The sequence below is a fragment of the Pseudoalteromonas prydzensis genome (genome assembly GCF_011050055.1).
Taxonomy (GTDB): Bacteria; Pseudomonadota; Gammaproteobacteria; order Enterobacterales; family Alteromonadaceae; genus Pseudoalteromonas; species Pseudoalteromonas prydzensis_A.
This window is the reverse complement of record NZ_DRGM01000167.1, coordinates 1-168,047: the sequence shown is the minus strand read 5'-3', so window position 1 is coordinate 168,047 and position 168,047 is coordinate 1. Positions and strand designations below refer to the sequence as shown.

At 41.3% G+C, this 168,047-nt stretch carries 153 protein-coding genes and 1 pseudogene; 100 read left to right on the top strand and 54 right to left on the bottom strand.

What is annotated here, in order from left to right:
• From ENH88_RS16520 to ENH88_RS16480, 9 genes are all read left to right on the top strand, one after another.
• Positions 1-531 (top strand): hypothetical protein (locus ENH88_RS16520; RefSeq protein WP_304183859.1); only part of this gene is annotated, 531 nt, incomplete at its 5' end.
• Between the two features lie 224 nt (positions 532-755).
• The gene (locus tag ENH88_RS16515) at positions 756-1,226 is read left to right on the top strand and encodes an Imm26 family immunity protein (RefSeq protein ID WP_304183855.1); all 471 of its coding nucleotides are present in this window, start codon (positions 756-758) and stop codon (positions 1,224-1,226) included.
• Between the two features lie 467 nt (positions 1,227-1,693).
• On the top strand, positions 1,694-2,659 hold the full coding sequence (locus ENH88_RS16510; protein ID WP_304183854.1) for a DUF1679 domain-containing protein: 966 nt from the start codon (positions 1,694-1,696) through the stop codon (positions 2,657-2,659).
• A complete protein-coding gene (locus ENH88_RS16505; protein WP_304183853.1) occupies positions 2,656-3,627 on the top strand; it encodes a Gfo/Idh/MocA family protein in 972 nt (323 codons plus the stop codon). The genes ENH88_RS16510 and ENH88_RS16505 overlap by 4 nt, the downstream gene beginning before the upstream one ends.
• 282 nt (positions 3,628-3,909) lie before the next feature.
• Complete coding sequence (gene upp, locus ENH88_RS16500; protein ID WP_304183850.1) at positions 3,910-4,539, top strand: uracil phosphoribosyltransferase; 630 nt, start codon at positions 3,910-3,912, stop codon at positions 4,537-4,539.
• Positions 4,540-4,571: 32 nt separating this feature from the next.
• Complete coding sequence (locus ENH88_RS16495) at positions 4,572-5,774, top strand: uracil-xanthine permease family protein (protein ID WP_304183871.1); 1,203 nt, start codon at positions 4,572-4,574, stop codon at positions 5,772-5,774.
• A 146-nt stretch (positions 5,775-5,920) separates the two neighbouring features.
• Positions 5,921-7,663 carry an HAD-IIB family hydrolase gene (locus ENH88_RS16490; protein WP_304183849.1) on the top strand — a complete coding sequence of 581 codons (1,743 nt, stop codon included), beginning with the start codon at positions 5,921-5,923 and terminating at the stop codon, positions 7,661-7,663.
• Positions 7,656-8,876, top strand: coding sequence for a glycosyl transferase (locus tag ENH88_RS16485; RefSeq protein WP_304183847.1), 1,221 nt, complete (start codon positions 7,656-7,658; stop codon positions 8,874-8,876). The genes ENH88_RS16490 and ENH88_RS16485 overlap by 8 nt, the downstream gene beginning before the upstream one ends.
• 62 nt (positions 8,877-8,938) lie before the next feature.
• Complete coding sequence (locus tag ENH88_RS16480; protein WP_304183846.1) at positions 8,939-10,711, top strand: sugar phosphorylase; 1,773 nt, start codon at positions 8,939-8,941, stop codon at positions 10,709-10,711.
• 60 nt (positions 10,712-10,771) lie between these two features.
• Here the strand turns inward: ENH88_RS16480 and ENH88_RS16475 are convergent, their stop codons facing one another.
• The gene (locus ENH88_RS16475; protein ID WP_304183844.1) at positions 10,772-11,845 is read right to left on the bottom strand and encodes an ABC transporter substrate-binding protein; all 1,074 of its coding nucleotides are present in this window, start codon (positions 11,843-11,845) and stop codon (positions 10,772-10,774) included.
• 148 nt (positions 11,846-11,993) lie between these two features.
• On the opposite strand from ENH88_RS16475, the gene ENH88_RS16470 reads away from it, so the two are divergent.
• Complete coding sequence (locus ENH88_RS16470) at positions 11,994-12,383, top strand: cytochrome b562 (protein ID WP_304183841.1); 390 nt, start codon at positions 11,994-11,996, stop codon at positions 12,381-12,383.
• Positions 12,384-12,431: 48 nt separating this feature from the next.
• Here the strand turns inward: ENH88_RS16470 and ykgO are convergent, their stop codons facing one another.
• Complete coding sequence (gene ykgO, locus ENH88_RS16465) at positions 12,432-12,575, bottom strand: type B 50S ribosomal protein L36 (RefSeq protein ID WP_149980141.1); 144 nt, start codon at positions 12,573-12,575, stop codon at positions 12,432-12,434.
• A gap of 2 nt (positions 12,576-12,577) precedes the next feature.
• Positions 12,578-12,829 (bottom strand): type B 50S ribosomal protein L31, encoded by a 252-nt coding sequence (locus tag ENH88_RS16460; RefSeq protein WP_304183838.1) that lies wholly within the window; start codon positions 12,827-12,829, stop codon positions 12,578-12,580.
• Positions 12,830-13,052: 223 nt separating this feature from the next.
• On the opposite strand from ENH88_RS16460, the gene ENH88_RS16455 reads away from it, so the two are divergent.
• Complete coding sequence (locus ENH88_RS16455) at positions 13,053-13,337, top strand: hypothetical protein (protein ID WP_304183837.1); 285 nt, start codon at positions 13,053-13,055, stop codon at positions 13,335-13,337.
• Between the two features lie 194 nt (positions 13,338-13,531).
• Here ENH88_RS16455 and ENH88_RS16450 read toward each other — a convergent pair whose 3' ends face one another.
• On the bottom strand, positions 13,532-14,527 hold the full coding sequence (locus ENH88_RS16450; protein WP_304183836.1) for an AraC family transcriptional regulator: 996 nt from the start codon (positions 14,525-14,527) through the stop codon (positions 13,532-13,534).
• 105 nt (positions 14,528-14,632) lie between these two features.
• Here ENH88_RS16450 and ENH88_RS16445 point away from each other — a divergent pair, with 105 nt between their 5' ends.
• Together ENH88_RS16445 and ENH88_RS16440 are read left to right on the top strand one after the other, a co-directional pair.
• A complete protein-coding gene (locus ENH88_RS16445; protein WP_304183835.1) occupies positions 14,633-15,043 on the top strand; it encodes an SRPBCC family protein in 411 nt (136 codons plus the stop codon).
• Complete coding sequence (locus ENH88_RS16440) at positions 15,033-15,866, top strand: sterol desaturase family protein (RefSeq protein ID WP_304183834.1); 834 nt, start codon at positions 15,033-15,035, stop codon at positions 15,864-15,866. The genes ENH88_RS16445 and ENH88_RS16440 overlap by 11 nt, the downstream gene beginning before the upstream one ends.
• Before the next feature lie 64 nt (positions 15,867-15,930).
• Here ENH88_RS16440 and ENH88_RS16435 read toward each other — a convergent pair whose 3' ends face one another.
• The 3 genes from ENH88_RS16435 to ENH88_RS16425 all read right to left on the bottom strand — a co-directional run bounded on the left by ENH88_RS16435 (position 15,931) and on the right by ENH88_RS16425 (position 21,377).
• Entirely contained in the window at positions 15,931-17,298 is a 1,368-nt protein-coding gene (locus ENH88_RS16435) for a serine hydrolase domain-containing protein (protein ID WP_304183833.1), read from the bottom strand.
• A 731-nt stretch (positions 17,299-18,029) separates the two neighbouring features.
• Positions 18,030-20,189, bottom strand: coding sequence for a TonB-dependent siderophore receptor (locus tag ENH88_RS16430; RefSeq protein WP_304183832.1), 2,160 nt, complete (start codon positions 20,187-20,189; stop codon positions 18,030-18,032).
• Positions 20,190-20,723: 534 nt separating this feature from the next.
• Complete coding sequence (locus tag ENH88_RS16425; protein ID WP_304183831.1) at positions 20,724-21,377, bottom strand: DUF6058 family natural product biosynthesis protein; 654 nt, start codon at positions 21,375-21,377, stop codon at positions 20,724-20,726.
• Positions 21,378-21,546: 169 nt separating this feature from the next.
• On the opposite strand from ENH88_RS16425, the gene dapA reads away from it, so the two are divergent.
• The 23 genes from dapA to ENH88_RS16310 all read left to right on the top strand — a co-directional run bounded on the left by dapA (position 21,547) and on the right by ENH88_RS16310 (position 40,811).
• Complete coding sequence (gene dapA / locus ENH88_RS16420; protein ID WP_304183829.1) at positions 21,547-22,461, top strand: 4-hydroxy-tetrahydrodipicolinate synthase; 915 nt, start codon at positions 21,547-21,549, stop codon at positions 22,459-22,461.
• Positions 22,462-22,568: 107 nt separating this feature from the next.
• Entirely contained in the window at positions 22,569-23,276 is a 708-nt protein-coding gene (locus ENH88_RS16415) for a beta-ketoacyl synthase chain length factor (RefSeq protein ID WP_304183828.1), read from the top strand.
• The gene (locus ENH88_RS16410) at positions 23,266-24,066 is read left to right on the top strand and encodes a lysophospholipid acyltransferase family protein (RefSeq protein ID WP_304183826.1); all 801 of its coding nucleotides are present in this window, start codon (positions 23,266-23,268) and stop codon (positions 24,064-24,066) included. The genes ENH88_RS16415 and ENH88_RS16410 overlap by 11 nt, the downstream gene beginning before the upstream one ends.
• Positions 24,047-24,304, top strand: a complete 258-nt coding sequence (locus tag ENH88_RS16405; RefSeq protein ID WP_304183825.1) for a phosphopantetheine-binding protein — start codon at positions 24,047-24,049, stop codon at positions 24,302-24,304. Before ENH88_RS16410 ends, ENH88_RS16405 begins: the two co-directional genes overlap by 20 nt.
• A gap of 26 nt (positions 24,305-24,330) precedes the next feature.
• Positions 24,331-24,576 (top strand): acyl carrier protein, encoded by a 246-nt coding sequence (locus tag ENH88_RS16400; RefSeq protein ID WP_304183823.1) that lies wholly within the window; start codon positions 24,331-24,333, stop codon positions 24,574-24,576.
• Positions 24,577-24,586: 10 nt separating this feature from the next.
• The gene (locus ENH88_RS16395; RefSeq protein WP_304183822.1) at positions 24,587-25,150 is read left to right on the top strand and encodes a hypothetical protein; all 564 of its coding nucleotides are present in this window, start codon (positions 24,587-24,589) and stop codon (positions 25,148-25,150) included.
• Entirely contained in the window at positions 25,140-26,498 is a 1,359-nt protein-coding gene (locus ENH88_RS16390; protein WP_304183819.1) for an AMP-binding protein, read from the top strand. Before ENH88_RS16395 ends, ENH88_RS16390 begins: the two co-directional genes overlap by 11 nt.
• A complete protein-coding gene (locus tag ENH88_RS16385) occupies positions 26,482-26,844 on the top strand; it encodes a thioester dehydrase (protein WP_304183818.1) in 363 nt (120 codons plus the stop codon). Before ENH88_RS16390 ends, ENH88_RS16385 begins: the two co-directional genes overlap by 17 nt.
• Positions 26,841-27,578, top strand: a complete 738-nt coding sequence (locus ENH88_RS16380) for a glycosyltransferase family 2 protein (protein ID WP_304183816.1) — start codon at positions 26,841-26,843, stop codon at positions 27,576-27,578. The genes ENH88_RS16385 and ENH88_RS16380 overlap by 4 nt, the downstream gene beginning before the upstream one ends.
• Positions 27,578-28,546: an acyltransferase gene (locus tag ENH88_RS16375; RefSeq protein WP_304183815.1), complete on the top strand. Its 969-nt coding sequence runs from the start codon at positions 27,578-27,580 to the stop codon at positions 28,544-28,546. Before ENH88_RS16380 ends, ENH88_RS16375 begins: the two co-directional genes overlap by 1 nt.
• Position 28,547: 1 nt before the next feature.
• Entirely contained in the window at positions 28,548-30,092 is a 1,545-nt protein-coding gene (locus ENH88_RS16370) for an HAL/PAL/TAL family ammonia-lyase (RefSeq protein WP_304183813.1), read from the top strand.
• Positions 30,085-30,510 carry an acyl-CoA thioesterase gene (locus ENH88_RS16365; protein WP_304183811.1) on the top strand — a complete coding sequence of 142 codons (426 nt, stop codon included), beginning with the start codon at positions 30,085-30,087 and terminating at the stop codon, positions 30,508-30,510. Before ENH88_RS16370 ends, ENH88_RS16365 begins: the two co-directional genes overlap by 8 nt.
• Positions 30,510-31,040: a LolA family protein gene (locus tag ENH88_RS16360; RefSeq protein WP_304183810.1), complete on the top strand. Its 531-nt coding sequence runs from the start codon at positions 30,510-30,512 to the stop codon at positions 31,038-31,040. Before ENH88_RS16365 ends, ENH88_RS16360 begins: the two co-directional genes overlap by 1 nt.
• A 1-nt stretch (position 31,041) precedes the next feature.
• On the top strand, positions 31,042-33,279 hold the full coding sequence (locus ENH88_RS16355) for a transporter (protein WP_304183809.1): 2,238 nt from the start codon (positions 31,042-31,044) through the stop codon (positions 33,277-33,279).
• Complete coding sequence (locus ENH88_RS16350; RefSeq protein WP_304183807.1) at positions 33,276-34,520, top strand: NAD(P)/FAD-dependent oxidoreductase; 1,245 nt, start codon at positions 33,276-33,278, stop codon at positions 34,518-34,520. Before ENH88_RS16355 ends, ENH88_RS16350 begins: the two co-directional genes overlap by 4 nt.
• On the top strand, positions 34,508-35,062 hold the full coding sequence (locus ENH88_RS16345; protein ID WP_304183804.1) for a DUF3261 domain-containing protein: 555 nt from the start codon (positions 34,508-34,510) through the stop codon (positions 35,060-35,062). The genes ENH88_RS16350 and ENH88_RS16345 overlap by 13 nt, the downstream gene beginning before the upstream one ends.
• The gene (locus ENH88_RS16340; RefSeq protein ID WP_304183801.1) at positions 35,062-36,228 is read left to right on the top strand and encodes a beta-ketoacyl-ACP synthase; all 1,167 of its coding nucleotides are present in this window, start codon (positions 35,062-35,064) and stop codon (positions 36,226-36,228) included. The genes ENH88_RS16345 and ENH88_RS16340 overlap by 1 nt, the downstream gene beginning before the upstream one ends.
• Positions 36,215-36,670 (top strand): 3-hydroxylacyl-ACP dehydratase, encoded by a 456-nt coding sequence (locus ENH88_RS16335; RefSeq protein ID WP_304183799.1) that lies wholly within the window; start codon positions 36,215-36,217, stop codon positions 36,668-36,670. The genes ENH88_RS16340 and ENH88_RS16335 overlap by 14 nt, the downstream gene beginning before the upstream one ends.
• Complete coding sequence (fabG, locus tag ENH88_RS16330; protein ID WP_304183797.1) at positions 36,667-37,392, top strand: 3-oxoacyl-ACP reductase FabG; 726 nt, start codon at positions 36,667-36,669, stop codon at positions 37,390-37,392. The genes ENH88_RS16335 and fabG overlap by 4 nt, the downstream gene beginning before the upstream one ends.
• Positions 37,392-38,621 (top strand): beta-ketoacyl-ACP synthase, encoded by a 1,230-nt coding sequence (locus ENH88_RS16325; protein WP_304183795.1) that lies wholly within the window; start codon positions 37,392-37,394, stop codon positions 38,619-38,621. The genes fabG and ENH88_RS16325 overlap by 1 nt, the downstream gene beginning before the upstream one ends.
• The gene (locus tag ENH88_RS16320) at positions 38,614-39,009 is read left to right on the top strand and encodes a MipA/OmpV family protein (protein WP_304183792.1); all 396 of its coding nucleotides are present in this window, start codon (positions 38,614-38,616) and stop codon (positions 39,007-39,009) included. Before ENH88_RS16325 ends, ENH88_RS16320 begins: the two co-directional genes overlap by 8 nt.
• A gap of 1 nt (position 39,010) precedes the next feature.
• Positions 39,011-39,442 (top strand): excinuclease ABC subunit A, encoded by a 432-nt coding sequence (locus tag ENH88_RS16315; RefSeq protein ID WP_304183790.1) that lies wholly within the window; start codon positions 39,011-39,013, stop codon positions 39,440-39,442.
• 67 nt (positions 39,443-39,509) lie between these two features.
• Positions 39,510-40,811, top strand: a complete 1,302-nt coding sequence (locus tag ENH88_RS16310; RefSeq protein WP_304183788.1) for a DEAD/DEAH box helicase — start codon at positions 39,510-39,512, stop codon at positions 40,809-40,811.
• 64 nt (positions 40,812-40,875) lie between these two features.
• Here ENH88_RS16310 and ENH88_RS16305 read toward each other — a convergent pair whose 3' ends face one another.
• Entirely contained in the window at positions 40,876-42,486 is a 1,611-nt protein-coding gene (locus ENH88_RS16305; protein WP_304183786.1) for an NAD(P)/FAD-dependent oxidoreductase, read from the bottom strand.
• A gap of 167 nt (positions 42,487-42,653) precedes the next feature.
• On the opposite strand from ENH88_RS16305, the gene fdxA reads away from it, so the two are divergent.
• Together fdxA and ENH88_RS16295 are read left to right on the top strand one after the other, a co-directional pair.
• Positions 42,654-42,977: a ferredoxin FdxA gene (fdxA, locus tag ENH88_RS16300; RefSeq protein WP_283709196.1), complete on the top strand. Its 324-nt coding sequence runs from the start codon at positions 42,654-42,656 to the stop codon at positions 42,975-42,977.
• Between the two features lie 130 nt (positions 42,978-43,107).
• Positions 43,108-45,354, top strand: coding sequence for a DUF5916 domain-containing protein (locus tag ENH88_RS16295; RefSeq protein WP_304183783.1), 2,247 nt, complete (start codon positions 43,108-43,110; stop codon positions 45,352-45,354).
• A 96-nt stretch (positions 45,355-45,450) separates the two neighbouring features.
• On the opposite strand, the gene ENH88_RS16290 is transcribed toward ENH88_RS16295, so the two are convergent.
• From ENH88_RS16290 to ENH88_RS16280, 3 genes are all read right to left on the bottom strand, one after another.
• Positions 45,451-45,975 (bottom strand): protein tyrosine phosphatase family protein, encoded by a 525-nt coding sequence (locus ENH88_RS16290; RefSeq protein WP_304183781.1) that lies wholly within the window; start codon positions 45,973-45,975, stop codon positions 45,451-45,453.
• A 145-nt stretch (positions 45,976-46,120) separates the two neighbouring features.
• Positions 46,121-47,719, bottom strand: a complete 1,599-nt coding sequence (locus ENH88_RS16285) for an AbgT family transporter (RefSeq protein ID WP_304183780.1) — start codon at positions 47,717-47,719, stop codon at positions 46,121-46,123.
• Positions 47,720-47,887: 168 nt separating this feature from the next.
• On the bottom strand, positions 47,888-48,145 hold the full coding sequence (locus ENH88_RS16280; protein WP_304183778.1) for a DUF3081 domain-containing protein: 258 nt from the start codon (positions 48,143-48,145) through the stop codon (positions 47,888-47,890).
• Positions 48,146-48,305: 160 nt separating this feature from the next.
• Here ENH88_RS16280 and ENH88_RS16275 point away from each other — a divergent pair, with 160 nt between their 5' ends.
• Together ENH88_RS16275 and ENH88_RS16270 are read left to right on the top strand one after the other, a co-directional pair.
• Complete coding sequence (locus ENH88_RS16275; RefSeq protein WP_304183775.1) at positions 48,306-49,208, top strand: redoxin family protein; 903 nt, start codon at positions 48,306-48,308, stop codon at positions 49,206-49,208.
• A gap of 63 nt (positions 49,209-49,271) precedes the next feature.
• Positions 49,272-50,552, top strand: a complete 1,281-nt coding sequence (locus ENH88_RS16270) for a flavohemoglobin expression-modulating QEGLA motif protein (RefSeq protein ID WP_304183773.1) — start codon at positions 49,272-49,274, stop codon at positions 50,550-50,552.
• A gap of 527 nt (positions 50,553-51,079) precedes the next feature.
• Here the strand turns inward: ENH88_RS16270 and ENH88_RS16265 are convergent.
• The 5 genes from ENH88_RS16265 to ENH88_RS16245 all read right to left on the bottom strand — a co-directional run bounded on the left by ENH88_RS16265 (position 51,080) and on the right by ENH88_RS16245 (position 56,616).
• Positions 51,080-51,904, bottom strand: a complete 825-nt coding sequence (locus tag ENH88_RS16265) for a hypothetical protein (protein WP_304183772.1) — start codon at positions 51,902-51,904, stop codon at positions 51,080-51,082.
• An 86-nt stretch (positions 51,905-51,990) separates the two neighbouring features.
• On the bottom strand, positions 51,991-52,794 hold the full coding sequence (locus ENH88_RS16260; protein ID WP_304183770.1) for a DUF1338 domain-containing protein: 804 nt from the start codon (positions 52,792-52,794) through the stop codon (positions 51,991-51,993).
• Positions 52,795-52,839: 45 nt separating this feature from the next.
• Positions 52,840-54,312 (bottom strand): succinylglutamate-semialdehyde dehydrogenase, encoded by a 1,473-nt coding sequence (gene astD / locus ENH88_RS16255; protein WP_304183769.1) that lies wholly within the window; start codon positions 54,310-54,312, stop codon positions 52,840-52,842.
• Between the two features lie 20 nt (positions 54,313-54,332).
• Positions 54,333-55,367: an arginine N-succinyltransferase gene (gene astA, locus ENH88_RS16250; protein ID WP_304183768.1), complete on the bottom strand. Its 1,035-nt coding sequence runs from the start codon at positions 55,365-55,367 to the stop codon at positions 54,333-54,335.
• Between the two features lie 43 nt (positions 55,368-55,410).
• On the bottom strand, positions 55,411-56,616 hold the full coding sequence (locus tag ENH88_RS16245; protein WP_304183767.1) for an aspartate aminotransferase family protein: 1,206 nt from the start codon (positions 56,614-56,616) through the stop codon (positions 55,411-55,413).
• A gap of 205 nt (positions 56,617-56,821) precedes the next feature.
• On the opposite strand from ENH88_RS16245, the gene ENH88_RS16240 reads away from it, so the two are divergent.
• Positions 56,822-57,250 carry an Lrp/AsnC family transcriptional regulator gene (locus tag ENH88_RS16240; RefSeq protein WP_304183870.1) on the top strand — a complete coding sequence of 143 codons (429 nt, stop codon included), beginning with the start codon at positions 56,822-56,824 and terminating at the stop codon, positions 57,248-57,250.
• A 211-nt stretch (positions 57,251-57,461) separates the two neighbouring features.
• Positions 57,462-58,487, top strand: coding sequence for a GGDEF domain-containing protein (locus ENH88_RS16235; protein WP_304183766.1), 1,026 nt, complete (start codon positions 57,462-57,464; stop codon positions 58,485-58,487).
• On the opposite strand, the gene ENH88_RS16230 is transcribed toward ENH88_RS16235, so the two are convergent.
• Positions 58,484-59,407 (bottom strand): hypothetical protein, encoded by a 924-nt coding sequence (locus tag ENH88_RS16230; RefSeq protein ID WP_304183764.1) that lies wholly within the window; start codon positions 59,405-59,407, stop codon positions 58,484-58,486. The genes ENH88_RS16235 and ENH88_RS16230 overlap by 4 nt on opposite strands.
• An 811-nt stretch (positions 59,408-60,218) precedes the next feature.
• On the opposite strand from ENH88_RS16230, the gene ENH88_RS16225 reads away from it, so the two are divergent.
• The 10 genes from ENH88_RS16225 (at position 60,219) to rluF (ending at position 75,640) form a co-directional block, all read left to right on the top strand.
• Positions 60,219-60,518, top strand: a complete 300-nt coding sequence (locus ENH88_RS16225; RefSeq protein WP_304183762.1) for an isoamylase early set domain-containing protein — start codon at positions 60,219-60,221, stop codon at positions 60,516-60,518.
• Between the two features lie 10 nt (positions 60,519-60,528).
• Complete coding sequence (malQ, locus tag ENH88_RS16220) at positions 60,529-62,526, top strand: 4-alpha-glucanotransferase (RefSeq protein ID WP_304183759.1); 1,998 nt, start codon at positions 60,529-60,531, stop codon at positions 62,524-62,526.
• Positions 62,527-64,767 carry a 1,4-alpha-glucan branching protein GlgB gene (gene glgB, locus ENH88_RS16215; RefSeq protein ID WP_304183757.1) on the top strand — a complete coding sequence of 747 codons (2,241 nt, stop codon included), beginning with the start codon at positions 62,527-62,529 and terminating at the stop codon, positions 64,765-64,767.
• A complete protein-coding gene (glgX, locus tag ENH88_RS16210) occupies positions 64,742-66,799 on the top strand; it encodes a glycogen debranching protein GlgX (protein ID WP_304183756.1) in 2,058 nt (685 codons plus the stop codon). Before glgB ends, glgX begins: the two co-directional genes overlap by 26 nt.
• Entirely contained in the window at positions 66,792-69,314 is a 2,523-nt protein-coding gene (locus ENH88_RS16205; protein WP_304183754.1) for a glycogen/starch/alpha-glucan phosphorylase, read from the top strand. Before glgX ends, ENH88_RS16205 begins: the two co-directional genes overlap by 8 nt.
• Positions 69,315-69,328: 14 nt before the next feature.
• The gene (gene glgC / locus ENH88_RS16200; protein WP_304183753.1) at positions 69,329-70,630 is read left to right on the top strand and encodes a glucose-1-phosphate adenylyltransferase; all 1,302 of its coding nucleotides are present in this window, start codon (positions 69,329-69,331) and stop codon (positions 70,628-70,630) included.
• A 21-nt stretch (positions 70,631-70,651) separates the two neighbouring features.
• Positions 70,652-72,193 (top strand): glycogen synthase, encoded by a 1,542-nt coding sequence (locus ENH88_RS16195; protein ID WP_304183751.1) that lies wholly within the window; start codon positions 70,652-70,654, stop codon positions 72,191-72,193.
• A gap of 115 nt (positions 72,194-72,308) precedes the next feature.
• Complete coding sequence (locus ENH88_RS16190) at positions 72,309-73,520, top strand: EAL and HDOD domain-containing protein (RefSeq protein WP_304183750.1); 1,212 nt, start codon at positions 72,309-72,311, stop codon at positions 73,518-73,520.
• 16 nt (positions 73,521-73,536) lie between these two features.
• Positions 73,537-74,613 (top strand): DUF418 domain-containing protein, encoded by a 1,077-nt coding sequence (locus ENH88_RS16185; RefSeq protein ID WP_304183749.1) that lies wholly within the window; start codon positions 73,537-73,539, stop codon positions 74,611-74,613.
• Between the two features lie 103 nt (positions 74,614-74,716).
• Complete coding sequence (gene rluF, locus ENH88_RS16180) at positions 74,717-75,640, top strand: 23S rRNA pseudouridine(2604) synthase RluF (protein WP_304183748.1); 924 nt, start codon at positions 74,717-74,719, stop codon at positions 75,638-75,640.
• A gap of 30 nt (positions 75,641-75,670) precedes the next feature.
• Here the strand turns inward: rluF and ENH88_RS16175 are convergent, their stop codons facing one another.
• From ENH88_RS16175 to ENH88_RS16165, 3 genes are all read right to left on the bottom strand, one after another.
• Positions 75,671-76,291, bottom strand: coding sequence for a hypothetical protein (locus ENH88_RS16175; protein ID WP_304183747.1), 621 nt, complete (start codon positions 76,289-76,291; stop codon positions 75,671-75,673).
• A 167-nt stretch (positions 76,292-76,458) separates the two neighbouring features.
• Positions 76,459-79,521 (bottom strand): efflux RND transporter permease subunit, encoded by a 3,063-nt coding sequence (locus ENH88_RS16170; RefSeq protein WP_304183746.1) that lies wholly within the window; start codon positions 79,519-79,521, stop codon positions 76,459-76,461.
• A gap of 2 nt (positions 79,522-79,523) precedes the next feature.
• Positions 79,524-80,606, bottom strand: coding sequence for an efflux RND transporter periplasmic adaptor subunit (locus ENH88_RS16165; RefSeq protein ID WP_304183744.1), 1,083 nt, complete (start codon positions 80,604-80,606; stop codon positions 79,524-79,526).
• A gap of 124 nt (positions 80,607-80,730) precedes the next feature.
• On the opposite strand from ENH88_RS16165, the gene ENH88_RS16160 reads away from it, so the two are divergent.
• The gene (locus tag ENH88_RS16160; protein ID WP_304183742.1) at positions 80,731-81,624 is read left to right on the top strand and encodes a LysR family transcriptional regulator; all 894 of its coding nucleotides are present in this window, start codon (positions 80,731-80,733) and stop codon (positions 81,622-81,624) included.
• A complete protein-coding gene (locus ENH88_RS16155) occupies positions 81,617-81,931 on the top strand; it encodes an MGMT family protein (RefSeq protein ID WP_304183740.1) in 315 nt (104 codons plus the stop codon). The genes ENH88_RS16160 and ENH88_RS16155 overlap by 8 nt, the downstream gene beginning before the upstream one ends.
• A 1-nt stretch (position 81,932) precedes the next feature.
• Here the strand turns inward: ENH88_RS16155 and trhA are convergent, their stop codons facing one another.
• Positions 81,933-82,562: a PAQR family membrane homeostasis protein TrhA gene (gene trhA, locus ENH88_RS16150; RefSeq protein ID WP_304183739.1), complete on the bottom strand. Its 630-nt coding sequence runs from the start codon at positions 82,560-82,562 to the stop codon at positions 81,933-81,935.
• Between the two features lie 250 nt (positions 82,563-82,812).
• Here trhA and ENH88_RS16145 point away from each other — a divergent pair, with 250 nt between their 5' ends.
• The 15 genes from ENH88_RS16145 (at position 82,813) to ENH88_RS16075 (ending at position 94,074) form a co-directional block, all read left to right on the top strand.
• Positions 82,813-83,109: a hypothetical protein gene (locus ENH88_RS16145; protein ID WP_304183738.1), complete on the top strand. Its 297-nt coding sequence runs from the start codon at positions 82,813-82,815 to the stop codon at positions 83,107-83,109.
• Positions 83,110-83,323: 214 nt separating this feature from the next.
• The gene (locus ENH88_RS16140; RefSeq protein ID WP_304183736.1) at positions 83,324-83,902 is read left to right on the top strand and encodes an LON peptidase substrate-binding domain-containing protein; all 579 of its coding nucleotides are present in this window, start codon (positions 83,324-83,326) and stop codon (positions 83,900-83,902) included.
• A gap of 66 nt (positions 83,903-83,968) precedes the next feature.
• Positions 83,969-84,592: a sigma-70 family RNA polymerase sigma factor gene (locus tag ENH88_RS16135; protein ID WP_304183735.1), complete on the top strand. Its 624-nt coding sequence runs from the start codon at positions 83,969-83,971 to the stop codon at positions 84,590-84,592.
• Positions 84,585-85,247, top strand: coding sequence for a ChrR family anti-sigma-E factor (locus ENH88_RS16130; RefSeq protein ID WP_304183732.1), 663 nt, complete (start codon positions 84,585-84,587; stop codon positions 85,245-85,247). Before ENH88_RS16135 ends, ENH88_RS16130 begins: the two co-directional genes overlap by 8 nt.
• Positions 85,248-85,267: 20 nt before the next feature.
• Complete coding sequence (locus ENH88_RS16125) at positions 85,268-86,221, top strand: YbgA family protein (protein WP_304183731.1); 954 nt, start codon at positions 85,268-85,270, stop codon at positions 86,219-86,221.
• Positions 86,221-87,615 (top strand): deoxyribodipyrimidine photo-lyase, encoded by a 1,395-nt coding sequence (gene phrB / locus ENH88_RS16120; protein WP_304183730.1) that lies wholly within the window; start codon positions 86,221-86,223, stop codon positions 87,613-87,615. The genes ENH88_RS16125 and phrB overlap by 1 nt, the downstream gene beginning before the upstream one ends.
• Before the next feature lies 1 nt (position 87,616).
• On the top strand, positions 87,617-88,048 hold the full coding sequence (locus tag ENH88_RS16115) for a nuclear transport factor 2 family protein (RefSeq protein ID WP_304183728.1): 432 nt from the start codon (positions 87,617-87,619) through the stop codon (positions 88,046-88,048).
• Positions 88,045-88,755, top strand: coding sequence for an SDR family NAD(P)-dependent oxidoreductase (locus tag ENH88_RS16110; protein WP_304183725.1), 711 nt, complete (start codon positions 88,045-88,047; stop codon positions 88,753-88,755). Before ENH88_RS16115 ends, ENH88_RS16110 begins: the two co-directional genes overlap by 4 nt.
• Positions 88,752-90,008, top strand: coding sequence for an NAD(P)/FAD-dependent oxidoreductase (locus ENH88_RS16105; protein ID WP_304183723.1), 1,257 nt, complete (start codon positions 88,752-88,754; stop codon positions 90,006-90,008). The genes ENH88_RS16110 and ENH88_RS16105 overlap by 4 nt, the downstream gene beginning before the upstream one ends.
• Entirely contained in the window at positions 90,001-90,738 is a 738-nt protein-coding gene (locus ENH88_RS16100) for a DUF1365 domain-containing protein (protein WP_304183721.1), read from the top strand. Before ENH88_RS16105 ends, ENH88_RS16100 begins: the two co-directional genes overlap by 8 nt.
• Before the next feature lie 29 nt (positions 90,739-90,767).
• Positions 90,768-92,030 carry an SAM-dependent methyltransferase gene (locus ENH88_RS16095; RefSeq protein ID WP_304183718.1) on the top strand — a complete coding sequence of 421 codons (1,263 nt, stop codon included), beginning with the start codon at positions 90,768-90,770 and terminating at the stop codon, positions 92,028-92,030.
• Positions 92,008-92,526, top strand: coding sequence for a DUF2878 domain-containing protein (locus tag ENH88_RS16090; protein ID WP_304183717.1), 519 nt, complete (start codon positions 92,008-92,010; stop codon positions 92,524-92,526). Before ENH88_RS16095 ends, ENH88_RS16090 begins: the two co-directional genes overlap by 23 nt.
• A gap of 35 nt (positions 92,527-92,561) precedes the next feature.
• Positions 92,562-93,059 carry a chalcone isomerase family protein gene (locus tag ENH88_RS16085; protein WP_414704848.1) on the top strand — a complete coding sequence of 166 codons (498 nt, stop codon included), beginning with the start codon at positions 92,562-92,564 and terminating at the stop codon, positions 93,057-93,059.
• Entirely contained in the window at positions 93,056-93,589 is a 534-nt protein-coding gene (locus tag ENH88_RS16080; RefSeq protein WP_304183716.1) for a DUF3833 domain-containing protein, read from the top strand. Before ENH88_RS16085 ends, ENH88_RS16080 begins: the two co-directional genes overlap by 4 nt.
• 209 nt (positions 93,590-93,798) lie before the next feature.
• Positions 93,799-94,074, top strand: coding sequence for an HU family DNA-binding protein (locus ENH88_RS16075; protein ID WP_145235830.1), 276 nt, complete (start codon positions 93,799-93,801; stop codon positions 94,072-94,074).
• A 57-nt stretch (positions 94,075-94,131) separates the two neighbouring features.
• Here the strand turns inward: ENH88_RS16075 and ilvN are convergent, their stop codons facing one another.
• Positions 94,132-94,629: an acetolactate synthase small subunit gene (gene ilvN / locus ENH88_RS16070; RefSeq protein ID WP_304183713.1), complete on the bottom strand. Its 498-nt coding sequence runs from the start codon at positions 94,627-94,629 to the stop codon at positions 94,132-94,134.
• Positions 94,629-96,353: an acetolactate synthase 3 large subunit gene (locus tag ENH88_RS16065; protein ID WP_304183711.1), complete on the bottom strand. Its 1,725-nt coding sequence runs from the start codon at positions 96,351-96,353 to the stop codon at positions 94,629-94,631. Before ENH88_RS16065 ends, ilvN begins: the two co-directional genes overlap by 1 nt.
• Positions 96,354-96,914: 561 nt before the next feature.
• Here ENH88_RS16065 and ENH88_RS16060 point away from each other — a divergent pair.
• Together ENH88_RS16060 and ENH88_RS16055 are read left to right on the top strand one after the other, a co-directional pair.
• The gene (locus ENH88_RS16060) at positions 96,915-97,130 is read left to right on the top strand and encodes a hypothetical protein (protein ID WP_304183709.1); all 216 of its coding nucleotides are present in this window, start codon (positions 96,915-96,917) and stop codon (positions 97,128-97,130) included.
• Between the two features lie 47 nt (positions 97,131-97,177).
• A pseudogene (locus tag ENH88_RS16055) lies at positions 97,178-97,750 on the top strand (phage tail protein); the annotation flags it as partial.
• A gap of 250 nt (positions 97,751-98,000) precedes the next feature.
• On the opposite strand, the gene ENH88_RS16050 reads toward ENH88_RS16055, so the two are convergent.
• From ENH88_RS16050 to ENH88_RS16025, 6 genes are all read right to left on the bottom strand, one after another.
• A complete protein-coding gene (locus tag ENH88_RS16050; RefSeq protein ID WP_304183707.1) occupies positions 98,001-99,008 on the bottom strand; it encodes an isocitrate dehydrogenase in 1,008 nt (335 codons plus the stop codon).
• A 185-nt stretch (positions 99,009-99,193) separates the two neighbouring features.
• The gene (locus ENH88_RS16045) at positions 99,194-100,882 is read right to left on the bottom strand and encodes a hypothetical protein (protein WP_304183704.1); all 1,689 of its coding nucleotides are present in this window, start codon (positions 100,880-100,882) and stop codon (positions 99,194-99,196) included.
• A 6-nt stretch (positions 100,883-100,888) separates the two neighbouring features.
• Positions 100,889-101,275 carry a DUF3192 domain-containing protein gene (locus ENH88_RS16040; RefSeq protein WP_304183702.1) on the bottom strand — a complete coding sequence of 129 codons (387 nt, stop codon included), beginning with the start codon at positions 101,273-101,275 and terminating at the stop codon, positions 100,889-100,891.
• Positions 101,276-101,344: 69 nt separating this feature from the next.
• A complete protein-coding gene (gene xni, locus ENH88_RS16035) occupies positions 101,345-102,118 on the bottom strand; it encodes a flap endonuclease Xni (protein WP_304183700.1) in 774 nt (257 codons plus the stop codon).
• A 14-nt stretch (positions 102,119-102,132) separates the two neighbouring features.
• The gene (ppnN, locus tag ENH88_RS16030; RefSeq protein ID WP_304183699.1) at positions 102,133-103,476 is read right to left on the bottom strand and encodes a nucleotide 5'-monophosphate nucleosidase PpnN; all 1,344 of its coding nucleotides are present in this window, start codon (positions 103,474-103,476) and stop codon (positions 102,133-102,135) included.
• A gap of 40 nt (positions 103,477-103,516) precedes the next feature.
• Positions 103,517-105,052 (bottom strand): GGDEF domain-containing protein, encoded by a 1,536-nt coding sequence (locus ENH88_RS16025; protein ID WP_349768656.1) that lies wholly within the window; start codon positions 105,050-105,052, stop codon positions 103,517-103,519.
• A gap of 216 nt (positions 105,053-105,268) precedes the next feature.
• Between ENH88_RS16025 and ENH88_RS16020 the strand changes: the two genes are divergently transcribed.
• Positions 105,269-107,053 (top strand): M61 family metallopeptidase, encoded by a 1,785-nt coding sequence (locus ENH88_RS16020; RefSeq protein ID WP_304183698.1) that lies wholly within the window; start codon positions 105,269-105,271, stop codon positions 107,051-107,053.
• Positions 107,054-107,058: 5 nt separating this feature from the next.
• Here ENH88_RS16020 and ENH88_RS16015 read toward each other — a convergent pair whose 3' ends face one another.
• Positions 107,059-107,871: a glycosyltransferase family 25 protein gene (locus tag ENH88_RS16015; protein ID WP_304183697.1), complete on the bottom strand. Its 813-nt coding sequence runs from the start codon at positions 107,869-107,871 to the stop codon at positions 107,059-107,061.
• Between the two features lie 212 nt (positions 107,872-108,083).
• Here ENH88_RS16015 and ENH88_RS16010 point away from each other — a divergent pair, with 212 nt between their 5' ends.
• The 3 genes from ENH88_RS16010 (at position 108,084) to ENH88_RS16000 (ending at position 112,451) form a co-directional block, all read left to right on the top strand.
• On the top strand, positions 108,084-110,243 hold the full coding sequence (locus ENH88_RS16010; RefSeq protein WP_304183694.1) for a S46 family peptidase: 2,160 nt from the start codon (positions 108,084-108,086) through the stop codon (positions 110,241-110,243).
• A 213-nt stretch (positions 110,244-110,456) separates the two neighbouring features.
• The gene (locus tag ENH88_RS16005; protein ID WP_304183692.1) at positions 110,457-110,840 is read left to right on the top strand and encodes a BlaI/MecI/CopY family transcriptional regulator; all 384 of its coding nucleotides are present in this window, start codon (positions 110,457-110,459) and stop codon (positions 110,838-110,840) included.
• Positions 110,841-110,849: 9 nt separating this feature from the next.
• A complete protein-coding gene (locus ENH88_RS16000) occupies positions 110,850-112,451 on the top strand; it encodes a M56 family metallopeptidase (RefSeq protein ID WP_304183691.1) in 1,602 nt (533 codons plus the stop codon).
• A 152-nt stretch (positions 112,452-112,603) separates the two neighbouring features.
• Here the strand turns inward: ENH88_RS16000 and ENH88_RS15995 are convergent, their stop codons facing one another.
• A complete protein-coding gene (locus tag ENH88_RS15995) occupies positions 112,604-113,569 on the bottom strand; it encodes a hypothetical protein (protein WP_304183690.1) in 966 nt (321 codons plus the stop codon).
• 394 nt (positions 113,570-113,963) lie between these two features.
• On the opposite strand from ENH88_RS15995, the gene ENH88_RS15990 reads away from it, so the two are divergent.
• Both ENH88_RS15990 and ENH88_RS15985 read left to right on the top strand, forming a co-directional pair.
• Positions 113,964-115,235, top strand: coding sequence for an O-acetylhomoserine aminocarboxypropyltransferase/cysteine synthase family protein (locus ENH88_RS15990; protein ID WP_304183688.1), 1,272 nt, complete (start codon positions 113,964-113,966; stop codon positions 115,233-115,235).
• A 247-nt stretch (positions 115,236-115,482) separates the two neighbouring features.
• Entirely contained in the window at positions 115,483-116,046 is a 564-nt protein-coding gene (locus tag ENH88_RS15985) for an NADPH-dependent FMN reductase (RefSeq protein WP_304183687.1), read from the top strand.
• A 4-nt stretch (positions 116,047-116,050) separates the two neighbouring features.
• On the opposite strand, the gene ENH88_RS15980 is transcribed toward ENH88_RS15985, so the two are convergent.
• From ENH88_RS15980 to ENH88_RS15970, 3 genes are all read right to left on the bottom strand, one after another.
• Positions 116,051-116,239 carry a DUF1289 domain-containing protein gene (locus tag ENH88_RS15980; protein WP_283709232.1) on the bottom strand — a complete coding sequence of 63 codons (189 nt, stop codon included), beginning with the start codon at positions 116,237-116,239 and terminating at the stop codon, positions 116,051-116,053.
• Between the two features lie 53 nt (positions 116,240-116,292).
• Positions 116,293-116,805: a hypothetical protein gene (locus ENH88_RS15975; protein WP_283709233.1), complete on the bottom strand. Its 513-nt coding sequence runs from the start codon at positions 116,803-116,805 to the stop codon at positions 116,293-116,295.
• A gap of 170 nt (positions 116,806-116,975) precedes the next feature.
• Positions 116,976-117,713: a hypothetical protein gene (locus tag ENH88_RS15970; RefSeq protein ID WP_304183685.1), complete on the bottom strand. Its 738-nt coding sequence runs from the start codon at positions 117,711-117,713 to the stop codon at positions 116,976-116,978.
• Between the two features lie 203 nt (positions 117,714-117,916).
• Between ENH88_RS15970 and ENH88_RS15965 the strand changes: the two genes are divergently transcribed.
• A complete protein-coding gene (locus ENH88_RS15965) occupies positions 117,917-118,288 on the top strand; it encodes a type II toxin-antitoxin system RelE/ParE family toxin (protein WP_304183683.1) in 372 nt (123 codons plus the stop codon).
• The gene (locus ENH88_RS15960; RefSeq protein WP_283709236.1) at positions 118,281-118,583 is read left to right on the top strand and encodes a helix-turn-helix domain-containing protein; all 303 of its coding nucleotides are present in this window, start codon (positions 118,281-118,283) and stop codon (positions 118,581-118,583) included. Before ENH88_RS15965 ends, ENH88_RS15960 begins: the two co-directional genes overlap by 8 nt.
• Before the next feature lie 186 nt (positions 118,584-118,769).
• Here the strand turns inward: ENH88_RS15960 and hisIE are convergent, their stop codons facing one another.
• From hisIE to hisG, 8 genes are read right to left on the bottom strand one after another with little or no spacing between them, the layout of a single operon-like run.
• On the bottom strand, positions 118,770-119,384 hold the full coding sequence (gene hisIE / locus ENH88_RS15955; protein WP_304183680.1) for a bifunctional phosphoribosyl-AMP cyclohydrolase/phosphoribosyl-ATP diphosphatase HisIE: 615 nt from the start codon (positions 119,382-119,384) through the stop codon (positions 118,770-118,772).
• Positions 119,375-120,154, bottom strand: coding sequence for an imidazole glycerol phosphate synthase subunit HisF (gene hisF, locus ENH88_RS15950; RefSeq protein ID WP_304183678.1), 780 nt, complete (start codon positions 120,152-120,154; stop codon positions 119,375-119,377). The genes hisIE and hisF overlap by 10 nt, the downstream gene beginning before the upstream one ends.
• The gene (locus ENH88_RS15945; protein ID WP_304183677.1) at positions 120,136-120,870 is read right to left on the bottom strand and encodes a 1-(5-phosphoribosyl)-5-[(5-phosphoribosylamino)methylideneamino] imidazole-4-carboxamide isomerase; all 735 of its coding nucleotides are present in this window, start codon (positions 120,868-120,870) and stop codon (positions 120,136-120,138) included. Before ENH88_RS15945 ends, hisF begins: the two co-directional genes overlap by 19 nt.
• A gap of 25 nt (positions 120,871-120,895) precedes the next feature.
• A complete protein-coding gene (hisH, locus tag ENH88_RS15940) occupies positions 120,896-121,486 on the bottom strand; it encodes an imidazole glycerol phosphate synthase subunit HisH (protein WP_304183674.1) in 591 nt (196 codons plus the stop codon).
• Entirely contained in the window at positions 121,483-122,544 is a 1,062-nt protein-coding gene (hisB, locus tag ENH88_RS15935; protein ID WP_304183672.1) for a bifunctional histidinol-phosphatase/imidazoleglycerol-phosphate dehydratase HisB, read from the bottom strand. Before hisB ends, hisH begins: the two co-directional genes overlap by 4 nt.
• Positions 122,541-123,626 carry a histidinol-phosphate transaminase gene (hisC, locus tag ENH88_RS15930; RefSeq protein ID WP_304183670.1) on the bottom strand — a complete coding sequence of 362 codons (1,086 nt, stop codon included), beginning with the start codon at positions 123,624-123,626 and terminating at the stop codon, positions 122,541-122,543. Before hisC ends, hisB begins: the two co-directional genes overlap by 4 nt.
• Positions 123,616-124,917 (bottom strand): histidinol dehydrogenase, encoded by a 1,302-nt coding sequence (gene hisD, locus ENH88_RS15925; protein ID WP_304183668.1) that lies wholly within the window; start codon positions 124,915-124,917, stop codon positions 123,616-123,618. The genes hisC and hisD overlap by 11 nt, the downstream gene beginning before the upstream one ends.
• Positions 124,918-124,921: 4 nt before the next feature.
• Positions 124,922-125,821, bottom strand: coding sequence for an ATP phosphoribosyltransferase (hisG, locus tag ENH88_RS15920; protein WP_304183667.1), 900 nt, complete (start codon positions 125,819-125,821; stop codon positions 124,922-124,924).
• Positions 125,822-126,185: 364 nt separating this feature from the next.
• On the opposite strand from hisG, the gene ENH88_RS15915 reads away from it, so the two are divergent.
• Positions 126,186-126,419 carry a hypothetical protein gene (locus tag ENH88_RS15915; RefSeq protein ID WP_304183665.1) on the top strand — a complete coding sequence of 78 codons (234 nt, stop codon included), beginning with the start codon at positions 126,186-126,188 and terminating at the stop codon, positions 126,417-126,419.
• 86 nt (positions 126,420-126,505) lie between these two features.
• Positions 126,506-127,468: a sensor domain-containing diguanylate cyclase gene (locus ENH88_RS15910; protein WP_304183664.1), complete on the top strand. Its 963-nt coding sequence runs from the start codon at positions 126,506-126,508 to the stop codon at positions 127,466-127,468.
• 20 nt (positions 127,469-127,488) lie between these two features.
• On the opposite strand, the gene ENH88_RS15905 is transcribed toward ENH88_RS15910, so the two are convergent.
• Positions 127,489-128,763 carry a cation:proton antiporter gene (locus tag ENH88_RS15905; RefSeq protein WP_304183662.1) on the bottom strand — a complete coding sequence of 425 codons (1,275 nt, stop codon included), beginning with the start codon at positions 128,761-128,763 and terminating at the stop codon, positions 127,489-127,491.
• Between the two features lie 505 nt (positions 128,764-129,268).
• On the opposite strand from ENH88_RS15905, the gene ENH88_RS15900 reads away from it, so the two are divergent.
• From ENH88_RS15900 to ENH88_RS15880, 5 genes are all read left to right on the top strand, one after another.
• Complete coding sequence (locus ENH88_RS15900; protein WP_304183660.1) at positions 129,269-131,455, top strand: M4 family metallopeptidase; 2,187 nt, start codon at positions 129,269-129,271, stop codon at positions 131,453-131,455.
• Between the two features lie 95 nt (positions 131,456-131,550).
• A complete protein-coding gene (locus ENH88_RS15895) occupies positions 131,551-133,413 on the top strand; it encodes a M20/M25/M40 family metallo-hydrolase (RefSeq protein WP_304183659.1) in 1,863 nt (620 codons plus the stop codon).
• Between the two features lie 196 nt (positions 133,414-133,609).
• Positions 133,610-135,436, top strand: coding sequence for an ATP-dependent DNA helicase (locus ENH88_RS15890; RefSeq protein ID WP_304183865.1), 1,827 nt, complete (start codon positions 133,610-133,612; stop codon positions 135,434-135,436).
• A gap of 13 nt (positions 135,437-135,449) precedes the next feature.
• Positions 135,450-136,160 carry a tRNA (adenosine(37)-N6)-threonylcarbamoyltransferase complex dimerization subunit type 1 TsaB gene (tsaB, locus tag ENH88_RS15885; protein WP_304183657.1) on the top strand — a complete coding sequence of 237 codons (711 nt, stop codon included), beginning with the start codon at positions 135,450-135,452 and terminating at the stop codon, positions 136,158-136,160.
• Positions 136,161-136,235: 75 nt separating this feature from the next.
• Entirely contained in the window at positions 136,236-136,565 is a 330-nt protein-coding gene (locus ENH88_RS15880) for a hypothetical protein (RefSeq protein ID WP_304183655.1), read from the top strand.
• 309 nt (positions 136,566-136,874) lie between these two features.
• Here ENH88_RS15880 and ENH88_RS15875 read toward each other — a convergent pair whose 3' ends face one another.
• Entirely contained in the window at positions 136,875-138,164 is a 1,290-nt protein-coding gene (locus ENH88_RS15875; protein WP_304183653.1) for an alkaline phosphatase, read from the bottom strand.
• Between the two features lie 100 nt (positions 138,165-138,264).
• Between ENH88_RS15875 and ENH88_RS15870 the strand changes: the two genes are divergently transcribed.
• The 3 genes from ENH88_RS15870 to rnd all read left to right on the top strand — a co-directional run bounded on the left by ENH88_RS15870 (position 138,265) and on the right by rnd (position 142,071).
• Entirely contained in the window at positions 138,265-139,116 is an 852-nt protein-coding gene (locus ENH88_RS15870) for an alpha/beta fold hydrolase (RefSeq protein ID WP_304183863.1), read from the top strand.
• A 121-nt stretch (positions 139,117-139,237) separates the two neighbouring features.
• Complete coding sequence (gene fadD, locus ENH88_RS15865; protein WP_304183652.1) at positions 139,238-140,890, top strand: long-chain-fatty-acid--CoA ligase FadD; 1,653 nt, start codon at positions 139,238-139,240, stop codon at positions 140,888-140,890.
• A 50-nt stretch (positions 140,891-140,940) separates the two neighbouring features.
• A complete protein-coding gene (rnd, locus tag ENH88_RS15860) occupies positions 140,941-142,071 on the top strand; it encodes a ribonuclease D (protein ID WP_304183650.1) in 1,131 nt (376 codons plus the stop codon).
• A 50-nt stretch (positions 142,072-142,121) separates the two neighbouring features.
• Here the strand turns inward: rnd and ENH88_RS15855 are convergent, their stop codons facing one another.
• From ENH88_RS15855 to ENH88_RS15825, 7 genes are all read right to left on the bottom strand, one after another.
• Positions 142,122-142,988 (bottom strand): sugar phosphate isomerase/epimerase family protein, encoded by an 867-nt coding sequence (locus ENH88_RS15855; RefSeq protein WP_304183648.1) that lies wholly within the window; start codon positions 142,986-142,988, stop codon positions 142,122-142,124.
• A gap of 81 nt (positions 142,989-143,069) precedes the next feature.
• Positions 143,070-143,822 carry a gluconate 2-dehydrogenase subunit 3 family protein gene (locus ENH88_RS15850; protein ID WP_304183647.1) on the bottom strand — a complete coding sequence of 251 codons (753 nt, stop codon included), beginning with the start codon at positions 143,820-143,822 and terminating at the stop codon, positions 143,070-143,072.
• Positions 143,822-145,501 (bottom strand): GMC family oxidoreductase, encoded by a 1,680-nt coding sequence (locus ENH88_RS15845; protein WP_304183646.1) that lies wholly within the window; start codon positions 145,499-145,501, stop codon positions 143,822-143,824. The genes ENH88_RS15850 and ENH88_RS15845 overlap by 1 nt, the downstream gene beginning before the upstream one ends.
• A gap of 2 nt (positions 145,502-145,503) precedes the next feature.
• Positions 145,504-146,196 (bottom strand): 3-keto-disaccharide hydrolase, encoded by a 693-nt coding sequence (locus ENH88_RS15840; protein WP_304183645.1) that lies wholly within the window; start codon positions 146,194-146,196, stop codon positions 145,504-145,506.
• 37 nt (positions 146,197-146,233) lie between these two features.
• The gene (locus tag ENH88_RS15835; RefSeq protein ID WP_304183643.1) at positions 146,234-147,451 is read right to left on the bottom strand and encodes an MFS transporter; all 1,218 of its coding nucleotides are present in this window, start codon (positions 147,449-147,451) and stop codon (positions 146,234-146,236) included.
• 18 nt (positions 147,452-147,469) lie between these two features.
• Positions 147,470-148,522 carry a sugar phosphate isomerase/epimerase family protein gene (locus tag ENH88_RS15830; protein WP_304183641.1) on the bottom strand — a complete coding sequence of 351 codons (1,053 nt, stop codon included), beginning with the start codon at positions 148,520-148,522 and terminating at the stop codon, positions 147,470-147,472.
• Positions 148,515-149,690: a Gfo/Idh/MocA family protein gene (locus tag ENH88_RS15825; protein ID WP_304183640.1), complete on the bottom strand. Its 1,176-nt coding sequence runs from the start codon at positions 149,688-149,690 to the stop codon at positions 148,515-148,517. Before ENH88_RS15825 ends, ENH88_RS15830 begins: the two co-directional genes overlap by 8 nt.
• A 162-nt stretch (positions 149,691-149,852) precedes the next feature.
• On the opposite strand from ENH88_RS15825, the gene ENH88_RS15820 reads away from it, so the two are divergent.
• The gene (locus ENH88_RS15820; protein ID WP_304183639.1) at positions 149,853-150,578 is read left to right on the top strand and encodes an AraC family transcriptional regulator; all 726 of its coding nucleotides are present in this window, start codon (positions 149,853-149,855) and stop codon (positions 150,576-150,578) included.
• On the opposite strand, the gene ENH88_RS15815 is transcribed toward ENH88_RS15820, so the two are convergent.
• Entirely contained in the window at positions 150,575-151,450 is an 876-nt protein-coding gene (locus ENH88_RS15815) for a BadF/BadG/BcrA/BcrD ATPase family protein (protein WP_304183638.1), read from the bottom strand. The genes ENH88_RS15820 and ENH88_RS15815 overlap by 4 nt on opposite strands.
• Positions 151,443-152,183, bottom strand: coding sequence for a copper homeostasis protein CutC (locus ENH88_RS15810; RefSeq protein WP_304183637.1), 741 nt, complete (start codon positions 152,181-152,183; stop codon positions 151,443-151,445). Before ENH88_RS15810 ends, ENH88_RS15815 begins: the two co-directional genes overlap by 8 nt.
• A gap of 398 nt (positions 152,184-152,581) precedes the next feature.
• Between ENH88_RS15810 and ENH88_RS15805 the strand changes: the two genes are divergently transcribed.
• From ENH88_RS15805 to ENH88_RS15760, 10 genes are all read left to right on the top strand, one after another.
• Positions 152,582-155,383, top strand: coding sequence for a TonB-dependent receptor (locus tag ENH88_RS15805; protein ID WP_304183636.1), 2,802 nt, complete (start codon positions 152,582-152,584; stop codon positions 155,381-155,383).
• A 715-nt stretch (positions 155,384-156,098) separates the two neighbouring features.
• Entirely contained in the window at positions 156,099-158,993 is a 2,895-nt protein-coding gene (locus ENH88_RS15800) for a TonB-dependent receptor (protein WP_304183635.1), read from the top strand.
• Between the two features lie 52 nt (positions 158,994-159,045).
• Positions 159,046-161,829, top strand: a complete 2,784-nt coding sequence (locus ENH88_RS15795; RefSeq protein WP_304183632.1) for a discoidin domain-containing protein — start codon at positions 159,046-159,048, stop codon at positions 161,827-161,829.
• Positions 161,830-161,984: 155 nt separating this feature from the next.
• On the top strand, positions 161,985-163,046 hold the full coding sequence (locus ENH88_RS15790) for an alpha-mannosidase (protein ID WP_304183631.1): 1,062 nt from the start codon (positions 161,985-161,987) through the stop codon (positions 163,044-163,046).
• Between the two features lie 88 nt (positions 163,047-163,134).
• Positions 163,135-164,094: an isoaspartyl peptidase/L-asparaginase family protein gene (locus ENH88_RS15785; RefSeq protein ID WP_304183628.1), complete on the top strand. Its 960-nt coding sequence runs from the start codon at positions 163,135-163,137 to the stop codon at positions 164,092-164,094.
• Positions 164,095-164,114: 20 nt separating this feature from the next.
• Complete coding sequence (locus tag ENH88_RS15780) at positions 164,115-164,537, top strand: GNAT family N-acetyltransferase (RefSeq protein WP_304183626.1); 423 nt, start codon at positions 164,115-164,117, stop codon at positions 164,535-164,537.
• Between the two features lie 270 nt (positions 164,538-164,807).
• Entirely contained in the window at positions 164,808-166,094 is a 1,287-nt protein-coding gene (locus tag ENH88_RS15775) for an RNA polymerase sigma factor (protein WP_304183624.1), read from the top strand.
• 109 nt (positions 166,095-166,203) lie between these two features.
• Positions 166,204-167,064 carry a YciI family protein gene (locus tag ENH88_RS15770; RefSeq protein ID WP_304183621.1) on the top strand — a complete coding sequence of 287 codons (861 nt, stop codon included), beginning with the start codon at positions 166,204-166,206 and terminating at the stop codon, positions 167,062-167,064.
• 34 nt (positions 167,065-167,098) lie between these two features.
• Positions 167,099-167,470 (top strand): YciI family protein, encoded by a 372-nt coding sequence (locus ENH88_RS15765; RefSeq protein WP_304183618.1) that lies wholly within the window; start codon positions 167,099-167,101, stop codon positions 167,468-167,470.
• A 29-nt stretch (positions 167,471-167,499) separates the two neighbouring features.
• Positions 167,500-167,853, top strand: a complete 354-nt coding sequence (locus tag ENH88_RS15760) for a DUF1428 domain-containing protein (protein WP_304183616.1) — start codon at positions 167,500-167,502, stop codon at positions 167,851-167,853.
• A gap of 47 nt (positions 167,854-167,900) precedes the next feature.
• On the opposite strand, the gene ENH88_RS15755 is transcribed toward ENH88_RS15760, so the two are convergent.
• Positions 167,901-168,047: cell division topological specificity factor MinE (locus ENH88_RS15755; RefSeq protein WP_304183861.1), on the bottom strand; the 147-nt coding region annotated here is incomplete at its 5' end.

Genomic DNA, 168,047 nt, shown 5'->3' with positions numbered 1-168,047 from the left:
TCCCGCATAAAACGCGATGTGAAAGTCGGCACCATGACAGGCAATGGTAATGGTACGGTTAATATTCAGATAGGTAATATGTCTGCAACAGCGGATATAGGCGCACCATCAAGTACTTCAAAGCACCCTAATGTAAATGTAGATGGGAACAATGTAACTCGTACAACTGAAAGTCCACTTGATGATTTTTCGCCTGAGGAATTAAAAGGTACTAACTTCAATGTTCTTTGGGGACAAGACTACTCTGGTGAAGGTGGAACAGAGAGAATGTTTGCTGATTATAATTACCTCAGTAGTATTTACGATAAGGTCATAGCAGACAGAACTTGGGGTGATAAGTTATTTTATGGAGCATTTGGTGACCCTAATGCTCCACAACTTCCGTTACTAGAAGCAGGGGGGGTAAGGGCGTTAGGCTTGCAGGTTCTTTGGCTGCGAGGTGGCTGGGCAAAGGACCTAAGAATACGAGCGTATACCTTGGTATCAAAGGTAGCAAAGATGTCTACGTCGGTATTACCCGTCAAGCTATAAACATAAGACAAGCTCAGCACGGTTTAAGTCATGGCCCTAAGTTTACTTTGCGTCAGGTAACTACATATTCTTTAACCAGAAACCAAGCTAGAGCGGTCGAGCAAGCCTTAATTTTGCGCAACCCTCAATACTTCAATAAAATAAATAGCATCAGTCCTAAGCGCCCCATTTATAACGACGCAGTAAAATGGGGTAATGATTTCCTTAAAGGTATGGGGTTATAAATGACAAATATGAAAAGATTGAAAAAAAACAAGCAAAAGCCAGCGCTTGGAGACATTTTTTCATTTCAAATATTAGATGATAAATATCATTGGGGGCGAGTTGTCAGCTTAACAGCTAGCGTTGGTGGCTTTGATAATTGTGTACTAATATATATATATAAAGTACAAACTGAAACTAATGACGAGGTTCCAGAGTTAATAACTTCTGACATATTATTGGCCCCAATTGCAACAAATGAACTGCCTTGGAAAAAAGGCTATTTTAATAATGTTGAAAATAAAACTCTATCAAATGATGACTTATTACAGGTTCATTGCTTCTATGATGTTTTATTTAAGAAATATTTTGACGATAAAGGTCGCCAATTGGAAAGTGTATATGAACCTCACGGGATATATGGCTTGGATAGCTACAGAACAATAGATGATAAAGTTAGTGAAGCTATAGGCTTGGAGCTTGCCCCAGATTAAACCCCATCAGACTCAGGATTCCTGCGGGATCCTGAGTCACCCATTATCACAGTTCCACATCAACTTCGTCGTCCGGCCAACCACACCTAGAACGTAAATGGATTGCGCCGCGTCTTGCCTTTTTCCTGTTTATTACCGTACAAAAAGCTTTTAGTGCGCAACAAACCCCAGTAGAACTGCGCACTTTCTGTCAGCAGGCTGTGCAATTTATGTTAGTGCCACTTTTGTAGTGGCGCTGGTTATTTTGAACCCTTCTACAGTTTTTTATTCGAATGCTAGTGCTGTTGTAAGGTGGCCCAGTTTACTGATTTAGTGGGTATTAGGGTAAAGTAAAACTTGTCTTTGTCAGAAACCTTCGGAAAGTTGAGCAGTGTTATAGCTAAACTATCAGATATTTAAAACATAGGTCCTTTAATCCACTACTGTCTATGCCATACTACGCACTAGTTGCGTAAACGTTGGTGTGTATGTCTTTTTATCTGCCTTTAATTAGCCTTCATTATAAAAATATTAAAATCACTGAAACAATCACTGCTTTATGGAGCGGCTGTGGTGAAATAGTGCGTTGCTGTTTAGATGGTAAAGCCTGTGTGATCAAAGCGATTAGTGTGCCCGATCATATTAATCATCCTCGGATCACTCAAAGTGAGTTTGCCATTAACCGCAAGCGGCATTCTTATGAAGTGGAGTTTCATTGGTATCAGCAGTATGCCTCGAACTTACCAGCACAAGCGCGTGCGTTAAGTTGTTATAATACCTTAGAGCATCAACAGCAAAAGGTGTTAGTATTTGCTGATTTTGCAGCTTATGGCTTTACTAATGCGCAAGCAAATCATGCACATGTTGTCGCTATTATAAGGTGGCTTGGGTATTTTCATGCCTTTCATTTTCAAGTTAAAGCTGATGGCCTTTGGCTGCAGGGGAGTTACTGGCATTTAGCGACTCGGCCAGATGAATATGAAAAAATGGCCGACAGTGCAATTAAACACCACGCTTACAATATAGATAAAACGCTGCGCGCTTGTCAGTATCAAACATTGATCCATGGCGATGCCAAGCTCGCGAACTTCGCTGTTAATAGTGCGACTATGGAAGTTTTAGGTTATGACTTTCAATATGTTGGTGCTGGCATTGGTGTTGTTGATGTGATGTACTTTTTGGGTAGCTGTTTAAATGAACAGCAGCTAGAGGATACGGCAGATGATTATTTGGCTGACTATTTTCAGCACTTTAGCAATGCGATGCAGACGTTTGGCAACAGTGAATATACGGCCGCTGTGATTAACGAATGGCAAAAATTATGGCCGCTTGCATGGGCTGACTTTTACCGATTTTTAATGGGCTGGAGCCCTGAGCACGTAAAAATTAATAGCTATATGCGCAAACACTTTAACACGATGCAAATAACAGACTTTGGGAGCAAAGCGAAATGACGAAACAGGTTCGTTGGGGAATGATTGGTTGTGGTGCGGTCACTGAAGTGAAAAGTGGCCCTGCGTATCAACACACAGAAGGCTTTGTGCTACAAGGCGTTACTCGACGAGATATCGCACTTGCTGAGGATTACGCAAAACGCCATAACGTGCCTATGGTATTTAAAACGGTCGATGAATTGATCGCAAGTTCTGAGATTGATGCTGTGTATATCGCCACACCCCCAGATAGTCACTTGGAACTGGCGCTAAAAGTGGCGGCTGCGGGCAAGCCGTGTTGTATTGAAAAACCACTGGCGCCTACATTGGCGCAAAGTGAAGTTATTCTTGAAGCTTTTAGTAGTAAAAATATTCCTTTGTATGTGGCGTATTATCGTCGCTCTTTACCGCGCTTTAATAAAATAAAGAGTCTTATAGATGCTGGCGAAATCGGCCAAGTACGCCATGTTAATTGGCACTTGAGTAAAGCGGCCAGCGAGCAAGATAGATCAGGTGAGTACAATTGGCGTACCGATAAAATCATTGCTCCAGGGGGCTATTTTGATGATTTAGCCAGCCATGGCCTGGATTTATTCGGTTATCTATTTGGTGATTATGAACAAGTAAAAGGGCTGGCAACAAACCAGCAAAATTTATATGGCGCTTTTGATGCAATCACTGCGTGTTGGCAACATAAAAATGGCATTACTGGCTCTGGCAGCTGGAATTTTGGTGGTTTTTCACGATTTGATGTAGTTAGTGTGTATGGTGAGAAGGGCGAGATCAGCTTTAGTGTGTTTGACGAACAAGCCATTACGGTTATTAGCGATAAAGGCGAAGTCCAGTACAACATAGAAAACCCGCCTCATATTCAGCAATATCATGTGCAAAATATGGCGTCGTCATTACGTGAAAATGCGGCACATCCGTCAACAGGTCATTCAGCGACACATACCAGCTGGGTGATGGAGCAAATTTTACAGCAGTGATCAGTGTTCAGCTATTGCTACGCTAAAAGCATGTTGTAATGCGCGTAGCATGCACGCCTGCCAGCGATGGTGGAAGGCGTACATAGTTATCAAAGTTGTTTGCTAATCGATTAGCGTCGTGTCGTTACTTTAAAATATAACAATTATTGCGCTAAATGAGATAAAGACCTTGTGTTTGCATAATTAAATAAGACTTTTATTGCACGGATCATGCTTTTTTGCAGTCTGATGGAATTTTTTAAGCTAAAATAAGCGCAATTTATTTTTCTTTTAGGCACTATTATGACAATCCATGTAATTAATCATCCCCTTGTGCAACACAAATTAGGCCTTATGCGTGCGCATGGGATCAGTACCAAAAGCTTTCGTGAACTTTCTTCTGAAGTCGGTACTTTATTAACCTATGAAGCGACTAAAAACCTGCCACTTGAAAAAGTACAAATCACCAGTTGGGATGGTAATCCATTAGACGTAGAGCATATTAAAGGCAAAAAGATTACCGTAGTGCCAATTCTTCGTGCTGGCCTTGGCATGATGGATGGCGTTATGCAGTTATTACCGGCGGCTAAAGTCAGTGTGGTTGGTTTGCAGCGCAACGAAGAAACCTTAGAGCCAATTCCATATTTTGAAAAGCTAGTAGGCAAAATAGATGAACGTTTAAGCTTAGTCATCGATCCTATGCTAGCAACAGGTGGCTCGATGATTGCCACTATCGACATGCTAAAGAAAGCGGGCTGTAAAGAAATTAAAGTGATTGTATTAGTCGCGGCTCCTGAAGGAGTTGAAAAAACCCTGGCAGCTCACCCTGATGTGGAAATTTTTACCGCCTCATTAGACAGCCACTTAAATGAAAAAGGCTATATTATTCCTGGCCTTGGTGATGCAGGCGATAAAATTTTTGGCACTGTGTAAACGTGGATAAATCGACCTTCTCAATCAAAACAATGCTAACTGGGGCGCAAATGCTGTTTGTGGCATTTGGCGCCTTGGTGTTGGTGCCACTGCTTACTGGTTTAGATCCCAATGTCGCGTTATTTACCGCTGGTATTGGCACCTTGCTATTTCATGTTGTCACCAAAGGCCAAGTGCCGATCTTTTTAGCATCTTCATTTGCATTCATCGCGCCTATTATTGCCTGTGTACAAATGTGGGGTGTGCCTGCCACCATGGGCGGCTTAATGGCCGCCGGTGGTGCGTATATGTTGCTCAGTATTTTAGTTAAATTAAAAGGCGTTGCTGCCCTGCATAAAATTTTACCGCCGGTTGTAGTAGGCCCTGTGATCATGGTAATTGGTTTAGCGCTTGCGCCAGTTGCAGTGAATATGGCAATGGGTAAAAGTGGCGATGGTGCAATACAACTTATTCCCTATGAACAAGCAATTTGGGTGGCGGCATTTTCGCTTTTAGTTACTTTGATATTTGCGGTGTGGGGCAAGGGCGTATTTAAACTAATTCCTATATTAGCTGGCGTTGTAGCAGGGTATAGCTTGTCTTTAGTGATGGGTATAGTCCAGTTTGATGCCGTAACGAATGCCCAGTGGTTGGCAATGCCTGCATTTACGTGGCCAGAATTTAAATGGCAGGCGGTACTGTTTATGGTGCCTGTTGCTATTGCACCTGCTATTGAACATATTGGTGATATGATGGCAATTAGCCAAGTAACCAATAAAGATTACCTTAAAAAACCCGGTTTACACCGCACATTGTTTGGTGATGGTCTAGCCACTACGGCGGCATCAATTTTTGGCGGCCCGCCTAATACCACCTATTCAGAAGTGACTGGAGCGGTGATGTTAACTCGCAATTTTAATCCAAAAGTGATGATGTGGACGGCTATAATCGCCATCATTTTAGCATTTGTAGCTAAAATGGGCGCTGGTTTACAAACCATCCCTGTGCCTGTAATGGGTGGGATCATGATCTTACTGTTTGGCTCAATTGCGGTGGTTGGTTTAAATTCGCTGGTTAAATCGGGTGAAGACCTAACCGCACCACGTAATTTAACCATTGTCGCGCTAATTTTGGTGTGTGGCATTGGCGGTATGCACATCGGCGGCAGTGAATTTAGCCTGCAAGGTGTTAGTTTATGTGCGATTTTGGGTATTGTGCTTAATTTAGTGTTACCAAAGGCTGAAAAGCCTGCGTAATAACTGCTCAAATAGCAATTACGTTGCACCATAATAGCGCATTTTAAATGCGCTATTTTTTAACTCATTAAAAGTAAAGGTATTTAAATAGTGGTCTACTAACTGCATTTATCCTGTTAACAGTGTCATACTGATCAGGAGCGATTATGCAAGAGGCCAATATTGTGGATATTACCCCGTTTTTAGCGAAGCATCAGCTACCGCTTAAATATCAATATTTAAGCGAGCAGTATTTTGCTCCGTTAGCAGAAGATATTCTTCGTTTGAAACCAACTGGGCGACCTATGCTGGTGGCCATAAATGGGTGTCAAGGCTCGGGAAAATCAACCTTAGCTGACTTTTTAGTTACCTGGTTTAATTGTAATACTAGATTAAACAGCATTGCGATATCGATTGATGATTTTTATCACAGCCGCGACCACCGCTTACAGCTGGCACAAGATGTTCATCCTTTATTTGCAACGCGAGGTGTGCCAGGTACTCACGATACCACCTTAATGAAGCGCACTTTCAGCGAATTGTTACAAGGTAAAGTAGGCGTTTCGCTGCCTCAATTTGATAAGCAAACAGATGATCCGATTGAAAAATCATTATGGCCGGTCACCGAGCAAGCTATGGATATCATTATTTTTGAAGGTTGGTGTGTTGGTAGCGAAGCTCAGCAGCCGTATCAATTGCATCAGCCCGTTAATCAATTAGAGGAACATGAAGACTTAGAAGGGATTTGGCGACGTTGTGTGAACAGTTGTTTAGCCAATGAGTATCAAGATGTATTTGCCATGATTGATTACACTGTGATGCTACAAGCACCATCGTTTGCGGATGTCTATGGCTGGCGGTTAGAGCAAGAACAAAAGTTGCTCAATAAAAAAGGAGCGGGCAAAGGCACCTTTGACGAGACACAATTAGTGCGCTTTATCTCTCACTTTGAACGTATTACCCGAGAAAATTTAAGCCAATTAGCAAAGCATGCTGATGCATTACTGACGTTAGATAAATCACGTGATATTGCGTCGATGAAGTTACGCGCCGATGATACCTCGATGCCACTTATTTTTACCGATTTAGACGGTACATTACTGGATCATAATGATTACCACTGTGATGAAATTAAACCTTTTTTAACTGAATTAACTGCCGCAGGTATCACTGTGGTGTTTAATACCAGTAAAACTTTTGCAGAGGTAAACGCATTACAAAAATCATTAGGGCATAAGCAACCTTTTATTATCGAAAACGGCGCCGCAGTTTACATTCCTAAATTCTATTTTGATCTCAAACCAATAGGCTGTGACGAACTTGATGAGCATTGGCGTTATGCATTATCACCTAGCAGCAAACAATTACAGCACGAGCTACAAACGCACGCTCACGAGTTTAGTGCTTATTATCGTTTGTTTAGTCAGTTATCTGCGCAAGAAGTGAGTCAAATCACCGGCTTGAGTGTTGAGCAAAGTGAACTTGCGCGCATTCGTGAATATTCTGATCCATTGTTCTGGCAAGGGACAGAGCAGCAATTAGTGGATTTTTTAGCCGTAATAAAGCCACTCGGGTATGAAGTTTTGATTGGCGGGCGCTTTATCCACCTTAACCGTGGAACTAATAAAGGCATAGCTCAAAATTGGTTACTTAATCAATTTAAACAGCATTATCGCTATTCGTTTACCACCATTGCATTGGGAGATAGTCAAAACGATATGGCGATGCTTGATGAAGCCGACATTGCAATTTTAATCAATAACCCAGCAAGTAAAGCAAAAGCCAAGTTAGCGCAAAAACCTTGGTTACTCAGTGAACATCCGGCACCGCAAGGGTGGATCGACGAAGTATCAGATTTAAGTGTTATCAAAGCGCAACTAGCGTCTAAACAGGAGCAATCACATGGCTGATTTTTACCAAAATGGCATCATAACCACGTTACATAATATTGCCGATCGACCGCTTGCTGATCTAGAAGCCGAACTGCTTAGCTTTTCAAAACAGCGGCCAATGGGGCTGATCTTACCTTCGCTTTACAGCGAACTGGAAGGACCTGCACTGCAAAATATCGTGCAAGAATTAAAGCATGTGCCTTATTTATCGCAAATTACCATTGGGTTAGATAGAGCCGATGAAAGTCAGTATCGCCATGCGTTACAATTTTTTGCTGAACTTGGCCAACATCATCGCGTTTTATGGAATGAAGGGCCACGCTTACAAGCGCTTGATAAAGAATTACAAACGCTTGGTGTTGCGCCGCGAGAGCTCGGCAAAGGGCGTAATGTTTGGTATTGCATGGGGTATAAATTAGCAACCGCTAAAGTTGAATCTATTGCGTTGCATGATTGTGATATTTTAACTTACGATCGTAGTTTATTAGCGCGGTTAATTTATCCTGTTGCCCACCCACGTTTTAACTATGAATTTTGCAAAGGATTTTACCCACGTACAGCGGACGGTAAAATTAATGGCCGCGTTTCACGCTTATTAGTCACGCCGCTATTACGGTCATTTAAAACCATTTTAGGCAGCACAGATTACTTAGAATATATGGACTCGTTTAGATATCCCTTGGCGGGTGAGTTTTCGTTTCGCCGTGATGTATTAAACGATATTCGCATTCCCAGTGATTGGGGCTTAGAAATTGGTGTGCTGTCTGAAATGTATCGAAATTACTCACATAACCGCCTCTGCCAAGTTGATATAGCGGATAACTATGATCATAAACACCAAGCACTGTCACTGGATAATCAAGCGGCTGGCTTATCAAAAATGTCGATTGATATCACTAAAGCACTGTTTCGTAAGTTAGCAACTCAGGGAGTTACGTTTACCACGGAAACCATTCGCTCACTCAAAGCAACCTATTATCGTATTGCGCTGGATTTTATCGAAACCTACCATAACGATGCCATGATGAATGGCTTAAAACTCGATATCCATCAAGAAGAAAAAGCAGTCGAAATGTTTGCGCAAAACATCATGAATGCTGGCCAGCACTTTTTACAGCACCCAATGGAAGCGCCGTTTGTGCCAAGTTGGAATCGCGTAGCATCAGCAATGCCAGATGTGTTTGCGCGCTTAGAAGAGGCAGTAGAGCTTGATAATAAAGAGTTTTCATAACGGTACTAGAGCAGAAAATACGGATAAATAATAAAAACTTTTATAAACAACGGGGTAGGGTAATGAGTAAGGCGTTATTTGAACAGCGGGTTGAACAACACCTAACCAGTATATATGAGGGTGTTGACTTATGTATGAGCATTGATGCGCTCGCAAGCATGTTGATCACCACCATGTTAAGGGATGACCCAGTCCGCGACCCAACGCCTCATAAAAATCGTTGGGATCAGCAAGATGTTATTTTGATTGCCTATGGCGATTCTATAATGCGTTATCGCGATGCTGATCAGGCGGTTGCTGTGCCAAGTGAACCACCGTTACATACTCTGCATCGGTTTATGAAAAATCAATGCGCAGGAACGATTAACGCGTTGCATATTTTGCCATTTTACCCTTATAGCTCTGATGAGGGCTTTTCGGTAATGAACTATGTGCAAGTGAATGAATCCCTTGGTAGTTGGGATGATATTCAAGGCATTGCTCAAGATGTAAAGCTTATGGCTGACTTAGTTATTAACCATTGCTCTAGTCGCAGCCGCTGGTTTGAAAACTTCATGCAAGGGAAAGAACCTGGCTTAAGTTACTTTAAAACTGCTAATTTGCATGATGACCTATCTCAGGTCGTTAGGCCTAGAACATCGCCGTTACTTAATACAGTGCAAACGGCACTTGGGGAGCGCCATGTGTGGTGTACATTTAGTCCTGATCAAGTTGATTTAGACTTTGCCAATCCTCTGGTACTTAATGAGTTTGTAGGTATTATTCGTCATTACCTTGATAATGGCGTAAAGATATTTCGCCTTGATGCTGTGGCCTTTTTGTGGAAAGAACTTAATACTTCTTGTATTAATTTACCGCAAACCCATGAAGTGATCAGATTGCTGCGAACGCTAATAGAGCATGTAGAGCCAAGTGCAATCATAATCACTGAAACGAACATTCCAAATCGTGAAAATTTATCTTACTTTGGCAATGCCAATGAAGCCCATTGTATTTATAATTTTTCATTACCTCCTTTGTTATTGCATACCTTGCTCAGTGGTGACAGTAAAGCGCTCAAACATTGGATGATGAGTATGCCGCCAGCGCAAAATGGTACTGCCTACTTTAATTTTATTGCTTCTCACGATGGAATCGGTCTGCGTCCTGCTGAGGGCCTGCTTGACGAGGATGAGCTAGGGAAAATGGTTAATACGGTTAGTCGTTTTGGTGCAAAAGTGTCAATGCGCACCGCGAATAATGGCACCAGTTCACCTTATGAACTTAATATCGCGTTATTCGATGCTTTACAAGGTACACACAAAGGCGTGGATAAGTGGGGATTACAGCGTTTTGCTTGTGCCCACGCTATTATGTTTGCCCTCGAAGGCATTCCTGGGCTTTATATTCATAGTTTACTTGGTACCACCAATGATTATGAACGCTTTGAAAACAGCCAGCATAACCGCTGTATTAACCGTCATCGTTGGCAAGAGTCAGCATTGCTAGAAAAGCTTGCAGATCTATCAAGTCATCACTATCACGTATTTACTCAAATTAATCATTTACTGGCTATTCGTAAACAGCAAGATGCCTTTCACCCTAATGCGACGCAATTTACCTTACATTTAACTGGGGCTTTATTTGGTTTTTGGCGTCAAAGCATAGACCGTAGGCAAAGTATTTTTTGTGTTTATAATATTAGCGATGAGCCGCAGACTCTGCTGTTAGCTGACTTGAACTTAATTGATACTGAGCAGTGGTTTGAACTTATCTCTGCACAGACAATAGATCTAGGGCAACAAAGTTTTGAACTTGCACCTTATCAGCCGCTATGGTTATCGAATCGACAATAGTTGGCTACTTTAGTGAAAACGGCGGTGTTACTGTAAGGACTGTAAATCCCCTTTACAGTGTTATTTGTTAAGTGCTTTGACGAGGTTGGCTATTGTAAATTGTTGCGGATCAGTGGCTGTTTTACTGAATTGAGAAAAATCAATATCAGCTAAATCAGTTTCATTGATGTGCTTTGCAAGTGGTTCGATTTCAGCTGTAAGGTTATTAAAAATGGCTAACTTAGCATGGTTTAAGTAAGTGTGAGCGTTATGATGATCAACGATATTAATAAGTGCATAAGCACCTAATAGCACATGGCCACCCAGTGTTATATCTAACGCTTCGATACCTTGTGGTACAGAGTCCCAATTCATGCCACCAACAACTACCTTATCTGTGATATTGCGAGCTTGTAATGCTCTTTTTACACCAAACCCGATAGCATCATTTGCGCACCATATAATATTGATCTCAGGAGCAAACTCCAAAAACGCTAAGGTTTTTATATAGCTTTGTTGTTCAGACCAATTGGCAACCTCTTTTCCTATAAAGTTTACATCTTCATGTTGTGTAATAAATTCATCTAAGCCTGATACACGTTCTAGCGATGCGGGAGTAGTATAGTCACCGATAAGAGCAAGCATATTAGCTGGTTGAGTCGATGTTGTTGTGTGTTCTATAAGCAACTGTTGTGCAAGAGTTTTCCCAGCAGCATAATTATCCGGTATGACACTGCCAATAATATTAACGCCATCACGTTGTAACGATATAAATTTTCCGATAGCAGGGCGGCTATATAAAAAATAAATAGGGATATTTTTGGTATTTAATTTTGATAAGTACTTACTGACAACACTTTTTTCATCTACCACAACTAAATAGTCAGGCTGGTCTTTAATTGCCTGGCTAATAAGTTCTTTCATTAAGATATGATTCCGATTTGCGTATTTAATATGCAAGTTTATATCTAAGTCATCCGCTGCATTATGCATAATTTTAGACACTTTGAACCAAAAGTTACCTGTGGTGTTTATTTCAGCAGATGAATCTGCAAAACCTGGATTTACAAAGGTAATATTTAATGCCGCGACGGTGTGAGGGCTGACAATTAAACAGGCTAATAAAAATAGCCAATGGTTTTTCAATCGTTGCATTAAATCTAAACCCAAAACACGTCATATCTACAAAAGCGAATTCTAACACAAAATTAGTTTTCACCACACTCAATGCAAGGTTATATTCACAGCTGCTGCGGTGTATAATGGTTTTTCATCTTGTTGAGCTGTAACTGTTAGGATTATTATGAAAGTATTTTTGTGCCTTGTGGCACTGTTGTTTGCCCCGAGTATATTTGCTAGCGATGATTTTGATCTTGAAGCTCATATGAAAAATATGGGACTTGCGTATAAGCACAGTGTTGAAGCAAGCCAACTGCCGGAATTCAATACTGCGATCGATGAGTTTATTACGTTGGTTAAGCGAAGTAAGAGTGCGACTTTTCACAAACAAGCCGAGCAGTCACTGCAAGGTTTAGATAAAGTGATTGCGAAAGCGGAATTAGCTAAAAAATTAGCCAATGAAACAGGTTTAGATGCAGCAAAAGGACCCTTAAAAGCCATTGATGGCTTACGTAAGCAATATCATAAATTGCATGAGCCGCCAGGGTTTTGGGAATTGTTATTTGGTAAGTAAAATACGCTGTGCGCCTTACTATAGGCGCACCTTGTTGCATGAGTGGTTTTATTTTCTCCCTTTCTTTTTCATTCCTTGTACGGCTTTAAAACGTGGATTGTCTTTGCAGATCACGAACACGCGACCTTTACGCTTCACGATTTGACAACCAGGACGGTTTTTCGCACTTTTCAATGAACTTAATACTTTCATGATTATTTGCTTCCTAAGTTTTTAAAGCGGCGATTAAACGCTGCAACTCGACCATCTGTTGATGCCGATTTTTGCTTACCGGTATAAAACGGGTGCGAATCACTTGACACATCGATAGGGACGTAAGGGTAAATTTTACCATTAAGCTCAATGGTGCGTTCCGTTTTAATTGTTGAACCAATAATAAAGTAACTATCGGCAGCCGTGTCATGAAAGGCAACGGTTTGGTAATCAGGGTGAATATTAGGTTTCATAAAAAGCCTTTTACTAAAAATTTTATGTTATGTGATATTATAACGGTAATTTATAGTAAATAGGGATCCTTTGCAAATACTATTTTAAGCAGGCAAAAAAGTAGCGAAATGATGCTAATTTGGTCAACTTAACTAAAAAATAAGCAGTCAGATCAAAAAAACTAGCTATTGATAATTAGCCTGTTATAAATAATATGTAACCGCGTTAAGGAATCAAATAATAATGAATGAACCCACTCAAGAACACCCGACTGAGCAACGCCAAGAAATTGATCAAGGCGTTATGGAGACATTACGTAGTCGTGATCATAGTGTACTGGCACAACAAATTGACCCATTAAGCTGTACCCATAATGATATTGTTGAATTGCTTGCACAGTATTTGGCATTAAGTGATCAAGAAGATGATGAAATTTTTGATGCCTGGTTTGATGGCCTTAATAAAGCACAACATACCGTATTAAAAGTATTTGAAGTGTACCGTGGCCAGTTTGAGCACCAAGAGTAACCGTTGCATACTGAGTAAATTGGCTCTGAGTTAATTTTTATCAGGCAATTTGCATTTCTTGCTATTATTGCCGAGCCAAATGGTGCACTTTTAGCTGTTATTGAACAGCAGGGGGAGTAATGAAACTCATTGAAATCGCGTTGTCGGTGGCCACTGGTTATTTGTTTGAAATTTAAATTTAGCCTAGTTTAAATTTAATTGTCGGCATCATTAAGTTTAAATTTTTTAGGCGCACACCCATACCAGCGTTTGAAAGCTCGATTAAAAGAGCTTTGTTCATTAAAGCCAAGTATAGCTGCAATTGCCCCCAAACTGTGACCTTCAACCAATAACTCATAACGTCGTTTTCGTTCTTGATCGCGCAGCTGTGCAAACGTACAGTTTTCATTTTTTAACCTTCGCTGCAATGTCCTTGGGGTTAAATTTAATGCATTGGCAATGCGCTGTTGGTCAACCCCTTGTAAGTCTTGTTTGCTCATTAAAATACTTAATACACGTTGTGATACCAATTGCACGGCTTGAATATCGACTAATTGCTCTTGCGATAGTTGCACTAAGGCGTGGTGCATTAGTGGGTTATCACTGGAAAATTTAAACTGCAAATAATCATGTGGGAAATCAATCTTATTGACAGTCATGCCGCCTTTAACGTCACAACCAAACCATTCACTTAATTGCTGTAACTGTTGCTGAGTAAACGAGTGCTCTAAGTGTAAACAGCTCGGGGCAAGATGTGGATCTAATAGATGTCGTACCACAGCGACCCAAGCTGTCATATTGCGAAGAACCACCTGCTCTGAACACTGTTGATTGGGTGTCCAACATATTGTTGCAACCTCAGTATTGTGGCTAAATTTGGCTGTGCCAATATCCGCAACTAGGGTGTCGTAGTGTAATAAAGAATCAATGGCAGCAGCTAAATCATGGCTAGATTCAATTAAATAGCCTAATACACCATAATCCGCTGTGCGTATATCTTGACCTAAATGAAAACCAAATAGTGGGTCATCACAATACTGCTTGCCCAGTTCTAATATGGCTTGATAATGCATTAATGAAACACGATCACCATGAACGCTGCTAGCAAACTGTGAGAAGCCTATTTGCTGTAAACAAGTTTGCTTGCAAAAACCCAACTGCGTTAAATAGTGGAGCACACTAGCAAAATAAATAGCTGAAGTTGTATTCATGGGTGTCGCCTAAAGACAAAAACTTGTCGCTTTACCACAAGTCTGCCAGCAATATTCCCGTTATGCTAGTGCTATTAATTGGTTAAAGGTGTGAGTTAGGTTTTCATGGCAATTTGCATATCACAAACACAAACATTGCAATGTTCTGCCGAATTAGTCGTAGCCACATTACTTGATCATGAGCACTTAGATCGCTTTTTTAATGCATCATTTGCAACTCTTCCTGCGCACACCGGTATCTGGCGTCGGCAGGTAAAAATGCTGGGTTATCAATTTATTGAACATGTAGAACACACCGAACAATACAGCATCGAGTATTATATTGCAGGGCAATCTCCGGTTAAAAATCACCATGCAAAAATTCACCTAACGCCATTAAAATCAGGGTGTCAGTTAGTTTATGTGATTAACTGTGATGCTAAATTTTGGCAGCCGACTTGGCTATTAAAGGCGTTAATAACACAGGATTTGCAGCGCGCATTAATAAAGCTTAAGGCGTATTGCGATGCCTGTTGAAGTTATTTTACTGGCATTTAGTCCTGTATTTTTCGCTTTTATTATTTATGAATTTGTTAAATTTCGTCATTATTATCTGCTTAAAGACTCATTGGCGAATATCGTGCTCGCCTTGATGCATCAGCTCAGTGATGCGCTCGCCTTAGTGTTTTTATTGCCTTTGTTTTATTGGTTACACCAGTATTCACTGTTCAATATTGAATTGAATGCACTGAATGTGTTCATCGCTTTTGTATTACAAGATTTTTTATACTATTGGTTTCACCGTACATCCCATCATATTCATTGGTTTTGGGCGGCCCACGTTGTTCACCATAGCTCAAAAAAAATGAACTTCACCACCGCATTTAGACAAAGCATTTTCTATCCCGTTGTTGGCATGTGGCTATTTTGGCTGCCGATGATCATTATTGGTTTTGAACCAACATTTTTGCTCATGATAGTTGCGATTAACTTAGCCTTTCAGTTTTTTGTACATACTCAGATAGTTGGTAAGTTAGGATGGCTTGAGCATATTTTTAATACGCCTTCACATCATCGCGTGCATCATGCCATCAACAAAGGCTATATAGATAAGAACTTTGCTGGGGTATTAATCGTGTGGGATAAACTCTTTGGCACCTTCGCAGCAGAGCGCGACAAAGAACAAAACCAGTACGGCATCATAGGCCATTGCGACAGCGTAAACCCTTGGACGATAAGCGTGATGCAATGGCGGATAATGCTAAAACAATTACAAGCAGCAACAAATTTTAGCGAAAAGAGCAGGGTGTTATTCGGTTACCCGAGCCATCGAATAAAACCCAGTGAAAATGACGAATAGCTCTATATTTATGAAAGGCTGAAAAGTGCCATGAGTAGCCGTTGATAACCTGAGCCTATTTTCATCATTGCAATTTAACAAGTGCTTCTTGTTCACCTTGATATAAATACACTGGGACGATTTCATGTTTCCCATTGTTTTCTCTAAGCTGAAAGTAATTTTCAGTACACTCATAAGAGTACGAGTTGTTTTCCCGAGGGATGATTTTTAGTTTATCTTCACCTTCATATTGCGAATAAAGTGTCCCTTTTTCAAATGAAATTTTTAAAATTTTTGAATCGGAAGATCGATAACTTCCAACTAAAGATGCTGCTATAACCTTTGCTTTTTGACTATTTACTGGCTTAGGGGATAAATTTAATTGTAGTGCTATCATGTCTAATAAAGCGGGACCAGGGTGTTTTGTGTCGATGTTGGTTAACGCTGTAGCGGTTAAATCTTCATTTGGAAAATAGATATGCCAAGCAAAAAAACCGGGAACCTGACCTTGGTGGCTAAAGCTATCTAATCCATTTATTTGGTATATATCTAAGCCATATCCATAATTTACATGCGCATTATTATCTAATAATGCATTGGAAGTCATTAGTTTATAGCTTTCTTTTGAAATTACATGCCCTGACTTTAATGCATTTTGCCAAAGGTGCATATCACTAAGTGTCGAAGCAATAGCGCCCGCAGAATAGATCCAACTACGATCAACATTCCATCGCCTTTCAGTTGACTCTTGCGGATTAAGATACTTTTTAGGTTCATTACGACTAGTCGTGTAGCCGTTTACTTTCCCGGCAGATGTTCCTCTAGTAATAACAAAAGTATTATCCATTTTCAGAGGGTTAAAAAATGTGTTGAACATGAACTGGTCATATGGAGTACCAGAAGCAATTTCAATGACTTTTCCCAATAAGACGTAACCCAAATTTGAATAACTATATTCTTTACCAGGCTCTGAGTTAAGAGGTTGTTTACTTATACTTTGTATAACTTGATCAATAGAAGCATATTTATCATAAACTTTACTTACTGAAGGGTCCCCTAAGTAATCTGGTAGACCAGAAGTATGGCTTAAAATTCTATCGATCGTTAAATACTTATATTCAGGGTTAATATCAGGAATAAATTTCGCTAATGTATCTTGTAACGATAGTTTTTTTTCTTCCGATAGTTTCAAGATAGCTACAGCAGTAAATGTTTTCGTGACAGAGCCTATTTGAAATATATCATCTACATTGAGAGGTCTCTCAGTGCCAATATTTGCCAAACCAACTGCACCACTATAAATATGTTTACCTGACTGTTCTAACCTAACAACCATGCCAGGGGCTTCTGAAGAGTTATGGCACTGCATTAATTCAGCAAAGTTGTGTTGTTGTGCAACAGCTTTTATTCCATACATTCCTACACAAAGACAAAAAAATATATTTTTTTTCATAAATTATGTTCCCTTAATCATCTAAAAAACCTGCAAATAAAAAACACGAATAGATTACAGGTGTAATCATTACTATTGCATGTATAATAGCTGTTTGCAATTTAATAAATAAAAACAATATTATTCAATGGTTTACTTGAATTTTAATGACTGTACATTTGCTCAAAATGGCCAAGAGAATGTAACAGCTTTATCAGAGGTCACTTTTTCTATCTTCACGTGGTGGTGTTCTTATTTTAGTATTTTCTATTAATAGTAAAAGGGTAAGTTATTGCTAATTATAAGTATTATTAGAAGTGGAGGTTGTTTTTATATAAAAACTTCCTTTATCGTATTACTTAGGTGGTACGAGGTAAATTAACTAGCCACTCAATGTCTGTTTTCGCTCGCAGCCGACTATCAGCAGAGTGCCATTTTCGGTCATTGAAAAAGAAAGTGGCAAAAGGCAAGACCCCATTGCGCGATTTCATGATTTCTTCTGGTAGAGTCAAGGAGTATCGTGTTTCCAGTTACACTAGGCTTGGTTGAAAATTTATAATCTTGCAGGTCGACAGCTCCTAATCTTCAAACAACCTATTACTGTTGTTTATCAATTGAATACTAATTAGTTCAAAGGTAGAAAAAATCGGTTCTAATAACGATAAGAACCGATTGTGATGATTAGTAAGAGTCGGCTAGTTATGGGATTGATTGATAGTTAGCCCGCAAACTTTACCTTTTAGCATGACTACTTAATATTGCCATTTAACTGTGAAACTAATGTTTTGAGGTTCACCATAATTCGCGTAATCAATATTAGCCCAGTAAGTTTCGTCAGTTGCATTTGTTATGCTGAGTGTAGAATTCCATGATTTATTAAAACGCCAGCTGGCATAAAGGTTAATCAGCATATAGGCATCTTGCTGGTAATTAACTCCTTCAGCTTCCTGAGGGTGGCTAACACCATAACCGATAGTTTCACTTTGCCAATTAAAGCCACCACCGATATTTAAATTATTTAGCAAACCAGTAAACTGATAATGCGTTGATAATTGTACTGAGTGCTCAGGCAAATTGGTCCAAATACGATCGTTTTCATTACGTGTGGTATCGACGTAAGTGTAGCCAGCATTTATCACCCAGCCATCACTAAGGTGGCCACTTAAGCTCATTTCTATCCCTTTACTTTCAGTTCCATTGATACCTTTATACGCTGAACTTCCATCTGGTAGAGAATAATCAGGTTGGGTTAAATCCCTGACAGCATAATTATTTTGCTTAGTATTAAATACTGCGACTGTTGCCAATAGTTGACCGTCAAAAAGATCACTTTTGATGCCTGCTTCAAGATTGCTGCCAAGCACTGGTGATAGCAAATTGTTATTTTTGTCTTTGTAATTCTGCGGCGTAAAAATATCTGTATAGCTGGTGTACAGGCTAATTGCTGGTGTTAGTTCATAAACAACACCAAGGTAAGGAGTCACTTCATTAGTAACTTTATAGTCGCCGGTTGTAGCTGTATAACTAGCGTTAGTGTCATAATTATCAGTGCCAGTTTCCCAATTACTGATACGGGCTCCCCCGATCAATGATAAGCTATCAGTTACCCGAAAACGCGTTGCTGCGTAAAAACCAAATTGATCTGTTTGACTGATACGATAAGCACCTGTTGGAGAATAACTCGGGAGCGGTGCTTCACCATCGTAATTCCAAGCATCCGTTACTGGGTAAGACCAATTAGATAGTGAGGTATAGCTCAGACTTGTTGATTCTACACGGCTGATGTTAGTGCCGAACATTACATCATGCTCACGACCAAAAATATCGTAACTACCTGTTAAGTACAGATCTAAGCTGTCACGAGTGTCTTCACTTGAACCTGCAGCAGCTCTGAGTATGACGCCTTCGCCAGTAACACGATCAGGAAAACCAGAAGCATAGACGCGTAAATTATCAACGTCACCCTCAGTGCGATTAAGTGCGCCGCGCAGTGTCCAGTAGTCGTTAAAATGATGTTTAAGGTCTGCAAATAAGGTCGATGACTCACGTTGCCACTTAGTCCATTTTGGAGCGTAACTGGTTGTTACCGGTAATTTTGCCTCTGTGCCATCAGCTGCAAAGATAGGGATGGTTCCCCATGTGGTTCCTACTGGGTTGTTATCTTGGTTTTGATAGCCAACGGATACAGTAGTATTACGGGTTATGTCTGCTTCTATGATACCCATCATAGCCGTTTTATCTTCTTGGTAACGGTCTAGGTAATTATCTGAGTCTTGGTAAGCGACAACAAATCGGCTTCGAACACTTCCATCTTTGCTAAGTGGTACAGAAACATCTGCCACACCACGGCGTCGATCCCACGAACCAATACTAGCTGATAATGAGGCATCAAACTCTCGCTCGGGTCTTTTACGGATCATATTGACGGTAGCGGATGGGGAGCCAACACCACTTAACAGGCCATTAGCCCCGCGAACAACTTCGACTTGTTGATATAAAGATGTATCGTACTCTTGATTGGTTGAGCCACTGAAAGTGGGTATTCCGTCCACCTGAAAATCAGTAATTTGAAAACCGCGTGCAAAATACAGCGGACGTTGGCTATCATAGAGGGTAACATTGACTCCTGTTACACTCAGCATAACATCGTTAATATCAGTAATACCACTTAAGTCCATCATTTCACGTGAGATACTACTAACAGATTGTGGTAATTCTTTAACAGTCAAAGGAATACGTGTTGGGTTTTGACTGCTTAATTGTGCTACTTTTACCTCTATCACTTCGATATCTTCGTTCGCAAACACTTGAGTCGTCAATGTTTGGCCTGTTAACACCATGGTAATTGCTAATGATAATGGCCTAAGGTTGTAATGGGTTTTCACTAAGTCTTTTTTAAGCTTGGTGCTCATGTTGAATGACATATACATCTATTTATTTAATTCCGTTTTAAGTAATTATTGAATTGCTAATGGTAATTGTTTTCATTTGCAACACTATGCTTGAGTCTGATATTTTGAGTCAAGCAAGGGAGGGAATAATTCAACTTGAGGTAAGGTTCAGCAATTTTAATAGGGATTTATGTTTATAGATCTTAGTGTGTGGCAGTGGCTACTTGACTGGTATTATTTAAATAACCGCTTTAGAAAAGCGAGTCTACAACGCTGCGGTTAATGATATTATGTAAACAATGTTGTAGATAGATCACAAAATAACGTCATTGTGCTATGACATCATTGGTTTGAGGGATGAGCCGGTATAGTTGTAATTTAATAAGCAAACAGAATAGGCACGATTTGTTTCGTATGCGTGTTATTAATTTGCTCTTCCTCAAAACACCTATTCAGAGTGCTTGGTTACACTGTTATTAACCATCCCATTGCGGTTAGGTTGACCGAAGGTGTGATGCCTAGCGCCTAGTACCTAAAACCTCGCACCTGTTATTTTCATTTAACCGACAAATCATATTTTAGCACTAATGCATCGATATAGCGGCTGCGCAGGGTGTGTTGCTTTTCATGTTCTGCGCCGTGGCTTAATGCGCGATTTAATAGCTTCATAGCTGGGTGCAACCGCGCGCGCTCCTCTTGATTGAGGCTTGGCTTAGTTCGCAGTTCAGTGATGTCATCAACCACTAAGCGGCCAATATCAACAGCGACTATCTCGTCAATTAGGCCGTTTTGCGTTAATGAACCGTATTTGCTGCATAAAAATTGTTGCCACACTTGTTGCAGGTGTTCTTCTATTTCACAGCCAAATAATTCATCACTAAACTCAAAGCCTTGCTGAGCAAGTTTACTCAGTGCGGTCATGTATTGTTGGGCAAAATAATCAAAGGCATGACTCGATGAGCTGATTTTTTGTTTGGCCAGCCCTTGCCCCCAGTTTACACAGCCTCGAGGATAGTAGTCGTCGTATTCTTCACATTCATACAGGCCAGAAAATGAGCTGCAACTTAATTGATTTTTAATGCAATAGCTGGGTTTAGGGAATAAGCCACTGTCTTGCCAATGCATTAATGTATCTTCATCAATTGCTAGAGCCTGACACAGCTCTTCGCTGTGATAAAAGTGGGTTGCTAAAAATCGTGATAAACGCATAAAAGTGCACTCAAAGTTAAAAATAAAAATACTGTTTATTTATACAGTTGTTTATTTTGGACTAAGCCTTGCAACAACACAAGTAATTTAATTAATTAACCACGCAACACTCGGAAAACGACTGCTTTTATGTTACAACTACGGCAAGTTTTTTTAAGAATAATTTTTTATGCGCAGCCTAGAACAAATTAAACAAGCAAGCCTTATCACCGCGATCAAAACCCCGTATTTAACCAGTGGTGAAATTGACTTAGCTACCTATGATTTTTTAGTTGAACAACAAATTGCCGCGGGTGTTGACGGTATAGTAGTTGGTGGCACCACAGGTGAAGGCCAGTTAATGAACTGGGAAGAGCATTTAATGCTGATTGCGCACAGCGTTAATAAGTATTCAGATAAGCTGATCATTGTCGGTAATACGGGTAGCAATAACACCCGTGAAGCAATCAAAGCCACTGAATACGGTTTTGCCAGCGGTATGGACGCAGCACTGCAAATTAACCCGTATTACGGGCGTACTTCAATAGCCGGTGTGAAAGAGCACTTTAAACGGGTACTGGCAATTGGTCCCGCATTTATTTACAACGTAGCAGGGCGCACAGGTCAAGATTTAACCCCTGATATTATTGAGCCGTTGGCACAACATGAAAACTTTATTGGCGTAAAAGAGTGCGGTGGGAATGAGCGTATTAATCACTACGAACAACAAGGCATTGCTTGTTGGTCAGGGAATGATGATGAAGCCCATGATGCTCGCCACACGTATAAAGCGCATGGCGTGATCTCAGTAACGTCTAATTTAATTCCGGGCTTGTTCCGTGAATTAATGGATCAACCTAACGCACAATTGAATGAGTCATTGCAACCGCTGATGCAATGGTTATTCTGTGAGCCAAACCCTATTGCAATCAACACCGCCTTGATGATGACAGGTGCTGTAAAACCAGTGTTTCGTTTGCCATATGTACCATTGAATGCGCAGCAGCAAGCGCAGGGGATTGCCTTGATCAATCAACGAAAAGAAAATGAAATTATTGGCCAGCATGCAACTAAACTTGTTGAACAAGAAGTGATTTTACTCTAAATATGAATGGGTGCTTAATTTATCTGCGGTTAAGCACCAAAATTTTGCATTTTGTATAGTAATAGGTAAAATGGCACGCCTTTTAGAGTAATAAGACCATTTAGCCTGTGGAATTTGTTGTTGATAATTTTAGTGTATGGATTGCGCCTGAGCAGCAAATTAGTGGACTCGAATCTCTTCCTCACCAAGACTTAGATTTAAATTGGGTTGCACCGATGCAGCGCAGACGCTTAAGCCAATTTATGAAAATGGCTTTGCACTGTATGCATAAAGTTGAAGGTGCACAAACGCTTGCAATTAACTTCTCATCTCGCCATGGTGATCTGCCTAAAACGTCGGGTTTACTTGATGCGATCTGTACTGACGATGCATTGTCACCGACCGCATTTGGTCTAAGTGTTCACAACGCTGCGGTGGGCATATTCTCCATTTTGAATAACAATACAGCGGCGATGAATGCGATTGCGTGTGGCAATGACAGTATCATTAGTGCATTGATTGATAGTTACGCGCGTTTACATACGCAATTGTGTGAGCAGATCATGATTTGCCATGCCGATAGAGCCTTACCGACTGAATATCAGTGTTTTGCGGATGAATTGCAGGTTGATCACTGCATTGCCCTATCGCTTAGGTTAGCAAAACAAGGTGAGTGCTATTTTTCGCTTGAGCCTATTGATTTTGGGTCTACAACAGATGCAAACCAGCTGCTGCCAATCAGTATCCAATTTGCCATTGCGCTATTAAACAAAGCCCCAAAAACGATCTTATTTAATAATCAACGTGCATGGATGCTAACGTTCCATGCTGGCTAATTGTGTTAATAAAGTAAATTATGTTTGGCGGATTTTTGCCACTGGGTTGTGCTTTAGTTTATTTGGTTTTGGTGGTGTAGTTTTAACACTGCTGGTTTTACCACTGCAAAGGTTATTTGAGTCATCTGAAACAAAGCGAAAATATCAAGCAAGATTAACTGTACACTATTGTTTTAAAGCGTTTGTCGCTATGATGCACACCCTTGGGGTGATCCATTTTAGTATTGAAGACAAAACACGTTTTGCTGATTTAAAAGGCCAGCTGGTTTTAGCAAACCATCCATCATTGATTGATGTGGTTGTGTTGATCTCGGTTATTAAGGATGCAGATTGCGTTGTTAAGGCGCATTTATTTAAAAACCTATTTATGCGTGGCGTCATAAAAAGCACTGGTTACATCAGTAATCAAGACCCACAAGAGTTATTAGTTGAGTGCCAAGCATCGTTAGCCGCGGGTAATAATTTAATTATATTCCCTGAGGGGACGCGTTCGCAGCCAAATACAGGGCTAAAATTTAAGCGCGGTGCGGCTAATATAGTACTCAGATGCCAAGCGTCAGTTTCTTGTGTACTTATAAAAATGCAACCAAGCACACTCACCAAAGGAACTCCTTGGTATAAGGTTACAGCTACGCGGGCACACTTTATGATGAAATTTACATCAGTTGAATTTAAAAATAATAATAATTTAAATGACGAACCACCGTCAATGCAAGCACGGTATTTGACTCGTCAACTACAAGACTATTTTTCAGAGGAACTAAGGCGTTATGAGCGAATTAAAAAATAAAATAAAGCTATTAATTATTAGCAGCTTAGATTTAGAAGATATGACAATCGAAGACATCGAAAATGATCAAGCTTTGTTTGTTGATGGTTTAGGTTTAGACAGTATCGATGCACTTGAACTGGGACTGGCTATAAAAAAAGAGTTTAACGTCAAAATTGATGCGAACTCAGAACAAACAAAAGCACACTTTGCATCAGTAGATGCGTTGGCTGAGTTTATCGAAAATTACAGATCTTAATACGCACAATAGAAGTAGGAATGAGCATGAAAACGGCAGCAGATATTTACGATGTGTTACATAACATTTTAGTTGAGGAGTTTGAGATTGATGCCGATGATATCAATCTTGATGCGCATCTTTATCAAGACTTAGACTTGGATAGCATAGATGCCGTGGACTTAGTGGTGAAACTTCGTGAAATCACCGGCAAAAAAATTGATCCAGACGCATTTAAGCAAGTTAGAACTGTGCGAGATGTTGTTGCTGAAGTTGAAAAGTTAGTTAGCTAGGCGATCTAATATGCTAAAAGCAATGAGTATTACGCTGGCGCTAGTCTGTTTAACCTTATATCCATTCATTGTGTATTTTGGTTTGCAGTATACGTCTGTGAAATATGTCAGCATGGTATTGATTGCTTTAGTTATTATTCGTTTATTAGGAAGTCGTCAATTGCTAAAACACATGCCTTGGCTAATACCAGCAAGTGTGTTAGCGGTGATAGCGTTGATTATCTCAACGTGGCAAAGCACTGAGATTGGCTTGCGTTTGTATCCTGTAATTATTAACACTGTGATGGCTATTACGTTTGCTTTTTCATTGCGTTTTGGGCCACCCGTAATTGAAAGCTTTGCGCGTATTCGTGAACCAGAATTAGACGCCACAGGCATTCGTTATACTCGCCAAGTTACTAAATTGTGGTGTGTTTTTTTTATTGTTAATGCCAGTGCGGCGCTGTACACCAGTTTATATACATCGTTATCGGTATGGACTCTGTATAATGGTTTGATTGCCTATATTCTAATTGGGATGATTATGGCAATTGAGTGGTTAGTTAGACAAAAGGTAAGAAACAATGCCAGTTAGGCCTATACAATTTGATGACAAGGCTGCATTTTTTGTCGATCAGCGGCTGATCACGCAAAGCGAGTTTGTAGCTGATGTTGCACATTTCCAAAGCCAATTACATCAGTTAAAGCCAGCTAGTCAGGTTGTGTTATTTCATCCAGACACCTATCAGTTTGCTGTGCGCTTATTTGCACTGGCAACCCGTGGTCATACCGTTATTTTACCACCTAATGGTCAACCCGAAACCTTGCAAATTTTTTTACAACAAAGTGCTATTTTTTGTGGTGATGACAGTAATTTACTCTTTACTGATGGGCTGTTGAATATTGAGACGCAGCCACAAATTGTAAATCCATCTAATATTGCACTCACGTGGCCTAGCGAAGCGATGGTGGTGTTTTATACCTCGGGCTCGTCCGGCCAATCAAAACCGATTGTTAAATCATGGCATGTCCTTAATCGCGAGCTGATGGTATTGAGTTCAAGTTTTCCGTTGTTAGGCCGGCTTACTTTTATCTCAACGGTGTCACATCAGCATATCTATGGCTTACTGTTTCGTTTGTTATGGCCTTTAGCAAATGGTCACATTATTGATAGCACCCAGCTGCAATACCCAGAGCATATAGCGCAAAAACTGCAATTGTGTCCTCAAGCCGTTTTAGTTTCAAGTCCTGCGCAATTAGCTAGGTTATGTAATGATAACGTTTTAATTACGCAAAAAGCCTCGCTGCAATGGCTCTTTTCATCGGGTGGGCCGCTAAATAACGAGCATGCACAAACACTTTATCAGCAGCTTAAGCGACCAATTACGCAGGTGTATGGCAGTACTGAAACCGGTGGGATTGCCTATCGGCAAGTGTTAGATACTTCAATAAATACGCCTTGGCAGCCATTTTCAGGTAATCAATTGTCTGTGAATGAGCGTGGCCTATTACTGTTAGACTCGTATATCTTACAACAAAAAAACGTGCCGTTAGATGACAGTGCTGAGCTGCTCAGTAATGGTCAATTTCATTTGCTAGGTCGTTTAGACCGCACCATCAAAATTGAAGAAAAACGGCTTAATCTCGATGAATTAGAAGCCTTGCTAATTAAACATGAATGGATACAAGAAGCTAAATTACTCGTTGTGCCGGCTAAACGCGTGCAGATTGGCGCGCTGGTAGTACTTAGCGCAGCAGGTCACCAGCATTTAGATTCACAGGGTAAATTGGCGACCAATCGGCTGTTGATTAATTTTTTATCGAGTCGATTTGAACGCGTCTGTTTGCCTAGAAAATGGCGGTATATTCAAGCGCTTCCTTATAATAGCCAAGCTAAGTTACATATAAAAACCATGGAGCAGTACTTTGCAAAGCCTGAATAACACTCAGCCAGATGTCACTGTGTTATCGCACTCAGCAGATAAAGTCAGTTTGGCATTATATATTAGTGAAGATATTGATTATTTTCGTGGTCACTTTCCAGACGCCCCCATTCTTGCGGGTGTTGTACAGTTAGATTGGGCTGTAAAATTTGCGCAGCAGTATTTGGCATTTCCAGCAATCGTACAAGATGTAGAAGTACTTAAATTTCAAGTTGTCACCACGGTGAATATGACTGTTAACCTGACGCTTGAGCGTAATAAAAACGGTAAATGTATTTTTAGTTATCACTCTGATAAAGGCCAACACGCCAGTGGTAGGCTGGTATTTGCATCGCAACCATTATGAATCGTTACTGTATTGTTATTCCTAATTATAATCATACCCATGCGATTGCTGGGGTATTAAGCGAACTGAGCGAATTATCATTACCTATTATTATGATTGATGATGGCAGTGCTGCTGATGCTAAACAGGTATTTGCTAGCCTTGCGCAAGGTTACCCGTTTTTGACGTTACTTACCCACAGTGAAAACCAAGGCAAAGGGGGCGCTGTTCAGACTGGTTTACGTTACGCATTTGCAAATGGCTTTAGCCATGCAATACAAGTTGATGCAGATGGCCAGCATAGCTTAAACGATATTAGTAAATTGATTGCCGCCAGCGAGAAAGCGCCAGAAAATGTAGTGAGTGGTTGCCCAATTTATGACAGTTCAGTGCCAAAGCATCGTTATTTAAGCCGTTATATCACTCATTTTTGGGTATGGGTTGAAACCCTGAGTTTTGATATTGTTGATTCTATGTGTGGTTTTAGGGTTTATCCGCTGCAACAAACTGCGCAATTAATGAATAAACGTGCGCTAGGCACGCGGATGGACTTTGATATCGAAATTTTAGTGCGTTTATATTGGCAAGGTGCACGCGTTACATTTATTCCTACTCAAGTGATCTACCCCGAAGATGGCGTTTCTCATTTTCGCGCTCTGCACGATAATGTTGGCATTTCTTGGTTACACACACGGTTATTTTTTGGCATGTTAGTGCGTATTCCTAAATTACTTTTGCGTAAGGTTGCGCGCTAATGGCAGTAAAACATTGGTCAAGAATGCAAGAGCGGGGTAATCAGCTTGGCATGCAAATTTTGCTGTTAAGCTATCGGGTACTCGGACGCAAAGGTTTATGGATAGTGTTGTTTCCTGTTTTGCTGTATTTATTTCTCACAGGGAAAACGGCGCGTACCGCCTCGCTGCAATTTTTAACCCAAGTTAATCGCTGTAATGGCATAAACAAACACGCGTCTTGGTGTGATAGTTTCCGCCATTTTCGTTCATTTGCGAATAGCGCATTTGATAAAATTGATGCATGGCTTGGACGAATCAAGCAGTCCGATATTGTGTATACAAATGAAGCGCTGTATAAACAATTAGATGAACAGCGCCAAGGCGCGGTGTTTATAGGTTCTCATCTGGGTAATCTCGAAGTGTGTCGTGCGCTTAGTCAACATCGCAGTAGTAAACGCATTAATGTGTTGGTTTTTACTCATCATGCGGTGGAATTTAATAAAATTCTTAAGCGTATCAATCCTGCTGTGAGCGTTAATTTAATCCAAGTGACAGATCTTGGTCCTGACATTGCTATATTGCTCAAAGAAAAAGTAGAGCAAGGTGAAATTGTGGTGATCGTTGGTGATAGAACTAGCAGCACGAGCGCAGGCCGAGTGATTGAATGTGACTTTTTAGGTAAACCCGCGGCTTTTTCACAAGGGCCGTTTATTTTAGCCGCATTGCTTGATTGTCCTGTTTTCTTTTTGTTTTGTTTAAAAGACCGTAGCGCACAAAAAGGCTTGTTTTATCGTGTTGTATTTGAAAAATACGCAGATAAACTCGTTTTACCACGCAAAACACGCCAGCATGCATTACAACTCGTTATTTCGGATTATGCAGCACGTCTTGCTCATTATACGGCTTTGTATCCATATCAATGGTTTAATTTTTATGATTTTTGGCAAAATGATCACACTGTGATCCGTGACCAAAAGAAGGGGAAGTAAGGTGTCGGATCTCGCTACTACAGTATTTGGAAATCAGCGTTTAACAATTGAAGATATTGTGTATATTGCACTCGAGCAAGGTGCTGTTGCGCTCTCTGGTGATGAACAACTAGCGCGTAAAATTAACAGTGCAGTGGCCTTTTTAGATCAATTATTAAAAGAAGACGGTGTGATCTATGGCGTAACGACCGGCTATGGTGATTCGGTTACAGTAAAAGTACCACTGGCGCTTGTAGACGAATTACCGCTGCATTTAACACGCTTCCACGGTTGTGGGTTAGGCGATGTGTTTAATGTGGCTCAAGGGCGCGCAATATTAGCAACCCGTTTGGCATCTTTATCGCAAGGGTATTCTGGTGTTAGTTGGGATATGCTAAATCTGCTCACTGCGTATTTAAATCATAATATTGTCCCGGTTATTCCGCAAGAAGGCTCAGTGGGAGCCAGTGGCGATTTAACGCCATTGTCATACGTTGCAGGGGCGATGATAGGTGAGCGCGATGTCTTTTATAAAGGCGAAATTCGCAATAGCTTAAGTGTTATGCAAGAGCTGGGTTTAACACCGTTAACGCTTAGACCTAAAGAGGGCCTAGCAGTGATGAATGGCACGGCTGTAATGACCGCTCTTGCCTGTTTAGCGTTTGACCGCAGTGCCTATTTAGCTAAATTAACCAGTCGTATCACTGCTTTTGCAAGTTTAGCTTTAAAGGGCAATAGTCATCACTTTGACGATATTTTATTTTCGGTTAAGCCACATCCAGGTCAACAACAAATAGCGAGTTGGATCCGTAGCGATTTAAATCATGTAGAGCACCCACGTAATGCAGACCGTCTGCAAGATCGCTACTCAATTCGCTGCGCGCCTCATGTTATCGGTGTGGTGCAGGATAGCTTACCGTGGTTTAGGCAAATGATTGAAAATGAGCTTAATTCAGCCAATGATAACCCGATCATTGATGGCGAAGGTGAACACGTTTTACATGGTGGACATTTTTATGGTGGCCATATTGCCATGGTGATGGACAGTATGAAAACGGCAGTAGCAAATTTGGCCGATTTAGCGGATCGGCAAATTGCCTCATTAGTGGATACGCGTTACAACAATGGTTTGCCATCAAACTTGTCTGCCAGCACCAGTGAAAGACGTTATATCAATCATGGTTTTAAAGCCGTACAAATTGGCGCTAGCGCTTACACCGCAGAAGCACTTAAATTAACCATGCCAGCGAGTGTGTTTTCACGTTCTACTGAATGTCATAATCAAGATAAAGTGAGCATGGGAACCATTGCAGCCCGCGATTGTTTACGTATTTTACAATTAACAGAGCAAGTGGTTGCCAGTACATTACTTGCGAGCGTACAAGCATTGCGGTTACGAATTGCTCAAAATGAACTTGATTATTCAAGCTTAACAGCAGACGTACAAACAATGTATAACGATATTTGTGAGTATTTTGAAGTGCTTGATGAAGATCGCCCATTAGAAGGTGTGTTAAGGTTTACGGTTGATGCAATTCAGAGGAAACGCTGGAGTTTATATGAATAGTAAAGGCGCATTGCTCAGCACTCATGTTGAAATTGACATTCCTTTTCATGATTGCGATCCAATGAATGTTGTATGGCACGGCAACTATGCCCGCTATCTTGAAGTTGCACGTTGTGAGTTACTGCGTTTATTTGATTATGACTATATGCAAATGAAAGAGTCGGGTTATGCGTGGCCAATTGTTGATATGCGGATCAAATATGTTAGCTCTGCGGTGTTCTCGCAAAAAATACGTGTGGATGCTTATTTAAAAGAATATGAAACACGCTTGCGTATTGATTATGTGATCACCGATTGCCAAACGGCTAAAAAGCTGACGAAAGCGACGACTGTGCAGGTGGCCGTTGATGTGCAAACAGATGAACTGCAATATGTTTCTCCAGCGGTGATAACTGAAAAACTGCATAAGGTCATGTAATGATACGATTATTTTTATTCTGCCTTGGCTGTTTGTTAACAACGATTATTTCAGCATCTGAACAGCCGCACAATAAAGTTGGGGAGTTTAGCCAAGAAAAATATTTTGCAGGCTTTACAAAACCCTTTATTTCCAGTGGCGTGTTTACACTTGATCCAGAGCAACTGAAATGGCAGGTGACAAAACCAGTTATCAATACATTATTGATTAAAAGTGGCCAAGTTTATGTCGAAAACGCTCAAGGTGAAGCGGTACTGCAAGCGGGAGCTGCCCCTTTTGTGAATTTACTACAGGCGATAATCAGCCATGACTTAGACGCTTTAGGGCAGCAATTTACACTCTCTGATGACACACAAGCAGGTTGTTCGTTGTTACTACCAAAAGATCAGCTATTAAGCCAGTTGTTCGTCAGTTTTCAGCTGTGTACTTCTGATGGTAACGTGCAACAGGTACGTTTAAACGAACATAATGCCAACTACACGATTATACATTTTAACTATTTAGCGCCTGCAGCTGCGGAAATAAATTAAAGTGGCTCGCAGGTTTTGTGCATTTGCTTGGTTATCGGGGTTAGCGCTATTATTAGCGGTGGTTATCGCTTTGCAAAAACCGCACATTGATAGCGATATTTTAGCTTTAATGCCACAATCTGACACACGCATTGATAGTGTTGAAGCGCACTTTTTTGCAGGTAATAAACAGCAAGTGATGTTTTCTATTACCGGGCAAAATGCTGAACAAGTGCATGATAAGCTCAACGATTGGCTTATTGCTAACGATCTGCCTGCGCGTTTTAATGTGCCGCGTATTGATGCTTTGAGTCAATTTTATGCTCCCTACGCTGGACGTTTACTGAGTGAGGAATATCGCGGCGCACTTGAAACTCAAACTACGTTTAGCACTTTTTATTATCAAAAGCTCAGCCAGATTGCCGATCCGTTTGTCAGTGCGACTATCAACCTCGATGCTAGTTTAAGCCTTGGCAGTTTTTTAGCCGAACAAATGCAAAACCTGCAAACCTTTAACCTCGAGAAAAACCGTTTAACGGCATTTCATAATGATGCTAAGTATTATCTGCTATTTGCACAGATCAGTGATAATGCGTTTGGTATTAATGAAGCTGAACTACTTACGGCCAGTATTGCTCAACAGTTAAAGCAGTTATCTGCGGACTTTCCGCAAACAACAGTACGCTATTCGGGGGCGGTATTTCATACCAGCGCCAATGCCAGCCAAGCCAAATATGAAATGGCATTATTTGGTACATTGAGTCTGCTTGCGCTGATCACTATGATTGTGTGGGTGTTTCGTTCAAGTGTCGCGCTATGGCTTGCCTCATTGACTGTGATGAGTGCGATATTAGGCGGTGCCGCTGTATTACTTGCCGTGTTCTCCCAAGTTCATATTCTCACTTTAGTATTTGCCGTTACACTTATTGGCATTGCCATTGATTATTCATTTCATGGCATGCTGGATCTCTGTAGTGGCGAGCGAAAAGGTTACAGCCGAGGCTTAAAATTAGCGCTGCTGTTATCCTTGCTGACAACGTCACTCGGTTATGCGAGTTTATATTTTTCGCCAATGCTGTTGCTTGCTCAGGTTGGGGTATTTGTTGTGGCTGGGCTGTTTAGTGCATGGCTGTGTACTTTATTCATTACTCAACAATGGCAACATCAGCTCATTATTGCAGCGCCAATAATAAATATCGCCGATAAGCTAAAAGTTAGCTTGCTAGGCTTGCTGCAATTACGCCGCTATGCAATTGCAGCCAGTGTCGGATTGATCACGGTTTGCTATTTACATACACCAGTAAGCTTAAACAATGATGTTCGCTTGCTAAATGCAAGTCCGCAAGCATTAATAGAAAATGAAGCTTTTCATTTATCATTACTAGGGCGAGATAATGGTCAAATCATGATCATGTTTGCTGATGATGAACAAGCACTACTTGAGCAATTAACAACTTTTAAAACAGCGCTGCAGTTACAATCTCCCGATGCTGAGCTTAATTTACTCAGCGATTTATTACCAAGTATTGCAATGCAAGAACGTAATAGCGCGCTAGTTAAAGCAAAACACAGACAAGGCGTGTTCACTCAGGTGGAAAATATGACCGGACAGCCATTCTCGGCATCTACAAAGGTGTTAACACTAGAGAGCTTACTCGCATCGCCCTTAGCGCCTCTCATTGAGCAACAAGTGATGAGAGACGACGAATTTGTAGCAAGTTGGTTTATGGTAACTGACGCGCCGGCCAGTGTTTTAGCCGAATTTGCCTCTGCGGATCCGCAATTACTGACTTACAATAAAGTGGCATTGCTTAGCGAGGGCCTGACACACTATAGTCATTCACTGCTGATTACCCTAGGCTGCGCCATCGTATTGGCTGCCTTTTTATTCGCATGGCGTTTTGGAATGGTGTGTGCATTTAAGCAAAGTGGGGTGCTAATACTTACCATCGCGATTATTTTATCGTTATGCAGCGTACTGCAAGGTAGTTTATCGATTTTTAATTTGCTCGGTAGCTTGTTGGTGATGGCATTGTCTATCGATTACCTTGTTTTTTATCAAATAAATCAATTGAGTCGAGAGAATATCATCGCGATCAGTTTATCGGCGGCTTCATCCATGTGGGTCTTTGGGATGTTAGCGATGTCAATCACTCCTGCAATCTATAGCTTTGGTTTAACTATTATGATTGGCCTGATGGCTATATTTGTTTTGGCTCCATTGACATTAGAACTGCCTAAAAGTAAGGAAAATAGGTGAATACGGAAAATCAACAGTACGACGTGGTGATCATTGGTGCAGGTCCATCTGGCGCAGTTGCAGCCAGTTTATTGGTAAAACGGGGTTGGCAGGTGCTGGTATTAGAGCAGCAAACATTTCCACGCTTTTCCATTGGTGAAAGCTTATTACCACAATGTATGGTGTATTTAGAGCAAGCCGGCTTACTCGATGCACTGCATGAAAATGCCGCGTCACTGGGCTTTCAATTTAAAAATGGTGCTGCGTTTCAACGCAGCGGCGAACACGCGAGTATTAACTTCACTGAGAAATTTAGCCAAGGCCCAGGGACTACTTACCAAGTTAAACGTGCTGATTTTGACAAATGCCTTGCCGATGGTGCCCAGCAGCAAGGTGCTGAAATTCGTTATCAGCATACAGTCGTTGCTTATAATAACCTAGTTGATGGCGCTCAGTTACAAGTAAAAGATCAGCTACAAAACGAATACACAGTCACAGCGCGATTTATTTTAGACGCCAGTGGTTTTGGGCGCGTACTGCCGCGTTTATTAGATCTTGAACAGCCGTCTGACTTTCCTGTACGCAGTGCTTTTTTCAGTCATTTCAAAGATGGCATCGTTGATGAAAGCTTCGACCGCAATAAAATCTTAATTAATGTGCATCCAATTCATAAAGATATCTGGTATTGGTTGATCCCTTTTAGCGATGGCACTGCTAGCATTGGTGTTGTTGCAGAGCCGACTCGATTTGCTAAAAATGCCGAGCCGCTGGCGTGTTTAAATGACTTTATTGAGCAAGACCCATTTTTAGCGCAATTGCTTAACAGGCGAGCAGCCATAGGTGAAGCACGCAGTATTAGCGGCTACTCAGCCAATGTAAAATCTTTAGTTGGCAGTAACTTTGCCTTACTAGGTAATGCTGGTGAGTTTTTAGATCCTGTGTTTTCATCGGGTGTGACCATAGCGCTTAAATCAGCTGCCTTGATTGCGCCTTTAGTGGATAGACATCTACGCGGTGAAAACGTTGATTTTATCGCGGATTACAGTGAGCCTCTACAGGCAGGGGTCGATTGTTTTAGAACCTATGTCAGTGCTTGGTACGATGGACGTTTTCAGGATGTTATCTTCTATACAGAGCAAAATCATCAAGTAAGAGAAATGATCAGTGCAATCTTAGCTGGCTATGCATGGGATACCGACAATCCATTTGTGAAACAGAGTGAGCGTAGGCTCACTACCTTGGTGGCTTTATGTCAGTCATAATACGCACCGCTGCATTCGCCATTATTATGTTTTTAACTGCATGTACTACACAATTTACACCGCAGAGTGTGGTTGAGATCGCCGATAATACATCGCTGGAGTTAGCTGATCCACCGAAACAGTTAATAATTGATAATTGGCAGCAAGTATTGCAGGTTTCGCACCAAGAGCAGCAGCATACTTTACTTGCGCAATTAAGTATTAATGAGCAGCAGGGGATAAATTTAGTGGTGATGACGGCGCAAGGAATGCCTATTTTTATTTTAGAAAAGCCAATTGGTGCGCCAATCAAAAGTACAAAAATGTTGCCTATTGCAGGGATTGATCCGCGTTATATCTTAGCTGATATAATGCTAGTACATTGGCCGGTTGCTGAGATAAACAACAGGCTCAGTGGTGCTGTTATGCAAGATAGTGGAGCTGAGCGTCGTATTGTTAATGATGGACAACGATTAGTCACTATTAAGTTTTCGGGATCTGTAACCCAACTTATAAATTTTCAACGTAATTATAAAATACAATTTCAAAGGGTTGAGCAGTGATGCCGGTTTGGTTAAATGATTTAGGGATTGTGAGCGCCTTGGGTGCAGGGCATCAGCAGACCATCAAAAGTTTAAATTCTCAACATATTAATACGCTAACGGCAACGGATGAATTAGCATTTGCTGGCCGGCAAACTTATGTTGGGATGGTTAAAACACTGCCTTTATCGGCGATACTTCGCACATATACTTTGATTGATGATGCGCTTGCGCAAATAAAGCCAACGCTTGAGCAATTTAATGTTGCTGATCAGCGTATTGCTGTGGTGATTGGTACCAGTACTGCGTCAATTCACGAAGGTGAACGCGCACGTATGCAATTTAAACAGGCAGGCTATTGGCCTGAAGAATATAACTATGAAGATCAATCACTGATCGCTCCTGCGAACTATATTGCCAAACAGTTGAATGCGACAGGCCCGTGTTACAGTATTTCAACGGCATGCAGCTCAAGCTCAAAAGCGATGATCAGTGCAAGGGCATTACTTTTAGCTGATCTTGCTGATGTGGTTATATGTGGCGGTGTTGATAGTTTATGCCAGTTGACCGTCAATGGCTTTGACTCACTGTCATCAATTAGCGATGCTGTTTGCCAACCGTTTTCGCTTACTCGAAGTGGCATTAATATCGGTGAAGGTGCGGCGTTATTTGTGATGAGTAAAAAACGCAATCAAGGGAACGCTGTTGCATTTATAGGTGGGGGCGAAAGCTCCGATGCTCATCATATTTCTGCACCAGCGCCAGACGGCAGTGGTGCAGAGCAAGCGATGTGTGCGGCATTAAGAGATGCAAACTTAACTGCCGATGATATTGATTACATTAATGCGCACGGCACGGCCACACAGCAAAATGATGCTATGGAGTCACTTGCAATTAATCGTGTATTTGGCAACAATACGCCGGTGAGCTCAAGTAAGCATTTAAGCGGGCATACGCTAGGCGCTGCGGGGGCTATAGAAGCGGGGATCTGTTGGTTAAGTTTAATTAATAATGATTCGGTGACTACTTTACCTTTTAATACTGGTGAACAAGACCCTGCTCTTGGTGAGATTGCATTGCTGACTTCACCTTTTATAAAACCTCTAAAATATTGTCTGTCCAATTCATTTGCATTTGGCGGCAATAATGTCAGTGTCATACTAGGACTTATTGATGAACAACTATAATATTGAGCAACTAGTCCCCCATAGTGCGCCTATGATTTTGCTCAATAAGCTTATCTCTTATGAGCAAGACAGCGCTACTTGCGAAGTGACTATTTCGCCAACCAGTGCATTTTATTCAGACGATTTACAAGGTGTGCCAAGTTATATTGGTACTGAGTATATGGCACAGGCAATTGCCGCTTATGCAGGCGCTTTGGCTAAAGACCAAGGTGAGGCGGTCAAAATAGGTTTTTTAATTGGCACGCGTAAATACAAAACGCATACCCCTGTTTTTAATATGGGCTCAGTATTACAGGTTACAGTTGCAAAGTTATATGAAGAAGATTCTGGGCTAAGTGTGTTTGAATGCTGTATAAAAAACAATAACACAGCATTATGTGAAGCTAAAATTAATGTGTTTCAACCTCATGACCCAATGCAATTTATAAGAGAACAACAATGACAAAACGAATTTTAGTAACAGGGTCAAGCCGTGGTATCGGTAAGGCGATCGCATTACGCTTAGCCGAGGATGGCTACGACATTGCGGTGCATTGTCGCACTGGGCTCGAAAGTGCAAAACAAACCTGTGATGAAATTACCGCACGTGGGCAAAATGCCAGTTTATTACAATTTGATGTGTGTGATAGAGCTGCTGCAAAACAACAAATCGAAGCCGATATTGCTGAGCACGGCGCATATTATGGTGTGGTATGTAATGCAGGGATCACCAATGATATGGCTTTTCCTGCTATGTCAGGTGAAGATTGGGACAGTGTTATTCGCACCGGTCTTGAAGGATTTTACAATGTTGTGCACCCAACAGTGATGCCGATGGTACAAGGGCGAAAAGGCGGGCGCATTGTTACTATGTCGTCGGTATCGGGTATTGCGGGTAACCGTGGGCAGGTCAATTACAGTGCTGCAAAAGCGGGTATTATTGGTGCAACTAAGGCGTTATCACTTGAACTTGCCAAGCGCAAAATTACCGTTAACTGCGTTGCCCCCGGTTTAATTGATACGCAAATGACCGATGATTTACCGGTTGATGAAATGCTTAAGATGATCCCACTAAAACGTATGGGCGCCGTCAAGGAAGTTGCAGGTACTGTGGCTTTTTTGATTAGTGATGACGCGGCGTATATTACCCGCCAAGTGATCTCTGTAAACGGTGGTATGGTTTAATGAAACGCGTTGTTGTTACGGGGATGTCGGCAATTACTGCTTTAGGGGATCAATGGCCCGTTTTTAAAGAAGCGTTACAGCGCGGTGAAAACGCAGTGCAAGTTATGTCTGACTGGGATTTTCTAGCTGAGTTAAATACGCGACTCGCAGCACCGGTCACTCACTTTACAAAACCTGCGCATTATAAACGTAAACAAATACGCTCAATGGGGCGCGTTGCTCTTATGTCAACGCGTACCACTGAACTTGCATTAGAGCAGGCCGATTTAATACATAATCCAAGTTTAACGGATGGCTCTACAGGCGTGTCTTTTGGTTCATCAACGGGGTCAACTCAGCCCTTGATTGCGTTTTCAAAAATGATGGAAACGGGTTCTATGGTCGGTGTAACAGCGACCAGTTATATCCAAATGATGGCACATACTGCTCCCGTTAATGTGGGCGTTTTTTTTGGTATTAAAGGCCGTGTGATCACGACTAGTTCGGCTTGCACATCTGGATCGCAAGGCATTGGCTATGCCTATGAAGCCATTAAGTTTGGTCGCCAAAAAGTAATGGTTGCAGGGGGAGCAGAAGAGCTATGTGTTACGGAAGCCGCGGTCTTTGATACCTTGTATGCCACCAGTACTAAAAACCAAACCCCAAAATTGACTCCGCGACCTTTTGACAAAGCGCGTGATGGTTTAGTGATTGGCGAAGGGGCCGGAACGCTTATTCTAGAAGAGTACGAGCATGCTAAAGCCCGTGGTGCAACAATACTTGCAGAAGTGGTTGGTTTTGGTTGTAACTCAGATGGTCAACATGTTACGCAACCCACTTCAGATACCATGCAAGTGGCCATTGAAATGGCGTTACAAGACGCCAATCTATCCGCGGATAAAATAGGTTATGTAAACGCGCATGGTACGTCAACCGATCGCGGTGATATTGCTGAGTCTCATGCTACTTTTAACGCCTTGGGGCGAAAACCTATCAGCTCATTAAAAAGCTATTTAGGCCATACTTTAGGCGCTTGTGGCGCAATTGAAGCATGGGCCAGTATTAACATGATGACGGATAACTGGTTTGCGCCAACTATTAATTTGACCGAAGTTGATAGTTTGTGTGCGCCACTTGACTATATAACAGGGCAAGGTAGAGAAATTCATACCGATTATGTAATGAGTAATAATTTTGCATTTGGTGGTATTAATACTTCTCTTATTTTTAAGCGTTACCAAGGTGAATAAAAGCTCGATAACCAATGTTGGCTGGCATTATGGGCCTAGTGTGTATTTTGAAACCCCATTACTGACTTACACTGATCCTGAGTTAACTGCCAGTATTCGCGCTAACGTAAATTTTGCAGATGACCGTTATTTAAATTATTACTATGGAATTGCTCCGCAGGATAGTCGCGCTCAGCGCAATGAATTTAATAACCAGTCGGGATATGCTGGTGCGGATCTATCTTTTGGCATCAACTTCGACACTAAAAAATACTGGCTAGGTGGATTTGTTAAATATCATCACTTAGCAGATAGTAAACAACAGCAAAGCCCATTAGTGAAAAAAAATAGCAATGTATCGCTCGGCTTTGGTATTGCTTGGAAGTTTTATACACAACAAGGAAATTGAGATGAAATTGGTTTATAGCGCACTTTTGGTCGCAGCTTCATTAACTGCTGTATCAGCGAATGCCCGTGATGATATTGGTAAATACCCAATTCAGTCATTACTAGAAACAAGTAAAGCAAAAGATGCTTTATTAGATATTCCGCTGTATTTTGCAGATCAAGCACATGCTAAAGAAAGCAGTAAATTTGGTGAAGTGATCACCAATAAAAAAACCAACGCATTTAATAAAAGTGACCAAGAAGCGTGTGAATGGGTAATGCTTAGTGCGCTTAAGGCATTACAAGAGCGAGCGGTAAAGGAAGGTATGAATGCTGTGGTGAATATTCAGTCGTACTATAAAAAACGTGAGTTCGTTAGTAGTACAGAATATGAATGTGGCGCAGGTGCAATTATGGCAGGCGTAGCATTAAAAGGCACTTTAGTTAAGTTATAACTAACTGCTTAGCATAAATTGCTGTATAATTTGCGACCCTTGATAATGTGGCCGCAGGTTATACAGCATGAATTTTAAATCTTTTAGTTTTGCCCCTGAACTTCTTCAGGCGTTAGATGAACTTAACTATCACACCCTTACGCCCATTCAACGCAGTGCGATCCCAGCAGTGCGTAAAGGCAAAGATGTTTTAGCCAGTGCCCAAACAGGCACCGGTAAGACAGCTGCATTTGCGTTACCTATTATTCAAAAATTATCTGAAGTTGAATACACAAAAACCAATGCGCCTCGTGCCTTAGTGCTTGCACCAACGCGTGAGCTTGCAGAGCAAATTGCCAATAATTTTACTGATTTTGCTAAATATACCAAGCTTAAAATCGTGAGCTTATTTGGTGGTGTAAATACTGCTGGTCAGGCAAATGGTCTAAAAGCCGGCGTAGACATTGTTGTCGCAACGCCAGGGCGTTTACTGGATCATATTCGTTTAGGCAACCTAAGCCTTGCCGACGTACAACATCTAGTGCTCGATGAAGCTGACCGTATGCTTGATATGGGCTTTATCACTGATATGCAAACCGTGATCAATGGCTGTGCAGAAGAGCGCCAAATTTTGTTGTTCTCTGCAACATTCCCAGCGGCAATTAAACAGTTTGCTAGTAAAGTACTCAAGCAAGCTGAAATTGTTCGTGTTGATCAAACAAATAGTACTGCTGCAACCGTGCATCACGTGGTTTATCCAGTGGAAGAGCGCCGTAAACAAGAGCTGCTTTCTGAATTGATCGGTAAGAAAAACTGGCAGCAAGTGTTAGTGTTCGTCAACATGAAAGAAACGGCTGATGAGCTAGTTAAAGAATTAAACCTAGATGGCATTCCTGCTGCCGTGTGCCATGGCGATAAAACCCAAGGTAATCGTCGTCGTGCATTAAGTGATTTTAAAGCGGGTAAAGTACGTGTACTTGTGGCTACAGAAGTTGCCGCTCGCGGGATTGATATTGATGACCTGCCGCGTGTAATTAATATTGACTTACCATGGCTTGCTGAAGATTACGTACACCGTATTGGTCGTACAGGTCGTGCCGGTAAACAAGGCCAAGCAATTTCATTTGTTAGCCGCGAAGAAGAAAACATGTTGTTTGAAATTGAAACCTTAATTGGTCAAAAAATTCAGCGTGAATATTTACCGGGTTATGAAGTAAGTAATCGTGAAGTGCTGATTGATAAAATTGGTAAAAAACCGTCGCATTTACGTCGTAGTCATTCAAATAAACCATCAGGTCAAGCAACCGGTGAAGCGCGAGCTAAAAATCGTGCTCGTATTTCTGGTGTGCGTAAGTCACTTAAGGGTGAAAAATTAAAGCTTAAGAAATAACACTTAGTTATTTTAAAGTATAAAAAAAGCCTGAGTAATTCAGGCTTTTTTATATCTAAGCTTTTTAGCTGTGTTTCTCAAGCATAGATAGCGCCAGTGCTTCTGCGGCTTTTATGCCATCAATACCAGCCGATAAAATACCGCCAGCATAACCGGCGCCTTCGCCTGCTGGATATAAACCTTGGGTATTAATACTTTGCATGCTTTTATCACGCTTAATACAAATTGGTGATGAGGTACGGGTTTCAACGCCAGTTAATAAACCATCGTTCGATGAAAAGCCACGAATTTGCTTATTAAATGCAGGAATAGCCTCGCGAATGGCATCAATTGCATATTTGGGTAACACATTGGCTAAATCTGTCAGCTTGATACCCGGCGTATAAGACGGTTTAACATCGCCTAAATCACTTGAGTCTTTACCTTTTAAGAAGTCGCCAATTAACTGGGCTGGGGCATCATAGTTGCTGCCGCCGAGCGCATAGGCTTGCTCTTCTAATTTACGTTGCAGATCAATGCCTGCAAGTGGGTGGCCCGGATAGTCTTCATCAGGTGAAATCCCCACCACAATGGCGCTGTTGGCATTGCGCTCATTACGTGAATATTGGCTCATACCATTAGTAACAACACGGCCTTCTTCAGAGGTTGCTGCAACCACAGTACCACCTGGGCACATACAAAAGCTGTAAACAGTTCGGCCATTATCGCAATGATGCACTAGCTTGTAATCAGCTGCGCCTAGAATTGGATTGCCGGCATTAGGGCCAAAACGGCACTCATCGATCATCGATTGTTTATGCTCGATTCTAAAGCCAACAGAAAACGGTTTGGCTTCAACGTAAATGCCTTTGTCGTACACCATTTTAAAGGTATCACGGGCACTGTGGCCTACCGCAAGCACCACATGACGTGTATTAAGCTGCTCACCGGTAGAGAGTTTTAAGCCAGTGACTTGGCCATCATCAAGTAAAATATCATCAACACGGGTGCTAAAACGGATTTCACCCCCTAGCTCTTCAATGCTGGCGCGCATTTTTTCAATCATAGTCACCAGCTTAAAAGTACCAATGTGTGGCTTACTGACATACATGATCTCTTCAGGCGCGCCTGCGGCAACAAATTCAGTGATCACTTTGCGGCCATAATGTTTTGGATCTTTAACTTGGCTGTAAAGTTTACCATCAGAGAAGGTTCCTGCGCCGCCTTCACCAAACTGTACGTTTGATTCAGTATTGAGCGTACGTTTGCGCCAAAAGCCGAAAGTGTCTTTAGTACGTTCACGTACTTCTTTGCCGCGCTCTAGAATGATTGGCTTAAAGCCCATTTGCGCCAGTATTAAACCCGCAAACAGTCCGCAAGGGCCAAAACCAATTACCACTGGGCGCTCTTGTATAGTAGCGGGGGCTTCGCCAACGAATTTATAACTCGTATCTGGCGCGGGTTTAACATGTGGGTCTTTCGCAAATTGAATTAATAATTGCGCTTCATTATCAACCTCAATGTCGAGGGTATAAATAAGTAAAATAGCGGTTTTTTTACGGGCGTCGTAACCACGTTTAAAGACATTAAAGCTATGGAGTTGGCTGTTATCAATGCCAAGTTTAGTTATAATTGCTTGCTTTATGGCATCTTCGCCATGATCAAGTGGCAGCTTAATTTCTGTTAAACGTATCATATTTAATCTCTGTTAGGTGTCTTAGCAGTCGCTGACGCGAGGTGCTCACAATAGCCGATTATTTTACGTTAATTTAAGCTGCGATGGCAGCGATTATTTATTGTATTTTGACTGTGGTTGGGTATGATCCCTTGCTGTAATTTAAGCTATGTTAGGCAAACGTAAAAATGGCATTTGTAGTCACTGAAAACTGTATAAAGTGTAAATACACCGACTGTGTAGCAGTGTGCCCAGCAGATGCGTTTTATGAAGGCCCTAATTTTTTAGCCATCAGCCCGATTGATTGTATTGATTGTGGGTTATGTGTGCCTGAATGTCCTGCTGAGGCAATCTACCAAGAAGATGAATTACCCGACTCGCAAAAGGAGTTTACTGAACTTAATGCGGAACTAGCCCTAGTTTGGCCAAGAATTACTGAGGTAAAGCCAGCCCCTGCAGATGCGGATACATGGAATGGTGTGCCTGATAAACTAAAGTTAATTGAAACCTAAGACTTTCATCCTAAATATATAATAATTGTTATATATTTTCACTCAAACTATTAACAAGTGTACCTGCATGAATTACAATTCGTGAGCTTATTTACTCATTAAGAGTAATTTAAATTTTAAACGGATGTTTATGCAGTATCTAAAATCAATAATAAAACCATGTACTCTTTTCTTTTTGTTGTCGTTTGTTACGCTTTTTTGCGGATTGAGCCAAGCCTCTGAAAAACAAAATTTTAGCTTAGCACATATTGATCAAGGTATTGATCTTGATGGGCAGCTGAATGAACCTCACTGGCAACAAGCCACGTTAGTGCCTTTACGTTATCAAAATGAACCTAACGAGAAAGGCACGCCACCGGTAAAAACGGATGCTTATATCTACGAAGATGGCAACTATTTATATGTTGGCCTTGTTGCTTATGATAATGATCCGAGTCAAATTCGTGCCGCACTTCGCGACCGTGATAGTTTATGGAGTGATGATAACGTTGCGCTAATGATCGATACCTTTAATGATGAACGAACAGGTTATGAGTTTTACGTAAACCCGCTTGGTGCGCAAGGTGATATGCGGATGACAGATACCGACGGTTGGAGTGAAGACCCTTCATGGGATGCGATTTGGGATAGCGCAGGGCAAATAACCGAGCAAGGTTATGTGGTTGAAATGCGTATTCCGTTCACAGCACTGCGCTTTCCTAAAAATAAAGCTGATATGACATGGGGATTTGCGCTGTGGCGTAATTACCCGCGTGAGGTACTTTATCAGTTGTCTAATGTGGGTTTTGACCGTGATGTGAAATGCAGCTTTTGCCAGTTTGATAAAATCACAGGCTTTAATGCCATGGAGCCCAGTAAAAATATTCAATTAACACCGACCTTAACCGCACTTCGTAATGATGTAAAAGAGGCTGTACCTGGGGATTGGCAAAATGGTGATATTGATACTGAAGCTGGACTCGATTTACGTTGGGGGATCAGCCAAGACGCGGTTATCAATGCCACCATTAACCCAGATTTTTCGCAGGTAGAGACAGACAGTTTAGAGTTAGATGTAAATACTACATTCTCTATTTATTATGCTGAAAAACGCCCGTTCTTTTTAGACGGTGCGTCATATTTTAAAAGTAGCCTATTCGAACTACTTTATACCCGTACGATTGCCGAGCCAGACTTAGGGGCTAAAATAACCGGGAAAACGGATGCACATAGCTATGCGTTTTTGTACGCTGATGATGAAAATACCAGTATTTTATTACCGACCAACCAAGGTTCTGGCTTTGCTAATTTAGCTGAAAAATCAAAATCATCAATTGGGCGTTACCAGTATGATCTTGGTGAGCAAGGCACTATAGGGGTGATGAGCACCCACCGTGAAGCAAATGATTATCACAACACCGTACTGTCTGTGGATGGCAGTTATTGGTTTAATCAAACCGATAGTGTGTTGTATCAAGTTGCGACCTCTGATACTAAAAACTCTGCTTTTTTAGTCGATAATTATGGTTTAGAGAACAATCAATCAGATCAAGCTTATATGCTCGAATTTAGCCGTGAGAAACGAGATTATAAGCTATTTGCTAGTTATGAGGATATTGGTGAAGATTACCGTACTGACGTTGGCTATCAAGAAAAAGTGGATTACAAAAAAGCGTTATTAGGTGGCGGGCAAACCTGGTACTTGGATGCAAGTGAGATGGTAACCGAATATTCTTATAATGTGGATTGGGACAAAACCTGGGCACAAGATGGCAGCTTGCTTGAAGAAGAGTATGAAGGCTACATTTTTTTAAAAGGCCAATTACAGTCATCCTTAGAGTTTGGTTTGATCCACCGTAATGAGAGTTATTATGGTAACTTCTATAACCAAAACATTGGTTATATCTACGGTGGTTTTAGTCCAAGCAAAGATTTACGCATTACGCTTTACAGTGAATTTGGCAGTAAAATAGATTATAGCAATGAGCAGTTAGGTGATTTGTTTACTATAGAGCCAGAACTGACGTGGGATATCAATGATCATTGGCAAGTGCAGCTTGAGCACAGTTATAGCCGTTTAGATAACCCACAAGGTGATAATGTATTTACTGCGAATCTAACCGATTTACGTGTTTACTATAAATTTAATATGCGCTCGATGCTGAAACTGATTTTACAGTTTGAAGATATCGACCGCAATCAAAACGCCTACTATGCCAATGTTAATAGAATTAACCGTGATTACGGCAGTCAGCTGGTTTATTCCTATAAAATCAATGCACAAACATTGTTTTACTTAGGCTATTCAGATAAAGGCTACCAAGACGATTCATTAAAGAGTGTAGAACGTGATCAACGGACTTTCTTCACTAAACTCAGTTACGCATGGCAGCTTTAAATTACATTTTAAAAAAGCCCTTAGTATTTAACTAAGGGCTTTTTATCGTTAGAGCCATTTAAAGTCATAGTTGGCTATTTCAATATAGCTAAAATGTTATTTTATAGTTGCTACTACGTCTCTTACCACAGGCTCAAGACCTTTCAATCCCCATTGTTTACCTGTTTCAATTGCTTCTTCAATTGGCTGGTTAAGCTCTGTTGCGTTATAAAGTGCAATCAGTGCCCCAACTCGATTACCACTTGCACAATGCAGTAATGTTGGGCTCTCAGATACATGTGCTAATAATTGCTGTAGCTTTTTTGCATTTTCAATATTGATATCGGCTTTTGATGAAATGGGCAGTGAAAAGTATTGCAGTCCTAGATTGGTCACTAAAGCCTGTTCATCCCAATTATTTTCTCCGTCGCCGCGTAGATTAATCACATACTTTATACCTTGCTCTGCAAGCTGCTGAAACTGCTCCTTACTAGGCTGTCCTGCGGTATAAATGTGTTGTTGCGGGTTTGCATAATTAGTTAAGGCAATGGACTTTATTTCTGCTGATGCGGGTGGCTGCGCATAACTCGTTATGCTAATCAAAGAGCATGCAAAGGTGATAATAAAAAATACTATTTTCATAATCTTAGATCTCGTTGAAGTTGCGAGTGATGTAGCCATTATAATAAGTAGTTACTATATTATTAAACCAGATAGCTGAGTTTTTCAAATTCGTTAGGGATATTCAATAATAATGCCAGCAAAGGCTGGCATTATTTATCGGTCATTAAGGTGTGTAATAAATTGGTGAGCCAGGCCCTACAGGCAGACCAAATACAAACACCCATAAATAAAACAAAGCGACCCAACCGACAAAGAAAATCATACTGTAAGGCAGCATTGTTGCTACAAGTGTGCCTATTCCCATGTCTTTCTTATATTTAGTGGCAACCGCGAGGATCAAACCAAAATAACTCATCATTGGGGTGATCAAATTAGTGACTGAATCACCGATACGATAAGCCGCTTGAATGGTTTCTGGTGCGTAGCCTATCAGCATTAACATTGGCACAAAAATAGGGGCCGTGATCGCCCATTGTGCTGACGATGAGCCTAAACTTAGGTTAACAACTGCACACATTAATATAAACAATACAAACACTTCAGGGCCCGTTAGGCTTAACGCTTGCAGCATGGCTGCCCCGTTAATCGCCAAAATAGTGCCTAGGTTTGTCCATTTAAAAAACGCCACAAACTGCGCTGCAAAAAATACCAATACAATGTACATGCCCATCGAGCTCATACTCTTACTCATGGCGTTGATCACATCTTTGTCGTTTTTCATGCTACCAACAACGCGACCATAGACAAAACCTGGAATACCAAAGGTAATAAAGATAAATACCACGATCCCTTTTGAAAATGGCGAGTGGGCAAACTCCCCCGTTTCAGGATGACGCAAAATGCCATCGGCTGGAATAATGGTCCACGCTAGTAAGAGCGATACTAATAATAACGATACACCAGCCCATTTTAGGCCTGATTTTTCTTTGGCTGTTAAACTTTCAATATTATTTTCTGCCAGATCGGCGCTGGCCTCATCTGGGTTATATTTGCCTAATCGTGGCTCGACAATTTTTTCAGTGACCCAAGTACCTAATACTGCAATTAACAACACCGATATCATCATAAAATACCAGTTCGCTTCAGCGCCCACTTGATAAGTGGGGTCGATCATTTGCGCGGCCGGTGTGGTGATACCTGCAAGTAACGGGTCGATTGTGCCAAGTAATAAGTTGGCGCTATAACCACCCGATACACCGGCAAAAGCTGCGGCTAAGCCTGCGAGTGGATGACGGCCTAAACTGTGGAAGATCATAGCAGCTAGCGGAATGAGCACCACATAGCCAAGCTCTGATGCGGTATTCGATAATATAGCAGCCAATACCACCATAAAGGTAACTAAGCGTTTTGAGGCACCCATAACCATGCCACGCATTGCCGCAGATAATAGACCTGAATGCTCAGCGACGCTGACACCTAATAAAGCGACAAGTACGGTGCCTAACGGGGCAAAGCTAGTAAAGTTAGTAACAAGGCCTGTTACTATCCGTTGTAATCCCTCTGCACTTAGTAGGCTGACAACTTCAATAACGCCATCAGGCTCACGACCTGCGGAGCCAACCGGGCGAGGATCAATCGCACTTAAGCCAAACCAATCAGCGACGCCACTGAATAAAATAATCGCCACGCAAAATAGCGCAAATAAAGTGATAGGGTGGGGTAACATATTCCCCAAAAACTCAACAGACGCTAAAAATCGGTTAAATAACCCCGATGGTTTTGCTTCGTTTGTTGAGTTGGCGTTGTCGACGGCTTCTGACATTGCAAGACTCTCAAAATAATAAATTGCCGCAATCTATCATTTTTAAGGCTGAGTATCATCAATAAACGGTGGTTTACCATCTAGGTCCGACAAACTGTTATAACATCAAAGAGGCAATTAAATCATCTTGGATAATTTATAATCGTTGGCTACGTTAGCAATACCTAGCTATAGCTCATTGATTATATTTGCCAGCTTTTTAAGAAAGTCATCTTTGTGTTTTTCATGCTCATAATCGAGATGGTAAGTGTTATGAAAACCAAAGCTAAGTAGTACGCCACTGCCTTTAAGGTAAATTGTATAACCATCAATATCAGAAAATGCGGTTAATCCTTTATAATGTTTGCCATCTTCATTGGCATCGCCATGTTGAATAATTTGTTCATAAACCGACAATATCTGTTTTGTTTCGATATCATTTTTCATTGTTGCTCCTGTATAACGTTGTTCAGCCAATAATACGTAACTCAGCTATATTTAGTTTATACCATGTGCAAAGAATTGGTTGAAAAGTTAGCCGTTGTCGCAAATTTACAATTAGGCGAGTGGCTTGCCATGCTATGGTTTATTTATTTTAGGGATAATAATGATGAAATTTAAATATATTACGCTGCTCTTGGTCGTTTTTTGTTTTATAAGCTCTCACAACGTGTTGGCAAATGAAGAGGACTTAGTGTTAAAAGATCAACAAGGTGAGTTATTCGAGCTGAGCAAAATTGTTGGTAACAAACCTGTTTATTTGAAATTTTGGGCGACCTGGTGCAAACCGTGTATACAGCAGATGCCGCATTTTCAACATGCTTATGAACAATATGGGGATACTATTGATACCATAGCAATCAATATTGATCTCAATGACGACCCCGCTGCAGTTACTGCGGTGAAAAAACGCTTTAATTTAACCATGCCAATCATGACTGATCACACAGGTAAGGTTGCTCAACATTATCAGTTTATTGGTACACCTTTTCATGTGCTACTGGATAAAACGGGCAAAGTTATTTTCCAAGGACACGAGGCAGATAAAGCGCTCGATAATACATTACGGTTATTATCACATGATGGTGTGGTTGAAAAAACGCGCTTGTTAGATGAAGCCAACAAGCAGCGAGCTATCGCTTTAGATATTCCTGCACAAGGTTTAAAAGCGGTGCTCTTTACAGCAACCTGGTGTGATTGGTATTTAGCCGATACGCGCCCGGAAATGGCAAAGAATTGTGTCGCAGCCCAACAGCAAATGAATACTTTTGCTAAACAAGGGGTAGATAGTGAAGCAAGAATTAGCCAACTATGGACAGATCAAGCGGCTGTGACAGAATACAAAGAGAAGTTTAACGTGAGTCACCCTTTAACAATTGATTATGGTAATGATTTATTTATCAATAATGAAATCAGTAAAGTGCCGACATTATTGGTTTACAAAGACGGCAAAATAATAAATCGTATTACTGATTTCACAAGCTCAGTTAATCTACAAAATACACCATAATTTGCTTTGAAAACGCGCAGATCTAGCCTATGCTCTAGGCTCATTCATTAATGAGCTTAGAGCATGATAGATAAGGCGTTATTACTTAAAACTCGCGAATTATCAGATAGATTAATCGCCCTGCAAACACCGATCCGTATTTTAGATGCGATTAATTGGGATAAAAGCATAAAAGAAGAGTTTTTTAGGCAAAAATGCCAAAAGAACCCTTTGGTCGATAAAGCCTATTATCAGCAGCGTGATCTAGGGTTTGTCCCCAGTGAATTACGCCAAGCGTTCTCTGATTTAAACCGTAATATCATTAGCCAGCTCGGGCAACTCAACCCAATTACTCAGTATATGAGTAAAATGTGTGCTGAATATAAAACAGTTCTCACTATGCTTGAATATCGTGGCACCGCAGAGTTTCATGATTTGTCGGTAGAATTGTTTGGTCACCCTAAAGATCTTTTTCACGCGGGTGAACCATCGTTGTCAGAGCTTGCAAATATGCTCGAACTGCCACTTAAGAACCTGCTTGCTGCGGACATTTTACCGGATGATCCAAAAAATATTGATGCCGATGCTGCGGTTAAAATTCTTGCGGAGCAAGTGAGCGTCAGCATGCCTGGTATCGATGTTGAAGTGATCATCAGTGACGGCATAGTCAGTGATGCCGCTGCAGGTGCAAACAATATCAAACTTAATCAAGATGTTAAATTTTCACAGCGTGAGCTCGATATTCTAGAAGTCCATGAAGGCTGGATCCATGTTGGCACCACGCAAAATGGGTTAGCACAACCTTATTTAACCTGTTTGAGTAAAGGCACGCCAAGTTCAACGGTGACCCAAGAAGGCCTTGCGGTATTGACGGAAATCATCACCCTAAAATCAACCCCACGGCGGTTAGCTAAGCTTGTTAATCGTATCCAAGCCGTTACTAAGGTAATAGACGGCGCTGAGTTTGTCGATATTTACCGTGACTATGTAGCGCAAGGATTAAGTAAAGATGAAAGTTACACCCTTGCGCAACGCGTTTTCCGTGGTAGTACTGCGACAGGTTTACCGTTTACTAAAGACATTGCTTATATCAAAGGTTTTGTGTTGGTGTATAACTTGATCCGTGTCGCCATTCAACTTGGCCGCATTGACCAACTGCCCCTGTTGCTCGTTGGTAAAATTTCAATTGATGACTTTAGGCTTATTTCACAGCTACATGATTTAGGCGTGATTGAAGATCCTAAGTTTGTGCCACCGCACTTTAAAGATCTACGCGGCTTAGCAACCTGGCTCAGTTTTGGTCGCTTTATAGGTAACCTGTCTTTTGAACAGTTAGAGAATGATTATAAGCCGCTATTTTTATAGCGATTATTTTCTATTTTAAGGCAATAAAAAACGCAGTTGGAATGAGCAACTGCGTTTTTGTATCACATAGCTAAGGACTTGATAAAATTAGTCAGCAAATGCATCTGCATTACGAAAGTTCAAGCGAACTAAGCCCTCTACTTGTTTTTGTAAGCAATAAACTTTTCAAGTTCGTTGATGTTATCAATAAATACATTACAGCCTACTCAAGTGCATCACGAATATCCGCACCACGCTTAATTGGCGGATTTGAATAGTACGCTTAGCTGTTTGGCTGACAACAAAATCAACTTCACCGCTGTGGCTAAGTCAAAGCTGGACCTTCTTTTAGTTGGACGCAAAAACAGCTGCGTGTGGTGAAGTGCAAAATGTAAGGCAATGCGCTGCTAAGTGAACTGTACTGTGAAGTACGGCTCTACAGTGAAGCACCATTAATGACGCGCCACTATAATAAAACCAGTGTTTACTTTCTGAAATAGAAAGATCAAACAAGTAAAGACGGTTTTTTATTTTGTCGATAAGTAATATTAATCATTATAAGTCTCTGGTTTATAATAGGTCTTATAAATAGTCATAATTCGTGCAGCTACTTCAGGTTGAAAACTAGCATAGTGATACTGCTTGATGGGTTGGTGCATTTTAGCACTTTGCATGAGTGCATCTATTTGCTCAATCACTTCAGCGCCAACTTGGGTTCTGCTACAGGCAAAGTAGCCGCTATTGAACTCTGGGTATTCTATGATCTCACGGCTATCTAGTTCAGCATATTGCTGCGGTGTTAAAAAGTGTTTAACACTCATGTCATAGTCAATGATCATATCAACACGCTTGTGTAAGAGTAGTTTTGCTAAACGGGAAAAATCACCTGCACCAATTATGGGCATGATTTGATGTTGGTACATGGCCAGCATGCTATCAAGTTCTTGATAACTAGTAGATGTAAGAGTGGCAAAGGTGTACTTATTTGCGAGTAACTTTGAAATTGAAACTTGTTCAGGCAAATCCTTAAGCGTTTCTTTTAACCCAAATACTCTGCGTTGTAGGAACATAGAAGAAGGCATCGCAGAGAAAATAAATTGCTTTTCGCGCTGAGTTGTTTTCAATATGTTAAAACTACACACATTGGTTTGAGTTGATAGCTGCTTTAGCATCCGAGCGGCATTGGTTGTGTATTGCTCTACTTTAAATTGATGGCTGAGTGCTTGCGTAAAAGCAGCAAGGTAGCGTTCATCAGCAATAGATTTTTCTTCTTCGGTGAGAAAATATTCATAAGATAAAAAAGTAACAGCTTGCTTTGCATAGGCAAGGCTCGGCAGCATAAAAGCCAAGTAAATCAGTAGCAGAATTTTCATACAAGTTCCTTTTAGTTATTATTAAAATAACAAGAAACTTTAATTTTGTCTTTTAAAAAAAGCCCTTGCGGGCTTTATATAATTAATTAACGTGCATTGGTACTTTCGAAAATTTTATCGGCAGAGGCTGCAACAAAGCCTGTGTAAAGCTCGCCATCAGCTTTTGCATAACGCAGGGCAAATTCATAAAAGCAGCTTGGTACCGTCATTTTTACATCACTAAATTCAACAGCAAAATCATCCGCAAGTGTTGATGACTGTTCAAGTAGCACCTCTGGTGAACCTTTCACTTCGCCACCTGAGGTATTAAGTGCAAAACCGGCATCTTTAAGTGCTTGGTTTACAGCTTCAATATTATCAAACTTTGCCAGTTCATTAATACTCACAGTAAAGTGATTGGCACGGTAACCCCATGCTGACATCCATGCCGCATATTCACTTTCAGCAAGCAGCTTTTTATAAGTGTCGGTGCTAACCTGCCAGTGAGTACCTGAATATAAAAAGTTATCAGCAGTCACCGCTGCCGCATCGATATTCGCGACCATATCATTGACGATTGCTTGTAGCTCTGGTGAGCATTGCTCAACTAAAAGTTCTGAAATGAACACTTTTGGCTGTGTAGGATCGCTATGTTCATAATGTTTAGCGTAAAGCTTTTTAGCTTCAAAGTGATATTCGCCACATTCTTTATAGCCAACGGCTAAGAAGTGCGCGGCAAGTTTTTCAAGCCCAATTTTTTCATGGTTAAATGTTCTTAATGCAATGTGATCATTAATTACATCATTTTTTTGCGTTGAACCGAGTAATTCATGAACCTTAACAGCAGAAGGCGTAACGGATAAATAATTTTGCCATAGGTTGTCAAATAGGGCATTTACATCTGTGTGCATTTTTAATTCCTTAATTTGGTTAAAATGGTTGTAGCCATTTAGTCATTATTCAATGATTAAGCCCGGCGCGAGGGTCTCTGGTAAATTTACTTTGTCTGCTTCAACGGAGGCAACAGGGTATGAACAGTAATCCGCGGCGTAATAGGCGCTTGCTCTGTGATTACCACTGGCACCAATACCACCAAATGGCGCAGCGCTCGATGCACCCGTGATAGGGCGGTTCCAATTAACAATGCCAGCACGAATACGCTTTAAAAAGTGCTGATAATCATCGCTTGAGTCACTCAATAGACCTGCTGATAGGCCAAACGAGGTATTGTTGGCTTCATCAATGGCATGGTCAAATTCAGTGTAGCGGTACACTTTTATTAGTGGTCCAAAGTGCTCTTCATCTGGAATGCCTGTCACGTTGCTTACATCAATGATACCAGGGCTTACAAAGCCAGTGCCTAGTTTTAAGTGCTTTAGCTCAACCAGTGATTTAGCACCCATATCGAGTAATTGCTGTTGTGCGCTAACCATACCAAGGGCGGCTTTTTCGCTGATCATCGCGCCCATAAAAGGCTGCTCATCGCTAAAGCTATCAGCAATTTTAATATTCTTAGTGGCGCTGATGAGTTTGGCTAAAATAGCATCGCCATTTGCTGTGTTTTCAATAAAGACACGCCGAGCACAGGTGCAACGTTGCCCTGAGGTAATAAAGCCAGATTGAATAATATCGTGTACCGCAGCGTTGATATCCGCCACATCTTTGATGATCAGTGGATTATTGCCGCCCATTTCTAAGGCGAGAATTTTGCCTGGATGCCCTGCAAATTGCTTGTGCAGCAGGTGCCCTGTATTTGAACTACCGGTAAAAAATAAGCCATCAATACCTTGGTGGCTGGCAAGGGCAATACCGGTGTCAACTTCACCTTGAATGAGGTTGATCACACCCGCGGGTAAGCCTGCTTTTAGCCACAGCTCAAGCGTAAACTGCGCAACGTATGGGGTTAATTCTGACGGTTTAAATACCACAGTGTTACCCGCTAAAATTGCAGGGACTATATGACCGTTTGGTAAATGACCTGGAAAGTTGTACGGGCCAAATATCGCCACTACACCATGCGGTTTATGGCGAATAAACGCTTTGGCACCTGGCATAGGGTTTTCAGTGGTTCCTGTGCGTTCGTGATGGGCTTTAATTGAAATAGCCACTTTGCCGGCCATTGCACCCACTTCAGTGCGGGTTTCCCACAATGGTTTACCGGTTTCACGGGCAATGACTGTAGCAAATTCTTCGCTGTGCTCTTTTAACTGGGCAACAAAGTTTTCCAGCACAGTAATTCGCTCGCTAAGAGGTGTTTGTGCCCATGTGAATTGCGCTTGGCGCGCCGCTGCAATAGCATCATTCACTTGCTCTTTGCTGGCTGTTTTACCTTGCCAAATCGTTTCACCATTACTCGGATTAACCGAAGTAAAGTCGTGACCAAGGCCTCTTTGCCATTGGTTATTAATAAGTTGAGTTGTGGTACTCATAAGGCGATTCCTTAAGCAGATCACAGACGAAAGAATCGTGCTGCATCCCCTTGTTTTAATTTAAGTGCGTGTGCGACAGCGTGGCTGATCACTAAGGTATGCTTAGCATGATTGTAATGCGCGTGCTTGGTGAACGTGGCTCTAAAATCGCTGACGCCTTGGTTACATATCGCCAAGGTATCTGAGCTTTGTTCGTCAACATAATCGAGTTCACCAATAGAAATTGGGCACACCAGTGATTCACGAACGCTACGAATATTGCCGAGTTTGGCTTCGACAGTTGGCCCTGCATCAAATAAATCAACGTAGCCGCGGTGCTCAAAGCCTTCTTTTTCAAGTAGCTTGAGTGCGGGTTTAGTTTTCTCATGGACTTTGCCAATTACAGCTTGCGCTTTTTTACTCAATAGATTGGCGTAAATTGGGTATTTTGGCATCAATTCACTGATAAATACTTTATCGCCTAAACCGACAAGGTGATCAGCTTGTGGAAATTCGATACTAAAAAAGTGTTCTTCTAACCATTGCCAAAAAGGAGAGTGACCTTGCTCGTCACTCACACCACGCATTTCTGCGATGATAGTATCGGCAAAACGTTCACTGTGCTGAGCCATAAATAAAAACCGTGAGCGAGATAAAAAGCGCCCAGCCAGTCCTTTACGGCTATCTTCGCGTAAAAACAAGGTGCATATTTCAGAGCAACCGGTGTAATCATTACACATACTGAGAATATCAACGGTGTTATAGACGTTAAGCGTGCGTGAATGATGAACGGTTTTACCAAGGTGATAATGATATAAAGGAACTGTTAGGCCAACAGCAGCTTCAATGGCTGTTGTGCCAACCACTTCACCGGTTTGGCTATCTTCTAGAACAAATAAGTAGCTTTCATCCTGAGGTTGATTAATGTCTTTCGCAAAGCTACGCTCAGCGCGCTCAATTTTCTCAAGTAATAGGGCATCATTGACAGGTAATGAAGTAAAGCCATGACCAGATTCAATGGCTATTTGTTTGAGTGCATCAAAGTCACTGGCAGTGATAGGACGTAATACGTGCATTTAAAAGTGCTCCATTAGCGCCCAGCCAGGGCGCTAAATTAGATTAACCGTTTACAACATCCGCAACCGCTTTTTCAAAGCGTGCTAAGCCTTCTTTAATGTCTTCAATTGGGATCACTAATGAAGGTGTAAAACGAACTACATTGGTTCCTGCAACTAAGCTCATTAAGCCATGTTTAGTACTGGCCACTAAAAAGTCTCGTGCGCGTCCTGCAAATTTGCTGTTAAGAACCGCACCTAATAATAGACCTTTCCCGCGTACTTCGCTAAACACGTCGTATTGCGCGTTAATTGCATTTAAACCATCACGAAATAGTTGCTCGCGTTGTTTAACACCGGCAAGAACATCAGCAGTATTTACAGTATCAAATGCAGCTTCTGCTACCGCACATGCAAGTGGGTTACCGCCGTAGGTTGAACCATGCGTGCCAACTTTAAGGTGCTCAGCGATTGCGGCTGTGGTGATCATCGCACCAATAGGGAAACCACCACCGAGTGCTTTGGCTGTGGTTAAAATATCCGGTGTTACAGCTAACTCTTGGTATGCGTATAGTGAGCCGGTGCGGCCAACGCCCGTTTGTACTTCATCAAAGATAAGCAATGCATTGTGCTTATCACATAACGCACGCACGCCTTTGATAAACTCATTGGTTGGCGAGATGATGCCGCCTTCACCTTGCAGTGGCTCCATCATAACTGCACACGTTTTATCACTAATTAGTTTTTCAAATGCCGCTAAGTCGTTATAGTCACAGTGATCAATTGCTGCAGGTTTAGGGCCAAAACCATCAGAGTAAGCTGCTTGCCCACCCACTGTTACCGTAAAGAATGTACGGCCATGAAAGCCTTTATTGAAGGCGATGATTTGCGTTTTCTCTGCACCATAAACATCTAGCGCAAAACGACGTGCTAGCTTAAGTGCCGCTTCGTTTGCCTCTGCCCCAGAGTTGGCAAAGTAGACTTTATCGGCAAAAGTGGCATCGGTGATTTTTTTCGCTAAACGCAGTGCTGGCTCATTAGTCATCACATTTGATAAATGCCAAATTTTTTCGCCTTGCTCTTTAAGTGCGCCCACAAGCGCTGGGTGACAATGACCTAAACAGTTGACCGCAATACCACCGGCAAAGTCGATATACTCTTTGTCGTTTTGATCCCATACACGAGAGCCTTGACCACGAACTGGGATCACCTCTGATGGATTATAGTTTGGCACCATTACGTCGTTGAATAATTCTCTTGTTACTTGCATTTGTTACACCTAAATCTGGCTTAAAGTGAAAAAAGTGATATTGCATAAAAGGGGCTAATTAAGCCGTTATTAACCCGCAATAGATTGATTTAATAATTCTTATTGTCTGCTCCCGTTATTATCTTGGTTCGAAGTTTAAATTTGCAGTGCTATTTTGTGAAAAATGATTAAAATAAAATACAAAATAGTGAAGAGAATGACCAATATGATAACCCCTCAAGATGAAAAGCTACTTTCTATACTGCGTACTAACGCCAGAGCGAGTATTTCAGATCTGGCCAGAGTACTTAATTTATCGCGTTCGACGGTGCAAAGTAGAATGTTAAAGCTAGAAGAGACTGGGGTGATAAAGGGATACAGTGTTGACTACGGCGATGCGTATTTAACTGCCATGGTATCGGCCCATGTATCGATTAAGGTAAAGCAAAAACTAACCACTAAAACTAATTTAGAGCTTAAACAAATCGATGCCATTTCACAATTGTACGCTATTAGTGGTGAGTTTGATTTAATCGCTGTTGTACAAGCGCAGAATTTAGAAAAGCTCAGCCATTTACTCGATGATATTGGTAACTTAGATGGGGTTGAACGTACGACTTCCTCTGTTATTTTAGAAACAAAATTTAAACGCTAAGTTGACGATAAATACAGAATGTCATACTTTCTATGGTGACTAAACATATTTACGCACTACACTTATTATTGGCACTGGGTTTTCTTACTCGTTAATGTAATTATGATCCCGAACTTTATTGACGTTTTTATTTAATTTATATTTTTATAACGTTTTCCACGGGTAATTAATCATCATTAAGAATGTTCAGTCACTTGAATACAGGATCTTTATGGAAGAAAACTTATTAAATTCAGTTATTAAAATAACTAAAAACCGTGATGTAGATTCATTGGAATATAGCTTGATCTCGACCATCCAAGAATTCGTTGGCTGTTCGGAAATTGTAATTTATAAGGATTTAGACTTACACAGTGATTTAACCATTGAGCGCAGCATCTCGTTAAAAGTAATAAATGATAATCAGTTTGAGTGGGCACAACGTCAAGTGGTTGATTCCCCTGAGTCTGAACTGCTGTCGTGCTTGCGCTCAGCTTGCATTATTACTGTACAGTCAGCGGATGGCATAGAGAAACGTTGGTTGCCTATTTCTTTGCAAGATAAACCAATTGGCGTTATTGCTATTGTATGTAAAGGTTTAAAAAGTGCGGATCAGGTATTATTAAATGCTTTTTGTCGTATTTATGAAAATTATTTATTTATCTTGCACGAAAATGAACGGGACCAACTGACTGGTTTGTTAAATAGGCAAACATTTGATAAAAAAATAAAACAGCTAATTGAAAAGCAAGTAATCAAACAGCATAAGACGGTTAAAACGGATGAAAATCGCAAGCGTAAGCTCAGCTCAACATCTTGGCTGGCAATGCTTGATATTGATCATTTTAAAAAAATAAATGACAGTTTTGGTCATGTTTGTGGTGATGAAGTTTTATTGTTACTTGCACAAAAAATGCGTCATTTCCTGCGCTCTACAGATTTGATTTTTCGCTTCGGTGGTGAGGAATTTGTGATCGTGTTTGAACCTACCAATTTTGAGTGTATCGAAAAGAAAATGAATGAATTTATGGATATGATCAGAGATACTCATTTTCCATTTGTTGCGGATATGACCGTTAGTATAGGCATGTGTCGCATCAGTCCATACGATTTTCCAATTACTGTATTGGAAAATGCGGATAAGGCGCTTTATTACGCAAAGGAAAATGGTCGAAATAGGGTGTGCTTTTATGAACAGTTAATAGAGAATAACTTGATTGACTTAAACGATAAAAGCACGGATATAGATTTATTTTAATCTGACGCCTTTGTTCTTTTGTTAATGATAGTTTTTTTTACTTCATCTAGTTTAATAACATAGGCGTTACCGCCAATTCCTTTAAATTCTTCATCGGTGAATACAATGGTATTTTCATCATAAAAGGTAATCGCTTCTTTTTGAGTCACAATCCCTAAATCTATTCGCGATACGTCTGCTGAGAAAAACTTATCACCAGAAAAATTTTCAAATAACCAAATACTTGTTGAATCTAATAATACTAACTTTGTACGATCAGGACTCAGTGCCGCAGAGGTGATCCAACAAAGCTTTTCCATAGTGGTACAGGTTTTAAATGAGTCGATTAATTGCGCATCGAAATTAGCGGCATGATCGCCTACTTTATAGACATTGGTGATACCATCAAACGGCTCAGTGCGATTCTTAGTAAATAGGTATAAGTGGCGGCCAAACGCAACAAATGCTTCCAGATCAAAGTTACGTTGATCTGGTGCAACAGGACTACCATCTAGTTCAGGGTAGGTGAACTTAATGATTTCGGCTTCGGTAGTATTTCCTTTTATATCAATCGGGTTCTCGATTTTATAAATCGTCAGCCATTTCCGTTCTTGTTTATTATTACCAAAATCCCCTAAAAAGAAGTGCCCAAAATCATTCTGAGTCATATCTTCCCAGTCAATGTTTTTCGCATTAGTAACCAGTACTTCTTTGGCGATCGAGCCGTCTTCGTTGAGGCGATAGAGTTTTGGATCATCACCACTGTCATTTATTGCCCACAAGCGTTTGAATTTATCAAATTCGATCCCCGATATTTCTTTTAGTTTAGGATCAACACTGAGTTTCTTTTTGCTGTACAAGGTGTAAATTGACATACTGATAATGATCACCGCAGCTAAAATTGCCACTGTGATAAGAGAATAAAGACTTTTTTTGAGCATGGAAGGCTAAGGTTTGATACTAAGTTACTGAGTATTATTATCTATTTTGAATGTAATTTCTATGATCACAGGGTAATAAAGGTTCATTATCAGCGATGATGCATGGGTTGTTATAAATTGTGTATCTGTTACTTTAATAACTAATTGGTTTCATCTTTGCTGATTATATGCTGGCCGCTTAAAATTGGGTTGTAGTAAGCGGGCATTGTAAGTTGAGTTGTGTCGGTATCAAATGCTCTGATCGTGATACTCGATTGCTGTGGATTAATAGTAGTGACTTCATGCCATAACAAAAAACAATGATAGCAATGAAGGTAATACTGAGTAAGCTAAAAGGGTAGCTATTCAATTAAACCACTTGCTGCCAATTGTATGAGTTTATTATTAAGTACAGTGGCTAGGCTAACTAACAAAACATTTCTTTAACAATAACATGGTAAGAGGAACTTTTATTTTTCTAAACGCCAGAGTGCTGGTGGTTGTCGAGTATTTACTCAACTTAAGTATTAAATAAATTCACTTTACCCCTGGCTATTTGTTAACTACTTTATAGTTCACAATTCAGACAGTCATTAAAACTTGGTTTAGTTCTTGCTCTTATTTTAATTGCTTATAACTAGATGAGTATTTGCAATTTTCTTGCACGCTTTCGGTGCAGTATTTATTTAATTGCACTGTCATAAAGCATCAATATAACTTTGTTTAACTAACAAACGTTATAAATACAATACAACCCCCTGCATATGTTGAGTAGTTGAGCACGGCACGGTGGCAAGGATTAATTAACCTTAAGGTTTAGTTGGAGCCCGCTATGTTAAGTAAACGATTTTTTAAAACCAAAAATGAAGCTGAAGTTACCTTTGAATTTCAGCACCCTCAGGCAGATCACGTGCAGTTGGTTGCTGAATTTACCGATTGGCAGCCTGTGGCGATGAAGTTTAATAAAAAGGAGCAGTGTTTTAAGCTAAAGCAGCGTTTACCCAATGATCAACAGTTTCATTTTCGGTATTTAGTCAATGGTACTATTTGGGACAACGATCATCACGCTGACGGATACATTGCAAACAGCTTTGGTACAGAGAATAGTATCGTTAATACACAACGTATTTAAGGCGCGGTTAATGGAGTCACTTTCACAGCTGTTTTATCTACACGGTATTGGCTATGAATACACTAAATATAACGGCGAACATGTTGTTTTTAGTAACGCAACCCGCAGTGCTGCACTGAGTTGCTGCGGTGTTGATGTTACTGATCCGGCACAAATTGATCACCTCAATATTCTCTTAGATGCGAATAAGTGGCTACAACTGGTGCCAAGTTGTAGTTTAGTTTGTGCTGAGCAACCAGCTGTTAAAGTGCGAGTTGATAAACGTATGTTAGCGCAGCAATGCACTGTTTCCTTTGCTGCTGTTGATTTACCTAGTGTCACACACTCATTAGCTGAGCTACATTGCTGTGGTGATTATGTATTTAATGAAATCACTTATCTCGAGCTTGTTTTTCCTTTGCCCACCTTGCCAATTGGCTATCTTGATGCGAATGTCCAAGTGGCTGATACCACACAGCAAACGCAACTGTGGGTAACGCCAAAGCATTGCTATCAAGTCGCGGATAAAAAGCAAAGCGGATTGTCTATTCAACTTTATAGTTTGAAAAATAAAGCTGAGCTAGGTGTGGGAGATTTTGCTGATTTATTAGCGCTGGTGCAGCAAGCAGCACAGCATAAGTTGGACTATATTTTATTAAACCCGCTACATTTATTATTTTGCCAGCAACCAGAGCGAGCAAGCCCCTACAGCCCCAATAGCCGTGCGTTATTAAATCCGTTATATATAGCCATTGATTTATGCGCTGACAGCACACATAACCTTGCGCTTGAGCACTACTTACAAAGCGCTGTCGCAACTGAGTTTAAACAGCGTACACACGACTTACACTATATTGATTACAGCGCAGTAAATCAGTTTAAGTACGCTGCATTTAAATTGTTGTATCAGCATTTTAAAAACCATGGCAGCGAACAACGCAAACAGCATTTTGGCGATTTTTGTCAGCAGCATGAAGCAACACTGTCCACTTTAAAGGTCAATGACACTGAATTTGCTAACTATTTACAGTGGCAAGCACATGTGCAATTAAAACAGTGTCAAACCAGTGCCCGAGAACATGGCATGAGCATAGGTTTGATCAACGATTTGGCGGTAGGATGTGCCGGTGACGGCAGTGAGTTTTTGAACCAACAGTCATTATTTACCGATTCGGCCTATATCGGAGCGCCACCCGATCCATGGGCTGAGCAAGGGCAAAATTGGGGATTACCCGCACTTAATCCAATTAAACTCAGTGATAACAATTTTAGTTACTACAAAGCGCTAATACATGCCAATATGGAGAACGTTGGTGGCTTACGTATTGATCACGTTATGGCAATTCGTCGCTTATGGTGGTGTTTTGATAACCAGCAGCAACAAGATGGTTGCTATGTTTATTACCCTTTTGAGTATTTGTTGGCCATACTCACCATTGAGTCACATTTAAATCAATGTATTGTCATTGGTGAAGATCTTGGCGTGGTTCCACCAGAGCTGAAAACTGCACTTGCAGATAAAGCAATTTTTTCAAATAGTTTATTTTACTTTGAAAAAGACTTTCAAGGTGAGTTTTTAACCGTGCAGTCATTTCCTGGCCAATCATTATTGATGGTTGCAAATCATGATGTACCGCCTTTCTTTGGTTGGTGGCAAGGACGTGATCTTACCTTAAAGCATGAATATAAGTTGCTAGACGAGCTGCAATTAACGCAACTGCAAGCAGAACGAAAAATTGAAAAACAGCGCTTACTGCGTTTTCTTTCAAGTTGTGCAGAGCACTCATTTTCGCTACACAGTGCTGCAGAAGACGTTTATCAAGCCGTCATATTAGGCTTAGCGCGTGCACCTGCGCGGTTATTTACAATCCAGTTAGATGACTTAGATCAGCAAACGTTACCAGTAAATATTCCGGGCACGGATCAAGAGTACCCGAATTGGCGTCGGGTATTAACGCATTCAAGTGAGCATATATTAACGCGCCATAGTGCATTCCTCAGTGCTATTAATTCCATAAGGACTAATTAAATGAACAGTCTTGTTCGTAAACCGGCAAAATTACAGCACTATGATCAACAAGTGGATGCGTTAAAACGTGGCTGCTTTAAAGACCCATTTAGCTTTTTAGGGTTACATGCAATTTCGGATACACACAGTGAAATCCGTTGTTATATGCCAGGCGCAACAAATCTAAGTATAAAACTGGCAAAGCAAACGCTGTGCTGTACGCGTTACCCTGACTCTGATTTATTCATTTTACAACTGAACAACAATGCTATCTCGGCTTACAAATTAGTTGTTGATTACAGCGATTGTCAGGTTATTTGTGAAGATGTTTATCGGTTTGAAAGCAGCCTAGATGACAGTGCGATGTACTTGTTTAACGAAGGTACGCTGGAGCATGCGTATCGTCATTTAGGCGCCCATTTTATTGAATTATCGGCTGTTAAAGGTGTACGTTTTAGCGTTTGGGCGCCCAATGCCAGTAGTGTTTCGGTGATCGGTGAATTTAACCACTGGCAACGTAGTCAGCATTTTATGCGTTTTAACCCTGCTTCAGGCGTATGGGATCTATTTATTCCAGAGCTAGCACAAGGGCAATGTTACAAGTTTTCGATAACGACGCTTAGTGGCGAAGTGCTCGAAAAAGCAGATCCATTTGCCTTTAAAATGCAACAAGCTCCGGGCACTGCTTCCGTATTACAAACTCGTCCAGCGGCGATTGAATTGACTGATACAATGCGCGCGCAACGAACAAAACGCAATGCGGTAGATGCGCCGATCAGTATTTATGAAGTGCATTTAGGCTCTTGGCAACGCGAAGTAGGAGATCGTTACTTAAACTATCAAGAGTTAGCACAGCGGCTAATTAGCTATGTAACCGAACATGGTTTTACCCACATTCAACTTATGCCGATCAGCGAATTTCCATTTGATGGTTCTTGGGGCTATCAGCCAGTTGGCTTATTTGCAGCAACCAGTCGCTTTGGTGGTTTGGAAGATTTTCGCTATTTTGTAGAGCAATGTCACTTAGCAAACATTGGTTTATTGATCGATTGGGTGCCTGGGCATTTTCCAAGCGATCCCCATGGCTTACATCGTTTTGATGGCACACATTTATTTGAGCATGCAGATGCGCGGCAAGGTTTTCATCCTGATTGGAACACCTACATTTACAATTATGATCGCCCAGAAGTACGCAGTTTTTTAGTGGCAAATGCCATGTATTGGCTAGAAGAGTTTGCCATTGACGGCTTACGTGTCGATGCTGTGGCATCCATGTTATACCTTGATTATAGCCGTGAAGATGGACAGTGGATCCCTAATAAATATGGCGGCCGTGAAAACCTTGGTGCAATTGAATGCTTAAAACAAGTTAACTTACGAAGTTATGCCAATAACCCTGGCATTATGATGGTTGCTGAAGAATCTACGGCGTGGCCTGGGGTTACACGCCAAGTCGATCATAATGGTTTAGGGTTTGGTTATAAGTGGAACATGGGCTGGATGAATGACAGTTTACATTACATGCAACGTGACCCTTTATATCGCCAACATCATCATCACGAATTAACGTTTTCGATGGTGTATGCCTACAGTGAAAACTATATTTTGCCATTAAGCCATGATGAAGTAGTGCATGGTAAAGGTTCTCTAATTGAAAAAATGCCGGGTGATGATTGGCAAAAATTTGCAAATTTACGCGCTTACTATGCATTTATGTGGGCGCATCCGGGGAAAAAGCTGCTGTTTATGGGCAGTGAAATAGCACAACGAAATGAATGGGATCACGACCAGTCAATTGATTGGCATTTGCTTGAACATATCTCTCATCAAGGTGTGCAGCGAACGATTACCTTGCTCAATAACATTTACCGTTCTGAAGGTGCGCTGCATCAGTTGGACACCGATCCTGCTGGTTTTAGTTGGATAGATAACCACAATGCCCAACAGAGTATTTTTAGTTTTATTCGTTTTGCTAAAAAAGCCAGCAATTATGTGGTTGTGATCAGCAATTTAACGCCAACTGTTCATCATGACTATTGCATTGGTGTGCCAACGGCTGGTGAGTTTGAAGTAATTTTAAATACTGATGATGAGCAACTGTTTGGCTCTGGCGTGCGTGTATTTGCTCAAGCTAATAAAACAATCTCAAGTCAACCAATAGCAAGTCATGGCCTGCAACACAGTATCAAGATCTCATTACCAGCGCTTGCGACCGTTTACTTAAAAAAGGTGCCTGATGGGTCTATCAATAGAATTAAATAAAGGCTATGTCTCACCACTTGGTGCGAGCGTACTAGCAGACGGCGTTAATTTTGCTGTCTATGCACCCTTGGCTAAACAGTTGTATGTGTGTTTATTTGATAGCAGTGGTCACACTGAAGTTTTAAAATTGGCAATGAAGAATAATGAAGGTGGCATATGGAGTTTGCATATCGCGCCGCTTGCTGTGGGTACTTTATACGGCTATCGCGCTGAAGGTGAATACCAACCGAAAAAAGGACTGTTTTTTAATAGTCAAAAATTATTAATTGACCCTTATGCAAAAGACTTGTTTGGTGAATTTACATGGAGTGAGCGCCACTATGGGCAAATGCCAATTGGCACTTTAAGTACAGTGAATAACGCCATTGATATTCCTAAATCTAGAGTCGCTCAGTTGCTGCCTTATCAAGGTCAAAAACCCGCTCATAGCTGGGCTAAAACGGTTATTTACGAATGCCACGTAAAAGGCGCAACAGCACGTCATCCGGGTATTCCCGCCCAATTACAAGGTACATACTTAGGCTTGAGTCACCCGTGTTTTATCGAGCATTTACACTCACTTGGTATCACTACGTTAGAGCTGTTACCAGTGCATAGTTTTATTAGTGAACAGTTTTTAACCGCTAAAGGCCTGCAAAACTACTGGGGTTACAATACGTTAAACTTTTTCACCCCACATAAAGATTACTTAGTGACGGATGAAATAGCTGAATTTCAACAAATGGTCACTAAATTACATGAAGCGGGTATCGAAGTTATTTTGGATGTGGTTTACAACCATACCGCTGAGGCTGGCAGTGATGGTGCAATTCTGTCTTGGCGTGGTTTAAATAATTCTGGTTACTACCGTACTGTGAAAGATGATCCTGCGGTGTATATTAACGATACCGGCTGCGGTAATACCTTAAATATTGACGATCCATTTAGTTTGAAAATGGTCCTTGATAGCCTGCGTTATTGGGTTGAAATAATGGGCGTGGATGGTTTTAGGTTCGACCTTGCCACTATTTTAGGACGCACTGCACATGGTTTTAGCCAAACTCATAGTTTTTTACAAGCCATTAATCAAGATCCCATCTTAAGCCAAGTAAAGCTCATCGCAGAGCCGTGGGATATCGGCCCAGGTGGCTATCAGCTTGGTGCTTTCCCAGCGCCGTGGCGCGAATGGAATGACAAATACCGCGATGTTGTTCGGCGTTTTTGGCAAGGCCAACAGAATATGTTGGCTGAGCTTGCAAAACGCTTACATGGCTCATTTGATTTGTTTGATCATAATCACCGAGGGCCACTAAATAGCATTAATTTTATTACCAGCCATGACGGTTTCACATTAACCGACTTGGTCAGCTACGAACAAAAGCATAATGAAGCAAATGGCGAACACAACCGTGATGGTCATAGCGCTAATTATTCATTTAACTGCGGCTTTGAAGGCTTTACCGATGATGCAAAAATTACCGCCTTGCGTTTGCAACAGCAAAAAAACTTGTTACTAACCTTATTGCTTTCGAAAGGGGTGCCCATGCTGTCTTCTGGCAGCGAAATGGGGCATTCGCAAGGAGGCAATAATAACGCTTATTGCCAAAATAACCGCACTGGTTGGCTGGCATGGAAAGACTCACAACGCAGCCACAGCCTAACCCGTTTTATTGACGATGTATTAAGCATAAGAAAGCAGCATTGTGTATTTAAACACAGTGTATTTTTACATGATAGCGATAAACGTTTTGCCGTTGATTGGTATACCGAGCAAAGTAAAGCGATGCAAGAAAGTGATTGGCATGATGGTTCGAAACAATTTTTGATGTATAGCTTAACAGACACGCAGTTAAATACCGCTTTACTGATTATTTTAAACGCCAGTAATGTGGCGGTTAAATGCCAATTACCGGCGCTTGATAGCTCGCCAGGGTGGCGTTTAGCGCTCAGCAGTGTTGCGCAAGCAGAGTTTAAGAATCAAGAACAGTTTGAGGTTGCTGCACAAAGCAGTTGGGTTTTTACAGGCAATTTAGAGGATCAAGGACATGGCTAATAACGGTGAACAAATATGTGTTGCAAAAAGCTGGCAAGATGCCCCTTTAATCGATGAAAGTACGCTTGAAGATGATTTATCTCGCCATTTCTATTATACCCTTGGCCGCGATAAAGTCGGAAAATCGCAACTGTATTTATATAACGCCTTAGCGCTGACTATTCGTGATCGATTAGTCGCCCGATGTCGTGCAACAAAGCAGCAAATACACAGTGAAAAGCGCCGCAAAGCAGCGTATATATCACTGGAGTTTTTAATGGGCCGCGCACTGGGTAATGCTATTTTAAATTTAGATTTAGATGAGCAAGTTAAGCAAGCGCTCAATACTTATTGTGCTCAAATAGAAGATGTTGCAGATGCAGAGCACGATGCTGGGCTTGGTAACGGTGGTTTAGGGCGCTTAGCAGCTTGCTTTTTAGACAGTTGTGCAAGCTTAGCATTACCCGTTACGGGTTATGGTATTCGTTATGAATACGGCATGTTTAATCAATCAATTGAAAATGGTCATCAAATAGAGCAACCTGATAATTGGTTACGTGAAGGACACCCATGGGAGCTTAGTGCGCCAGAGCAAGCCAAGCGAGTTAAGTTTTTTGGCCATGTTGAAAGCTATACCGATAAGCACGGCCGCGTTCATCGTCAATGGTTAGACACTGAAGATGTATTGGCTGTACCTTATGATGTGCCAATTCCAGGCTATAAAAATGACATTGTGAATACGCTACGGCTTTGGAAATCAGAAGCCACGGATGAGTTTGATTTAGGTGAATTTAATGCCGGTAGCTACTCAGAGGCTGTGGCACATAAAAACCTTGCTGAACAAATTACCATGGTGCTTTATCCAAATGATAGCAGTGAAAATGGCAAAGAATTACGCCTCAGACAGCAATACTTTTTATCATCAGCAAGTTTGCAAGATATTGTTGCTGTGTGGGTCTCCCGACATGGTGAAGACTTTAGCGAGTTTGCTGAATTTCATGTTTTTCAACTCAACGATACTCATCCTAGCATCGCGGTTGCTGAATTAATGCGCTTACTGATTGATGATTATGACTTAGATTGGGATGCAGCATGGCAGATCACCACAACTACCATGGCGTACACTAATCACACATTACTCCCTGAAGCCTTAGAAAAATGGTCAGTGTCGTTATTTGCACGGTTACTACCGCGTATTTTAGAAATCATTTATGAGATCAACGCGCGTTTTCTGGCGCAAGTTGCCTTGGCATGGCCAGGTGATGTTGCAAAGCAACAAGCCTTATCGCTAATCGAAGAAGGCCAAGATCCACAAGTAAGAATGGCGTATTTAGCCATTGTCGGCAGTTTTTCGGTAAACGGCGTTGCTGCACTGCACACTGAATTACTTAAAGAGGGTTTATTTAAAACCTTCTATGAGCTGTGGCCTGAAAAATTCAACAATAAAACCAATGGCGTTACGCCGCGCCGTTGGATAGCACACTGTAATCCAAAACTTACTCAGTTGATTGGGGAAAAAATAGGTCAAGATTGGGTTGGTGATTTTGCACAAATTAGTCAATTACGTCGTTATTACGATGATGTTAAATTTCACAAGCAATGGCAACAGGTTAAGCTTGAAAATAAACAGCGTTTAGTGGACTTAGTGAAAGCGCGTTGCGGCGTCGAATTTGATACCAGCATGTTATTCGATGTACAAGTAAAACGCATTCACGAATACAAACGCCAATTGTTAAATGTGCTGCATGTTATTCATTTATATGATCGTATTCGCCACGGTGACACCGACAATTTGGTACCGCGCTGTGTGCTATTAGGTGGCAAAGCGGCACCTGGCTATTACATGGCAAAACGCATTATTAAGCTTATTAATAACGTGGCAGATGTGATCAATAAAGATCCGTTGGCACGGCCGTTCTTAAGAGTCGCGTTTTTACCCAATTATAATGTCACAGCAATGGAAACGATTTGTCCTGCAACGGACTTATCAGAGCAAATTTCAACCGCGGGTAAAGAAGCTTCGGGCACCGGTAACATGAAGTTTATGATGAATGGCGCGCTGACGATTGGCACTTTAGATGGTGCCAATATAGAAATTCGCGATGCCGTTGGCGCTGATAATTTCTTTTTATTCGGCGCACAAGCTGAGCAAGTGGAGGGCATAAAACAAAGCTACAACCCATTGCATATTATTCATACCACGCCTGACTTACTCAATGTGATGCAGTTACTGGAAAGCGGTCACTTTAACTTATTTGAACCCGGTTTATTTGACGACATTATTGGCGCAATCAAAAGTCCTCACGACCCTTGGTTAGTTGCCCATGATTTTGACAGTTTTGTACAAGCACAACGGGCTGTTGAACACGCCTACCAAGATCAACAACACTGGACGCAAATGAGTATTTTAAATACCGCAGCCAGTGGCGTTTTTTCAAGTGATAGAACGATTGGCCAATACAGTGATGATATTTGGCATTTACAAGCATTAACAACATCTAAAATGGCCGACACAGCCACTAATAGCACAGATTAATACGGAGATAAATTATGCCAAGTTATGCAAATCGCTACATAAGTAGTCTGACACGAGAAACCTATGCACTCATTTTAGCAGGGGGACGAGGATCGCGTTTACATGAATTAACCAATTGGCGGGCAAAACCGGCGGTTTATTTTGGTGGCAAACATCGTATTATCGATTTCCCGCTATCAAATTGTATTAATTCAGGTATTCGTCGTGTCGGGATCGCCACTCAATATAAGTCTCACTCGTTAATTCGCCATGTTAATCGCGCCTGGGGCCACTTTAAAAAAGAGTTGGGCGAGTCTGTTGAAATTTTACCAGCATCACAACGCTACGGCGACGATTGGTATTGCGGGACTGCCGATGCCGTTTTTCAAAACATGGATATCATCCGCCATGAACTGCCAAAATATGTGATGATTTTATCAGGCGATCACGTCTATCGTATGGATTACGGTGGCTTATTAGCCAAACATGTAGAAACTGGCGCCGATATGACGGTATGTTGTATCGAAGTGCCGTGCGAAGAAGCCGCTGATACATTTGGCGTTATGACTGTAGACGAAGCCAAACGGGTGAAACGTTTTGATGAGAAACCCAAAATGCCCAGTTCTATCCCAGGCAAACCGGGAACATGCTTAGCATCAATGGGTAATTATGTGTTTAATACCGAGTTTTTATTTGAGCAGTTGAAAAAAGACGCTGAAAATGAAGGCTCAGGCCGTGATTTTGGCCATGATATAATTCCGGCAATTATTGAAGAGCATAATGTATTTGCTTTCCCATTTCGCGATCCCGGCCATGAAGGACAACCTTATTGGCGTGATGTAGGCACCCTTGATTCATTTTGGGAAGCAAACATGGAACTGGTAATGCCAGAGCCACAGTTAGATTTATATGACCCAACATGGCCAATTTGGACTTATCAGGAGCAACTGCCACCCGCGAAGTTTATTTTTGACAATGACGACAGACGCGGTATGGCCGTTGACTCAACGGTATCGGGGGGGTGTATTATTTCGGGCTCAGTGGTGAGAAAATCGTTATTGTTCTCCAATGTACATATTCGCTCATACTGCGTCATTGAAGAGTCAGTGATATTACCGGGTGCGATTATTCAACGTAATTGCCGTATTCGCCGTGCTATTATTGACCGCGGTTGTGAAGTGCCAGCCGGTGTTGAAATTGGCTTTGACCGTAAAGCAGATGAAGAAAATGGCTTTAGAGTATCTAAAAAGGGCATAGTGTTAGTAACCAGAGAAATGCTCACCGAGCTTTCAAAAAAGCTTGAACGTCTCGATCGTGAGAGTAAACAGTTAGCTTAAGTAGTAGGAAGTAAGAAAAAGATGCATGTATTAATGGTTGCGGCCGAAAATGACGCTTTACCAAATGCCAAGGTCGGGGGCGTTGCTGATGTACTAAGGGACTGTCCAAAAGCTCTGGTAGAGCAAGGCTTAACAGTCGATGTGGTGATCCCTGATTATGGTTTTAGTGCCTTAGAGCGGATACAATTGGGCACCCTCAATGTACCATTTGCAGGCAGTATCCATGTAGTTCAAGTGTGGCAAGTGTTTGTAGGACAACAGCAAGTTAGGCAAATAGTGTTATCGCATTCATTGTTTAGCCAACACAATGGCGCCGTGTACTGCAATGATGATGGTGATCGGCCGTTTGCTACCGATGCGACTAAGTTTGCGTTATTTAATGCAAGCGTGTGTGAAGCACTGTTACAAGGTGTGATCATGCGCCCTGATGTATTGCATTTACATGATTGGCACAGTGCGTGTGTGGCGGTGTTATTAAAATTTGACCACCGTTTTGCCTCTTTTTCTTCTTTACGCACCGTTTATACGGTGCACAATATTGCGCTACAAGGGATACGACCATTTAAGGGCGATGATTCAAGCCTAGAGGCGTGGTTTCCTTCGTTAAGCTATAACGGTGAGTTGCTGTGCGATCCGCGTTACCCGCACTGCTTTAACCCGATGCGCAGTGCAATTAATTTAGTCGATAAAATCCACTTAGTATCATCAAGTTACGCGAAAGAAGTATTGCAAGCCAGTGAACCGCATAATGGTTATTTTGGTGGTGAGGGTCTAGAGCAAGATTTACAGCATGCCAATGCCAATAATAAAATTGTTGGTATATTAAATGGCTGTGAATACCCAACACACGAAGAGCAGTTAAATAGCACGCTGTCAGAGCTTTATTTACAAATAGAAACGGCACTGTTTAGCTGGATGGCTAAACAAGCTAATTTACAAAGCAGTTATTATATTGCTCATCAGCGGTTACTACAATTTATTAAGCAACCCGTTACAGGGCCTTTAGTGACAAGTGTAGGACGGCTTACCGATCAAAAAGCTTTATTACTGCGTCAACCCTACCAAAATCATCAAGTACTTGATGAACTTTGCCAAAAGCTAAAGCATCAGCAAGGCCGAATGATTATTTTAGGCTCTGGTGATCTAACACTTGAAAACACCATGACTGCTGCGATGGCACGTAATAATAATTTATTATTTTTAAAAGGTTATGGTAACAATGTTGGTGATTTACTGTATGCATTAGGGGACTTGTTCTTGATGCCGAGTTCTTTTGAGCCGTGTGGCATCAGCCAAATGCTGGCTATGCGGGCAGGGCAACCGTGTTTAGTACACCAAGTTGGCGGCTTGAACGACACCATCACCGATCTGGAAAATGGCTTTAGTTTCAGTGGTGACACTTTACAAATGCAAAGTGAAGCACTGGTAAGTTGTTTTGAAAATGCACTAACAGTGAGACGAGAACAGCCCAAACAATGGGATAAAATTGTCAGCAATGCAAAGGCGGCTCGTTTTACATGGTCGCAAGTGGCCAAGGATTATTTAGGTAAACTTTATAATTAATACTGCTATTTATCATCATACTAGCTATAATGCATTGCAATAACATTGTATATTAGTTACTTAGTATTGGTTTTGTTCTAGGCAATGATCAATAACTGAGTTTAAGGGTGAATTAGTGCAAGTATTTGTTGCGCGCCAGGCAATTTTTAATCGTCGCCAGCATGTTGTTGCCTACGAGTTATTGTTTCGTAACAGCACGGCGAATTACTTTCCTGATATTGAAGAAAGTGTCGCGACTGCCAAGCTGATTATGGAAAATCAGCTCAATTTTGGTACCCGTCATATAACATCCGGCAAAAAAGCATTGATTAATATTGGCCCCGATTCGTTGAAAATGGACTTGTGTGCATTTTTGCCGTCGCAAGATGTGGTGTTAGAACTGTTAGAAACAATCGAACCAACTGAGGAAAACTACCAGTTATGTCGTGCGCTGTTTCATAAAAACTTTGTCTTAGCACTTGATGATTTTGTGTATCAACCAAAATGGGAAAGGTTTTTAAAACTGGTTAAATTAATTAAGTTTGATATTCAAATAACCCCATTACAGCAAATAGCGCCACTGATAAAAAGACTAAGAAAACACAATAAATTAAAATTGTTAGCTGAAAAAGTCGAAACTATTGATGATTTTAAAACGGCGCACAGTATGGGCTTTGATTATTTTCAGGGCTATTTTTTTGCAAAACCGCTAGTCATCCAACAAAAAGACATTGATATAAACTATGCATTAGCCTTGACCATCTATGCACAAGTTATGAAAGATCACCCTGATATCAATGCAATTGCACGATTGTTTCAATTAGATACGGCGCTCGCATTTAAGTTATTGAGATTGATCAACAGTGGGGTATTTCCTGTTCAGAAAGAAATCGAGTCACTGAAACAGGCATTGGTGTACTTAGGTCATGATCATATTAAAAAGTTTGTTAGTCTGATTATTACTGCACATGTTGCGCAAAGCAAACCTAGTGAATTAATAAAAATGTGTATTATCCGTGCTCGGTTTTGTGAATTAATTGCAAAAAGAGTCGCGCCTACACAAGCCAACAGTGCTTTCTTAACGGGCTTATTTTCACTGTTAGATGCGATTTTAGATAGAACAATGGAGCAGCTGCTAACCCGTTTACCGTTCCCAGAGCCAATCAAAGCCGCCTTAATGCAAGAAAAAAACACCTTATACTATATTCTTGAAACAGTAAAAGCGTATGAATCTGGCAGTTGGTGGGCAATGGAACAAGCAGTTGTATTCATTAATATAAACAGTGATTTATTACCCAAACTTTATCGAGATGCGTTAGACTGGTCAAACACTCACCAGTACAATTAATATAGTTGAGCTATTAATGCGCAATCACAATATGGATATTATTCGCGGCGTTGCTGTGCTTGGTTTAATGTACATGAACGTCTATTTCTTTGGCTTGTTTGAATTTGGTTATGTACCATTAACTAATCCACCACTCTCTGATCATATTATTCAATGCTTCAGCCTTATTTTTATTGATGGCCGCTTTCGAAGCTTATTTTGTTTACTGTTTGGTGCCGGTTTATATATTCAATGGCAGCGCTGGCAAAGTCACGAAAAGCTCATTAAACGTTTAAAAATACTGGCTGTTCTTGGCCTGTTGCATGGTTTTTTACTGTGGGCTGGAGATATTCTACTGATCTATGCTTGCGCAGGGTGGTTAGCGGCTAAATATTTAACCGCCGATGCGACACTGATATTAAAACGTGGCGTGCAATTTCTACTGCTAGGCGCAACAATAACTTTCCTTATTTCGTTACTTGAACCTAGTTATGTAATAAGCCGTGATGCAGATACTTTTATTGATAGCTATCAGGCATTACATGCAACTTTCTCGGCGTTGTTTATTAACAATGTGCTTATGTTTGTGCTGATGTTAATTGCCTTGCCACTCGTAACCTTATGGATGGCGGCGGGCTTAATGCTAATTGGCATTTATCTGTATAAGCAAGGACTGTTTGTGAGTGGTTTTACAACACAATCGTGTGTTTTTATTACTGCTGCTGCGCTGTTATTAAGTCTGTTTCGGCTGCTGTTACAGTGGCAGTACAGCCCGTTAAGTTATGCCCTACAAGAGCCGGTTAATTGGCTCGCAGCGCTATTTACAGCCTTGCTCTATATTCAGCTAATAGTTAAATTGTGTGCAAATAAAGCCGCCTCTGTGCCAGTACTACAAGCAGCAGGGCGATTGGCGTTGAGTCTCTATATTAGTCAGTCCGTGATGCTGTTCGTATTGTTTAAAATTATTTTTCCTGAGTGGGTACTTAGCTTCAATCTACTGGATTATTGGTTACTTGTAACTGGGTTGGTTTTACTGCAAATACTCGTTTGTGCAATTTATCCGCGTTACTACAACGATGGGCCACTTGAAGCCTTGTGGCGAAGATTGTCGTGATGCACGCAATTTCACGTCAATGGTTAAAAATTAAGGAAAAGGGGGCGCAATATTTTTATGGCTAGTTTAAACTAGCGGCTTTAAATTAAAGCTGAAGTGACCTATGACAGAGTTAAAACGATTAAATAAATTTATTAGTGACACCGGTTTTTGTTCACGGCGCGAAGCGGATAAATATATTGAAGATGGTCGTGTAACTGTCAACGGCCAACGCCCTGAAATGGGTGTGAAGGTTGCAAGCAGTGATGTAGTTTTGATCGATGGTAACGCACTTAAAAAAGTCCCTAAGCGTGCATACATTGCCTACAATAAACCTGTTGGCATAACCTGTACTACAGAACGTAAAATTCAAAGTAATATTGTTAAAGCGGTTAACTACCCAGATCGTATTTTTCCAATTGGCCGCTTAGATCGTCCCTCAGAAGGGTTAATATTTCTAACCAACGAAGGCGATATCGTTAATAAAATTCTTCGTGCTGGTAATAACCACGAAAAAGAATATGTAGTGACGGTAGATAAACCCCTAAATCGACAGTTTGTAAATAAAATGGCAAACGGCATTCCAATTCTAGATACCGTGACCAAAAAATGTAAGGTGACGCAAACCGGTGCCCAGCAATTCACTATTATTCTTACCCAAGGTTTGAACCGGCAAATTCGTAGAATGTGTGAATACCTTGGTTACGAAGTGGTGACGCTAAAACGTACCCGTATTATGAATGTTACGCTTAAAGGTTTAAAAGTAGGCCAGTGGCGTCATTTAACCGAGCAAGAAATGGCTGAAATTAATAACTCGATTGCCGATTCAGGCAAAACCGAAGAGTTGTCGGTGGATGAAAACAAACAAGCAGCTAAAACCAGCAAACCTTTACAAGAGCGCTCTATACGTAAAGAAGATGACAAAAAGCGTGATTTTGCAAAGCATGTCAAACAAGGCCGTTTTGAGTCTAAACATGGCCAACCGAGTAGCAAGCCGACCAGAAGAAACTCCACTACCCGAACAGGGACATTAAGCCTGAAAAAGTAACGGTATTGCAGCGAACATATTTTTTATCATTTATCGTAACTGTAATAACCAGTTTTTAAGGCTATAGAGCCAGCTTTTATTCGGCGCCTCGGCGTTTTTTAATAAGCTTTTAATTTTATTATTCCGTGCTTTGCTGACGTGTTCACGATGGCAATGTTCGCTTGCCAGTAACCAGTCTTGCTGTTTTATTGCGGTGTGAAAGTCAGGGTATGTGTCGGCAAGCGATTGCTGTTTTAGCTCGTATGTCATATCTAATAAGCTAAGTTGTACTGCTAAGGGTAACTGCTTAAACGCGGGTTTTTTATAGCTATCTTGCAGCTCAGTAATGAGTACACTAACACGGTTTGACAGTAACTTAAGCGATTCGCTATGAGGTAAATAGAGCTCACCAAAGGGTTCATAAAAGTTCACTGCATAGCCTTTAGGTAAACGACTGCTACGGATAAACTCAGCTGTTTTTTCATCCCTGCCAGCAAGTTGTTTGGTATGTTTATTGCGTAAGTTTAATTTTGCAAATTCGGTTTTATTGGCGATATGAAAAGCAATGCCAATTAATCCATCCCCGTGCTTGTTGAAGTACAAGTAGGGTATGTCGGCAATGTAGCGAGTAAAATGTTTTTCAACTCGTGCGATGTTTAAGCTCTGTTGCATTTTTAAGTTAGGCTTACTTTTTATATTTCGTTACTACAGTAATAGCGGTTTTTTATATAAGCGCAATATTTGTTGCTAATTGGGGGTCTATCAACCTATTTTCGATAACAAAATAACCAGCGTGAGTTGACCTCAAGTAACGGCTGTTACTTGAGGTGTTTGTTACTCTAGGCCTTTTTCGGCACCTTAATTTTAAACAGTACGGTATAAAGCACTGGCACAACAATCAGCGTTAGTATAGTGGCAAAACCTAAACCAAACATAATGGTCACCGCCATTGATTGAAAGAACACATCAAATAACAGTGGGATCATCCCTAAAATAGTGGTGATTGCCGCCATGGCAACAGGGCGTACCCGACTTACACCTGAATCAAATACCGCTTGGTACGGGTCTTTACCTTCACTGAGTTCGAGGTTTATTTGGTCCACTAAGACAATACCATTCTTAATAAGCATGCCACTTAAACTCAGCAAGCCGAGCAGTGCCATAAAGCTAAATGCTGCATTCATTAACAGTAGACCAGCACTTACACCAATAATGGCAAGTGGTACGGTGGCCCAAATCACTAATGGCTTTTTAACAGAGTTAAATAACAGCACAGTAATAGCAAACATGGCCAAATAGCCTAGCGGTAAAGAACCAAAAATAGCTTTTTGCGCTTTAGTTGATGATTCAAATTCGCCACCCCATTGTAGCTCGTAACCATGAGGAAGTTTGATCGCTTCAACGCCTGCTCTGACTCGGGCAAATAGTTTTGCCGGTGTTTCATCACCGATCACATCGTGGTCAGCCATAACAGTAATTGTACGTTTACGGTCGCGGCGCATAATTAAGCTGTCTTCCCACTCCACCACAAAATCATCAACCACTTGTGTGACTGGCACAAATACACCTAATACTGGGCTGTATATCTGTAAGTCGCGCAGACTTTCAACGTTTAAGCGTTCTTCAGCAGGGGAGCGGGCAATGATCGGTAATTGTTGAGTGCCATCTTTATAAACACCCACTTTTTTCCCCGATAAACTGGTTAGCAACAGTTGATCTAAGTCTGTCTTAGCGATGCCTAAGCGTCTCGCTTTTTGCTCATTCAATTGTGGGCGGATCAGCTTTGAGCGTTCGCGCCAATCATCACGAATATTATACGCTCCAGCATCTTGGCTAAAGACTTGTTTGGCTTGTTTTGCTAATTGGCGAAGCACCACTGGATCCGCCCCCGAAAAACGGGCTTCTATTTTTGCATCGGTAGAGGGGCCAATTTCCATACGCTTTATTTTAAGCTTGGCATCAAACACGTGGCTATGTTCATAGTCTCGTACTTTGGCAATCATGGTCGCAACGGCTTCACGGTCTTTTACCCTTATAATTAATTGGCCGTACGCTGGGTATGATTTTTCTGGCGCATAGGTCAACATAAAGCGTGGCGCGCCTTGCCCTATTGTTGAGGTAACTTCTTCTACTAATTCATCTTTTTGCAAAAAGGCTTCGAGTTTGGCAACGCCATCTAAAGTGGCATGAATATCAGCGCCTTGCGTGTGCCAATAATCGACATAAAACATGGGCGTGTTAGAGGCTGGAAAAAACGCTTGTTTAATAAACTTAAAACCAAACACTGAGCTGACAAGTAGCACTACCATCAGCAATAGCGTGGTTTTGCGAAAGTGCATTGCGGTGCTTAACAAGCTTTTATAACAGTTAAATATCACGCCTTGATATGGATCTTCATCGTGACTTTGCTGTTTGAGCTCTGCTTCTTTAAACATTAAATCAGCAAAAAATGGGGTTAGGGTAATTGCTGTGATCCAGCTCAGTAATAACGAGATAAATAACACCCAAAATAAACTCCCCGCAAACTCCCCGCTGGCATCAGAGCTCAAACCAATTGGCGCAAATGCGGTGATAGCTATTACGGTTGCGCCAAGCAAAGGCCACTTTGTTTGCTGAACAATATTTGTTGCGGCTTGGACTTTTGTTTGCCCACGTTTTAAGTTTATTAATATGCCTTCAGTGACTACGATGGCGTTATCAACCAGCATACCTAAGGCGATGATCAGTGCACCTAACGAGATCCGCTGCAAATCTATGGCAAATAACTTCATGAATATGAAGGTACCGAGCACCGTAAGTAATAAAATTGCGCCGATCAGTACACCGCTTTTAAAGCCCATAAATACGAGCAGCACAATGATCACAATCGCTACGGCTTCAAGCAGGCTAACAATAAACCCATTGACTGATTTTTCGACTTCAATAGGCTGATTATAAACAGTGTTTATTTCCATACCATGGGGGCGCTGGTATTCAAGTGATGCTAAATGCGCGTGTATGTTGTCGCCAACATCAACAACATTAACGCCAGTGCTAAAAGATACCCCCACCATTAATGCTTGCTGTTGATTAAAGCGCATCACATTATTTGGCACTTCTGCGTATTCACGGTATACCGTTGCCACATCACCTAAATAAATCAGCTCACTGGCAGCGGGTTTTGAGATCAATAGGTTTTCCAGCTCTTTTACGTCTTTAAACTCCCCGGTTGGGTGCAGCCTGATTGATTCATCGCCTACACGCACTTTACCCGCATTCGACACCGTGTTTTGTGATTGTAATAATTGATAAATTCTATCTGGGGCAATGCCCAGCTGGGCAAGTTTACGGGTTGATATTTCCACCATTACTTGAGCTTGTTGCTCGCCACTGACCATCACTTTACTGACACCGTCGACAAGCACGAGCTCACGTTTTAAGTAATCCACGTAATCTTTTAATTCATCATATGAGTACCCATCGCCAGTGACGGCATACATAACCCCATACACATCAGCAAAGTCATCCATGATGGTACTTGGGTAAACGCCGCTGGGCAGTGCCGCAGCGTTATCGTTAATTTTGCGACGTAATTCATCCCAAATTTGCCGCAAGTCTTGTTTGCGATAAGTGCTTTTCATTTCAACGGTGATCTGGGATTTACCAGGGGATGAAATACTGGTTACGTAATCTACATAGGGTAATTGTTGAATTGCATTTTCTATCGGGAAGGTAACTTCTTCTTCCACTTGCTGAGGTGATGCACCAGGGTACAAGGTGATCACCATGGCTTTTTTTAGTGTGAACTCAGGATCTTCAAGTTGTCCAAGGCCAAAATAAGACACTGCGCCACCTACTAACAACAGCAGTGCAAACATCCAGCTAACCACTTTTTGTTTTATGGCAATTTCTGCAAAACTCATTGTTATAAGCCTCGCTCTTTTTGCCACGGACGAACTTGCATCCCTTCTGCTAAATAGTGCACGCCAGCGGCAACCACTGTTTGCCCTTGTTGAATACCGGAGAGTACTTCAATACCACTACGGTGCAATTGACCTACTGTAACGGCTTGTTTATGCACTTTGCCAGTTTGTGGATCATATACCCAAACATAGCTGTTATTTGCAGACTCAGTTAGTTCAGAAAACACCGCTTCCACAGGCAGCAAAATATACCGCGATTGGGAATGGGTTATTTTGCTCAAATCAATATCGACACGCCCCGTCATACCCGCGAGTAAATTAAAATCCTCAGGTACTGGTAATGAAAAAACGACCTTGTAAGTGAGCGTGGCAGGATCTGCTTGAGTATCGAATTCTTTGATTGTTAATGTGTACGATTTGTTTGGAAAACCGTCAAACACAACGCTTGGCTGATAGTTTGCATCTTTGTCTATACGAGCAATGAGCTTTTCTGGTACTTGGATAATAACATCCATTAAATCACGTGTTTCAAGGCGCAGTATATTTTGCTTGGCTTGAATATTTTCATAGTTTTTAACAAATACTTTCGCCACTGTGCCACTAAAAGGCGCGCGTAATTCACTGTTATCTAAGTTAGTTTTAGCTATTTTTAAGGCTGATTCTGCCACCTGTTTATTAGCGAGTGCTTGATCAAGCTCTGATTGGCTAGTGATAGCTTTATCGAATAGGGTTGCAACGCGTTCAAGTTGTGATTGTGCTAATTCAAAACGTGCTTTGCGCTCTTCATATTGTAGTTGAAAATCTTCCGGGTCGAGCTTAGCAAGCAATTGATCTTTTTCAACATGCTGACCTGACAGGGCAGGGAACTTTAATAACTCACCATTGACCCTAAAGGCCAAATAAGAGCCTTGATTTGCTACCACTTCCGCAGGGAAGCTACGAATTGTCTCGTCTGAATTGGTATCTATGGCAAATAATTTTACTGGGCGGATCGGTTCTGCTACCTCTGCGTCAGTATTTGCTTCCTTGCAGGCGACTAAACTCAGCATTAATGTTGTTATGATTAAAACTGGCGACAGTTTCATGGTCTTCTCCGTGGTTATGAACACATAAATTGAGTGCAGCATACGCCGCAAACATATAAAATAAAAATTATTAAATCTTAAAAAGATCATAAATAAAAGTTATGAAGATGCGCGAGAGTACGATATGAACCTTGTCCAATTAAAAATGCTTGATGCTATTGTGCGTACCCAAAGCCTTTCAAAAGCGGCAAGCGAATTACATAAATCGCAACCTGCGCTGACGTTAGCAATCAAAAAACTTGAAACAGAAATTGGTTTCGCATTGCTCGATCGCAATCAATATCGGTTAGCCCTTACTGAAAAAGGTCGGCTATTTCATCGTGAAGCACAACTGTTGCTCAACGCGCAATCTCATTTAACGCAGTTAGCCAATGAATTAGCACTTGGTAATGAAGCTAACTTTAAAATTTGTTACGAACAACTGTGCCATGCGCCAAAGTATAACGATATTATTTGTGATGCTTTTACCCAGTATCAAAGTACAGAGTTTAGCGTAAGCAGTGGAAAGCGCTTTGCTGCGCTTGAGCAAGTCAATAAAGCACAAGCCGATTTAGGGATAGGTCCGTGGTTTGATTTATTTCATGCCACAGGTGACTTAGAGAGCATGCCAATTGGTAAGCTCGATATTGGTCTGGTATGTGCGAACAACTTAATGCCAAAACAACTTAATTATCAGCAGCTGCAGCATTACTCATGTTTAGCTATGTTTGAAAGCGAGATGAGTTTTGACTCAGAGCGGCTATCGTATGCAAAAGGCTCCGCAATAATGAAAATAGACGATATAGCCACGTTAAAATCATTTTTAGTTTCAGGCGCCGGTTGGGCGATGATAAGCTTAGCTCATTGCCAAACTGAGATTGACTCAGGGCTATTACAACGTGTTGAAATACTTGATAGAGAGCATACATTTAGTGCTCAAATTAGAGTGTTTAGACAGTATTCTGTACATCACGGGCCAGTTGCACGCGCGATCTGGCAGGGTTTTAAGCAAGCAAGTGAACAATTTTTAAATGAATGACAACGAAGTAAGCAAAGAAGATAAAATTTATACTGTGATGGCGAATATTCCCTTTGGCTGCGTTGCCAGTTATGGTCAAGTTGCTGCGATGGCAGGTCTTGCAAGTAATGCGCGTTTGGTGGGGCGATTGCTAAAATTGATGCCTAAAGATTCAGTTATTCCTTGGCATAGAGTGATCAATAGCCAAGGTAAAATATCGTTTCCTGAAGGTTCCCCTCAATACCTTAAACAATATCAATTACTGCAAAGCGAGGGGGTCATTTTTAAAAATGGCCGAGTTAATATGCGCATTTATGGTTGGCAGTAACTTAATAAATATAATTACTAATCGCAACATAATGACAAATACAGCCAGCGATAACAAAAACATGCCAGATAGCATGGCTAAACTGGCGTTGTTTAGCACTGTAAAACAGTGTTCCTAGGCTATATAAAATACCGCCTGCGAGTAACCACCACAGTGCACTTACCGGTACATTTAAATACAGTGGGTAAATAATCGCCACCGCAAACCAGCCCATTAATAAATACGTCGCTAGCGACACTTTTTTGTTTTGATTTTTTACACATAGTTTGTAGCACACACCACCGAGCGCAAGAGACCATATAAATATTAAGGGTAAAATTGACCATAGCCCAGTCAGTGACAGTACTAAAAATGGGGTGTAAGTACCTGCAATTAATATATAAATAGCACAGTGGTCACATTTTTTATAAATAGCCCGTGCGCGCAGATTAATACTGCTGTGATAAAGCGTGGACGATAAAAACAGTAAAAATAAGCTGGCACCATATATTACAGCACTGATCATATGCGCAGAGCTCTGCGATTTTGTAAGCAGCTCCCACAACACATAGATTGAAAAAATGACTCCAGCCCCGTGTGAAAGCGCATTTAGTTGCTCTTCTTTTGCAGAATAAGCAGGTACAACACTCATAGTGTACTCATAGATAGTAAGAATTGATTTCAGTGTACAAGTGTACGCTGAAATTATCAACACCAAAAACAGCCTAAATATTAGCGAATTTGACTAAATTTATTGGTCAAAAAATTTAAACCTGAACCTGAACTTAAAGTTAAATTAACAATACCCTTATAATTCAATGCATTAAAATTTATTTTTCACTTGGCACAACCTTTGATTAAGTAATATCGACTAACTTACTAACACAATAAGGAATACCATTATGAAAAGCATTATCAAACTATCTGTTGCAGCACTTTTGGTTGTTGGTTCTACACAAGCAAGTGCAAATGACGGTCAATTAGACATTACTCAAACACTTGCAAATAACATTGCAGATTACATTGAAAGTACGAGTAATGAATTACAAAGTAAATTAAAAGAATCAGTGTTTAGCGATTCGCAAAAAATGTTAAACGAGTTACTTTCTCTGCAAAGCGAGCAACGAGTTGAAGCGAGTGTCGTTGTAAACACACCACAGCTGGTTGCAACTAGCAATGCTGCGAATGTTGAGGGATAAGACAATGAGCAGCGAACTTGGATTATTAGCTTTAATGTTAGCGCCAGTAGTGAGCCTGTTAAGTGCCTATGCGTCAGTTGAATTACTGCGTAATGTGGGGCAGTGGTTAAACTTAGGGTAATTGGGGCATAGATAAGTAATAATCAGTCACGTTGATCTTATTCGCTGCGGTGCACGTAACGTAATGCATAGTTAAACTGATGTAGTAAGCCTTATGAAACGTGCAATCTTTCCATTACCGGTGTTTATTCTCCCTAGCGGGTATACGCGGTTACGTATTTTTGAATCTCGTTATCTTGAGATGGTCAAAGAATCATTAAAAACCGAGCAAGGATTTGTACTGTGTCAATACGATGTTGATAGTTATCTCAATGTTCCTCAGTACGGCTGTTTAGTTGATATTATTGACTTTTCACAAGATGAGCATGGGCAACTATTGATTGATGTAGTCGCTAAATCGGTGGTTGAAATTAGCGATGTCAGCCAAAATAAACAACAACTACGCTATGGTCAGTTAACGGCAACGCAAAGCACTTTTTGGTTTCAACAGCCTCGCCAATTAGCAGATCAAGATAGATGCTTACAAACGGCTTTACAGCAGTTGTTTGCGGGTAATCCGCAATTAAACGATTTATACCGTAAAACTCAGTTTGATGAGCTTAATTGGGTTGTTGCTCGGTGGCTTGAGCTCTTGCCTATCTCAATTGATAAAAAACAACAACTTGCCTTTAAATCTGACTTTGCGAATATTCACTCTTTCCTCCATACTGTGATCAATAACGAATTTTCCTAATTAATATGATCCCTCGGTAATGTTGCAGCGTATTGCACCTGTAAGAAAACTAAGAGGAATATTAAGATGGTAAGTCAACAACCAGCAACACGTTGTGAACCTAACACAGGTAACTATACTGCCATGCCAGAAACGCCGAGCAAAGAGCTCGCTGATGCTTTATCGGCCGTCGCCGTTAAGCGTGATAAACAAGCGTTTGCTTATTTATTTGCTTATTTTTCGCCAAAAATTAAACGTTTTGGTATTAAACAATTTAATTCTGATGCGCAAGCGATGGAGCTTGTGCAAGAAACGCTGACCTCGGTATGGCGTAAAGCGCATCTGTACAATAACGATAAAGGTGCCGCAACCACGTGGGTTTATACCGTAATGAGAAATGCCTCATTTGATATGCTTAGAAAAATGAAAAGTAATAAAGAAGAGCAGATCAGTGAAGATATTTGGCCGTTGCTTGAACAACACGCCAACTCAGACTACGAGTTTAGCGATCACCTTGAAACCCAACAAATAAAAAATTACTTGGATAAACTACCTCAAGCACAACGGGATGTAGTTAAAGGGGTGTACTTTCAAGATATGTCGCAGGAGCAACTAGCAGAGCAGTTAAATATTCCTGTTGGCACTGTTAAATCACGTTTACGTTTAGCGTTACAAAAATTACGCAATGAAATGGGAGACCGCCATGATTAAACATCACCCAAGCGATGCGTTATTAGCGCAGTATTGTAATGCGTCACTGCCAGCAAGCCTGAGTGTTGCCGTGGCCATTCATGTCGAAATGTGTGAATGTTGCCAAGCCGAGGTTAAGCGCCTAGAGGCACAAAATGCAGACGCAATCTTTGCTCAACCTGACTTGTTTGATGATGAAGAGCTGAGTGTTGATGCGATGTCATTATTGGCAGCAATCACAGCCAATGATGAGGTAGATGAAGTTTATCAAGTGAAGCCGCAAACGATTGCGATCACTAAGCAGTATAGCTATCAGTTACCACGGGCGCTTGCACGCATTCCGCACAGTAAATTTATGCAAATGGGAAAATTATCACGTTCTCGCATCAGTCTTGAAGATGGCGCGCTGCGCTCGAGCTTATTGCATATTGATGCTGGTGGCGAGATCCCAGAGCACACCCACACCGGCTTTGAGTTGACCCTATTACTTGATGGTGAATTTAGTGATGAAGACGGCGATTATGTTGCTGGTGATTTTATGTGGTTAGATGGTCGTCATCAACATACCCCAACGACGAAAGAGGGTTGTTTATGTTACACAGTTGTCAGCAGTGCACTACACTTTAACAAAGGTTTAAGTAAGTTACTTAATCCAATTGGTCGTTTAATTTACTAGGAATATTTACTAGGAATATCATGGCGCAATCGAGTATTAAAATAGGTATCAGTGCCTGCCTCGCAGGTGAAAAAGTACGCTTTGACAGCGGCCATAAAAAATCTAACTTTTGTATGGATGAGTTGGCAAAACATGTTGAATATAAACGTTTTTGTCCTGAAGTGGCGGTAGGTCTACCGATCCCAAGACCGACAATTAGACAAGTTAAAGTAGGCACAACTATTAAAGTGTGCCGTCCTGACGGCAGTGGTGATGTTGGCCCACAATTGACAGAGTACGGTAAAAAAGTTGCCACAGAGCAGGCTGCACAATTAAGCGGTTTTGTTTTTTGTGCTAAAAGCCCTAGTTGCGGTATGGAACGGATCAAAATATACAATGAGGCTGGCACCGGTAATACCTCCGAAGGGGTGGGCTTTTTTGCTCAGCAAATAATGGCCCACAATCCATTATTACCGTGTGAAGAAAATGGCCGACTAAACGATATACATCTACGCGAAAACTTTGTAATGCGGGTGTTTACCTACAAAAATTGGCAATTACTGCGCGAGCAAGCTGTGACGGTTCATCGTTTAACACAATTTCACGCACAATATAAATACCTGTTAATGGCCCATAATTATCAGGCTTATCGAGAGTTAGGTAACTTACTTGGTACCTACGAAGGTGGTGATTTTGAAGCCCTTGCAGATAGTTATATAAGTGGCTTAATGGCGGCGTTAAAAAAGCCAGCATCACGTAAGAATAACAGTAATACTTTGATGCACTTACAGGGTTACTTTAAAAAACAGTTGTCTAAAATTGAAAAACAAGAACTACGCGATGCAATTGATGAGTACCGTGGTGGTTTAGTGCCCTTGTACGTACCACTGACACTGTTAAAACACCATTTAAAGGTGCACCCAAATGAGTATTTAGCAAAGCAAGTGTACTTTAACCCTTATCCCAACGAACTAAAATTACGCTACGGAATTTAATGAACACTGTATTTTGGTTTAGGCGCGATCTGCGCCTTTTTAATAACCACGCCCTTTATCAAGCAATCGAAAATGGCTGCAAAGAGGCTGTTTTTTTTATTACTGAGCAACAATGGCAGCGCCATGCTGTTGCGCCGATCCAGATTGATTTACTCAAACGTAGGCTAGCCTACTTAGGCCAATTATTGGCTGATAACGGTATTACATTACATATTATTGATGGTGGCGATTATAGCGGTTGTGTGCAGCAGCTAAAGCAGTTTTGCCAGCAACACTCTGTAGCAAGCATCTATGCGAATAAAGAGTATGAAATTAATGAAGTTGAGCGTGATCGCGCTTGTTTAAAACAGTGTGATGAACTTGCCGTTTCAGTGAACTTATTTGATGGCGATGTGATTGCCCCGCCAGGCACGGTTGTTAATCAAAGTGGTGAAATGTTTAAAGTATTTACGCCATTTAAAAATGCTTGGTTAAAGCAGTATCAAGACACGCATTTTTATTTTCAGAGCCCCGCAACTATGTTCAGCGCAGTTACTTGGCACGGTTCAGCGTTACTTAGCACAGATAATTCTTCCCATAAATGGCCTGTTGATGACGAGTCTCTCAGTCAAATTTGTGGTCGTTTTATCAGCGACAAGTTACTCAGTTATAAAGATCAGCGAGATATACCAAGTATTAAAGGCACATCTGGTTTAAGTCCGTATTTAGCTTTGGGGATTGTCAGCGTTCATCAATTAATCGCCTTGGTACAGCAACAGCATATCGATGTGTTAAGCAGCTCTAAAAGCAATTTATTTACTTGGGTGAACGAATTAGTGTGGCGTGAGTTTTATCGCCATTTAATCGTCGCTTATCCTAAACTCAACAAATATCAAAACTTTAATGAAAAGTATGACTCCGTACAGTGGCGCAGTGATGACGTTGAGTTTACTGCTTGGTGCCAAGGTAAAACAGGCTACCCGTTAGTTGATGCCGCGATGCGGCAATTGTTACAAACGGGTTGGATGCATAATCGATTGCGTATGGTGGTCGCCAGCTTTTTGAGCAAACATTTGCTAATTGATTGGCGCAAAGGAGAGCGCTTTTTTATGCAGCACCTAATTGATGGTGATTTAGCGTCAAACAATGGTGGCTGGCAGTGGGCGGCAAGTACTGGTTGTGATGCACAGCCTTATTTCAGAATATTTAACCCCATTACCCAAAGTGAACGTTTTGATCCAGAAGGTAAGTTCATTCGTAAGTATATACCAGAGCTTACGTCGGTACCGGACAAGCATATTCATTTTCCGCATGCTTATTTAGCACTACAGGGAAGTGATAAAAACCAGTACTGGCCTGCAATTGTAGATCACAAAGCGGCTCGCCAACGAGCACTTGACGCATTTAAGGTATGACATGGGTAACCACAAAACGGAAAAGTTTATTGAAGTTTATCAGTCACTCAATAAAGACAACTTATTCTTATTGGATGATATTTACCATCAAGATATTGTGTTTCAAGATCCGTTGCATCAGATCAGTGGCTTAACTGAATTAACTGACTATTTTTCAGGCCTTTATAGTAACCTGTCTTACTGCAAATTTATCATCAGCGATGCTATTAGCACTGATGATAAAGCATTTGTGTATTGGACAATGCAATACGCGCACCCTAAGCTCAATGGGGCACAGCAGATAAGTGTTGCAGGGCACAGCTACTTACGCTTTGCGGGTGAGAAAATTATTAACCATCGAGATTATTTCGACGTTGGCGCTTTGTTGTATCGCCATATTCCACTCCTTGGCTCTGTTATTAAATACATAGACAAAAGGGCAGTTCAATCATGATCACTTTGATAACCGGCGCGACCTCAGGGATCGGTGAGCAATTAGCAAAACAATACGCAAGTGCGGGTGATACTGTGATCGCGTGTGGTCGAAATATTGATAAACTCAATGCGCTTGCGCAGTTTGAGAATATCCAAGCATGTCAATTTGATACCACCGAAATACAGCAGATACGCCTTGCTACCGCTGCCTATCCAGATTTAGACCGAGTGATTTTAAATGCCGGTAATTGTGAATATATCGACGATGCCCGTAATTTCGACAGCGAATTATTTGCCCGTGTAGTGACCACTAATTTACTCAGTATCGGGTATTGCCTTGAAGCACTGTTACCTAAAATTAAAGCAGGTGGTCAGCTGGTGCTGGTCAGCTCTAGCGTCACTTATTTACCACTGCCGCGCTCTGAAGCTTATGGCGCGTCAAAGGCGGGAGTCAGTTACTTAGCTAAATGCTTAGCCATTGATTTAGAAGATATTGATGTTACGTTAGTGCACCCTGGCTTTGTGAAAACGCCACTCACAGAGAAAAACGACTTTCCTATGCCAATGGCCGTCAGTGCTGAAAAAGCGGCTGATTATATTATTAAAGGCGTGGCAAAAAGACGTAAAGAAGTGCATTTTCCGTATCGGTTTACCCTCATTTTGAAATGTTTACGCATACTGCCATTACCGTTATGGCTTAAGCTTGCAAAAGGATTAACGCGTTGAAAAAAATCGCCATTATAGGGTCGGGCATCGCCGGCTTAAGTTGTGCACAATTACTCCATAAAAAGTACGATGTCACAGTCTTTGAAAAAAATAATTACATTGGTGGCCACACCGCGACAGTCGATGTACAAGTAGACGGCAGTGAATACGCAATAGACACTGGGTTTATTGTTTTTAATGATCGTACTTATCCTAATTTTGAGAAATTACTGAAGCGTATTGGTGTGCAGCGCCAACCCACGCAAATGAGTTTCAGTGTTCATAATGAGCAAACGGGTTTTGAATACAATGGCCATACCTTTACGAGTTTATTTGCCCAAAAACGTAACATTTTTCGCCCTCGCTTTTGGAAATTACTCAGTGATATTGTGCGCTTTAATAAATTATGTAAATCATTACACGCAGCGGATCAATACCAGCAAGGGCAAACGTTAGCTGCATTGCTCGATCAACACGGTTTTAACGACTTCTTTCGTTATCACTATATTTTACCAATGGGCGCGGCCATTTGGTCGACCAGTATTAAAGAAATGAGTTATGTTGGAGTGGAATTTTTTGTTAAATTCTTTTTTAATCATGGCTTACTTGATATTACTAACCGCCCGCAGTGGTATGTGATCCCTGGTGGTTCGCGTGAATACATAGCCCCATTAATCGAAAGTTTTGCTGATAAAATAAAACTCAATAGTGATATCAGCACGGTAAAACGTGATGAGCAAATGATTGCTATCGAGTTTGCTGATGGGCACAGTGAAGCGTTTGATAAAGTGATTTTTGCCTGTCATTCAGATCAAGCGCTGGCCTTAATTGATAACCCCACAGCGGACGAGCAACGCGTACTCGGTGCCATACCATACACTGAAAACTCAGTGATCCTACACACAGATACGGGTTTATTACCAAAGCGTAAAGCGGCATGGGCCAGTTGGAATTACTTGCTAAATGACAACACTGACAAAGCCGCAGTGGTTACCTATCAAATGAATATTCTGCAAGGTATACAAAGTGATACTCAGTTTTGCGTGACTTTGAATCATCGTGAGGGTATTGATAGAGCAAAAATTTTACGTGAATTTACTTACCATCATCCGGTGTTTAACAAAGTATCTATTGCAGCTCAGCAGCAAAAGCCGTTGATTGATGGCGTTAATAATAGTTTTTTCTGCGGTGCATATTGGTACAACGGTTTTCATGAAGATGGTGTGAAAAGTGCGGTCGATGTAGCACGTCAACTTGGAGTTAAATTTGACTAGCGCGGTGTATATTGGCGATGTAAAGCACCGCCGATTTGCTGTTAAAGCACATCATTTTAAATACCCCATGTACATGATGTGGGTTGATTTAATGGCGCCGGATTGTTTAGACGGCGTTCATCCTTGGCTTGGCACTAAAGGATTGAAGGCACTAAAATTTTGTCAACAAGACTACCTTGAATACGCAGCACAACCGCAACAAACAATAAGCCAACGTGCGCTTGCTAGAATCGCTCAGCTTGGCGTCTCAGACTCATTTACTGGTGTTTATATGCTCGGGCAGTTACGTTGCTTTGGCGTGTATTTTAGCCCAGTAAATTTCTACTTTTATCAAACTGCAGCGGGCGACTTTACTTACATGGTTGCTGAGGTGAGTAATACCCCGTGGAATGAACGGCATTACTATTTAGTACCGCTTGAAAAAAAAGTGAACTTTAAAAAAGCTTTTTCCGTATCACCTTTTATGGATCTTGATATGAACTATCATTGGCATATCCGCTTTAATAAAGATAACACCATGATACATATTGAAAATAAAAAAGATGACCAATTGTTGTTTGACGCCACACTGAGGCTTGAACGACATACGTTAACTAAGGCAACGATCAGTCGCTTGTTAAAACAGTTTCCAGCAATGACGTGGAGTATTTTTAAAGGTATTTACGTTCATGCTTTTAAGTTGTTTTGTAAGCGCGTGCCTTTTATAGGTCATTCAGGTAACGGCAGTTGAGATACTGCAATTAAATTTTAGGTGAAGTTATGGAAAAAGTGTCCAATTTAGAAAGTGGGCAATCGCGCGATTGGCTAGTAAAAGTGTATAAAAAGCTTGTATTTGGTGCGTTTAGCAGCCTCAAAGTTGGCCATATTACTGTAGTTCATGGCAATGATGTTGTGCATTTTGGTGATCAGCACAGCCAGCTCAAAGTGCAGTTAACCGTGAATGATGCTGCGATGTATAAAGCATTTGCTTTGTCTGGCAGCGTCGGCGCGGGGGAGTCCTATATTCTTGGCCATTGGGACTGCGATAATTTAACCGCACTGATTGAGATTTTTGCAATCAATCAGGCTGAACTGGATGCCTTTGAGAAGAAATTTGCATTCTTTAGCAATATCTACTTTCGTCTTAATCACTTTAAAAATAAAAACTCGCAACATGGTTCAAAAAAGAACATTGTCGCTCATTATGATTTAGGCAACGATCTCTATTCATCGTTTTTAAGCACTGAAATGCTTTATTCCAGTGCTGTTTACCCATCAAAAGACGCAACCCTTGAGCAAGCGCAAAGTCATAAACTGGATTTAATTTGTCAGCAAGTTGATTTACAGCACGGCGACACAGTGATTGAAATTGGCACTGGCTGGGGGGCGTTTGCGATCCATGCGGCAACCCATTACGGTTGCCATGTTACCACCACCACGATTTCTGATGAGCAGCATACCTATGTGGCTGACAAAATAGCTGAATTAGGGCTTGAAGATAAAATCACTCTACTGAAGCAAGATTACCGCTTACTCGAAGGGCGTTATGACAAGCTTGTTTCAATTGAGATGATTGAAGCTGTTGGCCATGAATTTTTGCCAAGCTTTTTCCAAAAGTGCGATCAGTTATTAAAAGAATCTGGTGCTATGCTGATCCAAGCAATCACTATCGGCGATCAACGCTATCAGCATTATTTAAAGAACTCAGACTTTATTCAACAATATATTTTTCCTGGCGGCTGCCTACCGTGTATTGACGAAATGAATAAGCAAATCAAACAACAAACCGATATGGTTGTGCACAGTATTAAAGACATTGGTGTTCACTATGCAAGAACCTTAGCGGATTGGCGAACACGGTTTATCGCAAGCTGGCCAGAAATTGACAAAGTAAAGTTTGATCAGCGTTTTTATCGCTTATGGTTGTTCTATTTAGCGTACTGTGAAGGTGCATTTCGTACTCGAGTAACCAGTACCGTACACTTAGTGGCGCGTAAACCTCGTTTTAGCCACTCAGGGGATGATATTGCACTCGGTTATTAATTTTGCACTTTTTCAAGGGGTTTGGTTTATAGCCTTACTCCTTGAAAACAGTGCAAATTTGCCTATCGCGGCGGTGTTAGTGCTGATGCTGCTGTTATCTAAACAACTTAAGCAGGATTCGCTTATTTTGCTGTTTGGCCTGATCATCGCGCTCGGTTTTGAATACCTCATGGTTCAACTTGGTTTGCTAGGATTTAAATCAAGCCCTTACCCCATTTGGTTTATATTACTGTGGAGCGCACTGCTTTTGACCGTAAACACGTCAATGCAGTTTTTAACCCGTCTACCTTGGTATTTATCGGTTGCAATGTGCGCCATGTTTGCACCGGCAAGTTACTGGGCTGGGGCGCGATTTGAAGTGCTCTTTATTACCCAGCCATTGTGGCTTTTTTGGTTAGTGTATGGCCTTAGCTGGGCGCTGATGTTTAATTGCATTATTTTTGTGAATAAAAAAATTGCTACATATCTTCATTTAGGCGATCAATCAGAGCACTAATTACCTATCAATGGCTATTATTAAAAGGATCAGTTATGCGTAAATCTATCGTTTCTTTGCTAAGTATCCCGTTATTGCTGTTATCAATGAATAGTTTGTCTGCTGAGTTTAAACAGGTAGGACAGAGCCGTTTTGAATATTATTTTTGGGATGTCTACGATGCAAAACTTGCCACTCCCACAGGGCAATATCAGTTTGGCCAACACCCGAGCAAGTTATCGTTAACTTATTTAAGAGATTTTGCTGCTAAAGACATTGTTAAAGCCACTAATGAACAGTGGCAACATTTAGGCAAAACGCAGTTGCTTGGTAAATTTGACCAACAGCTGCTTGCGTTATGGCCTGATATCAAAGAAGGAGAAACACTGTCATTTATCACGGATATGCAAGGGGTTGGCACTTTTTATCATAATGATACAAAGTTGGGTGGCATTGAGGACAGTGAGTTTGCTGATAACTTTTTAGCCATTTGGTTATCGCCGCAAACTTCTGAGCCGAAAATGCGTAAACAATTAATCGGGGAGCAAAAATGAACAAGCTAACTTCAACATTCACATTACTTTTTTGTATTTTATTAGTCAGCTGTGTTGCTCCAGATGTGGAACATTATCAGGGCAGTGAGCCAGAGTTTAATTTTAAGCAATTTTTTAATGGCAAGTTGAAAGCCTATGGTGTTGTGCAGGATTATAGCGGTGAATTAACTCGTAAGATGGTGGTTGATATGAACGCTAGCTGGGATGGCAATCAAGGCGTGATAGAAGAAGACTTTGTTTACGATGATGGTGAAACTCAGCGTCGCGTGTGGAATATAACAATTAACGCCGACAATAGTTTAACCGGCACCGCCTCAGACGTGATTGGCCTAGCCAAAGGTAAAAGCAATGGCAGTGTGTTTCACTGGCAATATACGCTCGAATTACCCTATGGCGATGACACCATCGAAGTTAATTTAGATGATTGGATGTACTTGGTTACACAATCGCGCTTGATTAACCGCACAGCTATTGATAAGTTTGGCATTGAGGTCGGGGAAGTGACCTTAGTTATCGAAAAAGTGGAATGATAAAAAAATTGTCATATTGATTGTGTTAATTAGTGATTATATTCACTGTTGGTTAATGTTTAAATCAGTATTTATTTGGGCAATTATTTAAAATTTGCTCATTTTTTAAGAATTTACGCAAAAAAGGCAATTTGCTGTTGCCAATCCTTAAAAAATGCATAAAGATAGGTTTTGCGAAGGCAAAATAATAACGAATAGGAATTTAACAAATGAATAAAGCTCAATTAGTTGAAAAAATCGCTACTGATGCAGAAATCTCTAAAGCAGCAGCAACACGTGCACTTGATGCATTCACTGGTGCTGTTACTTCTTCTTTAAAAGAGGGTAATTCAGTTGCACTCGTTGGTTTTGGTACTTTCTCTGTAAAAGAACGTGCTGCACGTACTGGCCGTAATCCACAAACTGGTGCAGAAATTCAAATTTCAGCGGCAACTATCCCAAGCTTTAAAGCGGGTAAAGGTCTTAAAGATCAAGTTAATCCTTAATAAATTAAATTGGTTAAATAAAAAAGGGCTAGTTAGCCCTTTTTTTGTATCACCCATTTATGCTTTGAGTGCTTTATCACCGCGACCAATGCCAACTGCACCAGAGCGAACGACTTCGACTATATCGGTTTCATGTCGTAGAGTATCTAAAAACGATTCAATTTTATCAGTGCTACTAACCAGCTGTAATGTGTAGCTGTTACGGCCCATGTCTAAAATCGTACCTTGAAACACATTAACGACACGGGTTACTGCTGCACGTTTAGCTTCATCTTGGGCAAATACTTTAACTAATAACAGTTCTCGCTCGATGTGCGCCATTTCAGTCAAATCAATAATTTTTAATACATCGACTAACTTATTCAGCTGTTTGGTGATTTGCTCAACGACTCGGTCATCGCCCATGGTGGTGATGGTGATACGTGACAATGAATGATCGTCCGTTGTGCCTACGGTTAAGCTATCGATGTTGTAGGCGCGTTGTGAGAACAGGCCAACGATGCGTGATAGCGAGCCTGGTTCATTCTCAAGTAAAATAGATAAGATACGACGCATTATGCTTTCACTCCTTTACGTAACCACATGTCATCAACTGCCCCAAGCTTAATTTGCATTGGGTAAACATGTTCATTTTCATCAACCAGAATATCTAAGAATACTAAACGATCAGTTATCGCCATTGCTTTATCGATAGCAGGTTGTAGTTCTTCAAGCGTGTTTACGCGAATGCCCACATGACCATAACTCTCAGCAAGCTTTACGAAGTCAGGGAGGGATTCCATATAAGATGATGAATGACGACCACCATAAACCATGTCTTGCCATTGACGAACCATACCAAGAGAGCGGTTATTCAGTGATACTACTTTTACAGCTAAGTTATATTGCAAACAGGTTGATAGCTCTTGGATGTTCATTTGAATTGAACCATCGCCGGTTACACATACAGATTCTTTATCTGGAAAAGCGAGTTTTACCCCCATTGCAGCTGGTAAGCCAAAGCCCATGGTGCCAAGGCCGCCAGAGTTTATCCATTGCCGCGGGTTTTTAAACGGGTAGTACTGCGCTGCAAACATCTGATGTTGACCAACATCAGAGCTAATATAAGCATCGCCATTGGTGGCTTTATAAATTGCCTCAATTACCGCCTGTGGCTTAATTTTGTCACCTTCATGATTGTAGCTTAAGCATTTTTGCTCACGCCAACTGATGATTTGACGCCACCAATCTTCTTGAGCGCTACGGTCAATTTTAATCGGGCTCTTATCTATGGCCGTTTGTAATTGCTCAAGTACCGTTGATAAACAACCGACTACTGGTATGTGTGCTTTAATGGTTTTAGAAATCGAGGTTGGATCGACATCAACATGTACAATGGTGGCGTTCGGACAGAATTTTTTAACGTTATTGGTTACCCTGTCATCAAAGCGCGCACCTAATGCTAAAATAACATCCGCATTTGCCATCGCTTTGTTTGCTTCAAGGCTACCATGCATACCAAGCATGCCGACAAAATTAGGGTGAACACCGGAAATGCCACCTAACCCCATTAAAGTATTCGTGATTGGGGCATTGAGTGACTCAACCAAGTGGGTTAATTGCTCTGAGGTATTTGAAATAACAATCCCGCCACCAGAATAGATGACTAATTTTTTTGCCTCTAAGATAGCCGTGACTGCTTTGCGAATTTGTTTTGGGTGGCCTTTGGTATTTGGGCTGTAGGTTCTAAGATCGGTTGTTGCAGGGAACTGAAAATCAAATTTAAGGGCAGGGTTCAACATATCTTTTGGTAATTCTACAACCACAGGGCCAGGGCGGCCTGTGCTGGCAATATAAAAAGCTTTAGCCAAAATGGTTGGAATATCTTTTGCGCTACGACAGTTAAAACTGTGTTTAACGATAGGTCGAGAGCAACCAATAATATCGGTTTCTTGAAACGCATCATCACCAATTAAGTTAGTGGGTACTTGACCGGATAGCACTACCATTGGAATTGAATCCATATAGGCGGTTGCAATCCCAGTAATACAATTGGTAGCACCAGGGCCTGAAGTTGCTAAAACAACGCCCACTTCGCCTGTGGCGCGGGCGTAACCATCAGCCATATGGGTTGCAGCTTGTTCATGGCGCACTAAAATATGTTCAACATCATCTTGTTGAAATAATGCATCATACAAATCTAATACCGAGCCACCGGGGTAGCCAAATATATATTTTACCTTCAATGCTGTTAATGCCTGAACAACTAGTTCGGAGCCATTATATTGTTGTGTACTCATCCTCATTCCTCTGCGTGCCTAATACCTTTGTTAAAATAACCGATTAAGTGTGTTCACTCTTTCGCTCTCTAATCGCAATGGTATTGTATTTTAAATGCATAAAAAAACCCCCGCTAAAGGCGGGGGTTTTTAAAAAGCGTGTTCACCTTCTAATACATCCCCGCTGGGCTTAAGACTAAGACCAGTACGAGTACATTGACAAGGTGACGTTGATTATTCATAGCGCTATTTTGCTTCTATTTGTGTTGTTATAAGTTCTTTAATGACTTATGACATTGCGCTACTAAAAGAGCACAACTCATTCACTAATTTTAATACCCTTATTTTTAAAGCTTTTGCTATTCGATGTCAACCGGGAATTTGAAAACTTGCATTAAATTTGCAAATTAAATGTGTTTTTATTTTAAAGTTGCTTTAATTTGTAATTAAAATGACAAAAACAAAAGAAATTATGCGATTTATCGTAAGCGAGTTATTTTGTTGCTGGTGTCATAAAATAACATGTACCTTTTTAAATTGTTCGCTATCATAGCAGCTACAAAATTGTAAGTAGGTGATAACGTGAAATACGTCCCATTGTTGTTCGCCTTGATCTTGGCATCGTTAAGTCAACCGACTGTGGCAAAACCGCAATCAAGCAGTCCAACCGACATTGGTGTAATCAACAAAGAGCGGATCCTCTATTGGTTAGATAAACGCGGGCAACTTAATGACCAGTCCGATCCGCAAGCAGTGTTTGGCAAGATAATGCAGAGCAAGTATCGTCTGGGCAGCTAAATGGTTTTAGTCGTGTTAGCGCGTACACCTATGCCAAGCCACAACATTACTATTTACAATTACGCAGTCATTTAGGAATTGATAGTGGTTTACAAGTTGAACAGTATTCACCGGGTTTATTGCTTTGGTCTGCAAACGAACAATATTCAGATAATAATACTCCAGAGCATATTGGTGAAGGGTTTATCTTGGTTGTTGATGCTGATCAGAATGCTATAGCAAAAGGGCATAGCAGCGCACCTGCCAGTACCACAATCCAATTACGTGATGCCGCGTTTAGTCTTTATGAGCAGCGCCAAGGTCTAGGTGATACGCAGTTAACAGGTATAGCAGCATTTAATGATAATAATGATTACAGTTTTGCTGAACAACCAGCCTCCGGGGTGAAAATTTCATCGTTTGGTTTTAATTTTTCTATCGTTGATCAAGCTGTAGATAATAGCTCAATAGAGTTAAAGTTAGGCTATACGCCGCAATCGGGGATCAGTGCCGTGATTAATGATCTCGAAGCGAGTTTTGAAATTAAAGGTATGGCGTTAACCCCAACAGATAGTTTTAACTGGCAGTTTGGCGACGGCCAAAGCAGCGAACAAAACCCTACCCATACATTCAGCCAATAAGGCAATTACATCGTCACGCTCACGGTATCCGATACATCTGTTAGCGGTATAAAGGAAACACTGCCAGCAATTGAACTTCAAGTGGCAGTAAAAAAACAAGTAACTAGTTCAGGCTCCAGTGGCGGAACTATTTTTTGGTTATTGTTACTGCTACCGCTCGGTTTACTGAGGAAGAGCCAAGCATAATTAAGTGACAAAAAAGCCAGTAAACACTGGCTTTTTATGATAACTTTAATGATCTAGGTTTAGTTTATAAACGGTCGATAACAGCTTGAGTGAAATCAGTTGTACCGTGACTGCCGCCTAAATCGCGTGTAGTACGATCGCCTGTTTTGATCACATCTGCTACAGCACTACGGATACGCTCTGCAGTGTCGCCCATTTCTAAATGATCCAGCATTTGAATCGATGCTAAAATTACAGACGTTGGGTTCGCTAAATTTTTACCTGCAATATCAGGTGCGCTGCCGTGAACGGCTTCAAAGATAGCTGCATCTTCACCGATATTAGCGCCAGGTGCCATACCTAAACCGCCAACTAAACCAGCACATAGATCTGATAAAATATCACCAAACAGGTTTGTAGTAACAATAACGTCAAACTCTTCTGGGTTCATTACCAGTTTCATACAAGTTGCATCAACAATCATTTCAGTTGATTCAATTTCAGGGTAACGCTCTGCAACTTCACGGGCTACTTTTAAAAATAAACCAGACGTTGATTTTAAAATATTAGCTTTATGAACCGCGGTTACTTTTTTACGGCCTTCACGTACTGCAAGCTCGTAGGCAAAAGTAACGATTTTTTCAGCACCTTCGCGGGTGATCATAGACATCGCTTGTGCTTCGTTGCCATCTTCAGAGGTTACTTGGCCTAAACCAGAATACATACCTTGGGTATTTTCACGTACAGTGATGATATCAATATCTTCATAACGTGCTTTAGTACCAACAAATGATTTTACTGGGCGAACATTGGCATATAAACCAAATTGCTTACGTAAGGTTACATTGATTGAAGTAAAACCTTCACCAACTGGTGTTGTTAGTGGGCCTTTAAGAGTTATTTTATTACGCGCAATAGTATCAATGGTATCTTGTGGTAATAATTCACCGGTTTTTTCTAGGGCTGCAAGACCTGCATCAACGAATTCATAATCAAAATCGCACCCTGCGGCTGTTAAGATCTCAAGGGCTGAATCAATAATACTCGGACCGATGCCGTCGCCTTTGATCACTGTGATGGTTTGTTTGGCCATGAACTTTTCCTATTACGAGTTAGAAATGCACGTAAATGTGTCGCATTATTAAACAGCGATAACTTGTTAGATCATTTACGTGAATGAGTTTGAAAATGTAAGCGGCTTTTATAGCAATTTATTCAACTTTTTGCCAGTAAAACCCGCGAAAACGCGCTAAATTAGTCACAATGTCTAATAAGTATTCATACACTGTTACTTAAACCTAAGCTCGGTATCTGGGTATAAAACTGTTCACTTGATTGCCAATCAAGGCGTTTTAGCACCTGTTCAAAAGTATGTGTTTGCCAGCTACTTTGTATTGCGTCTGGCTGAAATACCTTAGTAACGACGAGCTTTATTGCAACCCATAATTGCGCCTCTGCAGATAAATGTTGTTTTTGTTGTTGCTCTGCATCTAATAAAGCGTGCGTCCATGGGTTATCACCTAACAGCTCAAGCAAATAAGCAGTTAGCTGTTCACTATCATCAATAGTAACCCCAAATAACCACGCAAATGGCATGCTTACATCACTTTTTAGCTGCTTTTCATACAAGGTTTTACGACTAATTGTGGTACTACAGTACTCAATTAAATAATTTACATAGCCGTAAACCGGCAGCGCAAGATGCTCGAACTGATTATGCTTATCATGACTGACGAGCAGATTTAACAAGCGGATAATTGCCTGCAAGCGAAACTGTACATGCTGCATCAGCGGATGCGCTTGGTGATTTACGAGTTGCTCAAATAGCACTTGTTGAATGATCGCTGGCGCATTATATAACCCCACCATTGATAAGCAATGGCGTAAGTCTTTACCCGGTAGATGCTCTTTATTATAAGGTTTCACTGCTTCACGGAGTAATTCAATCGTTGCAGAATGATTATTGAGCAATTTAGCAAGTGCACCGTATGAATATTCTGTTTGTATTTTAACTTGGCTTATCAACATTAATAACTGCTGTTTTTCAAAGTTAACCACTTCGACAGGCAGCACTATATGCTCATTGAACCACACGCTGAACAACAATCGTTTATCTTGACTTGGACGTTGTTTAGCATTCGATTCTAATCGGGCTTTTACGCTATACCATTTAGTTTTTTGTGGTTCATTTAACGCAATCAACAAATGACGTTGTCGGGAGTCCTTGCCAATATAGGTCAGTTGCTGATCATGATAATGGATCAAAGAGCCTGGCAGGTAGGGGCCTATATGAGCAATTAACGCTTTTAATGCCTGTTGAGCAAAAAGGTTAGGGGTACGGATATAAATATCAGCCACTGCTTTGTAAATATCAATATGGTCATTTTGCGTGCGATAGGTAATGTTCATCGCCATAATATTTGCCAACGCAACTAAGGTAGTGGGTCCATCGTAAATCATGATTTTTGGTGTACTTAACAACGCCTGCTTATATTTATTTAAGCGCGCTAAAATACCCGCAATATGCTCTGTTGGCACATTAGCCGATTGCAGTAATTTTACTGCCAGCTGATGACGAGATTGCCACTGTTTTTTTTCTTGTAGGTTCAATGGTTGGCGCAGGGCCAATTTATTGGTTTGTGTTTGCACACATAAATAATTCGTTAAACACACACAAATTAGGAGTTGTGTAATTTTACTGTCGTAGCTCAAAGAATGGCACAACGCACTAATTATCACACATTGATTTACTACTAAGTTTGTTGTGTAGCCGTGGCTATCTAGATACAGAGCGAGCTGCGCTTGCATTGCATTTGGGTGTGAATTATAGAGTGTATAATACTGTTCAGCGAGTTGGCTTAACAGCGGATAAATCTGTGGCCATTGACTTTTATTATGATAAAACCGTAATACTTGATGAGTTTTTTCAAAAAGGCTTACTAGGTCTTGCGCGCAGGGGTTATCCATGGCTTATCAACTACCGTGCTGCTCAAATACATCAAATGCACTTGGTCCCCACAAGATTAATTCACCATTTTTAAACAATAAACCAGTGCATTCGTCCATTGTCGTGATCCCATCTGATTTGACATGTTGCGTACGGTAAAAAATAATTTGCCACACTTGGTCGTTATCACGTTTAGCGTAGGTTAGATCGGGGCTGCCTAAATACTCTAAAACAGTGTTTAAGGTCGTCGGTGTTGCTACACTTAGCTTAGCGATATAACGTTTATTGAATGCTTCTCGGTCTTGCCACAGCATCGCCTGTGGATCATCTTTATAAAAAGTGATGACTAACGTGGCGATCAAGGCATACACGCCTAAACCTAATATGAGATAGCGAAAAACTTTCTTAAACATTTTACACTCTTGCGCTGAGACTTAAATTGAGTATACGCATAGTTCAAATTCAGTGCTATGAGAATGCGATTAATTGAGCCTTAACTGCTTTAAACTAAAGCCTAAATTAATATCTGTACGTAAACCAACCAAATGTTTAGAAGTAATATAGTCAGCCATCCCCGAGGCTAACTTTTTGCGCACAGCGGGTGATAGCGTTTCATCCTCAGCGGCTTGTGTTATATCCGTATGCTTGTTGATTATTGCAATGGCTGTTTTTGTGCCAATCCCTTTAATGCCTGGAATATCGTTGGTTTTATCACCGGCCATAGCCCAAAAATCAATTAACCTTGATTGCTTAACAGCAAAACGCTGTTCGATTGACGCGTGATCTACATACTCTTTTTTAAAATAGTCATACACATTGATATAGCTATTTAAGCTAGGTAAAAATCCCTTATCGGTGGAAACAATCGTGCAGTACAACTGATTTTCAGCCATTTTATGGGCCAAGGTTGCAATGATATCATCGGCTTCATCATTCACTGGCGCAAACACTACAATGCCGGTTTGTTCAATCGCGTGTTTAAACTTATCTAATGAATTTTTTAGCGTAGTCGGCATGGGGGCACGGCTACTTTTATACAGCGCGTAATAATGATAACGCCAGCTTTTATCGCCATCAAATACTGCAATAGCATGGGTTGCTTGGGTGATCTTGATGAGTTTTTCACACGCATGAGCAACCCGTGCGCAGCACGTATTTACCATTTGCTCATCACTGCCTTTATTTTGATTACTATCAACTGCATAAATGCGCCTAATTAAATTAAGCGCATCGATTAAAAGTAACTGACCTGACACGAATATATTAACCCTTATGCTTTGACTTCATAACACGGCACATAATTACTACCAGGAAGCTTCATTCTTCCTTGCTCAACAAAAGCTTGTAGTAGTGTGTCCATTGCTTTCATTAAAGCTGGCTCCCCACTAATAACAAACCGACCATGTTGTTTAATTGCTTGGATACCTTCATCTTTTACATTACCGGCAACAATCCCGGAAAATGCGCGCCGCAGGTTAGCCGCAAGTAATTGCTTTTCTTGGCCTAAATGTAGATCAAGTGCGGCCATATTTTGATGCGTTGGCGCGAACGGCTTTTGAAATTCATTGACGATTTTTAATGTCCAGTTAAAGTAATAGGCATCCCCCTGGCTCTTACGATAATCGCGAACATTTGCCATTGCTGATTTTAGTTTAATAGCAACCAGTTCAGGGTTATCAATGATCACTTCAAATTTATCGAGGGCTTCTTTGCCTAGCGTCATTTCAACAAACTGGCATAGCTCAGTAAAATAGTTTTCACTTTCTTTAGGTCCAGTTAAAATAACGGGTAATGACTGCTTGGCGTTATCTGGATGGAGTAAAATACCTAGTAAATATAATAATTCTTCAGCAGTACCTGCGCCACCAGGGAAAATAATTATGGCGTGGGCGGTGCGTATAAAGGCTTCAAGGCGTTTTTCAATATCAGGAAGGATAACCAGTTCATTTACTATTGGATTCGGTGGCTCGGCGGCAATAATACTCGGCTCAGTTAAGCCTAAATAACGGTTGTTGGTGTTGCGTTGCTTTGCATGGCCAATAGTGGCGCCTTTCATTGGGCCTTTCATCGCACCTGGGCCGCAACCAGTACAAATATTTAAGCCACGTAAACCAAGCTCGTAGCCAACTTGCTTAGTGTATTTATATTCGTTTTCATTAATTGAATGGCCGCCCCAGCAGACGATCATACTTGGATCGCTATTAACACGCAGGGCAGCTGCATTACGCAGCATATCAAACACCATATGCGTAATGGCTTTTTGCTCGGTTAAATCTTTTTCATATTTTTGACAAATAAACAAAATGTCACGAATAACAGAAAAAATATGCTCGTGAATACCGGTGATTATTTCACCATCTACAAAAGCGGTCGTTGGCGGGTTGAGTAGCTCTATTTTAATGCCGCGTTCACGACTGATCAAACGAATGTCAAAATCTTCGTATTTGTTGTAAATCTCTGAGCTTGAATCCGTGTGGCTGCCCACATTGAGAACAGCTAACGCACAATTTCTAAATAACTTATACCGTTCGCTGGTGGACGATTGTTCTAATAAATCAACTTCGAGTTGCGACAGTAAATCTAACACACCTGTCGGGTTTAACTGTATTAACATAGGCGTTCTCCTTGCTTTTAGAAGCAGTGGTTGGTCGCTATTATTTATTGATACATATACGGTCACGACCGGTATTTTTTGCTTGGTAGAGAGCATCATCAGCGCGGTCAAAAGCACTCAATGGCGTATCGCCTTTTTTAAACTGAGTCGCGCCGATAGAAATCGTTATTTCTACTTGTTTATCTTTGAACTTAAACGGGATCCCTTTCACCGTTTTTCTTAACTTCTCAATAGCTTGACTGGCATATTCTAAAGGCATGCCAGGCATTAATAACACAAATTCTTCACCGCCATAGCGGGCGATAAAGTCAGATTTACGGATCGACATTTGCAATGCTTTGGCAATCACTTGTAAGGTTTTATCGCCTGCGCTGTGGCCGTATTGATCATTAATAGATTTAAAGTGATCAACATCAATCACCACTAATGTAACATCTGATTCTTGTACAGCAAATAAATGAAACTCATGATTAAATCGCTCATCAAACGCTGCCCGATTAGGTAATTTTGTTAAGCTATCAAGTAAGCTTTTAAAGCGCTGTTCGTGTAATCTTTTTTTATATTTTGATAACTTAGTTTCAAGGTTATTGATACGGTGGTTGATCCCTTGAAAATTGTTTAATAACATTTCGCGGTCTTGTTGTTCAAGGCGTTCTTTTTCAATTAAGTCTTGGCTTAACGACTTTAATTCGTTATCAACGAGTGCTTTTAATGCTGAAATTGACGTGGCATTTTGGGTTTGTATTGTTAGATTATTAATTTTACCTTCAATGCGTTTATTCAGTACCGCAAACTCTGCACCCATAGCTTCAGAGTGTTTACTCGTCGCCACTATTGAATGGTGGAGTTCTTCAAGGGTTTGATTTAACGAAACTAAAAAGCTTTGCGCAGATTGACGTTCTTTACTGATATTCCCCGCAACAATTTTAATAATATCAATTGCAGCGGTTAATAAATTGTCGACTGAATCGGTTTCAGAAATATTATTTTTAATCGTTTTTACTTGCTCTGCGGCTTCATCTTCAAATACCAAATCATTTGCTAAATTAAGCAGTTCTTTGGCAAGCGCAGGTTGCACTGCGGCTTGTTGCGTAGAAGGCACCGTGAGTTTAACTTGCAATGCTTGGTGGTAAATAGTCACCAAACGATTGAGCAGCGGAATAAAATCCCGAGTCGATTGTACGTTATTGAGTTCGTGATCGAGTAAATGGCGCAAAGTCCTGCGCGCATCATCAGGTAACCCTTTGGTTTTTTGCAGTAACTTGCCAGCATCAAGGACACTATTGTGCAGTTCACGCTGATGTGTGGCCTGTTGTGCCTCTTGGTTTTTTAGCAGTGTGAGAATTTCATCAATCTGGGGCGCGAATAATTCAAAATCCACCCCTTTAGTGAGGGCACTACGAAACTTGGCTAAGCGATTATCAAGTTCAATATCCATGCCTTTACAACTTAACGATAACTTTGCAGCAAAGTTGCTAAGCGTGTCTACTTGATGTTTTCGTGCATGTTCAATCACCATGCGAGTATCAATGGCTTGTTTAAGTTTTTTGTTTAAAACTTCGAGCTGTTGTGACACTAATAGTTACCGCCATTGATTAAATCTCTTATGGCGTAAGTTTACAACAAAATTTGCACAAATGTAGTTACTAAGTCAAAAACTTAGCATTTGTTGGTGATTTTTATTCATCGAACCTATTCGCATGTGAATTTATCGCTTTTAATTCACATTTGCGATTATCGTTGTTAGGCTCAAACACAATAAAATCACTGCATATAAGAATTAAGAGCCTTTATGAAAACGTTTTTAGCTTTGTCGGTAGTAGCCGCATTATCTCACTCGGCATGGGCCGATGTTAATTATTCACTTGCTGTCACTCAGCCTGAGCATCATTTAGGCGATGTGAGTGTTGAATTTCCGCAAACCGCGCAAGCACATTTAGATGTAAAATTACCCGCGTGGCGTACTGGCCGTTACGAAATTTTAAATCTGGCTAATGGGGTGCGTTTTTTTGAGGCTAAAGACGAAAATGGTAAAGCATTAAAATGGGAAAAAGTGGATGCCAGTACATGGCGTGTTCACCTTGATGAGCCAACCGAAGTAAATATTGATTACCAAGTTTACGCTAACGAGCTTGGCATGCGTGCACGTCATATTGATGACAGCCATGCATTTATTGATGCATCAGGCTTTTTTATGTTCAGTGAATCATTTCGTCAAGAGCCGGTTACCGTTAAGCTTGATGTGCCAAAAGCATGGCGTTCAGTGTCAGGGATGGACAATGCCGGTTCGAAACATAGTTTTAAAGCTGCTGATTACGATGTATTAGTTGATTCACCGATTGAAACAGGTATCAACGAGTTACATAAGTTTGCAGTGGATGGCCGCGATTACGAATTAGTGATCTGGGGCGAGGGCAACTACGATGTTGAGCAAATGCTTACTGATCTTAAAAAATTAGTAACAACGGGCAGTGTTATTTGGGATGATTACCCATACCAACGTTACGTATTTATGGTACACGCAACATCGGGTGCCGGTGGCGCTACAGAGCATTTAAATTCGACGATTATTCAACGCCCACGTGATCGCTTTGGCTCACGTGAAGACTACCTTGCTTTCATTAGTACAGCAGCCCATGAATTTATTCATACTTGGAATGTAAAAGCGTACCGTCCAGAAGGTTTAGTGCCTTATGATTACACGCATATTAATTACGATAAATTATTATGGATAGCTGAAGGCTCAACCAGTTACTTTGAAGATCACTTAATGGTGCGCTCAGGTATTTCAACCACCGATGAATTTCTTAACACCTTAACTAAAACGGTTAATCGCCATTTATTAACACCAGGGCGTGAAGTGCAAAGTGCCAGCGAAACCAGTTTTGATAAATGGATAAATCAAGGTGGTGACCATGCAGGCAACTACAGCACTAATATTTATTTAGAGGGCTCATTGATTTCAATGGCTTTAGATATCGATTTACTCGAGAACAGCCAAGGTAAGCAAAGCTACCGTGATGTTCATCGCGCACTTTACAATCAATATAAGATGCCCCATGGCTTTACTGCAACTGACGTGAAAACTATTTTAAAACAGTTAACAGGCCGTGATTACAGCCAGTGGTGGGCTACTAATGTTGATGCACCCGCAGCAATCGATTTTGATGCTTTATTTAAAAAAGTAGGCTTAGAGTTAGCGCGTCCAAAAGGCGCGAAAGCTGTTGCCAGTGTTGATGCTCTAGCAAAAAATAGCGGTGAATTGCTTACTTTAATTCATGTGCGACGTGAGGGGGCTGCCTGGCAGGCAGGTTTAACGACGGATGATAAAATTGTCGCGATTAATAAAAAGCATGTCGGCAAAGATTTAACAGCAAGCTTAGAAACCTTTAAAGCCGGGGATAAAGTAACCATTGATTTTATTCGCCGTGATGCGCTGCAAAGCACCACATTAGTGCTCAGTGAAGACTTTGATAAAGATAAAAAGCTAGTTGCTGATAAAGATGCAACAGCAGAGCAAATGGCGTTATTTAAAGCATGGATGGGTGTAGAGCACCCAAATCTAGCTAAAAAATAACAGCGTTATTGTTTTAAAACGTTATTGATAAAAGGAGCTGCGGCTCCTTTTTTATATTCACTCGTACTCAAGGCACGTTTGGTGTGTTTAACAAAGGCTGCAGTGGCAAACTTATTATTCACAGCACTCGATAGCTGCTGACGTTTACGCGTTAAAAATGACTTTTTAACACGGGCCGCGCTGCGAGATTTTATATCACTGACTTGCTCATGATTTTGGCCAAACGGATAAGGCAATAACGAATAGCCAGCTACTTGAGTTTCCCATATATGCTGTAGATCACAATCAACAGGGCGGCCAAACGCTTGCGTGGCCGCTAATAATTGTTTGGCACCGTGATAACTGATTGCAGTAGCACAACAGCCTGTCATCAACTTTTTATGGATCACTAAGTGTTGGTGATGCTGTAAAGCAACTTGGTAGGCAATAGGGTGAGTTCTGTTTTGATAAGCCGATAATTTTATCATCTGCCAATCTATTGGTGCTTGTTCAATATTTTTGATTGTATGGTTGAGATCATTTTTTAAGATAAAGTCATCTTCAAGCACAATAGCGTAATCAAGCTGCCTATCAACGATAGTTTGCCATGCTTTACGATGACTCAAATAACAGCCGATTTGCCCTGCACTGAGCGGGTAGTGGTATTTTTGCTTATTGAGGCTAGGACTGTAATTAATTGCTCTTTGTGCTGGCGTAAGCGTTGCCCCATCAATTGCATCTATACGCTCAAAACTTAGCCCATGTGCGGCTAATTGTCGCTGGCTGTTTGCCAATCGCTCTGTTGAGCGAGCGAGGTTGATCACAAAAATAGTTGGCATAGCTGGCTACCTTTTATTAATAGTAAGTAAACCCTAGCCATTAATGATGACAATTTGATTGCAGTAATATATTGGTTTAGTTGAACACAGCAGCATGAGTGGTAAATCTATATATTTTGTTACACTATAACACTTACTTTAGTCGCAGAAATATTGACCCTAATACGCGTTCACGCGTAACCTACTTTAGAAACAATAAAAAGGATTAAAAAATGCGTTTAAAACCACTCATCGCCACACTTGCTATTGCAATCTCGGGCACCTCATTTGCTGATGAAGGCATGTGGCAACCACACCAACTTCCTGATCTAGAATCAATTCTAAAAGCCAAAGGGCTGGAAATTGACGCTAAATCGATTTCTAAATTAACCGAGTTCCCAATGAATGCAGTGATAAGCCTTGGTGGCTGTACGGCATCATTTGTATCGCCAAAAGGCCTTGTGGTTACCAATCATCACTGTGCTTATGGTTCGATTCAATATAACTCAACACCAGAGAACAATATTTTAGAAAACGGCTTTTTAGCAAAAACGCCGGCTGAAGACTTACCAGCGGCACCCGGCTCCAGAGTGTATGTAACTGAAACAGTTACCGACGTGACCAACAAAGTAATAAAAGGTACTGAAAAACTCAGCGCAAAAGCGCGCTACGACGCGCTAGAGAAAAACGAAAAAGCGTTAGTGGCGCAGTGTGAAGCAGATAAAAACTACCGCTGTAATGTGTATTCATTTCATGGTGGCTTAGAGTTTTACTTGATCAAATCACTGGAAATAAAAGATGTACGTTTAGCTTACGCGCCCGCTATGGGCGTAGGTAAATATGGCGGCGATATCGATAACTGGATGTGGCCGCGCCACACTGGGGATTTTTCTTTCTATCGTGCCTATGTAGGTAAAGATGGCAAGCCAGCTGAATTTAGCGAAGACAATGTGCCCTATGTGCCTGAGTCATATCTCAGTGTCAGTGCCAAAGGCGTGCAAGAGGGCGACTTTGTGATGGTCACAGGTTACCCTGGGCGCACTAACCGTTACCGCATTGCTGCTGAAGTTGATTATGTATTTAATACCAGTTATCCAAAATCGCGTGAGCATAATTCAAAATATGTGTCTTTAATTGAAGAAAACTCAGAAGATGGCAGTAAAGCGCGCATTGCCTACGAAAGTACTATAGCGGGCTACAATAACTACATTAAAAACTATGGCTCAATGATAGAAAGCTTTAATAAAGGCACTATGTATGAGCGTAAAAAACAGTTTGAGCAAGATTTAACAACCTGGATTAACAGCGATCGTAAGCGTAAACAACAATACGGTACGGTGTTAAATGATTTATCAACGCTGGTGGCACAATCACAACAGCATAACGAACGTGATCGTATGCTTGGCTATGTGCACCGCTCACAAATGATCAGCACCGCACGTAGCTTATATCGCTTAGCGTATGAGCAACAAAAACCTGATAGCGAGCGTGAATCAGGTTATCAAGAGCGTGACTTACCTCGCTTTGAAGCTGGTTTAAAACGTATGACCCGCCGTTTTGATGCAAACGTTGATAAAGCAATCTTACTGCACTTTTTAGAGTTATACGCAGCGCTGCCAAAGCAAGAACGTTTTGCTGAGGTTGATAAAGTGTTTAAGCTAGAAAATGGCTTTGATAAAGCCAAGCACAGTGCATTACTATCGAAAATGTATGCTAATTCAACACTTAATGATGAAGACGTGCGCATTGCATTGTCTCAGCAATCATTTGCTGAGCTTGAACAAAGTCAAGACCCATTCATTCAATATGCAAAAGCAATTTTTGCGGTGATGAAAGCAGAAGAAGACGAAAACAAAGCACTTACAGGTAAATTACAAGCAGCGCGTCCACAATTAATGGCGGCAATTATTGCTTACAATAAAGCGCAGAATAAACCTGTGTATGCAGATGCCAATAGTACGTTACGGGTAACCTATGGCACCGTTGGCGGTTATTCACCACAAGACGGTTTGGTAGCAACACCGTTTACAACACTTGAAGGGCTACTTGCAAAAAACACCGATGTTGATCCATTTAACGCGCCTGAAAAACTGCAACAGCAAATCAAGGCTAAAATATTTGGTGACTACACCGGTGGCATGAATACCGTACCGGTTAACTTCTTATCGAATGTGGATACTACCGGTGGTAACTCAGGTTCACCTACGCTTAATGGCAAAGCCGAACTGGTAGGCTTACTGTTTGATGGTGTGTACGAAAGCATTATTGGTGACTGGGATTACAACCCAGCACTTAATCGCTCTATCCACGTTGACTCACGCTACATGCTGTGGGTAATGGATAAAGTAGACAATGCACAAAACTTATTAGACGAAATGAAAATCGTAAAATAAGTAGTTAGTAAGTTAACAAGGCGCTCAGTGAAGCGCCTTTTTTTGTTGCATCGATAGGAGGTTCGAGTACTGCAAGATGTAACGACAATACCTAATCAGCTTATATTTTCTCTTGCTTTACCCATTTTAGCGATATTTATGCTTGACACTAAAAGAGTTAACTACTACATTTGTAAAAATTTAAAACTACAAGTGTAGTAATAAGGGCGAAATATGAAACTCAGTGATTTTGAAATGGACATAATGCAACTGCTTTGGCAGCAGGAACCGTGTACGGCAAGTGAACTTCATCAGTTGCTATTGGCTGATGAGCGCAAAACTAAAAAAGTAGCGTATACCACAGTCAAAACAATTGTTGATAGGTTAGAGCAAAAAAATGCAGTTGAGCGTTGTGGTCAGCAGGGACGGGCAATCATTTATCGTTCACTTGTAGCGCAAAGCACGCTTTCAGAGCAAGCCGGACCAAATTTTATGCGTCGGTTTTTTAAAGGTAATTCACGCAGTTTAATTGCTCACTTTATAAAACAAGAAGAGCTTAATAGTGATGATATTGAGTTTTTACAAACACTCTTAAAAGACAAGAAATCAGAAAAATAGGAGTAACAAATGATGGACTATTTGCTTACCAACTCATTGATCAGTTTATGTGTGTTGCTAACTGTACAGCGCTTAAAAAATGCACCTGCCGCATTAAGCTTTTATTTATTGATAATTGCCTTATTCAGTTGGCTAGTGCCATGGCATACATTGTCGCAAATTAATTATTTTTCCGCTTCATCAATTTATACGATTGATGTCTCAGAGTTTACATTTGACATAGTGCCCTCCAGCGACATAACTAGGGCAAAGAGCATTGTTGCTGAGCCACAAGCGGATTATCAATGGCCTGCAATAATTGATGTATTTTTATGGCTATGCACGATTGGCCTAAGTGTGTTTATCTGGCGTGTCGTTGCATACCGTAAATTTATTAAACACTTACAAATACATTCAACACCGAGTAATCACTTTGATCACATTAGTAAAGCTTACCCAATACGCTTAACTAAGCTTGGTGAGCCAGCTATTGCCACTGGTGTACTTAACCCTGTGATTTGGCTTGAATCATCAATGACTAATCGTGACGAGATGGAGTCAGTGTTGCACCATGAACTAACCCACTTAAAGCAAGGTGATATTTACTGGACCTGGTTGATCTGCTTGATTGAAAGTATATTTTGGTGGAACCCATTGTGTTTAAAGTTAGCAAAACAAGCAAGGCAACAACTTGAGTTACGTTGTGATGAACTGTGTATGCAAAAATTAAACGATAAGTATCAGCTCGACTTAGCAAGCTTATTGTTATCAGAACAAAAACGAAAACATAGCACGCCACTATTTACCCCCCCACTTTTGAGTATTTCACATACAAGTAGTTTTAATATTCAAAGAATAAAAATGTTAAACAAGGAGAAAGTAATGAAAAGTAAATATTTATTATTGGTTACAGCAGCGATGTCATTTAGCGCGCTAGCTGCTACACAAATCGTTGATGGCAAAAAAAACAAAGTGTCGGATACAAAAGTGGTCGAGCAGCAAGCCTACAGTGAACAATATAATGCACAATTAGCAGCACTTCTTGAAGGTGCAAAAAACGCAAAGAGTGAGAATGAACAACAATTACAACAATCCGCAGCCAATATTTTGCAGTGGCACCAAAGCAGAAGCGCATTGTCTGGCTATGAAGAATCAGAGTTAAAAATACTGAGTTTTACCTTAGTGAGTCATATTTATCATAAGCTTGGCCAGTATCAAGATGTATTAGACGCATACGAAAAGTGGTACGCACCGGGAAGTAACCCTGAGTACTTTTTGAAGAATGTACTTGCAACAACCTATATGCAGATGGGGCGCAACGAATTAGCAATAAATGAGCTTGAAAGTTTGTCTGATATCTTAGATGGGAAGTTGCAACCTGGTTCGCTGATGAATCTAGCCCGTGCGTATATTGAAGTTGCTGACTATGACAAAGCAATGGACTTACTCAATAGCGAAAATGCTGGGGATAATACTTATACAAATATTCTTAGATATTATGTGTACGATCAGCAAAATAATCGCCAAAAGGCGGACGAATTAAAAGCTAAAATTCCAACTCCTTTTGCAGTTACACCCGCAAAACTACCGCAAATTAGCATTCCGGGTTCGCCGTTATTAAGAGAAATTTAAGAGCTGCTTAACTTGTTACAAGCTGCGTGTAAAGTAGACAATGCACAAAACTTATTAGACGAAATGAAAATCGTAAAATAAGTAATGAGTGAAATAGCAGGGCGCTTACCTTAACGGTAAGCGTTTTTTTTGTAAATGAATCATCTAAACCATTAATCAGATGGATAAAGAGTGCCATTTTTACTGATGCTACTCTGCCATTTTTCTATCATGGTTTGTGCACTGGCAAGTTCATCGGCTGAAAGTTGTGGGTATTGTCGTTGTTCAAACCACGCATAACGGTTATAAAGATCGTTGTTGTTAGTAATTTCCATCATTAAACGATTTAGTGCGTAAGCGTTAGCTAAACTATTTTCAGTTAGTTGTTGTGAATGATACAAATCAGAGAGTGCCATTAATGCTTTTTCACTGCCATGTTGAGCTGCTTGCTCTAAAAAAGCGACTTTTTGTAGTTTATATGTATCGCGTTTTTTAATGTATTCACCTCTGTTTAGAGTTTCAAACCCTTGTGATTTCATATAAAACTCAGGTGTAAGATTTGCAAATGTTTCTTGTGCTGCAACAGAGCCATGTTGCGCTGCATCTACAAGGTATGTATAAAATTGGCGGCGTGCAATCTCATTAATGCCCGTACAATATTCAAATTTCTCTAGAGTGTTATCTATGGCTTCGCCTGCATCACTATATTGGGCTACTGTTTCTAACTTTAGGTGTAAGGCATTATCATCAATAGGCGCTGATAAACAATACCTTAAGTTAGCTGCAATGATATATTTTGCTTCAATATCACCATTCTCGGCTGCAACTTTTAGGTTTTTAAAGTGTTCTTTAAATTGGCCTTGCTGTTTCCATTGTGTCCTTTGCATTACAATCAGCTGAATATCATTTGTGTGCGCTTCATTTTGCTGTGTCGAAACATCTTTGCTATCGGTTAAGTTAGCAGCAATGATTTCTGGTATAGGAGGGGCGGATAATGGCTCTAAATGATCACTAATGTGCTTTGCAGAATGCGAACCTTCTGAAGGGGGATTGTAGGAATAGCCCACAATGAATAAAAATAATACTAAGAGTATTGCTAGATAAATCCAGATGTGCTTATTTTTATTGTAGCTTTTCAAGGTTTCTTCTTTTTAATTGATTTAAATATTAAGACATAGCTGACTGAAATAATATTGTTTTAGTCAGGCTGTGACTAGCAAAATCTTGAAATAAGCAGTGAGTAAATCGCTGGAAGTTTACTTTAATGCAAAGCGCTTTTTTGTATTTGCTATGCCTTTCATCTTCAGTTTGAGAAACGGATCTAGTAGCTTTCCTGCGTTGCTCTGCGTTTATTGTGGATCCTTAAACCGAATTTAAAAGATTTAAACAACACTCTTTTTTTCTAGGTCTACAATTTGCTCAAATCAGCCTCTATTAAAAGAATATTTTTCTCAACATCTTTTAATCTATTTCATGTGCACTTTATAACCAATAAATGCTAGCTTAGTGGCAAATTAATTGAAGGAAATAATTATGAAACTTGAGTCTTTAGCGCTGCATCACGGTTACGAGTCTGAACCTACAACTAAATCGGCGGCGGTGCCGATTTACAACACTTCATCGTATACGTTTGATAATACTCAGCATGGTGCTGATTTATTTGATTTAAAAGTACCTGGGAATATTTATACCCGCATAATGAACCCGACTAATGCGGTGCTTGAACAGCGTATTGCAGCCATGGAAGGGGGCATTGGAGCACTGGCGGTGGCCTCTGGCATGGCGGCTATTACTTACGCGATTCAATGTTTATGTGAAGTGGGCACTAATATTGTCAGTACCAGCCAAGTATATGGCGGTACCTATAACTTATTTGCCCATAGTTTACCGCGCCAAGGTATTGAAGCGCGGATGATTAAAGCCGATGACTTTGCCGGTTTTGAAAACGCGATTGATGAGAATACCCGCGCAGTTTTTTGTGAATCAATTGGTAACCCTGCAGGGAATATTGTTGATATCGCTCGATTAGCTAAAATAGCCCATAGCAAAGGCGTGCCGCTGATTGTAGATAACACGGTAGCAACGCCGTATTTATGCCGGCCATTTGAGCTAGGCGCCGATATTGTGGTGCATTCGCTTACTAAATATATTAACGGTCATGGTACGGCGATTGGCGGCATGATTGTTGATTCGGGCAAGTTTGACTGGCAAGCTAATGCCACTCGTTTTGCGATGATGAATGAGCCGGATCCGTCGTATCATAATGTAGTGTATACCGATGCCTTTGCAGAAGCGGCGTTTATAGGCCGTTGCCGCGTTGTACCACTGAGAAATACCGGTGCCGCGCTTGCGCCTAAAAACGCCTCTGACATTTTAATTGGCCTTGAAACTTTAGGGCTAAGAATGCAGCGCCACTGTGAAAACGCGCAACAGCTTGCTGAATATCTAGAGAATCACCCCAAGGTATTGTGGGTAAACTACGCGGGGTTAGCGTCAAGTCCCTATCACTCAATGAGTAAAACAACCACCAGTGGCAAAGCGTCGGGTATTTTAAGCTTTGGTATAGCGGGCGGCCTTGAAGCTGGCACACGCTTTATTGACGCCCTTAAGATGATTTTACGTTTGGTAAATATCGGCGATGCCAAATCGCTGGCCTGCCACCCAGCATCTACTACACATCGCCAACTGAATGATGAAGAACTGGCGAACGCAGGAGTTAGCCGCGATTTAATTCGTTTATCGGTGGGGATAGAAAACATCGACGATATCATTGCTGATGTAAGCCAAGCGCTCGATAAAGCTTAGTAACGTTAGCTATTGGGTTAAAGCGTGATCCACATTAATGTTTAACCATGCATTTTGTGTTTTGCTTGTAAGGTAGGTTTTATTTACGACCTACCTTACAAATTTACGTTTATATTCGTATATTGATTTAAATAAAATGGAATGCTAGTACATGAAACTATTGATTTTTTTAGGTTCAGTTCGAAATAGTTCGCCACCTAAGCCGGCACGTCTCGGTGAAAGAGTTGCCAAGGCATGCTAACGCTGTTTGCTTGAGCAATACAGTGACCATGATATTGAACTGATAGATCCGCTAGATTACGACCTTGACCCTATATTTAAACCGCACTTTGCTTATTCACAAGCCGAGGTACCTAAAAAACTCGATGATCTAGCGGCAAAAATTACAGCCAGCGATGGGTTTATTATGGTCAGCCCTGAGTACAATCATTCAATGAGTCCGGCATTAGCTAATTTGTTAAACCACTTTGGTAGTTCTTTATTTGCTTATAAACCCAGCGCTATTGTTACGTACTCTGCAGGGCAGTGGGGCGGGGTGCGCGCTGCTGTTGGGATGCGCAGCTTTTTAAGTGAGCTTGGCTGTTTGCCGGTGTCAGCTATGATCCATGTGCCAAAAGCGCAGGATGTATTTATTGAAAGTGGTGAAACAAACAATGAGGCAGAGCAAGCATCATGGCGCGAATATTTTTCGCGGTCGTTTAATCAGTTACTGTGGTGGGCTGAGACAGCAAGTAAGCAACGCGAGCGACTTGATCCTAAGCAATTAATTAAAGACTTTAAACGCGATCCGTCGCAACGTAATGCACCTTAATAAGTTATGGATTATTAACATCCTCTCTGGGAGTATCTAAAATAGCTTGTTTCTCTTGGTCTGATAAAATGATCCAGTCAAATATTTCGTCGCTAGTTCGGCCGCAGCCGCTGCAATAGCCCTTGAGGCGGTGGCATTTACCAATGCAGTCGGTTTTTAATAGCGATGAACTTTTTTTTGGTGTTGAATTCATAAATCCTTAGCCAAGCAGGCCAACATTTGCTGGCCTGTTTTATGGTTTTAGTGCTATTTATTTGCTACTGATTTACCCACTTCAAATGAGGTCGACCATGGCGTTGAGCGTGATAATGTTTTTCCAGTATGGATTGAAATCGCTGGGTTTTTTTCATCAAGTACAAAGGTAGTACGTAATGAATCGGCAGATTCTTTTTGTTGTTCATGCCAGTTATTTTGCGCTAAACAAGCGCGGGTGAAGTCAACCGCCTTTTGATGAATGGCCACCGCTTGCGTTTGCTCTTGGTAGTTATCTTGACAACGATAAGTTACGGTATCGGCATCGAGAGCACTGATTTGGCATGCATCACCAACGAGATTGTATTTAGCTGTCCAGGTTTCTGCGTACTTTGTATTTACGCGGGTGCGCTTTAACACCTCAAAACGTGAGTCGTAGGCGGCTAATAAACCATTGATTTTTTCACAAGGCGTGAGGTTATCAATGCTTGCTTTTTGCTCAGTCGTGAAGCTGCTACAACCCGATAAAATAAGGCCTGTTAATAATACCGATAAATACTTTTTCATAGTGGACTATCCTTATGTGATAGCTAATCCTTCGAAGTTGCTTAAAGGATACCTAAGGGCTTGAAAAAATGCCATTAAAGACGTGAAAATAAAATCATTGCATGACTTATATCAAACGTCCGCAGCGCTATTTTTGACGACTAGCCCTTATTTTAATTAAACGCAGCCACTTATCGATTTTGAACGGGTACATTTTTTATTGTTACGCTACCTGAGCCATCAGCAAGTAATGTAAAACTAGCAGCTTTGTTGACATAAATACCACCGGAGCCATCACTCACAGTAACGTTGCCGCCAATGTTTTGCACATCGATACTGCCCGAACCATCATGAATAATTACATCACCTTGAGTGTTTGCCAGTTCAATACTGCCAGAGCCGTCATGGATATTTACGTTGTCAGTAATATTGCTCGCAGTGATTGCGCCTGAGCCATCTTCAATGGTTAATTGACCCGAAATATTATTGATTTTAATTGCGCCAGAGCCATCATTGATTTTGGTTGTAGCTGCATTTTCAATCGAAATGTCACCTGAGCCATCAGTAATATCAAGGGTAAATGTTTTCGGTATTGAAACCGTTAAATCAATGCGCGTTGGTTGGTCATTATTACTGTCACAATTATTCGCGGTTAACTTTGCTGAGTTGCCACTTTTATCTAAAGCAAGGCAGTAGTTGTCGTGCGCTTCATCTTGATAAATTTCAGCCTTTACCGTTACGGTGTCGGTATTACTGCCTACGATATGTAAAAAGCCCGAACCGGCTGCAACGTTTAATGCTGATAGTGATTGAGCATCAAGGGTAAGCTGTTTTGTGTCTTGTAGTGTCATCTCGTTATTCCAAGCCAAAGCTTGAGCTGATAGCAGTGCCGCGCCAATCAGAGTCAGTCGTGTGAATGCGTTAATCATTATTATTCCCTTTTATTTTGTGGTGTTTTTAGTTTAGTCGCACACAGTGATTGAAAGGTTTAAAGAGGGTTTGATAATTTTTTATTTTAAATTAAAGTTATCTAATACAGGTTGTATCTTATATGGGTATTGAAACATGTTTGCGCCAATCTTGATTAATGGCAATTTCTACACCTTGTAAATATACCCTATAGGAGTATACTTTGATTTATAAAACGAAGGTTTTTGCATCTTTAACTAAAAAAGAAATTCTATCAGACAATGATCTTATCAACGCCTGTGAGCAGATGAGCAAAGGACTTTTTGATGCAGAGTTGGGTGGTAATGTTTTTAAAAAACGTATTGCTGTTGGAAATAAGGGGAAAAGTGCAGGATATCGCACTATTGTTGGGGCTGTGATAGGAGACAAATACTTTTTTCTGTATGAGTTTGCTAAAAGCGACAGAGCTAATATCAACGGTAAAGAAAAACTCGCTTTAAAAGAGTTAGCAAAAGAGTTTTTAGCGTTTAATCAGACTGAGCTTAACCAATTAGTAGATGATGGTGAGCTGATTGAGGTAGTAAATTATGAGTGATATTTTAACTGCAGTACATAAAACTGCGAAAGGCTTGCAAAAGTCTAAGGTAATTAATAAGACTACCATGCGAAAGTTTGATGCTCTTTGCTTAACTACGGTACATGAATTTACACCCGAGCAAGTGCGAAGTCTTAGGCAAAAAAATAACCTTTCCCAACCAGTATTCGCTCGCTATTTTAATGTTAGTGATAAACTAGTGAAGAAATGGGAACAAGGTGAAAGTAAACCAAGAGGCGCAGCGTTAAAAATGCTCTCACTAGCCCAAAAGAAAGGTCTTGAGACCATAGCGTGATCTAGACTGTAAAAAACTTACTTAGCTTCTCGGTTTTTATAATCGGTAGCTATGTGTCGAGGCTTAGCATTTAATTTGTAATTACTTTTTAATTTCTCTTAAGCGCAGCGCCTCTTGGCCTCTTTGTGAGTAATTCACTTAAAAGCGCTGAGCAACACTCAGCGCTTAATAGCAAGTTAGTTAAACTTACTTATGTCTTCCTTGCAAACACGCAACCACGTCTTTCAGCTCTAAGCCTTGGCGTTGTAGTAACACGATTAGGTGATATAACAAATCAGCTGACTCATTAGTGAGCTCTTCGTTGTCGTGTTTCATCGCAGCAAGTGCAACTTCAACGCCTTCTTCGCCTACTTTTTGGCAGCTGCGGCTTAAGTCTTTTGCAAATAAAGAGGCAGTGTAGCTTGTTTCGGGGTCGTCATTTTTACGCGCGACAATCACTTGCTCAAGCTGGGCTAAAAAGCTTAATGCCGGTTTGGCAGCATCACCAAAGCAACTTTGTGTGCCTAAGTGACAAGTAGGGCCAAGTGGTTTGGCTAGCACTAAAATAGAGTCGTAGTCACAATCAGTATGCACCGACACCACTTCTAAGTAATTCTCAGAGGTTTCGCCTTTGGTCCATAAACGGTTTTTTGAACGCGAGTAAAACGTCACTTTTTGCTTTTCAAAGGTCACTGCCAGCGATTCTTGATTCATAAAGCCTTGCATTAAAATCACACCAGTACGGGCATCTTGCACGATGGCAGGGATCAATTCGCTTTTAGCAAAATCAACTTGGGTAAGGTTTTGTTTGGTTAGTTGCATAGTCGCGCCGCCACTTGGTTATCGATTAAATATTGTTTTAATTCGCCGATATTGATCACATTTTTGTGAAATACGCTGGCTGCCAGTGCGCCATCAACGTGGCTTTGCTGAAATACATCGACAAAATCTTGCATGCTGCCAGCGCCGCCTGAGGCGATCAGTGGTATATCACATAAAGCACGCATTTTAGATAATTGCTGGTTATCGTAACCATTACGTACACCGTCTTGGTTCATGCAGTTTAGTACGATTTCGCCCGCGCCTAAGTCTTGCACGCGCTGCACCCATTCCTCGGTTTTATAACGGGTACGGCTTGATGCGTTCGGATCGCCAGTCAATTGATAAACCAAGTATTCACCGGTTGCTTCATCATAAAAGCTATCAATGCCGACCACTACACATTGCTTACCAAACTCATCGTGTAGTTCTTTAATAAGCTCAGGGCGGGCGATAGCAGGGCTGTTGATACTGATTTTATCCGCGCCGCGCTCAAGTACGCGCGCCGCATCAGCAACTGATTTAATACCACCCGCAACACAAAATGGAATATCAATATGGCGAGCAATGCTTTCTACCCAATTCACATCGAGTAGGCGTTTTTCAACACTGGCGCTAATTTCATAAAACACCAGTTCGTCTGCGCCCGCTTCACTGTAAGCTTGCGCAAGCGTTAAAATATCACCAACAATTTCATGGCCTTTAAATTTAACGCCTTTAACTACTTGGCCGTCTTTAACGTCTAAACACGGGATTATGCGTTTTGATAACATGCCAGCGCCTCCTCAACATTAAATGCGCCATCCAGTAATGACTTACCTAAAATAACGCCACCTACGCCTAGTTCTTTGAGCTTTTTAATGTCATCAAGTGAGCTTACGCCACCAGATGCTTGTACTTTGATGTCGCTGTTGTGGTTCGCTAAATCTTGGTACAGTGCAAACGAAGGGCCGGTCATGGTGCCGTCTTTACTGATGTCCGTACATAGGAAGTCTATAACACCCAATGACACATAAAAATCGACTAATTCAAATAAGCCAAATTCAGATTCACTTAACCAACCGTGAGTGGCAGGCGCCCAGCCATTGTCGGTTTTATTAACATCAAGGGCGATAACAAAGTGCTTGGCAGCGAATTTTTCAATCCAGCCTTTCACTTCATCACGTTTTTCAACCGCCATAGAGCCAATCACCACTTGGTTGGCGCCGGCTTTAAGCCAGTCGCTTACGTCTTGCTCGGTACGAATACCGCCACCGACTTGATACGGCACGTTAAGTGCTTTAGTGGCTGCTTGAATGTGTTGCCATTGTTTTTTACTTGGATCGCGTGCACCTTCTAAATCAACAAGGTGCAATTTACCTGCGCCGCTTTGTGCGTACTCTTGTAAGCGCGCACCAAGCTCAAACGGGTAAAATTGCGCAGTATCGTACTTACCTTGGTATAAACGCACGATTTGATTTTGTAATACATCTAATGCTGGAATAATCACTTGAATTCTCTTTATAAATATTTGATTAAACTTGCCAGTCTAAAAAGTTCTGTAATAACCGAGTGCCGACTTTAGCGCTACGCTCAGGGTGAAATTGCATGCCCGCGTAGTTGTCGTTGGCAACAATCGCCGAAAATGTTTGCCCGTATTCGCCGCTAACAAGTGTTGCGTCATTTACTGTATGGGCAAAACTGTGTACAAAATACACTTGGTCGTTTGCATCAAGGCCTTTGGTGAGCGCATGTTCACGGTTAACGGTAAGATTGTTCCAGCCCATGTGCGGCGAGGTTAAACTGCCCACATCCAGCGCTTTAACTTGCCCTGGGATTTTACCCAAACATTGCACATTACCTTCTTCAGTGCTGTCGCACAAAAGCTGCATACCTAAACAAATCCCCATCAGCGGGCGTTGGTAGTCATTTATCGCTTGTTGCCAGCCGCCTTCAACTAAGCGCTTCATGGCAACTGATGCATGACCAACTCCGGGTAAAATGGCGCGTTCAAAGTTTTTAAGTTGCTCTGGTGAGGTAATAACCTCAGGCGTTTGGCCAAGGCGTTCAAAAGCAAAACGCACTGAGTTTATATTGGCACAACCGGTATTAATGATGGCAATCATAAACACCCCTTAGAGCTGGCGGTTTGTTGGCTGGTATCAGCGGCAATGGCCATACGTAAAGCGCGAGAAAACGCTTTAAATAAACCTTCAACTTGGTGATGACAGTTACCGTCGCTAACCGACAGTATTAAGCTGATCGCTGCATTGTCGCTTAAGCTTTTGAAAAAATGCTCAACCATTTGTACGTCTAAATCACCGGCTTTTTCACGGCTAAAGTTGGCGTTTAATACAAATGAGGCACGCCCCGATAAATCGATTTGCGCTTCCGCTTTGCATTCATCCATTGGCAGGGCAAACCCATAGCGAGCAATTTGCGATTTAGTACCAAGGGCTTGCTTAAGGGCTAAACCAAGGGCAATACCGATATCTTCAACAAGGTGGTGCTCGTCAATGTGTAAATCGCCACGGGCTTGAATATCAAGGCCAATGTTGGCGTGGGTGCGAATTTGATCAAGCATGTGATCAAAAAAGCCTAGGCCTGTGCTGATCTCGCCATTTTTACTTTGATCTAAATTGAGTTTGACATCAATTTGCGTTTCTTTGGTATTGCGAGTAACGCGGCCTTGGCGGTCGGCGGTGGTCAACTTAGTAACTATCGCGTTCCAGTCACCGTCATACAAAATGCCTTCGCAGCATAAGTTTTGGGCAAGACCAATATCTGTTTGGCGATCGCCAATCACAAATGAGCGTGCTAAATCGACTTTGCCTGAACGCATTAACTCGGTAAGCAAACCTGTTTTTGGCTTACGACAATCACAATTTTGCTCATTAAAATGTGGGCAAATTAACACCTCATCAAATTTAATGCCTTGGCTTGATAAAATAGCCATCATCTTATCTTGGGCAATATCAAAATCCGCGGTTGGGAAACTATCTGTGCCTAAACCATCTTGGTTTGACACCATCACTAAACGATAACCCGCACCTTGCAATTGTAATAGAGCAGGGATCACATTAGGTAAAAACGCCAGCTTTTCAAGACTGTCTACTTGCTTGTCGGTGATTGGCTCTTCGATAATAGTGCCGTCACGGTCGATAAATAAATACGGGTTGCTCATGATACTTCCTGCTCTTCAAAAGTGGCTGATTGACTTAGGCCATCTAACCATATTTTAACTTGTTCTAATTCTTGCTCACTGCCGATTGAAATACGTAGCCAATCGTTTTCACCGTATAAGGTAAAAGCACGCATCACTAAGCCTTGCTCAAGTGCGATAGTAAAGCTGTTTTTATCGGCTAGCTTTAGAGTGACAAAGTTACCTTCACCACTGAGTACTTGTAATACCGCAGGGGAGGCTTCGAGCCACTGCTTAAGCTTTGCCCTCAGTGCGTTTAAAATGCTTACTTGGCGACGCATAGAGGTAATGGCATCTGGGCTCAGAGCACTTGCAGCAATACTGGCAACCACGGTTGATACCGGATACGGCGCAATTACTTTACGTATTGGCGCTAGTACCGACGCTTGGGCAAGGGTAAAACCCGTACGCAGGCCCGCTAACGCAAACGCCTTAGAGAGCGTTCTAAGTACAACTATGTTGGCAAAGTCATTGATGAGTTTGCTTGCACTTTGCTCTGGGCAAAATTCAATATAGGCTTCATCCACAACGATCAGTGCTTTATCGGCAAGTGCTGTGGCAATGGCCTTTACTTTTTCAAGCGGTGTTAAGCTGCCTGTTGGGTTATTTGGATTACAAATAAACACTAATTTGCTATTACCAACAGCGGTGACTATTTCATCAACTGTACCATCGAGTAATAATGCTTGGCTTAAGTCATTTATTGCTACGTTGTGGGTATCTGCCGTTACTTTGTACATGCCGTACGTTGGTAAAAATAGCGCAACTGAATCTTGCGCTGGTTGGCAATAGGTGCGTACCAGTAGCTCAATACCTTCATCAGCACCACGGGTCATCAATACTTGTTCAGGGGTTAACTGAGCGTAACTTGCATAACGGTTTATAACGCTTGCCGGTTGCGGATCAGGGTAGCGGTTTAAATCATTAATGCTGATATCGATACTTTTAACATACGGGCTTTCATTGGCATTAAGCCACGTTGTGCCGGTTAGTTTCTCACTTTTTGCCGAGCTATATGCTGCTAATGCATCAATATTAGCGGGTAACAAAGGGTTATTGCTCATTGTTCATGGCCTCTAAACGCACCTTAACGGCATTTGCGTGGGCATCAAGTCCTTCTGCATCAGCCAATGGTAAAATTGCTTTTGATAAGTTTTTTAAACCATTTTGAGTAATGGTTTGTACGGTATAAGTGCGAAAAAAATCCAGCAAGTTTAAGCTTGAATAAGTGGCACTGTAACCATAGGTTGGTAATACGTGATTAGTACCCGAGGCGTAGTCACCAGCCGATTCTGGCGTATAGTCACCGACAAACACAGATCCGGCATTTTTAACTTTGCTTAAATACGGGTTAGCATCCGCTAGTTGCAGTATCAAGTGTTCAGGACCGTATTGCGCTGATACATCAAATGCTTGTTCGATTGAATCAACCAAAATAAGCGATGAATTAGCCAATGCTTTTGCGGCGATATCTTGACGCGATAGGTTAGCTAACTGACGTTCAATGGCTTGCTCAGTGCGGGTGATAGTCAATTCACTGTTGCTAAGTAAAATAACTTGCGAATCAGCGCCGTGCTCAGCTTGAGATAATAAATCAGCGGCAATAAATTCAGGGTTTGCGCGTTCATCGGCAATTACTAATACTTCAGATGGGCCCGCTGGCATATCAATCGCCATGCCTGGGATGGTCTGAGCGACTAGTTGTTTTGCCATAGTTACAAAGCTGTTACCCGGGCCAAAAATTTTATTCACCTTGGGCACTGAGTCTGTACCATAGGCCATTGCGGCGATTGCACCTGCGCCGCCACTTTCTACGATTGTTTTGATACCGCATAGTTTAGCCGCATATAAAATTGCTGGGTTAATCGGTAAATCACCTTGCACCGGTGTTGCTAACACTACGGTTGTCGCACCACTTAGCTGCGCCAGTACACCTTGCATAATAACCGACGAAGGTAATGGGGCACTGCCACCGGGTACATAAATACCAACCGCTTCAATGGCTTGATATTTTAGCTCACATAACACACCCGGTTGGGTAGTCAACTTAATATCTTTAGGTAATTGCGCTTGGTGAAAGCGTTTAACATTGGCATAAGCAGTATCAATCGCATACTTAAGCTCAGGGCTAAGCTGCTGCACTGCATCATTTATTTCTTCGCTTGGCACTAATAACCGCGGTGTTGTGCGATTATCAAATTGCTTTGCCATGGCGAGCAGGGCACTATCGCCTTGCTCTTTTACATTTGCCATAATGGTTTGGCAAATTTCCTCAACTTCAGCACTTGCACTTACAGCAGGGCGCATTAGCGCCGCGGCTTGTGCATCTGCGGATACCTCATTCCAGCGCAGCATTTGGTTACTCCATCATCTTTTCAATTGGCATAACCAAGATAGAATTTGCGCCAAGCGCTTTTAATTGCTCCATGGTTTCCCAGAATAAGGTTTCGCTGCTTACCATGTGCAGGGCTACGTACTCATCAGAGCCAGCTAGTGCTAATACCGTTGGTTGACCTGAGCCTGGTAAAATATCGCAAATCTCATCCAGTTTATCTTTTGGCGCATGGAGCATGATGTATTTGCTTTCTTTGGCTTGTCTCACGCCGCGTAAACGTGGCATAAGTTTGTTGATCAGCGCTAATTTGTCGGTATCTTGCAGGTCTTTATTTTGGATAAGGCAGGCATTTGATTCTAAGATAGTATCGCCTTGCATAAGGCCGTTAGCTTCAAGCGTGGCACCGGTAGATACTAGATCACAAATTGCGTCAGCAAGTCCGGCACGTGGCGCGACTTCTACTGAGCCAGTCAGCATTACTGTGCTGGCGTTTATGCCTTCACGCTTTAAGTATTGAGTTAAGATTTCAGGGTAGGTGGTAGCAATGCGTTTGCCTTCAAACCAGCTTTTATCTTGCTTGCCTAGCTCTTGTGGCCATGCGAGTGCAAGGCGGCAGTAGCCAAAATCAAGTTTAGATAATTTAGTTACTTCACTTGGTACGCCTTGGCGCTGACGCTCTGCTTGTACTTCAACGAGTACGTTTTCGCCTACTATGCCTAAATCACACACACCATCCATTACCAGACCTGGGATATCGTCATCGCGCACACGCAGTACGTCAATCGGCATATTGGTCGAGTGGGCGATCAAGCGTTGCTCACGTAAGTTAAGTTTAACACCTAGCTGCTTTAGTAAGTCTTGGCAATCTTTAGAAAGGCGGCCACCTTTTTGGATGGCGATACGTAGACGGTTGCTATTACTCATTATTCATTTTTCCTTTAATTTAAAAACTAAAAACCCCGAGGGAACCTCAGGGCGAAAAATGAATCATTGTATGTTGACTCGCCAGAGGTTCCTTTTAGGAATAACCTCTCAGCGAAAGACCTGACAGGTTATTCCGATGAATGGTGGTGATGATGATGTACTGTTGTCGGGTTTAAGCGCATTATAATATATCCTAAATAACTTTCGTTTTATCATTGCTTCATGTAAACAAAAGTGTTTAATCTGTTTAAGTAAATTTCACATATAGAAAAACACAGTTGTGGGGAAGCTGGCAAGTTTTTTTTGCATAAATTAAAGAATAAGCTATAACGGCCGATGATAAGAGTAACCAAAGGAGGAACGTATGGATATGATGATCCCGTATTTAGGGCAGATCACCCGTTTGCAACTTGAATCGAAAGGCGCTTTTTACATTGCGGGCCTAAAAGACTCGAACACGTCGCGAATTGAACGTGAAAAACGTAGAAAACGTGAGCTTCTTCAGAAAGAATTACTGTTGGATAAAGAACCTAAATCTGATGGTTCTGCCATATCTGAAGATGAAAATGGCGAAAAACACCTTGATACATGGGCCTAAAGAACTCAATACATGCATAGTATTTATTTAATCTGCTATATTAAATAAACGCAAAAAGTCAATAAATATGCATGTTGAGGTATTTAATGGATAAACCGTTATTCCCTGACAATGAAGAGGCCAGGCTTGCAGCATTAAGAGCGCTAAATATTTTAGACACGCAAAGTGAAGAGTCACTTGATCGCGTGACACGCCTTGCTAAATATTTATTTGCTGTACCGATCTCGCTAATTAGCTTAATAGATGAAGATAGACAATGGTTTAAATCATGTATTGGGCTCGATGTTAAAGAGACGCCCCGCGATATTTCTTTTTGTGGTCATGCGATATTAGATGATAACCCGCTGGTTATTTGTGATGCACTAACTGACCCTCGGTTTGCAGACAATCCATTGGTACTAAATACACCTAAAATACGTTTTTATGCAGGGTATCCAATTAAATTAGAGGGTATGTGTATTGGTACACTCTGTATTATTGACAGCAAATCACGAGAGTTTGCTAGCGAAGACATACAGGCATTAAAAGATCTGGCGCTGATAGCACAACGTGAGCTATCTATCATGCAATTAGCAACCCGCGACGAGTTAACAAATATCCCTAACAGACGGGGTTTTAGTTTAATGGCGGAACGTTACTTAGATCTTTGTATGCGCCAACAGTTAAACGCGATTGTGATCTTTATTGATCTAGATTCATTTAAACCAATCAATGATGAATATGGACATGCTGAAGGCGATAGAGTGCTGCATTTATTTGCAAGTGTAATAAGCGCGTCGTGTCGTAAATCAGATCTGTTCGGTCGTTTTGGTGGTGATGAGTTTGTACTGATGTTAACACAGACAACGTTGCGTGAATGCCAGCTTCTTATATCGCGCATAGAAGAACGTGCCAGTAAATTGAGTGAGTCGCTACCTAACTTAGTAACATTTAGTTTTTCGTTTGGTATAGCCGAATTTGACCCCCAACACCCGTTAGAGCTTGAAGCGTTGTTGCAAATAGCAGATGCAGATATGTACAAAAATAAAGCGGCTAAAAAGGCAAGTTAACCTTTTTAGCCCAAGCAATATTATTTAGCGGAGTTAATACTGCTATGTATGAGTGGCGAAATAGTAAGCCCTTGTACAACGATGGAAAATATCACCACAACGTAGGTAACAATAACAAGCAGGTTGTGTAAATCAGAGCCACCTATAAATACTTCATCGCGAGGAATTGCTGCCGCCATTGCCAGCGCAAGGCCACCGCGCAAGCCACCCCAAGTTAAAATTTTAACGGTATGCTTGTCGTATTTTCTAAACTTCTTAAACAACACAAACGGCGCGCCAACACTGATAAAACGAGCAAATAACACCACAGGTACCATCAGTAGACCTAAGCCGATTTCAGCTAGGCTGATTGGCATGGTGACAATCAACATACCAATGATCAAAAATAACAACGCGTTTAAAAAGCTATCGGTGGCATGCCAAAAGTCTTTTACATAGCGGGTATCTTCAGGCCCTGTGCGTTCGGTTGCTTTGCTACGGGTGATATTGCCCAGCAATATGCCACTGGTTACCATGGCAAGGGCTCCTGATATTTCCCATATGTTGGCGGCAGCAAAACCGGCCGTAGGGATCGTTAAGGTTAGCAAAAGGCGAATATTTACATCACGACTGTTGATGATCAAGTAGTGGCCCACTAATGCAATGGCGAGACCAAATACAATACCGCCGATAGCATCAACTAAAAACAACTCACCAATATCAAGCACTGTTGCTTCAGTGCCATAAAATGCCACTGCAAAGATAGTTGTAAAGATAACTAAGCCAATACCGTCATTAAAGAGTGACTCACCTTCTACCTGAACCGAGATCCCTTCAGGTGCGCGCATTTGTTTAATAATGGCAAGTACAGCAATAGGATCGGTAGGGCTAATTAATGCACCAAATAATAAACAATAAATAAAAGGCACTGGCCAGCCCAGTAGTGCAAATAAGTAAAAGCTTAAGTAACCGATAATGAATGTGGAGACTAAGGTTGAAAACAATACTAAGGCGGTTATTTCCCAGCGCTGCTTTTTAAGCGCGGCAAGGTTGATTTCAAGTGCTCCCGCAAACAGCAAAAAGCCTAACATCCCTTTGAGTAATAATTGATTAAAATCAATGCTTGAGACGATTTGGGTTATCTCAAGAGCGGTCGAATCCCCTTGTAATTTAACCGCTAAAATTAATAATAATGATATCACCACTGACCCTGTTGTTATGGCAATGGTTGTTTGCATCTTGAGTATGTATTGATTAGCAAAAGCAATAAAAATAGCTAATGCAGATAAAAAACAAATGAGGTACCAAGCATTCATTGATTGACCTTAAATAATAATATTGAAATGAGCAAAAAGGAATGTACTTTCGCGCGGGTATGTTACTCCTGAGACTTTGAAATGTCACCGCGATAATGCTGATAATCACACTTTTAATAGGCGTTTTTGTTAGAGATTGATAGCTCGATAGACCGCCAATTAACATAATCACGGTAATGCACCTCTTCATAGTTCTGAGTAAAAATGGCAATTATCTCTCAATTAATACATTACTAATAATAAAAACAAATGATATGTAACTAAATGTTAATTTTATGTATATATTTATTTACAATTTTCAGTGCTATCGTCTTAATTATTTAACATTTAATTCTTAACCTATTGTTTTTAAATGTTTCCATTTTAGTTTTTGGTTTTTATTGTTAATTTTATGTTTCATTTTCATTTTTGGGTAAAGCCGTATAGGCTGAACTTGAATCGGGAACAGGTAGTGCCGGTTTAATACAAAAATATTAAATACATAACAATCTAACGGAGCGTAAACGTGAATTTATCTAAAATCACATTGGCAACTATTGGTGTTCTGGCTTTAACACAAGCATCAAGTGTACTGGCTGCAAATAAACAATACCTAAATGAACAAGTAGGCTTAAATAAAGCATTGCAAACGAGTGCCTCGGCTGTACTTATGGCAAGCCCAAAGCAGTTAATAGGCTTAGAAGATGGCAGCGATTTGGTCGTTTTAAAAGAAGTTAAAAGTAACAATGGTGATACCACCCGTCGTTATCAACAACAATATAAAGGGTTGCCAGTCATTGGTGACACCGTGAGTTTAACTTTTAATAGTAACGGACAATTAAAGCGTGCCCATGGCGCTGCGGTTTATGATATTAGCAGCGACATCGATACTGTTAAGCCGAAACTAGCTAAAAAAACGGCAATCGCACGTAGTCAGCAACATTCACCTGCTGCGGCAAAAGCTGTCGGTCTTAAAAAACACAACGAACAATCTCGTTTGGCAATTTGGATTGATGAAGACAATATTGCCCATTTAGTCTACGAAGTAACTTATGTGACCTATGGCGCAGAGCCTGCTCGCCCATATCAGATCATCGATGCCCATTCAGGTGAGTTGCTACATAGCTTTGATAATCTTCAACATGCTAGTGCAACAGGCCCAGGCGGTAATTTAAAAACAGGTAAATACATTTATGGTACTGACTTTGGTAGCTTAGATGTCACGCAATCTGGCAATAACTGCACGATGAATAGCAGTAATGTGAAAACCATTAATTTAAATGGCGGTACTAGTGGCTCAACAGCGTATTCATTTACGTGCCCAGAAAACACTTTTAAGGAAATTAACGGGGCGTATTCGCCACTTAACGATGCCCACTATTTTGGTAATGTGATTTATAACATGTATAACGATTGGCTTGGCACTGCGCCACTTTCGTTTCAATTAAAAATGCGTGTTCATTACGGCAATAATTATGAAAATGCATTTTGGGATGGCAGTGCAATGACATTCGGTGACGGCCAAAATACATTTTATCCTTTGGTTAGTTTAGATGTCTCTGCCCATGAAGTAAGTCATGGCTTCACAGAGCAAAACTCAGGGTTGGTATACAGTGGCAAGTCAGGTGGCTTGAACGAAGCATTTTCTGATATGGCTGGTGAAGCCGCTGAGTTTTACATGAAAGGCAGTAATGATTGGTTAGTCGGGCAAGAGATCTTCAAAGGCAATGGCGCATTGCGTTATATGAATAATCCGACCCAAGATGGCAGCTCGATTGATAACCAAGCAAATTATTATTCAGGCATGGATGTTCATTACAGCTCAGGTGTTTTTAATAAAGCGTTTTATAACTTAGCAACCACAGCTGGTTGGGATACTAAGAAAGCATTTGTGGTCATGGCTCGGGCTAATCAATTGTATTGGACTGCCAGCACCAACTGGAATTTAGCGGGTAATGGCGTAATGGACGCTGCCTGTGATTTAAACTATGACCCAGCTGATGTACAAAGTGCGCTTGCTGCGGTTGGCGTTACTTCCAGCCTTAGTTCAGGTAGTAGTTGCGGAACCACCCCACCGCCAGCAGATGAAGAGCTTAGCAATGGCGTGCCGCGTACTGGCATCAGTGGTAGCGAAAAACAGCAATTGTTTTTCACTTTAGATGTACCAGCAAATGCGACTAACCTACAGTTTAATACTGCCGGTGGCACTGGTGATGCGGATCTCTATGTTAGGTTTGGTGCTAAACCAACATTAACTACATATGATTGCAATAGTACAACTTCAACGAGCACTGAAAGCTGCGCCATCAGCAATGTTCAAGCGGGAACCTATTATGTAATGGTCGAAGCATGGAATCAAATATCAGGCGTTTCACTTACAGGTAGTTTTGATGGTGGAGATACAGGTACTACACCAATAAACCGTACTGAAACCAATGTAAGTGTTAGTTCAGGTGGCTGGACTCGTTTCAGCCAAGAACTTGGCGCAGGCTACTCGTCATTAGATGTATCGATTGCCGGTGGCTCAGGTGATGCAGACTTGTATGTTAACTTTGGTTCACCATCGTCAACTTCATCTTACCAGTGTCGGCCATATAAAAATGGCAACAATGAAAGCTGCAGCATTGCAAATCCGCAAGCAGGCACTTGGTATGTTGATTTAAGAGGCTACAGCGCTGCTAGCGGCGTAACCTTAACTATATCGGCTAACTAATCAATTCCTCACCAAAGGGAGCATCCGCTCCCTTATTTATCTGTTTGTTTTTTAACACATAAATTTAATGAACACAGCTTAAAAAGGAAACCTTTATGAATATTTTTGCACCCAGTGCATTGCTTGGCATCGTGTCACTGTTGGTAAGTCCGCTGAGCGTAGCACAAGATGTTGAGAAGATTTGGGTCACGATAGACCCTATCGCCGCTAAGCATTATAAGTTGAATCAAACAGCTCATCATCACAATGCAGAACGTCTTACTGTACAAGACTCTCGTTTAGAAACCGTGAATTTTATGCGTATCAATCAAGCTGAAGTCGCCAGTTTAAGTGAGTTTATGCATGATAATTATCATCGCTGTGGTGGGTTTGTCGCACATGATTCATTGGCTGAAGCAGAGCTTTATACTGAACAATTAGCAACAGTGCAAAGCCTGGCTACGAATACCGTTGCAGCTACTTACAGCATCGATAATGGGCAAACTGTTCAACAACTTATTAATACGATTAGTGCCAATGATTTAACCAATACAGTTAATTCTATGAGCAATTTCCATAATCGCTATTACTCAGTGCAAAGTGGCGTTGATGCATCGCAGTGGTTAAAAAACTACTGGCAGCAGTTAGCCAGTAGCCGTACGGATATTAGTGTTGATTATTTTAGCCATAGTTGGGCGCAGTCATCGGTCATTGTAACTATTGCTGGTAGTGAAAAAGCGGACGAAATAGTGGTTGTTGGTGGGCATTTAGACTCTATTAACCAATCGGATCCAAGTAATGGCCGAGCACCTGGTGCCGATGATAATGCCTCTGGTATTGCCGTGTTATCTGAAGTACTACGCGCTATTGTGGTCAACGACTATAAACCACAACGAACGATTAAAATAATGGGGTTTGCTGCGGAGGAAGTTGGTCTGCGTGGTTCTAAAGCCATTGCCTCTGCGTATAAATCGCAAGGTAAAAATGTACTGGGCATGGTGCAATTTGATATGACCGGTAACCATGGTAGTAGCGATGATATTGTGATGATGACAGATTATACGAATACAGCCCAAAATCAGTTTTTAGGACAACTGATTGATACTTACCTACCGACACTCACATACGGTTTTGATCAATGTGGCTATGGCTGCTCAGATCATGCATCTTGGTATCAGCAGGGGTTTGCGGCCTCTATGCCTTTTGAGTCTCGTATGGCTGATATTAATCCGCTGATCCATACTGCAAACGACAGTAATTTTGATGCTGATCATGCGACTAAGTTTGCAAAACTAGCTGTTAGCTATGTTGCAGAAATGGCGAAAAATGCCGGGGATATTGAGCCTCCAACTAACAATGAATTAGAAAACGGAGTGACAGTTACCGATATCAATGCGCTGGCCAAACAACAAGTTTTTTATACTTTGTCGGTACCAGTGGGAAGCAGTAACTTAAGTTTCACCACAACCGGTGGAAGTGGCGATGCAGACCTTTATGTGAAGTATGCAAGCCCTCCGACTTTGCAAGACTTTGATTGTAAAAGTACCACCGCAACGAGTAATGAAACATGCGTTATCAATAATCTACAAGCAGGGGTATACCATGTGATGGTTGAAGCATGGGATCAGATTGCTGGTGTATCATTAACCGGTAGTTACACAGCAACATCGGGAACACCGCCTATCAATAGGGTCGAGAGTAATGTCAGTGTGGCTACGGGTGAGTGGACGCGCTTTACTCAGCAATTGCCCAGTGGTTATACAGCACTTGATGTATCAATAGCTGGTGGTAATGGCGATGCAGATTTGTATATGAATTTTGCAGCACCGTCTACAACCTCAACATATCAATGTCGGCCTTATAAAAACGGCAATAATGAAAGTTGCGCCATTACCAATCCTCAGGCAGGAACTTGGTATATTGATATACATGGCTACAGCGGCGCAAGTGGGATCACTTTGACTATTAATGCGCAGTAATGTTAAGCGCTAAATAGCAAAGGTAAGCTGCTTTGCTATTTGCTTTGCGTATTCACTTGCTCTAGTTACTGTGCTTGCGTAAAATCTTGCCATTATTTTTAGTTAAGCGATCGTTATTATCAAACAGCTTTTTAGTGCAGATGGACCATTGGCGTTGTCATTGGAGGGTTACACTCCGCGGCAGCCGCAAATTGATATGGCGGTGGCGGTCAGTGAGGCATTGAAAAACCGCACCCAGTTAGTGGTCGAGGCGGGCACGGGTACGGGTAAAACCTATGCCTACCTTGCTCCTGCATTAAAGTCGAAAGGTAAAACCATTATTTCTACCGGTACAAAAGCGCTGCAAGAGCAGTTGTACCATAGAGATTTACCACAATTAGTAAAAGCACTCAGCGCCAGTAAAAAAACCGCCTTATTAAAAGGGCGCAGTAATTACTTGTGTACTTATCGCTTAAATCAGCACGTCGCCCATGTACCGACTGATGATTCTGACGTGATGCATCAACTAGCGATGGTGGCTAAATTTGCGAGCGAAACGCACACGGGTGATTTAGCTGATTGTATTGGTATTGAAGAAGACGCCAAAGTTTTACCTTATGTAAGCTCTACCGCTGATAATTGTTTGGGTAAAGAATGCCCTGATTTTCAAGATTGCTATATTCGTAAAGCGCGCCTAAAAGCTATGGATGCCGATGTAGTGGTGGTTAATCACCATTTATTTTTTGCTGATATGGCAGTGAAGGACACTGGATTCGCAGAGCTTATTCCAACCGCTGACGCCTATATTTTTGATGAAGCACATCAGCTGAGCGAAATTGCCAGCGATTATTTTGGTGAAAGTGTCAGTACTAAAAAGCTGGTGGATTTAATTAATGATCTGCGAGCCATTTACCGTGCTGACATACCCGATATGCTGCAATTGGGCAAAACCTTAAATAAGTTAGAAACCAGTGTTGCTGACTTACGCTTGCAGTTTGGCCTTGATGGCAGTCGCGGAGATTGGCGACAAATGCTCGCAAGTAAGGAAATTTGCGCTGCATTGCATCGGGTTATTAGTGATCTCGATTTTTTATATCAAGTGCTAAAACATTGCTTAGATAGAAGTGATAAAATTGAGCACCCATTTGAGCGCACCCTTGCGTTCAAAGGCCAATTAGAACGGGTGTTTGATATTAGCCAAACCGGCTACAGTTATTGGTATGAAACAACTCGCCGTTATCTAACCGTGCATGTTACGCCACTTAATGTGTCAGTTAAATTTGCACAAATGATGAAAGATACCGGCGCTGGGTTTGTTTTTACCTCCGCAACCTTGTCTGTCGATAACGCACTTGATCATTTTAACGCAAGTCTTGGACTTAAACCTGCCAAAAGCATGATGGTTGATAGCCCGTTTGATTATTATCAACAAGCATTATTATGCTTACCGCGCTACTTGCCAGAAACACACGCGGCAAATATGCCTCATGCAATAGTTAAACTTACACTCGATTTAATTAAAGCGGCAAAAGGGCGCTGCTTTGTATTGTTTACTAGCTACCGGATGATGCACTTAGTGGCTGAGGGTTTAAGCACACAAATTGACTATCCAATTTATATGCAAGGGCAAATGTCTAAACGCATTATACTCGAAAAATTCACCCGCCATGGTAATGCCGTATTACTTGGTACGGCTTCATTTTGGGAAGGGGTTGATGTTCGAGGTAGTGCGTTAAGTTGTGTTATTATTGACAAATTGCCCTTTGCGGCACCGGATGATCCATTATTACAAGCTAAAATGCAGGATGCGCAATTACAAGGCCATGACCCATTTGCATACATACAACTTCCTCAAGCTGTTATTGCACTAAAACAAGGCGTTGGCCGTTTAATTCGTGATAATAAAGACAAGGGCGTGTTGGTAATTTGCGATAACCGCCTAGTGACACGCCAATATGGCCAAGTATTCTTAAAAAGCTTACCGCCGATGCGCCGTACCCGAAGCTTGGCTGCTGCCAGCGAATTTTTAGAACATATTAATTAGAGAAATAATTTCCATGAATAAGCAACTAACTGCGAGCAAAATAAACATATTGGCGTTTGATGCCTCTACAGAAGCATTGTCATTAGTGCTGAATTATAATGGTCAACTCTTTCACCATTTTGAAGAGTGCCCGCAGCAACATAGCCAAAAGATTTTACCGTTAGTGGATGCACTACTGGCAAAAGCAAACTGCAAATTAACAGATTTAGATGTGATTGGTTTTGGCCAAGGTCCCGGGAGTTTTACCGGAGTACGCATTAGTGTCGCGATTGCGCAGGGCCTCGCTTATGCGTGCAAACTGCCGCTGGTTGGAGTATCTACGCTGCAGATGATGGCGCAACAAGCGTATCAGCAAACCGGGGAAACGAGTGTTTTTAGTGCCATTGATGCGCGTATGGGCGAGATTTACTTTGCTCATTATACGCTAAATGATATTGGCATTATGACTTTGCAGGGTGAAGAACAGGTATTAAAACCGGCATTGTTAACGCTTGCAGATAAACAAGGTATTGCGGTTGGAACGGGTTGGCAAACATACCCTGAGGCACTGGTAGATAACCCACAAATTGCTATCAATAACGACATCATATTACCTGATGCCGGTTTTATGTTGGCTACAATTAGCGATGATTTCAGTGCGCAACGTACGGTTAGTGCAGCGCAAGCTCAGCCTAAATATGTACGTGATACAGTAACCTGGAAAAAGTTACCTGGGCGCGAATAAACTGATTAATAAAGCAACTTGCAAGGTTATTAAATATGGCACATAATTTAATAACCTAAATAGCGAGACGCAACTGTGACTATACCTATTGGTTCAGGTTTTTACACGGGAGATATCCCCGGTAAAATCACCCCAAAACAGCTCACTACTAATAAACCTCAAGGCTTATTAGAGCAACCTGTTGCCGATAATAAAAAGTCTGCTGAGTTTGTAAAGTCGAGTCAAGCAGGCATTGCGCTTGCCGATAAACTACAAAGTGAAACAGTACCGCCTAGCTATCGACAAACGATTTATGACCAACCTACTGCAAAAGTCAGTCGCGCTATTTCTACATATACCGAGTTTGCAAACCTTGAGCGCCGCGCTGAGGTGCAAAATTTAATTGGTGTTGATATATACGCTTAATAGAGCAGCGCACTTAAATAAATCAGCTTTTTACTCGTTAGCCTGTCCTTACACCCAATTTAAAGCCATTTAAGCAAATATTATAAGCTCTTTGCGGCTCTCATCGCTCATAATTGTTCTACTTGAAAAATCACTAATGCTGTTAGCGCGTTATTTAGCCCGCTAGAATAGTTAAATATTTAAGTCGATTGGTATAATCTGGCGGGGAAATAAAAAGCCCTGCTATAGTGATAGCAGGGCTTTTTATTTTATAAGGCATAAGTTTAAAATTGTTTTTGCTTGTTATAAAAACAATTTAAAGGCGACCCCTTACTTTTCTTTAATAAAGCCAATCAGCTTATTTGCTATATCAGTATTGTTTTGTGAGCCGATAAAGTGCTCAGCACCTTTACCATGCGCGAAAACTTGTACGTCAATTGCGGTATGACCACCCGTTGTCCAACCGGTAAAGCTGGCGTTGCTGATAATATCTTTAATGGCAAGGTTAAGCGCTTTGTCACCTAGTTTTTTCGCCTGTTCAAGCTTAGCTTGATTTTCAGGAGTGTAATCAATAGTTGTATTAGCAGTCCAAATCGCTTTTAAATCATCCGAGGCTAACATTTGTTCGGTTAATTTAACGGCAGTAGCTTTAACGCCCTTCACAACCTCAGCTTCCCATTTATATTGACCATGGGCACCTAAGGTAAGCCCCCCAGTAGAATGATCAGCAGTGATCACTAATAAGGTATCAGGGTTGTTATCAACGTAGGCTTTTGCTTGCTCAATTGATTTAGCAAAGTCATCCATTTCAGCCATTGCACAGGCAATATCATTGGCATGTCCACACCAATCAATCTGACTACCTTCAATCATAACGAAAAAGCCGTCTTTCTTATTTTTATCAAGTAATTCAAGTGCTTTATCGGTCATTTGTGCTAAACGAGTGGGGTTTTTATCTAACGCAAAATCAAGGCCAACTGGCGCAAATAAACCCAGCGCAGGAATTTGCTTTATATCTTTTAAAGCAGCAAAGTCATCACTGTATTGATAGCCGGCTTGTTTGAATTCTGCAACCAAATTACGGTCTTCACGGATATAATATTTGGTGCCGCCACCAAGCATCAGATCGACAGGTAGTTTCCCTGCTATTTTATTATCAATGTAATCATCAGCAATCTCATCATAGTTACGACGAGACTCATTGTGCGCTGCAAAGCTTGCTGGGGTTGCATGGTTGATTTGTGAGGTGGCCACGAGTGCGGTGATCATACCTTGTTGTTTGGCGATTTCCAGCATGGTTTTAAGTGGTTTTTTGTCTGTATCGACAGCGATTGCACCATTATAACTTTTATGGCCTGAGCTTAGTGCGGTTGCACTTGCTGCACTGTCTGTCACATAAGTATGATCGTCAGGGTAAGTATGCGCCATACCGGTAAGCATGGTATCAAATACAGTGCTTTCTATTTCTTTGGTTGACGGGTCATCTTTAAAATAACGGTATGCTGTAGTATAAGCGGGCCCCATGCCATCACCAATCATATAAATAATGTTCTTTGGTGCTTGCTCTGCGTATGCACTTGCGGAGCATAATAATGCCAAGAGGCTGATGTGTTTTTTCATTTTTGTACCCTGTTTATTATGTGGTGTTATTGTATACCCCCTGTATGATAAATAAATGTCTTTTACGTTAAACGACCCAAAAATAAAGAGGAATTACCAAGTGCATCCATTTTCAGTACAAAGTGGCGAATTAACACTTCATGGCCTAACCTTTGGCCAAGGTGAAGACGTTGTGATTGGATTGCACGGTTGGTTAGATAATTGCCATAGCTTTTTACCTATGTTAGAAAACAGTGTGTTATCAGCAACCTGGTATTGCATTGATTTTCCAGGGCATGGCAAGTCTGATTGGCGAAGTGCTGATGCCCACTATTATTTTATTGATTATATCGATGATATTTATAATTTAATTGATAAACTCGGGGTTGAAAAAGTGCACTTGGTTGGCCATTCGATGGGGGCAATGGCAGCAGGCCTGTTTGCCAGTTGTTTTGCCGAAAAAGTACAATCAGTGACTATGATTGAAGGGCTAGGTGTGATCACAACACCCAGCGATCGGGCTGTTGAGCAACTGCGTAATGCGATTTTAAACCGACGTCGTATAAAGCAAAAAATACCAAGACAATACGACTCAAAACAAACAATATACCAAGCGCGCGCGCAAGTTAGCGATTTGCCATTTGATTTGGTGACAGTGCTGATGGAGCGAAATATAATCAAAACTGATCGAGGTTGGTTGCTAAGTACTGATCCAAAGCTTAAAAATCATTCAGGTTTTAGGTTTGATGAGCAACAATGTATAGCGGTAATAAGCGAAATAAATGTACCTTGCCAATTAATATTAGGTCGTCAAGGTTATGCCTTTGTGAATGATAATTTTGAGAAATACAGTATTTATTACAAAGAGTTAATAGTTAGTAAGGTCGAGGGAGGACATCATTGTCATATGCAAAGCCCGACAGAATGTTTACAGCAAGTTCAAGCATTTATGCTGCAAACTGGTGCATGTTAATTGTATATTTGCACAAAATGTGGGAATATTTGCAAAATTAGAGTTATTGCTCAATTGTGGAATTGCCTTACTTAGTTTAAGGTTTAATAAAAATAAATTATAAATAGAACAGGAGCTAAGAGTGGAAAAAATTTGGCTGAAGCGCTACCCAGAGGGTATGCCTGAAACAATCGACCCTGAGCACTATCACTCGTTACTCGATTTATTCGAAAAAAGTTTTGCTGACTATAGTGATCTTCCGGCTTTTACTAACATGGGTAAAGCACTGACCTATCGCGAAGTAGATAGCGCCACTAAGCGGGTTGCGTCTTATCTGCAAAATGAATTAGGGCTAAAAAAAGGCGATAAAGTAGCAGTAATGATGCCCAACTTGCTACAAACGCCTGTAGCTATTTTAGGTATTTTGCGAGCGGGCTGCGTAGTGGTAAACGTAAACCCACTTTACACGGTTCGTGAGCTTGAACATCAGCTTAATGATTCTGAATCGACAGCGATTTTTATCCTTGCTAACTTTGCCGACACGCTAGAAAAAGCCTTACCAAAAACTAATATTAAACATATTGTGGTCACTCAAGTGGGCGACATGATGGGTGGGTTGAAAAAGCATATCGTTAATTTGGTGGTTAAATACATCAAAAAAATGGTGCCAGCGTATAGCTTGCCCAATGTGATTAAATTTGCCGATACGTTAGCCGCAGACGAGTCAGGCTACAACAAGCCTGCCATTGATCTTACTGATTTAGCTTTTTTGCAATACACAGGGGGCACAACCGGTGTTTCTAAAGGCGCGATGCTAACCCATGGCAACATGGTCGGTAATTTAGAGCAAGTATCAGGCTGTTTAGATAAAGTATTAGAGCGCGGTAAAGAGGTCGTGGTTACAGCATTACCGCTTTATCATATCTTTGCACTAACGGCTAACTGCTTAACGTTTATGAAGTATGGCGGATTAAATTTATTGATCACTAATCCACGTGATATGAAAGGCTTTGTAAAAGAACTAAGCCAACATAAATTTACTGCAATTACTGGTGTTAATACATTATTCAATGGCTTACTAAATACCCCTGGCTTTGCTGAACTTGATTTTTCAAGTCTGAAAATGTCATTGGGTGGCGGTATGGCCGTGCAGCGTCCGGTTGCAGAAAAATGGCAAAAAATCACCAACAGCAAATTAATGGAAGGATACGGTTTAACTGAGTGTTCGCCATTGGTGACTGTCAGCCCTTATGATCTAGATGCATACAATGGTTCGATTGGTTTACCTGCGCCAAATACTGATATCAAACTGATATTAGATAACGGCGAAGAAGCGGCCAAAGGTGAGCCTGGTGAATTATGGGTAAAAGGCCCGCAAGTAATGGTTGGTTATTATAACCGCCCAGATGCAACTGCTGAATGTTTGCAAGATGGTTGGTTTGCAACCGGTGATATTGCCACCTATGACGACGAAGGGTTCTTTTATATTGTTGACCGCAAGAAGGATATGATCATCGTATCTGGCTTTAATGTGTTCCCAAATGAAATCGAAGAAGTGATCGCAATGCATGACGGTGTGCTCGAAGCCGCCGCAATTGGTATCCCACATGATGTTAGCGGCGAACAAGTTAAAGTTTTTGTTGTTAAAAAAGACCCATCCTTAACTGAAAAAGATATAATAAACCACTGTCGTGATAATTTAACTAACTACAAGGTTCCTAAACTGGTTGAGTTTAGGGATGAGTTGCCAAAAACAAACGTTGGCAAAATACTCAGACGAGCCTTGAAAGATTAGCAAGCTAAAAAGCCGACATTATTTGTCGGCTTTTTATTGTAGGAGATTAAGTGCAATATCAATTGATCCAAACCCAACATCAATTAAATGAGTTTGTCGAGCAAATTCGCAACAAACCTATCTTAGCAATTGATACCGAATTTATGCGCCGGCGCACTTTGTATCCTGAAGTGGCGCTTATTCAAGTGTTCGATGGTGAGCATTTAGCGTTAATCGACCCCCTTGCTGAATTGTCACTGTTTGATTTTTGGCAGATTTTACGCGATCCCAATGTTCTTAAAGTGTTACATTCGCCCTCAGAGGATATTGAAGTATTTCAAAAGTATGCCGGCTTTGTACCTATGCCATTATTTGATACTCAATTTGCACTGCAACTATTAGGCAACGGCAACTGTATGGGCTTTGCACATATGGTTAAAAACTTGCTGGATATTGAAATAGATAAGAGTGAATCACGCACTAATTGGTTACAGCGTCCACTGACAATTAAGCAGCTCGATTACGCCGCGGCTGATGTGTTTCATTTATTGCCGTGTTTTGAGATTATTATTAAGCAAATAAATGAAGCTGAATTTTTTGATATTGTGATCAATGAAAGTGAGCTGGTGGCTGAAAAGCGCGCTTATCAAACGCCTGATGAACACCTTTATCAAGATATAAAAAATTCCTGGCAATTAATACCTGCGGATCTTGCGGTGCTTAGAGAGCTTGCCGCATGGCGTCGTAATAAAGCAATTCGTAAAAACTTAGCGCTAAACTTTGTATTAAAAGAACATAACTTGGTTGAAATTGCGAAGCGTAAACCAACCAGCCTAAATGCATTGCGCAACATTCCAGAAGTTGAAAGCATCGAAGTTAATCGCTCTGGTGTGGAGATTTTAAAGTGTATAGAAAAGGCAAAAGTAGTGCCGGTTTCAGATTTCCCGGAGCCGTTGAAGCGCCTTATTGACTTTCCTGCTTATAAAAAAGTCGCCAAAGAGATCAAACAAAAAATTACTAAAGTCGCGAAAGAGCAGGGTATACCTGAGGATGTATTAGCGTCTAAAAAGCAAATTAACCAGCTAATAAGTTGGAATTGGAAGTTAACCGCAGCGCAACGAGCCCAGTCTCCTAAACCCGATCTGCTTAACTCATGGCGCTACGCTTATGTAAAAGATGCGCTTAATGCGTGGGATGTGTAAATAGATTTTAGGAACTCGTTTATCATTAAGCAAGTTCCTAACTTACAGCATTACATGTTGTGAAGTATTTTATCTAAGTTGGCTTTTGATTTAGCAACGCTTTGTAAAGGCGTTAAGCCAGTTGGGTATTCTTCTTGCTCGATAACCAACCACTTTGTGCCGCCATCAGTGAGCAGCGACTGAATTATCTTTTGCCACGGGTAATTGTTTTCGCCGAATATAGGGCTTAAGCCGTCATTTTCGTGGGTGCGAACTTTTAAATGTGTCGCATAGGTTCTACCCGCATATTTCTTTATGAAATGCAGCGGCTCTTTGCCTGCGTAATGCACCCAGCCAATATCAAGTTGCAGTGGCAAGTTCGAGGGGGTATTACTGGCAATCGCATCCCAATAGGTTGCGTTTTTATATTGTTCAAACTCTTTATTATGATTATGAAAGCCAATTTGCATCTCATATTTTTGGGCAAGCTCATTAAGTTCAGTGAGTTGTTTTGTCAGTGACATTACGCCTTTAGGATCCCATGCGCGCTCATCCCACGGTACGAACAAAGTAGTGACCCCGAGCGTTTTATAAAATAATAAGGTTGCCATTAAGTTGGTTTCAGTTAATGCATCAAAGCCAATATGGGCACTGCTAGCGACTAAGTCTAAGCTGGCGAGTTTGTTTTTTAGCGCCCGTGGGTTATTTTTATAAGGGCCAAAATCACCTGCAAATTCGAGCCCTTGAAAGCCCATGTCAGCAAGCGCTGTGATGGTTGCGTCAAAGTCAGCCTTTAAAGCATCTTTAACCGACCACAATTGCACGCTTACTTTAGCGGGCTCACTGCTATTGGCGGATACAGGTAAAGACTGCAGCGCGAGTATGACTAAAATGCTTGCTATAGCATTAATTAATAATGAATACGTGGCTTTAAACATAATAAAACACCTAAAAAAATAAGCAGGGAATAGATCCCTGCTTTGGTCTGGGCTAACTAAAAACGAACATTGGGTTGTCGATCACTCATCTTTATAAGCATATTCACTTAAGCCAAGCTCATCTAAAATACTCTCTAAATGGGCTTTAGCTTCGGTTGAAGGGCCTGGATAATCACCCGCAATCGGCACATTGCCCAAATAGCCGATATCTTTACAGCCTTGAGGCGTACAAAAGAACGCAGCCAAAACTAATTCTTTAAAGCGCTTGAATGCTTTGGCAATACGTTGAAATTGTTCTGGTGTGTCGTCATTATAATAAGCAATATCATCCAATATAGCGTGTTGCTCAGCTTTATTGAGGGCACTGTAAAGTTTATTAAAGCGGATTTTAGATTCGTCATCAATCCACGCTAATGCATGTAAAATAGTAACACGATCTTTTTGTTGGCCATGATAGGGCGCGCTGACCCATTCATCAATAACACTTGGCACATTAAGCTCAGATGCACTGGGAATATCGCCTTCTTTTGGCACCAATAGATCGGATAAAATAGCCACTAAAGTCAATTGCGACTGGGTTAAAGTTAACGGCCAAGGCGACGACGGTGGAATGACTAAGTTAGGATCGGTGCCATAGCCTTTTGCTGTAATGGGGGCGATATCAATATCAGGCCAATGCCCCGAACTTGTTGGTGTATCTTCAAGTACTTTAGTGCAACCGGCGGTTAAACCGACAGTTGAACCTGCAGCAAGTAGGCCCAGCCACTTAAGTGATTCTCGGCGTGTCATACCAGAAATATATTTGTATGAATCCATACGATCGTTGGTGTTCATTACAATACTCCTTCACTGATCTGTTTAGCTAACCAAGTCGAATTACGCATCGCAAGCGTCATAATCGTTAAGGTACAATTTTTATGAGGGTTAGAAGCGAACACTCCGGCATCCATAACAAATAAATTGTCGCAATCCCAGGTTTGTCCCCATTGGTTGGTGACTGAATCAGTAGGGGAGCTACCCATACGTGTAGTACCCACTTCATGAATAATTTCGCCGCCCTTTGAAATTGCTTTTTCCGCAGGCGGTAGTTCGCCTACTTTGGCACCCATGTTTTCAAGGATTTGCTTCGCTGTTTTTAAACCGTGCTCAATTTGCTTAAGTTCTCGGTCAGACCACTTAAAGTGGAACTTAGCCACCGGAATACCCCATTTATCTTTAACGTTTTCATCGATTTCCATGTAGGTATCTTTATTAGGCAACATTTCACCGCGCAGTGCAAAGCCCACATATGAGCCATAGGCATCACGTATTTGTTGCTTAAGTTGTAGGCCATAGCCTTGCTTATCACCGGATACACCCGCACCTGGCTGATTAAAGCCACTGCCTATTTCAAAGTGATAACCACGTGGAAAATCAAGTTCTCCTTTTGCTTGGGCTTGGTGGCCCCACCAAGGTATAAATAAATGATTGGCAGTGTGCCCATCTTCGTTATAGCGCGGACGGCCTTTAAGTGCTGGAATTTGTGCGCCTAGCCATGCACCGGTTGAATCCATTAGGTTACGGCCAACTTGACCGCTTGAATTAGCCAGACCTTTAGGGTGCTTTTTATGTTTAGAATTAAGCAGAATACGCGCCGATTCGCAGGCACTGGCAGCTAAAATAACCACATCAGCTTCGATAGTGTGTTGTTGAGCTGAGTGTTTGTCTATGTAACTCACGCCGGTTACTTTGCCATCATCATTTACAGACACTGACTTTACCATCGCATCAGTGATCACTTTTAAGTTACCCGTAGCTTGTGCCATCGGTAACAAGGATGTTGTGGTTTGAAAAGCAGCACCAATTGAACAACCCGCACCACATGGAGTGGCGTAAAAGCAGGCCATACGATCATCTTTAGGGCGTGTTAATACAGCGCGATGCATAGGAGCCGCGGCAATACCTAGTTTTTTTGCCGAAGCTGCAATCAATAATTCAGGCACGCGTGGCTTTGGAGGCGGTTGTAATACGCCCTCAGGTGAAGGGGGCATATCATCTAAACCCGTGTTAGTGCCACAAATGCCCACTAACTCTTCGGTAATGTCGTACCAAGGGGCGATATCATCGTACACAAATGGCCAATCAGCTCCTTGGCCGTCACGGCTTTTACCTTTAAAGTCATGTTCACTAAAACGTAGTGAGTAGCGACCCCAGTGGTTAGTACGCCCGCCCAGCATGCGAGCACGCCACCATAAAAATTCAGAGCCTTTGGCACTGGTATACGGTTCATCAGGAACCTGCCAACCGCCATCAACAGTGGCATCATAAAAACCAAAGTTTTTATCTTTAGTACTGGTTGCCATTAATGGCGCTTCACTATTGCGGCGAAACATCGGACTTTCTTTTTTCGGATCGTAATCACGGCCCGCTTCGAGTAATAATACTTTGTGGCCAAGCTTAGTAAGGGTATACGCAGCCATTGCACCACCGGCACCAGAGCCGACAACTAACACTTTATGATCAAATGTTGACATAATTACAGCTCCTTAATTTTTATGTTTTTGAACCAAACTTTGTCGCCATGATCTTGCAGGCCAATACGGCCTTGTTTTGCGGTAGCAAAGTTGGACCATGTAGCAAATTTACTGTTTTTAACCAAGGTATTCCACGTACTGCTGCCAACAACAATACTGGCAGTGCTAACCCCATTTTGCCAAACCTGTAAATGGTTGTTTAGCATCTTGATGCGCACAGTATTCCATTGCATTGCTGGTTTGTGAGCTGAGGTAGGCGCCGTTAGCAAATCATAAATTGACCCTGATAAATGAGAGTCGATTTTGGTGTCTGAATGGCGTTCATTATCAATAATTTGGATTTCAGGCGCGTGAGAGTAAATATACTTGCCCAATTCATCGGCTAGAACAAAAATGCCACTATTACCAACTTCACTGATTTTCCAATCAAGTTTTAAGTCAAAATTCACATAGCTCTTTTTAGTTAGTATGTCACCACCGCCTTGGGTCAGTAACATAGCGCCGTCGTCAATTGTCCATTTTGAGCTGAGCGTATCGCTTTTAAAATTGCGCCAATGAGACATGTCTTGGCCGTTAAACAGTAATTGCCAGCCTGCTTTTTGCTCTTCTTTGCTTAGCTGGTTATCAGCTGTTTTGGCAAATGCAGTACTGCTAAACGTCAGTGCAATTGATAACATCGAGATTGATTTAAGCATAAAGTACCCCTTATTTTTTGTGTGTGACGTATTGCTATTAAACGTATTTTTCTACATTTTTATGTTTTGTTATAAACAGGTGCAGCCCAATAAATACCACAATCAGTACTATTGGAAAGATCAATAGGTTTTGTAAAACTGCTTGTCCTGCGACCACTTCGATTTGCTCTGCTGAGACATGTGTTTGTTGAGCTTGTTGCTTGGCACTGTCAATCCAGTAGCCTATAACTGGGTTCCACAAACTCATTGCAAACATCCCTGCGCCACCGATCAGAGACATTCCTAACGCGCCGGTTTTTGGCGTGTATTCCGCAACACAGCCAATCATGGTCGGCCAAAAATAGGTAACACCAATGGCGAACAGCGCGGCGGCAAAGTAAATTGCATTACCTTGCGCTTGGCTCATTAAAAATATGCCAATGGTTGAAAACACCGCTGAACCTAGTAGTACGCCTGACGGGCTAAAACGATGGACAATAGGCCCTGCAAAGAAGCGACCCAGCGCCATTAATCCGGTGATCAGCGCGAGAATAACCATAGGCGAGGCACCAGAAGAGCCGAGGATTTGTTCGATCCACTGCTGAGTACCAAACTCGGTAACTGCGGTTAGGGTCATGCAAATAATTAAAAACAGATATAAAGGCGAAAGTAAGTGCTTTAAGTTACTGGTCGTTGAATTTTGTTGAGCATCAAATTGTGGGAACTGCGCTTTAACTATCATCAGGCCATAAATAATGGTTGGAATTAGAATTAACGCGACTTGCCATTGCCAACTAAATCCAAATGAGGTCATTGTGTTTGAAGCCAATGCACCAATTACAATGCCGCCAGGGAACCATACATGAAAGCGGTTTAACATGGTGGTGGTGTTTTTCGGGTACATTTGGGCAATAAGCGGATTACATCCCGCTTCCACAGAGCCATTTGCAAAGCCGATTAAAAAGGTTGAGATAAGCAGTCCCCAAAAACCTTCGGCCATAATAGTTAAAAGCAGTCCTGCTAAGTGACAAACAAATGCCAATGCCACTAGTTTCTTCGCGCCAATGGCATTGTAAATGATGCCACCGAGCATAGTCGCAACTGGAAAACCGAGAAATGCCATCGCATTAACCCAGCCTAACTGAGCGCCAGTAAGGCCAAACTGCTCGCCTAATTGCCCTAAAATACCGGCTCTTATTGCAAACGTCATTGAAGTAACAATGAGTGCGATGCAGCAAAGCCGAAAAATAATACGCTGATTATTGTTATTATTCATTGTGTGTGATCCTGTTTATTAAATGCCTAATATCCGCTTATTGCGATCATCATTTGTTGCCATCGCAGTAAAGTCATCGAATGCCTTAGCTGTCGGGCGGATCAGATGATCTTGAATAAATTTAGCGCCTTCGCGTGCGCCGTCTTCAGGGTGTTTGATACAGCACTCCCACTCTAAAACGGCCCAACCGTCAAACCCATATTGGGTTAATTTGCTAAAGATACTTTTGAAATCAATTTGCCCATCGCCTAATGAGCGGAACCTACCAGGGCGGTCTTGCCAATTTTGATAGCCACCATAGACACCACTGCGACCATTTTGATTAAACTCAGCATCTTTGACGTGGAATGCTTTTATGCGTTGCTGGTAAATATCAATAAATGTAAGGTAATCAAGCTGCTGTAGTACAAAATGACTGGGATCATAAAGAATATTTACCCGTGGATGGTTATTTGTCGCGGCTAAAAAGCGCTCAAATGTAATGCCATCATGGAGATCTTCACCAGGATGAAGCTCGTAACAAACATCCACCCCCATTTCATCAAAGTAATCGAGTATTGGCAGCCAACGTTTTGCGAGCTCTGCAAATCCGGCTTCGACGAGGCCTGCTGGTCGTTGTGGCCAAGGGTAGAAAGTATGCCAAAGCAAAGCGCCTGAGAAAGTGACATGAGTATTCAACCCTAATTGTTTACTGGCTTTGGCTGCCATCATCAGTTGCTCGATTGCCCACTGGGTTCTACCTGTTGGGTTGCCGCGTAATTGCTCGGGCGCAAAGTTGTCAAACATTTCATCGTAAGCTGGGTGTACCGCAACTAATTGACCTTGTAAATGCGTTGATAACTCTGAAATTGTAAGCCCTGCTTGTGCTGCAATACCAGTCACCTCATCGCAGTAAGCTTGGCTTTGGGCGGCTTTTTCTAAATCAAACAACTCTGGGTTTGAAGTGGGCAGTTGAATTGCTTTATAGCCTAAACTTGCAGCCCACTGACAAATACTTGTAAAGTTGTTGAAAGGGGCCTCATCACTGATGAACTGCGCTAAAAATATTGCCGGGCCTTTTATTTTATTCATAGTTTGCTGATCCAATTTTAAATGGGTGCCATTTAGTGTCTTGGCTTGCAGCCTCGACTGCATTTTCAATAAATGCCATGCCACGAATTGCTTCTTTAATACCCGGTACGTCATAGTCAGCGTTGCTTGCTAACTCACCTGCTTTTTTCGCGTTGATCTGCTTAGCAAAATTGACATAAATGTTGGCAAATGCTTCAAGGTAACCTTCTGGGTGACCGGCGGGAGCCCGTAAAGCGTCTTGAGCAGCGTTACTTTTTAGTGCGACTCCTGCTCGTAGTAGCGTCGTTGGCGCATTATGACTTTTTAGCCATAAACTATTGGGTTCCATTTGCGACCATTCGATGCTGGCTTTATCGCCGTAAATACGCAGATTAAGATTATTCTCTTCCCCTAATGCAACTTGACTTGCCATTAATACGCCTTTACAACCGCTGTTAAAGCGCAGTAAAACAGTGCCATCATCATCGAGGGTTCTGCCTGGTACAACGTGATTTAAATCTGCGCATAACGCCGTAATTTCTAAGTCACTTACATATTCTGCTAAGTTTGCAGCATGGACACCGATATCGGCTATGCAGCAGCTAATACCTGCTTTTTGCGGATCTAAACGCCAATTTGCTTGTTTAGCTTGCTCGTCTTCATTGCTCGAAAGCCAACCTTGACTGTATTCCACAACCACTTTACGAATAGCACCAAGTTCACCTTGCGCAATACGATGACGCGCTTCTTTGATCATCGGGTAACCCGTGTAAGTGTGTGTTAAGCCATATAAGCAATCACTTGAGTGCAAGGTTTGCGCTAATAACAACGCTTCTTGTAAATTTAATGTCGCTGGTTTATCTGATAAAACGTGAAAACCACTTTCAATGGCAAGCGTTGCGATGGGAAAGTGCAAATGATTAGGTGTAACAATTGCGACAAAATCAATGCGTTGATCTGCTGGTAACTTAGCTTCTTCAATAAACATTTGCTGATAACTGTCATAACAGCGTGTTGGATTTATCCCCAGCATTGCCGCAGTTGCTTGGCTGCGTGTTGGATCTGAACTAAAAGAGCCCGCGACTAACTCAATCAAGCCATCTAAACGCGCTGCAATGCGATGAATCGCTCCAATAAACGCGCCTTGTGCACCACCGACCATGCCCATCCGGACCTTTGTTTTATTCATTAAAAGTTCCATTTCAGTAACTGACAACTGAAGTTGGTTAATATCATGTTATTAATAATAGGGAATGCCTAGCACTAGGGCTAATATAAATTCGGTTGACAATGCAATAAAATCGGCGTTTTATATATTATTAACAAATTCAGGTTTACAGAGTTTTATAGTATGGATGTAGAAACGATTATCGATAAAGCGGGTGTAAAGCAATTGATTGCTGCATTTGATTTATTACCAGATATCTTGTTTTGGGTAAAAGATACTGAAAGTAGAATTTTATATGCTAATCAGCACTTTGTTGAACATCAAGGGTACAAGGTGTTAGACCATATCTTGCTTAAAACCGATTTTGATTTTTCTTCCAAGCACCTTGCATTTCAATATGTGAATGACGATAAACGCGTTATGAATGGCTATATTGTTACGGATAGATTGGAATTAAATCAGACATCAAATGGTGAATTAGCCTGGTTTTCAACGTCTAAAAAAATGATTTGTGATGATAATGGCAATATACTTGGTACTTATGGCATCACACGCCATTTACAGAAAACCTCCAAGGCGCTTTCTCATGTCAGAGCAATTGAAGGTCCGGTTAATTATATTCGCGAACACTACCATAGAAATATCTGCGTTGAAGAGTTAGCTGAACTTGCGCATTTATCTGTTAGTGCATTAGAGCGGCGTTTTAAAAAGCATTTAGCGAAAACCCCGAATCAATTTATTAATGAGATACGACTCGAAAATGCCCGTAAACTACTGGTTGAAACGCGTTTACCGATTTCACAAATAGCCTATCAATGTGGTTTTGCTGAACCTAGCTATTTTAGCAAGCAATTCAGGCGCTTATTTGGTGAAATCCCATCACAAATGCGTGCCCATATTGAGCGTTAAAGGTGCATTTTTGCTAATTGAATTGCCCCTTGCTCAGGCGAATACTGTGCATCACACAGATAACCTTGTGCTTTGCTTGATAACCAGGGTGTAATTGTTTTTGCGGTGCCGCCCATTAAGGTAATACTTTGATAGCCAAGTTGGGCTAAATGTTCGATATAGCGGGTAATAAATTTAGCTGCTTGAGCTAATATCGTTTGTGCTACGGGATCATCCTGCATGTTGAAAACTAAAGGAGCAAAGCTTGCAAAGTAGGCCGGTTTTGCGTTGAGTGCAAGCTCAGTAAGTGAACTGCTATTGTCACAACCCAACTCGGTTAGTAAGCATTTAATTAATGGACTTGAAGGTGACATTCCGTCTAAGACTTCCAGCGCATACCTAAATAAAGTTAAACCAATCCAACCTCCGCTTGCACCATCACTTAAGAGTAAACCATGACCACCTAATTCAATGATAGTGTTACCTTTTATCGCGCCTGCACAAAAGCCAGTGCCTAATATGATAATTGCACCACTGTTATTGCCATGGGCACCTTGGCAGGCAATGTGTAAGTCAGTTGAGAAATTAAATTGTGCAAATGGATGCTGCCATTGTGCCATTTTGTTTTTTGCGCCATTGATCCCTGCACCAGCGAGGCCCGCATAGGCATTAATTGTGCTGAGTGCGCTGGCTGGTAAATTAGCTTTTTGTAATGCTTGCATTGTTGCAGCAAGGATTGATTGTTGCGCAACGGTTACTGAGGTAGCAATATTTGCGGGGCCACTTTGCGCTTGTGCAAGTAACACTCCGCGGTCATTTTCAAGCCTAACTTGGCATTTAGTGCCACCACCATCGATACCTAAAAACAAAGGGAAGTGAGATTGCTTAGTCATGTTTAGTCTGCTCGTGAGTTGATTTTTGTAAAATTGAGTTAATTAATAAAGGGTCCACTAAACCATCACTATTAAGTACGCCTGAGTAGGCATGCAATGATATTAAATTTTCGCTGCCTAGCTGCCACAAAATAGGCGCGTTGTTTGTGGTTACGCCACCGCCAATCACGATCTCGATTTGCCCTTTAGCGTCAGTAATGATGCTTTGCAACTGGTTAAGCCCTTGCATTACATCTTTATTATCAGTCCAGGGTGTGCCATTGGTAAGAATACGATCAACCCCGAGCTCGCTTAAAATGTGAAGTGCATTGCGACTATCTGCAATACAATCGAAGGCGCGATGAAATGTGCTGGCAAGCTGATAGTGTTTCGCGCACTCAACCAGTGTAGATGTAGCTGCCACATCAAGCTCATTGCCAGCAATTGCCCCAAAAACAACCCCAGTGGCACCTAATTGTGCAGCGCGGGTTATCTGGCTGGTCATAGTTTTGAGTAGCGCAGCGTCAACATTAAAGTGATCCGCGGTCGGCCTTATCATCACCAGTAACTCACCGTTTGAGGGCAATGCTTTTGCTGCAGTTTCAATTTCATCTGCCGTTGGACTTAGTCCAGCAAGATGCATTGCACCGCACAGCTCGATGCGACTTGCACCTGCACTGAATGCAGTTTTTACATTATTAGCTAAATTTATATGATCATCTGCATTCAAACAGATCTCTAGATTTTTACCCATTGCGTAATTCCATAATCTTAAGGCGACTAATTTCAATAAATTATTTAATATTAAGGTCGTTACTACAATAATAAAATACACCCTTTAAATTCAGTGGGTTAAATTTTATTGCTGCGTATTTTTCATACTAAAAAAACGTCAGATTAACTTCCTCTTGAGTTTGTCACTATAAATGAGGTAACTATTAATTGGATCTATTTTTAAGCTAAACGCCGATTTTGTCCTGCTAGCAACCGAATTTCTATTATCACTTTCTTTAACAGAACCCTATTCTGGAAATGCACTTTAACAGGCCATTAACCCTCTGCGAAATGATCTGAGTATTACAGATTCGTTTTGTGAAGGGCTTTAATGTGAATAAATATAACCAAGCACACACAATAATAAAGGAAATTGGCATGAGCAATAATAAAACGAGTCGAGAATTTGCAGCCCTTACACGGCGATTTAATAAGTCTGCATTGTTGTTGGCGGTTATGGCAAGTTGTAATGGTGCGTATGCACAAGCAAATCAAGCAGCACAACAAAGTGACTTGGAAGTGATTGAAGTTAGGGGGATCCGTTCTTCAACAGCGGAAAACTTAGCAATTAAGCGCCTTTCTGCAGCAACGGTGGATGCAATCACCGCAGAAGATATTGGTAAATTTCCAGATAAGAACGTCGCTGATTCACTACAACGCGTGTCGGGGGTATTGATTGATCGTGACGGTGGTGAAGGTAGCCGAGTCAGTATTCGAGGTACCTCACCCGATTGGACCTTGACCCAACTAAACGGTAATTATATTGCTTCATCCGGTGCTGGTGTTCCAACGCGTAGTTTTAATTATACCTTGTTGCCTTCAAGTATGATCAGCAGTGTGGAAGTTTACAAAAGCGCAGAAGCTCGCATAGATGAAGGTGGTATCGGCGGTACTGTTATATTACACACTCGAAAGCCGTTAGAGATGGAAGCCAATTCTGGCGCAATAAGCCTTGAAGCAACCTATGATGATGTGTCTGAAGATATTAAACCACAAGTGAATGTGCTGTATTCTTGGAAAAATTCAGATGAAAACTTCGCGATGTTAGCTGGATTTACTCGTCAAGATAAAACAGTAACTAGTATTACCAACAATGCTTCACACTGGCGTTTCCATTCAGATACTGTGGAGGGGGCAGAGCGTCCTGCGATTGTCGATCAAGCGACGGGGGAAGTTTACAACAATGTCTGGGCTCCACGTGCAATGAGTACCGGTAACTCAACAGAAGATCGCACTCGGGATGGTTACCAAGTGGCTATTCAATGGATGCCAACAGATAAACTCGATTTAAATCTCAACTATTTTGGTGCAAAACTGGATTATAACTCATCTTCTCAGAGCGTATTGTTTGCAGAGTGGAATGATAACCATAACCCATATTATGGCGTTGTTCTAGACGGAGATACCGTTGTTGCCTATGGTAATGCAGATAATGGTTTATTGAATGATAATAACTGGGGGGATGCCGATGTTAATAATGGTGTGGCCGTTCGGAGAGGCTTATTGTCACCTCAGCTAACAGGCAGAGAAAGAGTCGGGGAGTCTAAATCTGATACATTTGATTTTGAAGCCAAATATTATGGGGACTTATTTACTGCCACTTTAAAACTAGGTCATACTGAGGCAGAAGGCGGGACGTCACGTGAAACCTACGCGAATATTGATGCTCGTCAGGGGTCTGTAAATAGCTGGTTCTGGTCAACAGTGGATGGTAAACCCAGTTATGAAGTTTCCACAGACTTAGCCACGGATAAACAAGCATATCAATATTATGATTGGTTTGATTCTTATTCATCAGAAAATAAAGATACTGAAGATTATGTACAAGCTGATCTGCAATTTGATATCGATACAGGTATTTTCACTACTTTCTTTGTCGGTGCGAAATACCGTAGCCACGAAATTAAAGGTATTAAAAACGATTTCCGCTGGGATGATGGTATTGCCGACAATGGTGGTTACCGTGGCTACTTGTCTGGCAGTGAATGGTTCCATAATCCTGATTTTCATCCTGATCCAGAATCGCTAGTCAGTGACACTGTGGTTGATAACAGTGCAGGGAATACCGGAGCGTTTAACTTTTTAGCGTTTGATTTTGCAGCACTCGATAGCTATTTACGGAATAATTTTACGCAAACCGTTGTCCCTTCGTTAGGTGGGACCTACACGCTAGAGGAAAATATTTGGTCTGTGTATGCACAAAGTAACTTTGAGTGGCAAGATTTTCGCGGCAACTTAGGGGTACGTTATGTAAATACCGATTTAAGTACATTGACCTATGACGATGTGGTTGGCCAAGATAATAATGATACCACTGCAAATGAACGTTCGAGTGATGATGGTGAATTTTTGCCGAGTTTTAACCTTGCTTGGGATGCGACTGAAGATCTCGTTGTTCGCTTTGCAGCAGCACGTGCTATGTCACGTGTTAGTTATTCTGATTTGAGCCAAGCTGAGTCATACGGTCCTCCGGTCAATATCAACTCACCTGATTCTTGGACTGGCCGTGGTACTGGTACATCGGTTAACACAGGCTTAGATCCTATGCTGTCAGATCAGTTTGATCTTGGTATTGAATGGTATTACGGTGAAGGTTCAGCACTTGGAGCGACATACTTTAGTAAAGATATTTCTAATTTGCCTATCTCTGCTGTTGAAATTGTTGAACGGGAACATGATTGTTGTAACGGTCCGATTGAAGTTGAAATGAACACCAAAGTTGCTGGTGGAGATGCTGAATCTAAAGGGGTTGAGCTATTCTTTCAACACTCTTTCAACAGTGGTTTTGGGGTATTAGCAAATTATACATTTACTGATACAAGTACTAGCCAAGTATCAACAAATGGCCAAAAAACAGATGCTGAAATCCCAGGAACTGCAAAGCATCAATACAATGTGTCCGTTTATTTTGAAAATGATGATTTTAGTGTAAGGGCTTCATATAACTGGAAAGATGACCGTGCTAATAGCATCCATCAAGGTTACAACATGTATACGAAAGATTATGGCCAGTTAGACTTGAACGCGGCTTATAATTTAACTGAACAACTGTCATTAACAGCCTCTGTGGTTAATTTGACTGAGGAAGTCGAAGAAGGGTATTGGAAACAAGAGAATAGGTTTACCTATAATCAGTATTCAGGAAGAAGGTTTTATTTAGGTGCTAATTATAATTTCTAAATAGCTTAATTAAGATTATAAACTGACAGGGCATTCTTTAAAAAGAATGCCCGTTTTATTTATATTTCTGATACTCAAAGCAAACACAAGGAGAGTTGGCTTTGCAATTAATCTTCGCGATTGGCCTTATTATTACAAGTAACTCGCCGTTTGAGGACAATGTTGTTGCTGCAGTTTCAATTTTGACTCACTTCGACAAGGTACATTGCTGCACCTCACAGTTCGATTCAACTTACATCTGCACTGAATACAATTTTTACATTATTAGCTAAATTTATATGATCATCTGAATTTAAACAGATTGCTAAATTTTTACCTATTGTGCAATTCCAGAATCTTTAGACGACTAATTTCGATAAATTATTTAACATTCAAATTTAAAATATAAAAATAAAATATATTCATTAAATTCAAATGGTTAAATTTTATTTCTGCGATTTTTTATCCTAATAAAACGTCACCTTAACTCCTTCTTGAGTTTGTCACTATAAATGAAGTAACTATTAATTGGATCTATTTTTAAGCTAAACGCCGATTTTGTCCTGCTAGCAACCGAATTTCTATTATCACTTTCTTTAACAGAACCCTATTCTGGAAAAGTAGTTTAACAATCTATTAACCCTGTTCTGAACCATCGGAAGATTGATCAGTTGCTAGGCTGTATGGGTTAGATAACAAGCACAACAAAAAACGCACAATAAAACTGGAGATAGACATGAATAATAATAACAGCCGGGGAGCTTCAGGTATTTCAAGGCGATTTAAGAGATCCGCACTGCTGCTAGCGGTAATGACAAGCTGTAATAGCGTATACGCACAAGAAGAACAAAATGACCAAGAGAGCGACCTAGAAGTAATTGAAGTCAGGGGGATTCGTGCCTCTGCAGCTGAAAACTTAGCGATTAAGCGGTTGTCTAATGCAACCGTTGACGCTATTACCGCAGAAGATATTGGTAAGTTCCCAGATAAGAATGTGGCAGACTCATTGCAACGTGTGCCTGGGGTCATTATACAACGGGATGGCGGTGAGGGCGCCTCTGTTAGTATTCGAGGTTTATCATCGGACTTAACCTTCACACAATTAAATGGCAATTTTATAGCATCGTCCCCCGGTGAACCATCGCGTTCATTTTCATACGCATTATTACCTGCAACCATGATCCAACGCGTTGAAGTATATAAATCTTCAGAAGCTCGCCTTGATGAGGGCGGAATTGGCGGTACGGTCTTGTTGTATAGCCGCAAGCCACTTGATATGGATAAAAACTCTGGGATCATTAATTTTGAAACCAGTAATTCTGATATTACTGATAAGTATGAACCTCAGTTTAGTGGTATTTATTCATGGAAAAATGATGATGAAGACTTTGGGGTTTTAGTGGGTTATACAAAACAAGACCGCACTAATCGCTCACAAAGCTCGCGTATCAATATCATGAATAAAAATTATCTTTATTCTGAAATGAAAGATAATCAAATGGTTGAGGGCGGCGCGCAAGGTTATGCTGCACAAAGTATGGTTCAGGAAGTCTTAAACGAAGAGCGAAATCGAACTGGGATCCAGTTTACTACTCAATGGCGACCAACCAGTAACTTAGAACTTGGCTTTAATTATTTTAATTTTAAATTGGGGCAAGACTCAATTTTAAATCAATTAGAATACCCAGAATGGAACAATAACGATAATTTCTGGACCGATGTTCGTGTTGATGAAGAGTCTCAGTTTGTTACAGGTATTGACTACTCTGTTGGTGCATCTGGCACTCAGGCTGTTTCTCCTATCCCACGTATTAATGGTGAATATACGATTGAAGAATCCAGCTCTGATACATATGATTTTTATGCTAAATACGAAGGTGAAAATTACAACGTTAAAGTAGTGCTGGGCCATACCGAAGCAGAAGGTGGGCCTTCCGAAAAATATCGTGCCGCTTATTATGCAAATGAATCCTCGCTTTACTATGGTTACGATTTTTCTGATGGGCGCATGACCACTTATATGGACCCAAGTATGATCAGTAACTTGGCCGCAGGCATTGGTGGTGCACCCGACGTAACAGCCACCGATTCTAGTTTTGTGACCGGTACTCAAGAAGAAGATTACGGACAGATTGATTTTGACTATTTTGTGGATTATGGCGTAATTGAAACGTTGCATTTTGGTGCGAAATATCGCAAAGGTAAAATTCATCGCGATACTCGCAACAGCTTTTATCTCTCCCCAGATTTTGATATAGCAAAAGGTGAAGCTGAAGGCACCATTGATTTGGATGATGATTACTCTAAAAATGGCGGCATACCGGATATTGCAGATTTAATTTATTCAGATTCATTAGCTAACTTGTCTGATGTAATTAATACGAACTTATTCCCAGCCGTAAACTGGCATAAATACCAAGATCATCTGAATGAAAACTTTGTTCATTATACGCGTATAGAGCCTAACTATGTTTATAGTGTTGAAGAAGAAATTACAGCGGCTTATATGCAAGCTGATTATCGTTTTTCACAAGTACGGGGTAATTTGGGTGTACGCGTAGTGCGCACCAAAACGACCACCGGATCATCAGATAAAATCACCTACCGATTAGATTGGAAGGACGACAATGGCAATGAATTACCAATCGACCAACAACGTGTAGAAGACTTTGTTTTTATTGAAAAAGAGAGTACAGAAACGAAGGTGCTGCCCAGCTTTAATATAGTCTGGGATATCGATGACAACTGGGTACTACGTGGAGCAGCATCACAAACCATGGCTCGTCCTGGTTATGATGATTTAGGCCAGTTTCAGACTTTAACGTACACGTCGAATGAATACTCAACGGATCGCTCAGCGGCAGACAATTTTGATGCAATTATTGATGGCGAAGGGTGGACAGGATCCGGTGGTAATAACCAGCTAGCGCCATTTGAGTCAACCCAATTTGATATGTCTTTAGAATACTACTACGGAGCTGGCTCTGGCTTTGGTATTGCCTTGTTTAAAAAAGATGTTGATAACTTTGTTGTGCCTTTAATAATTGATGTTACCCGCAGTGCACCGGACATTTCATTTAATTTACCTAACGCAGGTGATGAGCAAGTCAATGTCAGTGGCGACAATTTTGCAGTTCGGGATTTTAGTACTGTTGCTAATGGTACGAATGCTTCTTCTGAAGGTGCTGAAGTTTTTATCCAGCACTTCTTTGATAATGGCTTTGGTCTTTATGCTAATTATACCCGCAATAACACTAATCAAGCCAATGTAGAGCTTGATGGCGAAAAGGTGGGAGAGTCACCTTTGATCGGCAGTTCTAAATACCAGATGAATTTATCGGTATTTTATGAAGATGACTTATTCAGTGTTCGCGCCTCATACAATAAGCGCGGTCCAACGGTTCAAGGCTACAACGCCTCATGGGAAATGAACTATTACAATGAAGCCTATGATCAGGTAGACATCAATGCAAGTTATAACTTGACTGATGCTCTCGTGTTATCTGCTTCCGTTATTAACCTCACTCAATCAGATACTTATATGCATCTAGGTGACGATACTAAAAACCGCTTTATTCAAAATGCATACAGTGGTCGTCGTTTTTACGCAGGTGCAACTTACCGCTTTTAATCGTGCCAAGTGAGATGGAACAAATAACCAAGAATTGTATAGAGGAATAAACATGAATAAGCCCAAACTTAGTAAACTATCTAGCATTATGCTAGTAGCAATGATCGGCCTATCAGGGTGTGGTGGTGCGGATAATCCGGATCCGACTGATATCCCAGCAAAAATTGATATTACCTCTGCTGATATTGCCGGTAGTGCAGTGAAAGGAACATTAGGTTTCGCAACGGTCACTGTAAAGCAAATGAATGGCTCAGATATTAAGGTGACGTCTAACAGTCAAACAGATGCTGCTGGTATGGTAAATCTGAGCATAGAAAGTCAACAAGGCTTTGGTATTAACGGTATGTTTAAGATGACCGTTAATACGGATGCTAACTCAACGATGATGTGTGATGCGCCCAGCTGTGCTGAACACCTAATCGGTGAACAGCTCAGTGGCGCTGAGATTGCTGATCTGCAGTTAGCGACTTTAACATATGTTGATGTGCCTTACGCATCCACAAGTGATGGCGTAGCGGACGCTAATTTTCAAGTAAATGCTTTAACTACAACAGCCACTCATTTAGTTGAGCAAGGTATTGCCAATGGTTTAAATGTTGCTGTGCGTGAGTTATATGAATTAGCTTTATCAGATAACTCACGTTTAGTGCTAAAAGCACTAGGGATCGACAGTAAAACCAATGTCTTTAATACCCAATTGATCAGTGCCGAAAGCTACGATAATTTTGTAGTAGGCCAAGATTGCGATAGTGAAGGTAATTGTACAGACCAATTGGCCGACATTAATATTATTAAACTTTCTTTAGCTAATGCAGTATTTGCAAGTCTTAGTAAAGATGAAACTGTCGCGGGTGTTATTAACGAACTCATTAGCGCGATTAACTTAGCCAATGACGGCGATGTAGTTGCTTTACAGCCATTGCGTGAGCGAATGTTGAAAACCATTGCCAGTTTTCCTTATCTAGATAAATTAGCGCTATCAGCTGAGGATGTCATTGATGTTGCGCTACCTTTTCTTGAAGGTGCCGCATCTAGTGGCCCTGTTAAAGAAATTACCAATGCTGAAAACCTTGCTACAGCAACGATCACTGCTCGTAATCGCATAAGTGACAACGAAGCTGAAAGTAAAGCATTTGATGGTGACACTAATACCAAGTGGCTTGATCATAATGATTGGTCAGGTGCGCCAAGTGAGCAAGATCCATCTTGGATCCAAGTTGATTTTGCTGAAAAACATGCTGTGAATAGTGTGTTCATTACGAGTGCTAATGATGCTGAGTCTCGAGATCCTCAAAACTTTAATATTCAAGGTTCAGTCGATGGTGAAAACTGGCTAACCTTGGCTAAATTTATTGGTGAGAACTTTGATGAGCGCTTTCAACGACGTGAGTTTCGTTTTGACAATGGTTTAGAATTTTACTCGTATCGTTTAAATATCACTAAAAATAGAGGTGATGATGGTTTAATGCAGTTATCAGAGATTGCTTTTGTGGGGCCTATAAATGCAAGTGTTGATCATGCTGAACCAATTGGCAGTGCTGTAATATCTGCAAGTGCAGGTGACAGTTATGCGCTGGCATTTGATAATAATGATGCCACAAGTTGGGTCTCTGATGTGCCTACAACTGAAGTACCCGTTTCGATCACAGCTACGCTCGCACAAGCCGCTGCCGTTGATAAGTTAGTACTGATTTCAGATGCTCAAAACGCAGATGGTGATCCCGCTACATTTTCACTTGCTGCAAGTAATGATGATGGGCAAACATGGGTTCACTTAGCTGATTATTCAGATGAAACATTTGAACGTCGTGGCGAAAGGCTATCGTTTGCGACCAATAATACACTGGCATTTTCTAGCTATCGCTTAAGCATAACTAAAACTGCCGCTGGCGCCGAGTTAAAAATTGCTGATATTGCCTTGGTAGGGCCTAAAGTGGCAGATTTAAATCATGCGTTATCAGCCGATGCAATAATTACCGTTCGTAATCAGATTGGTGATGGTGAGGCGGGTGTTAAAGCGTTCGATGGTAATGTTGATAGCAAATGGTTGGACCATAATGATTGGTCTGGCGCACCAAGCGCGGAAAATCCATCTTGGGCAATGGTACAGTTCAGTGCCACGACAGCGGTTAATAAGCTGGCACTAACAAGTGCAAACGATGCTGACTCACGTGATCCGCAAAACTTTAACTTAGCAGCGTCAAATGACGGTGAAAATTGGATCACACTTGGTACTTGGCTAGGTGAGAACTTTGAGCAGCGTTTTCAGCGTCGTGTTTTCACTTTTAGTAACGATTTGGGTTTTAGTTTTTATCGCTTCAATATTACTAAAAATCGTGGCGACGATACGCTGATGCAAATAGCAGAGATCGAGCTAATAGGTCCGCAGGTTGCTTCAGTTGATCATTCTGCAACTGCATCATCAGTCCTTGCAGGTGCTGGCGAGCAAGAGGGAGTGGTAGAAAGTAATGCAACGGATGATGATAAAGCGACGGTATGGACTGCTACCACGGAGACTGTACCTGTATGGCTTGATGTTGCATTACCCCAAGCACAGATTGTCACTAATATCGCAATCACGAATGGCAGTGATAGTAACAACAAAGATCCGAAAAACTTCATCTTACAAGGCTCAAATGATGGCGGTAAAACATGGTTAGAAATAGCTAGCTTTAAAGACGAGGAATTTGAACAATTAAACCAACGACGTCTCTTTACAATAGGGAATGGTTTTGCCTTTAGCTTATATCGTTTAAGTATTAGTGCTAACAATGGCGATGCCCAGCAAGTTCACGTTTCTGAACTCGAACTAATAGGCCCACTGCAACCATTTTAGTTTTAATTTTTTTGGTAGCTTGTGAGTGCTAAATAGCGCTCCAAGCTACCTATTTTTTAGGTGAAACGGTAAATAATATGTTGTTTAAGAATAAACTTTCGCGATTAAAAAGGTGCTCTGCCATTTTAATAAGCCTTTTATTATGCAGTTTTTATGTGACTGCTGAATCTATAGCCGGATCTCAACAGCGTGGGCTGCATATTTTTTATTACAGTTGGTATGGCAACTTAAAAGTTGATGGTCAATGGGCGCACTGGGATCACCAGGTATTACCTTACGGTGATCAACCTATTGTGGGACGTAAAGGCTACCCAGGCGGCGATGACATTGGTGCTAATTTCTATCCTGAATTAGGTACTTACAGTGCAAACGACGAAGCAATTATGGATACACATTTGGCGATGATGAAGCAAGCAGGGGTTAGCGTAATTATATTAAGTTGGTGGGGTGATAGCGATTTTGGTACCAGTTCAGTGCCTATTTTTATGGATAAAGCCGCTAAAATTGGCCTTAAAGTTAACTTCCATATTGAACCTATCTATCACAGTGCAGCTGAATTTTTACAGGTAGTAAAACAGCTAGACCAGCGCTTTGGGCAACATCCCGCTTTATATCATTACCAAGGCAAGCCATTATATTATGTTTATGACTCATACAAAATGCCAATCAGTGAATGGCAGAAAGTGCTGTTACCAAAAGGCGAATTAACAGTCAGAGGTAAAACGTATGATGCTAACTTTATCGGGCTGTGGGTTGATAAAGGAGAGGAGTCATTCTTTTTAAACAGTGGTATGGATGGCTTTTATACCTACTTTGCTGTTGATGGTTTTGTTTATGGCAGTACCACGAAAAACTGGCCATACCTAGCTAAGTGGGCAAAGCAACACAATAAATTGTTTATTCCAAGTGTCGGCCCTGGGTATGCCGACGATAGAATTCGTCCTTGGAACAAAAAAAACTTCAGGGCACGCGAAGCTGGAAAGTACTATGACGCGATGTTTAAAAAAGCAATTGCAGTGGCTCCAACCTTTATCGGGGTGACTTCATTTAATGAATGGCACGAAGGGACTCAGATCGAGCCTGCGATTGAGAAGCAAGTGGGTGACTATAAGTATCTTGACTACAGCCCTTTAGCTGCGGACTACTATTTAAAACGAACTCATTATTGGAGTGAACGTTTTCAGCTGTCTTTAAATATACGCTCAGTTAAAGATTAAACAGATATACCAACTCATAGGCGAGCCGTGGTTAAATTAAATCGCTTGCTTTACAGCCAATGCTAGCAAGTTTGATAAGGAAACAATAATGATCAATAACAGACGTGACTTTTTAAAGTTATCAGCTATTTCAAGTGCTGTTGCATTAATACCGTTTAAGACAGTAGCTAAAAGTAAAGTTAATAAGCCTATCGTAGTCTCGACATGGCAACACGGATTGGCTGCCAATAAAGCTGCATGGCAGATACTTGCTGAGCATGGTAAAGCCATTGATGCAGTGGAAGCCGGTGTGCGAATTCCTGAAGCCGATCCTGATGTGATGACAGTTGGCTATGGAGGTTATCCTGATCGAGAAGGGAACGTTACGCTTGATGCCTGCATTATGGATGAAAATCAAAACTGTGGCTCTGTTGCATGTTTACAGCACATTATGCACCCAATTTCTGTTGCTCGTTTAGTGATGGATAAAACTCCGCATGTCATGCTGGTGGGCGAAGGTGCGTTGCAATTTGCTAAATCTCAGGGTTTTCAAGAGCAAAACCTATTAACTAGCAAAGCAAAAAAAGCCTGGCAGGATTGGCTGGTGGAATCAAAATATGCGCCGGTGATCAATATTGAAAACCACGATACTATAGGCATGTTAGCGCTTGATAGTAATGGCGATTTATCAGGAGCTTGCACCACCAGTGGCGCGGCATTTAAAATGTCAGGCAGAGTAGGAGATTCACCTATTATCGGGGCTGGACTGTATGTGGATAATGAAGTTGGTGCTGCGACAGCAACAGGCATGGGGGAATTAATGATCAAAACGGTGGGCTGTCATTTAGTCGTTGAAATGATGCGCCAAGGTATGACACCTACTCAAGCGTGTAAGGCCGCAGTTGAGCGAATTGCTCATAAATTGGGTGATTATAAACAATTTCAAGTCGGTTTTTTAGCTTTGAGTAAATCAGGCGAATATGGCTCGTTTTGTATTCAGCCCGGTTTTAATTATGCCGTAACATCAAAGGCAGGGAGTCAATTACTCGATGCTTCAAGCATACTTTAAAGCAAAATAAGGAGAACACGTTGGCGTTGGAATTTATACAAGCAACTGAGGGGGATAAGTCATTTTTAATGGCGTTGCGCTTAGCGACTATGGTGGAGCACCTTGAGCGTGAAGGTATTTATTTAACTGAACATCAGCATAATATACGTTTAATGGATAACTTTGTGGCGTATCAGCTGATTTATGCGAACAAAAAATTAATAGGGGCCGTTAAATTTACACAGAAGTCGGCTGAAATCGAGTTAATGCAATTACAAATAGCGCCTGAATATCAAGGAAAAGGTTATGGAAGTGCAGTTATTAATAGACTTAAAACGCGCGTAGCTAAAATTAAATTGACCGTATTAAAACACAACCCTGCTTTTCATTTATACCAGCAACTTGGTTTTGTAGTAACGGGGGATGATCAGTTTGAGTACCATATGCAATGGAATGAAAACTAAGCCTGAAAACTTTTTCCGCGGTTTACCTTTAGCTAATTCATCTATTAGCTTGTCGAGATCGCGAATTGTTTGCATGCAGACGCCGTTACCTTTCTACACGTACACCACAAAAGACTCCTTTGAGCAGCTGGCGTGCAGGATTTAGTGGCAGGTTTGTTTGAAAATTGTGCTTTACTGCGCTACTGTTTTGGGTAAATTGTGAGATGTTCGTTGGCATCAGCAGTAAAATGTCAGCGCGTCATTTCTCAGCTAAAACAAGCTAGGCGGTTGATGAATAAAGACAATACACGCGTCACAAATGATGCGGTAAAAAATAAACTAGCAGCTATATATCGTGATGAAGGACGGCGCATATACGCTACTTTGATCCGTTTGTTAGGGGACTTTGAACTCGCAGAAGAAGCGCTACATGATGCGTTTAGTGCCGCGCTTAGCAAGTGGGAATCTGAAGGCATTCCAAATAAACCCGCCAACTGGCTTGTCTCTACTGGTCGCTTTAAAGCAATTGATCAGTTACGACGACAACACCGTCATAGCGAAATTGTGCAGCAATTAGCAAATGACTCTGCTGAAGAGGCTATTATTACTGATGAGTTTGCTCTAGCAAATGCAGTAGATGATGAGTTGATTGCAGATGATCAACTGCGCTTGATTTTTACCTGTTGTCACCCCGCAATTGATATTAAAGTCCAGATTGCACTCACCTTACGTGAAGTGTGTGGCTTAACAACGGAAGAGATTGCAAGTGCATTTTTAACCTCTGTATCGACCATGGCACAACGCATCGTGCGTGGCAAACAGAAAATTCGTGACGCCAATATACCCTTTCAAATTCCATCACAAGAAGAGTTAGAGAACAGAGTTGACGCTGTGCTATCTGTTATTTACCTAGTGTATAACGAAGGTTATTCATCCTCTTTCGGCGATAGCGTGACGCGAACTGAGTTAACCGTTGAGGCTATTCGCCTAGCACGGCTGCTGCAGTCATTATTATCCGACACAGAAATAACGGGCTTGCTTGCGTTAATGTTACTTAACGGATCTCGCCACAATGCGCGAACGAATAAAGATGGCGATATCATTCTTTTAGCAGAGCAAGACCGCAGTCTATGGGACCAAGCGCTGATCCAAGAGGGAATAGCGTTAGTGCAAAGTGCTACGGCTAAGAGGGAATATGGTTTTTATACTATCCAAGCGGCCATTGCTGCAGTACATGCCCAGGCGTCAGATGCAAAAAATACCGACTGGGAGCAGATCTTGGCTTGGTATTCTTTACTATTACAAGTGGCACCTTCCCCCGTTATTGAGCTTAATCGTGCTGTTGCAGTGGCTATGCATCATGGCCCTGAGGCAGCTTTAGTGTTAGTCGAGCAACTATTACAGCAAAAAGTAATGCAAAAATATCATCTTTGTTATGCCACTTATGCCGAATTTTTAACTCGGGTAGGGCGTAAAAAAGAGGCTCGCGCCGCACTTGAATATGCTTTAACCCTTACCAAACAAATCCCTGAGCAGCGAGTACTGCAGCGTAAATTAGTTGCTTTAGGACACATTTAGAAATTTTTATAAAATATTTTTAAATATCTGTCGATTTTATGTTTTGCCATTCGATTATTACATGAAGCGCTATTTTTAATTCATGTAAAAACACAAAGGAGTATGCAAAATGAAAGTTATGGTAATAGTCAAAGCAAGCAACAGTTCAGAAAATGGTGAATTACCCGATAAAGCGCTGCTAAGTGCTATGGGAGACTATAATGAACAGCTCGTGGCCGCGGGGATCATGGCCTCAGGTGATGGTTTAAAGCCAAGCAAGGAAGGGGTTCGTGTGCGTTTTAGTAATACTGAGCGGATTGTAACCAAAGGACCCTTTGCAGAGACTAATGAGCTCGTTGCTGGTTACTGGATCTGGAATGTGAACTCAATGGATGAGGCGATAGCTTGGGTTAAAAAGTGTCCTAACCCGATGAGTGAAGAGTCCGATATTGAGATCCGACCTTTTTATGAAATGGCCGATTTCGCAGAAGTAGACACCGATGGCAGTATTGCTGAGCAAGAGCATAAATTACAGCAAAACATTGTAATGCAGCAGGCTAAAGCAAGTTGTTATCTGTTTTTCTCAGGCCGCTGTGAAGAAGCATTAACCTATTATCAGACCCACCTTAATGCAAAAATAGCTATGATGTTTCGCTTTAATGAGAGTCCAGAGCCGATCCCCGAAGGCGCAATTCCTGCCAATTTTGACGATAAGATAATGCATAGCGAATTTACCCTCGCTGGGATGAAAATTTTAGCGACAGATGGTTGTATCGATAACCAAGGTGATGGGGTTAGTTATTCTGGCTTTAATCTAACCCTAACAATTGATTCGGAGCAAACCTTGCGTAGTGTATTTGCTGCCTTAGCCGATGGCGGTCAGGTAAGGATGCCATTGGAGCAGACTTTCTGGTCACCTTTGTATGGTCAAGTAACGGACAAATTCGGTATTGGTTGGATGCTAATGTTACCAAGCCCTGATGGCAACTAATTGACATTAATTTATAAAATAAGCAGGTATTGATATGAAATATGTGGCACTGGTTTATTACGATGAAGCAACAATGCAAAAATTATCGCAACAGCAGTGGGATGCATTGAATCAAGAATGCCTTGCTTGTGGTGATTCATTGCGTGAACGAAATTATATGCTTGGCGGGCAGGCATTACAGTCAACGACAATTGCAACCACATTACGGGTTCGCAGTGGTCAAGTAGAAATAACAGATGGCCCTTTTGCTGAAACTAAAGAGCAACTCGCTGGTTTTTATTTATTAGACGTGAAAGACCTTAATGAAGCGATACACGTTGCCAGTAAAATACCTCCCGCTCGCTATGGCAGTATTGAAATAAGGCCCGTTAGAGAGCTACAAACCACTGATAACCAAGGCTATTAGGCATAGGTAAACATAAAAGGAGAATTACAATGAGTTATATTGATGGATTTGTGTGTGCAGTCCCCACAAATAGACAGGCCGAATATGTTGAGCATGCAGATAAAGCGGCGAAGGTGTTTAAACAATGCGGTGCAATCCAGGTGATTGAAGCCTGGGGTGATGACGTTCCCGATGGGACACATACCTCGTTTTTACAGGCAGTAAAGTGCCAAGAAAATGAAACGGTGGTATTTTCGTGGGTAACGTGGCCATCAAAAGCCGCCAGAGACGAAGGCATGGCTAAATTTATGCAAGATCCAATCTGCGACATACAGCAAAACCCATTGCCATTTGACGGTAAACGTCTCATTTTTGGCAGTTTTAAGGCGATTGTTGAACGCTAACTGAGTGTGCAAAATATAAATAGGGCGCTTAAATAGCGCCCTAATTTTCATGGTTTTTTCTCTTCATCCGGTAAAGTGACGTTGAGTTCTAATACTGCTAAGTCGTCTTCGTTTTGATCGAATTGGACTTGTACCGCGTCATTACTGATGTTGACGTATTTACGGATAACATCAAGAATATCTTGTTTTAGTTG

Excerpts from the sequence above, each read along its gene's own strand:
- ENH88_RS15855 (WP_304183648.1), bottom strand. The coding sequence starts at position 142,988 with ATGTTTAAAGCCACGTATTCATTATTAATTAATGCTATAGCAAGCATT.
- ENH88_RS16230 (WP_304183764.1), bottom strand. The coding sequence starts at position 59,407 with ATGCTCAAAAAAAGTCTTTATTCTCTTATCACAGTGGCAATTTTAGCT.
- ENH88_RS16460 (WP_304183838.1), bottom strand. The coding sequence starts at position 12,829 with ATGAAACCTAATATTCACCCTGATTACCAAACCGTTGCCTTTCATGAC.
- ENH88_RS15760 (WP_304183616.1), top strand. The coding sequence starts at position 167,500 with ATGAGTTATATTGATGGATTTGTGTGTGCAGTCCCCACAAATAGACAG.
- ppnN (WP_304183699.1), bottom strand. The coding sequence starts at position 103,476 with ATGTTAATACAGTTAAACCCGACAGGTGTGTTAGATTTACTGTCGCAA.
- ENH88_RS16130 (WP_304183732.1), top strand. The coding sequence starts at position 84,585 with ATGATTAAACATCACCCAAGCGATGCGTTATTAGCGCAGTATTGTAAT.
- ENH88_RS15990 (WP_304183688.1), top strand. The coding sequence starts at position 113,964 with ATGAAACTTGAGTCTTTAGCGCTGCATCACGGTTACGAGTCTGAACCT.
- upp (WP_304183850.1), top strand. The coding sequence starts at position 3,910 with ATGACAATCCATGTAATTAATCATCCCCTTGTGCAACACAAATTAGGC.
- ENH88_RS15825 (WP_304183640.1), bottom strand. The coding sequence starts at position 149,690 with ATGAATAAAACAAAGGTCCGGATGGGCATGGTCGGTGGTGCACAAGGC.
- hisIE (WP_304183680.1), bottom strand. The coding sequence starts at position 119,384 with ATGCAACTAACCAAACAAAACCTTACCCAAGTTGATTTTGCTAAAAGC.
- ENH88_RS15795 (WP_304183632.1), top strand. The coding sequence starts at position 159,046 with ATGAATAAGCCCAAACTTAGTAAACTATCTAGCATTATGCTAGTAGCA.
- ENH88_RS16175 (WP_304183747.1), bottom strand. The coding sequence starts at position 76,291 with ATGCAACAGAGCTTAAACATCGCACGAGTTGAAAAACATTTTACTCGC.
- rluF (WP_304183748.1), top strand. The coding sequence starts at position 74,717 with ATGACAGAGTTAAAACGATTAAATAAATTTATTAGTGACACCGGTTTT.
- ENH88_RS16265 (WP_304183772.1), bottom strand. The coding sequence starts at position 51,904 with ATGAAAATTCTGCTACTGATTTACTTGGCTTTTATGCTGCCGAGCCTT.
- tsaB (WP_304183657.1), top strand. The coding sequence starts at position 135,450 with ATGAATAAGCAACTAACTGCGAGCAAAATAAACATATTGGCGTTTGAT.
- hisG (WP_304183667.1), bottom strand. The coding sequence starts at position 125,821 with ATGAGTAATAGCAACCGTCTACGTATCGCCATCCAAAAAGGTGGCCGC.
- ENH88_RS16050 (WP_304183707.1), bottom strand. The coding sequence starts at position 99,008 with ATGGCCAAACAAACCATCACAGTGATCAAAGGCGACGGCATCGGTCCG.
- ENH88_RS16475 (WP_304183844.1), bottom strand. The coding sequence starts at position 11,845 with ATGCAACGATTGAAAAACCATTGGCTATTTTTATTAGCCTGTTTAATT.
- ENH88_RS16135 (WP_304183735.1), top strand. The coding sequence starts at position 83,969 with ATGGTAAGTCAACAACCAGCAACACGTTGTGAACCTAACACAGGTAAC.
- ykgO (WP_149980141.1), bottom strand. The coding sequence starts at position 12,575 with ATGAAAGTATTAAGTTCATTGAAAAGTGCGAAAAACCGTCCTGGTTGT.
- ENH88_RS15775 (WP_304183624.1), top strand. The coding sequence starts at position 164,808 with ATGAATAAAGACAATACACGCGTCACAAATGATGCGGTAAAAAATAAA.
- ENH88_RS16110 (WP_304183725.1), top strand. The coding sequence starts at position 88,045 with ATGATCACTTTGATAACCGGCGCGACCTCAGGGATCGGTGAGCAATTA.
- ENH88_RS16090 (WP_304183717.1), top strand. The coding sequence starts at position 92,008 with ATGATATTGCACTCGGTTATTAATTTTGCACTTTTTCAAGGGGTTTGG.
- ENH88_RS16080 (WP_304183716.1), top strand. The coding sequence starts at position 93,056 with ATGAACAAGCTAACTTCAACATTCACATTACTTTTTTGTATTTTATTA.
- ENH88_RS16325 (WP_304183795.1), top strand. The coding sequence starts at position 37,392 with ATGAAACGCGTTGTTGTTACGGGGATGTCGGCAATTACTGCTTTAGGG.
- ENH88_RS16480 (WP_304183846.1), top strand. The coding sequence starts at position 8,939 with ATGAGTAAGGCGTTATTTGAACAGCGGGTTGAACAACACCTAACCAGT.
- ENH88_RS15890 (WP_304183865.1), top strand. The coding sequence starts at position 133,610 with ATGGCGGTGGCGGTCAGTGAGGCATTGAAAAACCGCACCCAGTTAGTG.
- ENH88_RS16405 (WP_304183825.1), top strand. The coding sequence starts at position 24,047 with ATGAGCGAATTAAAAAATAAAATAAAGCTATTAATTATTAGCAGCTTA.
- ENH88_RS15915 (WP_304183665.1), top strand. The coding sequence starts at position 126,186 with ATGGATATGATGATCCCGTATTTAGGGCAGATCACCCGTTTGCAACTT.
- ENH88_RS16365 (WP_304183811.1), top strand. The coding sequence starts at position 30,085 with ATGAATAGTAAAGGCGCATTGCTCAGCACTCATGTTGAAATTGACATT.
- astD (WP_304183769.1), bottom strand. The coding sequence starts at position 54,312 with ATGAGTACCACAACTCAACTTATTAATAACCAATGGCAAAGAGGCCTT.
- phrB (WP_304183730.1), top strand. The coding sequence starts at position 86,221 with ATGAACACTGTATTTTGGTTTAGGCGCGATCTGCGCCTTTTTAATAAC.
- glgX (WP_304183756.1), top strand. The coding sequence starts at position 64,742 with ATGGGTCTATCAATAGAATTAAATAAAGGCTATGTCTCACCACTTGGT.
- ENH88_RS15835 (WP_304183643.1), bottom strand. The coding sequence starts at position 147,451 with ATGAATAATAACAATAATCAGCGTATTATTTTTCGGCTTTGCTGCATC.
- ENH88_RS16095 (WP_304183718.1), top strand. The coding sequence starts at position 90,768 with ATGGAAAAAGTGTCCAATTTAGAAAGTGGGCAATCGCGCGATTGGCTA.
- ENH88_RS16245 (WP_304183767.1), bottom strand. The coding sequence starts at position 56,616 with ATGCAAGTAACAAGAGAATTATTCAACGACGTAATGGTGCCAAACTAT.
- ENH88_RS16285 (WP_304183780.1), bottom strand. The coding sequence starts at position 47,719 with ATGTCAGAAGCCGTCGACAACGCCAACTCAACAAACGAAGCAAAACCA.
- hisD (WP_304183668.1), bottom strand. The coding sequence starts at position 124,917 with ATGCTGCGCTGGAATGAGGTATCCGCAGATGCACAAGCCGCGGCGCTA.
- ENH88_RS15905 (WP_304183662.1), bottom strand. The coding sequence starts at position 128,763 with ATGAATGCTTGGTACCTCATTTGTTTTTTATCTGCATTAGCTATTTTT.
- ENH88_RS16155 (WP_304183740.1), top strand. The coding sequence starts at position 81,617 with ATGAATGACAACGAAGTAAGCAAAGAAGATAAAATTTATACTGTGATG.
- fabG (WP_304183797.1), top strand. The coding sequence starts at position 36,667 with ATGACAAAACGAATTTTAGTAACAGGGTCAAGCCGTGGTATCGGTAAG.
- hisF (WP_304183678.1), bottom strand. The coding sequence starts at position 120,154 with ATGTTATCAAAACGCATAATCCCGTGTTTAGACGTTAAAGACGGCCAA.
- ENH88_RS15815 (WP_304183638.1), bottom strand. The coding sequence starts at position 151,450 with ATGACTAAGCAATCTCACTTCCCTTTGTTTTTAGGTATCGATGGTGGT.
- ENH88_RS16315 (WP_304183790.1), top strand. The coding sequence starts at position 39,011 with ATGAAATTGGTTTATAGCGCACTTTTGGTCGCAGCTTCATTAACTGCT.
- ENH88_RS16305 (WP_304183786.1), bottom strand. The coding sequence starts at position 42,486 with ATGATACGTTTAACAGAAATTAAGCTGCCACTTGATCATGGCGAAGAT.
- ENH88_RS16075 (WP_145235830.1), top strand. The coding sequence starts at position 93,799 with ATGAATAAAGCTCAATTAGTTGAAAAAATCGCTACTGATGCAGAAATC.
- ENH88_RS16440 (WP_304183834.1), top strand. The coding sequence starts at position 15,033 with ATGCCTGTTGAAGTTATTTTACTGGCATTTAGTCCTGTATTTTTCGCT.
- ENH88_RS15810 (WP_304183637.1), bottom strand. The coding sequence starts at position 152,183 with ATGGGTAAAAATCTAGAGATCTGTTTGAATGCAGATGATCATATAAAT.
- ENH88_RS16045 (WP_304183704.1), bottom strand. The coding sequence starts at position 100,882 with ATGGATAACCCCTGCGCGCAAGACCTAGTAAGCCTTTTTGAAAAAACT.
- ENH88_RS16010 (WP_304183694.1), top strand. The coding sequence starts at position 108,084 with ATGCGTTTAAAACCACTCATCGCCACACTTGCTATTGCAATCTCGGGC.
- malQ (WP_304183759.1), top strand. The coding sequence starts at position 60,529 with ATGGAGTCACTTTCACAGCTGTTTTATCTACACGGTATTGGCTATGAA.
- glgC (WP_304183753.1), top strand. The coding sequence starts at position 69,329 with ATGCCAAGTTATGCAAATCGCTACATAAGTAGTCTGACACGAGAAACC.
- ENH88_RS16145 (WP_304183738.1), top strand. The coding sequence starts at position 82,813 with ATGAAAAGCATTATCAAACTATCTGTTGCAGCACTTTTGGTTGTTGGT.
- ENH88_RS16410 (WP_304183826.1), top strand. The coding sequence starts at position 23,266 with ATGCTGGCTAATTGTGTTAATAAAGTAAATTATGTTTGGCGGATTTTT.
- ENH88_RS16235 (WP_304183766.1), top strand. The coding sequence starts at position 57,462 with ATGGAAGAAAACTTATTAAATTCAGTTATTAAAATAACTAAAAACCGT.
- ENH88_RS16455 (WP_304183837.1), top strand. The coding sequence starts at position 13,053 with ATGAATGAACCCACTCAAGAACACCCGACTGAGCAACGCCAAGAAATT.
- ENH88_RS15800 (WP_304183635.1), top strand. The coding sequence starts at position 156,099 with ATGAATAATAATAACAGCCGGGGAGCTTCAGGTATTTCAAGGCGATTT.
- ENH88_RS15830 (WP_304183641.1), bottom strand. The coding sequence starts at position 148,522 with ATGAATAAAATAAAAGGCCCGGCAATATTTTTAGCGCAGTTCATCAGT.
- ENH88_RS15960 (WP_283709236.1), top strand. The coding sequence starts at position 118,281 with ATGAGTGATATTTTAACTGCAGTACATAAAACTGCGAAAGGCTTGCAA.
- ENH88_RS16165 (WP_304183744.1), bottom strand. The coding sequence starts at position 80,606 with ATGAAACTGTCGCCAGTTTTAATCATAACAACATTAATGCTGAGTTTA.
- glgB (WP_304183757.1), top strand. The coding sequence starts at position 62,527 with ATGAACAGTCTTGTTCGTAAACCGGCAAAATTACAGCACTATGATCAA.
- ENH88_RS15840 (WP_304183645.1), bottom strand. The coding sequence starts at position 146,196 with ATGCTTAAATCAATCTCGATGTTATCAATTGCACTGACGTTTAGCAGT.
- ENH88_RS16205 (WP_304183754.1), top strand. The coding sequence starts at position 66,792 with ATGGCTAATAACGGTGAACAAATATGTGTTGCAAAAAGCTGGCAAGAT.
- ENH88_RS16375 (WP_304183815.1), top strand. The coding sequence starts at position 27,578 with ATGGCAGTAAAACATTGGTCAAGAATGCAAGAGCGGGGTAATCAGCTT.
- ilvN (WP_304183713.1), bottom strand. The coding sequence starts at position 94,629 with ATGCGTCGTATCTTATCTATTTTACTTGAGAATGAACCAGGCTCGCTA.
- ENH88_RS16450 (WP_304183836.1), bottom strand. The coding sequence starts at position 14,527 with ATGAATACAACTTCAGCTATTTATTTTGCTAGTGTGCTCCACTATTTA.
- ENH88_RS16270 (WP_304183773.1), top strand. The coding sequence starts at position 49,272 with ATGATAGATAAGGCGTTATTACTTAAAACTCGCGAATTATCAGATAGA.
- ENH88_RS16490 (WP_304183849.1), top strand. The coding sequence starts at position 5,921 with ATGCAAGAGGCCAATATTGTGGATATTACCCCGTTTTTAGCGAAGCAT.
- ENH88_RS16225 (WP_304183762.1), top strand. The coding sequence starts at position 60,219 with ATGTTAAGTAAACGATTTTTTAAAACCAAAAATGAAGCTGAAGTTACC.
- ENH88_RS16065 (WP_304183711.1), bottom strand. The coding sequence starts at position 96,353 with ATGAGTACACAACAATATAATGGCTCCGAACTAGTTGTTCAGGCATTA.
- ENH88_RS16260 (WP_304183770.1), bottom strand. The coding sequence starts at position 52,794 with ATGCACACAGATGTAAATGCCCTATTTGACAACCTATGGCAAAATTAT.
- ENH88_RS16485 (WP_304183847.1), top strand. The coding sequence starts at position 7,656 with ATGGCTGATTTTTACCAAAATGGCATCATAACCACGTTACATAATATT.
- ENH88_RS16425 (WP_304183831.1), bottom strand. The coding sequence starts at position 21,377 with ATGCGTTTATCACGATTTTTAGCAACCCACTTTTATCACAGCGAAGAG.
- hisB (WP_304183672.1), bottom strand. The coding sequence starts at position 122,544 with ATGAGCAACCCGTATTTATTTATCGACCGTGACGGCACTATTATCGAA.
- ENH88_RS15875 (WP_304183653.1), bottom strand. The coding sequence starts at position 138,164 with ATGAAAAAACACATCAGCCTCTTGGCATTATTATGCTCCGCAAGTGCA.
- ENH88_RS16005 (WP_304183692.1), top strand. The coding sequence starts at position 110,457 with ATGAAACTCAGTGATTTTGAAATGGACATAATGCAACTGCTTTGGCAG.
- ENH88_RS16160 (WP_304183742.1), top strand. The coding sequence starts at position 80,731 with ATGAACCTTGTCCAATTAAAAATGCTTGATGCTATTGTGCGTACCCAA.
- ENH88_RS16115 (WP_304183728.1), top strand. The coding sequence starts at position 87,617 with ATGGGTAACCACAAAACGGAAAAGTTTATTGAAGTTTATCAGTCACTC.
- ENH88_RS16360 (WP_304183810.1), top strand. The coding sequence starts at position 30,510 with ATGATACGATTATTTTTATTCTGCCTTGGCTGTTTGTTAACAACGATT.
- ENH88_RS16085 (WP_414704848.1), top strand. The coding sequence starts at position 92,562 with ATGCGTAAATCTATCGTTTCTTTGCTAAGTATCCCGTTATTGCTGTTA.
- ENH88_RS16380 (WP_304183816.1), top strand. The coding sequence starts at position 26,841 with ATGAATCGTTACTGTATTGTTATTCCTAATTATAATCATACCCATGCG.
- ENH88_RS16240 (WP_304183870.1), top strand. The coding sequence starts at position 56,822 with ATGATAACCCCTCAAGATGAAAAGCTACTTTCTATACTGCGTACTAAC.
- ENH88_RS15845 (WP_304183646.1), bottom strand. The coding sequence starts at position 145,501 with ATGTCAACATTTGATCATAAAGTGTTAGTTGTCGGCTCTGGTGCCGGT.
- ENH88_RS16280 (WP_304183778.1), bottom strand. The coding sequence starts at position 48,145 with ATGAAAAATGATATCGAAACAAAACAGATATTGTCGGTTTATGAACAA.
- ENH88_RS16040 (WP_304183702.1), bottom strand. The coding sequence starts at position 101,275 with ATGTTTAAGAAAGTTTTTCGCTATCTCATATTAGGTTTAGGCGTGTAT.
- ENH88_RS16515 (WP_304183855.1), top strand. The coding sequence starts at position 756 with ATGACAAATATGAAAAGATTGAAAAAAAACAAGCAAAAGCCAGCGCTT.
- ENH88_RS15785 (WP_304183628.1), top strand. The coding sequence starts at position 163,135 with ATGATCAATAACAGACGTGACTTTTTAAAGTTATCAGCTATTTCAAGT.
- ENH88_RS16275 (WP_304183775.1), top strand. The coding sequence starts at position 48,306 with ATGATGAAATTTAAATATATTACGCTGCTCTTGGTCGTTTTTTGTTTT.
- ENH88_RS16170 (WP_304183746.1), bottom strand. The coding sequence starts at position 79,521 with ATGAGTTTTGCAGAAATTGCCATAAAACAAAAAGTGGTTAGCTGGATG.
- hisC (WP_304183670.1), bottom strand. The coding sequence starts at position 123,626 with ATGAGCAATAACCCTTTGTTACCCGCTAATATTGATGCATTAGCAGCA.
- ENH88_RS16000 (WP_304183691.1), top strand. The coding sequence starts at position 110,850 with ATGATGGACTATTTGCTTACCAACTCATTGATCAGTTTATGTGTGTTG.
- ENH88_RS16495 (WP_304183871.1), top strand. The coding sequence starts at position 4,572 with ATGCTAACTGGGGCGCAAATGCTGTTTGTGGCATTTGGCGCCTTGGTG.
- fdxA (WP_283709196.1), top strand. The coding sequence starts at position 42,654 with ATGGCATTTGTAGTCACTGAAAACTGTATAAAGTGTAAATACACCGAC.
- ENH88_RS16445 (WP_304183835.1), top strand. The coding sequence starts at position 14,633 with ATGGCAATTTGCATATCACAAACACAAACATTGCAATGTTCTGCCGAA.
- dapA (WP_304183829.1), top strand. The coding sequence starts at position 21,547 with ATGCGCAGCCTAGAACAAATTAAACAAGCAAGCCTTATCACCGCGATC.
- ENH88_RS16505 (WP_304183853.1), top strand. The coding sequence starts at position 2,656 with ATGACGAAACAGGTTCGTTGGGGAATGATTGGTTGTGGTGCGGTCACT.
- ENH88_RS15975 (WP_283709233.1), bottom strand. The coding sequence starts at position 116,805 with ATGAAAAAGTATTTATCGGTATTATTAACAGGCCTTATTTTATCGGGT.
- ENH88_RS16510 (WP_304183854.1), top strand. The coding sequence starts at position 1,694 with ATGTCTTTTTATCTGCCTTTAATTAGCCTTCATTATAAAAATATTAAA.
- ENH88_RS16430 (WP_304183832.1), bottom strand. The coding sequence starts at position 20,189 with ATGAGCACCAAGCTTAAAAAAGACTTAGTGAAAACCCATTACAACCTT.
- ENH88_RS16395 (WP_304183822.1), top strand. The coding sequence starts at position 24,587 with ATGCTAAAAGCAATGAGTATTACGCTGGCGCTAGTCTGTTTAACCTTA.
- ENH88_RS16340 (WP_304183801.1), top strand. The coding sequence starts at position 35,062 with ATGCCGGTTTGGTTAAATGATTTAGGGATTGTGAGCGCCTTGGGTGCA.
- ENH88_RS16125 (WP_304183731.1), top strand. The coding sequence starts at position 85,268 with ATGGCGCAATCGAGTATTAAAATAGGTATCAGTGCCTGCCTCGCAGGT.
- ENH88_RS15910 (WP_304183664.1), top strand. The coding sequence starts at position 126,506 with ATGGATAAACCGTTATTCCCTGACAATGAAGAGGCCAGGCTTGCAGCA.
- ENH88_RS15970 (WP_304183685.1), bottom strand. The coding sequence starts at position 117,713 with ATGATTAACGCATTCACACGACTGACTCTGATTGGCGCGGCACTGCTA.
- ENH88_RS16435 (WP_304183833.1), bottom strand. The coding sequence starts at position 17,298 with ATGAAAAAAAATATATTTTTTTGTCTTTGTGTAGGAATGTATGGAATA.
- ENH88_RS16020 (WP_304183698.1), top strand. The coding sequence starts at position 105,269 with ATGAAAACGTTTTTAGCTTTGTCGGTAGTAGCCGCATTATCTCACTCG.
- ENH88_RS16400 (WP_304183823.1), top strand. The coding sequence starts at position 24,331 with ATGAAAACGGCAGCAGATATTTACGATGTGTTACATAACATTTTAGTT.
- ENH88_RS16335 (WP_304183799.1), top strand. The coding sequence starts at position 36,215 with ATGAACAACTATAATATTGAGCAACTAGTCCCCCATAGTGCGCCTATG.
- ENH88_RS16310 (WP_304183788.1), top strand. The coding sequence starts at position 39,510 with ATGAATTTTAAATCTTTTAGTTTTGCCCCTGAACTTCTTCAGGCGTTA.
- ENH88_RS16345 (WP_304183804.1), top strand. The coding sequence starts at position 34,508 with ATGTCAGTCATAATACGCACCGCTGCATTCGCCATTATTATGTTTTTA.
- ENH88_RS15820 (WP_304183639.1), top strand. The coding sequence starts at position 149,853 with ATGGATGTAGAAACGATTATCGATAAAGCGGGTGTAAAGCAATTGATT.
- ENH88_RS15895 (WP_304183659.1), top strand. The coding sequence starts at position 131,551 with ATGAATATTTTTGCACCCAGTGCATTGCTTGGCATCGTGTCACTGTTG.
- ENH88_RS15770 (WP_304183621.1), top strand. The coding sequence starts at position 166,204 with ATGAAAGTTATGGTAATAGTCAAAGCAAGCAACAGTTCAGAAAATGGT.
- ENH88_RS16140 (WP_304183736.1), top strand. The coding sequence starts at position 83,324 with ATGAAACGTGCAATCTTTCCATTACCGGTGTTTATTCTCCCTAGCGGG.
- ENH88_RS16295 (WP_304183783.1), top strand. The coding sequence starts at position 43,108 with ATGCAGTATCTAAAATCAATAATAAAACCATGTACTCTTTTCTTTTTG.
- ENH88_RS15980 (WP_283709232.1), bottom strand. The coding sequence starts at position 116,239 with ATGAATTCAACACCAAAAAAAAGTTCATCGCTATTAAAAACCGACTGC.
- ENH88_RS16470 (WP_304183841.1), top strand. The coding sequence starts at position 11,994 with ATGAAAGTATTTTTGTGCCTTGTGGCACTGTTGTTTGCCCCGAGTATA.
- astA (WP_304183768.1), bottom strand. The coding sequence starts at position 55,367 with ATGCACGTATTACGTCCTATCACTGCCAGTGACTTTGATGCACTCAAA.
- ENH88_RS15850 (WP_304183647.1), bottom strand. The coding sequence starts at position 143,822 with ATGAACACCAACGATCGTATGGATTCATACAAATATATTTCTGGTATG.
- ENH88_RS15765 (WP_304183618.1), top strand. The coding sequence starts at position 167,099 with ATGAAATATGTGGCACTGGTTTATTACGATGAAGCAACAATGCAAAAA.
- hisH (WP_304183674.1), bottom strand. The coding sequence starts at position 121,486 with ATGATTGCCATCATTAATACCGGTTGTGCCAATATAAACTCAGTGCGT.
- ENH88_RS16290 (WP_304183781.1), bottom strand. The coding sequence starts at position 45,975 with ATGAAAATAGTATTTTTTATTATCACCTTTGCATGCTCTTTGATTAGC.
- ENH88_RS16390 (WP_304183819.1), top strand. The coding sequence starts at position 25,140 with ATGCCAGTTAGGCCTATACAATTTGATGACAAGGCTGCATTTTTTGTC.
- ENH88_RS16185 (WP_304183749.1), top strand. The coding sequence starts at position 73,537 with ATGCGCAATCACAATATGGATATTATTCGCGGCGTTGCTGTGCTTGGT.
- ENH88_RS16015 (WP_304183697.1), bottom strand. The coding sequence starts at position 107,871 with ATGCCAACTATTTTTGTGATCAACCTCGCTCGCTCAACAGAGCGATTG.
- ENH88_RS16195 (WP_304183751.1), top strand. The coding sequence starts at position 70,652 with ATGCATGTATTAATGGTTGCGGCCGAAAATGACGCTTTACCAAATGCC.
- trhA (WP_304183739.1), bottom strand. The coding sequence starts at position 82,562 with ATGAGTGTTGTACCTGCTTATTCTGCAAAAGAAGAGCAACTAAATGCG.
- ENH88_RS15805 (WP_304183636.1), top strand. The coding sequence starts at position 152,582 with ATGAGCAATAATAAAACGAGTCGAGAATTTGCAGCCCTTACACGGCGA.